The sequence below is a fragment of the Croceivirga lutea genome (assembly GCF_014235875.1).
In the GTDB taxonomy this organism is placed as follows: domain Bacteria; phylum Bacteroidota; class Bacteroidia; order Flavobacteriales; family Flavobacteriaceae; genus Croceivirga; species Croceivirga lutea.
Genome location: NZ_JACJUK010000002.1, coordinates 346,029 through 576,714 on the forward strand (window position 1 = coordinate 346,029; position 230,686 = coordinate 576,714).

A 230,686-nucleotide genomic window follows, 5' to 3' on the forward strand; every position below is an offset into this window, starting at 1 on the left:
ACATACCTACAAAAAATATTGCTGTAGTTAAAATATCTACCCAAGCAACCCAAGAGTCTAGTTTACCAAAGAAAAAATATACGCCTAAAACAAATGCTATACTTATGAAAAAAAGAGACGAAGCTTTTCGTTTTTCTTCACCGCTCATTACCGTAATTGGTATAAAATGGGTGTCGTCAATCTTACGAGTCCAAAACCACCAACCGTATATACTCATTGAAAAATAATAAGCATTGATAAGCATATCACCCAATAGTTGATACACCAATAAAATATATACAAAAATTGCTGTGCTAATGATACCCGTTGGGTAAACAAGAATATTTTCTCTTTTGGAAAACCAAACGCTTAAAAATCCGAAAATAACAGCAATAAATTCTAATACAATTAGGTGGGTTGGAACACCCTCATATTGAGAAAAAAACCAATCAAAAATGGGGTTCATACTCGCTTCGGTCAGATTTTACAATTTTCATGTACAACAAGCCTCTATCAATGAACTCAAAAGCTTCTTTTATTTCATTTTGCAACAATTCCATAACAGCATCATAATCTCCATAAACTTGGGTGCTTAAAGGATTCTCAATTATAGTTAAACCCGAAGCTCTAAGCTTTCTGATAAAATTAATTATGGCTGGTTCAAAATCGTCTTGTAAGGGCGTTAAGGTTAGCTCTACAGATATATTCATTTGTTTACTATAAAAATTAGTTTTGATTAGTATTTAAAGTTGAAGCATAGCCTAAAGAAAAACCTTCAAAATTATCGAAAGTTACACTATACATAGAGCTTTGACCTTCATAAAGAATTTCGGCGACTGTTGAATCATCTTCAAAAGCAAAATCTTTAACAATAATATGTTTTAAGAAGCTTAGACCCGGTGTGGCATAAATTTTATACAGTGCTTCTTTAGCACACCAAACCTGGGTAAGTTTTTGTATTAATGCCTCAGCATTGGCAATAGTTCTATATTCTTCTATTGGTGTGAATTTATGCGCAATTCGTAATATTTTATCACGATGTTTTTCTAAATCTATACCAACTTCACAAGTACCACTCAAAATAATTCCAGTAAAATTATGTGAATGCGAAATGGAAATATGAGTGCCATCTTTTAAATGCGGTTTACCAAATTGGTTATAAATTAGGTCACTATCTTGATAACCTTCTAACCCCAGTAAATGCCTTATACTTAAAAATGCTCTTCTATGCATTTCTGATTTCATACCCAGCATTCTCTTTTGACAATGTGTGGTTAATGTTATACCATTAGCTAGGGCAACTTCTGTTTCAGTTACTTTCCATATGAGCACTTTGCTTTGAGAATCTGTTAGGGTTTTGTAAAGTGGCACTTTTTAGCTTTGTGAATTTGTATCTTTGTATGCTCTCTACCAATTTTTAGTTTTGGTATAAACCGTTTAATTGGAGAGGATTTTAATAAAAACGAAGCTACAAAAAGAAAACACAAAATGAGTACACAAGCAGTTGATTACATTCCTTACAAGGTTAAAGACATTTCATTGGCAGAATGGGGCCGAAAAGAAATTGAACTCGCTGAGGCTGAAATGCCTGGTTTAATGGCATTACGTGAAGAGTATAAAAATGAACAACCTTTAAAAGGTGCTAGAATCGCTGGTTGTTTACATATGACCATACAAACCGCAGTGCTGATAGAAACTTTAGTTGCTCTAGGTGCAGATGTAACTTGGAGTTCTTGTAATATATTCTCTACCCAAGACCATGCCGCTGCTGCAATTGCCGCTGCTGGCATACCAGTTTATGCTTGGAAGGGTATGAATGAAGAAGAGTTTGATTGGTGTATTGAGCAAACGCTATTTTTTGGTGAGGACAGACAACCTTTAAACATGATTTTAGATGATGGTGGCGATTTAACTAATATGGTATTAGATAAATATCCTGAACTAGCTGCTGGGGTAAAAGGATTGTCAGAAGAAACTACAACTGGTGTTCACCGTTTATATGAGCGCGTAAAAAATGGAACTTTACCAATGCCCGCTATTAATGTTAACGACTCTGTTACCAAGTCAAAGTTTGATAACAAATACGGTTGTAAAGAAAGTGCGGTAGATGCAATTAGAAGAGCAACAGATACTATGCTTGCAGGTAAACGTGTTACCGTATGTGGTTATGGTGATGTAGGTAAAGGTACTGCAGCTTCTTTCCGTGGCGCTGGAGCTATAGTAACGGTTACCGAAATTGACCCTATTTGTGCGTTACAAGCCTGTATGGATGGTTTTGAAGTAAAGAAATTAGAAACTGTTGTTGGTAAGTCTGATATCGTAATTACAACAACAGGAAATAAAGATATTGTTCGTGGTGAACATTTTGAAGCCATGAAAGACAAAACCATTGTTTGTAATATTGGTCATTTTGATAATGAAATTGATATGGCTTGGTTGAACGGTAACTACGGTGACTCAAGAGATGAAATTAAACCGCAAGTAGACAAATACACGGTAAATGGCAAAGATGTTATTGTACTTGCAGAAGGTAGATTAGTTAACTTAGGCTGTGCTACTGGTCACCCAAGTTTTGTGATGAGTAATAGTTTTACCAATCAAACCCTTGCGCAAATTGAGCTTTGGAATAATAGTGAAAACTATAAAAATGAAGTTTATATGTTGCCTAAACACTTAGATGAAAAAGTAGCTGCTTTGCATTTATCTAGATTAGGTGCTGAACTAACAGAACTTAAGCAAGAGCAGGCCGAATATATTGGCGTAACTGTAGAAGGCCCCTATAAACCGGAGTATTACAGATATTAAAATTGAAAAGATAGAAACACATAAGCCTCAACATAGTTGAGGCTTTTTTTATGTTCAAAGACCGCCCTACTTACCTGAAATTGTAGTTGGACGGCCTTTATAAACTCTTGATTCTATTTTTTAAACTTTAGGGTTAATACCCTTAAAAATACATTTCTATTGTTTGTGAAAATTAACACTTAAATCTGCATTGAATTTAACCAAACCGTTACCAGTAGGTTAAATAAAAAACCCTTACCGATTTCTCGATAAGGGTTGTAAAATATCTTAATTGAAAGCTACTAAGCTTCTGCTTCTGGTACAATTGATACAAAAGACTTACCGCCAGATTTTTTTTCAAACTTTACGGTACCATCTACTCTTGCATGAAGCGTGTGGTCTTTACCCAAGTAAACATTATCACCAGCATTGTGTCTTGTACCACGTTGACGTACAATAATGTTACCAGCAATTGCCTTTTGGCCACCAAAAATCTTAACGCCTAATCGTTTCGATTCTGATTCTCTACCGTTCTTAGAACTACCTACACCTTTTTTGTGAGCCATTTTAAATAAATTTTAGTTCTTTAATAATTATGCTTTACCGCCGTCTAATTCGTCTTGCCACTTTTTTAACTCATCCCACTTACCTTCAGCCGCTAATTCAGCTTGCTTTGGCCAAGTATCAGTTACGTGGTTTCCTCTTACCTCAGCGATAATCTCAGAAATCTTAGCCGCATCTGTGCTAGCTAATTTCGCAAAAGTATCTACACCTGCTTCTACTAATGTAGCGGCAATTTTTGGTCCAATACCTTCAATCTTTTTAAGGTCGTCAGCTTTAGCTTTGGTCTTAGCTGGTGCTTTTTTAGGAGCTTCCGCTTTTGCAGCAGGTGTTGCTACGGGCGCAGCTTTCTTTTCAGCTTTTTTAGCTGGAGCAGCCTTTTTAGCACCTTTAGCAACAATACTTTCTACAACAATTTCTGTTAAGTATTGTCTGTGACCATTCTTTTTTCTGTAACCTTTTCTACGTTTTTTCTTAAAAACGATTACTTTATCGCCTTTTAAGTGCTTTACGATTTTTGCCTCTACGGCTGCACCTTCTATGACTGGGGCGCCTACAGTTACGCTACCGTTATCATCTAAAAGTAAAACCTTGTCAAAAACAACTTTTTTACCTTCTTCTTCTTGTAAACGGTGTACGTACACTTTTTGGTCTTTTGCAACTTTAAATTGCTGCCCTGCCATCTCTACAATTGCGTACATAGTTATTTGTTTTGTTTTTCAAATACCAAGTTGAAAAATACGCTGATTTTCACTTTGGGGCTGCAAATATACTGCTAAATCCCTAATCTACAAGAAGAAAATGCAACTTAAGCAATTATTTTTATTTAGAATTAGATGACTTAAATAGTTGCATAAATGCTAAAGTTAATACTACCGTTGTAGCAAAACCCATTATAGCTACTGTGAAATACACAATAGCCTTAAAATTGGTATAATCACTTGCCCATTTTTCAGACAACTGGATTAAAAAATCAGGGTTCCACTCTGTTGTATATACTGAAAAGAAAATGGTAAAAAGTATTGTAGCCAAAAAACCGGTTACCAAGCCATTGGTAAAACCCATTCTATAATTGAAGCTATTGGTGTTTTGAATTCTAGTGTATTTGATGACTTCATAGATAGCAAACCCAACAATAACCCCATTAAATAAACTGTAAAATACATTAGAATGCAATCCCATTAAAGATAACACCAAAAAATAGGCTATTAATGCAGCACAAGCTACAATTCCAAAACGGATAGGTAATGTAAAGTTTTTCATTAAAGTTTTTCTTTTAATATAAGAAATATTTAGCTGTAAGAAAATTACAACTTCATAACTAGAATTTACTTCGAGATAATTATTTTCAATACCTTGTAACAAAAGGCCTAAAAGCTATACTAACAACAAGAAAAAGAATTTTTAAACACTAAAGAATGAAAAAACCCTTAGCATTTTTTTCACTTTTAATTTCCGCTATCACCTTTAGCACAGCGCAAGAAGTGAAATTTGAAGAGTACGACTTAGACAATGGTATGCATGTTATTTTACATCAAGATAATGGCGCACCAGTGGTAACTACATCTGTAATGTATCATGTAGGTGGTAAAGATGAAGACCCAAGTAAAACCGGATTTGCACACTTTTTTGAACACCTTCTTTTTGAAGGCACAAAAAATATTGAAAGAGGCGAATGGTTTAAAATTGTTTCTTCTAATGGTGGTAACAATAATGCCAACACAACAATGGATAGAACTTACTACTATGAAACCTTTCCTTCAAACAATTTAAAACTTGGACTTTGGTTAGAGTCTGAACGTTTAATGCACCCTATAATAAATCAAATTGGTGTTGACACTCAAAAAGAAGTTGTACAAGAAGAAAAACGTTTACGTGTAGACAATTCTCCTTACGGTAGAGTTTTTGAGCAGGTTTCTAAAAATCTCTTTAAAAATCATCCATACCGTTGGCAAACCATAGGTTCATTAGACCATTTGGCAAGTGCAACTCTTGAAGACTTTCAACGATTTAATGAGATTTATTACGTGCCTAACAATGCCGTTTTAGTTGTAGCTGGTGATATTGATATTACAGAAACAAAAAAAATGATTCAAGATTATTTTGGTCCTATTCCGAAAGGGGCACCTATTGAAAGAAAAACGTATTCAGAAGAACCAATCAAGGAAACCATGAATGCTACGTTTAACGACCCAAATATTCAAATACCATTGATTCTTTTAGCCTACAGAACACCTGCCCAGACTGAAAGAGATGCCTATGTTTTAGATATGATATCAACTTATTTAAGTGATGGCCCTAGTTCTAAGCTTTACAAAAAAATGGTCGACGACAAAAAAATGGCTTTACAAGTATTGGCATTTAATGTAGCACAAGAAGACTACAGTACGTACATTGTTGGTGCACTTCCAGTTGGTGAAAATAGTCTTGCTAACCTTAAAACTGAGATTGATGAAGAAATTGAAAAAATTAAAACAGATTTAATTTCTGAAAAAGACCATCAAAAACTCATTAATAAATTTGAAAACGACTTTGTCAACAGCAACAGCAGCGTTGAAGGTATAGCCAACTCTCTAGCTAGATATTATATGTTATACGATGATGTAAATCTTATTAATAATCAAATTGATATTTACCGTTCAATAACGAGAGAAGAAATTAAAGAAGTTGCTACTAAATATTTAAATACCAATCAGAGATTGGAACTTGAATATTTGCCTGAATCTAAAAACGCTCAATAAGAAAGAAAATGAAAAAAATACTATTATCCACCATATTGTGTCTATCCGTAGCATTTTCATTTGCACAAATAGACCGAAGCAAACAACCTGAACCAGGTCCTGCTCCAGAAATAAATCTACAAGAAGCTAAAAAGTTTACCCTCAACAATGGGTTAACAGTAATGGTTGTTGAAAATCATAAACTGCCTCGGGTTTCTATTCAACTTAATTTAGATAATCCACCAATTTTTGAAGGTCAAAAAGCTGGGGTTCAAAGTTTAACTGGTAGCCTTATGGGTAAAGGTTCTACAAATATTCCTAAAGATGAATTCAACGAAGAGGTTGATTTTTTAGGAGCTACCCTTAGTATTGGAGCACAAAGCGCCTATGCTAGTTGTTTGTCTAAATATTTTCCAAGAATATTAGAATTAATGGCAGACGCTGCACTTAACCCAAATTTTACTGAAGAAGAATTTGAAAAAGAGCGCGATATTCTTTTAACCGCAATTAAAACAGAAGAAAGTGACGTTTCTGCAATAGCTAGTAGAGTACAAGATGTACTTGCATATGGTAAAAATCATCCAAGAGGTGAATATTTAACAGAAGAAACTATCAATACTGTTAGACTTATTGATGTTGAACAATTCTATAGAGACTATTTTGTGCCTGCGAACGCCTATTTAATTGTTATTGGTGATGTTGATTTTGAAACTACTAAAGCGTTAGTTACAACCGCTTTTACACCATGGACAAAAGCCACTCCGCCAAGTTTAGATTACTCTAATCCGGCTCAAGCGCAGTACACGCAAATTAATTTTGTTGATATGCCGAATGCAGTTCAATCAGAAATATCAGTTCAAAATCTTGTTGATTTAAAAATGAAAAATGACGACTATCTAGATGCACTTTTAGCTAACCGTATTTTAGGCGGGGGTGCGCAAGCTCGTTTGTTTTTAAATTTAAGAGAAGACAAAGGTTATACCTATGGTTCTTACTCAGGTATTGGCAATAACAAATGGGGGCCTTCAACATTTAGAGCAACAGCAAGTGTTCGTAATGCGGTAACAGATAGTTCTGTTGTAGAAATTCTTAAAGAGGTAGACAAGATTATAGATACACCTGTTACCCAAGAAGAACTTGATCAGGCCAAAGCAAAATACGTTGGTAATTTTGTTATGGCTTTAGAGCGTCCACAAACCATTGCTAACTATGCTTATAACATTGAAACCGAGGGTCTTTCTGATGATTTCTACAAGACTTATTTAGAGCGTATTAATGCAATTACTATAGAAGATGTGCAACAGGCTGCCAAAAAATATTTTAGCGCTAATAACTCTAGGGTTGTTGTTGTTGGCAAGGGTAGTGATGTTATTGAAAACTTAGAAAAAGTTGAATTTAATGGCAAAAAAGTTCCCGTATTATACTACGACAAAACAGGTGACAAAACAGAAAAACCTAATTACGATGCCGCTATTCCAGAAGGAATTTCTGCTGAAGATATTTTAAACAATTACATTGAAGCTATTGGTGGTAAAGATAAATTAGAAGCTGTACAGTCTTATGCTTTAACTGCAGAAGCAAGTATGCAAGGCCAAACTTTAGAGTTGGTAATGAAGAAGAGCGAAAATGAAAAATTTTTACAAGATGTTAGAATGATGGGTAACTCTGTTCAAAAACAAGTAATTGATGGCGACAAGGGCTATACGATGCAAATGGGGCAACGTAAAGATTTAACCAAAGAGGAGCTAGATATGATGAAGGAAGAAGCTACCACTTTCCCAGAATTAAATTACCTTTTAGCTGGTGACGTTGCGATTGAAGGAGTAGAAACCATTGGTGATAAAAAAGCTTATAAGCTTAAAATCTCAGATTCTAAAACAGCTTTTTATGATGTTGAAAGCGGATTAAAAATACAAGAGGTTACCGTACAAGAGGCTCAAGGCCAAACTATGCAAGCAACCGTTAAATTTGAAGAATATAAAGAAGTTTCTGGAATTAAATTTCCGTTCAAATTGTTACAATCTGCAGGTCCAATGAATTTTGAATTTACTGTGAAAGATATTAAAGTAAATGAAGGAGTTTCTGATGCTGATTTTGAATAATCAAAACAAACAATAAATTAAAAGGCCGGTTTTCACCGGCCTTTTTTATTAGAATGAATATTGTACAAAAACAGATAAATTTCTTCCTGGGTCATTAATGGGCACCCTACCAAAATTAGCCTGATTTGTGAAAGAAAAATTTAGGTGATTGTTATAAGCTACATCAAATAGATTTAAAGCAGCTAAACCAACATCTAAATGTTTAAAAGGCTGACCACCTAGTCTTAGATTTACTAAACCATAACCATTAGTTACACTTTCTCCAAAAGAAGGTGCTATTTCATCTTGTTCAGATACTAAGACATAAATAGCTTTAGCCCAAAATTTTTCTTTTTCAAACGCTAAATGAAACCGTGTGGTTAATGGCGGTGTTAACGGAAGAGATTCATCCAAGTCTTCATTTCTAGTGTATACATAGGCCATTTCAGCAGTAACATTAAGATTGGTCAAAAAATCTATGCCTGAACTCACCTCAAAACCTGTTTTGTATGCGTTATCAATATTTACAAAACGCTTAACAGCAGTTGGCTCTGATGCCGGCATATATTTCTTAGCCAGTGATTCGTCTATTAAAGGTGCTATATAATCATTATAATCCGCATAATACGCTGATGCACTGTAACTCCATTTATCAAGAAAAGTAGTTTCAAAAACCGAATACCCTTTTAAACCCAATTCAAATTGATGATTTACCTCTGCTTTTAAATTAGGATTCCCAACATGTTCAAACGGGTCTTGACCAACTGTAAAGTGATTTATAAAACGTTCAATCATATTGGCAGACCTTACACCTCTTCCAAAAGCCAATTCAACCATAAGGTTTTCTTTAGCTGCATATTTTAAAGTAGTTGTACCACTGAAATTATGTTCAATTCTTGAATCTAAATCTGGATAATACGCTAAAAAATCGTCAGCTGGGTCGTTACTTTTAGCATTTACTAAATCATATCTACCGCCTACTTTTAACAACCAAGAATTTGATAGTGAGATATTGCTTTCTGCAAATACGCCATAATCAGTTATTCTAGAATCTTGCCAAATTTTATCAGTAAACTCCATTGGATTGGCCAAATTTTGACCCATCATATTTTGTTTCATAACACGGTCTCTAAAACCATCTCTAGAAATATGAACTGCATCGAGCCCCGTATACAATTCATGGGTACCTAGAAAATTCCATACAAATTCCAGTTTACCACCAACAGTAGTTGCATCAACTGTAGATTGAGCTTCTACTCTTGAAAATGACGGCCTCATTGTGTTTGTCATTAGATGGTCAACATAAGAGTAATATGCTTTGGCATTAACCTCTTGTAATTTTTTTGAAGATACTTCATACTTATAATCTACAGACGCAATTGAACTGTTATCTTCCTCAGTATCCATAGGTAAACCAGCATGTAATACATCTCTTCCAAAAGACTGTCTAAATCCGAGTTGTAGACGCTGATTTGAATTAAAAGTATATCCTAATTGTATACCATAATCTGTACTTTTAAAAGAGGCTGGTATTTCATTGCCATTACCATCTTCATAATTACCAAAATCTCGATATCCAAAATTAACTGCAGCATCAAAATTTTCTTGATTGTATTTAATGTTAGCCATTGTAGTAATTGAATTGCCGTTACTTTCATCACCAAAACTTAGCTTTCCTTGATAGCCCTGTTTTTCGTTAGTACTTTTATAGGTCACTAGATTTATAATGCCCCCAAAAGTGGCTCCATACCTTACAGAATATGGCCCTTTTATCACCTCTATTTTTTGAATTTCTTCTGGAACAACATGAGTGGTAATAGGGTCCATACGGTTAGGGCAAGCATGCATGACCTTTGTACCCCCATTAAACTGAATGTTTAATTGTTCATACTGAGCACCCCTTAATTGAGGGTCTATTGCATAATTCCCCCTTTTTATTAGTGCAAAACCATTAACATCTTCAAAAAGGTCTGCAACATTTTTTGGTTGCACAACACGTTTAGCGTTTTCTGTGTTTACAAAACTAGAGGCAGGATTTGTTCTTTTATCTGCATTTAAAATAACTTCGTTTAGTTGTATTGTTGTATGTGTTGTTGTGTCTTGTTTTTGTTCTTGTGCTCTACTAATATTTGCACCCAATAAGGCTGCAACGCAAAATGCGCTTAAGTGAAATTTCATTTCATTAGTAATTATAAGATTTATATGTAGAATTTTGGCAATTAGCCCTGTTGGTAAATCTTATACTTGTGGTGGTTGACCTAAAGTCTTACTTGTTTGAAATTTATAGAAATTGTATTGTGTATTGCAATTACTATTTTTCAAATTATGAGCCTTAAAAGAAATTTCTTCTACTGGATTTAAGAAGAAAACCACTTGCTCCCAGCCAATTTGAGGCAAAGGTTCTTTGTCATTATTAGTGTCTGCTTGCAACATTTTTGATAAGGCGCATTTACCATCGCAGTTTAACTCTGGCCGATTTTTATTTTCACAAAGACGCTCAATAAAATCTTCTTTTGCTATACCATAATACACATACATACTTGAAAACCGAAGATTGCTGAGCATAATGACTGTAACTAAAATATAAACACTAAAATGTTTACCCATGGTATGCGTAAAATTAGGATAAATGTAATTTTATAATTCAATTTATTTAGTGACTTAAGTCACTAAAATTGCCTTTTTTTTCAAATTTATTTGTCTAATACTAATAGGTCTAGAATATGTATTTTTGTGTAATTCTTTACTATAATCTTCGCCCATGAAAAATTTTATTTTCCTTTCAATCTTAGCTCTTTTAGTTTCTTGCAAACAGGAAAAACAACCTACTGAAGGTCAAGCTCAAATGAAGAAAGTTATGGCTATACATGATGAAATTATGCCCAAAATGGGAGAATTAGCCAGTTTAACTGCAGAATTAAAAGCAAAAGTTGATACCACTGAAACTGGTATGAAATATGAAGCTGCTATGAAAGACCTACAAAATGCAAATTCTGCAATGATGGATTGGATGGGTGACTTTGGCAAGCGCTTTGACTATAAAGAAATTATGGAAGGAGAACCCCTGAGTACTGAAAAACAAGAGTGGCTTAAAGAAGAAGAACAGAAAGTTTTAAAACTACAAGAACAGTTTACCACAGGTATTGCAAACGCAAAAGAACTTTTAGGTAAAGAATAAATTAAAATTTATTCTTTCCATTGTAATGACTCCATAATTTTTCTAATATCTTGTTGCAAGTAAATTGCAGCCGGATATATAGAATCATAGTTGGGTTTTGCGTAGAAATATAATGACCCGGTAACAAAATGATGAATACTATCTGTTACATAAAACTGTGATTGTGAAGCAGCATTACCGCTTACTTCATAAAACATACCATAAACATTATCCTCACTATTTATAAAAGGTTGTTCTACAATATTGTCTGCTTTAACCACGTGCTCGTAAGATAGTTTTTGAGCATCTGTAAGTAATTTTTCTAAATTATTAGTAATGGGTTTATACGTTATGTACACAGAACCTTTCATTTCTGGATAATCTAATACCAGATTACAATTGCCTTTAGTATCTGGAGTCGCCATTACATTTTTTGAAAATTCGTAATTACAAACATTTTTATAGGTTACATATTCCCCTTGAGGAAATTCTAGCCTTAACATGGCCTTTGGTTTTGGAAGCGCATCATTCTTACAAGAACAAAATACTATGCCCACTACAACCAAAAATAGCTTACAAATCTTCATTAGGTAATATTACTTTTATCTGTTTCAACCTCTTTTTATCTAGACTTTCAATTACGAATTGATACGCATTAAACATTACTTTTTCACCTCTTTTAGGAAACGCGCCAGAAATCTCTAAAACAAAGCCAGCTAGAGTTTCAGATTCACCTTTTGAGGCTTCAAACTCATCTTCATTTGTAATTTTTGTTACACGATAGAAATCTTTAAGATTGGTTTTGCCTTCAAAAACAAAAGTGCGGTCATCTAATTTAGAGAATATTAAATCTTCATCGTCAAATTCATCACTAATATCACCTACAATTTCTTCAATAATATCCTCTAAGGTGACAATACCAGAGGTACCCCCATATTCATCAACTACAATTGCTAAGTGCTTTTTTTGCTCTTGAAATTCTAATAAAAGATCATCTAACTTTTTATTCTCAGGTACAAAATAAGGTTCCCGAATTAGTTTCATCCATGCAAAAGTTTTACGCTCCAAGTATGGCAATAAATCTTTTACGTAAAGTACTCCTAAAACATTATCCATATTCTCAGAAAAAACAGGAATTCTTGAGTATCCGTTTTTTTTAATCTCGTCTAAAACTTCCTGAAACTTCATTTGCTCGTTAAGGGCAAATATGTCTATGCGCGGTCGCATAACTTGTTTAGTATCAGTATTACCAAAGGTTACAATACCCTTTAAAATTTTTTGCTCTTCTTTAGTTGTATCACCCTCAGAAGTTAATTCTAAGGCCTGAGAAAGATGGTCAACACCAAAATTTGATTTTTTACGACCTAATTTATCTTGTAAAAACAACATTGCAGAACGCATTGGACTGCTTAAGGGTGTAAAAATATAATCAAGAAATTTTAAAGGTTTTGCCATGAAAAGTGCGAAATTTCCATTATTTCTGCTGGCATAAATTTTTGGTAATATTTCACCAAACATCAATATTAGAAAGGTTGCAACAATAACTTCTAACAAAAAGCGAACTGATACCGTTTGAAATAGTACTTGATTAACATTAGAGAATAAAGTGTCCCCAATTTTACTAAATAATAGCACTATAGCAATATTAATGGCATTGTTTGCAATTAATATGGTTGCTAGTAGTTTTTTAGGTTTATCTAAAAGTTTAACTACAATTTTACCATCTGTAGTATCTTCTTCGCTTAGCTCATTGACCTTTGTTACTGAGAGTCCAAAAAGAGCAACTTCTGCACCAGAAATTAAGGCTGAACACAATAATAGGGCTACGAGAATAATACAATTAATGGCGAAAATTCCATCAAAAGCTAATAAAATAACCAAACCATGGGGCTCTGGGTCCAATTGAGATATATTTAGTTTTAGAATGGTAAATCATCATCTGCATCGGGTTCTGAAACCGTGTTCGCAGGTTTAGCACTTTCTGGAGTACTTGCTTGTTGATTTCCTGGCTGTGCCGTATTCATGGTGCCACTTTCTGTTTTGGTATTTAAGAACGTGAAATCTTGAACATGAACCTCTGTGGTATAACGCATATTACCGTCTTCTCCCTGCCATTGTCTATTCTTTAACCGGCCTTCAACATAAACCTTATCTCCCTTTTTTAAATACTTTTCACAAATTTCAGCAGCTTTATTTCTCACAACTACATTGTGCCAATCTGTATTGGTTACTTTTTCTCCTGTTTGCTTGTTTGTATAGGTCTCGTTTGTTGCAATTGGAAATCTACCTATTGCTCCACCACCTTCAAAATAATGTACTTTGACCTCGTCTCCTAAATGACCTATCAAAATAACTTTGTTAACTGTTCCACTCATAGTAAAGTCAAAAGTACTAAAAATTGAAGGTTTCAATAAATTCTGCAATTAAAACCGGAACTGGATAATTCTTTAAATCTTCTACATTAACATACTCACCCTCAATACGTTTTGTTTCAATTATCCAAAAGTTAGTGTATAAATGTTGATGAGATAGTTTATGAATAATTGGTTTATGGTTATATAAGGTTACCTTTTGGTAGTCTTTGTTAATTTTTTGAAGGTGCTTTTCTAGCATCTCATGTGATGCAACACTAGCTGTTTCATATAGCGGAAATTGAAATAGATTTTGCCAAATACCCTTACCTTTTCGCTGCTCAAGAATCGTATTTTTTCCATCTATAAACACCAAATAATTAAAATATCGATTTCGAATTTTAGTCTTTTTAAGTTTTTTTGGTAAATCTAAGACCCGGTTTTCAGAAATTGCTTTACAACTATCTTTTAAAGGACAATACAGACATAATGGTTTTTTAGGAGAACACTGTATAGCGCCAAACTCCATAATACCCTGGTTATAGTCACGAATATCTTTTGCACTCATAACTTGTTCAGCAAGGTTTTTAAAATATTTTATCCCATCAGTGCTATTTATTGGAGTTTCCACACCAAAATATCTAGCCAAGACTCGATACACATTACCATCAACAACCGGCACCAGTTCTCCAAAACAAATGGAGGCTATTGCACTTGCTGTGTAATCACCTATGCCTTTAAGCTTTAAAAGTTCTTTATACGTGTTTGGAAATTTGCCACCATACTCATTTACCACTTGTTTTGCAGTAAAATGCATGTTTCTAGCCCTAGAATAATAGCCCAGACCTTGCCATAACTTCAAAATTTTTTCTTCTGAAGCAGAAGCTAAATCAAAAACTGTAGGAAATTCTTCAACAAACCTTTCATAGTATGGTAGTCCTTGAGCTACTCTAGTTTGTTGTAACATAATTTCTGAAAGCCATATTTTATAAGGGTTTACGGTGCTACGCCATGGTAATTCTCTTTTGTTTTCAGAATACCAGTCTAATATTATTTGAGAAAATTGCATGTAAGAAAATACTATCTATAAGTTGTTCTAGTTTATATACCTAAACTTTAGTGCTTTATATAAAACATTTATATATTTGCAAGCCGATTTAAAAACCCAAATTAATAAGGAAAAATGACGAAAGCGGATATTGTATCAAAAATCTCAGAGAAGCTTGGGATTGAAAAAGGTGATGTACAGGCGACGATTGAATCGTTTATGGATGAGGTTAAAGCTTCATTAGAGAATGGCGATAATGTCTATTTAAGAGGTTTCGGAAGTTTTATCATTAAAACTAGAGCCGAAAAAACAGGAAGAAATATTTCCAAAAACACAACTATCAAAATTCCTGCACATAACATACCAGCTTTTAAACCAGCTAAAGTGTTTGTTGAAGGTGTTAAAAGTAATGTACAAGTAAAATAATTTAAAGGAGAACCTATGCCGAGCGGTAAAAAAAGAAAAAGACATAAGGTGGCCACGCACAAGCGTAAGAAACGTAGAAGAGCCAACAGACACAAGAAAAAGTAGTCGCAGCGACTACTTTTTCTTTTTAGACAATACGTTCTTTGACATTTTAGGATTGCCAAAAATTTAAGTCGTCAATACTTGACGACACTTAATATTTTTTATTTCTACGTAATAGTTGAAATAATAATTAAAATCGAAAACAAGTGAACAGAGAATTAATAATTAGATCTGGTTCTACTGCTGTCGATTTTGCCTTACTAAAAGATGGAAAGTTAATTGAACTCCATAAAGAGGAGTACGACAATTCTTTTCAGGTAGGAGATATCTTTTTAGCCAAAATCAGAAAACCCGTTAAAGGCCTTAATGCGGCTTTTGTTAATGTGGGTTATGAAAAAGATGCGTTTTTGCATTATCATGATCTTGGACCACAGCTCTCTACCTTACTAAAGTATGTTAAGAAAGCAAGAACTGGAAAAATGAAAGATTTTTCCTTAAAAAACTTTCCGTTTGATAAAGATATTGACAAGAATGGCGCAATTACAGATGTAATTAAAGCCAATCAGTCCCTATTGGTTCAAATAGTAAAAGAACCAATCTCAACAAAAGGCCCCCGTATAAGTTCTGAACTTTCTATTGCAGGGCGCTATTTAGTAATGGTTCCTTTTTCTGACCGCGTATCTGTTTCACAGAAGATATCTAGCAGAGAAGAAAAAGACCGTTTAAAACGTTTAGTTACCAGCATTAAACCTAAAGGTTTTGGAGTAATTATACGTACAGTTGCAGAAGGCAAAAAAGTAGCAGAGTTAGACAAAGATTTACAGAACTTGCTGAATAAATGGTCAGCAATGTGCGGTACTTTGCATAAAGCAGAACATCCTTCAAAAGTTTTGGTTGAAATGAACAGAGCATCCTCTATACTTAGAGATGTTTTTAACGATTCATTCACCGGAATACATGTAGATGATGAAGAGCTTTATGAAAACATCAAAGAATACCTACAAGAAATAGCTCCTGGAAAGGAGTCTATTGTTAAACAATACAACAATCAGACACCGATTTTTGAAAAATTCGGTATCGAACGCCAAATCAAAACATCATTTGGTAGAACGGCATCAATGAGCAAAGGTGCCTATTTAATTATAGAGCACACAGAAGCTTTGCACGTTATAGATGTAAATAGCGGTAACCGTTCTAACAAAGCCAAAAATCAAGAAGATACTGCACTAGAGGTAAATCTTCTTGCCGCAACAGAAATTGCTAGGCAATTACGCTTACGCGATATGGGTGGTATAATAGTGGTTGATTTTATTGACATGACCAAAGGTGAACATCGAAGAAAACTCTTTGACCACCTTAGAGAAGAAATGAAAGATGACCGCGCCAAACACAAAATTTTACCGCCAAGTAAATTTGGTTTAATTCAAATTACTAGGCAACGTGTACGCCCAGAATTAAAAATTAAAACTAGTGAAGTTAACCCGAACGGTGTTGGAGGTGAAATCGAGGCACCTATTGTTTTGGTTGACAAAATAAATCACGATTTAGAACGCATTTTTAATGGGCCCAATAAGGACAAAAAGTTAACACTTAACATTCATCCTTTTATTGCGGCGTATTTAACAAAGGGATTTCCATCTATACGCTCAAAATGGTATTTAGAGTATAAAAAATGGATTAAAATTCAACCTCGAGATGCCTACACTTATCTAGAATATAGATTTAAAGATAAAGAAGGCAAAACCATACGATAAGAGAAAGCGATGTAATTAATTTTACATCGCTTTTTTGTTTTATAAGATATCGGTACTTTTAAGTTTATTCATTTGAAATATCATGAAAAATATACTATCCCTATTACTTCTTTTTGTGTTATTAGGATGTATTAAAGAATCTACTACAAAAAAGGTTTCTACAATTTTAGAAGATTCTCCCGCTATTACAGGAAAACAAAATTATTTAAACTCCCCATATGTAACCGCTGGTAACCGTGTGTATATGGTTGGTTACCAAGACGGAACATTTCCAGAACTTGGGTGGCACATTAAAGGAGAAATGGGAGGCATTTGGAATCACCCAATTAAACTTATGGATGGTTTTGAGGTGGATATCATAATTGCTGAAGATACACTTAAACTGAACCAAGCTGATAGTTTTGTTAATTATCCAATGGCCAATAAACACATATTTAAGTTCCCATTAAAAAATCTGGTTGTTGAAAGATGGCAATTTATACCTGATAATAAACAAGGCATTTTTGTGCAATTTGTTTTAAAAAACAAAGCATCTACTCCTGTAGATATTCGGTTTAGATTACAAGGCCATACTGATCTTAGACCTACATGGTTGGGCGAGCAATCGCAAATGATAGATGGGCAAGATAATGCCGAATTTTCAAAAGACAAATGGGTAATAAAAGATGAAAACAATAATTGGTTTGCTGTCTTTGGAGCAAATTTACAACCACAAAGTAACTCAGTTTTACCTAATACTACTACTAATACTGTTTCTACAGATTTAGAGTACGCTCTAACCTTAACAGAAAATACAGAAACTTTAGTAAATACCGTATTTAGTGGGTCATATCAATCTAAAGAAATTGCTTTGAAAGAATATGATGATATCCACGCTAATTATCTAGAATTTGCCGAAGATAAAAGAATTAGATATGCTGCTTTAGCAGAACAATCAAAACTTACTATTGACGATAAAAACCTACAACAAACCTTTGAGTGGTTAAAGTATAATTGTGATTGGTTGGTACGAACAATACCTGAAATTGGTACAGGCATTGGAGCAGGAATACCTGATTACCCATGGTTTTTTGGCGTAGATAGTGAATACGCCTTAAAAGGTTATATGGCCGTAGGCCAAGAAAACACCGTGAACAAAACCATTAAGCTATTAGATAGCGTGTCTATGGCTTTAAACGGTAATGGTAGAATTATACATGAAATGTCTACTAACGGAGTGGTTTTTAATCCTGGCAACATTAATGAAACCCCTCAATTTGCTTCACTCATTTGGGAAATTTACCAGTGGAATGGTAATCAAGAATTTTTACGAAACTATTATCCAACTATTGAAAAAGGACTTTCATGGCTTTTAGAAGCTAATGATGAAAACAAAAATTTATTTCCAGACGGCTTTGGTATGATGGAAATTCATGGATTGGATAGCGAAATGATTGATGTTGCCACCTACACTCAACGGGCCTTTTTAGATGCTTCTAAAATTGCAACCGAACTTAATAAAAAAGAAGATGCGAAAAAGTTTTCGGATCTAGCTCAAACCTTAAAAGAGAAGATTAACTCTGATTTTTGGGCTGAGGAATATAATTCTTTTGCTGACTTTTTAGGTACCAACCAGCAAGCTCTTCATTTAATTGAAGACGCTCTAGTTAGAGCAGACACCCTTGACAAACCTTGGGCAATAGAGGAATTAGAAGCAACAAAAAAACAAATTTTGGCCAGTAGTAATAACCAACTCAAACCTTTCGTTTTACACCATAACTGGGTGGTAAATACCCCAATGGAGATGGCAATTGCGGACTCCGTAAAAGCTATTAATGCTTTAAATACCGCTAAAAAATTTACCAATCCGTTTGGTGTTTTTGTTACTGGTATTGATAGAGATGAATCTGCTGGTTCTAATGATGGAGCTTATAAAGCCCCTCCTATCTTTACCTACACAGGAGCCGTAATGACTTTACCCACAGGAGTTCAAGCGGTTGCTGAGAATAACTATGGTAGACCAGATGAAGCACTCGATTATTTAAATAGAATGACTAGGTCTTTTAGTTATGCACTCCCAGGCAGTATGTACGAGGTTTCACCAGATTTTGGTATGATGACTCAAGCTTGGAATATCTATGCTTTTGCTGTACCCATTGTACAACAGTTTTTTGGAGTTCAGCCACAGGCTCAAAACAAAACAGTTATTATTAAACCTCAAATGCCAAGCACGTGGAAAAACGCCTCCTTAGAAAATATTAAAGTAGCAGATAACGAAATATCTATCTATTATAAAAAGGTTGACAAACAGTTGGCAATTGAAGTAAAACAAACCAATGATAGCTGGACGATACAATTAGAATTACCAAAAAATATCTACCAAGTCACTGGAGACTCAGAAGAAAAAACAATTGAGAACACTTCTATTTTTAGTACCCAAAGCCAACAAATACGTATTACTACCAAGTAATTAAGCTACCAACGGTAACTTATTATATTAGCCAATGAACTGTAAAAATTGTACTCATCCTATTAACGCTGAAGCAAATTACTGCGAAAAATGTGGAGGTAAAATTGTTTTATCACGCATAAACGTAAAATCACTACTAACGCAGGCTGCATCTAACATTTTTGGTTGGGATAATAGATATTTTGCAACGATAAGAGGCCTATTAACAAAACCCGGAAAAACACTTTATGCCTATATAGATGGAACCAGAAATAGATATATGAATCCGTTTTCATTTCTATTAATTGGGTTAACCCTTTGTGTATTTGTTTTTAAATTTTACAGTCAAGATTATTTAGCAATTTCTGAAGAAGCTAATAAACAACAGTTGGTTTGGATGGCTGACACCTTTGGAGGAATCTACGCCGATGAGGCTTATCAAAAACAATCTCTAGAGCTAAATTCTAAGATGCAAAACTTCATCTTAAAGTATTTTAACTTGGTTTCTTTCTTATTAATACCAGTATACACCCTTTTTACATGGCTAATATTTAGAAAACCATTTAATTATGGAGAACACTTAGTAATTAATTCGTATTTACAAGGTGTTGGATTTCATTTTACAACAATATTTTTTCTACTTACTGTTTTTGTACATCCGTCATTTTTTCTTGTGGCTTCTTTGGGAACCTTTACACTGTATTGTATCAGCTTAAAGCTGTTGTATAAATTATCTTGGGCTGAGTTAATATTAAAAATCTTACTGTTTATTGGCTTAGGAATTCTAACGGTAATTGTATTAGGGGTTTTACTGTTTATTGGAGGTTTTTTGTTTGGTAAGTATTTCTAGAAATGACACTACAAGAAGCCACAAAAAAACTAGAATACTATTGCGCCTATCAAGACCGGTGTCATAAAGATGTAATTAACAAATTAAAAGGTATGCGCATGATACCTGCAGCTATTGACCAAATAGTAACTCATTTAATTCAAGAAAATTATTTAAATGAAGAACGTTTTGCTATAAGTTTTGCTAGAGGAAAATTCAATCACAAAAAATGGGGTAATGTTAGAATTAAAAATGAATTGAAACTTAGAAATATTTCGGTTTACAATATTAAAAGCGCTTTAAACGAAATTGAATCAGACTACTTAAATGTATTTAATGAAGTTGCAGAAAAAAAATGGAACAGTACAAAAGCATTACCACTATTAAAACGAAAACGAAAAGTACTAGATTATTTGGCTTACCGAGGCTGGGAAACGCATCTGATTTATGAAAAACTAAATGAATTAAGTAAATCAGCAAACTAACTTTATTTACAAATAGCTGTATTTATTTTAGGGAATAAAAAAATCCCCTAAAAGGGGATTTTAAAGTTTTTTATTCTACTACTTAGAGGTTAAAAGATGCCCCAACTGAAACATTAAACTGATTGAAATATTCCTCCGCAGGTGTTAAGTCAGATTTATATTTAGCTATTGGTGTATTTGCTTCAAAAAACAAACCAAAACCATCCGCGAAAAAATAACGAACACCAAGATGCGCCCCAAAATTTTTAAGTCCTAAATCAAGACCAGGATAAATATCCATTTCATCACCTAATTCTAAAACGCTACCTAAATGCGCATTAAATCGAGCTTTTAAATCAAAACGTTCAGAAAAGTCGGCATCAAAAGCCTCTTCAACTCCTAAAAGATAGGCCCCTGCTACACCCAAAGAAATATTTTCGCCAACACCCTTATCAAGAGTGGCTACAATACCTGAACCATCACTTTGTAGGTTGGCTCCAACTTGAAATTTAAAATCTCCTTCACCGTAATACGCCTGTGCGTTTACCGTATAAACGGCTAATGTTAGTATAAAAATTAAAACTGTATTCTTCATAATTCTAGGTTTGTTGTCAAAAGTATTCAATAATTGATATTCTTCTATATAAAATTGATTTTGTACATAAATTTCTCTTACTAGAAAATTAGGTAGTTACCCGTTTTGAGGTTCTTAGTATAGCTTGCTCATTTTTGTAATCTATCCATTTTTGACCTTTCCATTTACGCATAGAATTATCAAAATGGCGCATGATAAATATATTATAAAGTGCTTTTGCAAAGTTTTTAGGCTTTCTAGCCACTGCCCGTAAACTCATACTAAAACCAGGTGTAATGTATTTCATGTGGTGCCAGTAACCCTCGGGAATATATAATACGTTGCCGTGGTTAAGTTCCGCTACATGGCCTTTTGCATTTTTTAAAGCTGGCCATTTTTCAAGATTTGGGTTGTTAAAATCTATATCCTCTCTTGTAATTAAAGAGTGTGGAATTTTGTACAAGTGCTTAGTTTCGCTTTGCGAAAATAATATGCATTGTTTTTTACCTTCAAAATGAAAATGGAAAATATTGGCTAAATCAATATCATAATGCATAAAAGTGTGCGCGTTTTTTCCACCAAAAAAAAGCATAGGTAAGCCTTTCATTAAACGAATACCAAAATCAGGAAAAGTAAAGTCTTTTTGAAGCTCAGGAACCTCTTTTAAAACATTCCAGAGAAAGATTCTGTATTTAGTTGGTTTGGCTTTTAAAAGTTCTATATAATCAGCCATTTTCATTTTAGCATGAGGCTCGTTAAAACCCTCATCATGCTTAACGGGTCTATCATCATACAACGGCACTTCTTTATCTCCCACCACTTGTTTTATATAGTCTAAATTCCATTTGTGGTAGGCAGGCCAATCTTCTATAAAATTTTCTATTACTACTGGTTTTTGGGGCCTGAAGTAATCGCGTAAAAAGGCTTCTTTACTAAGCGTTTTTACCCTAGGTATTTGTTCAAGGTTAAGCATTAAAACGCTAATTAATGAATCGGCTAAGGTAGTAAAAAAGTGATAGTAGCTTTAAACCTAAGGTTCATTAGCAACACTGTAAATTTCTGTTTCATAATTATAGCCTATCCTTATTAAAAACAAAAACAGCTTTTCTAAGGATTACTTAGATTACAGCCGTCTGTTATAAAAATTACTTAGTTGAATGCAGATAATTATTATTGGAAACTATAGCGTAAACCAAATAATACATTACTTGGTGGCATAGGTACAAAACCGGTTTCAATATAATCTTCATCAAAAATATTGCTTGCCGTAATTGTAAACTCAGCTTGTTTCATCTTTATTGCCAAAGAAGCATCCCATACATTATACGTTTGACCTGTAGTACGTTCTGCGTATTTATATACTATGTTTTGACGTACATTTTTCAGAAACTGCGTACTAAAACGCGTGGTATATTGATGCTTAAAGGTATTTAGTGAATAGCGAGATAATTCTTCGTTTTGATCTAAAATATTATCATCTAAAAAAGCATAACCCACACTCAAGGTTTGGGTGTAATCTAGTATGTTAAAGTTATACCCCGCATCTAACTCTAAACCTTTTGTATTAACTTCTGTAATATTAGTAGCGGCAAATACATCTTCAGAAACATCATTTCTTATATAATCAATTAAGTTATTAGCATCTCTGTTAAAAACAGCAATGGTAGCATTAAATTTTGGAGATACGTATTTAAAACCAAGTTCTTGTGCAAATGCTTCTTCTGGCTCTAAATTTTCATTACCACTAGTAACAGGGTCGTTATAAAATAAATCTGTGTAGGTAGGAACACGGTAGGTATACCCAATATTACCGTAGATTTTAAAATTATTAGTAATATCATAACCCAAGTCTAAGCCTGGAAAAGCATGAAATTTAAAATCAGAAAAATAGGTTAACGCCACCCCAGGTGTAATGTCTAATTTATTATCTAGAACACTAAAACGATGCTCTAAAAACACATTGGTCATAAAACGATCTCTTGTACCCAAATTATTACTTCTTAAATAAATTTGCGATACATCTACTCCAAAACCTGTAATACCCAGTTTTGAGGCATAAGAAGCATTAGCTTCTACTCCTATTTTGTTTGAAATATGCATATTTCTGTAAAAACTTGGGTCGTTTCTTCTTAAAAGGAATACATCTTGATTACGTTTCCAGTACACTCTAGGTTGTACTTTAAGTGCATTTTTTTGAAAAGTGGTAGAAAAGGCCAATAAACTATTCTGTGTCTCTTCATACTCGTTAAACGTAGGATTATTGGTGTAAAAATTCTCTGCGCCAAATTTGCGTTCTAAGAATGTAGCTGTCATTTCTATGGGTTGCGCATTCTTATTAAAAATGCTTTTTAAATAGTAATTAGCATTGTCATAATCTGTATTATTTCTATAACCTTCAGAGGTTACTCTACCTACATGGACAATATGAGTTGAATTTTGTTTTTCTATACCAGCAGTTACATTACCATTTAATTGTCCAAAAGAGCCAGCCTCAACATTTAAAGAAACAGAGTTGTTCAAATTCTTTTTAGTAATAATGTTTATGGCCCCAGTGAAAGCATTTTGTCCGAAAACTCTTGCCGCCGGACCTTTTATAATTTCAATACGTTCAATAACTTCTAATGGCAAAGCAGCATTCATTGTATGGTGCCCTGTTTGCGCATCATCCATTTTAATACCATCAATTAATAGTAGTGTTTGGTCAAAGCCACCTCCTCTAATATACAAGTCTGCTTGGCTGCCACCAGTACCACGTCTTCTAATATCAACTCCTGCCACTTGCTGCAACAGGTCAGCAACATTAACTGCAGCGCTATTTTTAATATCGTTAGCCGTAACAATATTTATTGTTCTTGAATTTTCTTTAAAGGGTAAATTAATTCGGTTCGCAGTAACCACAACTTCACTGAGCGAATCAATTTTCAATACAGGCTGGTCTTGCTGTGCATTCAATTCAAATACACTTATTGCTATTACAAATAGTACGACTAATTTTTTCATTTTTTTATTTTGTACTTGTCTTATGTAAACTAAGGTGCAAAAATCATAACTTTCCGGACGATTAAACTAGTCCAGTTCTAAAACAATGAATAGTCCGGTTGTAGATGTACTAAAACAACTAATTACATACGACAAATCTATTGTACAACCCGTTTATATACAGGTGGCACAGCAAATTATTAATGCCATACAACGTGGGTATTTAGAAAAAGGAAGTAAATTACCTGGTTCAAGAATACTAAGCGAATTACTAAACGTTCATAGAAATACTGCGGTATCTATTTATGATGAATTGGCTTCGCAAGGCTGGGTAGACATAAAGCCAAACAAAGGTACGTTTGTTCTAGTACCGCAAGAATCCGAAGTAAAAATTAAAGCTGCTACGCAGCATATAAACCAAGCCTATTCGTATCCTAAATCTGTGGGTTTTGAGTTTCAAGAATCTTTTCATTTAGCATCAACTTTAGAAGAAACTACTGCTACTTATTCTTTAAGTGATGGTAGTCCGGATTTACGTTTACACCCGGTTCACCAATTTTCTAGATGGTATAGTGCAGCCATGAAACGCAAACCCCTAATAAGTAAATGGAATAGAACTAGTGCTATACTACCCTCTGCTTTTAAAACACAACTTTGTAATTACCTCAATGCTACGAGAGGTTTTCATATTTCACCTGAAAATTTGATAAATACACGTAGTACTGAAATGAGCCTTTACATTGTTTCGCAATTGCTTCTTAAAAAAGGGGATTTGGTACTTGTAGGACAACTAAGTAATTACGCGGCTAATATGATATTTCAACAGGCTGGGGCTAAATTTAAAACCGTTCCTGTAGATGATGAAGGTTTAGATGTTGCATACATTGAAGCCCATTTTAGCCAAGAAAATATTCGCTGTGTTTATGTATGTTCTAATAGAGATTACCCAACAACGGCAACCCTAAGCGCAAAAAGAAGGTTACACCTTTTACAATTAGCCAAAACTTACAAATTTGCCATTATTGAAGATGATTACGATTATGACTTTCAGTTTAATGGGTCAGCAATGTTACCTATGGCTAGTGCAGACGCTAATGGTAATGTTATTTATCTTGGAAAATTAGGGCAGTCTTTATTTCCTAGTTTTCATACGGGTTTTGTGGTTGCACCTAAAAACCTAATCTCAGAAGCCAAAAATTATTTGCAGTTGTTAGATAGACATGGTGATTTAATTCAAGAGCAAATGCTTACAGAGCTTATTGTTGAAGGTGAAATATACCGATTAAAGAAAAAAAATATAGTTACCTACAAACAAAGATGTAACCAATTGCATCAATGTTTAAAAGAAAATTTTAGCGCTATTGCAAAATGGTGTTTGCCTACGGGCGGACTAGCAATTTGGGTTCAATTTATAGAACAAATATCCTTGATTAAACTCGCTAAAGAAGCCAGAGAATTAGATTTGTTTTTGCCAAAAACTATACTGTACCAAGACAAAAACACTTGTGCCATTCGTTTTGGATTTGGCCATTTAAATGAAAAAGAAATTGAAATTGTTGTTAAGAAATTGAAACAAGCCTACTTCAAGGTTATTAATGCTTAATTTAACATTTGCACCAATTATTATGCTAATTAGATAAAAAAGGCTGCTTTAAAAGCAGCCTTTTTTTTTTAAAACATAGTTTATTTAACTATTCTTTTTCTTTAGTATCTGAAGATTCACTTTTGTTAGTTTCACCTTCAACAGAAACGTCTTTACCCTTTAAGTACTCAGGCAATTGCATACCTGCCATATTAAACATTTCTTGCAATGGCGGAACCGACTTGTACATACCAGAAATAAAGTTGGCTGTAGAATTTTTACCATCTTCTGATTTTGCTCCAGAGTCCCAAACAGTGACTTTATCAATTTTAATATTCTTAATTGCTTCCGCCTGAGTTTTAACCAATTCTGGCAGTTTATCTGCTACTAATAACAAAACTGCATCTTTAGGACTATCGCCTGCAGCCTTCACAATTTTATCAAGACCTTCGGCTTGTTTTGTTAAGACTTCAAAAATACCTTTTGCCTCAGCCTGGGCTTTAAAGAGAATTGCATCTGCTTCACCCTTTGCTTTTCTACGTATCATTTCTGCTTCAGCCTCAGCATCAATTTCAACCTTCTGTTTATCAATTTCCGCAGGAACTACGATATCGGCCATTTGAGAACTACGTTCGCGTTCCGCTCTAGCTAATTCCGCATCTTTTTCCGCGGCGTAAGATTCTTCTAATGCCTTAGCTGCTTGAACTTTTTCTGCAGCAATTGCCGTTCGCTCTGCTTCCGCTTCTCGTTGCCTACGTAATGAGTCAGAGTTCGCAACGTTAATTTTTGCAATGTTTTCTCCTTCAACGGCTTTTGCATTAGCTGCAGCAACTTGAGTACGTTGATCTTGCACTGCATTAGCTTCTCCAATAGAACCATCTCTATTTTTTTCTGCAACTGATTTACGAGCCGCATTAATTGCATGCGCTGCTGCCTCTTTACCTAAAGCCTCTATATAGCCAGATTCATCAACAATATCAGTAATATTTACGTTGATTAATTTAAGTCCAACTTTCTTTAATTCTGACTCAACACTCTGTGAAATATTTGTCAAAAACTTATCTCTATCTGAGTTAATTTCTTCAATATCCATTGATGCAACCACCAAACGTAATTGACCGAAAATAATTTCTTTGGCTAAGTCTTGTACCTCTTGCATCCCTAAACCTAAAAGACGTTCGGCTGCATTTTGCATTACTCCGGGCTCGGTAGAAATACCAATGGTAAATCGAGACGGAACGTTAACTCTAATATTTTGTCTACTCAATGCATTGGCCAAATCAACTTCAATGGAAATTGGAGTTAAATCTAAAAATTCATAATCTTGAATTACAGGCCAAATAAAAGCTGCTCCCCCATGTATACATTTTGCACTATTGCCGGTACCAACTTTACCGTATACTACTAGAATTCTGTCAGAAGGACATCTTTTATATCTTCTAATGAAAGAGATTATTATAATAAAGAAGAATAGTATAGCAAAACCGATGGCTATTAAAGACGCTCCCCCGCCCAATTGTAATGGTATAATCATATGTTTATTTATTTAAAAGTTGAACAATTAAAATTCCGTTATCAGTTACTTCTTTGACCTTAACTACATTACCTTGTGTTAAATCATCTTTTTCATCAGTAAGTGCCTCCAATTCACGAAGTGTTCCTTGTACACTAATACTAACTTTTCCAATACTAGATCTATTCGCACCTATAGTCAAATACACTTCACCTATTTGATGTAAAGCATTCTTAAGTTTTAATGTTCCACTACTTTGAAGCTTAGCCAAGTAATAAAATAACGCAGCCATAGCGATCATCATGATTAACCCACAAATAACTGAAATAAATACTGTTAAACCAGTTGAAAGGCCATTATCTAAACAAGAAATCCCAGACCACCCAAAAATGGTAAAAAAGCCCATTAAGTTCTTGAAAGATAAAAACTGAAAACCGATACCTCCATCACCCTCTACTTCGGCATCAACATCACCTCCCATATCATCAGCATCTCCGCCGATTAATGTCATTACCATAAGCACTAATAAAAAGCCAGAACCAACTATTGCTACAATCCAGTAAATTTTCTCAAAAAGCGTTAAAGCAGCGAACCAGTTTTCCATGGTTAAAAATTTTAAATGTTGAATTAAAAGTTTAAGATAAGACTTTGTTAGGATTTACAATCGTCTTATTATGAATCAAAACAAAAGCATTCTAAATAGTACACAAGAACTCAAAACAGAATATTATAACCGAAATAAAACTGAATATTTTTCTAACGGATTCCCATTTTTTATCAAAGACATCACTTGTGTAGCGCTTTCTAATTATTAGTCGTTAAATCTAAATTTTTGTTACAACATATCATCTAAGCAGTTATAAACACAGAACTAAAGTTGTTTTAGACGGTTTGGTACTATTTTATTCGTGTTTTTTGAAATGCTTCTATAGCTTTGCTATTAACCCATCAAAGAAAGATGGGCATCAAAACTATGTCATCCCCCTTTTCTGGTTTTACAAAAAGTACAATTTGGTCTTTTCTTTATTCTATTAAAGAATGGCAGTTATTTATTGGCTTATTATGCTACGCCTTTTTTATTAGGTTTCCCTTCTTTTTTAGAGATTATGTAGATCGTGATGAGAGTACCTTTATATTAATGGGGCAATCTTGGGTAGATGGAAATCTACCTTATACAGAGTTATGGGACCTAAAACCCCCAATTACTTTTTTCTTTTTTGCCACTATTATATATGTCTTTGGCAAGAGTTTTATTGCTATACGAATAGCCGGAACATTTTTAGTTGCTATTGTTGCCTTTTTTACCTTTAAAATTGGTGATAAATTAGGTTATAAAAGCGTTGCCCTCTGGTCTGCAATTCTTGTTGTTCTGCTTTTAAGCCTCTTTGGCAGCTTGCAAGGGGTAATGTCTGAACATATTTGCATGGCTTTTTTTATGCCTGGTATCTATTATTACCTTTTTAAAAGAAAATTTAGTTACCAATATTTAGCCGGATTACTAATTGGCTTAGCCTTAATGAGCAAGCTAAACATGGCCTACCCAATTGCCTTTATGATGCTTTACACACTTTGGCCAAAAAAAGGATTTAAAAGTTTACTCAAAAAAACTAGGCTAGAATTTTTCTTTGGTTTAGGTGTTCTGACAATTCTTTTTGCTACGGCATTGCCTTACTATTTTAAAGGTGATATTTTAATTTGGTGGGAGTCCGTTTTTCAAGCCCCCATGGCCTATTCAAAAGCATTAGACAGGGCTATTTATAAACCCGTACCCGTTGTTATTGCCGTTAGTGTTTTTTTAGTTTATGCTTGGAAAAAGAAATTATTGAACTTTAAATCTAGAAAATTATGGATTTTTATTCTATTGATTTTTGGCACGCTTTTCTCTTTTTTTAAAGCTGGTAAAATGAATGGTCATTACCTAATTCAACTCCATCCTATTTTAATTTTATTAGTATTTCCCGTTCTGTATAAGATCGATTTTTTTAAAAATTTTAAGGTGAAGAATTATATATTTCTACTTCTGTTTCTTTTACCCATAGAAACCTATATTGAAGCTGCCAATGTGATTAAAACGAAGCAAGAAAAAAATAGGTTTATGAATGGCGAAGGTATCTCAGTACCGCTATATCTAAAGAAAAATCAAATTGATTATCATCCTATTTTTTTTACCGAATATCATATTGGAAATTGGTTGTTAGAAGAAAAACCTCCAACAAAAATTGCTACACACCCGAGTAATATTATGAGAGAAATTCTTTTTCCATATGCACGAAATGAGCGTAAAACTTCTCAAGAAGAACTACAATACATTATGCAACAAATTCAGCCTAAAATAATTGTTAGAAGAAAAAATAGACCATTTTTTGATGGTAGAATAGCTTGGGCAAATGATTACATGGCAATACAAATTCAAAACAATTATAAAGTATTAGACACCATAGAGCAGGCTATTTTATATCAACGTTTGCCCAGTAATTAATCAACTCTAGTTTTTTGATGATTTATAACGACTTTGCCAAAAAATTGCAGTTATCACAGCGGTATTTTTTGGGTTCAAAAAAAGGAAAAAGTTTATGAACCAATTTTTTTCTCAAATACACTACTTCTAATTGAGGTTTACCGCAAACTTTACATTCTATTAGATTGCCTTTTTCGTCAACAACATATTCTTTTAATTCTTTGTAGATAGCAATAGCACGCTCTTTATCCGCTATATAAACTTGCAATTTAACCCCTCCTATTGCATCGCTAATCAAAGGGTCTGTATTTATGGTGTTCTCATCTCTTAAAAACACTTGTATACCTTCTGATTCTAATTTTCCTTTTAATATTTGGATATCGGCTGAATAGGTAGAAGACGTTACCGTATAAAATTCCTTTTTCATGACAACATTTTTAATGGACGTCGATTGAGCCGTAGCAATGATATGAAATATTTTAATTTACATTAATGTAAAAACATCTTTAAAATGTAATTTACCAATTTAAAAAGATTGGAAATGGTTTACTATAAACGAGCAGAAACTGTAAGAGAATTGGAACAAATTTTAAAAATTCAAAACGAAAATTTACCTAATGCTTTAACAAAACCTGAAATAGAAAATGAAGGATTTGTTACTGTTTGCCATACCCTAGAACAATTGATAGAAATGAATACGGCATTTCCACACACCATTGCTGTGTACAAAGAATCTGTTGTAGGCTATGCTTTAAGTATGCCAAAAGAATTTGGAGCAGAAATTGAGGTTTTAAAGCCAATGTTTAAAAAGATTAATGAGGTCTACTCTGACAAATCGTACATTGTTATGGGGCAAATTTGTATTACTAAGGCATATAGAGGTAAGGGACTATTTAGAGGCTTATATTCTGCTATGCAAGATTTTACAAAGCCTAAATTTGAAGCTATTATAACTGAGGTGGATACCAAAAATACCCGCTCAATAAATGCCCATAGCGCCATAGGCTTTAAAGAGTTAACTAGATATTTTGCAGATGACCATGAATGGTCTTTAATTGTTTTGTGATTTTATTTCTTGCCATTTACCAAATTTAATCGGGCTAACTTGCCATTCTAACTTAATGCTATTTCGCTTTAAATCGAATATGATATTTCTTATTCTCGAAAACTGTATGCCACTAGCGCAAATAATTATTACTCCTGCTAGACTGCCTAGGTGAAATTTCTTATACACTAAATCTGGTTAAAATATATTGTAACCAGTAAAAAAAATTATTAGAACGGCGATGGTTAACAAGTAAGCTAAAGACGCCATAATGGTATGGGAAATTGGTCTAGAGCCTTAAGTTATAAATAAATAATCTTCAATCTTCATGTATTTAAAATAAAAAAGCCCAACTAAAAATAGTTGGGCTTTACAATTTTATATAATTGACTTTAATCTGCCAATACAATTACTTTATTATTTTTCATTTCTATTGTTCCACTTGTGATAGTTAAAATTAGTTCACCTTTTGGACCTTTAGAAAATTTATCTTGAAACTCTTCAGCAACTTTTACATCACCTTGTACCTTAACATCACCCGCATCTAAAAGTGAAACAATTGGTGCGTGATTTTTCAAAATTTGAAACTCACCATTAATACCCGGCACAGTAACCGAAGTTACTTCGCCACCAAACAGGGTTGCCTCTGGAGATACAATTTCTAAATACATCTAATTTGCATTAAAAGTTTAAGGCTTTAGGCGGTAAAGTCTTTCAACCTTAGCATTCCACTAAAAACCAAAATTAAATTAAGCCTCAGCTAGCATTTTCTCACCAGCTTCAATAGCTTCTTCAATAGTACCTTTTAGGTTAAACGCTGATTCTGGTAAGTGGTCTAATTCACCATCCATAATCATGTTAAAACCTTTAATAGTTTCTTTAATATCTACCAGCACCCCTGGTATACCTGTAAATTGCTCAGCTACGTGGAAAGGCTGCGATAAGAAACGCTGAACACGTCTTGCACGACCCACAGCCAACTTATCTTCTTCAGACAATTCTTCCATACCTAAAATGGCAATAATGTCTTGTAACTCTTTATAACGCTGTAATAACTCTTTTACACGTTGCGCACAATTGTAATGCTCTTTACCTAAAATCTCAGCTGTTAAAATTCGTGATGTTGAATCTAACGGGTCTACCGCTGGGTAAATACCTAACTCTGCAATTTTACGAGATAATACTGTAGTTGCATCTAAGTGCGCAAAAGTTGTTGCAGGCGCTGGATCCGTTAAATCATCTGCAGGTACGTAAACCGCTTGTACAGATGTAATAGAACCTTTTTTAGTTGATGTAATACGCTCTTGCATTGCACCCATCTCTGTAGCTAAGGTTGGCTGATAACCTACCGCTGATGGCATACGACCTAAAAGTGCTGATACCTCAGAACCCGCTTGTGTAAAACGGAAAATATTATCAACAAAGAAAAGTACATCTTTTCCTTGGCCATCACCAGCACCATCACGGAAATACTCCGCAATTGTTAAACCAGAAAGTGCCACACGCGCACGTGCACCAGGTGGCTCATTCATCTGACCAAAAACAAAAGTAGCTTTAGACTCTTTCATGGCCTCTTTATCTACTTTACTTAAATCCCATCCGCCTTCTTCCATTGAGTGCAAGAAATCATCGCCGTATTTAATAATACCTGATTCTAACATCTCTCTCAACAAATCGTTACCCTCACGAGTACGCTCACCTACACCAGCGAATACAGATAGACCACCGTGACCTTTAGCTATATTATTAATTAATTCTTGAATTAATACTGTTTTACCTACACCAGCACCACCAAATAATCCAATCTTACCACCTTTTGCATAAGGCTCAATTAAATCAATTACTTTAATACCAGTGAAAAGTACTTCGGTTGAAGTAGATAAATCTTCGAATTTTGGAGCTTCTCGGTGAATTGGAAGACCATTATCGCCAGATTTAGGTAAGTTTTCCATACCATCAATAGCATCTCCAATTACATTGAAAAGTCTACCATACACATTTTCTCCAATTGGCATTTGAATTGCACTACCTGTAGCAACTGCTTCTGTTCCTCTACTTAAACCATCAGTAGAGTCCATAGAAATTGTTCTAACCGTGTTCTCACCAATATGTGATTGCACCTCTAGTACTAATTTTGAGCCATCGGCTTTAGCGATTTCTAATGAATCGTAAATTTTTGGAATTTCGGTACCAGATTCGAACTCCACGTCAATAACCGGACCAATAACTTGGGCAACTTTACCTGTAACTTTTGACATTACTTCAGTATTTCAATATTAGTTTTCCTTTAAAAGGATGTTTACTTTTTTCGGGCGCAAAGATAGTTGTTTCATTTGGGGAAATAAAACATATCTTTCTTTTTAATATTAAAAAAGGCGTCAAAAAATGACGCCTTCTTTAAAATTAAGGATTTTCCTCTTAATTAGTTATTTATAGTCCAAGAAACATAGAATATTGACCCTATATTACCAGATCCAACTGCCTGAAAATATTCTTCTCCTAAAATGTTGGAGCCACCTGCTTTGAATACTGATTTAATACTTGGTACTGCATAATTAATCTGAGCATCTAAAACAGAAAACGAGGATACTTCACCATCAGCAAAGGATGCTTCCCATAAATAATTATCACTCCATCTATAGTTAACACCAAAACCAAAATTTTTAAATAAATCTGTTTTCCCAAAGGATGCTTTGAACTTGTGTTCTGGAGAGTTAAAGTTTGTTCTTATTCCTCTAGCTCTTAGCTGTTCCTCATCTTCAAGTAATGTATAGGTATAATTAGCACCTATATCAAAGCCCGCTATCTTAGTATCTATACCTATTGTACCTCCATAAGAGGTTATTTCTTCTTGAGAATTAGTATATAATTGATAAACCCCTCTATCACCATTTTGCAAGGCTAAAAGCGATAAACCTCCATCACCTGCCTCACCATATAACGGAACTAAAACCTGCGTTTGTGAGATAAAATTGTTATAAATATTATAATAACCACTTGCATCAATAGTAAATTTACCAAGTTGAGCTCTATAGCCTAATTCAAAAGCTGTAATTTCTTCTGGTTGTATTAATGGTGTGCTAACAGCTGTTGGTGTACCGTTTAATACAGATGCTAAAGAATATGCATTCTCATAAGCAGTTCTACCCACCACACTTACCGTTGGAGAACCACCTGTAAATGCCTGCCCTGCCTGGCTTACATCAAAATTTCTAACATCTCTGTCTAAATTATCAGGAGCTGAACCAACAAGAATAGCAGCACCTGCATTTAACCCAATAAATAAGTCTTGAGTAGTTGGATTTCTAAAACCCTGTTGAATGGAAGCTCTAATATTATGATTTCTTTTTTCACCCAAAGTTCCTGAAAGCCCGAATCTCGGTGAAATAAAACCATCAAAAAACTCATTTTTATCATACCTGGCCGAAGCAGTTACCTTTAAACGGTCATCTGCAAACTTCTTTTGAATTTGCCCATAACCACCAAACTCACTATAGGTAATAGGACCATCAAAATCTGTAAAAATAGTACCGTTAGAATTTAACTCGTATTCCCTGTAAGAACCACCTAATTGAATATCAGCCCAATCATTAATTAAATGTGCAAGATTATAATTACCATTAAGATGTCTAAACTTTGTTTTATCAATAAATTTAGCACCAGTTGTTAAATCACCATCATTGATTACTCTATTGAATGTGTTTTCAAAAGCCGCTGTACCAGGTATTAATCTTCCTGTGTCTGCCGCAGCTCTCGCGGCTGCATGTGCTTGTTCATCTGTTGCCAAAACACCAGAACCTATGCCCAATTTAGCCCCTATGAAGGTAGCTGCATAATCACCAAACCACGCCAAGTCTGATTTCCATGAGCGGTTAACATTAATAGCAGCAAAACGTGTGTCATAGGCATTACCAGAATTTTCAGCAACTATGTAGCCTCTTAAAAAGAAGTTATCATTTTTTAACTCAATTTTATGTTGTTGCATTTTAAAACCGGTAACTGAATATCTATTTGCCCCTTGGTAAATAGTAGTACCACGACCTATTCTACCGTTATATATTAATTCTAAATCATTTGCAAACGGACGATAGTGTACTGCCCAATCTGCTTTAACACTCTGAGCACCGTAATCTGCCAAATCTCTTTCATTATATCCAGTTCTTGTCACAAATGCTGAACCAACTGTACCTGATGGAAGTCCACCTAAATCGTCAAAATTTAAAGTAGTTCCTACTTCATCACCATAAACATTGATACCATCATATGCTGGGTTAGATCGATCAGCTCCTGGTCTTGCGAAATCTACTTCGCTAGTGGCATGCCAATCTTCACCTTGTAAATAACTAAAACTTGTTTTAACTGCTAACTTATCACTAAAGGCATGTGCAGCTCTAATACCTATATCGTAATATTCGTTATCACCTGCTGCTTCTTGTGAAGTAAGACCTGTTTTTACGTAAGCACTTATACCCTGAAAATCAAAAGGATTTTTACTTCTCATAAATAAAATTCCGTTGAAAGCGCCTGCACCGTATAATGCTGACGAAGCACCTGGTAAAATTTCAACACTTTGAACGTCTAGCTCATTCATACCAACAAGGTTACCAAGAACAAAGTTCAAACCCGGAGCAGTATTATCCATTCCGTCTACTAACTGTAAGAACCTGGTGTTTGCAAAGGTTGCGAAACCACGCGTATTTACTGATTGAAACGTTAAACTGTTTGTGTTGATGTCTACCCCCTTTAAATTTTGCAGTCCTCCATAAAAAGATTCCGCAGTTGTATTTTTAATCTCTTTTAAACCAAATCTTTCAATAGACACGGGAGATTCAAATACACGTTCCGGAGTTCTTGAAGCTGAAATAACAATCTCATCTAATGCAGTTGATTGCTCTTCTAGGGTAATACTTAATTTTTGATTATTTGAGGTAACATTAGCAAAAGCTTCTGAAAAACCTACACTAGATACTCGCAATTGAAAAGGTGGAACCTCATCTGTTGACAATGTGAAATTCCCATCAAAATCGGTTACAGCACCCTCAGCTTTACCAACTATTACAACATTTGCACCTAAAACTGGCACTCCATCTTGGTCTACTACTGTACCTGAAATTGTTGTTTGGGCAAAACCAAAGGAACCCAATAACATTAACAGGCCGAATAATGCTTTTTTCATTAAAATAAGTTTTATGTTAAGTTAGTTTAAAATACACGTTATGTATTCTGTGCGGAATTTACACTATTTCTTCATATTGTGAGCAATATTTTCACATAAATTATGCATGCATAGTAAATTTTTGCACAAAAAGCATTGGTTTGATTAGCAATTTCATAAAAAAACCACCAAAATTTGGTGGTTTTAATTTTTAACATAAGATTTTTAACATTATTCGACAGTCACCGATTTTGCTAAATTTCTTGGTTGATCAACATTACAACCTCGCATTAACGCTATGTGATAAGAAAGTAACTGTAACGGTATGGTTGTTAACAACGGCGTTAATGGCTCAGATGTTTCTGGAACTTCGACAACATGGTCGGCAAGTTCTGTAACTTGTACATCGCCCTCAGTTACTACCGCTATAATTTTACCACTTCTAGATTTTATTTCTTGAATGTTACTTACAACCTTTTCATAATGTCCTCTTCTAGTTGCAATAACTACCACGGGCATCTCCTCATCAATCAAAGCGATAGGACCATGTTTCATTTCTGCAGCTGGATATCCCTCTGCATGAATATAACTAATCTCTTTTAGCTTTAAAGCTCCTTCTAACGCCACTGGGAAATTGTATCCTCTTCCTAAATATAAACAGTTTGAAGAGTCTTTATAAACCTCAGCAATATCTTCTAATAAAGCATTAGATGCTAAAGTCTTCTCAACTTTAGCAGGTATACCCTCAAGTTCTACTAAAAATTCATGATACTTAGATTCTGATATGGAACCTTTTTCTTTAGCTAATTTAAGAGCAATAAGTGTTAATACGGTAATTTGGGTGGTAAACGCCTTTGTAGACGCCACCCCTATTTCTGGCCCTGCATGCGTGTAGGCACCAGCATCTGTTTCTCTTGCTATCGAAGAACCCACTACATTACAAACACCAAACACAAATGCGCCTCTTTCTTTAGCCATTTTAATTGCCGCCAACGTATCTGCTGTTTCACCAGATTGCGAAATAGCTATTAGCACATCATTCTCTGTAATAACCGGATTTCTATATCTAAACTCTGAGGCATATTCTACTTCAACTGGAATTCTTGCTAAATCTTCAAAAATATATTCTGCTACCAATCCTGCATGCCAAGAAGTTCCGCAAGCAACAATTATAATACGATTTGCATTTAAGAACTTTTCAAGATTTTGGTCTATTCCTGCCATCTTTATTAACCCTTGGTCTGCTAGTAAGCGACCTCTATAGGTGTCTAAAATAGCTCTTGGCTGCTCGTAGATTTCTTTAAGCATAAAATGGTCGTAACCACCTTTTTCAATCTCTTCAAGATTCATTTGAAGCTCCAAAATATTTGGATAAGCAATTGCATCATCCTTAATTTTTCTAAGCTTTATTTCTTTGCCTAAACGAACAATTGCCATTTCCTCATCTTCTAAATAAACGGCATTGTTAGTAAACTCTATAAATGGAGAAGCATCAGATGCAATAAAATATTCATTTTCACCAATACCTATAGCTAGTGGGCTACCTAGCCTTGCCACAACAATCTCGTCTGATTTGTTTTTATCAAATACTGCAATTGCATAGGCTCCAACTACTTGATTAAGTGCAATTTGAACCGCCTTGCCCAACTTAACACCTTCTTGTTTTTTAACCTCTTCAATAAGATTAACTAAAACTTCAGTATCTGTATCTGAATGAAAAACATATCCTCGCTTAATTAATGCTTTTTTGATAGATTCATAATTCTCAATAATTCCATTATGAATTATTACTAAATCTCCAGAATTTGAATAATGTGGGTGTGAATTAACATCATTAGGTACACCATGAGTAGCCCATCTGGTGTGGCCAAGTCCTAACTTTCCGTCTATGGAGATTGTTGTATTTGATTTATTCTTTAAATCTTCAACCTTGCCTTTTGTTTTTGCAAGATTAGTGTCTTTACCATCGAAAAGAACAATACCAGCACTATCGTAACCTCTATATTCTAATCTTTCTAAACCTTTTATGATGATTGGATAGGCATCTCTATGACCAATATACCCGACTATTCCACACATAGTTTCTTAAGTTTTTTGATTTATTGGGGATTATTTGAATGTAAAATTAAATAATCCTTTGTTAGTGTTTTTTAACTATAGGTTATATAACGTAAAAACTCTGTAAGTGGTATGTAAGTAACTAATACTTAATTTGCTTCAGTATAATACACTCGCAGTTTTAGCTTTTTGGCTTCGTTTTCTGCAGGTACATTACTTCCAAATAAAACGGTGCCTAGAGGATTAATAGCAGACATTACAGGTAATTCTGGAATAGTACTCATATCTGCACCCATGGCTTCTTGCAAACCGCTTTGAGTAATATCTGAACTTACTGTTAGGTTTAAAGGATGATTTAATGAGTCTCTAACTATTATGTCATTTAAATATTCTGTAATGCGTACTGTATATTTTTCTCCTTTACCTTCGCTATTCCTTTCTAATATACCATCGTAGTTTAAGTACCTGCCCAATGTAGTTTCACTATCAGAATTTTCAGTAAATATGTTATACAATGGAAAACCAGTTTCTGAATTGTATAAATACAATCTAGGGGCTTCAAAGCTAGGATCAAAATTATTAGCAGTCAGTTCATCTTCATCTACATAAAACTCTAAGCTTGCCTCATTAATTATCCAATTATTAGCTTTTATCTGATTAATAATATTGTCACCTTCCGCGTCGTCTTCTGCGAATAATCTTAATTGACTGTAAACACCAGGACCACCTTTTAGATATATTCTAGATGCATTTTCATCCGTGTCTAGTGTGCTGCTAATTGTTGCAGGAAAATTTGGGTTTAAAATTGTGTTCACAGCGTTACCAGCCACAGCTGTGGTTGATACCTGTAAAAAATTAAGGGTAAAGTCACGTTCAGTACGCTCCGTAGTTTTAATATCTTCACCAGCATCAGTATCTTCTGTAACTACATTATCGTATTCATAAGTAATTGTAATACTTGCTTGAGACAAATCTAAAAGCAACAAAATATCCTCAGCCTTTGGTGTTAATGATAATCGTAAACCTCTTAAGAAATTTTGAAAATTAGCTTGACTTAAAAGCTCAGAAGAGCCTTCTTTATCAATTATATTTTCTTGAAAGAATTGACCTGTGATTGAATCCAACTCTATACGGATACCTGGATTTTGCCGAGATTCGATTATCGTTGTCTCATCTACCTCTGTATCTTCATCATCTTCTGTTCCAAAAACTAGATATTCTTCGTCGCTGATAACTATATCTTCTTCATTCACAATTGTTTCACCTACAAACTGGGCAAAGACATCCTCATTCGAATAGTATTCTTGATTTTCTAAGAAACCAGAATTTGGATCTAAATCTCTTAGAAAATAAGTTGATTGTTCTACTTTAAAATCAAAAGGAAAATCAGCAAATGTTTTTGTACCGGTAGGATTCTCAAAAAATATGCTGTCTAATGCAAAACGACTAGCAAAATTATTTTGAATAAAATCATCTTCTTCTCCTGTTGATTCTGAATCTAATGGATCAGAGCCTTGAGTAGTCTCTGTGATATCAGAAATTCCGTCACCATCTGTATCACTATCAGGGTCATCATCATCAACGTCTACATTACGCTGAACCCCATCACTATCAGCATCATTCAACGTATTTGGAACTAACTGATAAGGAAAATACAATACTACTTTTGTAACTTTTTCGTTTTCTTCTACGGTATCTTCGTTGTCATCTGTTAATGCAATATCTTCAGTAGCTTGACTAAAATCTCCAAAAATCGGATTTGTTGCAGAAAGTGCTATTTGCGTAGTAATACTAGCTTCTGTTCTTCCGTAAATTGGGTCATTAAAATAACCAACTTGATACAACGGTAGTTGATTTGTTTGAACGGCATTGATTCTTTTGTTGTATGCAAAAACATCATATTCAACAACACCTGTATTAAACGGTTCGCTAGGCGCAACACCTTCACCAATTGTGGTAATTTCTTCTTCACAACTGGTAAACAAAAGAATAGTGCTAAAGGCAAATATTGCCAATAAGCAAGTTCTGGGACAAAGTTTCATGCAATTTATTTGAGAACCTCGTTATTGTAGAAATTGGTATATGCTTCTTCAGTTTCTTGGAAAGACACGTAAGGAAGTGTTGGTTTATTTAACCCTTCAATATGCTTTGCAAGATCTTCAGAAATTTCTTCTGAGGCTAAAATAATTGCGTCAGAATAATCTAAAGCAGTCTTTAACAAATTATTATAGTTGGGCTGTTCTAAAGAAACCATTTTATCTTTGTCTAAGCCATCAAATTGAATTTTTTCAATCATCTTGCTATCTAGCTCACCCTCAAAACCTTTGTTATATACTGAAGTTACAATTTTGCTATCAGCAAAAATAGGCTCATCTGCATAGTACTCTCTTAGGTATAAGGGTAGCATTGATGCCATCCAACCATGAACATGAATTATGTCTGGAGACCAATTCAATTTTTTCACTGTTTCGACTACTCCTTTTGCGAAGAATATGGCTCTTTCATCGTTATCAGGAAATAGGTTTCCTTCTTTATCTGTAAAAGTTGCCTTTCTTTTAAAATACTCGTCGTTGTCTATAAAGTATACCTGAATGCGCTCTTTGGGTATAGAAGCTACCTTAATGATTAATGGCATATCCATATCATTAATTACCAAATTCATCCCTGACAATCGAATTACTTCATGTAATTGATGCCTTCTTTCATTAATGTTACCATAACGAGGCATGAATATTCGAATCTGACCACCATTGCTGTTGACCATTCGAGGGGCTTCGTATGACATTAGAGAAACTGGGTTTTGAGGTAAGTACGGTACTAACTCAGAAGATACAAACAATATCTTTTTTCCGTTCATATAATCATTCTTTTGCTTGTCTGGAAAAACGTAGCTGCAAAACTACAAAAATTATACCGATTGTCAGTATTTATGGTATTTTTGCACGCATTTTAAGTTGAATATGACAATTTTTAAATCAAAAAAAGACCTTAATAATCACCTTAAACCCCTTAGAAATAAAGGGGTAATTATAGGCTTGGTTCCCACGATGGGTGCCTTACACCAAGGCCACTTATCTCTTGTGAATAAAGCAGTTAACAATACTGATGTGGTGGTAGTAACCATTTTTGTGAACCCAACTCAGTTCGACAATAAGGTTGATTTAGAAAAATATCCTCAGACACTAAAGGAAGATGTAAAACTATTACAAATAATTTCAGAAGATATACTAGTTTTTGCTCCAACAAAAGAAGACATTTACGATGGTGAGGTAGTTTCCAAGTCTTTTCAATTTGACGGTCTTGACAAAGTCATGGAAGGTGAGTTTAGAAAAGGACATTTTGATGGTGTTGCCACAATTGTTGATTTATTATTTGATGCGGTTAAACCCAACAAAGCCTATTTTGGTGAAAAAGATTTTCAACAATTACAGATAATTAAAAAACTAGTGGCTCAAAACTGGCCTACCCTTGAAATTATACCTTGTGAAATTTTGCGTGAAGAAAATGGTCTAGCAATGAGTTCTAGAAATGAAAGATTGTCAGCCCCAACAAGAAAAGCAGCTAGTTTTATTTACAAAACCCTTAAAACTGCCAAATCTATGTTTGGCACGAAAAATGCAATTGTAGTAACAGATTGGGTAAAACAACAGTTTGCTGAAAATGAAAAGTTTACACTAGAGTATTTTCAAATAGCAGACATTGACACCCTAACTCCTATACAACAAAAGCAAAGCGGAATAAAATATAGAGGGTTCATTGCCGTTTTTGCTGAAGATGTAAGGCTTATAGATAATATTGCACTAAACTATTAAGAAACAAAAAAATGCAGATAGAAGTAGTTAAATCAAAAATACACCGTGTAAAAGTAACCGGAGCTGATTTAAATTACATTGGTAGTATAACCATTGATGAAGATTTGATGGATGCTGCCAACATTGTGCGCGGTGAAAAAGTTCAGATAGTAAATAACAACAACGGAGAACGGCTCGAAACCTACGCAATTCCTGGAGCGCGTAATAGCGGCGAGATAACTTTAAATGGCGCTGCTGCAAGAAAAGTTGCTGTAGGTGACGTTTTAATACTAATTACTTATGGTAGAATGGATATTGAAGAGGCAAGAAACTTCAATCCTTCATTAGTATTTCCTAATGAAGATACCAACCTTTTAAATTAAGGTGCATCCTTCGATAAAAAAAATACTCAAAATCATCATCCCAATAGCATTGGGGGTTTTTTTAGTTTGGTATTCTATTTCTGCTACTACACCAGAAGATAGATTAACCATAAAAGAAACTATTACTAATGCCAACCTGTTCTGGGTAGTTGTTTCAATTAGTATTGGTATTTGCAGTCATGTTTCTCGTGCAATTAGATGGAATTACTTGCTTAAACCGCTTGGCTTTACACCCAAATTAAGCAATAACTTTTTTATGGTTATGATTGCCTACCTTGCCAATTTAGGTATTCCTCGTTCTGGTGAATTTCTAAGAGCTTCTGCATTAACAACCTATGAAAAAGTGCCTTTTGAGAAAGGTCTTGGTACCATAGTTACTGAAAGAGTGATAGACCTTTTAATATTACTTTTCATCATATTAGCTGCATTAGTATTACAAACAGATATTATTCTTGATTACCTCAACAACTATGGCGTTAATTTAGTTTTTAGTATTGCTATTTTGATTGTAGGAATATTGGGTCTTATCGTACTTATTTACCTTATTAGAAAGGCTCAAACAGGTTTTCTTTTTAAGTTGAAAATTTTCTTAAATGGTCTTTTAGATGGGGTGTTAAGCATTGCTAAAATGAAAAACAAATGGCCCTTTATTTTACACACTTTGTTTATTTGGGCCTGTTATGTGGGTATGTTTTGGGCTATAAAATTCACAGTGCCAGAAACTATACATTTAGGTTTATCCGAATTACTAGTTTGCTTTGTGGCTGGAGCATTTGCAATGACAGCTACCAATGGAGGATTAGGGCTATATCCAATAGCAGTAAGTTCTGCCTTAGCAATTTTTGGTATATCTTCTACTTCTGGGGATGCGTTTGGTTGGATAATGTGGATTGCACAAACCTTGCTGGTAGTGGTACTTGGCGCAATATCTTTTGTTCTTTTACCGTTATTGAACAAAAATCGATAGCACTGATTTTCAAAACCATACCACATGACCAGAGCTTTACTTCTATTTATAGGATTACTTCCGATTGCTTTAAGTTCTCAATTAAAAACTGAACCCTTTGAATCGTTTCATTTACAAGAAAGTAGAGAAATTGTTTACTACATACCTGAAACCTATGACGAAACAAAAAAATATCCTCTGATTCTTGTTTTAGATGCCGAGTATTTGTTTGATAATGTTGTTGCCAATGCTAAATTTTATGGTAATTATCATAGAATGCCAGAAGCTATAATAGTCGGAGTTAAACAGGCTGAAGATGACCAACGTTGGTATGACTGTGATTTTGAACAAAGCACGGGATTACCAACAAAACAAGGTCTAGCATTTTACGATTTTTTGAATAAAGAGCTTATTCCTTTTGTTGAAAACAGTTATAGCATAGCACCATTTAAAATGTTTATTGGTTATGATATTACCGCTAATTTTGGCAACTACTTCTTATTTGAAGACAAATCTATATTTACCTCTTATTTAATTATTTCTCCATTGCTAGCTACGGATATGGAAAGTAGGGTTCCTTCTAGATTGTTAGCGTTAAATCAAGAAATATTCTACGATTTAGTTCTAGAAAAAGAGAATAGTGATGATAGAAACAGAATTCTACAATTAGATCGCGCCATAAAGTCTATTGATAAAGAAAATCTACATTACTTCTTTGATCAATATGAAGAACCTGACCATATTTCTATTGCTGCTTACGGCGTAAGTAAGGCCTTTGACAATGTCTTTAAAATATTTAGACCTATTAGTCCAAAAGAATACAAAGAAAAAGTTCTAAAAAATGACGGTCCCGTATTTGAATATTTTATCGAAAAATATGATATGATTGAAAACCTTTTAGGATTTGAAAAAGAAGTAGACCTAAATGATGTTATGGCTATTTACGCAGCATCGTTAAAAAAAGAAGATTACGAGTCTATCAATGAGCTTGCAAAATTATGTAAAGATCAATGGCCAAAAACTATGCTTGGTTTTTATTTAGAAGGAGAATACCTTGAATACCAAGGGGAGCCCAAAAAGGCTATGAAAGCTTTTGAAAAAGCATTTATTATGGAAGAAATAGATTTTCTAACCAAAGACCATGCAATTGAAAAAATGGACGCTTTAAAAGCTGATTTTGGATACTGATTCTTTTTTATCTTAGCCAAATGGCTAAAACCAAAACTGCTTTTTTTTGTCAAAACTGCGGCACCCAATATGCCAAGTGGGTAGGACAATGTTCTTCTTGTAAACAATGGAATACCGTTGTTGAAGAAGTCGTTCAAAAAGAAGATAAAAAATCTTGGAATACTGATTCCAGCCCATCATCTAAAAGTAATAAGCCACTTAAAATTGCTGACATTACCAGTAATTCTGAAGTTCGTATTAATACGTTAAATCAAGAATTTAATCGTGTTTTGGGAGGTGGTTTAGTACCTGGTTCATTAACCTTATTAGGGGGTGAGCCCGGTATTGGTAAAAGCACGTTACTTCTTCAGATAGCACTTCAACTACCATTAAAAACCTTATACGTATCTGGTGAAGAAAGTCAAAAACAAATTAAAATGCGAGCAGATCGTATTTTACCTGATGCGGAACATTGCTATGTACTCACTGAAACCAAAACCCAAAGTATTTTTCAGCAGGTAAGTCAATTAGTTCCAGATTTGGTAATTATTGATTCTATACAAACACTTCATTCAGATTATATTGAATCTGCTGCCGGGAGTATATCCCAAATAAGAGAATGTACTGCAGAATTAATAAAATTTGCTAAGGAGAGTAATACCCCTGTAATTCTTGTAGGTCATATCACAAAAGACGGAACCATAGCAGGACCTAAGATTTTAGAGCACATGGTAGATACTGTGTTACAATTTGAAGGTGACCGTAATTATGTTTATCGGATTCTAAGAGCGCTAAAAAATCGTTTTGGGAGCACCTCTGAATTAGGAATTTACGAAATGCAAGGTTCTGGTTTGCGAGAAGTTAATAACCCTTCAGAGGTTTTAATATCTAAAAATGAAGAAGCCTTAAGCGGAATGGCTATTGCTGCTACCGTTGAAGGTATGCGACCATTACTTATTGAAATTCAAGCATTGGTAAGCACTGCAGTCTATGGCACTCCACAGCGTTCTGCTACTGGCTTTAATGCCAAAAGATTAAATATGTTACTAGCCGTTTTAGAAAAAAGAGCTGGTTTTAAATTGGGAGCAAAAGATGTTTTCATAAATATTACTGGTGGAATTTCAGTTGATGACCCCGCTATTGACTTGGCAGTTGTAGGCGCCATTCTTTCAAGCAATGTCGATATTGCTGTGGCTAAAAATTCTTGTTTTGCCGCTGAAGTTGGTTTAGCAGGAGAAATTAGACCCGTACAACGTGTAGATCAACGAATTCTAGAAGCTGAAAAATTAGGCTTCTCAAAGATTTTTGTTTCTAAAAACAGTAAAATAAGTTTAAAACAACCTAAAATTGAAGTGATTAAAATTGGTAAGGTAGAAGAATTGGTGAAGCAATTATTTGGTTAGAACTAGTTCATTCTAAGAATGTAAAGCGGAAAACCTAAATCTTCTTCTACGCTAATGATTTTAAAACCTAACCGTTTATAAAGACTTACGGTTTCCTCAGCAGCAGCATCAACTATTACAGGTTTTGTATTTTCTCTGAATTTTTTCATTACCTGAAGCATTAATCTGGCGGCGGTACCATCTTTCTTATGTTCATGTACAACCCCAGCAATCATAGGCCTAATATGGTCGATTTTTGGATAGTTTCTGCTAATTATTTTTTGTCTGCGTAATATTTTAGGCACCTTGGCAATTCCAATACAGTTTATAGCTAGCTTTACATCTGACCACATTTGTTTTAAGGAAAAACCGTCTTTATTAGAATACTGTAGAAATAAGCAAGCCTTTTCATTTTTTGAAATGTAAATTTCACCTTGTTTAATAGCCTTATCAAAAAGATAGCCCATCAATAACCACATTTTTTTTACTCTATTATCGTTAAAACCAACAATGAGATTTATGGAGTTATCTTCTTTCAAGGGCTCAAAGGCAGAAATTAAAATTTCGCAAACTAGTTTTTTATCTCCCTTTTGGGCAATTCTCATAAAACTATGGGGGCTAAATTGATTTAAGGGGCTGGATTTGGAATTGCTGCATGAATTTCTTCTATGCCAATTAAAACCTCTTCTGATAAATTTACATCAATTGAAGCTATGTTTTCTTTTAATTGACTCATAGTTGTTGCTCCTATAATATTGCTGGTTAAAAACTTTCGAGTGTTTACAAAAGCTAATGCCATTTGAGCCAGAGACAAATTATGTTTTTGTGCTAATTCTTGATACTTACGTGTAGCTTCAGTAGCATTATCACCACTATATCTACTATAATGCGGAAATAAATCTAATCTACTTTTTCTAGGTTTAACACCATCTAAATACTTACCGCTCAAAACCCCAAAAGCCATTGGAGAATAGGCTAATAAACCTATTTGTTCCCGAATAGAGACTTCTGAAAGACCAACTTCAAATAATCTATTTAATAAACTATACGGGTTTTGAATAGTAACCATTCTTGGTAATTCTTGATGAACTTTGCTTTCCTCTAAATAACGCATAGTTCCCCAAGGCGTTTCATTGGATAGCCCTACCTGTCTAATTTTACCTTGTTGAACTAAATGTGCAAGGGTTTGTAAAATCTCATGAAAATTATCTTCCCAAAAATCTGTCGTATCCGCATCAAAACCGCGTTGCCCAAAATAATTTGTATTGCGCTCTGGCCAATGCAATTGATAAAGGTCTAAATAATCTGTTTTTAATCTTTTTAAACTTTGCTCTAAGGCTGATACTATAGCTGCTTTTGTAAACCCCGTAGTTCTTATATGCTTTGTAAACTCCGCTGGACCTGCAATTTTACTTGCCAATACCACTTTGTCTCTATTACCGGTTTGTTGAAACCAGTTACCTATATATTCTTCGGTAAGTGCGTAAAACTCCTTTTTTGGCGGAATAGGATACAATTCGGCAGTATCAAAAAAGTTAACCCCTTGGTCTAGAGCATAATTCATTTGTTCAAATGCTTCTTCTTGGGTATTCTGTCGTCCCCAAGTCATGGTACCTAAACAAATTTTACTGACCCTAATTTTAGTTCTAGGTATAAAGGTATATTTCATTTCAATGCTATATAGAAAAACTCAAAAATAGGTGTTCTTGCTTCTTTATTGATTTAAGGTATTGTTATTTTCTTAATCTATTTCGACTAGAATTGGACAGTGATCACTATGTTTTGCTTCAGCTAAAATTATGGACCGCTTTAATCTATGTTTTAATGACTCATTGACCATTCCATAATCTAAACGCCAGCCCTTGTTATTTGCACGAGCGTTTGCTCTATAACTCCACCAGGTATAATTATCTGGATTTGGGTTAAAATGCCTAAAACTATCTATAAACCCACTTTTTATAAAATTTCCTATCCATTCACGCTCAACGGGTAAAAAACCTGAAACATTTTTATTTCTAACGGGGTCATGAATGTCAATAGGTTCATGACAAATATTATAATCACCACAAACAATTAAATTTGGACGTTCTTTTCTTAATTCATCAGCATACTTCTGAAAATCATCCATGTAGGTTAGTTTAAAGTCTAGCCTATTCATGTTAGTTCCAGAAGGCAAATACATACTCATTACAGAAACATCACCAAAATCAACTCGAAGATTTCTTCCTTCATTATCCATGTAATCAATACCTGTTCCAAATTCTACATGGTCTGGCTTTTGTTTACAAAGAACGGCAACACCGCTATATCCTTTTTTTTCAGCACTATACCAATAATGGTGGTTATAACCTATTTCTTCAAGCAAACCAGTATCTACTTGTTCTTGCATTGCCTTTGTTTCTTGAATACATACTACATCTGCATTAGTAGTTTGCAACCAATCTACAAAGCCTTTTTTCATGGCTGCTCTAATACCGTTTACATTGTAAGAAATGATTTTCATGCTATGCTAATTTTTTAAGCCAATTTTTCATATCTACTTCCTTTGCAACAATTTCACCAACCTCGTTGAGTTTAATTCGTTTTTGTTCCATAGTATCACGGTAGCGAATAGTTACCGTGTCATCTTCTAATGTTTGATGGTCTATAGTAACACAGAACGGAGTACCAATAGCGTCTTGTCTACGGTAACGTCTACCTACGGCATCCTTTTCATCGTAAGCTACAGTAAATTCCCATTTTAATTCATTAACCAATTTTTCTGCTACCTCTGGCAAACCGTCTCTTTTAAGTAGTGGTAAAATAGCAACTTTAGTTGGTGCTAAAACTGCAGGTAATTTTAGAACTGTTCTCGTGGTATTATTTTCTAATTCTTCCTCTTGTAGAGCGTTAGAAAAAACAGCTAAGAACATTCTATCTAAACCAATTGAAGTTTCTAACACATAAGGCACATAACTCTTATTTTCTTCTGGATCAAAATACTGCAGTTTTTTACCTGAGTATTTTTCATGATTACTTAAATCAAAATCAGTTCTAGAATGTATACCCTCTAACTCTCTAAAACCAAAAGGGAATTTAAATTCTATATCACATGCAGCATCTGCATAATGTGCTAATTTTTCGTGGTCATGAAAACGATAATTATCCTCACCAAGACCTAAAGACAAATGCCAATTTAATCTCTTTTCTTTCCAGGTATCATACCATGCTTTTTGAGTTCCTGGTTTAATAAAATATTGCATTTCCATTTGTTCAAATTCTCGCATTCTAAAAATAAACTGTCTGGCAACAATTTCATTTCTAAAAGCTTTACCGGTTTGTGCAATTCCGAACGGAATTTTCATTCGACCTGTCTTTTGAACATTTAAGAAGTTTACAAAAATACCTTGAGCAGTTTCTGGTCTTAAGTACAAATCCATTGCACTTTCAGCGGTTGAACCTAATTTGGTTCCAAACATTAGATTGAACTGTTTTACATCTGTCCAATTCTTTGATCCTGATAGTGGGCAAGCAATTTCTAATTCTTCTATTAACGCTTTTACATCGGCTAAATCTTCGTTTTCTAATGATTTTCCCAAACGTTTTAGAATACGATCTGCTTTTGCTTGATAGTCTAAAACACGTTGATTTGTGCTCAAAAATTGCTTCTTGTCAAAAGAATCACCAAAACGTTTTGCTGCCTTGGTAACTTCTTTTTCAATTTTAGCTTCAATTTTTGCCACATAATCTTCTACTAAAACATCTGCCCGGTATCTTTTCTTTGAATCTTTATTATCAATTAAAGGGTCGTTAAAGGCATCTACGTGACCCGAAGCTTTCCAAGTAGTTGGATGCATAAAAATAGCTGCATCTATGCCAACAATATTGTTGTTTAGTTGCACCATTGCCTGCCACCAATAGTCTCTTATATTTTTCTTTAGTTCGGCTCCGTTTTGTGCATAGTCATAAACAGCGCTTAAACCATCGTAAATCTCACTTGATTGAAAGATATAGCCATACTCTTTGGCGTGTGAGATTACCTTTTTAAATTTATCTTCTTGATTTGCCATTGGGCAAAAGTAAAACAATGCCCAAAAAGAGAAAATGTTATTTTAACTGAAATTCAGTTGAAGAAAGAAGACGTTCGCCTTCAAAAACATTTAGAGTGTAAATTCCTTCAGTTAAGGAACCTTCTGGAACTGAGATAGCGTCACAAACTCCAATTTCTGTTCCTAAATAGACCACTTCAACACGTTTACTAAAAGTATTACCACCAACAGTTACGGTTCTATTATTGTCTTCTATAACTTGTAATTCTGGATTTAAAAATTGAAAATAAAGTACTTTACTTTGGTCGTTTTCTTCTGGATTTGCCATTATAGTTGCGCAACCACGAAGTTTTTCAATTGTTGAAGCCTTATTGGTTTTTGTTAACCTTGCACCAGCATATCTAAAACCACTGCCTTCTACATTGTTCAGAGCAAGAAAGGTTTTTGCCTTAACTTCTTTTGTAATTTCTAATTTTTTAGGTTCTGGTACATTTTCTGCTAAACGGGTAGATTGACGCTTTAATTGTTTTATTTCGTTTACAGATTTTCTATACTTCTCTGCAAGTATTCTATTGTCATAGGTAAGCAAGTTATTCTGCGACTTAATACTATCAAACTTTGATTTGAGCACGGCAAGAGCTTTTTGGTCTTGCTTTAGCTTGGTAATGCTAAAGTTTAATTTTCCTACAGAATCTAGTAACTGTTGAACCTCGTACTTAGAATCTTGTAGTTCAATATCTGCAACTTCATTTACGCCAGCTAAATGATCCACTTTGGCTTTTAAAAGGGTCATTTCTTTAACTAACGTCTTTTTTTCGTCTTCTAAATAGCTAATTTGGTCGCGAGAATGGGCGTAGCTGTAATAAAACGCTATACCAAGAGCAACTATTACCGCTGCTAATGCTGCAAGAATTATCCTGTAATTGAATTTAGTATCTTGAGCATCCATATCAAGTGACTCATTCGAGGTATACAAAAACCGTTTTATTTTAAGTTGTCAAAGATAATAAACGATATTAATAGCATCCTATTGCCAAGCATATGTTTTGGATGTAATGCACAATTAACTAGAGGAGAAAACATACTCTGTACGTTTTGTCGAGATGATTTACCCCTTACCGATTTCAATTTTACAAAAAACAACCCTGTAGATAACATTTTTAAAGGTAGAGTTAACATAAAAAAAGCCGCATCAATGCTGTATTTTAGACATCATGGCATTGTACAAGAGCTGCTTCACAATCTCAAGTACAGAAACCAGCAAGATATTGGTGTTTATTTTGGAAATTGGATGGGAAAAAACCTAGCCAAAGAAGGTTTTAAATCAGAAATTGATGTTGTTATACCAGTGCCTTTACATCAAAAAAAATTAAAAAAACGAGGATACAACCAAGTTGATGGATTTGCTAAAAAAATTGCAGAAAATTTAGATGCGAAGTTTTTACCTGACGGTTTACTTAAAACAAGAAACACTAAAACACAAACCAAAAAAACTAGATTGCTACGTTGGACCCAGAGCAATGACCTTTTTATCTTTAATGACAATCACCAAATTCTTGCTAAAAATGTATTATTGGTAGACGATGTTATTACTACTGGTGCCACCATTGAAGCCTGCGCAGAAGCTTTACTTACCAAAAATTTAAAAAACTTATATGTTGCATCAATGGTTATGGTGCCTAAATTGGGCAATTAAGTAATCTTTAACTTCAAAAATTGTTTCTTTGCCTAAACTATTTTAAAAATGCCCCAGCTTAAGCAGTTTTTGAGCGTTGTTTTTTTTATTTTATTGGTATTGGCAATAAGCCAATGTGCCCGCAGAGGAACACCTTCTGGAGGCCCAAAAGATATTCAACCACCTGTATTGGTTTCTGCTGAGCCAGAGAATATGACCACTAATTTTAAGGCTACTACCATAAAGCTTTTTTTTGATGAATACATAAAGCTAGAAAATGCACAAGCACAAATTATAATTTCTCCACCCTTAAAAAATGTTCCAGAAATAAAACCTCAAGGGGGTGCAAGCAAGTTTATTGAAATTACACTTAAAGACACGCTAAGAGAAAATACAACTTACACCATAAATTTTGGACAAAGCATTGTAGATAATAATGAAGGAAATCCGAATAAGTTTTTAAGATATGTGTTTAGCACCGGTGATTACATTGATTCACTCTCAATTTCTGGTGCAGTAAAAGATGCTTATAACAAAAAAGCAGAAGAATTTGTAAGCGTTATGCTTTATGAAATTGATAGTGCGTATAATGATTCTACCATTTATAAATATCCACCTAATTATTTAACAAACACACTAGATAGTTTACCGCTCTTTAGTTTACAAAATCTTAAAGCTGGTAAATACAAATTGTTTGCTCTAAAAGACAATGCCAACAATAACGTTTTTGACCAAAATGCTGATAAAATAGCTTTCTTAAATGATACTATTACCTTGCCCACAGACTCTGTTTATCTCTTAAATCTTTTTAAAGAAATACCAGACTATGTAGCTTCTGTACCAAGTTATGCTGCTAAAAACAGAATACTATTTGGTTTTACAACAATTGACTCAACAATTACCATTGAACCAATTACACCTTTACCAGATTCAGTAAAAACTAAAATTCTTAAAGAAAGAGATAAAGATTCCCTTAATTTTTGGCTTACGGCTACTGATATTGACTCTATTATTTTTCAAGTAAAGAATCTAAAATATCAAACCTTAGACACCTTTACAGTGAAGGCAAGAAAACTTGCTTTAGACACTATGAATCTAAGAGCAAGCCATAGTAGCCGTATTGACTTTGAAGACAAGTTTAAATTGTTAGGAAACACACCTATAATAAAAGTAGATAGCAGTAAAATAGGCTTGTTTGATAAAGACACTTTGCCGGTTTCTTACTCGTACAACTTAGACACTGTTAAAAATCAAGTTGATTTTGATTTTGATTTGGTTGATAATCAAAGCTATTTTATTAATCTATTACCTGGCGCAATTGAAGACTTTTTTGGAACAGTAAATGACACCTTAAATTACAAACTTTCTACAGGAAGTTATGCTGACTACGGCAATCTAAATCTAACAATTAGCGGTGCAGTAACCTATCCTATAATTGTTCAATTACTTACAGATAAAGGTGAAATAGTAAGAGAAAATTGGTCTCAAAAACCACAAACACTTCGATTAGAAAATCTAAAAACAGGTAATTACACGGTAAGGGTAATCTTCGATGAAAATTCTAATAAAAAATGGGATACTGGTAATTATTTAACAGGAAAACAACCAGAAAAAATTGTGCATTATCCAGATGTTTTTGAAATGAGAGCTAATTGGGAAGCTAATGAAAACTTCATTATATCAAATTAAACTCATCAGCATCCTCTAGAAATTTGAGCTTAGTACGATTTTTTAGAATGTGCTCTTTTGATAGTTCTACAACTAAAATTTCTTCTTTTTCAGAAAAGACCATATTTTTTCCTAGAACATCATAAACAGCAGAATGGCCAGGGTATTCATAACCAAGACCGTCTAAACCAATTCTATTCACACCTATAGCGTAAACCATATTTTCTATAGCTCTAGCCTTTAAAAGGGTATTCCAAGCTTCAATTCTAGGTTTTGGCCAATTGGCAACATAAAGCAATGCATCATAACTCTCTACATTTCTAGACCAAACAGGAAATCGCAAATCATAGCAAATTAGAGGACATATCTTAAAACCCTTATAATCAACTACTAATTTTTGTGTTCCAGATTCATAGACTTTGTGCTCGCCTGCCAATGAGAACGTATGTTTCTTATCATAAGTTTGAATTTCTCCGGCTGGAGTTACAAATAGCAATCGATTATAATAGTTATCATTTTCAAAATAAACAATACTCCCAACTATTGCTATGTTATATAAAGACGCCTCTTCTAACAACCAATCTACTGTCTTTTGGGTCTCTTCAACATCAATATTAGTTGGTTGCATGGTAAAACCAGTTGTAAACATTTCTGGTAACACTACTATATCTATAGCATTAGGCAAATTCTTAAAAATTGAAGAAAACTTTTGACGATTTGCTATAGGATTCTCCCATAGCAAGTGTGTTTGTACTAAGGCAAGTTGCAACGTAAACATTTAAATGCTCTTTTCTAGCAAAAGTTGTAATTCTTTAAAACCCTGATTTTTTGCATGCATTAAAGCAGACGTTCCACGAGCATCTTTTATTTCAGTATTTGCTCCATACGCTAAGAGTAATTTTGCAATAGCTACTTTATTAAATGTAGCAGCATATATTAAAGATGTAGCTCCCATAGAATTTTGATGATTAACATCTGCCCCGTTCTCCAGAAGTAGTTTGGCTAAATCTGTAAATCCTTTAAAGCAAACTCCCATAAGAGGTGTATTACCAGAACCATCAACAGCGTTTATTTCTGCACCATTTTCCAGTAAAAACTTAGTTATATCTACTCTGTTATAGTAAGTAGCTAAAACTAATGGTGTTGAACCTCTAGCATCTTTTGCTTTAACTAAATCTGGTTCATTAACTATAAGTTTTTGTATTTCTGGCAAGTTGCCAGAACGAATATTTTGGAATAAAATCTCAGTATTTTTCACAATTAACAAGTTAGCAAACTAATTATTTATATCTAGTTTTTTGAGCACTATCTTCTTCAGATTTATTTAATTTTTAAGATTTTCATTTATGATAGCTAAATTTTTTCTTACCTTGATGTAGGAATTTATTTCTAAGTCAGGTATTTACGAACACAGCCATTATCTATTATGTACTCTAACGAAACTCATTCGTCTGCTACGTATGAGGCAAAACTACTTGCCAAAGCTCAAAAAGTTGCCAAAATTGGTTTTTGGGAATACGACTTACGTAGTAATTCTCTTCATTGGTCTGCCATTACCAAGCAGATACATGAAGTTCCAGAAAGCTACATTCCAAAAATTGAAGAAGCTATTAATTTTTATAAAGAAGGTGCTCATAGAGAAAAAATTACTTCTTTAGTAAATAGAGCTATTGAAACTGGAAAAGCTTGGGAAATAGAACTTGTTATAGTTACAGAAAAAGGTAACGAAGTTTGGGTAAGAGCTTTAGGTGAAGCTGAAGTTGTTAATGGTAAAACTGTTCGCTTATTTGGTGTTTTTCAAGATATAGATGAACAAAAAAGAAATTCGTTATTAAATCAGAAAATGGCTAAGCGCTTAGCCATTGCAACTAAGACCGCAAATTTTGGTGTTTGGGAATATGACTTAAAAGACAAAAGCCTCTTTTTAGATGAAAACATGTACCGCCTCTATGGTTTTCAAAAAAATGAAAAGCCAACACCAGAAGAATTCTTTGAAAAAACCATTATACCTAAGGATAAAGAAAGAATGGTTCAAGAATTTGAAGAAGCCCTAGCAACGAACCAAGATTTTGACTCTCAATTTAGAATTATAACCCCTTTTAGTGAAATCAAACATATTAAAACTTATGCTACCACATTACCCGAATTTGGGAGTGAAAGCAAAAAAGTAATTGGTATAAATTGGGACATAACCGAACTCATCAACACTAAAAAAGATTTAGACCTAATTGAAAAGTCTTTTAAGGCCAGTTTTGATAATGAATTTGTAGGTATGGCTTTGGTAGATTTAGAGGGTAAAATATTTCAAACCAATGAAGCTCTTACCAAAATATTAGGTTATGCCAAAGCGGAACTCATTGGGCTTAATTTTGCAGACATTACCCACCCCAATGATGTTGCTAAAGATGTTGTTGCTATAAAAAAATTACTTTCTTCTAAAAAAAGCAGTTACCAAACAGAAAAGCGCTATATAAGTAAAAAAGGAAATACAAAACATGCCATAGTTACAGTAACCTTGGTTAAAGAACTAGACGGACAGCCAACACACTATATAACTCAAGTTGTAGATATAACCCCAAGAATTCTTCTAATGAAAAAAAGAGAAGAATTATTCGATATTTCTAATAAACAAAATGCCAGTCTTAACAATTTTGCGCATATAGTTTCTCATAACCTCAGGTCTCATTCTACAAACATAAATATGTTAACTGAGTTTTTATTGGATCCAGATAAAAAAGAAGACCAAACTAGTTTTTTAACCATGCTTAAAACTGCGGCACAAAATTTAAATGAAACTGTAGCTCATTTGAATGAAGTGGTGGATATGAATTTGGTTACTCCTGATAAACTCACAAAAATTAATTTACGAGAGACTGTTGAACGTGTTTTAGGAAATATTGGAGCACTTATTAATGATGAAGAAGCTACATTTGTTTCTTCGATAGACAAAGAACTATATGTAAAGGCTTTACCCGCTTATTTAGATAGTATTTTTCTTAATTTATTCACCAATGCCTTAAAATATAGAAAGCCCGAAGTTTCACCCATTATTAAAATTTCTGCCGCTAAAAAAGAAGATGTAATTACTATTACAGTAGAAGATAACGGCTTAGGAATCGATTTAAAAAGACATAAAAACAAAGTGTTTGGACTTTTTAAAACTTTTCATAGAAACCCTGATGCCAAAGGTTTAGGACTTTTTATGGTAAAAAACCAGGTAGAAGCCATGGGAGGCCAAATTACGGTAAAAAGCGAAGTTAACATTGGCAGCAAATTTACATTCTCACTCAAAAAACTAAAGTAAACATGAAATCTATTCAACAAGCTTGCATCATTGATGATGATGAAATTTATATTGAATTACTAAAAATAAAAATGAGAGACATTAATTTCTGTGAAGAATGTTTAGTGTATAATGATGGGCAATCTGCCATAGAAGCCATTAAAGAAATATGCGACACTAACCGCAGTCTACCAGAAGTTATCTTTTTAGATATTAATATGCCTATTTTAGATGGTTGGGGATTTTTAGACCACTATGAAAAACTTGAAATCTGCAAAACAGATAAGGTTGTAATTTATATGGTAACCTCATCAATGGCTAAGGCCGATTTAGAGCGAGTACAAGAATTTAAGTCTATTAAAAAGTACATTGTAAAACCAATTACCAAAGAGCAATTAACAGAGATTTTACTAGCCGCTGCTTAACTAATTTCTAGCTCCAGGGCTAAAGTCTTCTGGGGCGTTTTGAGGTAAGTTTACGGTGCCTGCTTCGCCTGAATCATTGAAAATATTCCATTCTAAAATATTGTAAATGGGGTTGCCTTGAATAACCTCTAATTTTCTTTGCGCTTTACCATCTTCAAATTCATGGTTGGTTGCTGTACCATCTTCACCAATTACGCCAAAAACATCTATAACCGTACCAAAAGGGTCAACCAACACTAAATTATCGTCTCCATTAGAATCTGCCGGGCTATTTTTTCCCACTTCTAAATTTGGCTGAAAACCAAAGGTTTGTTCAAAAACTGCTGCATTTGGTGTGATAATAAGTGTGCTATTTGCTTCTATTTTAAGACCACTCAAATTAATGGATGAACTAATTTCTACATTGTTATTAGTATATCTATGAATACTCCAATCTCTTAAATCAACGGCAACTTCAGAAGCATTAAATAATTCTAAAAACCTTGCTGAAGCGTTGTTGTTAGGGTCAGCTAGTTCAGAGAAAAACACCTGATTAGACGTTTCACGTAAATCTGCACATCTTTCATTAGTAAATTCTAAATCTTTTAAATCTCTAATAGCAATGAAATAGTCATTGTTTTCTCTAAGTAAAACTCCTGTTATTTTTCCGTTGTTTTCATAAATTATTTCAGATTGAAAATCAGCAAATCCAGAGTTAAGAAGTGTTACCTGGTTGCCACTACAATCTTCTAAAATTCGCTCTGTTTCACTTTCTGGTTCAGCAAAAAATTTACCAAAATCATCAACTAAAAATTGTAAACTATCAATAGCTATTAAGGTATTGGTTTGATAAACATCAATTTCTTCAATTTTAATGGTTTTGGCTATTAAATTTTCTACACCAGCGCAGTCTCTAAATATATGTTGAGGAACTTTTAAGCCAGGTAATCTACCAATAGCCGTATTACCAAACCCAGAAAATGTACCTCCTAGAACAAATACGTCTTTTTTCTTACCTAGATATAAGCCTTTAGTCTTAATTAATATCTTTTGACCTACTTTAAACAACAAATGAGATTCAAATAAATCAATTTCAATTTGAAACCCTGCTGTGGGATTCATAGAATCATTTTGAAAATAAAGTGTGCTAAAAAAATTACCTTCTTTATCAGATGATACTACATAACCTTCAATAACTAAATCTTCTTGAATCTGAAGTAATTCTCCCTGATATAAATCTTGAACCTGAGCATAGGTGGCATTGGCGACCAAATTTTCATCACAAAAAGTATTTAATTCATCAAAGTCATTCTTAGGTGCACAATTAATTACCATAACCAGAAATGATAAGACAACGTATTTAATTAAGTAATTTTTCATTGTTCCTATTTCTATGGGATAATTCAAAAACTTAATGCTAGATTTAAAAAATAAGTTCGACCAAATCCGTACCAATATTTTGGTGCAAAAGTTGGATTATTTTGTAAGTTATCTTGCTGTAATTGACCAAAGTTGCCGTTTCTACTTTGCTCATACCCCCCAGTTCTAAATGTGGAATCAAACAAATTGTTAATACTCAAAAACGCACTAATGTATTTTCCATTAATTAGCCAAGATTTACCTCCAACCATATTTAAGAGATAAATATCCTCTAATGGATTTTGACTAAGTAATTCTGCCACATTATCGGGAGTTGCCTGAATAAATTGCTCCCCAGTTTCTGGATTTAACAAAAAACTCTGTGTTCTAGTTATGGTTGAAATATTAGCATAAGAATTTGTCATGTAATTGGCAGAAACCCCAATCCACCAGTATTTTGGGTTTCTATATTCTACACCAATGGCAAGGGCCTTCTGAGGACCTTGAGCCAACTTGTAATCTTTAATATTAGCTATACCTAAATCAATTGAACCATCTAAATTAATGGGCTCTTCTTGACCGGCAGTATCAAAATTTATTGAGACTGATGGATTATTTGCGTATAGGTATTTTCCAATATTAGCTGCCAAAGTTAATTTTACATCTGATGAGGCTTGATATTCTATTCCTGCTTCTACACCCATATGCAGTTTATCCATATCAGTTATAACCTCTTGTACAAAATCTGAACCCACCCCAGAATCCACAAAAAAGAAATTAATATCCGTGGCATTTTGAAACCTAGTATAAAAGCCTGTTATTCTTCCTGTTAAATTGGGTAATCTAATAGAATAGCTTGCATCTAGGGTTGAAATTTTTTCTTTTTGAAGATTAGGAACAATCAAGTTATTTTCTCTAGGGTTGATAAAAGAATTTTGCACTAATGGCGGTCTGTTTATAAAAGCTGAATTAAACGCTAACCAATGTCTACCACTAAATTGATACGAAAAACCTGCCTTAACTGATGTTGTTGAAAAATTAATTTCATCACTTTTACCAAGCGAATTTGAAAGAAATCGTTCATTTTGAAAAAGGCCGTTACGCTGATACTGCGTTTGCCTTATTCGTGTAGCTAAAAATCCATTCCATTTTCCTAAAGAAGCCTGTAATTGTATAAAGCCTTCATGATTTAATGCCTCAATCTCATAGTTATAATTAAATATAGCGCCTTGTTGCTTTCGTAGTTCTCCATTGATAGCATTCAACGTATTTGAAAAGGCATCAATATCTTCATGAAAACTAGCGCCTAATAAATCATCTATTTGCGCATAATTATCTAAATTATTCCATGATAATCTACCACCAAAATCAATTTTAAAAATGGTATTTAAGTTCAGGTTAAAAACTGTACTCAATTGTAAATTGCTGCTTTTTACAACATCATCATAGAGCACATAAGCTGCTTTTCCGTTTTCTTCTGTAGCAGAATTAGCTGCATATATTAAATTCCAATTAAGTTGCGAATTTGACAGAAAACCTTCTCTTGCTAAACTGGCGTTGGTAAAATCTGCTCCTATAGGATTATTTATATAAAAACTGGGTAAATACCTATAATAAGTAGGGTCAGGATTTGGTGCATTATAATAACCCAATCTACTTCTTGCATTTTCTCCAAATTGATAAGCAATACCAGAAGTTATATTTAGTTTTTTAATTGTAAAGAAATGATTGAACATAAAAATAGGTTCAGAAATATCTCTTTCTCTAGAATTTCTTATAACCCCGTCTTGTATACCCCAATATGGATTGTATTGTTTTCCTTTAAGTTGATTTACTTCTTGGGTAACAGCAGAAGACCTACCCCGTCTATTTTTTGCTAATATTCCTGTGAACAGCAAAGTGTTTTTTTTGTTTATATCGTATTCAACTGTTCCAAAAACTGAGAAGGCATCGTACAAAGTTCCATCGACATAACCTTGCTCAGCCCATCTTCTAGAACCCGAAACAGCATAGGTTAATCCATTTGTATTTTCACCTGAGTTATAAGTTGCCATTAGTCTGCCTGCATATGTTCTATTAGATGCTGAAGCAGAAAGCCTAGTTCCACTTCTTAATAAAGACGGCCGAGTATTAATATTTGTATTTGCTAAAATTCCTCCGAAAGTATAATTAGAAGGTGCTAAACTATTAGTAAACTCTTGATTACGAACAACATCATTCAATCCGCCCCAATTATTCCATTGAGGTCGACCATCAAATATTTTATTCATTTTTAATCCGTTTAGTAATACTTCTCCATTTTGGGAGTCATATCCTCTAACCCTAAAAAAAGCCTGACCAAAATCGAATGCAGCTCTTGTTAAAAAAATATCTCTGGTGGCCTGCAATATTCCTGTGGCATTCTCAATGGTTTCGGAGTCATCTGATAAATCAGCTTCGGTAAGTGTAATTAAATTATCTGTTTGCTCAATCTTTATATCTCGTTCTAACGCTATAATTCCTAAGTATAATGAATCTATAGCGGTTTCAATAGGAATTCTTTTTCTAACATATCCGTCAGTACTAATAATTAAAATAAAAAGTGAATTAGGCTTTACTTGTAATTGAAAAGATCCATTAGAACTGGTATTCGAACTTATATTAAATCCTTCGACAACCACTTTCACGTTGGTTAGGGGTGATTGTAATTGATCTGAAATCACCTTTCCAGAAACTACAATTTCTTGTGCAGAAATAACTCCTGCTAGAAGAAAAAAGAATACAAAACGCATGTAATAGTTAGTGTATCACCAATTTAACATAAAATATTTTATCGCTAAATGTTATGGGTTCATTATTTTAGGTGAATGAGAATTTGGACACTAACCACCTTGCTGTTACCCCTTTTAGTTCTTGGGCAAAGACCAACTACATACAAAATTAGAACGGTAGCTTTTTACAACCTTGAAAACTTATTTGATACTAAAAATGATTCGTTGATTTTTGATGATGATAGAACACCTACTGGCAGGTATCAATGGACAGAAATAAGGTATAAAACCAAAATCACCAATTCTTCTAAAGTACTATCTAAAATTGGTGAAGCAACAGCTAAACAAACACCAGATATAATTGGGTTATGTGAAATTGAAAATAAAACCGTTTTACGCGACCTTATAACACACCCTAATCTAGTTGACGGAAATTATGGATTTGTCCATTTTGATTCACCAGATGATAGAGGAATTGATGTTGCCCTGTTATACAAGAAAGCGGCTTTTTTACCAAATGCTTCTAAAAGTCATCGGTTACTTTTATTTGATGATGAAGGTAATAGAGATTATACCAGAGATCAATTGGTGGTTTCTGGTTATTTAGATGATGAAGAGGTGCATTTTATTGTAAATCACTGGCCATCTAGAAGAGGCGGTCAAACCAAAAGTGAACCCCTACGAATTAAGGCTGCTCAATTAACAAAAAGAATCATAGATTCTTTACAAACTATAAATAATGCAGCAAAAATTATAACCATGGGTGACTTAAATGATGACCCCATAAACAATAGTCTAAAAAAAGTTTTAAAGACCAAAAGCAAGCCGAAATTAGTTGATAGCCTTTCTCTATTTAATCCTATGGAAAAACTTTTTAAAAAAGGATTTGGGACCTTGGCTTATAGAGATAAATGGAACTTGTTTGACCAATTTATTATTACACCAAGTTTGGTAAATGATTCAAAAAAATCATTCCAATTTTGGAAAGCTGGTATTTACAATCCAAAATATTTACAAAACAGTACTGGCCAATACAAAGGCTACCCTTTTAGAACCTATGTGGGCACTACCTATCAAGGGGGTTATGCAGACCATTTTCCTGTATATATCTATTTAATAAAAGAATTACAACAAAAAAGGCAACCAAATAACTAGAACGCATCTTACTATTAAAAGCACCTTATGAATAAATTCTGTTGCCTGGTAGTATCTTTTGTTTTACTACTATTTTTTTCTTGTGATAGTGACCCTTGTGAAGGAGTCGTTGCAGATGTTATTACCCAACAATTATATGTAGAATATGTAAATGCCGCAGGTGAAAATTTACTAACTAATGGTACGTATGCTGCAGAGGAGATATTAGTTGCTTTCAATGGGTTTTCTAGAGCGCCCTTTATTTTTAACGACTCCTACGAAAACGTTCCACAAGAACTACAAAACCGTATACTATTAGATGTAATTAATTTGGATGACCAACCCAATATTTGGACAATAAGTTTAAGTGCTAACGAAACAGACAGTCTAGAACTATTTTTATCTGTTGAAAGTAGCGGTTTTAGTGGTACATTTTATACTATAGATGACCTTAAGTATAACAATGCCTCTTTGAGCCACACACAATTCAATAATGAAAATATCTATTTAGTAACTGTGATTAAGTAATCATTTATTTACAACCACTGGCTCCAAGGAATTCTACTCAGTATCAACACTAAACCTAAGCCATAGAAAATGGCAATGCTTTTAAATTTAGCTTCATCAGAGGTCTTTTTCTTATGACGAGACCATCCAATGGTAATTAATGCAAGTGCTATAATATTAATTGTTGGATGTTCTAAAGCCAATAAACGTGCAGCAGAGCTAAGGTTACCAATACCTACATTGGTAATTGCATTTAATCCGTTCGCAGAAACAAAATATAAAATTAAACCTACTACTAATTGAATATGACTTAGAATCAAAGCAAACAAGCTTACCCTTAAGTCTTTTTCAAACTTGAATTCTTTTTTACCTAACCATCCTATAAATGCGTTAGCTACTGCAATTAATAAAATTAAAAGTACAACGTACGCTAAATAAGAGTGTAAATATTTTAATACTTGCATTTTTTGAGCTGTTTTAGTTTGGCTAAAGATACCTTCTTTTTGGAGCAAAAAAAACCCCCGCCAAGAGCGAGGGTTTATTTTTTTTAAATTATGTGCTTAGTTAAAGATATAACGTACCCCTAACTGTGCTTGCCATCTTGAAGACTGAATTCCAAAATCATCAACTTGTTGAAAATCTGGATTACCGTTATCATCCATAACACCAGAGTTAATACTGAATACTGGAGTAGTATCTGTAGAAACAGTAGTTAATGGGCTAACGTTACCACTAGTAAAGTTAATTGCTCCCCACTCTTTATTTAACAAGTTAGTAAAGTTGAAAATATCAGCAGATAATTGCAAAGTGTTTGTTTTATTACCTGTTTTAATGCTGAAGTCTTGTAATAACTTAAAGTCAACTACGTGACTCCAAGGACCTCTAACTGCATTACGCTCTGCATAACTTCCTCTATTTTCACGTAAGTAGTCTATGCTATTGATGAAATTATCTAATTGTGCCCATTGCGCTGCTTGTTCAGCTTCAGTACCGTTAAATGTAATTTGGTCTGCACTTGCAGGAATAAAAATTAAGGCGTTGTCTCTAGAGTCATCATTCAATAAATCTCTACCTTCTCTATACGTAAAGCTATAAGGTGAACCTTGGAAACCATTATAGAAAAATGAAACCGTTGTTGCTACATTCTCATTCCACTCTAATCTGTAAGATGCGTCAGCAGTAATTCTGTTACCTAAAGCAAAGTCTGAACGAGATACTGGAATTCTTGAGTTCTTACCGTTTACAGTTTGAATGTTTCTCCATTGAGAACTGTTCTGAGAAGAAGTTCCATCAAATATTTTATTTGATTCACCGTAAGTGTAAGATACCGATCCTGCAAAACCATTTTGATAAGGCTTTCTAAGGGTAAAAGTTAAGTTTGTTGCGTTACCTTCACCAGTGTTAGATGCCAAAATAATTCTACCATAAGTAGGGTCAATTGAAGCCGAACCACTTCTATTATAAAAAGGTCTGTTATCTGCACCTTCGTAATTACCAACTGCAGCAGGTAAATTTAAATTTTCATAATAAATATCTGTAATTACATCTGTGTATAAGAAATCAACAGAACCTATTAAGCCCCACAACGGTAATTTTTGGTCGATAGCAATATTGTATTTTACTACTTGTGGTAATTTAAAATCTTCAGAAACTAAGTCAATATTACCACCTAAACCACCTGAACCTGGTGCAGGATCTTCAAATTGTGCATTTACATCAGCAACAAATGGCTGGCCAAATTCAAAGTTAAAACCACCTGTAACACCATTGTTGTTATAAGTACCACCTGGCCAAACTAAAGGTAAACGTGAAGTAAATACACCAATACCACCTCTTACTTGAGTATTTCTTTCTCCATCAACATCCCAGTTAAATCCAATTCTTGGAGAGAAAACAGCATTACTAACTTGCTGACCAACTCTAGCGCCTTGTAAATTTTTACCCGCAGCTTCTAATAAACCAACTGTTCTTGTATTGAAATCATCATTTACTGGACCGTCTTTCCAAACAGGAATATCAATTCTTGCACCTAAACTTACACGAAAGTTGTCTGTTAAATCAACTTCATCTTGTACGTAAAAACCATACTGTTCAGTTTTAAAATCAGCAGAACCGGCAGATTCATCACCATTTACTCCGTTACCCACTAAAGAGTACCCGTGTTGGTATACATCAGCATCTTGTCCTGTTAAAAATTGATTTAGACCTGTAGATAATAAATTACCATCGTCATCAAATTGATCTTCGAAAGTGTAATCACCATAGTTAAAAGCAAAGAATAAGTTTTTAACCGTTGCAAATTCAAGGTTAGCACCTAAAGTTATAGTGTGACGACCAGAGTAAATTTCAAAGTTATTGTTAATTGTTAAGTAATCTGTATTTAACAAGTTAGCCGTTGAAAATGGTTCTGAACCAAATGAAATGGTACCGTCGCCATCTTGAATATCAACTGTTGGAAATGGATCACCAAAAGGATCTCTATCATCTCTTACAGCTGTAAAACCAACTACTAAATTATTACTGAATTTATTGCCAAATCTTGAGTTTAATTCTAAAGCAGTAGAGTTTGTAGTTGACTCAAAAAACTCTGAACCATTTATAAATCCTATCTGACGGTTACCTACGTTTCTAGCTTCTAAGTTTTCAGCACCTACGTAACTGTGACGTAAAGATAAGTTGTGGTCTTCATTAATGTTCCAATCTATCTTAGCAACTAAAGTGTTACTTTCAAGCGTAGTAGTGTTATTATCGAAAGTACCTGGATTGTAATTATAGGTATTTTGTAAGAAGTTTACTAAGTTATCTAAATCTGCTTGTGAAGAACGACCTGTGTATTGACCCGCAAAATTAAATGGTTGTGGAATTTCAGTATCTCCTCTTTCATAGTTCACAAAGAAGAATAATTTATCCTTAATAATTGGACCACCGATTCTTAAACCATAAGTATTGGTAGAAAAATCAGCTAATTTTTCTCTTTCATCATCACTATTTACGTTAGCAACTGGTGTTTTACCCGCTAAATCTTGATTTCTTGTAAAGTAGTAAGCAGAACCTTCTATGTTATTAGAACCTGATCTTGTTACCGCGTTAATAGATCCACCAGAGAAACCTGATTGTCTAATATCAAAAGGGGCAATGTTAATTTGAAACGTTTCAATTGCATCAACTGATAGAGGATTTACCCCTGTTTGACCACCATTGGTACCAGAGCCTGCAAGACCAAAAACGTCATTATTTACAGCACCATCAACATAGATAGCATTGTAACGGTTGTTCTGACCAGCTAAAGATATTGAGAAACCATCGTTACCTTCTGATAACTGAGCTTGTGGAGTTAATCTAACAAAATCAGCCAAGGATCTTGAAGCCGCTGGAGTAGTAGCAACTTGCCTTTGTGAAATGTTAGTTTCGGTACCTGTTTTATTAGCACCAAAAACGCCGTTAGAAGTACCAGTAACAACTACCTCATCTAAAGCAGTTGCTGACTCAGATAACTGCGTGTTAATACGTTCAGTACTACCTAAATTTAAAAAAACATTGTTTTTAACATCATCATTAAAACCAATATAAGATAATGTAATTGTGTAAGGACCACCACTACGCATACCAGAAATACGGTAGTAACCGTCAAAATCAGTAGCAGCTCCGTAGGTTGTTCCTGAAGGAACGTGTAATGCAACAACGCTGGCTCCTGGAAGGGGCTCACCGTTTTGATCGGTAATCTGACCTCCAATACCGGAAGTAGTTACACCTTGCGCAAAAGCCATTGCTGAGAATAGAAAAGCAACAGCAACCAAGTAAAGATTTTTCATTTTCAAAAATTTGAATTTTAGCACTGCAAAAGTGTACGATCTTTACTGTTTTATCATTAATTCAAGGTTAAATCAAACTGATTTTCTTAACATTAAATTTACATTGTCAACAACCTGAAAACCAAAAATTTATATTGAAGTTTAGAGGAATATTAAAATCAGAAATTAGGCTTTAAATTTTTGCAATAATTGCAATGTAGAGGCATCATGTTTGCTAATATCATCACCCGCTATATCTCTAAGCGTGTTTTTTGCTAATTGCTTGCCCAACTCAACCCCCCATTGATCGTAACTAAAAATATTCCAAATTAGACCTTGAACAAATATTTTTTGCTCATACATGGCTACTAAAGCACCTAAACTTTTTGGTGTAAGCTTATCAATTAAGATGGTATTTGTAGGTTTATTACCGTCAAATACCTTGAACGGTACTAACAAGTCTATTTCTTCTTTACTTTTACCAGAATCAGCTAATTCTGCCTCAACCTCTTCACTTGTTTTGCCATTCATCAAGGCTTCAGTTTGGGCAAAGAAATTAGCCATTAACTTGTTATGGTGATCTTTATCTCCAAACAATGATTCTTTAAAACCAATAAAGTCTGTAGGAATTAATTTGGTTCCTTGGTGAATTAACTGAAAAAAAGCATGCTGCGAATTTGTTCCGGGCTCGCCCCAAATAATTGTTCCTGTTTGGTAAGAAACCTTATTTCCATTTCTATCAACACTTTTACCATTACTTTCCATAATACCTTGCTGCAAATAAGCGGGTAGCCTATGTAAATATTGGGTATACGGAATTAATGCTTCGGTTTCTGCGCCATAGAAATTATTATACCAAATGCTTAAAAGCGCTAAGATTACAGGAATGTTTTCTTTAAATTCTGTGTTCTTAAAGTGCAAATCCATTTCGTTTGCGCCCGTTAATAAATCTTCAAAATTTGAATATCCAATTGCCAAAACAATTGATAACCCAACAGCACTCCATAAAGAGAATCTTCCTCCAACCCAATCAGACATTGGAAATACATTTTCTTCTGCTATTCCAAATTCATTAATCATTTCTAAATTGGTAGAAACAGCTGCAAAATGGGTTGCAATATCTTCTTGGCTTGCATGTTCTAAGAACCATTTTTTAATTGTGAGTGCATTGCTTAATGTTTCTTGAGTTGTAAACGACTTTGAAACCACAATAAAAAGTGTTGTTTCTGGATTTACTTCTCTTAAAACCTCATGTACTAAATCACCATCTACGTTGCTTACAAAGTGCATTTTAAGGTGGTTCTTGTAGAATTTTAAAGCTTCGGTAGCCATTACTGGTCCTAAATCAGAACCTCCGATACCTATATTTACAACATCTGTAAAAGTTTTACCTGTATATCCTTTTTTAGTTCCAGAAATTACCGCTTCTGAAAAAGCTTTCATTTGTTCTTTTACTTGATATACTTCTGGGACTACGTTTTTACCATCAACTTTAACCACCTCATCTTTTTGTGCACGCAAAGCTGTGTGTAATACCGCTCTTTTTTCGGTTTCGTTTATAATACCACCGCCAAAATAATTTGCAACCCCATCTTTAAGTTGTACTTCTTCTGCCAATTTAAAGAGCAAATCCATTGTGGTTTGGTCAATTCTATTTTTAGAATAGTCTACAAAAAAATCTTTCCAACGTACAGTAAAATCAGCTGCTCTATTAGGATTACTCTCGAAAAGAGATTTAAGATGTTTGTTCTTAGTTGAAGTAAAATGCTCACTTAGCTCCTGCCAAGCTGTTGTTGTTGTAGGATTTATTTTGGGTAATTTCATCTTCGTTAAGTTTGATAATATTGTCTTGTTTTACAGATTGATTAGGATAATTAATACAATCTATTTGAAATTTTAATGGGTTAATGGCTTCAAAATAGGCTGGTTTTAAAGTGTCTTTAATGGCTTCTGCGGTTGGTAATTTTTGACGTAATGGGTCTACCTGAACACCATTTTTCCAGAAACGATAACAAACATGTGGCCCACCGGTATTACCGGTCATGCCTACCCAGCCAATAACATCACCCTGTCTAACAAAATCTCCTTTCTTTACATTTTGAGCGCGCATATGTAAATATTGCGTACTATACATACCATTATGTTTAATTTTTACATACTTGCCATTACCTCCCCTTCTTCTAGATTCTGTTACTGTACCATCAGCGGTAGCTACAATTGGTGTGCCTATTGGCGCGGCATAATCTGTACCGCGATGAGGACGAACTTTATAGCCATAGTAGGCTATTCGTCTCTTTAAATTAAATCTAGAACTTAATCTATATCCAAATTTAATTGGGGCTTTTAAAAAGGTACTTCTTAAACTATTAGCTTCTTGGTCATAATAGTCTTTAACTTTATTGATAGTGTCTGTCTCATAAGGAAATGCATATATAGGCTTTCCTTTATGTTCAAAATATGCAGCTTTAATTTCTCCCACGCCAGCATAAATAGTATCATTTATGTAACGTTCATCATAAATAATTTTGAACTTATCGCCTTTTTCTAAACGAAAAAAATCAACCGTCCAAGCATAAATTTCGGCTAAATTTAAAGTTACATTGTAGTCAACTCCTAAGGAGTCCATATCCATAGATAGAGAATTGTTAATTACACCACCAACCTCTCTCTCTATAAATTTTACCTTTCTTTTACTTGTATAGGCGCTAACAGAATCTCTGAAATCTATTACTGTGTAGTTTATTTTATCATTTTGATAAATAAATACTTGTGCTTTACCAATTGAATCTTTGGATTTTAGAATAAAATAGGGTTTGCCAGTTTTGATTCTTCTAACATCAAAGGTATCCTTGTAATTTTCGGCAATGGTAAGTACTTTCTCGTAATCAACATGATTTTCTAGCATCAACTGACCAAAACTATCACCGTTTTTTATGGTGTCTTGAACAACTTTAAACGCTTCAAAATCAAAACCGAATCTTTTAACTATAGCCTCTTCTACATTGTTGATAGCTATATCATCTTCATTTATTTCTGTTTTTGGGTCATTTTTACAAGCAGCTAAAATGACCAACAACAAAACAATACCCCAATACTTGTACATCAATTAAAAACCTTATTTGCTGGATTGAAAATATGGTCAACCCATTGTTTACCCCATTCTTCGATTTCTTGTTCTGAATACAAAGTTGGAAAAAATATTACTTTCTGAAAACTCGGTGGTAAGTAAGCTTTCCAATTTGTGCCTCCAGTAGCATCAACAGCTTTGTTTTTATCTCTTGCCAAATACCTGTAAGCTGAACCCATATGCATTAAAGGCCAATTAATATTGGCATTCATATCCATTTTTTTTAGGGCATCTATTAATGCTTCATCTTTTTTATCTGACTCAGATAAGGCGTGGTATTTATTATAAATAGTACTGCTTTTTACCTGATTGGCTATTCGAAGTAATCTTGGGGTATACCTAAATTCAAATTGTTTTAAGGTTAGTGTTTTTTCTCCTGTTTCTATATCTGTTGCACCTTTTTTCCAGTAAATGTGTTCGAATAATTCTTCAACGCTATGGGATTCAGAAAATTTATCTCTCTCTGACCAGTGCACTAAATTTTCTAAAGGAGTTGCATAAACTTCAATCATACGATACTGCGCTGATTGAAAACCACTTGCTGGCAATAACGCCATTCTGTATCGCAAAAATTGTTCTCTTTGCATGCCGTTAATCATGATAGAGAAACTTGAAATCAGTGCTTGATAATAATTATTTATGCGATTAATTTTTTCCTTGAAATTTTCAAGGTCTTGAGAATTGTCTTCTACCAACTGCTTTTCTTCATGCAGTATTAATTTAAAATACAATTCTGTAATTTGGTGATACATGATGAAGATTTCTTCATCAGGAAAATGAGTTCTTGGAACTTGTAGACTTAGTAAAGTGTCTAAATGAATATAATCCCAATAAGTTAAATAGCGTTGGTATAAAAGCCCATCTAAGTAAGAACTTAAATCTTGTCCAGAATTTTTAAATTTTTCTTCAAGCTTATTTATTTGCGAAGCTATTAACTCTTCTTTTTTCATTTAAAAACGGTCAATCCACAATTATTTTAAATTGGTTTTTAAGGCCGTTATAACCGTCTAAATCTGCTTTTAAAGAGCCAACAGCAAGATCAGCCTTAATTCTAACCGGAATTTTATTTAAGTCATTTGAAACCCAAAGAGTTAAACTTTCTTCTTCTTTAAATACACGGCCAGATTGCACCAAGGGTCTAAATTTAAGACATTCTACCTTGCCATATTTAGTTTTTAAAACTTCTTTACCTAAGTATTTTAATTTGAATTTATAAATTCCATCATCATCAAAAAGCATATCCATGTCAACACTTTCACCAATTTTAATATCATCTGGATTTACATAATTACGCAAAGCATAAGATGCTGAAATTATATCTTGTATTCTGTCATGTACCGGTACGTCTAATTTTTTATCGTTTTTTATGTCATTTATCCTAGCTACATCATTGTTGTAATCAAAATCTATTTCAATATTTTTGGTGTAACCGCCTTCATTAATATCTCTCAAGAATTTATAAGGTTTACCGTCATACTTACCAAAGTAGCTTTCATAAGTATCATCAACTTTAAAAAATATACTTGCAAAGCCTGTAGTTTGGCCTTTACCAACTGCGTGGTAAACCGGGATACTATCTATGTTATCAGAAGACAAATGAAGTGTAGCGTAACTGGCATTGAGAATACCATAGTGTATTCTATATTTTAACCATTCACCTTCTTTATAGGCCTTTTTTTGAGCAACCAGCCCAGTTGTGAAGCTTAAGAGTAGTAATAGAAATATTTTTTTCATAGCGCAAAATTCAATGTAAAAATATCAAAATGATGGTTTTACGGTTCTTTTTTACAATAACTTAAACAAATCTTATTCCAAAGTATTGTACAAAAAAGCCCCGATGTATTCATCGGGGCTTTCCTAAATAACCAACCAAACTTTAAATTATGAAAAACCAATACTTAAAGTTAAAAGGGAACCACCCCTTTTCTTACTCAAATTTACACAACCACGGCACCTTGAAAAAACCTTTTAACGCACTTTAACTTGGTTAGCGCTTTTTTAATATGATTTTAGCAAAAACCTTAGAACCAATAGCCTACACTGAAGAAAAATTCGCCTTGATCAACTTGCGGAGAAAAGGTGTAAAATACTTGAACCGGACCCAAAAAAGATTCAAAACCATACCCAACTCCAAAACCAGAAAAGTCTGGTGCTGTAAACCACTCACCCGTTTTAAACAAATCGTCCTCTACATTGGCAATGTTTGCTGTAAACATTAGATGATTTTTAGGTGCAATTTCGTAGTCTAACCTTGCAAAGGCTTTTACAAAACTGTTGCCTGGAATAGATAAATAATCGTAGCCCATAAATGGAATAAAATTGTTTAACCTTTGATTACCATAACCCCCTAACACAAAGTCTAAAGAACGTACATCAGAAGTTCCTAATTTAAAACCACCTTCTGTTTCTATATTTAAAGACAGTTTAGGCAAAACGGCAAACGCTGTACCCATGCGAGCTTTGGCAATTGCGAATTGATTAAAAACTTCTCCTAAATGTGAAGATAGCAGATACAAATGTGTGTCGCCATCAAAAAACAATCCTGTTTTTGGAAAATACTTATCATCATAGGTGTCAAATCGAAGGTTTCCAAAAACACTAAAGAAATTAGTGTTTTCGAAATTAGTTCTTGGTGAATTACTTGCGTTTATTAAGCCCTCAGCATCTTCTAAATTTAATGTTCTTGTAGAATATTTTAGCAACTTATGTTCTGCACCTATTCTAAAAGCAAACTCTTCTCTTATAAACGTTTCTAAATAAACTTGATTGGTTAAGTCTGATACATCTAAATTAATTTCACCTACACCTGTACTTTCTTCAAAATCAAAATTTTCGGTTAATGCATTAAAAGCCACTTCTTCATCGAAACCTGAAAAGCTAGAATTGACTCCAAAACTCCAGTAAGCTCCTTTATCAATGTAATATTCTGCAGCATACCTAATATGGTCTCCTAGAATTAAGTCAAAAGAGCCTACATCATCTTTAAAAAAAAGTCCTTTATTCGTAAAATTTATTAGTGCTGCGCTCTTGTACAAATCATCATAATGAGCTCCCGCTTTTAAATATAATTTATTGGGTTTCTCTATAAGTTTTAACACTAAATCTGTTCCCAATCCATTTGAACGCAACTCGTACCTAATAGCTTTAAAATTATCTGTAGCAGCCAAATTATTTACTCCTTGTTTGAGCTTATCAAAGGCAATAGTTTCTCCTAAATTAAATCTGAGTTTACCCTTTATATAACCTCTAGAGTACCTGTCGTTACCTTCGATAATCATTCTGTTAATTACCAAACTATCTAGAGGTTGTATTTTTTCTTTAACACTAGTACTGCTTTGTTGTTTGGCAACTTCATTAAGCTGGGGTAAAACTTTATTTGCCGCTTTTATACCGCTATTGATAATCGCATCAATTTTTTCAAAATCAATAACGGAGAAGTCTTCGATTTCTGGGTCAATGTAGATATTGGTCTTTTTGCGTTTCTCAACCATATCTTTTACTGTTCTGTAATTATTTATTTGCAATAAGATTTCTGTGGCTGAAGCAAGCGATTCTCTTTTTGCTAGACCGTCTTGAACATCTATACCAATAATAACATCTGCACCCATCTGTTTAACTTCATCTATGGGAAAGTTGTTAACCACCCCACCATCTATTAAAACCATTCCTTCAATTTCTGTTGGCTCAAATAAAGAGGGTAACGTTCCACTTGCCATTATAGCTTCTGGTAAAAATCCATGGTCTAACATTACTGCTTCACCGGTTTCAATATTGGTGGCAATACATAGAAATGGTATTGGTAACTTATTAAAATCTTTTACATCTTTTACATGAAATAATAAGCGTACAAACTCTGTATAGACATTTTGACCACTAGAAATACCTGGTGGAAAGGTTACTTTAAATCCATCAAAAGGAAGTGTTAGTGCATAACGCTCTGCATCTTCTTTTTCATAAAATGACTGCGCACTACGAGGAACATTGTCTTGTATTAACTCAGGTAAATTGGTGTTTCTAAAGATAGAGTCTAGCTCGCTTGCTGAATAACCAGCAGCATACAAACCACCTACAATTGCGCCCATACTCGTACCACCTACGTAATCTATTTTAATACCGGCTTCTTCTATAACTTTTAATGCGCCTATATGTGCTAATCCTTTTGCGCCGCCACCACTTAAGACTACACCTACTTTTGGCTCTTTTTGAGCAAAACTATATTGGCTTTTTATAAAGCAACATGTAAAAAGTAAAAGGATACTTATTTTAATGGAAACTCTCATAAACTTTTTTTGCTTTAGCCATGCCTACTGTTTTCGCTAAAGAATCAATAGAAGCTTCTTTAATGCGTTTTATTGACTTAAAATTTTTCAACAACTGTTCGGCAGTTTTGGAGCCTATACCCTCAATGTTTTCTAATTCAGAATTAATTGCTGCCTTGCTTCTTTTATTTCTATGATGGGTGATACCAAATCTATGCGCTTCGTTACGGAGCTGTTGAATTATTTTAAGGGTTTCTGATTTTTTATCTAAATATAATGGTATTGGGTCTTCTGGAAAGTAAATCTCTTCTAATCTTTTAGCAATACCAATAATGGCAATTTTACCTCGTAAGCCTAAAATTTCTAGACTTTTTAAGGCTGAAGAAAGTTGCCCTTTTCCACCATCTATTACAATTAATTGTGGTAGAGGTTCATCATCATTTAACAATCTTCTATAACGTCTAAAAACTACTTCTTCCATAGAGGCAAAATCATCTGGACCTTCTACAGTTTTTATATTAAAATGCCGGTAATCTTTTTTAGACGGCTTACCATTTTTAAATACTACACAAGCAGCTACGGGATTAGTTCCTTGTATATTAGAGTTGTCAAAGCACTCTATATGCGTAGGCTCTTCAGAAAGTCTCAAATCAGCTTTCATTTGTGCCATTAGTCGTTTTGTATGCCTATCTGGGTCCACAATTTTCATTTGCTTAAATCGCTCTTGTCTAAACAATTTGGCATTGTGTAAAGAAAATTCTATAAGTTTTTTCTTATCGCCCAATTTGGGAATGGTGACCTTTAAATTGCTTACCAATTTAACCGGAAATTGAAGGTAAATCTCTTTAGAATCTGATTTAAAACGTTGCCGTATTTCTGTAATAGCTAGTTCTAATAATTCTTCATTAGTTTCATCTAGTTTTTTACGAATTTCCATAGTATGAGAACGTACTATAGTACCGTAAGAAAGTTGTAAAAAGTTTACATAGCCGTGAGTTTCATCTGAAAAAATAGTAAAGACATCAACATTACTGATTTTAGGATTTACAATTGTTGACTTGGATTGATAATTCTCTAAAACTTCAATCTTATTTTTTAATAACTGTGCTCTTTCAAACTCTAAATTAGCTGCCTCAGTCTTCATTTGCTTTTTTAAAAAGCTCAAAGCACTTTTAAAATTCCCTTTTAAAATCTGTCGTATATCTTCTATTTGTTGATTGTAGTCCTCAAGCGTTTGTTTGGCTTCACAAGGACCTTTGCAATTGCCTAAATGGTATTCTAAGCAAACTTTATATTTCTCAGCATCAATTTTGTCTTTTGACAAATCATAATTACACGTTCTTAAAGAGTATACACTTTTGACCAATTCTAAAATGGTTCTTACCGTTTTCATACTAGTATATGGCCCAAAATATTCTGAACCATCATAGATTAATCTACGTGTTGGAAAAATTCTGGGGAAACGTTCATTTTTTATGCATATCCAAGGGTAAGTTTTATCATCTCTTAAAAGAACATTATACCGTGGTTGATGTTCTTTTATAAGACTATTTTCTAGCAATAAAGCGTCAGACTCATTTTTTACTGAAATGGGTATAACCTTTACAATCTTGCTAACAAGAACTCTTGTTTTACCATTGTTATGCTTTTTAGTAAAGTAAGAAGTAACTCTTTTTTTTAAATTCTTTGCTTTTCCAACATAAATGAGTTTGCCCTGACTATCAAAAAATTGATACACACCAGGGGAAGTGGGTAAAGTGCTGATTTGTACTTGAATTGGTACTTCTGACATTTATTTAATTGAAAAATCTTTCTAAAAATGAATAAAATTTACTGGCCTACGCGTAACTAATTTCAATAATAGTATAAAATTAGAAGATATGGCTAACATTCTGTATTACAACTAAAATAACTTAGATATTACCTTTTTAAAACATTTAATTAATACCTAAACCATGCTAAAATTTGTTAATTTTTATGCAGTTCATCGTTTAAAATTAACCGTTTATGGAATTTTTTATTCATTTTTCGTTATATTTAATCCACCAAAAATGATATATGGAAAATTATTTAATCGTTTTAGGTATGTATTTAGTACTGATGCTGTTCTTTAAAATTTATTTCGCAGTATCCTCTAGAGACTAATCTAAAACTCCCCCGGATTAATCAACATAATCAATGTTGAAACAAGAACTTAGAAAGGCCTATAAAGCAAAAAGAGATGCGTTAAGCCTGAAAGATTTACAAGAATACAGTCTTAAAATTTCCAATAGGATATTACAACTTCCTATATGGAAATTTTCTTTTTTTCACCTCTTCTTACCTATTGCTCACAACAAAGAAATTGATACTGAACCATTACTTACTTTACTCTTAGGCAAAGACAAAAATGTTGTAATTCCGAAAGTTAATGGTAACAACTTAGACCATTTTCTACTCACAGATAACACCCAATTAAAATTAAATAAATGGGGTATTCCAGAGCCAGAAAACGGTATTGCAGTAAATGAAAAACAGATAGATGTAGTGTTTATACCACTATTAGCTTTTGATGAAAAAGGTAATAGAGTTGGTTATGGTAAAGGTTTTTACGACCGTTTTTTAGAGAATTGTAGACCCGAAACTATTAAGATAGGATTATCCTATTTTAAAGCTGAAAAAGAAATTTCTGGTATTGAAGAGACTGATATACCGCTAAACTATTGCGTTACCCCAGAAAAAACCTACTATTTCTAATCTTCGCTTTTAGCAAAAGCTCTTTTGTTAAAAATTATCAATACCGCTACACCTATACTAATGGCAGAATCAGCAATATTGAATATAGGTTCAAAAAATCTAAAATTACTACCCCCAAATTTTGGAACCCATTCTGGCCATCTGGTATCAATAAGTGGAAAGTAAAGCATATCTACAACCTTACCATGAAACAATTTACCATAAGGTTCATCAGAGAATAATGTGGCTATGCTGTTATGGCTGTCGTTAAAAATAACGCCATAAAAAACAGAATCAATAATATTACCTAAAGCACCGGCAAAGATTAAAGACACGGCCAAAATTAAAACACCTGGAGATTTCTTCTTAATAATATCATACAACCAATAACCAATACCAGCTATAGCAAATAGTCTAAATATGGTTAAAATTAATTTTCCTAAAGATTCTGATAACGGGAAAATATCACTCAATTTAGTACCCCATGCAGCACCTTCATTTTCAATAAAAAGAATTCTAAACCAACTAAAAACCTGAACAGATTCACCTAAAACAAAATTTGTCTTGATATAAACTTTTGAAATTTGGTCTATCAGCAAGATTAAAATTATAATTGCTAAAGATTTTTTAAGATTCATTTTTCTAAATAGATGCGGCAAAAATAGCCATTATAATTTGGTTCGTTGGATTTCGATATTTCCTTCTACTGTTGATAGCTCATAGGTAAAAATACCTTCTGGAATTTTAGCTGCTGTAACTTTTCCATAAACACTATTAGCCATAATAGAACCTTCATTTGTTTTTAAAAGCACATTGCCTTTTTGTGTTTTTATCTGAGCTCTTTCTGCTGTACCTAACAACACACAAGAACCTGACGCTAAACTGGCTGAAAACAATCTAAAGTCTCCTATGGCATTAATATTCGTTGAAGCACCAAACATTTTAACTCTAGCGTTTTCTGGTACAACCACCTTTAACTCAATAGAAACAAATGTAAGCGCACCAAACTTGGTGTCTCTTTCTAAATAATTGGGTTGAAATACTGTACTTACAAGAAGATTATTACCATCTTCTTCAATAGTTACCACAACATCTTCTTTGTCTGTGCCACCAACTTCAGCTTCAATTTCTATATGATTGGTTTTTTGAGTTATAATTGAAATGCTATAACAACCTGTTAAATCAAAACTTACTTCTTGTATCTCTGGATTAAATATGGATTTCACCATTTTCTTTTGTGCACTGGTGAAACAACAACATAGCCAAAAGAAAATAATGGGTATAGTAAACCGCATAGGTCTACTTTTGCATATTCTTTGCCTCAATACTTAATGTAGCGTGTGGTACTAATTTTAAACGCTCTTTATTGATTAATTTACCTGTTACACGGCAAATACCATAGGTCTTGTTCTCAATTCTTAGAAGTGCGTTTTTAAGGTCTCTGATAAACTTTTCTTGACGAATAGCTAACTGCGTATTTGCCTCTTTACTCATAGTTTCAGAACCCTCTTCAAAAGCTTTAAAGGTAGGCGAAGTGTCATCTGTACCATTATTACCGTCATTCATATATGAACTTTTTAAAAGGTCTAAATGACTTTTAGCTTTTTCTATTTTTTCTTCGATGATTGATTTGAATTCTGCCAAATCTGCATCTGAGTATCTAATTTTTAAATCGTCTGCCATTTTCAATGCTTTTTAATCAACAATTTTGTGTTCACGTTGTCGAAGTCTACGACAATGCCTTCATCCAAATTATCAACTAACATTAAATTTGCTGTAAGCGTTTCGCTTTTTAAATAATGCTCGTTGCTTGCAATGGCTTCTTCGACATAGCCATCTTTTTGGACCTTTAGTTCTATTTGGTCTGTAACCTCTAAACCAGATTCTTTTCTTAAATTTTGAATGCGGTTAACCAATTCTCTTGCTACACCTTCTTTCTTAAGCTCTTCATCAATAGTAACGTCTAAAGCTACTGTAAGGGGTCCAGAGTTGGCAACCAGCCATCCCTCAATATCCTGAGAGGTTATTTCTACATCCGTTAACTGTAATTTAATTGTTTTAGTATTTAGGTTAACTGAAATTTCGCCCTCCTGTTCAATTTTTGCGATATCCTCTTGACTAAACTTTGATACTACCCCAGCAATCTGCTTCATTTCTTTACCAAATTTTGGACCCAATACCTTAAAATTCGGCTTAATCTGCTTAACTAAAATATCAGAAGCGTCGTCCATCAACTCAATACCTTTTACGTTAACTTCTGATTTTATTAATTCAGAAACTGATTCCAAAGTTTCTTTTTGATGGGCATTCAACACCGGAATCATTACTCGTTTTAATGGCTGTCTGACTTTAATCTTTTCTTTTTGTCTAATTGACAATACTAAAGAAGAAACCTTTTGCGCAGTTTGCATTTTTTCTTCTAAAGTTTGATTTACCGCTTGATCATTAAACTCTGGAAAGTTTGCTAAATGCACACTTTCATGACTTTCTTTCTGGGTAACTGCGTTTAAATCTTTATACAGCTGATCAGCAAAAAAAGGTGCTATAGGAGCCATTAATTTTGCGGTTACTTCTAAACAGTGATACAATGTTTGGTATGCAGATATTTTATCTTCTTGATAGTCACCTTTCCAAAACCGTCTTCTACTTAATCTAACATACCAGTTACTTAGATTTTCTTGAACAAAATCAGAAATTGCCCTCGCAGCTTTGGTGGGTTCATAGTCGGCATAGGCCGAATCAACTTTATTAATTAACGTATTAAGTTCAGAAAGTATCCACTGATCTAACTCAGGTCTTTTTGCTAAGCTTATTTGTTCTTCACTGTTGGTAAAACCATCAATATTAGCATACAGTGCAAAAAAAGAATAGGTGTTATAAAGTGTACCAAAAAACTTGCGTTTTACTTCTGCAACCCCGTCAATATCAAACTTTAAATTGTCCCAAGGGTTTGCATTAGAAATCATATACCAACGTGTTGGGTCAGCACCATGTTCTTTAATAGTTGCAAAGGGGTCAACAGCATTGCCTAGACGTTTAGACATTTTTTTACCCTCTTTGTCTAGAACTAAACCATTTGACACTACATTTTTATACGCCACAGAATCAAAAACTAGTGTTCCGATAGCATGTAAAGTATAAAACCATCCACGTGTTTGGTCGACACCCTCGGCAATAAAATCTGCCGGATATGTAGTACCCTTGTCAATAAAATCTTTGTTTTCAAAAGGGTAGTGCCATTGTGCGTAAGGCATAGAACCACTATCAAACCAAACATCAATTAAATCAGATTCACGTTTCATTGGTTTTCCACTTTTAGAAACCAATGTAATTTGATCAACAATGTTTTTGTGTAGGTCTATTTTATCGTAGTTAGCTTCGCTCATATCGCCAACCACAAAATCTTCAAAAATATCAGTATCCATAAATCCGGCTTCAATAGCTTTAGCCATTTCTTCCTTCAATTGCGCTACTGAACCAATAATGATGGCTTCTTTACCGTCGTCTGTTCTCCAAATAGGTAAGGGTATACCCCAATAACGTGAACGTGATAAATTCCAGTCGTTTGCGTTAGCTAACCAATTGCCAAATCTACCTTCACCTGTAGATTTTGGTTTCCAATTAATACCCTGATTTAATTCGAACATACGGTCTCTGACCTTTGTGATTTCTATAAACCAAGAGTCTAACGGATAATATAAAATTGGCTTATCTGTACGCCAACAATTTGGATAACTGTGTAAGTATTTTTCAACTTTGAACGCTTTGTTTTCAGTTTTTAATTTAATGGCTAGCTCAACGTCAACAGATTTTTCTGGAGCTTCACCAGCATTATAATATTCATTTTTAACATACTTACCACCAAGTTCTTGTAACTCTGGACGAAACCTACCCTGTAAGTCTACTAAAGGTACCGGATTGTTATTTTCATCTAATACCAACATTGGTGGTACTGGCGGATTTGCCTGTTTTGCCACCATAGCATCATCAGCACCAAAAGTTGGGGCAGTATGTACAATACCTGTACCGTCTTCTGTTGTTACAAAATCTCCAGCAATAACTCTAAAGGCATCTTCTGGGTTTTGATAAGGCAAAGTGTAATCTAATAATTGTTCATAACGTGTACCAACTAGTTCTTTGCCTTTAAGTTCAGTAATAATTTTAAAGGGTATTTTCTTTGCACCTGCTTCAAAGGAGTTAAAATCTTCATCAGATTCGGCCTCATAAAACTTTCCTGAAAATTGTTTACCCACCAAAGCTTTTGCCACTATTACGTTTACTGGCTCAAAAGTGTACTGGTTAAAAGACTTAACCAATACATAGTCTATTTTTGGGCCTACCGTTAAAGCGGTATTAGATGGCAAGGTCCAAGGGGTGGTTGTCCATGCAATGAAATAAATTTCTCCTTTTTCTTTTAACGCTGCCGGCAAGGTTTCATCAATTGCCTTGAACTGGGCTGTTACAGTAGTATCTGTAACATCTTGGTATGTTCCTGGCTGGTTAAGCTCATGCGAACTTAAACCTGTACCTGCCTTTGGAGAATAGGGTTGAATAGTGTAACCCTTATAAATTAAACCTTTATCATAGATTTGTTTTAAAAGCCACCAAACACTCTCCATGTATTTGCTCTTATAGGTTATGTAGGCATCATCAATATCTGCCCAATACCCTATTTTCTCTGTCATATCTACCCAAACATCTGTATAACGCATCACCGCTTTTCGGCAAGCATCATTATATTCTTCGACAGAGATTTTTTTACCAATATCTTCTTTGGTAATGCCTAATTCTTTTTCAACTCCAAGTTCTATAGGTAAACCATGAGTATCCCAACCTGCTTTACGTTTTACTTGAAAACCTTTCATGGTCTTATAGCGAGGAAAAATATCTTTAATGGTACGTGCCATTACATGGTGTATACCAGGCATACCATTAGCAGAAGGCGGCCCTTCATAGAAAACAAAATTATCTTTGCCATCTCTTGAAGAAACACTTTTCTCAAAAATATTTTCTTGCTTCCAAAAAGCAAGAATCTCTTCTCCAACTTTTGGAAGGTTAAGTCCTTTGTACTCTTTAAACCTCTTACCCATTCTTCTTATTCATGAAAGTTTGCAAAACTAAAAAAATAAGCGTTACTAAGCTTAGTCTCAAAGTGCTATATTTAACTAAATAATAATCTATTAACATAAATAGTAAGTGACTTTTTAATTCTATTTGTGTCTAACTATCAAAACCTATTAAGTAATGAAAAAAGTAATTTTTGCCGTAATGGCATTTGTAATGGTTGCAGGAACCACTATTTCTTGCAAAGAAGCCGCTAAAAAAGCAGAAGAAGCTGCTGATGCAACTGAAAACGCTATGGACCAAGCAGGTGAAAACCTTAAAGAAGCTGGTGAAAATATAAAAGAGGCTGGTGAAAAAGCTATGGATGAAGCCAAGGAAGCTGGCGATTCTTTAAAAGAGGCTGGTGAAAAAGCTGTAGATAGCTTAAAAGCAGCTGGTGAAGCTGGAATGGAAAAAGCTAAGGAAATGGGTGAGGATGCCAAAAAAGCTGTAAATGAAGCTGGAGAAGATGCTAAAAAAACAGTTAATGAAGCAGCTGACAAAGTTAAAACAGCAACTGACCACTAAGAAACTATTTAAACATCCAATTTCAATCCTGTTCAACTTTTTGAGCAGGATTTTTTTATTTAAAATCGATATCCTAAACCTAAAATTAAATTAATCCCTGGAGCTGTAATACCAGAAGAGTAGGTTCTATAACGTTGGTCTGTTATGTTTTCTAACGCAAGATTAAAAGTAAGTGCATTGGTAACAACATAATTTGACCTAAAATTTAAGGTGTACCATGACGGAGAAAATGGGTTTCCATTTTCATCAACCGCATAAATGTAATCTTTAGACTGTTCTGAAATGGCCAAGTCATTTGCAGCTATTTCACCATTGTAATTCACAAATACACTGGCTTTTAGTTTATCCTTTTTGTAAATTAAATGCGCATCTGCAAATGTTGGCGCAGCATGCCTAGAGGCAGAATCTGTGCCGTTATCATCTTCTTCAACACCCTTGGTTAAAGTAAGATTTCCTTTAAAAGACCAATTTTCATTCATAAAGGCATCCACACCAAATTCAAATCCATATACATAAGCTTTAGCTGCATTTTGTATAGCTTGTACTTGGCTCATTTCGCCTTGGTATTCTATTTCTGTAGCTCCATTGAAATTAAAATTTCTACGTACTAAAGCATCAACTAAATAGGTATAATACGTAGCTCCTTTTAGAATTAATACATCGTTAAAGTTTTTCTGAATTCCGAAATCGATATTGTATGCGTACTCAGGTTCTAAATCTGGATTGGGTACTACTACAGCACCCGGTTCTGAATCAAATATCTTTCCAATATCATCAATGTTAGGGGCTCTAAATCCTGTAGAGCTATTCAAGGTAACTTGAAAATTTTCTTTTGGAAACCAGCTAAAACCTAGACTTCCGGTTAATGCGCCTGTAATTATATCCGCCTCTTCAAACGGAAAAGCATAATATTCTTCATCAAACTGTGCATCTACCCAAACTTGACTGTATCGAATACCAGATAAAACGGTGAAATTGGGTTTGTATGTGTATTCTCCATTCCAATACCCTGCAAAGGTTTGCCATGTAGCATCATTTGGATACCGTGAAGCAATACCACCTGTCTCGGCAGTTTCAATATTTACAAACGAACCTTCAGAACCTACTTTATTAAAAATATATTCTGCACCATAATACATCTGTAATGCTCCAATTCGTTTGTTTTCAAAATCTAAATTTAACGATAAGGCATCAACCGTTTCTGTATTACTGTTACGAATGGGGTTATTAAAATCACGGTTATGTCTACTCTCTTCAAAAAATTGATAGGCCGTTGTTAACTTTACCCCATCAAAAAATTTATTTTTCCCTTTTTTGGTGATTTGCCCATTAGCCATAAACCATTTTTGAGGACCGTAAAACCATTCTGCCGAACGAAGTCCCATACCGTCTGAAGATGGCCTAATTAAACGGTCATATCTAGAATATTCTGAAGTTTCTGAATAATGCAGACCTAAATTATAATCCCAATTAGTATTGGGCTTGTATCTAAATTTTTGCAAAAAGTTTACCTGACTATAGCCAGAAGGTACTTGCTTTTTAAAATTGCTGTTTGCAACCACCACATCTTGCCCATTTTTTCTTTCTACAAAAGTTGGCCGCAAATAGGATTCAGGGCCATGAGTACCCATAGTTAAGTCTCCAAAATTGTTGTAGGTAAAACTGGTATAAGATGCCCAAGTTTGATGACCTAAATTAAGGTCTAGGTGTACCGTGTTTTCAGCATTGGCTGTTGAAAACCGGTAAGCCGAACTACCTGAAACGGCCAAGCTATCAGTAAATGAAAAATAGGGTTGTTGTGTATAAAAATTCATTACCCCACCAATGGCATCACTACCATAAATTACAGAACCAGGTCCAAAAAGTACCTCAGTTTTTTTAATCGTAAAAGGGTCTATAGAAATAACGTTTTGAACATTACCTCCTCTAAAAATGGCAGTATTCATACGAACACCGTCTACAGACAACAGTACTCTATTTGTGGCAAAGCCTCTTATCATTGGACTGCCTCCGCCTAACTGACTTTTTTGCACAAAAACTTTTCCGCTATTTTGCAATAGGTCTGCAGCGGTTTGCGGATTGGTAAATGCGATTTCTTTAGCATCTATATTCTCAATTTTTTGTGGAATGTTCTTTCGTTGCTGTTGCCATTTAGAAATAGACATTACCACCTCATTCAGTTGTTCTGGTTTACTGTTAAGATAAATGGTATTACCCCGAGCTTTAATTTTTTTTGGAGTGGTTTGTATTATTTCATAACTCAAATGCGAAAGGGTAATTTTTTCATTTAACCCAAAAACTGAAATATTTGCTCTACCATCAAAATCAGTAATTGCAGTTTTACTTTTATCAGCATTGTAAAAAACACCATTTAACACCGGAAAACCAGACTCCGCATCTAAGACTATTACCTCTTGACTATAGCTTAAACTGGTAAAAAGACAAATTAATAGTATACTATAAAATTTCTGCATATTACTGAAATACAGCATTTAAAACTGCTAAAGACTTTGGTTTTCTAAATCCTTGTAAGTGTAATTCGTAATACAAAATCCACTTATTTAGCAATTCTAGCCTGTGTTGTTTGGTTGTTTTGATTTGCATAATTGCATCAAAATTTATGCCCAAAAACCTTTTTAAAAGAGTATTTGCTTCATTTTCTAATAACGGATTTAAATTAGGTGTGGTTCTAAAGTTTCCTTCAAGCAAATCAAAATAGTTGCCATCTGTTTGGGATTCATCTGGATAAAACCCTAAAAACTTAGTAAGATTTACTAAAAAAAGTATATGATAATTAGGGTTTGCATGGTTCTCGTCTAACCAAATAAGACTATACTCTAGGTAATTGTACAATGCTTGCTCTTTTTGCTCTTCTTGAATAGAGTTGCTAAGCATTTCTGATAAGAATAAAACAATGCTATTTTTTATAATATTGCTGTGTATAGTTTTATAGGGATGAACAACCTTAGCTTCTTTAATGCGCTCCAAAGTGCCCTTATTTTTATGATATGCCACAAGTTCTAGTTGGGTAAGCGGTTGAAAAAGTGCAGGTTTAAGCTTACCTTTTTTAGAAGCTAATACGCCTTTAAGCAAATACGATTTAATCCCGTCAGAAGCAGTAAACGCTTTAACAATTAAACTAGTATCGCCATATTTAATTGCAGATAATACAATGGCTTTTGTTGTTACTTGCATACCCCAAATATAAAAACCTGCTTATCAACTTTAAGACAAGCAGGTTTTAATAGTTATTTGAAATTTTATTAGATAACGCCTTGCGCTAACATAGCATCTGCAACTTTTACGAAACCTGCAATGTTGGCCCCTTTTACATAGTTGCAATAGCCGTTTTCTTCTTTACCATATTCAATACAAGAATTATGAATATCATTCATAATACCTTTTAAACGCTCATCTACTTCTTCCCTTGTCCAGCTTATGCGTAATGAGTTTTGAGACATTTCTAAACCTGAAGTTGCAACACCACCAGCATTTGACGCTTTACCAGGTGCAAATAAAATTTTAGCTTCATGAAAAGCATGAATAGCTTCTGGTGTAGAAGGCATGTTAGCTCCTTCTGCTACTGCCATACAACCATTTTTAAGTAGTGTTTTGGCATCTTCTCCATCTAACTCGTTCTGGGTTGCACAAGGTAGTGCCACATCACAAGCCACTTCCCAAGGGGTTTTACCTTTATGGTATTCAGCTGAAGGATATTTTTCTACATACTCAGAAATTCTTCCACGTTTGTTATTCTTTAAATCCATAACCCAAGCTAACTTTTCTTCATCTATACCATCTTTATCATAGATATATCCGCCAGAATCTGAAAGCGTTACAACTTTACCGCCTAAGTGCATCACCTTTTCGGCAGCAAATTGCGCTACATTACCAGAACCTGAGATGACAACATTTTTACCTTCAAAAGTTTCACCCTTAGTTTGTAACATACTATCGGCGAAATAAACAGTACCATAACCTGTAGCCTCTGGGCGAATTAATGAACCACCCCATGAAATACCTTTACCGGTTAATACTCCAGTAAATTCATTTCTTATCTTTTTATATGCACCAAATAAGAAACCAATTTCTCTAGCACCTACACCAATATCACCAGCTGGCACATCTGTGTTTGGACCAATATGTCTACATAATTCTGTCATAAATGCGTGACAGAAGCGCATAATTTCATCGTCTGACTTACCTTTTGGGTCAAAATCTGAACCTCCTTTACCGCCCCCCATTGGCAATGTGGTAAGACTGTTTTTAAATACCTGCTCAAAGGCTAAGAATTTTAATACGCTGGCATTAACCGTTGGGTGAAAACGCAATCCGCCTTTATACGGGCCTATTGCAGAGTTCATTTGAATACGATACCCTCTATTTACATGAATCTCTCCATCATCATCAACCCATGCTACTCTGAACGAAATTAAACGTTCAGGCTCTACCATACGCAATAAAATATTCTTACCATGATATATATCTTTTGTAACTATGTATGGGATAACTGTTTCGGCCACTTCTTGGACCGCTTGGATGAATTCTGGTTCATGTCCGTTTCTAGACTTCACCTCATCCATGAATGCTTTAATTTTTGCTTCCATAAAAAATTGATAAGTTTTTAAGTGAGACCTCTATTTTTGAGGGTATTTTATCAAATATTCAATTTAACGGCAAAATTATGCTTTTTGTATAATCTGTAGCGTAAATTTTGCAAATACTTTAACGTAAAGCTTGTTCTAAATCATCTATTAAATCTGAGACATGTTCAATTCCCACACTTAACCGTATTAAGGCATCTACTATTCCACGAGATTCACGTTCTTCTTTAGACATACTTCCATGAGACATTGTGGCCGGATGACCTACTAAACTTTCTACCCCGCCCAAAGATTCTGCTAAGGTAAATAGCTTGAGTTTAGATAAAATATTTGTGGCATTTTCAATGGTATTTGTTTTGGGTATAAAAGACAACATACCCCCATATGCTTTCATTTGAGCTTTAGCTACTTTATGATTGGGATGCGACTTAAATCCAGGCCAAAATACCTTAGTAACCTTAGAATGATGCTTTAAATATTTGGCTATTTCTGCAGTATTTTCAGCATGACGCTGCATTCGAACATGTAAAGTTTTAATTCCTCTAAGAGTTAAAAACGCATCCATTGGTCCGCAGATTGCGCCACTAGCATTTTGTATAAAATACAATTTGTCTGCTAGCATTTTATTGTTAACGACCACAGCGCCCACAACCACATCACTATGACCTCCTAAATATTTAGTAGCGGAATGCATTACAATATCTGCTCCTAAATTCAATGGCTGCTGCAAATAAGGTGTGGCAAAAGTGTTATCTACGGCCACTAAAATAGAATGCTTTTTGGCTACTTTACTTACTGTTTTTATATCTACAATATTCAAAAGTGGATTTGTAGGCGTTTCTACCCATATCATTTTAGTTTTTGAGGAAATTAAATCTTCTAGCGTATGCATGGAATGCATCTCAACGAAACTAAATTTGATACCATAGCCTTCATAAATTTTGGTGAATAAGCGAAAACTACCCCCATATATATCTTTAACCGCTATAATTTCATCACCGGGTTGGCATAATTTGAGTATGGCATCGATGGCGGCCATTCCACTTGCAAACGCCAACCCGTATGCACCATTTTCTAGACTCGCAACCGAATTCTCCAATGCCGTTCTTGTTGGGTTTGCGCTTCTAGCATAAGCATACCCTTTATGATTACCTGGCGTGTCTTGGGCAAAAGTAGATGTTTGGTAAATTGGTGGCATAACCGCACCATAACCTATATCTGGCTCTTGGCCACCGTGAATTGCTTTTGAATTAAAATTCAGCTCCTTTTTCATGTGAATTACCCATTAATAGCTCTTACCAATGCTAAAATACTTCCTAGATGCAAACCTTCATGAAATACATTAAAGGCCACAGCATCATCAACATTATTTAGTGTAACATTTGCACTTGTGGTATAACTATTAAAACTATTAAACTCTTTGGCTTTATAGTCTTTTTCAGTTTTTTCAGGTAATTCAAAAAGTAGTTTTTTTATGGTTTCTACCTCTTTTAAACTAGGTTTCCCGTTGGGAAACGTACCCTTACGATAGTTGTCAACTATTTCTTTGTCAATATTTAATGGTAAACCACTTAAACCATACACAAGTAATTGCTGCGTTACCACAACATGGGCAATATTCCACCAGATATTATTATTAAAACCGTTTGGAATGGTATATAGTTGATGGTCATTAAGTTCCGTTAGGTATTTGCTCAATATTTTTCTGTTTTGAAACGTAATTGTAAATAGTGAATCCATGTATAATCATTTAGGTTAAAAATAGGCCTTTAAAATTGAAATAAGTTTCTTTGTATAAATCTGTTTTAGCTATGAAAATCATTGGTCTTTTAGGGGGAATGAGCTGGCAATCTTCAAAATTTTATTACCAATATATAAATGAATTAATTGCACAAAAATTTGGTAGTACTCATTCTGCAAGAATTTTGATGAGCTCTGTAAATTTTAATGAAATTGAACGGCTTATGATGCAAGATGATTGGTTAGCCATTGGGCAATTGATGGCTAAAGAAGCAAAACGATTACAAGATGCTGGTGCTGACTGTTTGCTTTTAGGCACCAATACAATACACATAGTTAGTTCTGCTATAGAAAAAGCTATCTCTATACCATTTTTGCATATTGCACGTGCCACTGGTACCCAAATTGTAAAAAAAGGAATTTCAAAAGTGGCCCTTTTGGGTACTAAATTTACTATGGAGAAAAATTTTTATACTAAAATTCTACAGAACGAATTTCAACTAGAAATTGTTATCCCTAATGAAGTTGAACGCCAATTACTTCAAGCATTAATTTTTGATGAACTGGTTCAAGGCGTTTTCTCTGAAGAAGCAAAAAACACGTGTATTCAAATTATTAAAAGACTAGAAAAACAAGGAGCGCAAGGAGTTATTTTAGGCTGTACAGAACTACCCATCTTATTAGCTGAAGAAAGCATACCCATCCTTTCTTTTGACACTACATTAATACATTCAAAAGCCGCTGTAGATTTTGCTTTAAATTAAAGTGTTCCATATTAATTGATTTTATTTGTAAGGACAATTATTTCTTAAATCATGAAAAAAATATATCATTTAGCTACTTGTAAAACTTGCCAGAAAATTTTAGCAGAATTGGAACCACTTGATGGTGTTGAAATTAGAGAAATAAAAGCTAAAGGTGTTACCCCTGAAGAGTTAGAAGAAATGCGAGCTTTGACAGATTCTTACGAATCTTTGTTTAGTAGACGAGCTATGTTATTTCGTCAGCGCGGGTTGAACAACCAAGAACTTACAGAAGAGGACTATAAAAACTTAATTTTAGAACACTACACCTTTTTAAAAAGACCTGTTGTAGTTGTAGACGACCAAATTTTTATTGGTAACGCCAAAAAACAGGTAGAAGGAGCCAAAGCTGCTTTACATTAATGAGTCAACGAACTCTTGCCTTTTTGGCCGCAATTGGAGCAACTACAATTTATGGGTTAAACCATACCATTGCCAAAGGGGTAATGCCCCATTATGTGCAGCCTTTTGGATTTATTTTCCTTAGGGTCACTGGTGCTAGTATCTTATTTTGGCTTATCTCTTTTTTTGGCCCAAACGAAAAAATTGCTAAAAAAGACTGGCCAAGAATTGTACTCGCTGCTGTGCTCGGGATGGTTATTAATATGCTTGCCTTTTTTAAAGGACTTCAATTATCTACCCCCATTAATAGCTCTGTTTTGGTCACAATAAGCCCAATTATAGTAGTCATACTTTCGGCTTTAATTTTACAAGAGAAAATAACCTTAAATAAAACTATAGGTATTTCTCTTGGTTTTGTTGGCGCACTAGTTTTGATATTATTTGGTGCTGAGTTACGGCAAGATGCTCCAAATATCCCGTTAGGAAACACTTTATTGGTTGTTAACGCCATTTCATATGGTGCGTATTTGGTGGTTGCTAAAAAATTACTAGAAAAATACCATCCGTTCACCTTAATGAAATGGATGTTTACTATAGCAGTCGTAGTTAATTTTCCAATTACCTTTGGTGAGTTTGCGCTTATTGAATGGAGCACCTTGCCGCTTTGGGCCTACGGTGCCATTGCCTTTGTTATATTAGGCACTACTTTTTCAACCTATTTGTTTAATATTTTTGCCATGACACAATTAAAAGCCAGCACTATCGGGGCTTTTATTTATGTACAACCTGTTGTGGGAATTGTTTTTGCTATTCTAGCTGGCAAAGACGCATTAACCTCAATTAAACTATTGGGTACAGCTTTGGTTTTACTTGGTGTGTATTTAGCGAGTAAAAAGGTAAAAAAATCATAACCCAAAAGTTACCAAAAGATTCCCCTTATCTGTTCCTAGTTTTTCACCTCCACAAGCTAACGTTATATATTGCTTTCCACTTATACTGTACATAGCTGGTGTTGCAAATGATGCAAAGGGGAGTTTAATTTCTCTCAATAAATCTCCCGTATGCCGGTCGTAAATTCTAAAAAAACCATCTTTTGTAGCAGCAATAAAGAGTAATCCATTTTCGGTTATGATTGGTCCACCATAGTTTTCGCAACCCGTGCCATAAATTCCTTTTGCTAACAATTCTGGCGTTTCTCCAAATGGTACACTCCATTGATACTCACCGGTATTCAAATCAATTGCATGTAGCGTTCCCCATGGAGGAGAAATACCCGGTAATCCATTTTTATCTAAAAACTTGGTGTATCCTTTATGTTTAAAAGGTAGTTGTGGTGTACTGTCGAGTGTATTTGCGGTTATTTCAAATTTATCTTGTTCTTCAAAAAGAAAGCCTACTAAAGCATTTGCCTCTTTAACACTAATTTGTGGAAAGCCTGGCATCATACCTTTTCCATTATTAATTAATTCACCTAGCTGGTCCTTAGAAAAATTATTCTTTATTCCTATTAAAGAAGGATATCCACTTGCGGCAATACCCCTGCGGTCTTCTTTATGACAAACCATACAATATTTGTCGTAGGTTTGTTGTCCTAGTGGTAGCTTTTTTAATGCTTTTTTAGCGGCACTTTTCATTTGTAGCAACCATGCCATTTCATTGCTATTTACGTATAAAATTCCATTTTTGGGGTCAACACCCGCCCCACCCCATTCTGCGGCTCCATCATAACCAGGCAATAAAAAAACTGGAGAAAGCGCAGGTGGAGCATAAATTCTTTTATCTGCATTAACTAATACATTTCTAAGTGAATCTTTATCTGGTGCAAACGGACTTATATCTGATTCTGAAAGTTCATTAGCTTGTCTTGCAAATGGCTTGGGTTTAATTGGAAAAGGTTGAGTGAGCCAAGCTTCTTCACCCATTAACACTGTGGCAGGAACTGGCTTTTCTTTTATGCTAAAAAGCGGCACTCCTGTTTCTCTATGAAACAAAAACACATAGCCCTGTTTGGTCACTTGAGCTACAGCTGGTACTGTTTTGCCTTCCTGTTTTACATTTAAAAGATTGGGAGGGGCTGGCGGGTCTCTATCCCATAAATCATGATGGGTAAATTGAAAATGCCATTGGTATTCACCAGTGTTGGCGTCTAAAGCTACCAGACTATTGGCATAAAGATTACTTCCTTTTCTAAACCCACCATAAAAATCTGGCGACGCAGAACCCGTTGGAACAAAAAGAAGTTCTCTTTCAGAGTCTAAAGCCATTCCTGCCCAGTTATTTGCTCCTCCTGTGGTTTCGCTAGCTCTTACATTGGTATTGCCCCAAGTTTCGTTTCCTGGTGAGCCTTTTTCTGGTATGGTTTTAAAAACCCATGCTACTTCTCCTGTTTTTACATTGAATGCCAAAACATCACCTAGTGCTCCTCCAATATCTTCTGAAACACGTAGTGGCATTATTATTTTATCCTTAAAAATTGTTCCTGGGGTATTGCTAATTACAAATTTGTCCTTTTCACTATCTGGCAGTCCACTTCTCAAATCTATTTTGCCATTTTGTCCAAAGCTCTGAATAGGTTTCCCGGTTATAGCATTTAAGGCATATAAATAGCTCCCTATGGTATAAAATATGCGTTTGTCTTCACCTTCTTCCCAATAACTGACTCCTCGGCTTGTACTATGCCAAACTTTTAAAGAATCACCAAAACGCCATACCTCTTTTCCTGTGCGTGCATCTAAGGCGAATGCTCGTAAGGCGGCACTTACGCCATATAGCAAGGTATCCACTACTATCGGATTCATTTGCATTTGGCCTACATCGGGTGCTTCATAAGTCCAAACTACTTTTAAATCGTTGATATTTTCTTTCGTAAAACCATTAAGAGTTGTAAAATGGCTGCGCGATGGGTCACCTAAATAACTTTGCCAAGTAGTAAATTCTTTTGTGGCTAAGGATTGCTCTTTTGATATACAGGAATGCAATAGAAAACTCAAAATAACTAATGGAATAAAAAGCTTCATAACACCTGATTTTCTTAAAAATACAATCTTTATATTGTTTTTCGAACCACTATTAAATAGTCGTATTGTTTACTTTTATAATTCATCATTTTGTTATGAACAAAACAGTACTTCTTTTTTTATTCTTTACCATTCTATGGAGTTGTACCAATACTCCAAAGCAAGACATCCAAGATTTAACAACTGAAATAAAAGACATTCAAAAAAACTATGCTCCAGATAAACGTGTAGCTTGGTTTCAAGTTAGCGCAGAAAAATCTGGTAGTCAATATATTTTAAATGGTGAAAGTAATTTACCCGAGGCGGTAGAAACATTTAAATCAAAATTAGACGATAAGGGGATTTCTTATATAGATAGTATTACACTTTTACCACATAAAAATCTAGACGGTCTCACTCACGGAATTATTACAATATCTGTAGCCAATTTACGCTCAAAACCAAAACACTCGGCAGAACTTAGCACACAAGCTACCTTAGGCACCCCGGTAACTATTCTAAAAAAAGAGGGGAAATGGTATTGGATTCAGACTCCTGACGGATATTTAGCTTGGGTAGACCACGGAGGCTTAAAACCTATGCTGCCAAATGCGTTTGCAGATTGGGAACAAGCCAAAAAAATTATCTACACAAGCACTTATGGTCACGCATACAAAACGGAAAATACCAATTTGATTGTTTCTGATATGGTGGCAGGAGCTATTTTAAAATTGATAAAGGAAACATCTCAATATTTTAATGTTGCATACCCTGACGGGCGTAGTGCATTTATTCGTAAAGATGAAGCTGAATTATTTGATTTATGGATGGAAAATTTAAACCCAAACGAAGACCAACTCGTAACCACGGCACAACGTTTAATGGGTGTTCCTTACCTGTGGGGCGGAACATCTGCAAAAGGGGTTGATTGTAGTGGGTTTACCAAAACTATTTATTTTTTAAATGGAATAGTTTTACCCCGAGATGCTTCTCAACAAGTTCATGCAGGTATTGAAGTTGACACTAGCAAACAATTTGAAAACTTACGCAAAGGAGATTTACTCTTTTTTGGAAGAAAAGCCACTGATACCACAAAAGAGCTCGTAGTTCATGTTGGCATGTGGATAGGTAATAACGAATTTATACACTCTTCTGGTCAAGTAAAAATTGGTAGCATGGACCCTGAAGCTGACAATTACGACTCAGCAAACAAGGCCCGATATTTACGTACTAACCGTTACCTTAATCAACTAGATTCTGGTTTTATCAATTTAAAAGAATCTACTGTATTTAAGAACTAACTGTAGTTAAATTCTTTGGCACTCGAGCAAATTTACGTGTGTCTTCTTTAGTAAGGGTCCTAAATTCTTCTTCTTTTTCTATGGTTGCAAAAGCATCCATAAACACCTGTGGTAAAGCGGTTAGTTTTCTTGTAGACAAATCCATCCAAGCGCCCATCATTTCACAACGGGCAAAATTTCTTCCTTCTGCATCATAAAAATTATGTTCAAACTCAAAGAACATTCCGTCTTCACTCATTCCCTTTAAACCTAAAGACACTTTTATGGGTTTACCCGCAAAAGCTTCTTTAAAATAATACACATGTTCGTAAAATACTACTGGTCCTATTTCATATTTGGCCATAGATTTCTGATTAAAACCTAATTGACCTAAAAAAGCCATTCTGGTATGACTCATAAAATTGATGTAAGCTGAATTGGCTAAATGTCTGTTGGCGTCTAAATCACTCCAACGAATGTCAAATTCTTTGTAAAACATAGTTTATTTTGTTATGCATGCATAGTATCTTTCAAAAATAACATAGATTTGATAACCGCAACTAAAAAACCTTAGTTTTATAACTATCTTAAGAATACAACTATGTCTAAAAAAGCTTCATTTATAAACGATTTATCATTACCTGCTATAGCAGCTCCAATGTTTTTAATTTCTGGACCTGAGTTGGTTATTGAATGTTGTAAAAACGGAATTGTTGGAACTTTTCCAGCTTTAAATCAACGTACAAGTGAAGGCTTTGAAGAATGGTTAATTCAAATTAAATCTGAACTGCAAAAATGGGAAGAAGAAACGGGTAAAAAAGCCGCTCCTTTTGGTGTTAATATAGTTGTTCACCCAACTAATCCAAGAGTTGAAGCTGATGTTAAACTCTGTGTAAAACACCAAGTACCTTTAGTAATTACTTCTTTAGGAGCTGTTCAAATGGTGGTTGATGCAATTCATAGTTATGGAGGACTAGTTTTTCATGATGTTATTAAAAAAAGACATGCTCAAAAAGCAGCCTCTGCTGGTGTTGACGGTCTTATTTTGGTTGCTGCTGGTGCTGGCGGACATGCCGGAACCATTAATCCAATGACTTTAGTGGCAGAAACAAAAACGTTCTTTGATAAAACCATTATTCTTTCTGGTTGTATTAGTACGGGCAGAGATATTGCTTCAGCAATGCAAATGGGAGCAGATTTGGCGTATATGGGTACTCGCTTTATCAATACCAAAGAAAGTTATGCGCCAGAAGATTATCAAAAAATGATTGAAGATGCTGGAGCCAGTGATGTTACCTATACCGCTGCTATTTCTGGTGTACACGCTAATTTCTTATCGGCCAGTTTAGAAGCTGCAGGTTTAACCGAAGAAGATTTAGAAAAAGACCAAAAAATAGATTTTGGCAAAGAGTTAGATACAGAGCATAAGGCTTGGAAAACAATTTGGAGTGCAGGACAAGGTTCTGCGACCATACATGATACGCTTACTGTAAAAGATTTGGTTGGTAATTTAAAAACAGAGTTTAAAACCGCCATAGAAGAGCAAAATAGGCTTTTAGAAACATTTCCAAAATAATAACCTTTTTACTACGCTATTGTTAAGTGAGTTAATCACTTTAATTTTTTTTAAAATATAACTTTTGGGGTTGTGCTAACCTTCAATAAAAATGTAGTTTGGTAATATAAACATAGTTTTTATGCCGCTAATACCATCTAATTACAAACCTCCTTTTTTATTTAGAAATGGCCATTTTTCAACTATTTATGCGGGCCTCGTAAGAAAGGTTAATGGGGTTACGCAAAAAAGAGAACGACTTAACTTAATCGACGGCGATTTTTTAGATATTGATTGGAGCCAAGCTAAAGTTCCAACTAACAAAGTGGTGGTGTTGTTACATGGATTAGAGGGTGACGCGCAACGCCATTACATTACAGGTAGTGCAAAAAAATTAAACCATAATGGCTACGATTGTTGCGCCGTAAATTTTAGGGGTTGTAGCGGTGAACCTAACAAATTATACCGATCTTACCATTCGGGAGCTACAGAAGATTTAATAGCGGTAGTTAACCATATAAAAACTACAAAAACGTACTCCCAGATATATATAATGGGTTTTAGTCTAGGTGGAAATTTACTGCTAAAGTATTTAGGTGAAGGTAATCAAGTACCTAAAGAACTAAAAGCTGCGGTTGCCATTTCTGTTCCCTGCAATTTAAAAGATGCTTGTAACCAATTACTACAATCAAAAAATGCATTGTATTCTGCACGATTTAAAAAAAACTTATTAGCTAAACTTCGCGTAAAAAATAAAATGTTTCCAGCTTATATTTCGGAAAATGAAATTAAATCTATTGTAACCCTAAAAGATTTTGATAACATATATACTGGGCCAGCGCACGGATTTAAAGACGCAGACGATTATTACAACAAATGCAGCTGTAAACAATTTCTAACGGCTATAGTAAAACCCAGTTTAATTCTTAACGCTAAAAATGATTCTTTTTTAGGAGACGATTGTTACCCTTATGAAGAAGCTAACATCAATACTAACCTATATTTAGAAACTCCCGAATTTGGTGGTCATGTTGGGTTTTGGGGAAGAAATAATATAAGCTACGCTGAAGAACGAGCACTAAGTTTCTTTGAACAGTTTGCTAAAAACTAAACTATTTAAATTTTATAGTTAAGATTATCAACTTCTGCTGTGTAAGCTCGTAGATTTACATATATTAGTAGTTCTCAATTAAACAAAAATGAAAAAAGTACTTCTAATGTTAGCCATGGGCGCATTTATTGCAAGCTGTGGTGATAAAAAAGAAAAAAAAGAAGATGGTTTTGAAGTAAGTAGAACCAAAACCGAAGAAAAAGCAGCGGATAAAAGTGAAGGTGTTCCTGTTGATTTAAGTAACAAAGGCGTAGGTCCAATTAAGAATGTAGAATTTGCAGATGAAATTGACCAAGAAATGGCTGCCAGTGGTGAAGCACAATTTAATGCCATATGTGTTGCTTGTCATCAAATTGAACAACGTATGATTGGCCCAGCTATGAAAGGGGTGTATAAAAGAAGAAGTCCGGAATGGGTTATGAATATGATTTTGAATCCTGACGGAATGCTAAAAGAAGACCCTATTGCAAAAGCACTTTTAAAAGAATACAACAATGCAATTATGCTTAATCAGAATTTAACTGAAGAGCAAGCACGAGAAATAGCTGAATATCTTAGAACGATATAACAGTAATAAAAACATAACACCAAGCCGCTCTCAAAACATTGAAAGCGGCTTTTTTTGTACCTTTTAAGAACAATCTTAAAACTATTACACTCATGAGAACAATGACATGCAGAGAACTTGGAGGAGCATGTGACACCCCTTTCACAGCAGAAACATTTGAAGAAATTGCAGCGATGAGTAAACAACATGGTATGCAAATGTTTCAACAAAAAGATGCTGCGCATTTAAAAGCTATGGAAGAAATGAAATCTGTAATGCAAAACCCTGAAGCCATGCAAAAATGGTATGAAGCTAAACGCGCTCAATTTGAATCTTTACCTAATACGTAATCATCATGAAAAAAATCACATTTACCTTACTATTAACTATCACTTTTTATTCCTTAAATGCACAAAATTTACAAGGTGCATGGGAAAGTACCACTAAAATTAACAATGCTAATATTAGTTTAAAAAACGTAACAATTTTTTCTTCTAATCATTGGGCAACCACAGTATTTGACGATAAAACAGGGTACTTCTATACTACTAAAGGTGGAAGCTATGAACTAAATGGCAACGCACTTACACAAATTGTAGCGTTTGATGCTACTAATAAAGATGCTGTTGGAAAAACTATAACTACAGAAATTGATTTATTTGAAAACAGTTTTTCAGTGGCAAATTCCAAAATAACGTATTCGAGAATAGATAACGGTACTCCTGGAGATTTGGCAGGCGCATGGTTAATTTCTGGCCGAAAAAGGGATGGAGAAATTCAAAAAAGAGATACCAACAGACCAAGAAAAACTATGAAGATACTATCAGGCACTCGTTTTCAATGGATAGCTTACAATACAGAAACCAAAGAATTTTTGGGTACAGGAGGTGGTATTTACACTACTAAAAACGGCAAATACACTGAGAAAATTGGATTTTTCTCTAGAGATAATTCTCGAGTTGGTGCTAGTTTACAGTTTGATTATAGTATTGAAAATGGTGATTGGCATCATTCAGGCTTGAGTAGTAAAGGGCAACCTATTTATGAAATCTGGACTTTAAGAAATTAATATATTCTTATAAAGAATAATATATTATTCAATTATTAATAGATTTTTAGTGTTTTTAATAGTTTTTTTGTAACAAAAATTGATTTATAGCAACTTATAATAAATATAGTATTATGGGTTCAGCTAGTCAACCAATGCTTGTTATTAAAGCAAATAGAGCCCTTCTTAAAAAAAGGGTAGGTTATCAAGAAATAAGTAAAAAATACAAGGGGTATGTAAACGATACGCAACTAGAGTTTAAAGAATTAACCCCTTTTGAAAAGAAAAAACTAAAATATAAAATTAGGGCTCAAGCCAAAAAAGATAGGAAAGAAGAAATTAATCATTACCTAATAGCTTTTGGCTTTCTTTTAATAATTCTCTCAGGGCTATTTTTACTGTTTAATGCTTTACTTAGTGTTTAAAACTTATCAGCAACAACTTTATAGGTAGGGTCTTCTAAAACATTTACTTCAATAATATCATTTGCGTTTTTAAGTAAACGCCTACAGTCTTTGCTTAAATGTTTTAGATGTACCTTTTTACCTGCTTTGGCATAACGTTCTGTAATTTTATTTAAGGCTTCAATACCAGACATGTCTGCTACTCTACTTTCTGCAAAATCAATAATAATTTCTTCAGGGTCATTTAACACGTCAAACTTTTCTGCGAACAGAGTTGTTGATCCAAAAAACAATGGTCCGTATATCTCATAATGCTTAACTCCGTTTTCATCAACGTGTTTTCTTGCTCTAATGCGCTTAGCGTTTTCCCATGAATATGCTAAAGCAGAAATTATAACTCCCAATAAAACAGCCACCGCTAAATTGTGGGTAATTGCCGTAATAAGGGTAACCAAAACCATGACGATAACATCAGAATTTGGCATTTTTCTGAAAGTTTTAAAGCTAGCCCATTCAAAAGTTCCAATGGCTACCATAAACATTAGTCCTACCAAGGCAGCCATAGGTAAACGTTCAATTAAACTAGAACCAAACATGATAAAAACCAACAACATTACAGCAGCGGTTATACCAGATAATCTTGCTCTAGCTCCAGAAGATGTATTTATTAAACTTTGACCAATCATTGCACAACCGCCCATACCAGATAAAAATCCAGATAAAATATTTGCTGTACCCTGAGCTACACATTCTTTATTACCTCTACCTCTTGTTTCTGTAATCTCGTCTATGATATTTAGGGTTAACAAGCTTTCAATTAAACCAACACCTGCAACAATACCAGCGTATGGAATAATAATCATAAACGTTTCCCAGGTAAAAGGAATATTTGGAATAGATACTGGTGGAAAACCCCCTTTAATACTTTCGCCCTCTGGCATTATATCAGCAACTGTCATGGTATTAACTCCAAAACCAATTACAATGGCTGAAACCACTAAAATTGCAACTAATGATGAAGGCACTACCTTAGTTAGTTTAGGTAAACCCCAAATGATAAGCATGGTTAATAAGGTCAACCCTAACATAATGTAAAGAGATTCTCCAGATAATAAATCACCTGTTTCTTTATCATAAAAGTTGGGAAATTGAGCCATAAAAATGATGATAGCCAAACCATTTACAAAACCAAACATTACCGGTTGTGGTACCAAACGAATAAATTTACCCAACCTAAGAACTCCTGCAAGTATTTGAAGCACCCCTGCAATAATTACAGTTGCAAAGGTGTAATTGAGTATGGTTATTGGTTCAATTCCAGGAAAAGTTCTTTTTAACTCTAGAATTAAACCTACAAAAATAACAGCTACAGCTCCTGTTGCACCAGATATCATTCCTGGTCTACCTCCTAAAATTGAAGTTACCAAAGCCAATACAAATGCAGCGTATAAACCTGTTAAAGGTGAAAACCCAGGAATTAAGGCAAAAGCAATTGCTTCTGGTACTAAGGCAAGCGCCACCGTTAAACCTGATAAAATTTCGGTTCGGTAATTTACTTTCTGAGAAAAATCAAAAAGGTTGAGATATTTTTGCATGGCTAAGAATTGAAGCCGGCAAAATTAAGGGTATTCTATAAAACATTCAGTAATTCTTAGATTTTTAAGAATTTGGTAATCTACCACACTTTTAGTCCCAGTAATCTTTCTCCCAGCGCATTAAGTTTAGCAGTTTCATATTTATTTTGCTCCCAATTTCTTGGGTCACCTGGAAAAGCGTACCCTTCAGGAGCTACTCTATTCTTCCAAGAATGAATTCTCCAATTACGTAAATCCTCATTGTCTTCTTCTGCTGGCATCATTGAAATGTATTGTGCAATACGCACCTTATTACCAGATTTATTAGGTCGAATGCCATGCGGTTGTGTGCTGTTGAAGATTAGCAAATCACCAGCCTCCATTTTTACCTTTACAATCTTATCTTCTAAACCTGTAATATTTGGTTGAAAATGGTCGCGGTCTTCTGGTTGAGTTAGCTTCCAAGTATCGTAATTTCTATACAACCAAGGAATACACTGAAAGCCTCCCATATTTTCATCTGTTTGGTCTGCTAAGGCCAAAACCCCTTGTACATTTTGAGGTCTGGTCTCGGGGTCATAATCCCAATGAATAAAGCCTTTCTTATTTTCTCCGGGTCTTTGCGGAAAATTGAGATTAGCCCTATCAATAGTTACCCAAAGTTTTTCAGTTCCCCAAACATCAACAAAAGCATCATAAACACGTTGCATTTGCCTGTTGTTCCACAGCATTTGATTATTATATACTTCTACCATTCCTGTACCGGTAAGCTCTTTCATTTTCATTTCTGCTCTTGGTGGCGCATACCAAGTTTCAGGATTATTCGGGTCTTTCTCATCAAACTCCCACAAGAAATCTGCTGTTGCTTTTGCTTGTTCTTTAGGTACTGCATTCTTAATAATAATGTACCCGTTTTCTACCCAGAAATTCCAATCATCTTCTGAGAGTACACGTAAGGGTTTACCGTTACTTCTATCATTTAATTTTTGCTTACTACTCGTTGCTGTTGAAGGATTCCCCGGTATTTCTTCATGTGCCTTATTGGCCATTTCAATATTGTCTGTTTTCATTTTGTTTAGTTTTATGATGTTTAAAAGTAGTTTTTAGAATACTCAAAAACCTTCCGAATTTTAGCCATTATTTGTACTATATTGATATTTTTAATGTTTAAATTCTATTAACAAATCAATATTGGTACTTTTATGGTATGAAAGTGCAATTAGAAACGATAGCTGATAAATCTGATTCTCCGTTTAGATTATTACATAGTCCTAGACTTAACGACCTCTTTTTTTGGCATTTTCATCCTGAGTTTGAACTGGTTTTCATTGAAGGTGGTAGCGCTACAAGACATGTGGGAAATCACATTTCTACTTTTGAACAAAGTGATTTAGTCTTGATTGGTTCAAATATTCCGCATCTAAATTTTGATTACGGTATGCAAACTAATTATACCCATGAGGTTCTTCATTTAAAGCAAAACTTTAAAGAAAAGGTATTAGATGTTTACCCTGAGCTAGATAAACTTCGTAAACTATTGAAATTATCTGAATTTGGAATTGCATTTGGAGAAAAAACAAAAACCGAACTGGGACCTTTATTAAAAGAATTGCATGCGTTGGAGCCTTTTCAGTTTTTTCAATCAGTTTTGTACGTGTTACACAATCTATCTAATAGTACAGACTTTGAACTCTTACATAAAAGCCCCTATAAGAATCCGTTTAAGCAAAAAAATCAGAACCGTTTACGCAAGATTCATGCATTTTTAGAAGAACGTTACGCCTCTAAAATAAGCCTCAATGAAATTGCAAGCCATTGTAGTTTAAGCAAAGAGGCTTTTTGTAGGTATTTTAAAAAGGAAACAGGGGCTACGTTTTTTACCTTTTTGAATCAGTATAGAATTAGCCAAGCTAAACGCCTTTTACTTTCTGGACATTCTGTTGGCGAGGCTTGCTTTGCAAGTGGTTTTGAAAGTCTCTCTTATTTTAATCGAGTTTTTAAAAAGGTCGTTGAGGAAAATCCGTCTGATTTTAAAAAGCGATTTGTCTGAATATAGTTTAAATAAAAAGGGTTCATAAAAAAACGCCCTAACACGAATGCTAGGGCGATTTCTAACTAAATAACCAACCAAAAAATCTTTATATGGTAACAGTAGTAAACTGTTGCTAAAACTTACATTTTTCTTTTTCGGGTAACGTTCATTTTTTTATTTGTGTTTACAGAACGTTTTCTACCCACTTTGTCACCCGTTTTTAAGTACTGTATGTACCCTTTTCCGGTAAACTCATATACCGTTTCACTAGCAACATGGTACAGTTCTATTGTACCGTCATTGATAACGTACAGTTCAAAGTAATCATTGCCCAAGAAATCATAATCGAGTGTTAAAGTTTTTAAATCCTCTGAATTTGTATTGTAAATCTGGTAATTACCCTCATAATCCCACTGTAAATTATTTATTGAAGTACCTGGGGCATCAACAGAAGACTGAAAATAACCACCAGTATCTGCTGTAAATCGTAAGAAATTCTCATTATCAAAATCATTTACCGCACCAACTTGACTTGTAAAAGTCTTTTCCCAAACTTCATACTCTTGTAAAAAGTAATCTAAATTCTCATAGAACATTCGGTCATAATCAAATTCTCTAATTTGATAACCATCTAAAAAATAAGATGTATTAGTTCGTCTATTGTACAACTCTAGCGTACGGTTATTTACTGCGTATACATCAAATGTATAAGCACCATCAATATCATGGTTGATATCTACAACGCCGCTAAAAGTTCCGTAAGAGCCCACGTCTATACCAAGGCCGTTACCTGTTTTACCAAAGCCCACCATATTGTTATTGGCATAAAGCAAACCATTAACAAAAGAGATAGTAAATGCACGCTCCATGAAAGGTATTTCACCATTACCTTGGGTGGCGTTTAAATCTAGATACCATACATCATAAGATTGTAAGGCTGCATCTGTTTCAAAGGCAGATTCTACAATAACTGCATCATCTAAATACACTTCTGTATAACATGACGATGCTAAAAAGGCTATACCTAATAAACTAAAAAGTAATTTTGTTGCTTTCATAACATTCTGGTTTTCTGATTGTAAAGTATATTTCAATCTCTATGCCAAAAATTGTTATGCATTGATTATCATTGTATTACATTTAGTTTCTCTTAAAAAGAAGCTTATTGTAAGAAGGCTCTTAGAACTACAAAAAAGATAGATGGGCAAACTAAACAACCTAAACCCGTATAGAAAGTTGCGGTCATTGCTCCATAAGGCACCAATTTTTCATCTGTAGCTGCAAGACCAGCAACTACACCACTAGTAGTACCTACTAAACCACCAAAAACTACTGCAGAATGTGGGCTGTGTAATCCTATACGTTTGGCAATGATGGGAGTTCCTATGGTAGTTACCACTGTTTTAATTACACCAGCTGCTATACTTATAGCAATAACATCAGAAGAGGCCCCTAAAGCAGCCCCAGTTATTGGACCAACAATATACGTACAAGCACCTGCACCAATTGTAGCAGCGCTTACAGCATCTGTATACCCCATAAAATAGGCGATAGCTGCTCCTGAAAAAAATGTAACCGTAATGCCTACTAGCAAAGCAATAACACCCGCAAACCCGGCTTTTTTTATCTTGTTTAAATCAGCGCCTACTGCTGTAGCCACCACTGCAAAATCTCTAAACATACTGCCCCCTAGTAAAGCCATACCTGAAAATAGAGGTATATCTGCCAACCCCTTTTTATCTCCTAAAAATGCTAAAGCTAAACCTGCAGAAATAGCGAGGGCAACTCCTGGAATTTTACCTTTAAACAAGCGCTTACTTACTAGTATACTCAAGAATAGAATTACCCCTACTACTAAAAAGGCAAAGACCAAGTTGTGTTTTTCTATGAGTAATTCTAACCTATTCATGAGCGGAGTCTATTTCATCAGAAACTTCTGAATTACCAATTTTTGATAAAAATGGAACTAATGTCATTACCAGCAATGTGGTTAGCGTACCTGCCACAATAGCTACCCAACCACCACTAAAAGCTGCTTTTACATTTTGTATTGAAGCCATTGCTATGATTATGGGTATATACATGGCACTCCAGAAAGCAATACCTTCTTTGGTTTTGGGTTGCATTCCCCATTTCTGCGAAAACAAGTGATTGCCTATCATAAGAATCAGCATAGCAAAACCTACACCTCCAACATCACCATTAACTCCAATCATACTACCTAACAAACTGCCTAAATATTTACCAACTAACAAGCAGGCGGCTAAAAAAGCTACTCCGTAAATTTTCATATTACAGTAAATAGTTTTTTTAACTCGTTTTTTGTCACTTTACCTAAAACATTTCTCGGTAAATCTTCTTGTTGAATAAAAGTTCTTGGTAGTTTATAGCCTGGCAAACGTTCTTTCATCCACTCTTTTAGCACATGTATATCTACCTCATCTTTTGATGGTACCAAACAGGCAGCTATTTTTTCACCCCATTCAGGGTCTGGTAAACCAACCACACCAACATCTTTTAGATCAGGATGTTTACGTAATACTTCTTCAATTTCTAATGCTGAAATTTTATAGCCCCCAGATTTTATAATATCAACAGAATTTCGACCTAGTATACGATAATAGCCATCATTTAATAAGGCGATATCTCCCGTTTTAAACCAGCCGTCTTTGGTAAAGGTCTTCTGAGTTTCTTCTGGTTTTTGCCAATATTCACTAAAAACATTAGCTCCTTTAACTTGTATTTCACCTTGGGTTCCTTCTTCAACTACGTTATCTTCTTCATCTGCCAAACGAACCGTTACTCCAGGCAACGGTTGTCCTATATGCCCTGGTCTACGCTCCCCTTCGTAAGGGTTACTAATTGCCATACCCATCTCTGTCATGCCATACCGTTCTAATAAAGTATGACCACTAATACTTAGCCATTGTTCTAAGGTACTTACTGGTAGTGCTGCAGAACCAGAAACCATAAATCTAAAGTTATTTAATGCCTTTGATATTTCTTCTTGCTTTGTTTTAGGCAACTCGTTATAGCGATTAATTAATTTGTAATAAATAGTTGGTACCGCCATAAATAAATTTACTTGCCCTTTGCTAAAAATATCAAAAACCTCATCCTCATTAAAAGCGGGTAAAAACTGACAACAGGCACCAGACCACAGGGCACAACATAACATATTAACAATACCATGTACATGGTGTAAGGGTAATACATTTAAAATTTGATCTTCAGCTTGCCATTGCCAAGAAGTGGTCAAATCTGTAATCTGACTCTTAATATTATTATGTGTTGTTACCACGCCTTTTGGATTACCTGTAGTTCCACTAGTATATAAAATCATTGCCCGGCGAGACATTTCTACATCTGGCAATTCAGTTTTTTTTGATGCAATGTTTTCATATAAATGAAAATTTGAATGCTTTAAGGGTGATAAAAATTGTTGATACTCACCTGTACATATTAGAAAATCTGCCTGGGTATCATCTAACACATATTTAATAGAGGGTAGCGGATGTTTTGTGCACAGTGGGACAGCTATACCGCCAGCCCTCCAAATTCCCCACTGTAAAGCCACGTATTCAAAACTTGGTTTAACAAGAAAAGCTATTCTAGCTTCTTTTAAATCAGCATTTCTATTAAGTAGAAAAGCAGCAACGCTTTCAGAAGCCTCCAATAAATCTTGAAAAGAATACGTTTTGTCGTTAGCAACAATTGCTTTTCTATTAAGCGTATGTTTAGAGCGCTCAATTAGTTCAATCATGTTAGTTTAGTTAGGTTGAAGATTCTAAAAATAGAAAATAAACCTTTGAAAACGGTTTTTAATAACATTCTTATCTTATTCCTACAAGAAAAGACAAGAGCATTTTTAAATTTGTAAAAAGCATTTTTTAATGGAGAAACCTAGCATTGCAGTTATTGGTGGTGGAAGTTGGGCAACAGCTTTGGTAAAAATTTTAACCGAAAATGACAATACCATTTCTTGGTATATGCGCAGCATTTATGCGGTTGAACATATTAAAAGAGAAGAACACAACCCTAACTACTTAAGCTCTGTAGAGTTACATACTAATAAATTAGTACTAACTACAGATATTAACCAAGCTGTAGCTGCGGCTGAAATTTTAATTTTTGCTATACCCTCTGCGTTTTTGTATGCTGAATTGGAGAAACTAAACCAATCTCTTGAAAACAAATTAATTTTCTCAGCCATTAAAGGCATTGTTCCAGAAACAGGTTTAATTGTTGGAGAACACTTTCATAAAAATCATAATGTTCCTTTTAAAAATATCGGAGTAATTACTGGGCCATGCCATGCAGAGGAGGTTGCTTTAGAGCGTCTATCTTACCTCACCATTGCTTGCGCTGACGATAAAAAAGCTAAGCTATTGGCCAAACTTCTAGAGAACGAATACATAAAGACCAAAATATCTGATGATATCATCGGAACAGAATACGCTGCTATGCTTAAGAATATTTATGCTATCGCAGCTGGTATTGCTCACGGACTTGGTTATGGTGATAATTTTCAAAGCGTTTTAATGAGTAACGCTATAAGAGAAATGAAGCGTTTTATAGACCGCATTTACAAAATGAAGCGTAACATTAATAACTCTGCTTACTTGGGTGATTTATTAGTTACTGGTTATTCAACGTTTAGCCGTAACCGTATGTTTGGTAATATGATTGGTAAAGGTTACACCGTTAAAAGCGCCATGATGGAAATGAATATGGTAGCTGAAGGTTACTACGCTACCAAAAGCGCCCACTTATTAATGGAAAAGATTGAAAAAAAATCGAAAACACCTATCATTACAGCGGTATATCAAATACTATACGAACATAAAGATCCTAAAAAAACATTTAAGAAGTTAACAGAAAAACTAGACTAAAAAGTTGATTTCATTACTTTTAGGTTTGTAACCTTTACCTGTAATGACCAAAACCACACTTTTTTTAGTATTTAGTTTCTCGCTATTTTTTTTAACTCCTGGGTTTTCTCAAGAACTACCAAAAGCTACTCCAGAAGAAGTAGGGGTATCAACACAGCGCTTAAACTTTTTAACTCAAAATATGGAGCAATATGTTGCTAATAATCAACTGCCCGGTGCCGTAGTTTTATTAGCTCGTAAAAACAAGGTTTTTTATCACCAAACTTTTGGATTTTTAGACAAAGAAGCCAAGACGACAATGCCAAGCAATGCCATTTTTAGAATTGCTTCTCAAACCAAAGCCATAGTTAGCGTTGCAATTATGATATTGCAAGAAGAAGGCCAATTGAATATTACAGACCCGCTATCTAAATACATCCCAGAATTCAAAGAAAGTACGGTTGCCGTTACTGGTGAAAACGATGGGTATACTATTGAAAAAGCCAAAAGAGAAATTACCCTAAGAGATTTGCTTACCCATACAGCTGGTATTGGATATGGTTATGGCCCAGCCGCAGTTAAATGGAAAGAAGCCGGTATACAAGGTTGGTATTTTGCTGACAAAAACGAACCCATTTTAGAAACCATAAAACGAATGGCCAAACTACCTATGGATGCCCAACCTGGCGAAAAATGGGTGTACGGGTATAATACAGACATCTTGGGAGCTGTCGTAGAAGTGATTTCAAAACAAACGTTAGCTACTTTTTTAAAAGAGCGTATTTTAAAACCTTTAGAGATGAACGATACCCATTTCTATTTGCCAAAGGATAAGAAAGATAGGTTAGCAACCGTATATTCTTATGAAAATACAGCGTTGCAACGTGCCCCCAACCCCGGACATATGGTAGGGCAAGGCATGTACGTAGAAGGACCTCGAAAAAGTTATTCTGGTGGTGCTGGGTATTTATGTACCGCCGAAGATTACGCTAAATTTTTATTAATGCTAAGTAATAATGGCACCTATAATGACAAAAGAATTTTATCTAGAAAAACAGTTGAGTTGATGACTACCAATCATCACGGTGCCTTAAAGGTGGAAGAAGATTTTGGTATAGGTTTTGGTCTTGGCTTTAGAACCGTAGAAAACCTAGGAACTCGCGGTAAATTGGGTTCAGTTGGTGAATATGGCTGGGGCGGGGCTTATCACTCTACCTATTGGGTAGACCCCAAAGAAGAATTAGTAGTGGTCTACTTAACAAACGTTATACCAGCAAATGGTTTAGACGACCACGAAAAATTAAGGAATTTGGTATACCAAGCACTTGTGGATTAACTTACATTACGCTCCATACTAAAATCTGAGTGTAGCTTAATTTCTTTTTGGAGTGTCTCATTAAATTGTTGAAGCTTCTCATTATTGTACCCAAAATAGTTTTTAAAATCTTCGAGTATGGGTTGAAGGTAATTTTGAACACTTTCTATGTCAAAATACAAACGGCCAGTTCGGCGAATAAAAAAGTCTAACGGACTTACTACCATTTCAAACTCAATTGCAAACTTTAATTCTGCTCGTAATAAGTTTAGATAATTATCTACGTCTGAGTAAGTTTTATAGTGCTCTAAAATATGTTCTGTTTGTTTACCGTAGGTTGTAACCAAGTACCAGGCATCATACTCTGAAAACCCATCTGAGGCCAACACTTTGTGCACTTGCTTGATATACTTTTTTACGCTTTTATATTTTTTAAAGTCGTTACCACAAAGTGGAATCTTATCTGTATAACAGTCTTTTGCTTCTAGTTTATAATCTTCTTTAAGTCTGGCGGTTACTTTATTAACGGTACGCTCGGCCATTTTACGATAACCGGTAAGTTTACCCCCTGCAATACTTATTAAGCCCGAGTCTGAAATAAAAATTTCATCTTTTCTAGATAATTCTGATGCCGATTTACCGTCTTCATGTATTAAGGGGCGTAAACCTGCCCATGAGGATATAATATCTTCCATTTCTAAATGAATATCTGGGAACATATTATTCACGGCAGATATTAAATAAATAGCATCTGCTAAATCTGTTTGCACGCTATCTTTATTTGCGTCATAATTGGTATCTGTGGTACCTATGTAGGTAATTTTACCTCTAGGGATGGCAAACATCATTCTACCGTCTGGAATATCAAAATAAACCGATTGTTTAACAGGCAATTTTTCAAAAGGGAACACCAAATGCACGCCTTTTGTTAAGTGTAATCGTTTTCCTTTTTTAGAATTATTTATTGCTCTTAGTTCATCTACCCAAGGCCCCGCAGCACTAACCACGTATTTTGCTTTTATTTCAAAAGCCTCATTGGTAAGAACATCAGTAACCGTAACCCCTGCTATTTTTTCTTCTTCATATAAAAACCCAGTAACTTCAGCATAGTTTAATGCTAGGGTACCATAATGCAAGCTAGTTTTTAAATTCTCTATAGTAAGTCTCGCATCATCTGTGCGGTATTCGGCATAAAAACCTGCACCATTCAAAATTTTCTTTGGTAAAAGTGGTTCTTTTTTTAAAGCTTCCTTTTTTTCTAACATTTGCCTTTTATCATCACCTGATACCTGTGCTAGAATATCGTAAACCTTAAGCCCTATGGAAGTTAACCATTTGCCATAGCTACCCCCTTCTATTAATGGTAACAACATTTTTTCTGGAAGCACCAAATGCGGTGCTAATTTATGAACAATAGCACGTTCTGAACCTACTTCTTTAACCAACCAAAAATCGAATTGCTTTAAGTACCGTAGCCCTCCATGGATTAGTTTTGTAGACTTACTACTAGTGCCAGAGGCATAATCACCTTTTTCTAATAAAACAACTTTTAGTCCTCTAGAGGCGGCATCTAAGGCAATGCCTGCTCCAGTAATTCCACCGCCAATAACAACTAAATCAAAGGTGGTGTTTTTTAAATCTGTTCTTATTTTGGTTCTATCTAATGCAGAAAAACGTAGTGGGGATGTCATAAACTAATTTTGGCTAACCCTTAAAAATACTGGTTTATTTTTTGAATTCGTACTCGCGTTGTACTTCGCAAATTCTCACCTTATACCACGAATACCAATCAGAAATTCCCTTTTGCTGTGCTAATTTGTGGTCTAACTGTTGTTTCCAATTGGCAATGGCTTCCATACTTTTCCAATAACTTACAGATATACCTAAACCTGACCTTGCCGATTCAAACTCTAAAAAACCTGGTTGTTTTCTTGCGAGTTCTTCCATCAGAATAGCAGTTTCATTATAACCTTCATCTACATCTGTTCGGTAATTAGAAAAAATTACGGCATAATATGGTTTATTAACTAACATTAAGATATAAAGTTGTTTTCTAAGAAATAATTTACCAATGCTTCTTTCATTAAAACAGATTGTTCACCGGCTTTTAGGCTCGGCAATTCCTCTTTAATTTTATAGTGTGGCCAACCTTCATCATCAAAAAAATCAAACTCATAATACCCATATGGTTCTAGCAATCTACAAATAGCAATATGCATTAAGTTTATTTTTTCATCTTTTTTAAAGGTTCTATTTAATTGATTAAGCTCCTGCAAACCAACTAAATATATAATAGAATCAAGGTCGAGTTGCTCCCCATCAGCAAATTGTGCAGAGAGTTTTTCAACCAATAATAACCACCTTTCTTTTACTTTTTCATCTCTCGCCATACCGCTTCAAAGATACATCTACCATTTATAAATTAATTACTACCAACAATACAAAACCAATTTAAAAATGACCAATTGGTTAGTTGTTTTGAATTGTAATTATCAATCAACCAAAAAAGTATAGTTATGCAACATTCAATCTTACTTTCAGAAGAATCTACTCAAGTTACAAGAGTAGATATTGGAGCACTACAACGCCAAAAAGAAACTCAGCTACCAAAATGGATTAATGCTAATAGCTTACTATCTGTAAGTATAGTATCATTTTGTGTAATGCTAGCTTTAATAGGACTACCTATTTGGATAGCTGCTATTATTGCTGGTGCCGCAATAGGTTTTCAAGTGTATACCTATATAAAATCTGGCTTTGTAATAACCCTCAACTTAAATGGCGAGGAACTCTCAGATGCAATTGAAAAAGATTTGAATCTTTAACCCTATTCGTACCTAAACTTTATATTTGCCTAAACACTGGCAATGAGTTTTCTAGATATTGTTTTAGGTATATTATTAATTTGGGGATTATACAAAGGCGTTAAAAATGGCTTGTTTGTAGAAATTGCGGCGATTGTTGCACTTATTGCTGGTATATACGGTGCTATTCATTTTTCTTACATTACTGCCGACTATCTTTCAGAACGGGTAGACTGGAATGAACGCCATATTACAACAACCGCATTTATACTTACCTTTATTCTTATCTTAATTGCTGTGCATTTTGCTGGTAGGCTACTAACCAAAGTGGCCAACTTTGCAAAGCTAGGCACGCTAAACAAATTAGCTGGTGGTATTTTTGGAGCACTTAAAGTTGCTATTATCTTAGGTGCAATTCTAATCTTCTTTGATAAAGTAAATTCAAAAGTGAATCTGATTAACGAAGAAACTAAAAACGATTCTATCTTCTACACCCCGTTAAAAGATATAGGTGCCTTTGTGTTTAGTGCTGTTTTTGATGAAAACAATACCATACTACCCGCTAACTCTAATCCCAATAAACCCGAAGAAATTACATTCTAACTTCCATTCGTCGACACTTTCGTCTATAGTTAGATGGTTGTTTTGAAGCGCTAGTTATAGCTATATACTTTAAAACGTAAGATTTTATCGACGAACGTTTTTGCTACATCACCATTCGTCGATACTTCTATTCTTAAATTACCACTCATCGATTAAAACCATGCTGTTCACGGTTTTTTGCATGCCACCCGTCGCCTCATTTTAATTTAGCAACAGATTAAAAAACCAATCAATACAAAACCCAAAGCTTAGTAAAATGAAAACAATCAACCTTTTACTTTTTCTAGTTTTAATAGCATTTACTTCTTGTAGCACTTCTGATGTAGCCGAAGAAGAAGAACTATTTGTTAGCACAGCTGCAAAAACAATGACTTCATCTGAAGAAGAAATGATGAATATTGTAAATGATCACAGAGTATCTATAGGTCTTAATGCTTTGGAATTTAGCGCAGATACGTATAAGTATGCAACAGAGCACAACCAATATATGATAAGTAGAGGAAAATTAAGTCACGACAATTTTAGTTCAAGAGCATCTAAACTTGCTGGAGAAACTAATGCTGTTTTCGTTGGTGAAAATGTAGCCAAAGATTTTGCAACCAACATGCAAGCATTTAATGGTTGGTATGAAAGTAGTGGACACCGAAATACTATGGAAGGTGATTTTACGCATACCGCAGTTAGCATAATAGTTAGTTCTGAAGGTAAGCCATATTTTACTCAGATTTTTATTAAAAAGTAAGTTAATCGATAAACAACAACACTTTATCCCTAGCTAAAATTTAAATTCTGGATAAAACGATTTTTTCATCGGACAAACTGCCTTAAATCCCATAAAATGGCATGTTTATCCGATGAAATTTTAGTTGTTATTTATCGATGAGGCCTTATTGGTCCTTATTTTGCAGATTATCGAAAAAAAGTGGTTGCTTCTCGGAAATTTTAAAGTTCAACTTACCCCTTGAAGTAGATTCGCAGTGAAAGTTAAGCCCAAATCATTAAAACTTTTATTATGAAATCTACTTATTTATTCGTTTTAGTTTTAGCCCTAGTTTTTACTTCTTGTTCTAAAGAAGAATCTTTTGAAAATGAGCAAGACCTTTTTGAGAGCACTGCTACTTTAAGCATGACAAGTTCTGAAGAAGAACTTTTTAATCTTGTAAACGAATACAGAATTGCTGAAGGCTATACTGCTTTAATGTTTAGCTCGGAAGCCTATGTGGTTGCTGAAGACCACAATAAATATATGGTTAAGAAGAACAAAATTAGTCACGATAATTTCAACGCTCGTGCTACTAAATTAAAAGACAAAGCTAATGCAGTTTTTGTGGCAGAAAATGTAGCCAGAGATTTTACCACTAACGCAGGTGTATTAAATGCTTGGTTAAATAGTGCTACCCATAAAAGAACATTAGAAGGCGATTATACACACACCGCAATTAAAATTACTGTTGACAGTACTGGTAAACCTTATTTTACGCAACTGTTCTTCAGAAAGTAAAAAATTAAGTGTTTCATAAGTAATATTAAGTAACATGTGATTTGGCAAAAAGACCCCGCTCGTGGGTCTTTTTTTATTGATTGAACTTAAGTACCTTAACAAAAAAATCTTTTATGGCTATTAAAACTCCTTTTAACTTAAACAAATGGTTAGAAGAAAATAGAGACACGCTAAAACCTCCTGTTGGCAATAAAAATTTATACAAAGAGTCTGGAGATTATATTGTAATGGTTGTTGCAGGCCCAAATGCTCGTAAAGATTACCATTATAATGAAACTGAAGAGCTGTTTTATCAATTAGAAGGTAATATTGAAGTTCATATTCAAGAAGATGGGGTAAAAAAAACAATGGCTTTAGGTCCAGGAGATATGTACTTGCATCCAGCTAAAGTACCACACTCACCCGTTAGGCATGAAGGTTCTATAGGTTTGGTTATAGAGCGAAAAAGAAAAGAAATGAAAGTAGATGATGGACTGCTTTGGTTTTGTGATAATTGTAATAACAAACTTTACGAAGTATACTTTACACTAGAAGATATTGAAAAAGACTTTTTAAGTCATTTCAAACATTTTTATGGTTCAAAAGATTTAAGAACCTGTGATAATTGTGGAACAGTAATGCCAGTTGATAAACGTTTTGTTGCAACCGAATGATGTATTTAGCTAAAATACTAACCTTTTTTGTAGCCCTTCTGCACTTGTACTTTCTATGGTTAGAAATGTTTGCGTGGACAACCAAAGCACGAAAAGTGTTTAAAAATTTTCCACAAGACCTTTTTGAGCCCACTAAAAATATGGCTGCTAATCAAGGCTTATACAATGGGTTTTTAGCTGCAGGATTAATGTGGTCAATACTGATTACTGATTCGCTTTGGTCCATTTATATTGCGCTTTTTTTCTTAAGCTGTGTTGTTGTTGCAGGTTTGTATGGGGCGTATTCTGTATCTAAAAAAATATTCTTTGTTCAAGGTGTACCTGCCCTTCTCGCTATTTTTATTTGGTTAATATTATTATGGAGCTGAACCATTCCAGTTTCATAAGTCTTTGTAATTTTGTTTTAAACGTAACAATTAATAATTAAAAAGTTATAAATGTCTATTACTGTACAAAGCTTTGGCATTAAAGAAGCCCTTAATAAATTACATATTAAAGAAATTAACCATGGTTCTGCGTATGGTATTAATTCTTTTGGTGAAGGGGAATTACTAAATTCTTATTCTCCTGTTGATGGAGAATTAATTGGAAAGGTTACCGCAACAACCAAGGAAGAATATCAAAAGATAATGGCTTCAGCTGAAGAAGCGTTCACCACTTGGCGCATTATGCCTGCCCCACAACGTGGAGAAATTGTTAGACAATTTGGCGAAAAGCTAAGAGAACTAAAAGAGCCGTTAGGTAAACTAGTTTCTTATGAAATGGGAAAATCTTACCAAGAAGGGTTAGGTGAAGTTCAAGAAATGATTGACATCTGTGACTTTGCGGTAGGTTTATCTAGACAACTACATGGGTTAACTATGCATTCAGAAAGACCTGGTCATCGTATGTACGAACAATACCACCCATTAGGTATCGTGGGTATTATATCTGCATTTAACTTTCCAGTGGCTGTCTGGGCATGGAATACAGCTCTCGCTTGGATTTGTGGTGATGTTTGCATTTGGAAACCTTCTGAAAAAGCCCCCCTTTGTGGTGTAGCATGTCAGAACATAATAGCTGAAATATTAGAAAAAAATAATTTACCCGCAGGAATTTCCTGTTTAATAAATGGAGATTATAAGGTAGGTGAATTTATGACCTCAGATAAACGAATTCCTTTAGTTTCAGCAACTGGCTCTATACGTATGGGTAAAATAGTTGCTCAAGCAGTGGCAGCAAGACTAGGTAAATCTTTGTTAGAATTAGGTGGTAATAACGCTATAATAGTTACCCCTGATGCTGATATAAAAATGACTGTAATAGGAGCTGTTTTTGGAGCTGTAGGTACGGCCGGTCAACGCTGTACCTCAACAAGAAGGCTAATCATTCATGAATCTATATATGATACGGTTAAAAACGCATTAGTTGATGCGTATCAACAAATTCGTATTGGCAATCCGTTGGATGAAAACAACCATGTTGGCCCGCTTATAGATAAAGATGCGGTAAACATGTATCAAAAAGCCTTAGAAAAAGCGAAAAGCGAAGGTGGAAAAACTGTAGTAGAAGGCGCAGTGCTTTCTGGAGAAGGTTACCAAAGCGGTTGCTACGTAAAACCAGCTATAGTTGAGGCTAAAAATGAATTTGAAATAGTGCAAGAAGAAACCTTTGCGCCTATTTTATACTTACTAAAGTATTCTGGGGAGGTTGAAAATGCTATAGCCATTCAAAATGGAGTTGCTCAAGGTTTATCTTCTGCAATTATGACTAACAATCTTAGAGAAGCTGAACGCTTTTTATCTGCAGCAGGTAGTGATTGTGGTATTGCAAACGTTAATATAGGTACATCTGGTGCAGAAATTGGTGGCGCATTTGGTGGTGAAAAAGAGACTGGTGGGGGTAGAGAAAGTGGTTCTGATGCCTGGAAAATATATATGAGAAGACAAACTAACACCATCAATTACACCACAGAATTACCGTTAGCACAAGGCATTAAGTTTGATTTATAAAAAAACCGCTGCTCAAAAAAGAACAACGGTTTTTTAAACCAACTTAACTAACTCAAACTTAACTATAATAGAACCCTGTTACAATGCCGGAACCTTGTCGGGAGTAACAGGGTTTTTTATTTTCATGATTAAAATTCAACATTATAATCACCACTTTTTATCTCAACTTTATAATTGGTAGTAAAAACTGTATATGTGGTACTAAAGATTCTTTAAAAATCTTTTCCAGAGTTTTCCAACTTGTTGAATATTAACAGGAAATCTAATTTTTTTAACGTTTTTTAAAGTTTTTTAGATAATTTGCAATGCGAACACTAGAAAACAAAAACCATGGGCAAAAACTTTACCTATTTATTAGGTATGTTAATTACCATTATTATTGGAACCATTCTTTACTTTAATCTCTGTAGTGATTGTATAGCTGGCTCTTCTAATAATGAAGTGGAACAGGTAGTTACTGAACAAGCAACAGCTCCTGAACCAGAACCGACCTCTTACCCCTTTGCAATTGCAAACGGGGATTTTGATTACAGCGCAGAAGATAATTTTAATTTTGACTTATCATCTGCGAATTTAAGACTACCTGTTTCTGAAAAAGTTGATTTTGGAATATACAAGTTAAAGGACTACCTCGCTGAAAACGCTGGAAAAGTCATTAACATTACTGGGCTATATTCTTCTAAAGAAGCAAACAACACTGCATTTCCTAATCTTGGTTTAGCCAGAGCCAATGATGTTAAAAATTATCTGGTTAAACTTGGAATTCCTTCATCGCAAACAAACACTTTTGGTCAATTAAAAGATGAGTTGTTACCGTTAGATGGCGTTTTATTAGGCCCTGTTAATTTTAATCTTGCTGATAAAGCTGAAGATGAAAGTGAAACCATTGCTGCATTGCTAGAAAAAATAAAGACTAATCCATTAATTGTTTACTTTGAAACTGGTGAAGCTTCTATTAACCTTTCAGCAGAACAACGCCAAAAAGTAGCAGATATATCTCAGTATTTAGACAAAGTAGATGGTGCAAAATGTTTAGTAATTGGGCATACAGATAATACAGGAAGTAGAGCAACCAACATTTCTTTAGCCAAAGACAGAGCTGATTTTGTAAAATCATATCTCGTTCGTAACGGCATTTTAGAAAATACCATTGAATCTAGTTCAAAAGGACCAGATTCACCAATTGCGACTAATGATACTGAAGAAGGTAGAGCATTAAACCGCAGAGTAGAAGTAACACTTAACTAACAACTTTAAAATAAGAACATTATGAATTTTGATAATATTTGGTGCTGGCTAATACCACTTTTGGTTGGAGCTATTTGTGGTCTATTGGGGTATTTAATGGGCCGCCGAGGAAAAGATGAAACTGTTGAAGTAATTGACAATTCTGCAGAACTAAAATCTTTAGAAAGTGCAAATGCTAAACTTAAAGCTGATTTAAATGCTTGTAATCAAAAGCTAACAAATGCAGAAGCAAAAGCAAATCTCAAAGTAAAAACTCCTAAAGCAGATGTTTCTACTGCTAGCTCTTTCGCAGCTGGTGCTGCAGCCGGTGCAGTTGCTAATGACGTTAAATTCGACGCTGACGCTGCAAAAGCTGTTTTTGGAAAAAGAATAAAACAAGACGATTTAAAAGTTGTTGAAGGTATTGGTCCTAAAATAGAGGGGCTTTTCCACAATTTTGATATCAAAACATGGAAAGCACTTTCTGAAACTTCTGTAGAAAAATGTCAGGAGGTATTAAATTCTGGTGGTGAACGCTATAGAATTCATGACCCAGGTTCGTGGCCTTTACAAGCTAAAATGGCTTATGAAGGAGCTTGGAAAAAGCTTGCTAAATGGCAAGACGAGCACAAAGGAGGTAAATTGTAAACTACATTTAACCTAAATAACCAACAAAAACGGCTTCTTTAAAGAAGCCGTTTTTTATTATAATAATCCGTTTGCCTCAACCCATTTAAAATGATATTGGTCTTGACTTACTTTCATGCGTTGTGAAATGCGTTCTAAACGATCCGGCAAAAGCATTAAATAATCTCTTGCTTTTTCTGCACTGTCATTTAAACCTCTCAAGTTTCCAATCTCCCAATAGCTATTCAGCTTTTTAAGAATGTCTATGTAATCTGTTGCAGTATATACCCCTAAACGCTGTGCACATTCAGAAAACAACTCAAATGCTTTACCCATACTCTCACCAGATTCTCTTAAAAAATGTGCAGGCATAACAATTTTTCTTTTCATCATATCAGCAAAAGCCAACACCATTCCGTTAGGGTCAATCTCTGAAATTGTCTTTACAAATTCTCTATAAGCTAAATGATGCCTCATTTCATCACCAGCAATAATTGTACACATTCTGGCTAGTAAGGCATTCCCTTTTTGCTTTGCTAATTTACCTACTCGTTTGTGAGAAATATTTGTTGCTAATTCTTGAAAAGTAGTGTAAACAAAATTCTTGTAAGGGTCACGGTCTGTTCCAATATCAAAACCATCAGCAATTAAATGCTGCGTAGTTACCTCTACTTCTCTCATGTTTACCCTTCCAGATAAATATAAAAACTTGTTTAATACATCACCATGCCTGTTTTCTTCTGCTGTCCATGCTCTTACCCATTTTGACCATGGATTTCCATTTTCACCCTCGTGTTGACTTATGCCCTCAACATCCATTAACCATGATTCATACGTTGGTAACGCTTCTTCCGTAATGGTGTCTGCAACTAGAGTAACCCAAAAGTCATACCCTAGCTCTTTAGCCTCGCCACGTATTTGACTTATTTCATCAAAAAAATCAGGACTTTGAGGGTCAGGTAAGAAATCTGTTGGTTGCCATATTTTTTCAACAGGCACTAAGAATTGTTCAATAAAACCTTCAACCTTGGGCTCTATTTGTTGCATTACTTCTAACCTAATATTTTTATCTGCCATAAATTTTAATAGTTAGATAAAGCTATGAAACTTAAAGGCAATATGTGTTAATTTCTACCTTTTTCTAAAGGATAAAAACTTTGAACAGCATCAGTCTGCCAAAATTCTTTGGAATTTACATCTAAAGCAGTTAAAGGTCCTTTAAAAGCTGCACCAGTATCTACATTCCATACATTAGCCGCATTAAAAGGTTGGCAGAAACTGGTTTTAGAAATTGGTGTGTGTCCTATAAAAATTTCTTTATAATTGGTAAGTCTCTTTGGGTAGTGTTTGTCTTCTCTGGTTAATCTACCATTAACTGTTTGCGCCAACTCCCAAAGTGTTCTATCCCAATAGAACATTTTTTCAAAATATTCATGCTCTATTCCTTTTAAATTGGTAAAACCTGCGTGTAAAAAAAGTCTGTTGTCTTTATCTAAATAGTAACTTTTCAATCTGGCATAAAAGGCTAAGTGCGTATCCCATTTTTTTTTACCTGCTGCCTCATAAGACTTTTTTGTTGCTGCGCCACCATGCATTAACCATGTTTTGTTTTCTATGCCTGTTTTCATCCACTCCCAGCATAAATCGTCATGATTACCACGAATAAACGTACAATTATGTGTTTCATCTAATTGCATTAAAAAAGTTACCGTTTCAAAAGCTTCGCTCCACGAGTCCACATAATCACCCAAGAATATTAAATGGTCTTTAGGCGTTACTTTCGTTTTTTTAAGAAGCTGCTTTAGTGCTTGAAGTCCGGAATGAATATCTCCAATAACTAGGGTGCGCATAGTTTACTTTTCGCAAGTATACACACAATATTAGAACTGCTTGAAAAGTTTATGTAAAGAATACAATTTTTGTTCTAATGCTTACAAAGTGTACTTTTGACCAATAATTTTGATTATGCCAACAACAAATGTGTTTTGTGTAGGAGAGCTGCTTATTGATTTTGTAGGTGAAAATCAAGGAAGCGATTTATCTAAAGCAGTTCAGTTTACAAAAAAAGCTGGGGGAGCCCCAGCAAACGTGGCCTGCGCAGTTTCTAAATTAGGAGGTAAAAGTATTTACATAGGTTGTGTTGGCAATGACCCTTTTGGTGATTTTTTAATAGATATTTTAAAAGACAATAACGTAGACGTTTCTTTAACCCAACGCTCTGATACCTTTACAACACTTGCATTTGTTTCTATTGCAGATGATGGCGAACGTGACTTTGTATTTAGTAGGGGTGCAGATAAAGAGTTAACATATGATAGCTCTATTAAAAAAGCAATGAAAGGCAATGTAGTTCATTTTGGTTCTGCAACGGCTCTCTTGGGCGGTAGCTTAGAGGAGTCTTATAGCCATTTTTTGTTTGATGCACTTTGTTGTGATGTGTTTGTAAGCTTCGACCCAAATTACAGATATCACCTTTGGAAAGATGATGAAGAAACTTTTGTAAAAAAGTGTATGCCGTATATAGAAAAATCGCACCTATGTAAGTTTAGTGAAGAAGAAGCTTTATTACTCTCTGGTGAAGACTCTATTGAAAAGGCCTGTGTTACTTTGCATAAAATAGGTGCTAAACTAATAACCATAACTTTAGGTAAGAAAGGCACCTATGTTAGTACAGAAAAAAAGCAAGCTACTATACCAAGTATAATTGTAGAACCGGTAGACACTACTGGCGCAGGTGATGCCTTTATTGGTAGTTTACTTTATCAAATTTCTGCTTTAAATAACTTTAAACGCATTTTTAACGAACCTGAGTTATTATTTAAGATGGTTGAGCAAGCTAATAAAGTTGGAGCCATAACTACCACAAAATTTGGTGCTATTGCTGCTTTACCTACATCAGAAGAGTTAACAAATTTTTAATTATAACGCACTTTTCTAATTATCCGCTGAGCTAATTTTAACGACTGATATATTTTACGGTCGTACGATTTTAGAATTGGCCTTGCATAATCCATCTGAGACATAGCTTCTTCAAAACCATTTAAATAGCAAATTAAATAGGTGTCTGGCAAGTACATTAAATCTAATTTTTCAGCTGGTGTTAAGGTGATATCTTTTTCTACCTTTTGAATTAATGCATTGTTAGCATTGTAAATATGATGTAATGTTTTTTTATCGTGTTTTGGTGGTTCAAAAACCAATTCACTATCAATCTTATAGCTTCCATTTTCTGAAAAGGTAATTTTTACTTCTTCTAAAGGATAATATTTTTGCTGTTTGCCTAAACCTAATTGTACATACTCTAAAGTTGAAAAAGAGTTTTCATCATAAGAGATTGAAACCTCATCTAAGGTAGAATAGAAAAGTTTTACCTGCTCATTAATTAATTCGATATCAACTCTTGAATAATACGTTTTGTTATTAACCTGTTTTGTAATTCCTGCCCAACATACTACAAACTGCTCTTTAAATACTTTATAGCTACTATTTAAATCAGCGTGTCTGTTATTTATAAAGTCAATTACACCATCCAGCGTTAATTCTATATTGTTTCTTGCGTGTTGCTCTATAGTGGCAACTTTTTCTGAATTAATGTTTTTTAAAACAATATCAAATGCTTTAGGTAAACTAATACTGCCTTCTCTAAAAAAGACCGCACCACCATAATATTTCCAAATATTTTTGCGCAATGCGCATACTTTTCCATTGGACTTAATGGTGACTAGACCTACAACCTTATCTTCTGGCAGGTGAGGGAATGGTATATTTTCGTAAGAAATTAATGGCGGATTGTCTAAATAGGCATTGACAAGATTTTGAATTTTACTGTCATCGAAAAAATCAACACCAATTATTTTATTGTCTTCGTCCTCAACGCCGACTACAATGTATGAGTTGTTTTGTGGATTACTGTTAGCTAAAGCGCAAACATGTTTTAAGAACTTGGCTTTACCCTCTTTCTCACCTATTGAAATAAAACGTTTCTTGTCGTAGAAGCTATTTTCGTCATTATGAGCTAATAGATTCTTAACAAGAAGACGTTTATTAATCATTGTTTTTTATTTACAATAGTTGAGGCAGCTTGAGCCGTTGGCAATACCAATAAGTCAGCAATATTTACATGGTAAGGCCTAGTAACTACAAAGTGTATAATATCAGCAATATCTTTAGCTTTTAAGGGTTCAAAACCCTTGTATACATTAGCCGCTTTTTTGGTATCACCTTTAAAACGTACCTCACTAAATTCTGTCTCAACTAGACCAGGGTTAACAGCTCCAACACGTATACCGTATTCATTTAAATCTATTCTCAACCCCTGATTAATGGCATCTACGGCATGCTTACTAGCACAATATACGCTACCTTTTGGGTAGACTTCTTTACCTGCTAATGAACCTATATTTATAATGTGTCCAGACTTGCTAGAAATCATTTTAGGTAAAATTGCCTTAGTTACATAAAGTAACCCTTTTACATTTATGTCTATCATGGCATCCCAATCATCTAAGCTTGCTGTTTCTACAGTATCTAGACCATGAGCATTGCCCGCATTGTTCACCAATATAGAGATGTTGCCAAATTCTTCAGGTATTGAGTGTATTTTTTCAGCTACTTCAGTTTTATTTCTAACATCAAAATTGAGTGTAAAAACTCTAGTTTTGTGTGATAATTCACTTTTTAATTCCTCTAAACGTTCTTGGCGTCTTCCGCAGAGTATTAAATCAAAACCATTTTCAGCAAATAGTTCTGCTGTTGCTTTGCCAATTCCGCTAGTTGCACCTGTTATTAAAACTATCTCACTCATATTATGGTACTCTTGTGCCTTGACTAGCTTCTAATAATAAAAACCAGTCTTGCAATTCTAAATTAATTTTTATAGCATTTACAGCATCTTGTAAACGTTCTTTTTGGGTTGTACCAACTACAGGAAAAACTATTGCTGGGTGCTTTAATAAGAACGCCAGCAGTAATTGACTTTCATCAGCATTGTATTTCTCTTTTAAAGATGAAAATAGTTCTCTAATTCGAGCTTGTTGGTCACTTTCTTCTCTAAAAAAACTTCCTAACGGACTCCATGCCATAGCCATTCTTTCATTGGCTATACTATCATCAAAGGTACCATCATACATTGGATTGGTATGGGTTAGCGAAAACGCTACCTGATTTGCTTCAATGCCCACTTGCGTTTCTATTAACGCAATTTGAGAAGGTGAAAAATTAGAAACACCAAACTGTTTAATCTTACCTGAAGTTTTTAGTTTTTCTATTGCCTTAGCAACTTCTTCTGGTTGCATTAAAGGACTAGGTCTATGCAACAAGAACATGTCTATATATTCTGTTTGCAATTCTTTCAAAGAACGGTCTGCAGACCAAACTATATAATCAGCGTCATATTGATAATGCTTTACCACATTATCTCTACCCCTAGTCATCTGAATACCACATTTGGTAATTAATTGCACATTGGTTCTTGCCACACCACTTTCAACCAAAGCTTTTCCGAAAGCGGTTTCATTACCATAATTACCGTATATATCTGCATGATCAAACGCGGTTATGCCTTTGTCTAAACAATGATTTATTAATTCGGCCATTTCAGAAGTAGATAACTCTTTACCCCAACTACCCCAAGTCATGGTTCCAGCAATAATTCTAGAATACTTATTTATGTTTTTCATACCAGCTGAAAATATAAAACATATCCCTTAAAACCTTCATAAATAATAGGGCGTATTAGGCATTTTAACCTTAAATTAACAGCGCAGTTCTAAATTAATTTTCATTTTGCGCAATGCTATAAAATCCAAGCTTTTAGCGTATACCTAAGAAATACATGGAAGAAAATAATACAATCGACATTGGAGCGGTAAACGAAAAAATTGCCGAAGAAAGTGCATTTATTGATTTACTCACTTTAGAAATGAATAAGGCCATCGTGGGTCAAAAAATGATGATTGAGCGTTTGCTCATTGGTCTTTTAGGACGTGGCCACATACTTTTAGAAGGAGTTCCTGGTTTAGCAAAAACGCTTGCCATTAATACCTTAGCCAAGGCAGTTAAAGGTAGTTTTAGTAGAATACAGTTTACACCAGACTTACTGCCGGCAGATGTTGTGGGAACCCTGATTTACAATATTAAAGAGAATGATTTCTCTATAAAAAAAGGACCCATTTTTGCAAACTTTGTTCTTGCTGATGAGATTAACCGTGCTCCGGCAAAAGTGCAATCAGCACTATTAGAAGCTATGCAAGAACGCCAAGTAACTATTGGTGACGAAACCTTTAAATTAGAAGCGCCGTTTTTAGTTATGGCAACGCAAAACCCTGTGGAGCAAGAAGGTACTTATCCTTTACCAGAAGCTCAGGTAGATAGATTTATGCTAAAAACTGTGATTGATTATCCTAAATTAAATGAGGAACAATTAATTATTCGCCAAAATCTAAGTGGTAAAACAGAAACCGTAAACCCCGTTATTAGCGTAAAGCAAATTCTAAGAGCACAAGAGGTGGTTAAAGAGGTTTACATGGATGAAAAAATTGAGAAATATATTTTGGATTTGGTGTTTGCCACTCGTTATCCTGAAAAGTATAATCTTTCTCATATTAAGCCATTAATTAGTTTTGGTGCTTCACCAAGAGGTAGTATTAACTTAGCTAATGCTTCAAAATGTTATGCATTTCTTAAACGAAGAGGTTATGTAATTCCAGAAGACGTTAGGGCTATTGTTCATGATGTTTTAAGACACAGAATCGGAATTACTTATGAAGCTGAGGCAGAAAATATTACTTCAGAAGAAATCATTAATAAAATTGTAAATGAGGTAGAAGTGCCTTAAAAGTTTAGTGCTTCCAAGCAGCTGTTCATTTTTTTGAACCTAATCAAAACTTTTCTAAAGTATACATGGATACTAAAGAGCTTTTAAAAAAGGTACGCAAAATAGAAATTAAAACGCGCCGATTGTCTGACAATATTTTTGGCGGGGAATACCATTCTACTTTTAAAGGAAGAGGTATGACGTTTAGTGAAGTTAGACAATATCAATACGGTGATGATGTTCGTTCTATCGATTGGAATGTTACAGCACGTTACAACGAACCCTTTGTAAAAGTTTTTGAAGAAGAACGTGAGCTTACCATGATGCTTTTGGTAGACGTTAGTGGTTCAGAATTGTTCGGTACCATGAATCAATTCAAAAAAGAAATTGTTACTGAAATCTCTGCAACCTTAGCTTTTTCTGCTTTACAAAATAATGATAAAGTTGGGCTAATACTTTTTACTGATGAAGTGGAACTTTTTATTCCACCAAAAAAAGGTAAAAGTCATGTACTAAGAATTATCAGAGAACTTTTAGAATTCGAACCAAAAAGTAATAAAACTAACATTGCCGAAGCTTTAAAATTCTTAACCAATGTTTTAAAAAAGAAGGCCATTGTCTTTGTATTGTCTGATTTTATCGCAGATAATTATGACAATACCTTGCGTATTGTAGGTAATAAGCATGATGTAACTGGTATACGTGTTTATGACGAAAAAGAAGAATATATTCCAAATTTAGGAATGATTCAGGTGTTAGATGCAGAAACAGGTGCTATTGCAATGGTTAATACCAGTTCTAGAAAGGTTCGCCATGAGTATTGGAAACACCATATTGAAAAAGTTGATTATTTCAATGATTCTTTTAACAAAGCGGGTTGTGGTTCTTTGAGCTGTAGAGTTGATGAAAGCTACGTAAAAAAATTATTAGGTTACTTTAAGAGAAGAGGATGATGAATAAGAAAAGTAGACCATTTTTAATCAAGAGCAAAGGGGTTCTTTTCTATAGAACTACCCTGCTTTTAGTGTGCTTTCTTTTTACTTCTTTTGCGCTGTTTTCTCAAAAAACACCAAGTGTTAAAGCAGAAATCGACACTACATCAATCAAAATTGGTCAGCAAATAAATTATAAAATCACTGTTGAGGCTGATTCTTTAGATATTGTAAACTTTCCTGAAGACCAAACATTTTCACCTTTAGAAATGGTTGAAGCGCTAACCATAGATACTACTATTAGCAATAATAGATTAATACTACAACGTATTTATGCGTTAACACAATTTGATAGCGGCGCCTACACTATTCCACAACAACGCATTGCTATTAATGAACAAGCATTTTTAACCGATTCTTTTAGAATTAAGGTGGCAGATGTAGCTGTTGATACCACAAAACAAAAAATGTATGACATTAAACCTTTGCTTGAAGTTGAGAAGAGCAGAGCAAAATTGTGGTGGACTATTTTATGTGTTTTAATTGGAGTGCTTGCAATTGGAGCTTTAGCATATTGGTATATCAACAGAGAAAAACCGCTAACCGAAGATGAAAAAATTGCTTTATTACCACCCTATGATAGAGCATTAATACAATTAAAAGAACTAGAAAATTCTAAATATCTTATACAAGACGAGCATAAAAAATACTACTCTGAGCTTACTAAAATTGTTCGGTCTTACTTAGAAGAAGAGGTACATGTTTCCGCTTTAGAAAGTACTACTGACCAGTTAATTTTAAGACTAGAGCTACTTAAAGATGCAGGGGAGTTAGACTTGCAAGACGAAACTTTACAACACTTTAAAAAAGTACTGCAAACTGCTGATTTGGTAAAATTCGCAAAATCAAAACCTGCAAATGCAATAGCAGAACAAGACCGCAAATTGGTTGAAGATATTGTAGTTAAAACTAAAGAAGCTTTACCGGAACCCACTGAAGAAGATTTATTAGAAAACGAAGCTTACCTTGAAGAACTAGCGGAAAAGAAAAAACGTAAACGTATTTATATTGCCGCTGCAGCACTAGGTTTTTTAATTGCCTTTGGAACAGTATTTTCCATAACCTATTTTGGTTTTAAAAAGGTAAAAGACACAATTTTTGGATATCCTACCAAAGAGTTATTAGAAAATGAATGGGTTAAAAGTTCCTACGGATTTCCATCAATAGAAATTGAAACTCCAGAAGTATTGGTGCGTAAAGAAATTGAACTTCCCGAAGAGGCCAAAGAGCTCATTAAAAAGAATCAAACCTTCACTTATGGCAGTTATTTAGGATTGTTTTCTATGACAGCGAGCTCTACTACTTACAAAGACGCAGAGGCAGAACCACAGTTTGAAGCTGCCCTTGCTGGAATGTTAGGTACAATGGAAGCTGCTGGATTAAAAAATATTATTACGAAACAAGATGAATTCACTACTAATAGTGGTGTGGAAGGATTAAAAGTCTATGGGTCTGGTCAAATGCAGTTACCAGACAGTAACATTAATCGTAAAATGGAATATGCCATTCTGCTTTTTGGAGGCAAAGGTTTTATTCAACAAGTAGTTTTGACTTGGGAAAGTGGTGATGAATATGCTGAAAAGATTGTTGAACGTATTTTGGCTTCGGTCGATGTAAAAGCGGTAGTCTAATGTTTAATACATCTATTGAATATGCTAATCCGGAGTTCTTTTGGTTGCTTTTACTGCTACCATTAGCTATTTTATGGTACTACTTTACACGTAAAAAGCAAAACGCATCAGTTAAACTCTCCAGCACAAGTGCTTTTAAGGGTACAAGCTGGTTAACCAAATTAAAACCTCTACTTTTTGCTTTAAGACTTTTAGCGCTAGCAGCAGTTATTACCGCATTAGCTAGACCACAAACCAAAGATGTTTCTACGAGAACCAAAACTACTAAGGGTATAGACATTGTTATGGCTATAGATGTGTCTTCTAGTATGTTAGCTAGAGACCTTAAACCCAATAGGTTGTCAGCTTTAAAAGAGGTAGCTTCTGACTTTATTAAACAACGCCCTAGTGATAGAATTGGGCTGGTAGCGTATGCTGGTGAAAGTTATACTAAAACGCCTATTACTAGCGATAAATCTATTGTTTTAGGTGCCTTACGAGAGATTAGTTATGGCACACTGGAAGATGGAACTGCTATTGGCATGGGCTTGGCTACTGCTGTAAATCGATTAAAAGAAAGTAAGGCTATTAGTAAAGTAATTATTCTTCTTACAGATGGTGTTAATAACTCTGGGTTTATTGAACCACAAACAGCAGCAGATTTAGCAGTAGAATACGGTATTAAAACGTACACTATTGGTTTAGGAACTAATGGCAATGCTTTAACCCCTATTGCTTACCGCAGAGATGGTTCTTTTCAATACGGTATGCGACAAGTTGAAATAGATGAAGTACTATTACAAGATATTGCCAAAGTAACTGGTGGCCGTTATTTCAGAGCAACAGATAATGAAGAACTAGCTGAAATTTACGGGGAAATCAACAAACTAGAAAAAACCGAGATTGAAGAATTTAAATATACCAGATTTGAAGAAAAATTTCGTCCTTGGGTTTTTCTGGCAGGCATTTTGTTGCTCGTAGAATGGCTATTACGTACAACCCTATTTAAAAGTTTTATATAATAATGGTACAGTTCGAAGAAAAAATATACTTCTATCTACTGGGCATAGTTCCAATACTTGTGCTGTTGTTTTTAATGCTTCAAGTTTGGAAAAGAGCAAAGCAGAAAGAATTTGCTAATGCGGCATTGCTTAAAAAATTAGCACCTAACAAATCAAAATTTAAAAGCTCTCTTAAGCTTCTTATATTTTTGTTAGGCATTTCATTTTTAATTATCGCTTTGGCAAATCCTAAAATCGGCACCAAGCTAGAAACGGTGAAAAGAGAAGGTGTTGATATTGTTTTTGCTGTTGATGTTTCTAAAAGTATGTTGGCCGAAGACATTGCACCTAATCGTATTGAAAAGTCAAAACGTATTGTTTCTGAAATAATAAATCAGTTAGCTAGCGATAGAATTGGTATAATAGCATACGCAGGGCAAGCCTATCCGCAATTACCTATTACCACAGATTATGGTGCAGCAAAAATGTTTCTGCAAAGTATGAATACTGATATGCTTTCTTCTCAAGGAACAGCAATTAATGCGGCAATAGACTTGGCCACCACCTATTTTGATGATCAAGAGCAAACTAATAGAGTGCTGTTTATTGTTTCTGATGGTGAAGACCATTCTGAAGGTAGCACCTTAGAAGCAGTAGATAAAGCTGTTGAAAACGGAATTAGAGTTTATACCATTGGAGTTGGTAGAACAAAAGGCGCTCCAATACCTATAAAACGAAATGGAGTTGTAGAAAGCCTTAAAAAAGATAGTCAAGGTGAAGTCGTAATTACAAGGCTTAATGAACAAGTACTTGTAGACATTGCAGATGAAGGTAATGGCAATTATATTAATGGAGCTGATACCGAAAGTGCTGTGGAATTTATTAAAGAAGAATTAGCACAAATGGATAAAAAAGAATTTGAAGCTAAACAATTTGCGGAGTATAAAGACCAATTTCAATGGTTTCTGGGTTTAGGGCTTTTCTTTTTATTTTTAGATGTTTTCTTGCTTGATAGAAAAACAGCTTGGTTGAAAAAACTAAATCTTTTTAATGAACATGATGATGAGTAAGATTAAGATTTTTATACTAGTAGTACTTTTTGGAGCTAACTTTTCTATTGCTCAAAATAGTGATGAAGAAGCTCAAAAAATAGCAGAACAAGCACTGCGAGATTCTAAAAATATTACCTACGATGCCAATAAAGAACTGGTACAAAACGACTTTATTAATGCCGAAGCCGAATACCGAAAAGCCATTTCTAAAAGCAGCGAAAATATAGCTGCACCTTATAATTTAGGTCGTGCTTATTACAATCGTGAAAGTTTTGAAGAAGCTTTTGGTAGATTTAAATCTGCGGGAGAAAAGGCTACTGAAAAACCAGACAAGCACAAAGCATTTCATAACATGGGTAATGTGTTTATGAAAAACAAAGAATATGCAAAAGCGGTTGAAGCTTACAAAGAAGCACTACGCGCCAATCCTAACGACGATGAAACACGTTACAATTTAGCACTTGCCAAAAAAATGCAAGAGCAAGATAAAAACGACCAAAACAACGATAATAACCAAGATAAAAACGACCAGAACAAAGACGACCAAAATCAGAATCAAGACCAAAACCAAAACGAAGGAGATAACGAACAAAAAGACGAAGGAGACGAAAAGGATAAAGAAGGAGAAAATGGTGATGAAGGAAATGAAAAATCTGAAGAGAATAAAGAAGGTGATGGCGACCAAAAGAAAGAACAAGAGCAAAAGCCTAAAAATGAGGGTGATGAAAAAGATGATAGAAAAAACCCAAGGCCTAATCAATTAAGTAAACAACAAATTCAGAATTTATTAGAAGCAATGCAGAACGAAGAGAAGAAAGTGCAAGAAAAACTTAACGCTCAAAAAGTTCGTGGTGCTAAAACTAAAAACGAAAAAGACTGGTAATGTTTCGCATGTTTAACCAACATATGGTAGTATTTTTCTTTTTGGTGAGCATGTTTTCTTTTGCTCAAGACCAAGAAGAGGTAACCTTTGAAGTTAAGCTAAGCAAAGAAAAATTAGGCCTTAATGAGCGATTGCGAGTTGAATTTCAAATGAATAAAGACGGCGATAATTTTGCTCCGCCAGATTTTGAAGATTTCAATATTGTTATGGGCCCTGCTCAACAAATTAGCTCCTCTTGGATTAACGGTAAACGTAGTTTTAACAAGTCTTATTCCTATGTACTCGAACCTAAAAAACAAGGTATTATTGAGATAGGCCAAGCTTCAATCGAAATTGCTGGCAACACCTACAAAACAGTTCCAAAACAAGTTACTGTTACAGCAGCGGTTGACAACCCCAATGCACCTAAAACTGCAAATGATATTGCTGAAGAAAATATTCATCTTGTTGCCGAAGTTTCTAAAGGGAGCCCTTATTTGAACGAGGCAGTAACTGTGGTTTATAAGCTTTTTGTTAGTCCAGATATTAGAGTTAACAACTTTAGACCTCTAGACAATCCTAAATACAATAATTTTTGGAGTCAAGATATTCCAGTGAAACGGTACGACCCCAAAAATGAAACCTATCAAGGTAAAAATTACAGAAGCGTTATTTTAAAGAGAGTAGTGCTATATCCTCAAAAATCTGGTCAGCTTTCTATAGCACCATTAACTATTGAATTATATGTAGATGTGCCTACCAATAAAAGAGATTTTTTTGGTAGTCCAGTATATCGTTCAGCAACTACCAATGTGTCTGCTGGTAGCCGAACACTTAACGTTAAAGCCCTGCCAATTCAAGGTAAACCGGCTAATTTTAGCGGTGCTGTAGGTGATTTTGATTTTTCGGTTTCAACAAGTAAAACTGCGCTAAATGCATCAGAATCTTTACAAGCTAAGGTAGAAATAACTGGTAAAGGAAATTTAAAATTATTTCAATTACCAGAACCTGCTTTACCCAGTTCTTTAGAGGTATATGAACCAGAGTACGATGAAAAAGTAACTACAACACTATCTGGCATGGAAGGTAAAGTGGCTAATAATTATACTATAGTGCCTTCATTTCGAGGAAAATACCCCATTCCTTCTATTGAGTTTAGTTTTTTTAATCCGAAAACTGGAAGCTATGAAACCCTCTCCTCTAATGAAATTACGATTGATGTTTTAGAAGGTCCAGAAGGCAATGACGTTGCCGTTACAAATGCTCAAAATTCAAAAGTTTTAGTTCCCACAGGAAAGCAATTTCATTTTATAAAAACAACTACTAATTTTTCTTCAACCTCAACTAATTTTTTGTTTGGTTCAACTAAATTTTATGCCTACCTATTTGGACCATTAGTGCTAATACCCCTCTTTATTCTTTGGCGCAGAAAAAAAGAAAAAGATGAGCAAAACGTTGAAGGCACCAGACTTAAAAAGGTTAATAAACTTGCTCGAAAATATTTGTCAGCTGCTAAAAAGGCATTAGGTAATAAAGAGGAGTTTTATGTTGCCCTAGAAAAAGCACTACATAATTATTTAAAAGCCAAACTTAAAATTGAAACTTCTGATTTTAGCAAGGATAAAATCAACACTCTTTTGTTAAGCAAAAATGTGGATGAAGGTAGCATAGAAAAATTCATTCAATTACTCAAAAACTGTGAAATGGCAAGGTATAGCCCATTTACTCAAGTTCAAATGAACGAAGATTACAATGAAGCTAGTGATGTAATTTCAAAATTGGATAAGCAGTTATGAGAATAGTGTTAATTGCATTGGTAGGACTTTTATGTAATCTGGGTTTAGCTCAAGAAAAAGCTTTATTCAATAGAGCTACAGATTTATATAATGATGGTAAGTTTGAAGAAGCCTTAGACTATTATCAAAGAATTTTAGACAACAATAAACATTCTGCTGAGCTCTACTTTAATATGGGTAATGCAAATTATAAGCTAGAAAATATTGGCCCAAGTATTTATTATTATGAAAAAGCATTGTTGCTAAAACCCAACGATGCAGAAATACTTAATAATCTTGGTTACGCCCAAAATATGCGGTTAGATGCTATAGAAGAAATGCCAAAAACAGCATTACAAAATGTATACAATAAAATAGTTGGGTTTTTTAATTTTGAACAGTGGGGTTATCTAGCTATTGGGCTAATGACGCTATTTGTACTCACCTACGTTTTATACTACCTCTTATTTACAGCCTTTAACAAGCGTTTATTTTTTATTTTTAGTATACTTTTTTTACTGTTGAGTATGGCCTCTCTGAGTATGGCTTATTTTGCTTACAATGACTATAAAAAAAATAATCCGGCGATAATATTTGCTCGAGAAGTTGTTGTAGCTGCAGAGCCCAATGAACAAAGCGAACGTGTTTTTACACTTCATGAAGGCACCAAAATAAATGTTGTAGAAGCGCTCGAAGATTGGTCGAAAATTAGAATTGCAGACGGACAAATAGGATGGATTCCTTCGGATTCTTTCAAGGCCTTGAAAGATTTTTAATCCTTACTTAACAGCAATAATTCAACAGAACTGTTAAATTAGCAATCTATCTAACTGATAATGAAGGCAAAATTTATATATAAAATTGTGCTTGCATTGGTACTAACATCTTCATTGTTAGCGCCAACCGTGGCTTCAATTATAAATATTTCTACTGAAAAAGTTACCTTCTTAGATTTGAGTGATGAAGAAAACAACTCAGAAAACGAGAAAAAATATGACGAAAAAGAACTCTTTTTCGAAAAATCACAACAATTGTTAGGCATACTTCTTCCTCAAGAACAAAACTTTAAATCCTTATTAGGTTTTTTACATCAAACGGTTACAAAAGAAATTTTGTTACCTCCCCCAGAAACAAATAGTATTTTATCCTAACTTAATTCTAATCAAACTTTAATTAAATTTCTTTGGATATTGCAATATTCAAAGATTAAAAACTCATTTATGTTCAAGAATCTTAAAAAAGATTTACCAGCAAGTATTGTGGTATTCTTTGTTGCACTTCCCCTTTGTTTAGGAATTGCATTAGCTAGTGGTGCGCCTTTATTTTCTGGCGTAATTGCTGGTATTATTGGTGGTATAGTTGTTGGAGCTTTAAGTGGCTCTCAAATTGGTGTTAGTGGACCTGCTGCTGGTCTTGCTGCAATTGTATTGGCAGCAATTGCTTCTCTTGGTTACGAAAACTTTTTAGTTGCTGTTGTTTTAGGTGGTGTAATTCAACTTATTTTTGGAGTGCTTCGCTTAGGAATTATTGGATACTATTTTCCTTCATCAGTAATTAAGGGTATGCTTACAGGTATTGGAATCATTATTATTCTAAAACAAATACCTTACTTTTTTGGCTATGATAAAGACCCAGAAGGTGATTTTGCTTTCTTTCAAATTGATGGAGAAAATACCTTCTCTGAAATTTTTAATACCATTAGCGGAATTATTGCCGGAAACCTAAGTTTAGGCGCTACTATTATTGCGCTTATTTCTTTGGCTATTTTAATACTTTGGGGTAATTATTTAAAAGACAAACATCGTTTCTTTGAATTGGTTCAAGGGCCTTTGGTGGCGGTGATTGTAGGTATTATTTTTTACATTTTTACAAAAGATAATTCTACCTTACAAATTACTTCTGATCATTTAGTATCAGTTCCTGTGCCAGAAAACGCAAGTTCTTTCTTAGCACAGTTTAGCTTTCCAAACTTTAGCGTAATACTTAAACCAGAAATTTGGATTACCGCATTTACTATTGCTTTAGTAGCAAGTTTAGAAACACTATTATGTGTTGAAGCTACAGATAAACTAGACCCCCATAAAAGGGTTACCCCTACAAATAGAGAGCTTTTAGCTCAAGGTACTGGTAATATTGTATCTGGTTTAATTGGCGGTTTACCTATTACCCAGGTTATTGTGCGTAGTTCTGCGAATATTCAATCTGGCGGTCAAACAAAAGCTTCTGCAATAATTCACGGTTTCTTTTTAATAATTTCTGTGATTTTAATACCTACTTTACTAAATATGATACCGCTATCTGTTTTAGCAGCCATTTTATTCATTGTAGGTTATAAGCTTGCCAAACCAAAGTTATTCAAAACCATGTACAACTTAGGCTGGAAACAGTTTATACCCTTTATAGTTACGGTGTTAGGCATTGTATTTATAGACTTACTTTGGGGAATAGGATTAGGTTTAGCAGTTGGTATCGTAGTTATTTTAATAAAGAGCTATCAAAACTCGCACTTCTTGCATATTGAAGAGAAAGAAATTGATAACAATAGAATTAAGATGACCTTGGCTGAAGAAGTTACCTTCTTTAATAAAGGGGCTATTTTAAAAGAATTGGATGAAATTCCTGAGAATTCTACTTTGATTATCGATATGAGCAAAACCAAATATCTCGACCATGATATTGTGGAAATTATTCAGGACTTTTTAGGTAAAGCTAAAGAACGAAATATAAAACTAGTAGTAACATCTGAACGCGGAACTTTTGAAAATCCAGAAAATTTCGCTGATTTATTTAAACTACCTAAACAAACAGCTTAAATATGAAAGCACATACAAAAGAAACACAAAACGCACTAAATCCTAAAGGAGCAATAGATTTATTAAAAGAAGGCAATCAACGTTTTGTTGCAAAAAAAATGGCGGATAGAGATTTGATTGCTCAGGTAAAACAAACTACTTCTGGGCAATATCCCTTTGCAACCATATTAAGTTGTATTGATTCTAGAGTATCTGCTGAGTTAGTTTTTGACCAAGGTGTTGGAGATATTTTTAGCGCTCGTGTAGCAGGCAATATTGTAAATGAAGATATTCTGGGGAGTATGGAGTTTGCTTGCAAATTAGCAGGTACAAAAGTTATCGTTGTATTAGGCCATACCGCATGTGGAGCAGTAAAAGGTGCCTGTGATGACGCTAAGTTGGGTAACCTAACCATTCTTCTTCACAAAATAAAATCTGCAGTTAAAACGGTTGAAGAACCTAAAGATTCTAGTCTAAGAAACTCTAAAAATTTAGACTTTGTAAACACTGTAGCAGAAAACAATGTAAAATTAACTATTGAGGATATTAGAAGTTTAAGTCCCGTTCTTAAAGAAATGGAAGATAACGGAGAAATTTCCATTGTTGGAGCAATGTATGATATTGCTGATGGTAAAGTACACTGGATGTAATTTTTCTTAAAACAATTTGAAAAGGACCCCTATTTAAAAATAGGGGTCCTTTTTTTTGGTAACTACCTAAAATTTTATCTGTACTACACATTGTTTATTGTCTCTTTTGTACTAGATTGACCTTTGCCCTTGTAATCACTAGAATTTCATTGACAATTTGCTAAATTTGCCGACTCTAAAAGCCATTGGCAATGATTGATACCATTAAAGAACATTTAACGCAAGTTGAAAATTTCTCTTCCACCTCTATGGATGAGATTGAAGCATTCAGAATAAAGTATCTTGGTAAAAAAGGACTATTAAATCAATTTTTTGCAGAATTTAAAAATGTTCCTAAAGAAGAAAAGGCTGCTTTTGGTCAAATTATCAATCAACTAAAGAATACGGCTAATGCAAAGGTTAATGACCTAAAAGCTGAATTGGAGAACCACACCGAAGCTAAAGGTGTATATGGTGATTTAACTAGACCGGGGCATCCTATAGAATTGGGCGCAAGACATCCTATTTCCATAGTTAAAAACAGAATAATTGAAATTTTTTCTAGAATTGGTTTTAACGTTTCTGAAGGACCAGAAATTGAAGATGACTGGCACAACTTTACAGCATTGAACTTGCCAGAATATCACCCTGCCCGTGATATGCAAGACACATTTTTTATTCAAACCAATCCTGATATTTTATTACGCACGCATACTTCATCTGTTCAGGTGCGGTATATGGAAGAAAACAAACCACCTATTAGAACAATATCACCTGGCCGAGTGTATAGAAACGAAGCTATTTCTGCTAGGTCGCACTGTTTTTTTCATCAGGTAGAAGGTTTGTATATTGATAAAGACGTTTCCTTTGCCGATTTAAAACAGACCTTACAGCATTTTACCTCTGAAATGTTTGGTAAATCTAAGATAAGATTACGCCCTTCTTACTTTCCGTTTACAGAACCTAGTGCAGAGGTTGATGTATACTGGGGACTAGAAACAGAAACCGACTTTAAAATGACCAAAGGTACTGGTTGGCTAGAAATTATGGGCTGTGGTATGGTTGACCCCAACGTGCTTAGAAACTGTAATATTGATCCTGAAGAATACTCAGGTTTTGCCTTTGGTATGGGTATAGATCGTATCGCGCTTTTACTTTATCAAATTCCTGATATTCGCTTATTAAGTGAAAATGATGTTCGCTTCTTAGAACAATTCAAAAGCTCCCTCTAGCCAATATGAAAAAAGATATTGAAATTCCTATTGCTAAAGACGTTTATGTAGCAATGATACGTGAATGGAATGAGGAATTCTTGGCTAAAGATTGGAATGCTTACATAATCAATAACAGGCCCAACCCAATAGAAATGGTTATTGTGGTATCTAAAGGCTATTCTGATACCAAAAAGACCTCAACAATGCGTCATGGTATAGGAGTAATTAAAGGTAAAGATTTTGCTAAAATTGAATTGGTGCAAGAAGAGGTGTTAGCACTAAACAATGAGTTTTTTGTTACCTTCTTTGCTGATGACAAGCTATTCGAAAAAAGGTTTACCTTTCTAGCAAACACCGTATCAGAAAACCATTTAATAACTATCCCAATCATAGATAAAGAAGGTGTGCTAGCCGCAGAATAAAGTAAATTCTTTTTCTTAGACTACAATTTCTCACTTGCTTTCAAATTCAACAATTTTTAACAATCTGTAGTGTAAAAATACAGCTTTTATCTAAAAAGTTGTTACATAGTCAACAATTTTGATGTTCTTTTTTTTTGGTTTTACTAATTCAACCCATTCATTTTTATAGGATTAGCATAGGAATTGCTAGACTGAACTACTAACTTGAATGTCCTGACAATCAAAAAAATAACTCACATGGAATCATCTTTTTTAAACAGAAGAAATTGGTTAAAAACTTCAGTTGTTACTGCTGGTGGTATTTTAGCGGCACCCTATTTAGGATTTTCAAAACAAACACAATTTCCGCTAACATTGGATGCTCAAGGCAATGCAGTTTACAGCCCATTTTTTAAGGAGTATTTAATAGAAGAACTTAATGCCCTACCTCCTTTAGAAGCTAAGCTAAATGCTAACGAAAATCCATATGGACCCTCGCCAATGGCTGTAGAGGCTTTTAAAAATGCTGCTGCTGGTGGTAATCGTTACGCATGGAAAGAACTTTTTCAATTAATTGATAAAATAGCCAAGTTTGAAGGTGTGAGTTCTAAAAATATAATGATGGGGCCTGGTTCTTCAGACCTATTAGAAAAATTCGCAATGGTTCTTTTTAGTGAAGGTGGCAATTTAGTCTCCGCTGACCCTGCATATATGTCTTTAATACGCGTTGCAGAAGCCTGTGGAGGAACCTGGAAACCTGTTCCTTTAAAAGATGATTGGTCTCATGATATAGAAGCCATGAAAGCTGCCGTTAATGCAGATACTAAATTAGTTTATATCTGTAATCCTAATAACCCAACAGGTACAATTACCAATACCGCTGAATTATTAGCGTTTTGCTCAGAAGTATCTGAGAAAGTTCCTGTTTTCGTAGATGAAGCTTATTTATGGTTTTTAGATGATGCTGCGAAACAGAGTATGGTTGGTTTAATTGCTGAAGGTAAAAATATTATTGTAGCAAGAACTTTTTCTAAAATTCATGGTATGGCTGGTTTACGTGTGGGTTACGCCGTGGCTACTGAAGAAATGATAGAAAAAATTCAAACAATAACGCGTGGTGGAATGGGTGTCTCTTATCCTTCTGTTTATGCAGCAATGGCTGCAATGGACGATGCTGAATTTATTGATAAATCTAGAACCTTAAATGCGGAAGCTAGAGCGTATGTTTATGAGAGTTTAACTGAAAAAGGCATTTCTTATGTTCCGTCACATACTAGTTTTTTAATATTCCCAATTGAAATGGAAGGTAAAGAGTTTTTAACCAAAATGACTGCCTTAAAAGTTGGTGTTAGAGCTTTTAATTTTATGAATAAAAACTGGTGTAGAGTAAGCATGGGTACGCTTGATGAAATGAAACTATTTGTTAGTGCTTTAGATAAGGTAATCGTATAATTTATTCTTTGTGGGTTTTCAGAAAATTCTTGTATTCCTTTTGTTTATAGGTATTGGTTTTATTCTTAAATCAAAGTTCTCATCAAAAGCTGAAATAGCTGGTTTAAAAAAAATAATTCTAAACTTAGCGCTTCCGGCAACTATTTTTATTGCACTCTTGAGTGTCGATATTAATAAAGAGCTATTACTGTTTCCAGTTATGGCTTTAGCACTTAATGGGATTCTTTACTTATCAACCTCTTTATTTCTTCCTATCCTTGGTATGAAAAAAGGGACTCCAAACTACAACACTGCTAGGCTATTATTTGCTTCTTTAGCTCCAGGGTTATCTTGTTTTCCGTTTGTTTTAGAATTTCTTGGCGAGTCTTATTTAGCCAAAGTAGCAATGGCTGATTTAGGTAACAAGGTTTTTGTACTAATCATTTTATACCTAATTGCTATGCAATGGTATCTTAAAAACAATGCCAAAACCACCAAATTTAACACTGCTAAACTGCTAGATTTACTAAAAACTTTAGCCTTTGAACCGGTTAACCTCTTTATAATGGGAGCTTTAGTTTTAATGGCCTTTGGTTTACATTTAGAAAACCTCCCCTTTGTCTTTTCTGATATACTTTCAAGGATAAGTTTACTAATGACCCCGCTAGTTTTATTATTTATTGGCCTAGCAGTAAACATAAAGAAGAATCAATTTGCGCAACTGTTTTCCTTACTATCTATACGTGCAGCTATTAGCTTTTTGCTTATTGGTATACTCGCCTTAATTATACCTATGGAAACCAATACTGTTTTATTAGCATTAGCTTTTGCTCTAAGTGCTTGTAGTTTTTGGCCCTATGCACATATTGCTTCGGTTGATGCGCTAGAATTAGCCAAAGCTGACGCTGATAAAACCTTTAATAGTAATATGGCTATTTCTATTTTAGCCTTGTCTTTTCCCCTATCTACAATCTTAATTATGGGAGTTTTAAATAGTGGTAATCTATTTTCAAATACAATTTCTCTTTTTATAGCTTCAGTAGTTTTGTTTGTAGTTGGTTCTTTACCTGTTCTATTCAACAAAATACCAAAACAGCTATTGAAGCTTAGAACTTCAAAATACCAACTTAAAACCTACACAGAAAACGATAGCTAATGATGTGTTAGCTTTTTAATACTATTATCGTAATGAAAATCCTTTAGCAGCCCACCACGGATGTATTTCAATTGCTAAACGCCCTGCTTTTACCATAGGGTCTGCATTAGCCAAACTATCTGCCATTTTTTGTGTGGGTACATTGTAAATTGTTATCCCTCTAATATCCCCATTATCTCCGAAAGGGCCAGAAATGTCAGCATAACCCAATTCATACATTTTTCCTAAATGTGCTAGGTGTAAAACCTGTAAACTATCAGCCGTTTCTTTATTTTGGGAACGGTTTGCGCCTCTTTTTAAAAAGGCAATAAAATATTGCTGCATCAAAACAGTGTCTTTAGAGGCTTCATCTACATAATCAAAAACCTCAAAACCTTTAGAAACAAGCTCTTGCTTTATCTGGGCAGTAGATTTTTCTGATACTACTTCCTCCACTGGGTTTTCTACCTTATCTTGACAAGAAAACAGAAGAAATATTAATATTAAGGGTACTATTTTTAAATCCATTGGTTAAAAGGTTTTTTTGCTAATTGAGAGTTGTAATATTCAATTTGACCTGTAACTTCTTTTCCTACCCAGTTTGGCTTGATAAATTTTTCTTCTTCATGGCTAAGTTCTATCTCCGCAATTACTAACCCGGTATTCTCACCTAAAAACTCGTCTACTTCGAAAGTATGCTTGTCTACAGATACAAGATATCTGTATTTTTCTAGAATGGTTGGCTCGCATAAATCAATTAGATTTTTGGCTTCAGCTACAGAAATTTTAGTTTCCCACTCAAATCTTGTTGTTCCCGTATCATTAGATTTTCCTTTTACCGTTAAAAAGGCCTTATCTCCTTTTACCCTAACACGTACTGTACGCTCTGGATGCGTATTTAAAAAACCCTGAATTATATGCTCCTTTTTAGAAGCTTCCTTTTTAAAATCTATTGAGTTTACTAAAAACTTTCTTTCAATTTCTAAGTGTTCCATCAATTTAAATATAGGCTAAATTTGAAAATGGATTTTGATTTTCCACTTAGAAAAATCATTCATGTTGATATGGATGCCTTTTACGCCTCTGTAGAGCAACATGACCAGCCAGAATTAAAAGGTAAGCCTATTGCTGTTGGGGGTAGTTCTAAAAGAGGGGTGGTTTCTGCAGCTAGTTATGAAGCTCGTAAATTTGGCGTCAGAAGTGCTATGAGCGGTGTTTTAGCTAAGAAAAAATGTCCGGAACTCATTTTTGTTAAACCCAGATACCAACGCTACAAAGAGATTTCTTTACAAATACGAAAAGTGTTTTTTGAATATACTGATTTGGTTGAACCGTTGTCTTTAGATGAAGCGTATTTAGACGTAACTGCTAACAAAAAAGGTAATCCTTCGGCTACCTTAATAGCAAAGGAAATTCGAGAAAAAATTTTAAAAACTACCGGACTTACTGCTTCGGCGGGCATTTCTATTAATAAATTTATTGCAAAAGTTGCTAGTGATTACAACAAACCAAACGGTCAAAAAACTGTAAATCCTGAAGAAGTTATAGCGTTTCTAGAAGCATTAGACATACGCAAGTTTTACGGCGTAGGTAAAGTCACTGCTGAAAAAATGTATCAGTTAGGTATTTTCACTGGTAATGATCTTAAACAAAAATCACTCGAGTACCTTACTACAGAATTCGGTAAAAGTGGCAAATACTACTATAATGTTGTAAGAGGAATTCATTTAAGTGAAGTAAAGCCAGAACGCACACCAAAATCTGTTGGAGCTGAACGAACCTTTAGTAAGAATTTAAGCAGTGAGATATTTATGCTAGAGCGATTACAAAATATTGCTGAAGAACTAGACAAACGCCTTTCAAAATCTAACATAGCAGGAAAAACCATTACTTTAAAAATCAAGTATAGTGACTTTACTTTACAAACCCGTAGTAAAACACTAACCTATTTTATTGCCAACAAAGACTTAATCTTAGAAACTGCAAAAGAACTTTTATACCAGGCCCCAATAGATGGCTCTGTTAGGCTATTAGGCATTTCTTTAGCGAATCTGAATACCAATAAAAAGAAAGAGGTTGAAGAAGAATCCATAGCTGTACAGCTTAAGTTTGATTTCTGATTTTAGTACATTTAAGAATGGAAAAAAGAAACCTTAAGCAGCAAATTATTACCACTGCTGGCAATTTATTCTACACAAAGGGTTACAACACTACAGGTATAAACGAAATTATTTCTAAGTCTAATGTTGCAAAGGCTACTTTGTATCACCACTTTAAATCTAAAGAAGCTATTTGTATTGCTTATTTAGAGGCTAAACATTCACTGTTTATGGCTTCTTTAACTAATAGTATTGCCTCAGAAAATTCTACGAAAGCCAAGTTGCTAGGTATTTTTGAGTATTTACGAAGTGAATTTAGAAAAGAAGATTTTGGAGGCTGTTGGGCAATTAAATTGTTGGGTGAAATTCCTCAAAACGATAAAAATATTAAGCCCTTAATCGTAAGACAAAAGAAGGAACTTATTGTTTTTTTGAACCAATTAGTTGGCGATTCTGTGAAAAATGCTTCAAAAGCCGAAATAGAACAACTCTCAAATAGTATTTACCTCTTATACGAAACTGCAATAACTGAAAGTTACTTACATAAAAGTGATTGGCCCATTTTTCAATCGAGAAGTATTGCCCAAAAGTTGATAGCTGAGATTGATTTAAAATAAAAAAGGCCCTGATTTCTCAAGGCCTACTATTATTAATTTACGGTAAGTATATTATCTGTTGCTGTTGGATTTAGTGGACAAAAATATACGTATTCTCCTTTAGCTAAGGTTGTTGCTTTAGAATTACTTTTAGAATTTGTACCAACAGGAGTGGTCACATAAGCCGTTTGTATGTGATTTTCTGGTTTTGAAATATCTTTTCCTTTTTTAACCAATACAAAACCAACTTCATGGTCTATGCCATTATTAAAGATTTCAAATATGTAGGTTCCTTCTTTAACAGTAAGATTCTTTTTGGTAAACTCTCCTGGTACTTGCTCTAAGCTTATTGTTTTTACCTCATTTTTCATCATTTTGTCTTGAGCGGTAATGCTTAAACTAAATCCAAGAATAGCAATTGCTGCTAATAATATATTTCTCATTTTATTTTATTTTAAAGGTTATTTATTAAACTGTTACTAAAAATTGAGCTTCAGGAAAATCTACAGGGACTTGGGTTGTACTGTGTATATAATTTGAAATAGTTTTATCCCCTACCAACACTAAGGTGTCTATTAAATTTTCTTTGGTAAACCCGGCCGCTAAAAAGTTTTCTACGATTACTTGATTCGCAGCTCCTCTATTTTCGGTAACATTTTTTGCCAACGCCGCTAAAGCGTCTAATTTGCTATCAAAAGAAGCACCACCTGCTCTTAATTCTAAAATTTGCTCTTCTGTGAAGCCATTCATTTTTCCTATTGCAGTGTGAGCAGCTAAACAATAAGCACAATTATTAACTTGGCTAACAGCTAAGTTCACAACTTCTTTTTGTTTAGCAGTTAAAGAGGTTTTTGCATTCGCAAAATTTAAATAATTAGCTAAAGCATTGTTAGAATATGCATACGTAGCATAAAGATTTGGAACAAAGCCTAATGCTTTTTCTAAATTGTCAAAAATTGCTTGGTTAGCTTCACTAACTTCTTCTCTTTTTAAGGGTCTAAAATCACTCATTTCTTTAATTTTTATTTGTTGTTGTTTAAAATTTTGATACAAAAGGTTTCTCAGCATCACAATAGAAATCGTGGTGATACTTTTGTTCACAATGCTTTTTAGAAGAAACCGTAATTGGTGCTTTGCTTTGATTAAAGCTGAAAATCTCTATAAGATTAAAAATTGATTTATGTACTGTAGTTTTCATTACTTCTTTTTATTTACAGTACAAAGATGAAGTAGAAACAACGTCAAGGGTTAGTAGTAATTTCCCGACTACTTGCCAATCTTTCCCTTATTACTCAAAAAGAAGGTTATCTCTAAATTCTGAAGGGGTCATTTTGGTCATTTTCTTGAAAAATTTGCTAAAATGAGTAGGGTCATTGAAGCCAAGTTCAAAAGCAATTTCTTGATTTTGTTTCGCTGTAAATTGAAGTAATCGCTTTGCTTCTAGGGCCAATCTATCCAAAATTATTTGTTGAGGAGATTTTTGATTGTAAATAGAAAAAAGATTGGAGAGAGTTTTGGGTGATTTAAACAACATCTCAGCATAATCACTTACTTTTCTCTTGGTCTTGTAGTGCATGTCAACCAAGAAATTGAATTTTCTTATAATTTCTATTTGTTTGTTATCTAGAGACTTAACCACCAGTTGTTGTTTAGCCAAACGCGTGTTCATTATTATAAAACGCTTAAGTAGCATTTGAAGCATATCTCCTTGTATATTGTCTGGGGTTTGAAACTCCTCAATTAAAATTTCAAAAAGTAAATTAAAGCGTTTAAGTTGAACTTTAGGTATGTTTATTATGGGTAAATCTTGGGTGCCAAAAAACAATATGCCGTTGCACGAAACCTCACTATCATGGTCAACTATACAATAGAACTCTCTATTAAAAAGTATTCCAGTAATTGGGTAATTTGTTTTTTTAAAAGATAAATTTTGAAGATAGGTAACAGTTATTACCTGATTAGGGGTAAGGGTAACATCAATACCATCTATAGTTAAGACAACATCTTCGCAGTTTCTATTCCATAGAAATTTAATAGTTTCTTTTACAATTGAAAATGACTGATGAAATTTTTGAAAATCATCAGTCACTCCAAATATTGAATTCAGTCCTTTTCGGTAATACTCTAATCGCATAGCGTTAACTATTTACCAGAATTGGTCTGATTAAGGATGCCTAACTTACATTTACATAAAATTATATCTCTGTAACTCTAAGCGTATTTACCATACCTTTTTCTTTAATTGGCATGGCAGCAAGACTAATCACCATATCGCCTTTTTCTATGAATCCCATATCAAAAGCAATTTGATTTACGTCTTGTACAGTCTCATCTGTTGAAACGTGCTTATCATAATAAAAAGCCTTAACACCCCATAAAAGACTCAATCTGCCAAGAATAGTTTTATTGGATGTAAAAACTAAGATATGTGCACTTGGTCTCCAAGCCGATATTTGAAATGCAGTATATCCACTATTTGTTAAGGTAGAAATTGCTTTAGCTTGTATTTCGTTAGCCATAGAAGCGGCATGATAACAAACTGATTTTGTGATGTAACGCTTAGTTTTTATGTGAGGAGGATTCTGAGGTACTGTAATTAAAGGAGAGGTTTCTACACTTTGTAAAATACTACACATTTTTTCTATTACCTGAACAGGATAATTACCTACAGATGTTTCTCCTGAGAGCATCACAGCATCAGCACCATCCATTACCGAGTTTGCAACATCATTAACCTCTGCTCTTGTTGGCGTTAAACTCGTAATCATGGTCTCCATCATCTGGGTAGCAATAATTACTGGTATTCGTGCTTTTTTAGCTCTAAGTACCAATTGTTTTTGAATTAACGGTACTTCTTGCGCAGGAACCTCTACACCTAAATCACCTCTCGCTACCATTAAACCATCACAATAGTTTACAATTTTATCAATATTCTCTACTGCTTCTGGTTTTTCAATTTTAGCAACGATAGGTATCTTATGCTCGCTATGCTCATCAATTAAAGTCTGTAAATCAATTAAATCCTGAGAAAAACGTACAAAAGATAACGCAAGCCAATCTACTTTTTGTCCAATTGCAAAAATGGCGTCTTTTACATCTTTTTCTGTCAATGCTGGTAAAGAAATATTGGTGTTTGGTAAATTAACACCTTTCTTAGATTTTAAAGGCCCACCTTGAATTACTTTAGCTTTTACTTCATTTTTTCCATCAGTAGAAACTACTTCAAAAATTAGTTTACCGTCATCTAAAAGTATACGTTCTCCTGGCTTAACATCTTGCGGAAAACTTTCATAAGTCATGTACACCCGTTTAGCAGTACCTTCAAATGGTTCTCCGTTAGCAAAAACAATTTCGTCTCCTGGAGAAACTACAACTTCACCACCCATTACCCCTACCCTAAGTTTAGGGCCTTGTAAATCAGCCAAAATTGCTGTATGTGTATTTAACTCATCATTAAGTTCACGAATCATTTTAATACGCTCTTTTACATCGTCATAATTTGCGTGAGAAAAATTGATTCTAAATACATTCACCCCTGCATTTATCATATCCCTTAGAACTTCTTTTTTGCTTGTTGCAGGTCCTAGGGTGGCTACAATTTTAGTCTTCTTTTTAGTTGGCATGATTAAACAGTATTAAATTTTGTTTAGACTTTAACTTATTTACATCTATTGCATAAGCTAAAGATACTTTGTGTATTGCTTGAGTTTTTTTTAAATAATTTTTAAAGTGCCGCTCAGGAACTTCATCCATTCTTAATAAATAGCTTGCTTCTTTATATTCTTCAATCAGGTAATTTGTTATTGTAGAAGTGAAAGTCTCAAATAAACCGTTGCTATTTACATTTTCTTCTTTTAAATAAACGTTACCCATTAAATAAAAGCTGTAATCTAATTCTTCATTATATCCTTCAAACAAAGGAAAGGTAGCGGCATTTAGTTGCAAATCTTTTTCACTTCTTTCTAAATCTAAACCACAATATTGATTTAGATTATAGGCCAAAGTAAATGGTGACATAGTCGTATGTAAAGCAATCAACTGAAAAGACTCTTCGTAAAGCTCAGTTGAAATCTTATATGTTGCAGCCATAAAAATTTTGCGAATCGTAAAGATAATAGTTAAACGCAAATAGGACTACAATGGAGTTTAATTAAAGGTAAAATTCCAAAACGAAAACGATGTAGTTTACTTTTTTTTAATCTTAGTGTCTATCTATTTTATCTTGAAGGGCAAAATAAGCCCGTTTTGAAGCTTTTTCTTCTGCCTTTTTTTTAGATGTAGCCCGAGCTTTAGCAACTATTTTATCATCTATGCTCAATTTTACACCAAAATGTTTTTGCTCTTCATTACCATTATCTTCAAAAACATTGTAATGAAAAGTCTTCTTCATTTTTTGGCACCACTCAATGACTAAACTTTTGTAGCTAATTACTTGGTTTTCTAATTGCTCAATATCAACATAAGGTGTGATTACTCTTTTTTGAATAAACTTTTCGCAATACCGATATCCTTTATCTAAATATATAGCACCTACCAAAGCTTCGAAAACATTACCGTGAATATTCTCTCCAAAATGGTTTTTTGGTATTTTACTTTCTACAAAATCTAATAATCCTAAATCTTTACCCAACTCATTCAAATGCTTTCTGCTTACAATTTTAGAACGCATTTTGGTGAGATATCCTTCATCTCCATCTGGCACCTCGTTATACAAATGTTTTGAAATAATTGTACCCAACATTGAGTCCCCTAAAAATTCTAAACGTTCGTAGTTTAAGGGGTTGCCTTCTTCGTCTTTTTGGTTTAAAGAACGGTGTAAAAATGCTTTTTTATAAATGGCCAAATTCTTTGGCTTAAAGCCTAAAATACGTTTCATTTCCAAAAAAAAATTCCCATCTATTTCAGAATGGGAATTAAATATTTTTGGAACCAACTTCATGTTGTTTGTTACGTAGTTAGTTTAATTTTTTAAATAACACACATGCATTATGACCACCAAAACCAAAAGTGTTACTCATGGCAACATTAACTTCTCTTGCCTGAGCTTTATTCAAGGTTAGGTTAAGTGTTGGGTCAATATTTTCATCTATTGTGCTGTGATTTATAGTTGGTGGCACTAAATTGTGCTGCATAGCTAATATTGATGCTATGGCTTCAACTGCTCCTGCAGCACCAAGTAGATGGCCTGTCATAGATTTAGTTGAATTTATATTTATTTTTTCGGCATGAGCTCCAAAAACCTGAGATATTGCTTTAAGTTCAGCAACATCACCTAAAGGTGTTGATGTACCGTGTGTATTTATAGCATCAACATCTTCTGGTTTAAGTCCTGCATTTTCTAAACAGTTTTGCATTACCCTTACAACACCAATACCATCTGGATGTGGCGCAGTCATATGATAGGCATCACTAGATAAACCACCACCACAGACTTCTGCATATATTTTAGCACCTCTTGCTACAGCGTGCTCGTATTCTTCAAGAATAAGGGCACCTGCACCTTCACCTAATACAAAACCATCACGAGTGGCATCAAAAGGTCTAGATGCTGTTTCTGGACTTTCATTTCTGGTAGACAAGGCATGCATTGCATTAAAACCACCCATACCAGCTATGGTTACTGCTGCCTCGCTACCACCTGTTACTACAACATCACAATGACCTAAACGAATATAGTTTAAAGCATCAATCATAGCGTTGGCAGAAGAAGCACAAGCCGAAACCGTAGTATAATTAGGCCCCATAAATCCATGCTTAATAGATATATTTCCTGGGGCTATATCTGCTATCATTTTTGGGATAAAGAATGGGTTAAAACGTGGTGTACCATCACCCTCTGCGTACCCAATTACTTCATTTTGAAAAGTTTCTAAACCGCCTATCCCAGCACCCCAAACTACACCTACTCTAAACTTATCTACAGCATTTAAGTCTAAACCAGAGTCTGCAATGGCTTCATCAGAAGATACTAATGCGTATTGGGCGAAACGATCTAGCTTTCTAGCTTCTTTACGATCAAAAAAATCTTGTGGATTATACCCTTTTAACTCGCAAGCGAACTTTGTTTTAAATTTTTCTGTGTCAAAATAGGTGATTGGCGCTGCTCCACTTTTGCCAGTTTTAAGTCCTTCCCAATAAGCCTCAATGGTATTTCCTATTGGAGTTAACGCTCCTAACCCGGTAACAACAACTCGTTTTAACTGCATAAAATTTGTAAGTTTTAACCTTAGCCCTGAAATTAAAAAAATTATCCATGCGATGTTTACCGCATGGATAATATAAAATCTTTAGAAAGATAACATAAATTACTTAGCCTCTTCAATGTAGCTAATTGCCTGACCTACAGTAGAAATATTTTCTGCTTGATCGTCAGGTATTTGAATATCAAATTCTTTTTCAAATTCCATAATTAATTCAACAGTGTCCAAAGAATCTGCACCTAAATCGTTGGTGAAACTAGCTTCAGGAACAACTTCGTTTTCATCAACACCTAATTTATCAACGATGATGGCCTTTACTCTTGATGCAATGTCTGACATAGTACTTGTACTTTAAAAATTTATCGAGGGCAAAAATAACAAACTTTGGTTTAAATTCACCATTTGTCGATAAAATGTACTTTAAATTACACAATTATAACCGCTAGCCCTAAATTTGAAGCGCTTAAACAACATTAAAAAGATGCCTAAAATTGTCATTTTAGCTTCGGGTTCTGGATCAAATGCAGAGAATATTATCTCTTTTTTTAAAGAAAAAAATGAAATCACCGTCTCAGCTATATTAACCAACAGAAAGGAAGCAGGGGTAATTGGTCGAAGTTTTCGATTACAAACACCTCTTTTTTATTTTAACAAATTTGCATTTGAAAATGGGATGGTCACCGATTTTCTCAAATATTTAAATCCAGATTTAATTGTTTTGGCTGGTTTTTTGGTTAAAATCCCTACTAGCATGGTTCAAGCATTTCCCAATAAGATTATAAATATTCACCCCGCCTTACTACCTAAACATGGTGGTAAAGGCATGTTTGGAAATAATGTTCACCAAGCTGTAAAAGACAATAAAGAGCCTGAAACCGGTATAACCATTCATTATGTTAATGAAGATTATGATGAAGGCGCAATAATTTATCAAGCGAAGGTAAGCCTAACAGGAAATGAAACCGTTGAAGAGATTGCGCATAAAGTACACCAATTAGAATACAAGTATTTTCCAGAAATCATTGAAAAACTTTTAAATCATGGCTAAAGCCAAAAAGTTCTACGTAGTATGGAAAGGTAAACATACTGGAGTTTTTGAGTCTTGGGTAGATTGCAAGGCACAGATTCAAGGTTTTCAAGGTGCTCAATACATGTCTTTCTTAAATTTTGAAGAAGCTAAAAAAGCGTACAAGGGTAATTATAATGACTACAAAGGCAAAAAAAAGACTCAAATAGTTTCGCCTGAAATGCTCAAAAAATTTGGAACGCCTAATTTGAATTCCATTTGTGTAGATGCAGCTTCTAGCGGCAACCCTGGCAAGATGGAATATAGAGGGGTAGAAACAAAATCTAAAAAAGTATTATTTCACAAAGGACCTTTTCCTGACGGTACTAGTAATATTGGTGAGTTTTTAGCATTAGTTCACGGGCTAGCTTTTTTACAAAAGCAACATAGTAATCGTATTATTTACTCTGATTCTAAAATTGCAATTGGCTGGATAGCTAAAAAAAAATGTAACACTAAACTAAAACCATCTTCAAAAAACAAAGAACTCTTTGATTTAATTAAAAGAGCCGAAACGTGGTTAAACACCAACTCTTACACTACCAAAATTGTAAAATGGGAAACTAAAGTTTGGGGAGAGATACCTGCAGATTTTGGTAGAAAGTAATAGTTTTCATCAGAATAATAGGTTCACATTCTTACTGTGCCAGGTCCTTAAAATAAAAGTATCTTTGCACCAAAATTCCTTTAATGGGCAAACTTTTAATTGTCGGCACTCTTGCCTTCGACGCTATTGAATCTCCTTTTGGCAAAACAGACAAAATACTGGGGGGTGCAGCTACTTTTATTGGATTAGCTGCTTCTCATTTTAATGTTAAATCTGCAATTGTATCAGTTGTTGGCGATGACTTTCCTGATGAATATTTGAATCTTTTAGCTAAGAGAAATATTGATTTATCTGGTGTTGAAGTGGTTAACGGAGGAAAAACTTTCTTTTGGAGTGGAAAATACCATAACGATTTAAATACTAGAGATACGCTAGCAACAGAATTAAACACACTTGCCGAATTTAACCCAGTGGTACCTGAAGAGTTTAAGGAGCCAGATGTGGTTATGCTAGGCAATCTAGACCCTACTATTCAACAAAGTGTTATAGACCAACTAACTACTCGACCAAAGCTTATAGTTTTAGATACCATGAATTTTTGGATGGATAATACTTTAGATGCTTTGTTATCTGTTATAAAAAATGTTGATGTTTTAACCATTAATGACGAAGAAGCAAGGCAACTAACCCAAGAACATTCTTTGGTAAGAGCTGCCGCTAAAATTCATAATATGGGGCCTAAATATGTGGTGATAAAAAAAGGTGAACACGGTGCCTTATTATTTCAAGATACTAATGTGTTTTTTGCACCCGCATTGCCTTTGGAGGAAGTATTTGATCCCACGGGCGCTGGTGATACTTTTGCTGGAGGTTTTAGTGGCTATTTAGCTTCAACCAAAAATAACTCTTTTGAAAACCTAAAGAATGCTGTTATTCATGGTTCAAACCTAGCATCATTCTGTGTTGAAAAGTTTGGTACAGAACGTATGCAAAATTTGAGTAAGGAAGAAATAGAGCAACGACTAACAGAGTTCTCTAGCTTAACACAATTTAATATTGAACTTCAAAGTTAATAAACCAAAGAACTGAGGAAAAGGTCATGAGTGATGCTATAAAGCACGAATGTGGGATTTCACTAATTAGGTTATTAAAACCTTTAGAATATTATAAAGAAAAGTACGGTACAGCCTTTTATGGTGTAAATAAGATGTACTTAATGATGGAAAAACAGCACAATCGGGGTCAAGATGGTGCTGGTTTTGCTAGTATTAAGTTAGATATGAAACCCGGCCAGCGCTATATTAGTAGAATACGTTCTGCCAATCAGCAACCCATACAAGATATTTTTTCTCAAATTAACGGCCGCATAAACTCAGAAATTGCACAACATCCGCAGTATTGGGATGATGTTGCCTATCAAAAAGAAAATATACCTTATATAGGTGAGTTGCTGTTAGGGCATGTGCGCTACGGAACTTTTGGCAAGAACAGCATTGAAAGTGTACATCCTTTCTTAAGACAAAATAATTGGATGCACCGTAACTTAATTGTTGCTGGCAACTTTAATATGACCAATGTTGATGAATTATTTGGCAATTTGGTTGAATTAGGGCAGCACCCAAAAGAAATGGCTGACACCATTACCGTAATGGAGCGTATTGGTCATTTTTTAGATGATGCGGTATCCAAACTGTATAAAGAAGTAAAAAAAGAAGGCTACACCAAGCGCCAAGCTTCGCCTCATATAGCAGAGCGTTTAAACGTGGGTAAAATTCTGAGAAAATCTGCGAAAAACTGGGATGGTGGTTACGCTATGGGTGGTTTATTTGGTCATGGTGACGCATTTATGCTTAGAGACCCTGCAGGAATTCGACCAAGTTATTATTATAAAGATGATGAAATTGTAGTGGTTGCTTCTGAAAGACCAGTAATTCAAACCGTATTTAACGTAAAATATGATGCGGTACAAGAATTACCTCCGGGCAATGCTATTATTATAAAAAAGAACGGTAAGGTTACCCTTGAAGAAGTTCTGGAGCCGTTAGAGCTTAAAGCCTGTTCTTTTGAGCGAATTTATTTTTCTAGAGGAAGTGATAAAGAAATTTACCAAGAGCGTAAACTTCTGGGTAAGTTGGTTTTTCCTGAAATCTTGAAGGCAATAGATGATGATTTGAATAATACTGTATTTTCTTATATTCCAAATACTGCAGAAACATCTTTCTTTGGTATGGTTAAAGAAGCTCAAAGCTATCTTAATAAAAAGAAGGAAAAGCAAATTCTAGCACTTGGCTCAACTATTACTCCAGAAGAATTACATGAGATTTTAGATGTAAGGCCTCGTATAGAAAAGGTGGCAATTAAAGATGCTAAACTTAGAACTTTTATTACTCAAGATAGTAGTAGAGATGATTTAGTAACCCATGTTTATGATATTTCTTACGGTTCAGTTAAAGAAACTGATAACCTTGTAATAATAGACGATAGTATTGTAAGAGGAACTACTTTAAAAAAGAGTATACTTAGAATGCTCGATCGTTTAAATCCTAAGAAAATTGTTGTCGTTTCTTCTGCTCCACAAATTAGGTATCCAGATTGCTATGGTATAGACATGGCAAAACTAGAAGATTTCGTAGCGTTTAAGGCTGCAGTAGAATTACATAAGAAGAGAGGAACAGAAAACATCATAGAAGAAATTTATCAAAAGTGCTTAAAACAAGTTGGTAAAAAAGATTCTAAAGTGGTGAATTATGTAAAAGAACTTTATGAACCCTTTAGTGCTGATGAAATTTCTAAAGAGATAGCGTTATTATTAAGCCCAAAGGATATCAAGGCTGATGTTGAAGTCATCTATCAAACCATATATAACCTGCATGAAGCCTGTCCTAAAAATCTAGGTGACTGGTATTTTACAGGTGATTACCCAACCCCAGGAGGTAACCGAGTGGTTAATAAAGCATTTATCAATTTTTTTGAAGGAAATAACAAGAGAGCCTACTAAAATTTACATTTATCGAAAGATATCTGCCATTCATCGACAAAATTAACATTTTGGCGTCTTTTTAATTTAGGCTAATAAAAGCGATGTACTTTGGTATCACCATAGCATAAGTAGGTTAAGTTCATGGTAAGATTTGGGGCAAAAAAGGTGGAGTTTCTCCGCCTTTTTTATTGCCCAATATTTTCCTGTACTACTTTTCTTAACGCCTTACACAGTAACTTCTTCAAGCAAAGTATTTTAACTTATTTAAAGGGCGTTGGTCTAAAAACAAACATTAATAGCTGCTCTATAGCCTACATTTGAAGAACCATAGCATAAGTAGGTTAAGTTCATGGTAAGATTTGGGGTAAGAAGGCGGAGATTTCTCCGCCTTCTTTGTATTGACAACCAACCTTTTAGTTGTTATAAATGTTAATTTTTTAACAAAACCAATCTTTAGTCTCCTAAAAATTTTCACGTTTATTTTTTGTTATTTAACACAATACCAGTAATTTAGTTTCGCCATAGCATAAGTAGGTTAAGTTTATGGTAAGATTTGGGACGAAAAGGGTGGATGTATTTCCACCCTTTTCTATTTTTATAAATGATGCTCTTTTATCCATAAAAAAAGCCCCACAAATGCAGGGCTTTTCAAATACAATTATTTGTGATTTTTATTTGTTTGCTTCATAATGTTCTGAAACCTTACTCCAATTAATTACGTTAAAGAAAGCAGACACATAATCTGGCCTTCTATTTTGATAATTTAAATAGTAAGCATGCTCCCATACATCTAAACCTAATATTGGAGTTCCTTCACAACCAGTATCTGGCATTAGGGGGTTGTCTTGATTTGGAGTAGAACAAACTTCTAGTTTTCCTCCTTTATGAACGCAAAGCCAAGCCCAACCAGAACCAAATCTGCTTCCTGCTGCTCCGCTAAACTCTTCTTTGAATTTATCAAAAGACCCAAAAGCAGCATTAATAGCATCAGCTAACGCACCAGAAGGGTTTCCGCCACCATCTGGAGACATTACCTCCCAAAATAAAGAGTGATTGTAAAAACCACCACCATTATTACGTACTGCACCATTAGACATGTCTAAGTTTGTAAGTATATCTTCAATACTCTTTCCGTCTAAATCAGTGTCTTTAATTGCAGCATTAAGTTTTGTTGTATATCCGTTATGATGCTTTGTGTGGTGAATTTCCATAGTTCTAGCATCTATATGTGGTTCTAAAGCATCGTATGCATATGGTAAATTAGGTAGTTCAAAAGCCATTTTTTCGTGTTTTAAATTAATTTTCAATTCTTTCAAAAATACAATTTTAACATTTAAATGGCAGGTTTAGATGTGTTAATAAGATGGTAAGATTTGTTACTTTGTAAACGTTTTGATAAAAGAAAGTTTTAAAATTTTAAGCGCATCGGCTGGCACAGGAAAAACCTATAGGTTAACCAAAGCATTTCTTGTTCGTTTACTTGAAAAAAACTCCCTTGCAAATTTTAGAAGTTTATTAGCAATCACTTTTACTAACAAGGCTGTTTCAGAAATGAAACAACGTATTTTAGATAATCTTGTTTTTTTTAGTAAGGAAAGTATTCTTAGTAAGCCTACAACACTATTTTCTGAAATTGCTCTTGAACTCAACCTAAGTAATGCAGAACTTCAACAACGTGCAAAACATACTTTAAAAAATCTTTTGCATCACTATGCGTTTTTTGATATTTCTACCATTGATAGGTTCAATCACAGGTTGGTAAGAACGTTTGCAAAAGACCTTAATATTTCTCAAAACTTTAATGTTGAATTAGATATTGACTACATCTTAAGTCTTTCTGTTAATCAACTTTTGTCAAAAGCCGGATCCAATGATCTACTTACCAAAATATTTATAGATTTTGCGTTGAATAAGATTGAAGATGGCAAAAGTTGGGATATTGCTTATGACTTAAATAATATAGGCCAACTGCTCTTTCAAGAAAATCATTATGCACATTTAAAAAGTCTAGAAGAAAAATCAATCGCTGATTTTTTCGATTTAAAAAAAGCGCTTTTAGCGCAAATAAACTCTTTAAAAAATGAAATGATTAACGCGGCTAAAAATTCAAATGCGTTAATTAAAACCAATGGATTAGAGCCAACAGATTTTACTAGAAAATTATTCCCAGCTTTTCTAACTCAAGTTATTAATGACCCAACAATAATTAATTTTAACGCAGCTTGGAAACAAGAATTTGAAACCACCATACTGTACAATAAATCTACTAATGAGGCTGTAAAAACCACTATTGACGGCCTAAAAGCTGATTTTATGGTCGATTTTACGAAAATCAAAAATAGTTTTGATAAAATTTCTTTTTTAGAACGTGTTCTCAAAAATATTGTACCATTAACATTGTTAGCAGAAATTCAAAAAGAATTAACTGTACTAAAGAATGAAGAAGGCTTTTTAACCATTAATGAGTTCAATGAACTTATTGCTAAAGAGATAAAAAAACAGCCTATACCTTATATATATGAACGATTGGGTGAACGGTATAGACATTATTATATAGATGAATTCCAAGACACCTCATTTCTTCAATGGCACAACTTGATTCCTTTAGTAAGTCATGCTATTGAGAGTGAAGACCAAAAAGGCAACCAGGGTTCCATTTTATTAGTAGGTGATGTAAAACAATCTATTTACAGATGGAGAGGCGGTGAACCTGAACAGTTTTTAAACCTGGTTTTACAAAAAGAAAATCCATTTACTATTATCTCTTCCGTTGAGCAATTAAATAAAAATTGGAGAAGTCATGAAGAAATCATTCACTTCAACAACTCCTTTTTCACCTTTATTGCTAACAAGCTTACCAATAGCAGCCATTCAGCTATTTTTACTGATGGTAATAAGCAACAAACCAATGAAAAGAAAGGAGGCTTTGTTAAACTTTCTTTTTTACCAAACGAAAAAAATGAAGAATCTAACGAACATTGCTTTAAAACCCTTGAACATATCAATGAAATTATCAATTCTGGATACGCCTTAGAGGATATAACAATCTTAGTAAGAGATAAAAAGAATGAAAAGAAAATTGCCAATTATTTAATTGAACAAAATATTCCTGTTGTTTCGAGTGATGCGCTATTACTAAATTCTAGTCTTGAAATTAAGTTTTTAATAGCCTTTGCTGAATGGATTTTAAATCCTGAAGAAAATGAACATCAATATGCAATTTTAGAATTTCTAGTTGTAGATGTTTTAAAGCAACATGATTTTTATACTTCTCATTTAAACAACTTACCAACTTATTTAAACGATACTTACGACTTAGATTTAGGAGTACTCAAGCATTTAAATCTCATAGATTTTTTTGAACACCTCATCCTAAAATTTAAGTTAGCAGAACAAAATACAGCATATATTACTGCATTTTTAGATGAAGTTTTTCAATTTGATAGTGAGCGCCAAGAAGGTCTTTTTGCGTTTGTAGATTATTGGAAATTAAAACAAGACAAGCTTTCACTACCAATGCCCGCAGAAGTTGATGCAGTTAAAATATTTACGATACATAAATCTAAAGGACTAGAATTTAAATTTGTAATCTTCCCTTTTGCAGACACCCAAATAAATGATAGCAGAAAACAAAATAATGTTTGGGTTAACGTTGAACCAAGTTCTTTTGCAGGGTTCTCAGAAGTAATGATTAAAAACCATATGGCTCTAGAGAATTATTCTGACAACTCCAAAGCGGTATATGAAGAAGAAAATCAAAAATCAGAATTAGATGACCTAAACGTATTGTATGTTGCATTGACTAGGGCGGTTTACGGACTTTATATCATATCAGTACCAGTAAAAGAAAAATCAACACAACGCTCCTACGCATCATTTTTTAAAGATTATATCGAACAAACACAAAAAGAAAATGATGAGAATGCAGCATATCAATTTGGAAAAATTGAGAAAGTAGCAAAGAAGCAACTTGAGAAAACACCAAAACATTTATCATTTATTCAAAACAATAAAACGCAAAATGATTTTCCAATTGCAACGGTAGAATATATTGGCAACCAAGAAGTCAATGAAGCTATTTTATTCGGAAATAAAATTCACGATATTCTATCCAATATTAAAGTTGCTACTGATGTTGATGTAGCAGTAGATACTTATGTAACACGGTATAATATAGGCCAGTCAGAAAAAGAACAAATAAAACAAACAGTGTCTAAAGTGGTAAACAATAACCAGCTACAGCACTATTTTTCTGAAGGACTAACCATTAAAAACGAAGTAGAAATTTTAACAGAAGATAATGTTGTTTTAAGACCAGATAGATTGGTAATAAAAGAGAATAGAGCCACAATTATAGATTATAAAACTGGCATTCCATCTCACAATCATGAAATTCAACTAAATTCTTATGCCCATGCCATTCAACGAATGGGGTATCAAATTGAAGAAAAACTATTAGTATATATCAACGAAGAAATAAAAACTCTAGCAATATAATTATGTACGGAAATATAAAAGAACATCTTCAAAAAGAACTGGAAGAAATTAAAGAAGCAGGTCTATTTAAAGAAGAACGTATAATTACTTCACCACAAGATGCCGTAATAAAACTAGATTCTGGAAAAGAAGTAATTAATTTTTGCGCAAATAACTATTTAGGACTATCATCTCACCCTGAAGTTGTAAAAGCGGCTAAAGACACCCTAGACTCACACGGTTTTGGGATGTCATCAGTTAGGTTTATTTGTGGTACTCAAGACATTCACAAAACTCTCGAACAAAAAATAGCAGATTACTACAGTACAGAGGATACCATTTTATATGCCGCAGCTTTTGATGCTAATGGTGGTGTGTTTGAACCGTTACTTACTGCAGAAGATGCTATTATTTCAGATTCTCTAAATCATGCCTCAATTATAGATGGTGTAAGATTATGCAAAGCCAAAAGATATAGATACGCAAATAATAACATGTCAGATTTAGAAGCTAAGTTAAAAGAAGCTAATAACGATGGTGCCAGATTCAAGATAATTGTAACTGATGGTGTGTTTTCTATGGATGGTTTGTTAGCTCCATTAGACCTTATATGTGATTTAGCTGATAAATATGATGCCATGGTAATGATTGATGAATGCCATGCAGCAGGTTTTATTGGTGAAACAGGGCGTGGAACTTTAGAAGAAAAAGGTGTTCTTGATAGAATTGATATTATAACAGGAACCTTGGGCAAAGCATTAGGTGGTGCAATGGGTGGTTACACTACTGGTAAAAAAGAAATTATTGAAATGCTTAGACAGCGTTCTAGACCTTACTTATTTTCAAACTCTTTGGCCCCCGCAATTGTAGGTGCTTCCATTAAAGTGTTTGATATGCTTAAAACAGATACTAGCTTAAGAGATAAGCTCGAAAAGAATACGAAATATTTTAAAGAAGGAGTAAAAAAGGCCGGTTTTGATATCATTGATGGTGATTCTGCTATTGTTCCAATTATGTTATACGATGCTAAATTGTCTCAAATAATGGCAAATAAACTTCTAGAAAAAGGTATTTATGTCATAGGATTCTTTTATCCAGTAGTACCTAAAGGCAAAGCCAGAATTCGCGTGCAGCTCTCAGCAGCGCACAACAAAGAGCATTTAGACAAAGCAATTGAAGCATTTTCTGACGTAGGTAAAGAACTAAAAATCGTTTAACTGTTTTATTTTATCTATCAACCGTCTTTTTAAAAAAATAAGTAATGATTTTGTTAATAATACTTAACAACTTACATTTGCAGCTGATAAACACTTAAACTTAAATTTTAGAACATGAAACATCTTAGCAAATTATTAGTTGTTGCACTATTGTTTATAGGTGCTAACAATTTGCAAGCACAAGACGAGAATAATCCTTGGCAGGTGAGTTTTGGTGTGAACGCAATTGACGTTTATCCAACAAATACTGACGACGCCTTTACTAGTAGCTCTCTTTTTGATGAGTACTTCAATGCGACAGATCACTGGAACATTCTTCCTTCTGTTTCTTACATTGGAGTTTCTAAGTACGTAGGCGATGGTTTCTCTGTGGGAGCAAGAGGGTCTTTAAACAGAATTGATAAATTAGGTGACGCATCTGCTGATGATTTATCACACTACGCTATTGATGGTACAATTAAGTACAATATCTTAAAGAATACTGTAGTAGATCCATTCGTAGAAGTCGGTGGTGGTTATACTTGGGTTGACGAGATTGGTGCTGGTACTGTTAACGGTGGTGTTGGTGTTAATTTCTGGTTTACAGATAACATTGGTTTTACTTTACAAACTCAATATAAGCACGCTTTTGAAGATTACGGTGTTAAGCATTTTCAACACTTAGGTGGTCTTAACGTACGTTTCGGAGGTACTGATACTGATGGCGATGGTATTTATGATAAAGACGATGCTTGCCCAGAAGTTGCTGGTTTAGAAGCATTCAACGGTTGTCCTGATTCTGACGGTGATGGTATCGAAGATGGTAAAGATGCTTGTCCTAACGAAGCTGGTTCAAAAGAAATGAACGGTTGTCCAGACGCTGACGGTGATGGTATCGCTGACAAAGATGATGCTTGTCCTAATGAAGCTGGTGAAGCTTCTTTAGCAGGTTGTCCAGATGCTGACGGTGATGGCGTTGCTGATAAAGATGATCAATGTCCAAACGAAGCTGGTCCTGCTGATAACAACGGTTGTCCTTGGCCAGATTCTGATAACGATGGTGTATTAGATAAAGACGATGCTTGTCCAGAAGTTGCTGGTACTGTTGCTAACAATGGTTGCCCAGAAGTGACTGAAGAAGTTCAAAAGCAATTAAACGATTACGCTAGAACTATCTTATTTGACACTGGTAAATCTTCAATCAAAGCTGAGTCAACTTCAGTAATGGTAGACATCATCCAGATATTAAATGAATATCCTAATGCTAAATTTACAGTTGAAGGTCATACTGATAGTGTAGGTAGTGCTAAATTAAACCAAGCTTTATCTGAAAAAAGAGCTAACTCTGTTCGTGATTTCTTAATCAACGAAGGTATTGGTTCAGACAGATTAAGTGCTATTGGTTACGGTGAAGACAAGCCTATTACCACTAACAATACTAGAGCTGGTAGAAAGCAAAATAGAAGAGTTGAAATCAATTTGATTAAATAAGTTTAAGTATTTATTTCACTTTATATAATTTTAAAGCCCTGACAATTGTCAGGGCTTTTTATTTTTTCAATGTTTTTAAAAGAAGTTTTATCCGCTTTAACCTCTAAATTTTCGTCTTTTGAGAATTTGAACTTTATTTTGCCTTCCAATAGGTCAATTAGAGAGTTTAAGTCCTTAATAGCTTCAGAAAAGAACGCGCCTGTTTTTGCTCCTAAATGTTATACAATTGAGGCGTTTACAACCAAAATATCTGGTTTACAGCTTACAGACGCTACATATTTACAATTAAAACTCTTTGAAGTTTATAAGAATTTAGATGACAAAAACTTAGACGACTTTAAGATTTTTTCAACTTGGGCCAATAGTGTGCTTGGAGACTTCAATGAGATTGACCGTTATCTAATTAACCCTCAGGATATCTTTAACTATTTAAGTGAAATTTCTAGTATTAAAAACTGGAATCCAAATCAGGAGCCTACTTCACTTTTGAATAGATACATCAACTTCACCAAATCTCTTGAAACCTTATACTATAAATTAAATGAAGTTTTATTAAAAGAAAACCTTGGTTATCAAGGTATGAGATACAGAAAAGCCTCAGAGAATTGTGAACAATTTTTAAATGCGCATCATAATGAAAACTTCATTTTTGTTGGTCTAAATGCACTTAACAAAGCGGAATTAGAAATGCTTAAAGTATTTCTACAAAAAGAAAAAAACAGTATTTATTGGGATTTAGATAATTACTTCTTTACTGACAATTACCACGATGCAGGTTACTTTATGAGAAGTAATTTAAACCAATTTACCAATCATCAAAAGCAAATATATCGACTATCAAATGATACCTTTTTAAAAAAAGATATTATTAAAATTACTGGTGTTCCTAAAAACATAGGACAGACAAAAACTATTGGTGAAGAAATTGAAAAACTATCATCTGCTAATACATCTACTGCTATTGTTTTGGCTGACGAAAGTCTCTTAGCTCCCATTTTAAATGCACTCCCTGAGTCTGTTTTTGATTCAATTAACATTACTATGGGTTTACCTATAACCACTAGTAATAGCAGTAAATTAGTTATGTCACTATTTAAACTGGTAAACTCAGACTTAGAAAAAGGACTTTACTATGCAGATATTCAGAAACTTGCTTACAATCCTATTTTAGAATTTTTAGTTCAACCAACTAAACTAAGAGCATTTATAAAAAAACTAAAATCTAATAATGAGGTGTTAGTAACCAAAGTACATTTAATAGCACTTTTTGAAAACCACCAAAGTCTTCTACAACTAATTACGAACAAAATAATTCCAACAGAAATTTTACCTCAGTTTTCAGAAATACTGGTAAAGATTTATGCTTCTGAAATTCCAAATAAAATTGAAAAAGAATCATTAAAACTTATACTAAAACGTTTTTCTGAGTTGCAAAAAATGCTTTTGCAAAGCAAACATACCTTCAACTTAACTGATGTTGAGCTTTTAGTTAACAATGCACTCCAAGAACTTTCTATTTCATTTAAGAGTGATCCAACTAGTAGAATTCAAATTATGGGGCTTTTAGAAACTAGAGCCTTAGATTTCGACAACGTTGTTATATCATCTGTTAATGAAGGGGTTTTACCTGCTGGTAAATCTGACAACTCTTATATACCTTATGATGTTAAGCAAGAATTTGGCTTACCTACTACAAAAGAGAAAGATGCAGTTTACACCTATCATTTTTACAGATTATTACAGCGGGCAAAAAAAATTCACCTTATTTACAACACAGAACCAGATGTTTTAAAAGGCGGAGAACCAAGCAGGTTTATCTATCAAATAACCACAGATAGCAATCTTAGTCAATTACTAGAAAGAAACTATTTATCACAAGAGATAACACCACAGGTTAGTGGTCTAAAATCTATTTTGAAAACAAAAAGCTTAATAACCTCTTTATCTGAATTAGCTCAAACTGGTTATTCTCCCAGTTCATTGTCTAGCTACATTAGAGACCCATTTACTTTTTATAAACAACATATTCTTAAAATTGAATCTCCTGACACCATAGATGTAGATGTTGCTTATAATGTTTTGGGTACTATAATTCATGATAGTTTAGAAAAATTGTATTTACCACTTATTGCTAAGGAATTAACGCAAAGCCATTTTAAAGCTTTAGAGCCCTTAGTTGAAGAATACGTATTTACTGAATTTGAAAAATACTATCCTAAGACAGCTATTCTAAAAGGAAAGAATTTTATTCTTTTCAATGTAATTATAAAGTATGTGCATTCTGTAATTCTACAAGATATAGCGACTTTAAAACTCGGAGCATTAAAAATAATTAGTTTGGAAAAGAAGCTACGTTCTAAATTTACCTTACCAAATGGAGACAGCTTTGTTTTAAAAGGAAAGTTAGATAGAATCGATGTCTTTGAAGGACAAACCCGTGTAATCGATTATAAAACGGGCAGCGTAGAATCTTCTTCTTTAAAATTAAATGACATGAAGTTGATAGCTTCTGAAAACAAATATGACAAGGCTTTTCAACTTCTCTGCTACTCACTATTGTATAAAAAAGAAACGGGTAAAATACCCCATTCTGCTTTTATTCTTCCAATAAAACAAATACATAAAGGTCTTTTACCAGTTACCTATAACAAAAGCTCACTCATTACTACAGAACTTATTGAAGAATTTACCAAAGAACTATATGGTTTAGTTCTTGAGCTCCATAATCCTGAAATACCCTTTTTAGAAAAAGAAATATAACTACTTAAGGTCTGGTCTGGTTGGCCTTACTTCAATTTTACTTGGTAGCGTTCTTGGATGCATGGTTAGTAAATCAACAACCAATTTGCCAATATCTTCTGGTTGAATTTTCCAAGCATCTTTATCAGAAGGATTATTACCATTAAAATGCGTAGCAACTGAACCTGGCATAATTGTAGTCACTTTAATACCATATTTGCGCAAATCTAACATGGCCGCTTGGGTAAACCCTACTACGCCAAATTTAGTGGCATTGTAACCTGCTCCACTTGCAAAAAAATTAGTTCCAGCTAAACTTGCTAGGGTCATGTAATACCCTTTACTCTTTTTTAATTCATCTACAGATGCTTTTAAGGTATTAAATACGCCGTTTAGGTTTGTATTTATCATTTGGTTCCAGTCTTCTATTTCCATCTCATCAATTGGCGCAAAATGGCCGACACCAGCATTTGCCAATACAACGTCTAAGGAACCCCAGTGGTTTTTAATTTTTGTCACCGCATCAACCTCATCATTAAGTAAAGTAACATCAGATAACACACCTAAAACATTAGCATTGTTTAAAATAGAAATGGCATTATCTAAAGCTTCTTTATCTCGGCCACTTATGGCTACTTTCATTCCGTTTTCTAACAAACTTTTTGCTACTCCAAGACCAATTCCTTTACTTCCGCCAGTTATATATGCTACTTTTCCTTCTAAGTTCATGTTATTTTAATTTTAAGCTAAAGTTCTTAATTGTATTAGCCAATTACAAAAAAAGCATCCTAAAGGATGGTTAAGATTTGAGGAAAATATCAAGTTCTAAATTTCACTTTTTTGAGAACAATACTGTTACCTTTTATAGAACGTAATTAGATGAACTTCCTTTAGCTTAAATAAGCTAAAGATTTGAAAACATAATTTCTTGTTAACCAGCTCGTCTAAAATTAAAGTGCTAAGGCAATACCTTTTGCAAACGAATTATGGTTACTTTTTTTTCTCTTTTTTCTTCAAGTATTATCTCTCTTTCAATGTAAGAGATTATAAAATGTTCCCCTATATGTTTTTGCAGATGTATAGGATATCTATCTAAAATAACAGAAAGAATATCATCAAAATAAACAGTTTCATCATTCCCGATTGTTGATTTTATACAAAATGAATAGGAATTCTCTACTTTTCCTAGGTAAATACCTTCTAACCTATTTAATTTATTGGATTCTTGGCTTGGATAGCCTAAAGAGGTCAAAACTATTAGAAGGAGTATTCGCATAATTATCTTACTGTTCGTTTTCTTAAAATTTAACTGTTAGTATTTGAGTACGAGCAGCTTATTCTGGTTTGTAGCTTGTTCTGGAGATGGAAGTTGAAACTCCGTTTAAAAATTGAAAACTGGTATTTAATAGAGCTTAAACTACTTTAAAGCACTGCCAGTAACATCAGTTAAATTTTAAGTAGTTACCTACAGATTATATAATATTTCCAGTTCAACTAAATTGGTTGTATTATAAATTACCTCAAAGTAACGTATGATTGTACTTAACGCTTTAGTTTAATTTGCTTAAAGAGAAGGGCTAAATGCATTGAGAGTTAAAAATGTTTGTGCGTCTCAATATTTTATTGGAAAGATGAAAGGTACAACTAGAATTAGAAGTATTCTCTAAACGTTTGTTAATGTTTACGAATGTAATTTAAGACTTTAGCTGTGTTCTTCTAAAAACAACTGCTATAGGATAGAAAAATAAAAGAGGTAAAACATCCTGCTTCAGATTTAAATCCGTTTCTTTACAAATATTACGGCTTGTAAGCAGTATGATTGCATCCCTTAAATAATAAAGCAAGCTCTCTCCTTTATCCATAATCTATTTCCAAGGACTGCTTTTTAATTATTTTTTGCTTGTCTCAACTAATTTCAAAAGACTTTTAAACCAAATTGAACTATTGGTTTAAAACGATACAATCACCTTAGCTGTACCTGACTAATACTGTAATTGCTCTTGTCATAAAAACATCATCCAATAAAACCAATTTAATAAGATTAGATATGCTAAAAATTAAAATATTACCTGGAGAAAACATTGAAAGAGCTTTAAAAAGATATAAAAGAAAAGTCCGAAAAACCAAGCAGATGAACATACTTAAAAAAAACCAGGAGTTCACCAAAAAATCTAAACAAAAAAGAGATGAATTGGCCAAGGCAGTATATCGAAATCAATATTTAATAAACCAAGAAGAATAAAATATGGACAAAGACCTTAATCTAGCTGTTTTAATAGACGGTGACAATATTCCATCAAAATATGTCAAGGAAATGTTAGAAGAAATTGCAAAATATGGGAATCCAAGTATAAAAAGAATTTATGGTGATTGGACAAAACCTAGTTTAGCAAAATGGAAAGATGTTCTTCTAAAAAATGCTATTACTCCAATTCAACAATACGGCTACACTACTGGAAAGAATGCAACCGATAGTGCAATGATAATAGACGCCATGGATATATTATATTCTGGTAAGGTAAATGGGTTTGCTTTAGTATCTAGTGATAGTGATTTTACACGATTAGCCGTTAGACTTAGAGAAGCCGGAATGAAAGTTTTCGGAATTGGAGAGAAGAAAACTCCGGACCCCTTTATAGTTTCATGTGACAAATTTATTTATCTAGAAATTCTAAGGAACAATCATTTAGATGAAACTAGTCTTCCACAAAAAAACAATAAAGATAAGGTTGATAGCATCACAAATAAGGTTATTAGCTTAATTCTAAGCACCATTTCAGATGTAGAGGATGAAGATGGCTGGGCATTTTTGGGAGAAGTTGGAAAGCTTTTACAAAAGAAACAGCCAAATTTTGATCCTAGAAACTATGGCTTTCGTAAGCTCACTCCACTTGTAAAATCATTAAATCAAATACAAATTGAATCACGAAAAAATCCAAAAGGCAGTGGAAACCTTATTTATGTTAGAATTAATTCTTAAAGAAAAATGAAGCCCCTAACAATTTCAAAACAAATTACAAATAGAGATAGCCCATCTCTCATTAAATACCTCAACGATGTTGGGCGTATCCCTATGATTACAAGTGAAGAAGAGGTGAATCTGGCAGTTATAATTAGACAGGGTGATAAAAAAGCCTTAGAAAAATTGGTTTCGGCAAATCTAAGGTTTGTTGTTTCAGTTGCCAAACAATATCAATTTAGAGGATTAATTCTTCATGACTTAATTAATGAAGGAAATCTTGGCCTTGTAAAAGCGGCAGAAAAATTTGATGAAACAAGAGGGTTCAAATTTATTTCATACGCGGTTTGGTGGATACGTCAAGGAATGATTCAGGCAATTTCAGAAAAGTCAAGAATTGTTAGACTACCCTTGAATAAATTGGAGGCTTTAAATAAAATTTCTTCACAGTTTGAGCAATTAAACCAAAGAGAACCTTCTGCTCAGGAAATTTCAGAGTTAACAGATTTGTCAATGAACGAAATTCAATTTTGTTTAACAAACGGTTCCTCAACATTATCAATGGATGATTCTTTAAAAAATATCGATGGAGAATTAATTTACAGAGACATTATGCGCTCAGATAGTTCTACAAACCCAGAAAACAAACTTTTCTCAGACTCCATGAAATCTGAAATTGAGAAACTTCTTAACATTCTACCATCACGTGAATCTTATATTATAAAAATGTGCTTTGGTATTGGTGTTTTAGTTCCCTTAACATTGAATGAAATAGGTAGTACATTAGCTATTACTCCTGAAAGAACTAGGCAGCTCAAAATGTCAGCGTTGGTACGCTTAAGACAATTATCTTCTTATAATAACTTAGAAAGTTATCTGGATTAATCATCAAAATCTATGATGTATATTGGTAATTCTGAATTAAAATAGCTTCAAAAGTCAAATACTCTTGAAGCGTTATAATAACTGGTGGAGAATACCGGATTCGAACCGGTGGCCTCTTGCCTGCCAGGCAAGCGCTCTAGCCAACTGAGCTAATCCCCCATTGTAAGTTCGCAAAGGAACTACTTTTTACGATGTTGTCAAAATCAAAACTTTTTTACACTCAAAACTAGTACCGGAACTGGCGCAAAGAATTCAGACTTTGAAATAGTGCTTTTTTCCCATAGTTTTTTAAAGAACCCTCTTTTTCTTCTAAAAACACATAACATATCTGGTTGTTTGCTATGAAAGTGCTCCAACACACCCAAATATGTTGTTTGATTTTCTGAAATACTTACGTTCTTACTTAAGTCTAACAAGGCCGTGTTTATTTGCAAATCTTCTTCTGAATATCCTGGAGTTTTTACCAACAACAATTCAATTTCAGCTTTGAATTTATTTTTAATTGTTGTTAATGGCTGTAAAACCTTGTTTCGTTTTACAATACCTGACTTAAAAGCTACCAAAATGTTTTTCAAAGGCTTATACTCCGTTCCTTTAGGAACAATTAATAAAGGCACATTGGTTTTCTTAACTATTTTACCAGAAGTTCTCCCCAGGTACATCTCTTCATTAACTTCATTACTTCTCGGTGATAAAATAACCAAGTCTATCGCCAACTCTTCATTTAACGTGTTTAAACCATCTATGATTTCACCATTATAGGTTGCTACTTTAATATCTAACCCTTTAGTGTCAACTTGTTTAATAATCTCTTTAGCATGCTCTTTGTTCGCCATAGCAACTTTTTCTTCGGCTCTACCCAAATTACCAGCAGCAGTTGTAAAACTAAACACCTCCATTACATAAATGTTTGCACCAAAATCTTTAGCAAAATCTATAGCATATTGTAATGTTTTGTGAGCATTTGATGAAGTGCCTAAAGGCACTAAAATATTATTCATAATTGGTTACTTATGTTATTCCTCTAAATTTACAACGAATTCAAGATGTTGAGATGATTCGTAAAGCAAAGTTATCAGAAATACCTGAAATTTTAGCGATTACTAAAGCATGTGCTTTAAAAATGATTTCCAATGAAATACATCAATGGAATGAACACTACCCTTCAAAAGAAGCTTTTGTAAAAGATATTGAACGAGACGAGTTGTACGTTCTCGAAAAAAACAATGGTATTATTGCCGGAGTTACCATTTCAACCTTTATGGATGCAGAATATATTCCCGTAAAATGGCTCACAGCAAATACAAATAATATATACATACACAGACTCTACGTACACCCCAAAGAACAAGCTAAAGGGTTGGCCCAACAACTTATGGATTATGCAGAAAATTATGCGAAATCAAATGGGGCTACATCTGTAAGACTTGATACTTTTTCACAAAACACCAGAAATCAAAAGTTTTATGAAAAAAGAGGCTACTTTAAACTAGGTGACATCTTTTTTCCGAAACAAAGTAAACACCCATTTCACTGTTATGAATTGGTTTTAAAATAGATATGAAAACTAAGCTAAAAGTAGAGTTTATATCAATTAATCGTTTGGCAATACCTGCTACCATTTCTGGTATTGCAGAACCTCTTCTATCTATTACAGATACTGCAGTTGTTGGTAATATTCCTATTGATGGTTTAGAGTCTTTAGCGGCTGCCGGTATCGTGGGTTCTTTTTTATCTATGCTTATATGGGTCTTAGGCCAAACTAGAAGTGCAATATCTGCTATTATTTCCCAATATTTAGGAGCCAATAAACTCAATGAAGTGCGCGATTTACCTGCTCAGGCAATTTTTCTAAATATTACTTTAAGCCTAGTAATTTTACTTTCTACCTTTTTTATTGCAGAAGATATTTTTCGCCTGTTTGAGGCAAAAGGTAAAATTTTAAGTTATGCTGTTGACTATTATAAAATTAGGGTTTGGGGTTTTCCTTTAACCCTATTCACTTTTGCTGTATTTGGTATTTTTAGAGGTTTACAAAACACCTTCTATCCTATGCTTGTGGCAATAATTGGCGCGGTTTTGAACATTGTTTTAGATTTTATTTTAGTTTACGGCGTAGAAGATGTTTTACCACCTATGTATCTAAAAGGTGCCGCTTGGGCAAGTTTAATAGCTCAGGCAATAATGGCTTTACTTGCCTTTATTTTATTAAAAGTTAAAAGTAATATCAGCCTAAAACTTACCTTGCCTTTTAATAAAGAACTGCCCCAACTCATTTACATGAGTCTCAATTTATTTGTAAGAACTTTAGCCCTAAATTTAGCTTTGATGCTTGCCGTAAGAGAAGCAACTTCATTAGGAGACCGCTATATAGGAGCACACACCATTGCAATTAATCTATGGTTATTTTCTGCTTTTTTTATTGATGGTTATTCAGCTGCAGGTAATAGTATGGCTGGTAGACTACTTGGTTCTAAAGATTACCAAGGTTTGTGGTCTTTAGCTAAAAAAGTGAATGTATACGGTAGTGTAGTCAGCTTAGTTTTATTGTTCTTCGGTTTTGTTTTCTACAATCAATTAGGTCGTCTTTTTTCGCAAGAATCAGAAGTTTTAACTGCATTTTATCAAGTTTTTTACTTAGTGCTATTGGCTTTACCAATTAATACAATTGCATTTTTGTTTGATGGTATTTTTAAAGGTATGGGTAAAATGAAATTTCTAAGAAACGTATTATTAATCGCCACACTATTAGGTTTTATTCCTACACTATATATTGGAAAGTATTTGAATTTGGGTTTGCATGCTATTTGGATAGCATTTATTGTTTGGATGGTACTAAGAGGTGCTCCACTGGTTATTAAATTCCGCAATACTTTTAAACCACTATTAAAAGAATCCTAAGTAATTTTAGGGTAAATTAAACGCATAGTTAAAGAAGTTACTATTATGACTACGGAAAGACAAAACGGAAGCTTATACACTAATATTGAAAACAGAATTGCTTATGTAGAATTTGGTCATCCAGCTAGTAATTCTTTTGTTTCAGAACTGTTAGACCGTTTAGCACAAACCATTAGTGATTTATCTAAAAACGTTGATGTAAACGCAATTCTCTTAAAATCTGAAGGTGAAAAAGCATTTTGCGCAGGAGCTTCTTTTGATGAATTAGTAGCTATTAGCAATCTAGAAGAGGGAAAAGCATTTTTTAGTGGCTTTGCCAAAGTCATCAACGCTATGCGTGTTTGCTCAAAGCCAATTATTGGACGTATTCAAGGTAAAACAGTTGGTGGAGGTGTAGGATTAGCCTCTGCTTGCGATTACGTTTATGCTACTGAAGCGGCTGCCATAAAACTCTCAGAAATTTCTATTGGTATTGGCCCCTTTGTTATTGCGCCAGCAGTTGAACGCAAAATTGGCAAAGCGGCACTAGCTGAACTTTCTTTTTATCCTACAGAATGGAAAAATGCCTATTGGGCTAAAGAGAAAGGTCTTTATGCCAAAGTATATGATTCTATTTCTGAAATGGATAAGAATATTGAAATACATCTAGAAAAACTAGCGTCATATAACCCTGAAGCTCTTGCTGCCATGAAAAAAGTACTTTGGGAAGGTACTGAAAACTGGTCTCAAACGTTAGCAGATAGAGCAGCGCTTTCTGGTAAACTGGCTTTATCTGAAGCAACCAAATCTGCTTTAGCAAAATTTAAAAAGTAATATGGATATTCTCTCCCTTTTAAACAGCGATATTGTTTTCCCCCTTTTAGCGTTATTGGTTATAGCCATTTATATTTTTACGAGAATGAGAAATAACAGAAGGTTTAAGCGTTAATTTCAATGATTAAAAAGCACCGACCTATGTTGTGGTTACTTTTTTATGGTTTTCTCTTTTTAATAGGCATTGTAATTCTATATTTTACTTACAACCAATACGCTAAAACACAGCGTTTACTTGAAAATGGTATTAAAACTACAGGAACCGTTGAAAGCTATATTACCTCATCTGGTGATAATGGAACCATGTACAAACCAGTAATCACATTTAAAGACAAAAGAGGCAGGCAGCGAGAGTTTGTTAGTGAGATTTCATCTAAACCACCAGCCTATGAAATTGGTGAAAAAGTTAAACTGGTGTATGATATTAGAAAAGATAGCAATGTTAAAACCGTTTCTTTCTGGGGGTTGTACAGAGGTGTAGTTATCCCAGCTATGATTGCCTCTCCATTTTTAGTAATTGGGGCAGCATATCTTCTTTATAGATTATACTAATCTAATTTTAAATACTTTTGTTTTCAATGGAAAACATTTCATTTGAGGCTGGTAAAAAAATCTATTTTTCTAGTGACAATCATTTAGGGGCGCCAACCTTTAAAGAGAGCTTACCCCGAGAGAAAAAATTTATAGCTTGGTTAGATTTTGTAAAAAAAGATGCTGCAGCTATTTTTCTTATGGGCGACTTATTCGACTTTTGGTTTGAGTATAAAACGGTTGTCCCTAAAGGGTTTACGAGAACACTTGGTAAACTTGCTGAACTCACAGACGCTGGTATTCCTATCTATTATTTCGTTGGTAACCACGACCTTTGGATGAATGGTTATTTTGAAGAAGAACTCAACATTCCGGTTTATCATAAACCACAACAACTTAGCATAAACAACAAACAATTTTTTATTGGTCACGGAGATGGTTTAGGACCCGGCGATTTGGGGTTCAAACGAATGAAAAAGGTATTTACCAACCCTTTAGCTAAGTGGTTTTTTAGATGGTTACACCCCGATTTAGGTGTGCGTTTGGCGCAACACTTATCTGTTAATAATAAAATTATTTCTGGTGATGCTGATGCTACTTTTCTTGGTGAAGATAAAGAATGGTTAATACAATATTGTAAACGCAAATTAGAAACTGATCATTACGATTATTTTATTTTTGGCCATAGGCATTTGCCGTTAGAAATTGATTTAAAAGAACGTTCTAAATACATCAATTTAGGAGATTGGGTTCAATATTTTACGTATGCTGTTTTTGATGGAAATGAATTGAAATTAGAGACCTTTTCAAAATAGAATATCATCAATTTATTTACATGGTATACTTTTTTACTAATCCATATCACTCTGCTCTTCAACATCTTTAGATAAATCTAGTTTTCTAAAACTTGGTGATAAAATGGCCATTCCACCAACCGTTAACAAGGTCATACATCCGCCAAAAACCACCGCAGTTACCGTACCCATAAGTTTAGCGGTTACTCCACTTTCAAAAGCACCTAATTCATTTGAAGAGCCCACAAAAATTGAGTTGACAGATGCTACCCTACCACGCATATTATCAGGCGTTTTTAATTGCAAAATAGTTTGCCTGATAATCATAGAAACGCCATCTACAGCTCCACTGGCAAATAAAGCTATTACAGATAACCAAAAATATTTTGATAAGCCAAATATTATGATGCATACGCCAAATGCAAAAACGGCAATCAACAATTTTTTACCCGCATTTTTGTGAAGAGGAAAACGGGTAGAGGCTATCATAATTAATGATGCTCCAACCGCAGGTGCCGCTCTTAATATACCAAAGCCTTCTGAACCTACTTTCAATATATCTTGTGCAAAAATAGGTAGAAGTGCAACTGCGCCTCCAAAAAGTACTGCAATCATATCTAAAGTAAGCGCTCCTAAAATAGCTTTGGTACTAAACACAAATCTTAATCCATCTTTCAAACTTTGCAGTACAGGTTCACCTAATTTGGGATTTAAAATGGGTTTTCTTTTTATCTGAGACAAGAATACTAATGCCAAAAGTGAAAAGCCAAAGATTACACATAAAGACCAGTGAACACCAATCCAACCTATTGAAAAGCCCGCAAATGCAGGACCTACAACAGCGGCAACTTGCCAAGTTGAGCTACTCCAAGTTGCTGCGTTAGGATATATCTTCTTTGGAACAATTAAGGCAATTAAAGAGAAAATTGTTGGCCCAATAAAAGCCCTAACCAAGCCTCCAAGAAATACCAATGCATATACGGTGTATAAAATTGATTTTTCTGAATAGGTAGCTTCAACACTGGGTAAGGTTACTAAAAAAAGACCAAGGCTAATTACTGAAAATCCTAAAATACATTTAACCAATAAGTTTCGTTTTTCATTTTGATCAACAATATGACCCGCAAAAAGGGCAATGCTTACGGCAGGAATTATCTCCATTAAACCAATAATACCTAAACTTAAAGGGTCTTTAGTTAAAGAATATACTTGCCACTCTATAACTATAAACTGCATGCTCCAAGCAAAAACCATAGCAAACCGAACCAATAAAAATATATTGAATTCTTTATAACGCAAGGCAGCATAAGGATCCAAAGGTTTTGCCATAATTAAATTGTTATTTCAATTCGGTTACCTTCAGGGTCTAAAATTACACTTTCATAAAACCCGTCTCCTGTTGTTCGTGGTTCACCAACTACGGTAAACCCTTCTTGTATTATTTGGTTGGTCAGCATATCTACTTTTTTCTTAGAACCCACAGATATTGCAAAGTGAGTTAAACCAGTATGCTCAATTTCTTTTGCTTCTAATACCGGTATTTCGGGTTTGTGCATAAGTTCTAATTGTGCACCATCAGCAAATGAAATAAAGTAAGATTTAAAATTCTTTTTAGGGTTATAATAGAGTGCATTAGATTTGCCGTTAAAATATCTTTCATAAAAAGATTTACTCTTCTCTAAATCTTGTACCCAAATGGCTATATGCGCTATCCTCATCTAATATCTTTTATTCGCAGCTGAAGGTTAACTTGGCCATTCCATTCATTTTCTTCAATTACATAAGCAATATCAAACTGCTGTCTACCTTTTATCAGTGCTATTTTGTCTCCCAAACCAAAACCAATACAACCAATAGGTTGACTACCGTTTTTAGTAACGGCTATTTTTAGGTGTTTTTCTTTTTCTCCTACCCCTTTGCCATAACCAGTGTCTACAACACCTCTAGTCATAAAAACAGGCGCCATATTCCCTGGTCCAAATGGCGCAAATTGTTTAAGAATTCTGTAAAATTTAGGAGTAATTTCTTCGAGTTCTAACTCAGCATCAATATGAATTTCTGGAGTTAACAATTGTGGGTCTATAGTCTCTGCAACTACTTTTTCAAATTGTTGTTTAAAGGTTTCAAATTGTTCTTCTAGCAATGTTAAGCCTGCTGCATATTTGTGCCCTCCAAATTGCTCAATACAATCGGCACAACCTTCTAAGGCTTCATATACATCAAAACCCTTTACAGACCGTGCAGAAGCCGCCAACTTATTTCCACTTTTAGTGAACACAAGTGTAGGCCTATAATACGTTTCTGTTAGTCTTGATGCCACAATACCAATAACACCTTTATGCCAGTCTTCTTGATAAACCACAGAGGTAAAGCGCTCTTCTTCTTTATTTTGTTTGATTTGTAGTAATGCGGCTTCAGTTATTTCTTTATCCATGTCTCGCCGATCAGAATTAAACTGTTCTATTTCAGCGGCAATAGCATTTGCTTTTTCAATTTCTGATGCCATCAAAAGATTAACTGCAAACTGGCCATGTTCCATTCTACCAGCAGCATTAATTCTAGGGGCTAGAATAAAAACAACATCTGTAATAGTAAGCTGTTCTTTTTTTATCTGATTAGCAATGGCTTTTATTCCTATTCGTGGATTACTATTAATTATTTGTAGGCCGTAATAGGCTAAAACACGATTTTCCCCTGTAATGGGAACGATATCTGCAGCGATTGCAGTTGCTACTAAATCTAAATAGGGTAGCAAATCATTAATGTCTTCACCATAACGTTGACCTATAGCTTGAATTAATTTAAAACCCACCCCACAACCACAAAGTTCTTTATAAGGGTAATTACAGTCTTTTCTTTTGGGGTCTAATACAGCTACTGCATCTGGAATTTCATTTCCTGGTCTATGGTGGTCACAAATAATAAAATCAATAGCCTTTTGCTTGGCATATTCTACCTTATCAAGAGCTTTTATACCACAGTCTAAAGCTATGATTAAAGAAAAGTTGTTGTCCTCAGCAAAATCAATTCCTTGGATAGAAACTCCATATCCTTCAGTGTATCTATCTGGAATATAGGTAGCAACATTCGGATACTTGTCTAGTAAATAACTACCTACCAAGGCCACACTTGTGGTACCATCTACATCATAATCACCATAGACCAAGATATTTTCCCCTGCCTGGATGGCTTTCTCAATTCTACCCACTGCAACATCCATATCTTGTAACAAGAAAGGGTCATGTAAATCTGTTAACTGCGGGCGAAAAAATTTCTTTGCCTGTTCAAAATTGCTAATATTGCGCTGTATCAAAAGTTGTGCAATATTTTTATCTACCTGCAACGATTTTGATAACTGTAAAATATTTTCCTTTTGTGGTTTTGGTTTAAGTGTCCAGCGCATGGTTTTCAAGTTTATTGTCGTAATTTAAGAGGATTCCCATTTTTAGAAAACAATACCATGAATAAGACTATCGATACCATCAACTTAACTTTTTAGCTGTTTAAAGTAAATGTTATTTATGATGAAAAATAGTTTCAATTTCCATGGTAGCAAATTGCCTAAACATTTCCATAACCCCGCAATATTTCTCTACAGATAAATTAACTGCTTTTGTAAGTTTAGCTTCGTCTAAAGCTTTGCCATAGAAATGATACTCAACCTTAACCTTGTGATAGTACTTTGGGTGCTCCTCTGTTAATTCGCCAATAGTTTCAATGGTAAAATCTTCTACGGCCAACTTCATCTTACGAATCAGCATTGCTATATCTAAACCTGAACAACCTGCTAAAGAAGAAAGCATTAACGCTTTTGGTCTATACCCCAAGCCCTCACCACCGTCGTCAAGGCTTGCATCAATATTTAAGTCTAAACCTGATGGATTATTACTTTGCAAGGCCATTTTACCTAACCATTTGGTGGTCACGTGATTATTAACTGCCATTAGTTTTGTTTTTGTGATTGATAAAAATACGACTTAAATTAGGAGTCATTGTCCCCTATTCTTATACATCCTTAACTTTTATTCTTCTGGCAATTTATTAACTAAACTAAACTTCATGGCGCTTGTAAATCCGTTAGACCCCAACCACGACACAGACACTAAAAAACTAGCTGAATTTTTTAATGAAACTCTTGGCTTTTGTCCTAATTCTGTGTTAACCATGCAGCACAGGCCAGCCATTTCTAAGGCCTTTATCAACTTAAATATGGCGGTTATGGCTAATGAAGGCAAGGTTACTTCTGCACTTAAGCGAATGATTGCTTGGGTAAGTAGCAATGCTACTGGTTGCCGGTATTGCCAAGCTCATGCCATTAGAGCCGCTGAACGCTATGGTGCAGAACAAGAACAATTAGACAACATTTGGGAATACCGTACTCACCCGGCCTTTTCAGAAGCAGAACGCGCGGCATTAGATTTTTCATTGGCAGCTTCTCAAGTACCTAACACTGTTAGTGCCGAAATAAAAGAACGTCTACATGAACATTGGACAGATGGTGAAATTGTAGAAATGTTAGGGGTAATTTCTTTATTTGGTTACCTGAATAGGTGGAATGATAGTATGGGTACAACTATTGAAGATGGTGCTGTCGACAGTGCCAACCAATACTTAGGCAAGTACGGCTGGGAAAAAGGAAAACATGATGGGAGTATTTACTAAATGGTTGTAAAAGACATTTATTTCTTTCCTTTTACTACAAGAACAAATTCTCCTTTAGGTGGTTTTACTGTAAAATGAGCCAACACCTCTTTTATGGTACCTCTTATGGTTTCCTCATACATTTTGGTTAATTCTCTTGATGCTGAAATTGATCTTTCTTCTCCGAAGTATTCTGCAAAATGAGTGAGCGTTTTTATGAGTTTATGCGGACTTTCATAAAAAACCATTGTTCTGGTTTCCTCTGCCAGTTGTATTAATCTTGTTTGCCTTCCTTTTTTTATGGGTAAAAATCCTTCGAATACAAAACGGTCGTTAGGCAATCCGCTGTTTACCAATGCCGGAACAAATGCCGTAGCCCCTGGTAAGCATTCTACCGCTATATTATTTTCTATACAAGCTCTGGTTAATAAAAACCCTGGGTCTGAGATTGCTGGTGTTCCCGCATCAGAAATTAACGCCAACTGTGCCCCAGATTGTAGTTTTTTAACCAAACTATCAACCATCTTATGCTCGTTGTGCATGTGATGACTCTGTAATGGAGTGGTTATCTCAAAATGTTTTAAAAGCTTGCCACTAGTTCTAGTATCTTCTGCCAAGATTACATCTACCTCATTCAAAACTTTTATTGCTCTAAATGTTATGTCTTCTAAATTGCCTATTGGCGTTGGAACCAGATATAATTTTCCCATACTGTAAAAGTAAATGGATTTTTAATTCTAAATCTCAAGCACAAAAAAACCGACTGTTACTAACAATCGGTTTTATTAAAACGTTTAGATTTCTATTTAGGCAAACTTTCTTTCAATCAGTGCTTTGAATCTATTCTCATATTCTTCTTTCCCCGCCCAATTATTATATTCTGGTTTAACCATATTATCAATAAAAGACATTGATTTTTCTTCAGAATCAATGGTGTTTAATTCTTCTATAACACGCTGATATTCGTGTATGTTATCATTAAATAAGTGCTTAATAAAAGCGAGCTTATCATTTAAGCCAATTTGTATGGTTTTGCTACTTAAGCTATCATTTAAAGATTTTGGTTTTGCAACTTTAGCGGTCACTGTTTCGGTTACACTAGTTATCACCTCTGTTTTTGTTGCCTCTGGTTTTGCCACAAATTCTCCAAAAATATACTCTAAGGCTTCACTAGGCATTTCAGAAACCATTTCTTTAATGGTGTGCATACCTGGTGTTATAATGTCTTCTTGATGTGGGTTGTTTTCTGGAACAGTTTTGTTTCCGCTTAACACTCTATTTGCCATGGTCTCAAACCTACTTGCTAAAACATTTTTAGAAACATCAACCTCAACATCACTCAACTTTTCATCAATAAACTTAAGCACCGCTAACTTTTCGTAAAGGTCTTTAGCAGTGTCATAAATTTCAGTAAGTTCTTTATCTTCTCTAGATGTAATTATATCTGTGGCAATCTTTACTAATTCTTCTCTAAGTTTACGTTTCATAGCCCTAAATCTTTATCTTTTAAAGTTAAAATCAAATTCCGTGCCCGATTAAGAAGAAAAGGTTAAATTTTTCGAAATGGGTTTGGGGGTCTTTTTTGTAATTTCGTTTCTTCTAATTAAAAACGGAGAATTCTAAAATTTCGTTTAAAAGTACGCTATGTTTCTTGAAAACACTATAAACCATGAAGAACAATTTGGGTGGATTGAGGTTATCTGTGGCTCTATGTTTTCAGGAAAAACTGAAGAATTAATTCGGCGCTTAAAACGAGCAAAGTTTGCTCAACTTAACGTTGAAATTTTTAAACCTCAGGTTGATATAAGGTATGACGAAGATATGGTGGTGTCTCATGATGCTAATGAAATACGTTCTACCCCAGTACCTGCGGCTGCAAATATTAGGCTATTAGCCGACAATTGTGATGTTGTTGGTATAGATGAAGCTCAATTTTTTGATGATGAGATTGTATCTGTCTGTAACGATTTAGCCAACAAAGGTATTCGTGTAATTGTTGCTGGCTTGGATATGGATTTTAAAGGAAATCCGTTTGGGCCCATGCCTGCACTTATGGCTACGGCAGAATACGTGACTAAGGTACATGCCATATGCACACGAACAGGCAATCTAGCCAACTATAGCTTTAGAAAATCTAAAAATGACAAATTGGTGTTGTTGGGTGAAACCGAAGAATATGAACCCCTAAGTAGAGCTGCATACTATAAAGCTATGTTGACAGAGAAAGTCAATAAAATGAAGGTTGATTCAGAAGAAATTAAGCCCAATAAAAAGGTGGCAAATGAATAAAATTTCTGAGACTATACTTGAAATTAATCTGGATGCCTTAGCACATAATTTCAGCTTTCTTAAAAATAAACTCAAGGCCAATACCCTTTTTTTGGGGGTGGTTAAGGCTTTTGCCTATGGTAGTGATATGGTGACAATGGCAAAAGAATTGGAGCTTTTAGGAGCTGACTATTTAGCTGTTGCTTATGCTAAAGAAGGTGTTTTGCTTCGCGATGCAGGCATAAGATTGCCCATACTGGTACTACACCCCCAGCCCATCAATTTTCAAGAAATTATTGATAGGTGTTTAGAACCCAATATATATTCTCGCAAAATATTTGAAGAATTTGAAGCCGTTGCATCTCAAAAAAATCAAAAGCACTATCCCATACATGTAAAATTCAATACGGGTTTAAATCGTTTAGGTTTTACTGTAAAAGATGTAGATTGGATAGCTTCTCAATTAAACCAAACTACTGCTGTAAAAATTAAGACTGTTTTCTCACACTTAGCTGCTTCAGAAGATTTAAATGAAAAAGCATATTCTCTTGGTCAAATTGAAACTTTTAAAAAAGTAAGTAAAAACCTTTCTGATAATATAGGTTACCAACCTATTAGACATACCTTAAATACCTCAGGTATTCTTAATTATCCAGAAGCACAATTTGAAATGGTACGTAGTGGTATTGGTTTGCATGGTTATAGTAACGATAGTAAAATTGATTTGGAGCTTAAGCCAATAGCTAGTTTAAAAACTATTATTTCTCAATTACATAAGGTAGAGGCTAATGAATCTGTTGGTTATAATAGAGCCTTCACCTCTAATGAAAGGCGAATTACTGCAACTTTACCTCTAGGCCATGCAGATGGTATTGGTAGACAATATGGTGGTGGTAATACCTATGTGTTTGTAAATGGTGCTAAAGCACCCATAATAGGTAATGTTTGTATGGATATGATTATGATAGACGTTACCGGTATTACTTGTAAAGAAGGTGATGAAGTACTAATTTTTGGTGGTAAGGCATCTGCAGAAAAATTTGCGAATACGGCAAACTCCATTTCATACGAAATTTTAACAGCTGTTTCTCAGCGAGTTAAAAGAATATTTGTTAAAACATAGCCATAGTTTTAATTTTTTTTTAACTTTTGCGCTTGTAACCAGTTTAAACTATAAAACATGCTTAAGGAATTTAAAGATTTTATCATGACCGGCAACGTTATCGACTTTGCCGTTGCAGTAATTATGGCAGGTGCTGTTGGCCTTGTTGTTAATGGATTTGTTGCTGACATTGTAATGCCAGTTGTAGGTCATTTTGCTGGAGGTCTCGATTTTTCTGAAATGAAAGTTGTGCTAGACGAAGCAGTAGTAGCTGCTGATGGATCAGTAACAACACCTGAAAACGCCATTAGATGGGGTTCTTGGGTAAACACAATTGTTAACTTAATTATTGTTGGCTTTGTAATGTTTTTGATTGTTAAAGCTTATAACAAATCAAAGAAGAAAAAAGAGGAGGAGCCTGCTGCAGATCCAGGTCCATCAGAAGTTGATTTATTAAAAGAGATTAGAGACGCTCTAAAAAAGTAAACGTAGTTCTTAATAGTTAAGAACTAACCGCTACATCACACATTAATTAAAGCCGCTTAGGGGTATTCCCTTAAGCGGTATTTTTTTTGAAGTAAAAGCTGTAGAAACTATTATACAATTGTTATAAATAAAACTTTTTGTTATTTATTTAGCATAACGCCATTTTTTACTTGTGCAATCCATAAGCTAGTCTACCTTTGTACGCTCAAATTTTATTCTGATGAAAGTAGCTATAGTTGGCGCCACTGGTATGGTGGGCGAAGTTATGTTGAAAGTATTAGCGGAACGCAATTTTCCAATTTCTGAATTGTTATTGGTTGCTTCAGAACGCTCTGTTGGTAAAACACTTTCTTTTAAAGGGCAAGAACACACCGTTATTGGTTTACAAACAGCTGTTGAAGCTAGACCAGATATTGCCATTTTCTCAGCAGGTGGTGACACCTCATTAACTTGGGCTCCTAAATTTGCAGAAGTAGGTACAACAGTAGTTGACAACTCTTCTGCTTGGCGTATGGACCCTGATAAAAAATTAGTGGTTCCAGAAATTAATGCAGCGGTACTAACCGCTACTGATAAAATCATCGCCAACCCAAATTGCTCTACCATACAATTAGTTATGGCGCTAAATCCACTTCATAAAAAATATGGTATGAAAAGGGTTGTTGTTTCTACCTATCAGTCGGTTTCCGGAACTGGTGTTAAAGCCGTTGAACAAATGGAAAACGAAGCGCAAGGGATAAAAGGAGAAATGGCATATCCGTACCCTATCAATAAAAATGCTTTGCCACATTGTGATGTGTTTATGGAAAATGGTTATACTAAAGAAGAAATGAAACTTGCTCGTGAACCTCAAAAAATACTAGATGATAGAACCTTCTCTATTTCTGCAACTGCTGTTAGAATCCCTACTGCAGGTGGCCATTCAGAATCTGTGAATGTAGAGTTTCATAACGATTTCGATTTAAATGAAATTCGCGAAATATTAAATAATACTCCAGGTGTTGTGGTTCAAGATAATCCGGAAACCAATTCCTATCCAATGCCAATTTATGCTCATGATAAAGATGAAGTATTCGTAGGAAGAATTCGTAGAGACGAAACTCAGCCCAATACCTTAAACATGTGGATTGTTGCTGATAATTTACGAAAAGGTGCTGCTACTAATGCCGTGCAGATTGCTGAATATTTGGTTGAAAACGAGCTTGTAGGAGCAAAAGCGTTAAGTTAAAACGTTAAGCATCTCAAAAAATGATTTAGCGTCTTAGGTTTTAGCATTAATTTTAAGAAATTACTAACTCTTAAAAAATGCGAAAACTCACTTTGTTATTAGCTGTAATTGGTTTTACTGCTTGTGAAACAGAAAAAAAACGCGAACCTATTGCTGTGAATTATCCAACAACTAAAAAGGTTGATACCGTAGATCATTATTTCGGAAAAGATGTTCCTGACCCTTACCGCTGGCTTGAAGATGATATGAGTGAAGAAACCGGTGATTGGGTAAAGTCTCAAAACGCCGTTACATTTGGTTATTTAGACAACATACCTTTTAGAAAAGATTTAAAAAAACGTCTAGAAGATTTATGGAACTACGAAAAATTAAGTTCACCCTTTAAAGAAGGAGACTATACGTATTTCTATAAAAATAATGGTCTTCAAAACCAGTATGTAGTGTATCGAAAAAAAGGGGATGATGAGGCAGAAGTATTCTTAGATCCAAATACGTTTTCAGATGATGGTACTACATCTTTAGCTGGTTTAAGTTTTACCAAAGATGGTAAAATGGCTACCTACCTTATATCTGAAGGTGGTAGTGATTGGCGTAAGGCTATTGTAATAAACGCCGAAACCAAAGAACAAATAGAAGACACTTTAGTTGACATTAAATTCAGTGGAATATCTTGGAAAGGTAATGATGGTTTTTTCTATTCTAGTTATGATAAGCCTAAAGGCAGTGAATTATCAGCTAAAACTGACCAACATAAATTATACTATCATAAACTAGGAACTCCTCAATCAGAAGATGAAGTTATATTTGGTGGCTCTGAAGCAGAAAAACATAGATACGTAGGGGGTTATGTATCTGAAGACCAACGCTATTTATTTATCTCTGCATCTATTTCCACATCAGGCAACAAACTGTTTCTTAAAGACTTAACTGAAAAAAACAGCCAGCTTGTAACTGTATTAGACCATACAGATTCTGACACTTACGTTATTGAAAATGAAGAATCAAAATTATGGTTAGTAACCAATTTAGACGCTCCAAATAAGAAAATTGTAGTAACAAATGCTGAATCGCCTACCCCAGAAAATTGGGAAGACTTTATTCCAGAAACCGAAAATGTGTTAACTGCTGGTACAGGCGGAGGCTACTTTTTTACAGAATATATGGTAGACGCCATTTCTAAAGTTTTACAATATAATTATAATGGCGAACTGGTGAGAGAAGTAGAATTGCCCGGTGTAGGCAGTGCGGGCGGTTTTGGTGGAAAAAAAGAAGACAAAGATTTCTATTTTTCGTTTACCAACTATAATACTCCTGGCTCTACATATAAATACAATGTAGAATCAGGTGAATACGAGCAATACTGGAAACCAGAAATAGATTTTAATCCGTCTGATTATGCGTCAACTCAGGTTTTTTATACGTCAAAAGATGGCACAAAAGTTCCAATGATTATAACCCATAAAAAGGGAATTGAATTAAATGGAAAGAACCCGACCATTTTATATGGTTACGGTGGTTTTAATATTAGCTTAACACCTTCTTTCAGCATTACTAATGCGGTATGGATGGAACAAGGTGGTGTATACGCTGTACCAAATTTACGAGGCGGTGGAGAATATGGTAAAAAATGGCACAATGCTGGTACAAAAATGCAAAAGCAAAATGTCTTTGACGACTTTATTGCTGCAGCAGAATATTTAATTGAAAACAAATACACTTCAAAGGATTATTTGGCCATAAGAGGAGGTTCTAACGGTGGACTACTAGTTGGGGCAACTATGACACAAAGACCAGATTTAATGAAAGTTGCTTTGCCGGCTGTTGGTGTTTTAGATATGCTACGTTACCATACTTTTACTGCTGGGGCAGGGTGGGCTTACGATTATGGCACATCAGAAGACAATGAAGAAATGTTTGAATATTTAAAAGGGTATTCTCCCGTTCATAATGTTAAAGAAGGGGTTGCATACCCTGCAACTTTGGTGACAACTGGCGACCATGACGACCGCGTGGTACCCGCACATAGTTTTAAATTTGCAGCTGAACTACAAGAAAAGCAAGCTGGTGAAAATCCAACATTGATTAGAATTGAAACAAACGCTGGTCATGGAGCAGGAACCCCAGTTAGTAAAACTATTGAACAATATTCAGATATTTTTGGCTTTACGCTTTATAATATGGGGTACGACGAATTGCCCAACCAAGCAGTCGTAAATAAAATAAAAGGGTAAACAAAATAAATTTTTAACTTAAAATCCGTTTCTTTTGAAGCGGATTTTTATTTTCACGCATGCTTGAAGTACTAAATATTAATTTTTCATACGACAAGAAACCCACTTTAAAAGGCATTTCTTTCAATTTAGAGGATAGAAAGCATTTGGCAATTATGGGTGAAAGTGGCTCTGGTAAAAGTACTTTACTAAAAATAATCTATGGCTTACTTGCACCAGATAAAGGTGAATGTTATTGGAGAGGTAAAAAAATATTAGGTCCAAACTTTCAATTGATACCTGGAGAATCTTCGATGAAATTGGTTTTCCAAGAATTGAATTTAATGCCACATACAACCGTATTTGAAAACATAAGAAAAAATCTTTCTGTATTTGAACAAGAAAACCATACAGAACGCATTGAAGAGCTTCTAAACATTGTAGAAATGCAAGAATTTGCTCACACTAAAACCAAATATTTAAGTGGAGGTCAAAAACAAAGAATAGCTCTGGCACAAGCCATTGCGCAAGAACCAGAAGTTCTATTACTAGATGAACCGTTTAGTAATATAGACCAGTTTTTAAAAAATAAATTAAGACTGCAATTCTTCTCTAATCTAAAAGAGAAGGGCATAACGCTAATAACGGCAAGTCATGACCCAGAAGACGTTATACCTTTTGCAGACCAAGTATTGGTTATTAAAAACGGACAAACGGTGGCCATAGATACTCCAAAAATGTTGTTTGATAAGCCTAAGAATAGGTATACCGCTTCATTATTTGGCTATGTAAATGAATTACCTATAGACTTATTAAGTGCCTATGACCCTAATGACACCAACATATTAATTTACCCGCATGAATTTCAATTATCTAGTGACGAAGGTATTCAGGCTTTTGTAGTAAATAATCACTTTTACGGTGGTCATTATTTAATAGAATCGGTTTCAAAAAAAGGGCATACAATCTATTTTACAAACCCAAATGCACTTAAAATACACACACTAGTTTTTTTAAACGTACCCTTATCATTAGTTAACAAAAGGATGGTTCAAAAAGAAGTGTAGTTGGATATTGAAACTATCATAAAAGAACTTCAATTCAAGGCGGTAAGAAGCAGCGGGCCCGGTGGTCAACATGCTAATAAGGTGTCTTCTAAGATTCAATTAACTTTTGATTTAAATGCTTCTAACGGATTATCTGAAAAGGAAAAAGGCATTTTACTAAGAAAGCTTGAAAACTTTTTAACAAAAGAAGGAGTTTTAACATTACAGGCTCAAGACTATAGAAGTCAACACAAGAATAAAGACTTGGTTATTAAACGCTTTGTAATCTTATTAAAAAAGGCCTTGAAGCAACCTAAAAAAAGGAAAACTACAAAGCCTTCTAAATCTGCAATTGAAAAAAGATTAAAGTCAAAAAAATTAATTTCAGACAAGAAACAATCTCGACAAAAGCCTAAGATTTAACCCATTTCTGGCACTTCATAAAAGTATTGTGCTTTTTTAATCTTACCGTCAGCCACCTCATACATACACAATTCGTCAAAAGCCCATCTGCCTTGTTCTTTAAAAGTAGCATCCATAGACATTGGTACTACAAAATGATTTGCAGCAACAACAGGATTACCAACAGCTCCGCCATGTATCTCTTCAATACTTTCTTCCCACTGTTGATAGGCATTCCAAATATTTTCTTTACCCTTGGTTATTTGTTCACCGGGTGCACCCTCCATTTCAATACTTATGGCATCTTCGGCGTATAAGTCATACGCTTCTTTGTACTTGCCTTCTCTACAATAGGCTACTAATTTGTTGGCTACTTCGTTTGTGGTCATGATATTCGTTTTTTAGTTAACTAATTAAATATAAGAAAGATAACTAAACAAAAGCTTACTAAATGATTATTTTATAGCCTAGTAAACGTTACGTATTTCATACTCCTTATTATTAAATTCAAATCTATCATCTTCACTCTTTCCCATAAGTAATTGTCCAATTGGAGAAACGTTAGAAATACAAAAAATGACCCTATTGTTTACTTGGTATTTACCCGCAAAAACCGAAATAAAATAATTACCGTTTGAAGTGAAAACCAAACTTCCAAGACCAACTTTTGAGTTTGAAGCTTCTAAATTAATACGATGTAAAAAGCTAATACTTTTCTCAGCATCGGCAAGTTGATTTCCTAACTTTTCTCGTTCTAATTGAAGCATGGCCCTACCAGTTTCGTGCTTATCACCTGCGGTACTTTTAGTTTCAGAATTTAAGGCTTCTACTAGTTGTGATAACTGATTATTGATGTTTTTCACTTTTTGAGTACTGTAGGAATGTACAAACGCAAAAGCTTGTTTTTTTAAATTACTGCTCATACCATTTCAGCTAAGTTTTTACCAACCGTACTGCCAATAGCTACTCCCATACCGCCCATTCTTACACCACAATAAACATTGTTTGAAAGCTGTTTTATTATTGGTTTTTTTTGTGCTCCAACGCCCATAATACCGCTCCAGCGGTGTTCTATTTCTACCGCTATGTCTGGTAAAATAACCTCAGCTAATAATCGCTCTAATTCTTTTTGAATTAGCTCCGTATGGCCAAAGTTGGTTGTTTCTTCGGTTTTAAAGTCTAAGTTTCTACCGCCACCTAGTAAAATTCTATTGTCTATATTTCTAAAATAATAATAGCCTTGGTCTAGATGAAAAGTACCTTTTATTTTAAGGTTGTTTATTGGCTTAGTTATTAATACCTGTGCTCTAGCTGGTACAACGTTCTCGTTAATTAATTGGCTAGCAAATCCATTAGTGGTTACAAATAGTTTCGACGTTGAAAACTTAAACTTAGTTGTGGTTACCTCAACTTTATTTTGAAGCTGAGTAAAGCCATTAACTTTACTATTACTAAGTAGTATAACCCCCTTGCTTACAACTTTTTTTAGAAGCGCGTGCATTAATTTGCCTGTATCTAATTGGCCCTCAAACTTGTGAGAAATATAGTTGTTTGCAATATTTTGAAAACCAAAATGGTTTGGTGTTTCTAGAAATGGACTCTGTTTAAAAACGGGTTTTAGCAAACTATTAATGTAAGCCAATTGCTCTAAACTGTTTTGATATAACTCTTCTTGAGTATCTAGAAATAGTTCATGCCCACCGTTAATTTGTAGGTCTATTTGCTTTTTACCAACAATAGAGCAAAGCAAATTAACGCCTTTAAAACGCTGTTCTACCAACGTAACAACTTCTTCTTCGGTATGTGATTTTAAATCTGATAAAACCTCTGAAGCGCTTCCAAAACAAGCAAAACCAGCATTCTTAGTACTTGCCCCCTGTGGTAGCATGCCTTTTTCTAGGATGAGAACTTTTGAATTGGGAAATTTTTCTTTTAAAAAATATGCGGCTGAAAGCCCTACTATACCGCTTCCAACAATAGTAAAGTCAATGTTTGACAACCACTGCTTATATTCCCAATAACTATAATTCATAAGAAAAAACCCTGATAAATTAGTTTATCAGGGCTGTATTATTAATATGCATATTTTTCGTCAATTTCAAAATCTTCCATGAATTTAGTGGTATAATTACCCGCTAAATAATCTGGATGTTCCATTAGTTGACGGTGGAATGGTATTGTTGTTTTGATACCTTCTATTACGAACTCATCTAAAGCTCTTTTCATTTTTTTAATTGCCTCTTCACGCGTTTGTGCAGTGGTAATTAATTTGGCTATCATTGAGTCATAATTTGGTGGAATAATATATCCACTGTAAACATGTGTATCTAAACGTACACCATGGCCACCAGGCATGTGTAAAGTTGTTATTTTTCCAGGAGAAGGTCTAAAATCATTATAAGGATCTTCTGCGTTAATTCTAACCTCTATAGAATGTAATTTAGGATAATAATTGGTGCCTGAAATTGGAACCCCAGCGGCAACCAAAATTTGCTCTCTAATTAAATCGTAATCAACTACTTGTTCTGTAATTGGATGTTCAACCTGAATACGTGTATTCATCTCCATAAAATAGAAGTTGCGGTGTTTGTCTACCAAGAACTCAACAGTACCAGCACCTTCATACTTTATATATTCTGCAGCTTTTATTGCTGCCTGACCCATTTCTTCACGCAATTTATCTGTCATAAAAGGTGAAGGTGTCTCTTCAGTAAGTTTTTGGTGTCTTCTCTGAACTGAGCAATCTCTTTCAGATAGGTGACAAGCTTTACCAAACTGGTCTCCAACAATTTGAATTTCGATATGGCGAGGTTCTTCTATTAGCTTCTCCATATACATGCCGCCATTACCAAAAGCTGCTTTAGCTTCATTCACTGCGCTCTCGAAATTCTTTTCAATTTCTTCTTCTGACCAAATGGCACGCATACCCTTACCACCGCCACCGGCAGTAGCTTTTATCATTACAGGGTATCCCATTTTTGCTGCTTCTTCTTTAGCGTGGGCAACATCTTTTAATATGCCATCAGAACCAGGTACAGTAGGTACGCCGGCTTCTCTCATGGTTTGCTTTGCTGTTGCTTTATCACCCATTCTTTCTATCTGTTCTCCTGAAGCACCAATAAATTTAATATCGTGTTCAGCACAAATTTTTGAGAATTTGGCGTTTTCTGATAAGAACCCGTATCCTGGATGAATTGCATCTGCATTAGTAATTTCTGCTGCTGCAATAATATTTGGAATTTTTAAATAGGATTCTGAACTAGGAGCTGGACCAATACAAACTGCTTCATCTGCAAAACGTACGTGCAAACTTTCTTCATCAGCTTTTGAATAAACAGCTACAGTTTTTATCCCCATTTCTTTGCAGGTACGTATAACACGTAATGCAATTTCTCCCCTATTTGCAATGAGTATTTTCTTGAACATATTGTTTAGTTTAAGGAACCAAAATTTCCATTAAAACCACTATCAATACTTGGATTGATAACAGAAATGTGGAATTTTAGCTAGGATCTACTAAGAAAAGTGGTTGATCAAATTCAACCGGTGTAGCATCGTCTACTAATACTTTAACAATCTTACCTGATACTTCAGATTCAATATCGTTAAATAACTTCATTGCTTCAATAACGCAAAGTACATCACCAGGTTTAATGTCTGAACCAACTTCAACAAACGTTGGCTTGTCTGGCGATGGTTTTCTATAGAAAGTTCCAATAATTGGTGACTTAATGGTAACGTATTTAGAATCATCTGATTCCGCTGAACTAGATACTTCAGCTTTTGGAGCTTCAGCTGTTGGAGCTGGTGCTGGAGCGGCAGGAGCTTGTGGCGCTGCTGCGACAGGAATTTGCTGAACAAACGTAGTTTCAGCTTTACCAGAACTACTACCTGTTCTAATAGTAATCTTAAGGTCTTCCAACTCTAGCTTTACCTCACTTGCACCCGACTTGGCTACAAATTTGATTAAACTCTGAATTTCTTTGATGTCCATCCTATTTTTGATTTAGTAAGTTGATTATTTTGAATAAGCCCATTTTAAATATATTGAGCCCCATGTAAAACCACCACCGAAGGCAGCAAAAATTAAATTATCTCCTTTTTTGAGTTGACTTTCATAGTCGAACAACAATAAAGGTAACGTAGCCGATGTAGTATTTCCATAGTGTTGAATGTTCATCATAACCTTGTCATGGTCAACACCCATTCTATTAGCGGTTGCATCAATAATACGTTTATTGGCTTGATGCGGCACTAACCAATCTACATCTTCATGGCTCAAATTATTGCGTTTCATTATTTCAGCAGAAACATCAGCCATATTAGAAACTGCAAACTTAAATACTGTCTTACCGTCTTGATAAACGTAATGCTGCTTGTTTTCAACTGTTTCTTTAGACGCTGGTAAAATAGAGCCGCCGGCATCAATTTTTAAAAATTGTCTTCCAACACCATCCGTCCTTAAATACTCGTCTTGCAACCCAAGGCCTTCTTCATTAGGTTCAAATAAAACTGCACCTGCTCCATCTCCAAAAATTATACAAGTAGTACGGTCTGTGTAGTCAATGATTGATGACATTTTATCAGCGCCTATTAACAGCACCTTCTTATACCTGCCAGATTCTATATAGCTAGCTGCAGTCGACATTCCGAATAAGAAACTTGAACATGCAGCTTGTAAATCATAAGAAAAAGCGTTTACAGCGCCTATTTCTGAAGCAACAAAAGCTGCGGTAGCGGCAACAGGCAAGTCTGGTGTTGCTGTAGCTAAAAGCACCATGTCTATTTCTTCAGGGTTTAACCCTCTTTTTGCAATAAGGTCTTCAGCAGCTTTAATGGCAAGAAAAGAGGTTCCTGCCCCTTCTTGTTTTAAAATTCTTCTTTCTTTAATTCCGGTTCTTGATGTAATCCATTCGTCATTTGTGTCAACCATAGTCTCAAGAACTTTATTGGTTAACTTAAAATCTGGCACATACCCACCTACAGCGGTAATCGCTGCTGTCCTTTTTGTCATTCTAATTTTGGTTTTTGATTAAAATGAATGAAAATTGGCGCAAAAGCATCGAAAAATAGTGATTTTTTACGAGTTTTTAAGCAAAAATGAGCCAATTAGCATTTTTTTGACTGAAATAAAAAACTCCCAAATCCAAAACTGGAATTGGGAGTTAAATTTGTTTCAACTACTGATTAAACTGTTTCTTCTTCAGCTTGATCAATTAGCACTTTACCTCTGTAGTAAAGTTTACCTTCATGCCAGTGTGCACGATGGTACAAGTGAATTTCACCAGTAGTACTATCTGTTGCCAAAGTTGGAGCAACAGCTTTATAATGCGTACGTCTTTTGTCTCTTCTAGTTTTTGATATTTTTCTTTTAGGATGTGCCATGGTTTCCTACTTATCTGTTAATAATTTTTTTAAATCGTCCCACCTAGGGTCCGTATCCTTGTTTTTCTTTTCTTCCTTTAGTTGTAATTCTTCAAGCTTTTCAAGAACTTCAGATTTCAATGTGCCATCTTCTACACCAGGATGTACTCTTTTTTGAGGTACTGCCAAGACGAGCATTTCATAAATATATTGCGAAATGTCTACTTGACTTTCTCCATGAGGTAAAATCAATATTTCATCATCTAAATCATCATACTCTTCGCCAAACTTAATTATCAAATGTAAATTGCCAGCAACTGGGAGATTAAATGGTTCTCCGGTAACATCGCAATCTACATTAACATCACCATTTGCTTGTAAACTAAGCTCCATCATGGTGCTGGTTTTAGTAAGATTAGCCTTGACCTCTATTGAAGCCGAGTTAAACTCTTGATAATCAAAAGACTCAAAGAACGAATTGTCAATATTGTAATCAAACCCGTGGCTTCCAATCTTTAATCCTGAAAAAGGAATTGTAAACTCCTTTGCCCTCATCTTTTGCTTCTTTGGTTTGACCCTACCCTAAAAGGCGGGTGCAAAGATACTATTAATTGACAAATAGCCAATTATCTTTAAATGAATTTACTAAACAATTTTTTAAGCTGACTTTTTAGTTGGCTGTTTCTTAAGTGGATTCTTAGTTAATTCTAAATAGTCTAGTCTATTCTTATAAATTTCCAATGCAGAAAAAACTGCTTCTTTAAAAGAGTTGTGGTCTGCTTTACCTTGTCCTGCTATTTCATATGCTGTTCCGTGGTCTGGCGAAGTTCTCACTTTTGACAACCCTGCCGTATAATTAACACCTTTGCCAAAAGAAAGTGTTTTAAAGGGGATTAACCCTTGATCGTGATAAGCCGCTAAAATTGCATCAAAATTTTGATGATTATTAGAACCAAAAAAGCTATCTGCAGAATATGGACCGTACACTAAATTTCCTTCGTTAAATAACTTTTCAATAGCTGGCTTTACAATTTTGTCGTCTTCTAATCCTATGGTACCATTATCACCACTATGTGGGTTTATACCCAATAGTGCAATTTTTGGCTTGCGAATACCAAAGTCCATTTTAAGTGACGCCATCATTGTTCTAACCTTATCACAGATGAGTTTTGTTGTAATGGCTTTAGCCACATCTTTAACAGCAATATGGTCTGTTAATAATCCTACTCTTAACTTATCGGTAACCATAAACATTAAACTCTGACCATTTAATTCTTGAGCTAAAAAGTCTGTATGGCCTGGAAATTTAAAATCGTCAGCTTGAATATTGTTTTTATTTATGGGTGCTGTTACCAAAACATCAATCTCATTATTTTTTAATGCATTTACAGCAGCTCTTAGAGATTTTATTGCATATTTACCTCCATCTGGTGTAGCTTTACCAAATTCAGTTTTGATATTTTCTTTCCAAACATTAACAACATTTAGTTTATTATCTAAAGCTTTTGATGCGTTATCAACTCCATTAAAGTCAATAGTGATGCCTAACTGTTTCTTTTGAAAAGAAATTACTTTATTAGAAGCAAACAAAACTGGTGTGCAAAAATCAAACATTCTGTTATCTTCGAATGTTCTCAAAGCTACTTCACAACCAATACCATTTAAATCTCCTATTGAAACCCCTAAACGAATCTTTTTTTCTTCTTCCATAGCTATTTCTCGAATGCCTACTTTTGTAACACAAAACTAGGCAATTTCAGATTTTTCATGTTTACAGGTATTATAGAGAATTTAGGAAGAGTAGCAGATTTAAAAAAAGAAGCTGAAAATTTACATATCACTATTACATCTAATTTGGCTTCTGAATTGCAGATAGACCAAAGCGTCTCACACAATGGTGTTTGCTTAACCGTGGTTGAAATTAGCGACAACAATTATACCGTTACGGCTATACAAGAAACCTTAATAAAAACCAATTTGGGTGAATTACAAATTGGTGATGTGGTTAACCTAGAACGGGCAATGCAACTTGGAGCTCGATTGGATGGCCACATTGTTCAAGGGCATGTAGACCAAACCGCCACTTGTACCGCTATTACTGAACAAGATGGCAGTTGGATGTTTACATTTGATTATGATAAGACCAAAAATAATGTAACCATTGAAAAAGGCTCCATTACTGTTGATGGTGTTAGTTTAACAGTTGTGAATTCTAAACACCATAGTTTTTCTGTAGCTATTATACCTTACACCTATGAACACACCAGATTTCAGCACTATAAAGTGGGTGATACCGTTAATTTAGAGTTTGATGTTATTGGTAAATATGTGGCGCGCTTAATGGGTAAAAACTAGCCATTAATTCTCTTAAAGCCTACCATACGTTTACGGGCATCTAAGAATGACTTTACATATTTTCTGAACTCTGGATACTCTTCAACCTCTATTCTACGCTTTGGTGTTTTTGCTTCACTAATAATTTGCAAGTTTCCATTACTCAATATTTTATACTGAATAGAATAACTATGGTCTTTAAAGCTCATAGCCACATCTTTGGGTACCTCAACAAATGTTTCACCGTTACCCGGAATTACATCTATAACCGTTTTGTAACTATCTGCATTTTCGTATAAGACATATTCTATTGGGTAAGCTCTTTTTTCGTATTTAATTAAATCAGAATCATACGGGTTAGCTATAAATGGAACCTTAAAAATTTTGGTGTTGCCAAATTCTTCAAGTTTTTCATTTAACTTCAATTTTGATGTAAACCTAAATTCTGGGTTTAAATAATCAGAAGTAACCTTATAAATTGAATCTAAACTAACATCAGCATTTATTCTAGATTGAAAATCTTCTTCCAATTGTTTATTAACGACCTCTCCTTGGTTCTCTTTAAATACTCTACGATACGCTGAACTAATACTACCCCCCATAATAGTTTCAACCTCCATAGGCTGAACGGTATCATCACCAAGGTATATTCTAACATTTGAGCTGTTGGTCGATAGTATTCTATCTGGGTTTTCTGTTATGTAAATGCCTTCTTTAACCTGTTGTACTCTATGATTAGGTATATCTAAAAAAGTTGCATACTCTAAACTTGGTGGCAATGCTTTAAAGGGCATTGTATTATCTGTTAGTTCTAAATATTGTTCTTTACCATCTATAAACACTTTTACAATACAGTGATTAAAATCTTGATTTGGTAAAATCATGGCTTGTTTGCCGTAATCAGATGTAAGTACTAATACCAAATGGGAATCTAAATTTGCTTTATCTGCCAATACCACAAATAGAGTAGAAAGATCTTTACAATCACCCAACTTAGTTTTTATAGTTTTAGAAGGCTTTTGAGGAACGTAACCACTTTGTTTAAAGGTTACAAAACTGTATGATAAGTTTTCTGCTATATAGTTATAAATTAACTCTGCTTTTTGGTTGTCTGTATACGAGCTTAAAGGTTTGGTGAAAATTTGCTTAAAAACTTTATCAACCTCATCATTATATTTCATTTGTGGTCTAACCAGGTCTGAATACCATAAGGCAATATCATTCCAGCTTTTTATAGATCCCACGTGAACATATCTACCAACCTCACTTATACCAGGCATGTAATCTTCATAGGTTGGCAATGGCTTTTCATTAGTAAATTTCCATTCGTAAATCTTGTAATCACCTTCTGTTTTTTCAACTAAAGGTACCTCACCATTAACAACGCGGTAGTCAAAACTATGCGATTTTGGAGCCATCACCACTACTCTTTGCTCTAAGGTTGGGTGATAACTATCTACTTGAAAATAATCTACGTAATCTCTAAAAAATCTGCCGCTGTTAGACCAATTGGTACTGTATTCTATATTTATTACATCACCGACTTCTAGATCATTAAATACCAGGTTAGAACCGCTTCTAGAGGCTGGTTTTATAGAATTATCTTCTTTAACTATTTCTGACTTTATAATTGAGTATCCCCCAGATAAACCAAGATTAAATTCTTTAAGTGATTCTATTCCGTTTTTAGAAGTCACTTTAATGATATATCTATTCATTGATGTTCCTCCACCTTGCTCATACAGCTGTACTAGCATTTCGTCTAATAGGTAGTTGTAGCCATAGTTGTTTGGGGTCTCATCTACTCTTTTCTCTTCTATGAACGCGTACACATCTTCTATTTGAAGTTTTTTTAGTTGACCACCATTTTTTTGAATGTCTTCTACTTTTTTACGTACGGCACTATACCCACCATTATGTTGCAAACAGTTTTTAAAATAAGCTAGTGCTTTCTCTTTGTTATCTAATTGATAATAGATATCTCCTAGCTTTTGCATGGTGGTAAAAGAATATGGATAATTCTCTAGGGCTCGGTTGTATAGCTCAATTGCTTTGTCATACTTTTTGTATTTAGACAGGTAACTAGCATAATCTAACAAATAGTTATTGTCATAATTTAAGTTAGCATACAAATTTTCAAAAAGCTTAAGTACTTTGGGTTGTTGCCCCTTTTCATCATAAATACGGGCTAATGTTTTTAATGTGCTATAATCAAAATGCTTCTTAAGATGGTTTTCGTAGAAGTTCTGTTCTTTTTCTGGTTTTGATAAGAACGAGGAGTAAAAGGTTACAAAAGTTTTTAAAATAGAAAAATGGTCTATGTGATTTGATGTTAAATCGTCCATAAATTGTTCTATTTCCTCTTTATCATTTTTACGTACAGCCATAAATAAGTCGGCCGTAATGGTAATCATATCATAATCTGTGGCTTTTCTAAACCCATCAACAAATTCTTCAAACTCTTCCATAGACATTTTAAAAAGCTTGTTTGTTTCTTGAAGACGGTATACATAAGACATGTAATACTCCTTATCGTCTTTTACAATGTTTTTCTCTAATTCATTAGCAGAATTGGTGTCAGACTCTAAGTTGTAACAAAGAATCATTAGACCTCGTAGAAAGGAACTCTCAGGAAACTCTCTTAATAAATCACCTACTATAGGTTTAGCTTCAATATATTTTGAATTTCTTAAATACGTTCGAACTAAAGCTATCTTATTGAAATAATTGTCAGGATTGGCAGCAATTTTTTTTGCAAAATACTCCTCAATAGGGTGTGATTGTTCTGTTGGCTTCACCACATTTTTGCTACTTTTTTTGTACGTTCTAGGTTTTGCTGAAGTAGTAATATTGGTTACTGCCTTACCATTTTCATCAGTAACTCTAACTATAAAATAGGGTGTGCTGGCTACATCACTTAACTTTAATAAAAACCTACTGCTACCTTGAGGTATGGTTACTGCTACAACATGGGCGTCAATATCATTAGTATAATTATCCTCCTTCTCTATAATTTCAACATCATTAAGCCACGCTTTAAAAGCTGCAGAAGCTCCTATTCTTATGGTTACACGTTGTTCTACAGGGCTTTCAATAAATGTTTGTGCGTAGTTTATACTGCTCCCGTACTCTGTATGATTGCCAATAAACTGATATGATTCACTCTTAAAATTTGTATTGTTATACCAATTAATGGTACCATTGCTATTAGCATCATAACCGGTAGTGGAAGATACGCTAGATTCTGGTGCATAAGCTGTGGATAATCCGCTACCATTTAAGTTCTCAAATGCACCACAAAACTGCCATTCTCTTATTGCAGGTATTGAAGCGTTTAAAGAATTGTACTTGTCCCACTCATTTTTATATCGATAAGCCACAGATTGCAGATAAACTAAAGCTTCTTTGGTAAGTGGTTCATTTATTTCTTTGGCATCAAATTCATAAATACTTTTAAGGTTGGTATTATTAAACCCCGAGCTCAAATAATCTTGAAATAAGAAATGACTCGACCAAAATGCGTAGAGAAAATACTCAAAATCTTCTTGTTGTTTAAATCTGCTTGCAAACTTTTCATCAGTTGAAAACAATCCATTTTCATTTTTAACCATTTCTTTGGTTATCATATGCATGGCATTATCTTCAGAAAGATCTTGGGCAAGAGTTAATGCTTGCTTTCTGTCATTTTTAAAAACGGCTTCCCAAACTGCATTAATTTCTTGGTTTGTGGTCTGTCCAAAAAATTGAAGCGTAAAAAATAATGCAAGAAGATTGAGGTAGTAATTGTATCTCATGTAGAATTTGGTTTGAAATACTAACGTACAATTAGCTTTTTTCTTACATTTTGTGGTGATTCAGACTTTAATAAATATTTTCTTTTTGTATAATACGTAAGCCAACAAACAATAAAAAGCTACTACAGATAAGCCATATAATAAAGATGACATTTGTCCAGACAAGAAAGGTTGTTCATAAATGGTTGTGAATAACCAACCGTGAAATGATTGCTCATTATTCATTTTTATTTGCCCAAAAATCTTAGCTATAAAGCTTGATAAAAAGTATAGAATTATGGCATTTGCGCCTGCATATCTAAAAATACTTCCAAATTGAAGCTTCTTAACGTCTGTAATATAGTAGATAAGCGCTAGTACAATATTAGCCCAACCAGCTGTAACCAGCACAAAACTACTTGTCCATAAAGCTTTATTAATAGGAAAGACCAAATTCCACAAATAACCAATAAGTAAAAAACTGCCTCCTATACCAAATAAAATGGTAGCTTTTTTGGGCTGTCTTGAGATTAAAATTAAGCCGGTAAATATGCCTAGTAAAGAACTGGCAACTGCAGGAAGTGTACTTAAAAAACCTTCAGGGTCATAGTCTGGTTTATAATTGTGTGTTCCAAACACCTTTACATCTAACCAATTGGCTAGGTTATTAGGTGCTCGCTCTAAAGTTGAAGCCACACCTTCAACAGGAACTAAAATCATAAGTAACCAATATCCAACCAAAAGGGTAGCCGTAACAGCAATTAACTTTTTCCAGTCTAGATTTAAAAACAATATTGCTGCTATAAAGAAAACCACTCCAATACGTTGTAATACCCCAGGAAAACGTATTTCAGCAAAAGGTTTTACAAACGGGGGTTCAATTAAAAACGCCCCTAAAAAGATACCTAACCCAATTAACTTTAGTGCTCTCAATGTAATTTTCTTATAGGTTTTGGGTGTGGTCTCTTTGTTCTTGTAAGCAAAAACTATAGAGCATCCAACAATAAATAAAAAAAACGGAAACACTAAATCTGTAGGTGTGTATCCATGCCACTCGGCGTGTCGTAGTGGACCGTAAACATAGGTCCATGTACCTGGAGTATTAACCAAAATCATGAGAACAATGGTCATGCCTCTAAAAATATCTACAGCTAAAATTCGCTCTTTCATTAGAATACATTTTTCATTTTAGACCAAACTCTTATTAAGATAAATGCTGAAACTATAACCAGTACCGTTAAACCACTAGCCAAGCCATAGTTACCGTAAATCCAATTTCCGGTAGCAAATAAACAACCATAAACTAGCACACAACCTACTAGCATGGCAATTATACCAGAAGGCACGGTCCATTTTTGCTTATCTACAATATTGCATTGTTCTCTTATATGTTTCCAACCAGGACCTCCAGGCTGGGTTTTTTCATAAAACCTTTTTAAAACATCATTAGATTCTGGTTTTGTAAAATAGGTAACTGCTATCCACAAAATAGTTGTTAACAACACCACTAATGGAAACTTAGACCAGGCTGGAAATACAGCCTCTACCCCTGAAAACAAAGGTTCATCTAATTGCCAAAAAACAATTGAGATAAAACCTGAAAAAAACATAGCAACAATCTCACTCCACGCATTTATTCTCCACCAGAACCAACGAAGAATAAAAATTAATCCAGTGCCAGCGCCAAACATTATAATAATATCAAACAACTCTGTTGCATGTGTTAGGGCCAAAGCAAAAAGTGCGCTTAGTACCATTAATACCACCGTGGTTATTCTACCTACGTTTACCAACTCTTTTTCGCTTGCTTTTTTATTTACCTGCTGTTTATAAAAATCGTTTACAACATAAGATGAGCCCCAATTTAAATGTGTAGAAATGGTAGACATATAAGCAGCTCCTAGAGATGCTAGTACAATACCCAACAGACCTGTCGGAAGTTTAGTTAGCATGGCTGAATATGCTAAATCATGACCTAATTTACTCTCTTCAATGTTAGGAAAAGCTGTTTTTATACTTTCTAAATCTGGGAAAACAACTAATGAGGCTAAAGCCACCAAAATCCATGGCCATGGTCTTAATGCATAATGTAAAATATTAAAGAAAAATGTTGCTCCTACAGCATGATTCTCATCTTTAGCCGCTAACATACGCTGGGCAATGTAACCCCCGCCACCAGGTTCTCCACCGGGATACCATGCGCTCCACCACTGAACCGCTAACGGAATTATCAATATGGTTATTAAAGCTTCTGTATTTGAAAAATCTGGTAGAATAGACATTTTACTTCGCACCAATTCATTTTCCAAAATGGCAGAAACTCCTCCCACTTCGGGCATATTTACTAAATATATTGCTGCGCCAATAGCGCCAATCATTGCTACAAAAAACAATACAAAATCTGTATAAACTACACCTCTAAAACCACCTATAGCACTGAATACTACCGTTATAGTTCCAGCGACCAGAACAGTCTGTATGGGAGTTACGCCTAACATAACTTGTCCAATCTTTATAGCCGCTAGTGTTACAGCAGACATGGCCATTACATTAAAAATAATACCTAAATAAATGGATCGAAAACCTCTTAAAAAGGCTGCAGGTTTGCCGCCATAACGCAATTCATAAAATTCCATGTCTGTTTTTACATCTGACTTACGCCATAATTTGGCATAAACAAAAACGGTCAATAGACCTGTAAGCAAAAACACCCACCAGCCCCAGTTGCCTGAGACTCCATCGGTACGTACAAAATCGGTTACCAAGTTTGGGGTGTCTGTTGAAAAAGTGGTTGCCACCATAGAAAAACCCAGCAACCACCAAGGCATATTTCGACCAGATAAAAAGTATTCTGTTGTATTTTTTCCTGATTTTTTAGAGACGTAAACCCCAATAAATAGAACTAGTGCGAAGAAGCCGAAAATTATGGCGTAGTCTAGCGTTTGAATATTCATAATTTCAGTTTGGTTGAACTCTAAAGATAGCATTTATTAAATATTTTTGCATTTATGCCAACCAACGAAATTACATTGGCCGCTTGGGCCATGGCTTACACCTCAATTTTTTTACTTGGGGTTTCTAAAGCCGGTTTAAAAGGACTATCCATATTCAACGTTACCCTATTAGCTCTTGCTTTTGGTGCCAAAGAATCTACAGGTATTTTAATGCCTTTACTCTTGGTGGGAGATATTATTGCCGTAATATATTACAACAGACACACCCAGTGGAAGTATATTTTTCAATTTTTACCATGGATGATTGCCGGAATTTTAATTGGTGTTTTGTTAGGGAAAGACTTACCCGAAAAACAATTTAAAATTGGAATGGTAATCGTTATTTTTCTTAGTCTAGCTATTTTAATTTACTGGGACCAAAGAAAATCTAAAAGCGTTCCAGAACATTGGTCATTTGCTGGTGGGGTAGGTATTTTGGCTGGTATTTGTACTATGATAGGCAATCTTGCTGGTGCTTTTAGTAATATATTTTTCTTAGCGATGCGTTTACCTAAAAACGAATTTGTAGGTACAGCCGCTTGGCTTTTTTTGATAACGAATGCCTTTAAAATGCCCTTCCATATTTTTGTTTGGAAAACTATTTCCTGGGAAAGTTTACGAATTGATTTAAGACTGTTACCTGCCATTTTTGTAGGTATGGTAATTGGAATTCAACTAGTAAAAATCATTCAAGAAAAACAGTATCGCCGATTTATATTGGTTGTAACTGCCATTGGGGCCATTGCAATACTGTTTCGTTAAATTACCCCAACTTCTAAACATTTTGTTAAATCAATTAAATTTGTTAACTTACTCTTAACAAATTGGATGGGATGGAAGATTTAAGAAATAGTGAAGAGTTTCGAATTTTAGTGTTTGCTATACTTTTAAGTATAACTATTCTTTTTTATGGAATGTTTGAAGCTTACTCACAAGATGTTTCAGAAAAAATAACTGAAACTCTAGTGGCATATATACCTCCAATTAGTAATGCAGTGGCGGGGAGATAAAAAAATAAAGCCTTCACAAATGTGAAGGCTTTTTTAGTATTTGGAAGACTTACTTAAAACCAAATACTTACATTTTTTAAATTGGTAAATAAATTATTGTACTTGTATACTTTCCATGTCTATTTTATCTTCAAGAAAGTTAACCACTCCGGTATCCATATCATAAACAGCACCTCTAATTTCAACCTCTCCTTTCTCAACCATTTCTTTAATTAGCAAACTATTTTCAATAATCTTTTGCATGGTCAGTTTCACATTATTTTCACTTACCTCATGCACAAACAAACGATTGTCTGAAGTTTTAGGTCCTTCCGAAAGTGTTGAAGTCTTAACTGCTGGCCGAATATTTTTAAGCATGTTAGTAATATTTCCCAGTTTTACATCATCTATAGCAGCGTGTATGGCTCCACAGTTTTCATGACCCAACACTAAAATTAATTTTGCTCCTGAAACCTTTGTTGCGAACTCCATGCTTCCTAAAATATCTTTATTCACAAAGTTTCCTGCTATTCTTGAAACAAAAATATCACCAATACCTTTATCAAAAACATCTTCTACCGGCACTCTACTATCAACGCAAGAAAGTACCATTGCCTTAGGATATTGGGCTTTAACACTCTCCCTGATTTGTACTGAATGGTCTCTTGCCGTAAGGTCGCTTCTAACAAATCTTTCGTTACCTAGTTGTAAACTTTCAAAAACCTGTTGTGGTGTTAAAGCCTGTTGTTCTTCTTTAGTTAATACAGATTCTACCAAAATTTGACTTGTATTTAATTCAATAACCTCTGTATTTAAATCTTGAGAAAAAATCGATGCACTCAGTACCGACAATCCCATAGTCATAATAAAATTCTTTTTCATTCTTTTTTTTTGGCAAATATATAATACAAAACCACCATTAAAAGTAATACTTATTATAAATAATAGTTAAATATTCTTTTTTAATAGTTTTACTTTTATTTAAATAAATTATAAGTAGTGGAATGACATGTTCAATTGAACCGCATATTTAAAATTTAACCCTTATGAATTGTGCTAGTAAAACTTTTTAGAAAACAAAAAGCCCGACACTTATGCGTCGGGCTTCAATTTAATGTGGTCCCACCTGGGCTCGAACCAGGGACCAACTGATTATGAGTCAGCTACTCTAACCAACTGAGCTATAGGACCATGCTGTGAAACAGCTTTTCGGCAAAATTGCAATTCCTGTAAAAGAAATCCAATTTTCGGATGGCAAAATTACATTTTTCTTTTAATATAACAGCATATTCCGTTAGAATTAAGTACTGCTATTTTTTTGAAGCTGGGTCGTCTTGGCACAATTCTATTAAAACTCCATTTGTAGTTTTTGGGTGAACAAAAGCTATTAACTTATTATCAGCTCCTTTTTTTGGTGTTTTATGTAATAGCGTAAAACCCTCTTTTTCTAACCTTGCTAGCTCTTTTTCAATATCATCAACGGCAAAAGCAATGTGATGCACCCCCTCACCCTTTTTAGCAATAAATTTAGCTATAGGGCTATCTTGTTTCATTGCTTCTAATAACTCTATCTTGTTTGGCCCTGTTTTAAAGAAAGCGGTTTTTACCCCCTCTGAAACAACTTCTTCGGTTTTATAACAAGGTACACCAAGCAGTTTTTCAAACAATGTATTAGAAACTTCTAAATCTTTGACTGCGATACCTATATGTTCTATTTTTTGCATAGCCTATTCCTTTAACTTCTTTGTGCCAAATTAATTGAATCTCTTTTGAAATACCATTTCTAGAAAGAAAACAACTAAATTACATATAGGTTTAGGCTAAATGGCAATGTTTGCCTAGGTTTTCAATACTTTTGCACTTATGGAAACACCTAGACAACAAAAGATAGCAAGTGTAATACAAAAAGACATGGTAGATGTATTACAACGTGCCGCTACAGATGGCGGTTTAAAAGGTGTGTTAATATCTGTAACTAAAGTAAAAGTTACCGTAGACCTTTCTATTGCAAAAGTCTATTTGAGTATATTTCCTAATACTAAGGCTCCAGAGCTACTAGAAGGCATAAGATCTAATGAGCCCCTTATTAAACATGAAATTGCACAGCGTACAAAAAATCAGCTACGCAGAATGCCTAATCTAAATTTTTATTTGGATGATTCTTTAGAATATATTGATAAGATTGAAAAATCTTTAAAAGGAAGCGAGAATCCAATAGACAACCCTGACTTGTTAGATAAAAGAAAGAAATCCTGATTTTGAATTTTCCACTGTACATAGCTAAGCGTTACCTACGCTCAAAAAGCAGTCAGAATGCAGTGAATATCATCAATTTCATTACTTTCTTTGTTATTGTAGTTGGTTCTGCGGCTTTGTTTATTGTGCTATCTGCATTTTCCGGATTAAAAACATTTAGCCTGCAATTTACCAATGCTTTTGACCCAGATTTAAAAGCAATAACAACAACCGGTAAATTCTTTGAAGTTACACCACAAGAAGAAAAAGAACTTCAAGCATTAGCAACCATTGCCTCATATTCCAAAGAACTAGAAGAACGCGTTTACCTTACGTATAGAGAAAAAAGTCATTTAGCCACTATAAAAGGTGTGGACGCAAATTTTAATTCTGCCACAGGGGTAGATAGTACACTCTATTTTGGAAATTGGGGCGTTACTGAATATAATAGTGTTATCGGAATCGGCATTTTTAACCTTCTTGGTGTTCCCTTGAATAACTATCAGCGACCAATGATTGCTTTAGCTCCAAAACCGGGTAAGGGCTCTATAAATCAGCAAGTTTTAAATTCAAAACCTTATAACGATTTACCCCTTGTTGTTAGTGGTGTGTATGCTGTTGAAGAAGAACTTGATAGAAAATATGTTTTTACTACACTACCACTTGTTCAGCAATTTTTAGAAAAGGATAGCCTTACTGTATCGGCTATAAGTTTTAAGCTTGCTGATGGTAAGAACTTAAAGGAAGCCAAAGCTGAAATAATAGCTGTTTTAGGTAATAAGATTACTATCTTGAGCAGAAAAGAACTAAATGGCAGCTTACATAAAATGCTAAATACTGAAAATTTTGCTACCTATTTAATATTTACTTTGGTGTTAATAATTGCCCTTTTTAATGTCGTTGGAGCTATTATAATGATGATTTTAGATAAACAGCAGAATCTAAGAACGCTATATGCTTTAGGTACTCCACTCAAAAACTTAAGACGAATTTACTTTTTACAAGGCTTGCTTACTACCGCTTTTGGCGGATTAATTGGTGTACTTATTGGTACTATAATTGTATTGCTACAGTTCTATTTTGGCTTGATAAAAATCACGCCAAGTCTAGCCTATCCGGTATCGTTTGATTGGATAAACTTAGGTACCGTTATACTCACCATTCTTATTTTAGGAATTATCTCTGCAAAAATTGCCAGTAGTAGAATTAATCAGAAATTGGTGGCAATAAACTAAAGCTCTACACAAATTGATGGTTACCAAATTTTTCTAAAACCTCATCAAAAGCAGCAAAAACGTCAGAAGCATCATCACTAGTCACCATTTTCATGCGGTACTCTTTAAAATGCGGTATGCCTTTAAAATAGTTGGTGTAGTGTCTACGTGTTTCAAAAACACCGAGTTTTTCACCTTTCCAATCTATAGACATTTGCAAATGTCTTCGTGCAGCTTGCACACGTTGTTCCATTGTAGGAGGGGCTAAATGCTCGCCAGTCTTAAAAAAATGTTTTACTTCATTAAAAAACCAAGGATTACCAATACTAGCGCGCCCAATCATTGCACCGTCTAATCCATACTCATCGCGCATTTTAACAGCAGCTTCCGGCGTAGCTACATCACCATTACCAAACACCGGAATATGCATTCTCGGGTTGTTCTTTACCTCAGCTATTGGTTTCCAGTCTGCCTCACCCTTATACATTTGAACTCGGGTTCTACCGTGTATAGAAATAGCTTTGATACCCACATCTTGTAATCGTTCTGCAACATCTACAATTTGAATAGAATTACTATCCCAGCCTAATCTAGTTTTTACAGTGACCGGCAGTTTGGTGCGTTTAACCATAGCTTCGGTTAGCTTTACCATTAAGGGTATATCTCTTAAAATACCCGCCCCAGCATTTTTACAAACCACTTTTTTTACTGGACACCCAAAATTTATATCGATAATATCAGGATTTGATTTCTCAACAATATCAATGGCTTGTAGCATAGAGTCTAACTCTGAGCCAAATATTTGAATACCTACCGGGCGTTCTTTTTCGTAAATGTCTAGTTTAATTACGCTTTTTGCTGCATCTCTAATCAAACCTTCAGAAGAAATGAACTCCGTATACACAACATCCGCACCATTTTCTTTACATAACGCTCTAAAAGGTGGGTCACTAACATCTTCCATTGGTGCTAACAACAATGGAAAATTGGGTAGTTGTATATTGCCGATTTTGGGCATTTCAATTTTTTTTGGGGTGCGAAATTACAAAAAACTGAAAAACAATCAGTCTTTAGATTCCAATCGCTCACGCTCTTTCTTACTGATTTCGCGTTCGTTATCTTCTAATCTAAAGTTTCCGAAGTTATAGGTAAAGCCTACGCGCACAAATTGTGTTTCTGGTCTTCTACGGTAAAAATTATCCTGATTAAAATATTTAGAAGTATACGTGGGTATGTATTGCTCTAAAATATCTTCAGCAGTAATAGATACAACGGCTCTATTACTCCATAACGATTTTCGAAGCCCTACAGATAAGTTTAACTGTTCATCTTGCAAATAGGTTCCAAAAATAAAATCAGACAAATACGTAAGGGTTACTTCACCAGAAAAAGTACCATCGTTAGATAATGTTAAATAATTAGCCCAATAAGCGTAGACCCCATCTACCTCATTTGTGAATACCTCATTGTTACTTTCTACGGCAGTAATATCTAAATCTTCATGAAAAAGAGAAACATACGCATATACATACCACGGGTCTAAAATGCTTTTGCTTAACGTTATATCTAGACCATAAGAGGTACTGCCTAATACATTTTGCTTGAGTTCTCTCAAGGTTAGATTTTGATTGTCTTGAAAAACCAAATCATCTATAAGACGGCCATTGTCTCTATAATACACATCAAAAAACAGCTCGCTATTAAAAGTGTAATTAAAATTAAAATTGTTAGTAAAACTGGCCTGTAAACCGGCATTACCTTCTTCAAAATCATTTTCATTAAAGAAGTTTCTAAAGGGATTTAAATCGTTATATTTTGGTCTGTCTAAACCCCTGCTATAGTCTATAGCAAAGCTATGCTTGTCTGATGGTGAGTGTAAAATATAAACTGAAGGAAATAGTTCAAAAAACTCTTGGTTATTTACCGCTCCAAGACTTAAAGAGGTTCCTTTAGCATCTGTATACTCTCCTCTAAGCCCCGCTTTAATCGACCATTTATCCCAACTTTGAACCATGGAAACGTAACCTGCATAAACCGTTTCATCATATAAAAAGTTATCAGATAAACCCGCATTCACAGACTCGTCTGAGCCTTGAAAATTTAAGTAATCAATCTGGTTTTGAGAATCTATCACTGAAGCTTTTACCCCAGTATCAAAAGAGCCTTGACCAACTGGAGTGGTAAAATCTATCTGGCCGGTGTAAATATTTATGTCTTGATTAGAATCTGTATCAAAACTAAAATCTCTTAAAAATTGACCTGAATCATCAAAATAATTTGAAGCTATAGTTTGAAAAAACTGTTGATTAAAATCTGTAAAATGGCCATTTACATCCAACTTTGTTCCTGGATTTTTAAAGCGATGCGTATACGTTACATCAGCGGCAAAATTTACATTATCAGCACTAATTGAATTAGCTGTGGTAAATGTTGAATCTAAGGTGTTTTGGTTGTTTAAAATAGTGGTTAATACATCACTACTCCATGTCTGATTTGGATTGTTTAGATAGTTTGCAGTTACATTAATGCTGTTATTATCATCAAAATAATAATCAATAATTGTGGTAGCATTATGTGCTTTAGAACGTTTAATCTCTTCAATATTAGTGTCCCAACTAGAAAAGATTTCATCAGAATCATTAATAAAATTTATACCCTTTGCTGTTTTACGCAATTCCTTTTTTGGATTAAAACTATAATTTGCAAAGAGGTTGAGTTTTTCGGTTTTAAAATAATGACTGGTTCCAAGACTATATTTAGGAAAAACCGCTTGGGTGTAGGTTCCGTTCACATTGCCCTTATAACCCGGTGTTAATCCTTTATTAGTGATTATGTTTAAAACTGGCCCGCCTTCAGCATCAAAATTTGCAGGCGGATTAGGTATTACTTCAATAGATTTTACGTTTTGACCAGAGAACCCTTCCAGTAAATCTTTTACCTCATCACTACTTAATTGTACTTTTCTGCCATTTAAGTACACCGTAGCATCATTACCTCTTATGGTTAAAGCATCTTGGTTTATTATTACCCCAGGCGTATTTCTTAAAATATCCCATGATGTTCCTTGAGAGACAACAGTATTTTCGACCGTAAAAACCAAACGGTCATTTAATCGCTCAACTTTTGGTTTTGTGGCAGTGACCACAACCTCATCTAAGTTTTCTGTAGCATTAGGTATTATTAAAGCACCTAAAGAAATATTGTCTTTTACATCAATAGCCAAGGGCGTAGAGCCTGTACCAACATAACTTGCTTGTAATAAATACAAGTTTGGTGAAATTCCTTCTAAGGTAAATAGCCCTTCATCATCTGCTGATGTGCCGTTTACAAATGTTGAATCTGCGGCGTTTAACAACAAAACGTTTGCAAATGCTACAGGTTGATTGTCTTGGTCAATTACTTTGCCCTTAATGTAAAATTCTTGAGAATTTGCATAAAGAGTGCAGGCAAGCACAGCAATTAAGGTTAGTGCCTGTTTCATATAGTGTTTGGGTTTCCTGTCAAATCTACTAAAATAATTGAATGTGTAATTACAAGAAGCATTAAAGGGCGTTCAAATAAACTATATTTGCACATTGCAAAGAATGCTCTTTAGAAGTTGCTATGAAGAATATCAGAAACTTTTGCATTATTGCTCATATAGACCATGGTAAAAGTACTTTGGCTGACCGCCTTTTAGATTTTACCGGTTCGGTTACTGAGCGAGAAAAGCAAGACCAGTTATTAGACAGTATGGATTTGGAGCGTGAGCGAGGTATTACCATAAAAAGCCACGCCATTCAAATGGAATATATATACGAAGGTGAAACGTATGTGCTTAATCTTATTGACACCCCTGGACATGTAGATTTCTCTTATGAAGTTTCACGATCTATTGCAGCCTGTGAAGGGGCGCTATTGGTTGTAGATGCCGCGCAAAGTATTCAAGCACAGACCATTTCTAACTTATACTTGGCACTAGAAAACGACTTAGAGATTATACCAGTGCTGAATAAGGTTGATTTACCAAGTGCTAACCCTGAAGAAGTAACAGACGATATTGTTGATTTATTGGGCTGTGACCCTGAAGAAGTTATTCCGGCCAGTGCTAAAACAGGTATTGGTATAGAAGAAATTTTAAAAGCAATTATTGAGCGTGTTCCTGCTCCTAAAGGTGACCCAGCTGCACCTTTACAAGCCTTGGTTTTTGACTCTGTTTACAACCCATTTAGGGGGGTAGAAACGTATTTCAGAATTTTAAATGGTGAACTTAAAAAAGGACAAAAAATTAAATTCATGGCAACTGGCAAAAGCTACTTTGCTGATGAAATTGGCACTTTAAAATTAGTGCAACACCCAAAACAAAAAGTTTCTACTGGTGACGTAGGGTATTTAATTACCGGTATTAAAGATGCTCGTGAGGTTAAAGTAGGTGATACCATTACGCTAAATGAGAATCCTTCTCAAAATCCTATAGCTGGTTTTGAAGATGTAAAACCAATGGTTTTTGCGGGTATTTATCCTGTAGATACAGAAGATTTTGAAGAACTGCGTTCTTCAATGGAAAAATTACAGCTTAATGATGCTTCTCTTGTTTTTACTCCTGAAAGTAGTGCTGCATTAGGATTTGGTTTCCGTTGCGGATTCTTAGGAATGCTGCACATGGAGATTATTCAAGAGCGCTTAGAACGTGAGTTTAACATGACAGTTATAACCACGGTACCAAACGTTAGTTATCACGCATTTACTACTAAAAATACAGAAGAAGCTGTTATTGTTAATAATCCTTCTGATTTACCAGACCCCTCAACTTTAGACCGCGTTGAAGAGCCTTATATTAAGGCTACTATAATTACAAAGTCTGACTTTGTGGGCAATGTTATGTCTTTGTGTATTGATAAACGAGGGCAAATTACCAACCAAACATATTTAACCACAGAGCGTGTTGAATTAACTTTTGATATGCCATTGGCAGAAATTGTTTTTGACTTTTATGACCGCCTAAAAACCGTATCAAAAGGCTACGCCTCTTTTGACTATGCGCCTATTGGTATGCGTGTTTCTAAATTAGTTCGTGTAGACATTTTATTAAATGCACAACCTGTTGATGCATTGTCTGCCTTAGTTCATTTTGATAACGCTCACACCATTGGAAAGAAAATGTGTGAAAAGTTAAAAGAATTAATACCAAGACAGCAATTTGATATTCCGATACAGGCCGCAATTGGTTCAAAAATTATTTCTAGAGAGACCATAAAAGCGTTACGAAAAGACGTTACTGCAAAATGTTACGGTGGTGATATTTCACGTAAACGTAAGTTGTTAGAAAAGCAGAAAAAAGGTAAAAAACGTATGAGGCAAGTAGGTAATGTTGAAATACCGCAACAAGCGTTTATGGCCGTTTTAAAACTCAATGATTAATTAATTTCTTTGACAGGAAAGGCCCTCAAACTCAATATCGTTATTTGGGTTTGAAATAAAAACATCGATGGCACTGTCTAACGAAACACCTTGTGTATTAGAAAGTAGTTGCCCGTCTATAGTTACACCTTCATCAGTGCTACAAACCTCAAATTCATTTACATTGGGGCCGTCACAAATGGCGCATGCACTTGAAACCGATATGCTCTCACATACTGTATTTGCGGCCTCCTCAAAAGAAATGTCTTCTACAAGTTCTCCTGTTTCAATAGTTTCTCCTTCAACTACTAAAGATATTTGACCCATACCGTCTGTACAGATTTCAACTCCTTCTACCTCACAGCTAATACATCTGCTACCAGAATCTCCTTTTTCACAAGAGAAAAAAACTATTGAGGCCAGCATTACTATTTTAAAATTTTTTACTTCCATAGTGTTGATAATTAATGGCTTATTACTGGAAATAAAAGTATTGTCTGTATGTAGATTTTGAAATACCTTGTTAGTTGTATTTTTTTCTAATGGTTTTCCTTTAGATTCTAGAAAAATAAATATGCTGGGCAAAAAAGAGGCAATACCCTTTTAATGTTTACTGTAGTAAAACACTTATTTACTTAAAAGAAGTAGCAGGTCTTAAACCGTTTCTACATCTTCATCATTATCAGTGTCTAAAACTTTGCCGAGGTATACCAGTTTGTAACCTTCGGTAATGTCGTTAAATTCTTTGCTGAAAGAGGGTATTATTTTTAAATCGCCTTCTGGGTCTTTTAAAAATATGGGAACGGTATTATTATCTGCCTTAGTAATTTCAATTAAGGCATCATATTCCTCTTTATTTTTTATTTCTATTTCGTTAACTGATGGGTAGCTTCGAACAGCATCTGTAAGCTTTATAAAATCATCTGTATGACTAAACAAACCTATTTCTGGGTTATTGTTTGGGTCATTCATTTCATCAGCATCAATAAGTCTAAACGCTCCATTTTCACCAAAATCTTTAGTGAACTTTTCAATGGCGTATTTATTAATATCTGAGTTGCCGGTCATTGCCATTACATACCCCACATCACTTAATTCCAAAAAATCGGTTAACGAATCTGAATAAATATTTGCATTAATGGCTTCTATGCCTAATTTTTTGGCCTTATCTACGTTGCTTTGATTATTATCAATCAACACCACATGGCGGTTGTTCTTTTTTAAATAATTCGCTATTAATCTAGAAAGTTTTGACGCTCCAATAATTAAAATACCTTCTGATTTACTCAAGAAAACACCAACCAATTTAGCAACCAATCTAGCCGTAGTAGCATTTAATAAAACCGTTCCTAATACTATCATGAATACTAGGGGAACTATGTATTCTGCGCCTTTTACCCCTTGTTGTAATAATTTGGAGCCAAAAAGAGACGCAATACCTGCGGCTACAATACCTCTGGGACCTACCCACCCAATAAAAACTTTTTCATTCCATTTTAAACCAGACCCTTGCGTGCTTAAGAAAACCCCTAGCGGTCTTACCACAAAGACAACAACAACAAACAACAAAATTGTTTTCCAGTCTAATAATAGTTCTAGGTCAGCTGTATCAATATTTGCTGCAAGCAATATAAATAAGATAGATATTAATAGTACACTAAGCGATTCTTTAAAATAGAGTAATTCTTTAAGGTTTGGTAAATTCTTGTTACCCAATACCATACCCATAACCACAACGGCCAATAAACCAGATTCGTGAGCAAACAAATCTGATTCTACAAACACCAATAAAACTGCGGATAAAGACACTACATTTAATAAGTAATGCGGAATAAAATTCTTTTTAATAGCAAAGGCCAGCGCATGTGCAAAAGTGAAACCAAAAGTGGTTCCAAACAATACTATTTTACCAAACTCTATAAGCGCTGTTTGTGTATAACCAGCATCACCACCTACACTTATAAATTCAAATACCAAAACAGCTACTAACGCACCTATAGGATCAATTAAAATACCTTCCCATTTTAATACTGTTGAGACATCTTTTTTTAACGGAATGTTTCTTAAAATTGGGGTAATTACTGTTGGGCCGGTAACTATAATTAAGGCTGCGAACAAAAATGAAATTTGCCAAGACAAGTCAAAGATAAAATGAGCTGCCATACCTGCTCCAAAAAAGGTTATCACAGACCCTAATGTTATCAGTTTTGTTATTACCGGTCCTACATTGGCAATTTCGGCTCTTTTTAGGGTTAAACCACCTTCAAAAAGAATGATACTTATAGCTAAAGAAGTAAAATAATAGAGCGTTTCACCTGGGAACAATCCCTTTTTGCCTGTCCATATTGGCTCTATTAGTTTAGTACCATCTTCTGTATATAAAGTAGAGATAGGGCCGACTAATAATCCTATCAAAATTAAAGGAAGTATAGCAGGTAGTTTTAAACGCCATGCTACCCATTGAGCTATGATACCTAAGATTACAATTCCGGCAAGTTCGAGCATTTCAAAAAATTTGAATCGGTAAAATAATGCTTTTATTTAAAAGATATGTTGAGCGTATTTTAAGTTTACCACCTAAAAAATAACTTAAACCCATTGGATTTTGTTAAAAATCAAATAATAAAACCGTGTTTTTAAGGCAAATACTAAATGCATTCTTATTTTGCATGTCACTTAAAAACTGAATGAAACTATATACTGTAGAAAACGGGAACTTTAAACTCGATGGTGGCGCTATGTTTGGCGTTGTTCCCAAAACCTTATGGTCAAGAACAAACCCTGCAGACCAAAACAATCAAATTGATATTGCTGCGCGAAGTTTACTCATTGAAGATGGTAACCGATTAATTTTAGTCGACACCGGATTAGGCAATAAACAATCTGAAAAGTTTTTTAGTTACTACAACCAATGGGGAGACTACAATCTTGATGATTCTCTTAAAAAGCATGGTTTTCATCGAGATGATATTACTGATATCTTTTTAACCCATTTGCATTTTGACCATTGTGGCGGTTGTATACAATGGAATAAAGACCGAACTGGTTATGAACCCGCGTTTAAAAACGCTCAGTTTTGGACCAATAAAGACCACTGGAAATGGGCAACAGAACCTAACGCTAGAGAAAAGGCCTCTTTTTTAAAAGAAAATTTACTGCCCATGCAAGAAAGTGGTAGACTTAATTTTATTGAAAAAGGGGAGTCTCGTTGGTTAGAAAACTCAGAATTGGGTTTTGATATTTTATTTGTTGACGGTCATACAGACAAACAAATGCTACCTATTCTTAATTACAAGGGGCATAAAGTGGTTTTTATGGCTGATTTAATTGCTACTGCAGGTCATATTCCTTTACCGTATGTAATGGGGTATGATACCAGACCACTATTAACATTAGACGAAAAAAATGACTTTTTAAATAAAGCCGTGTCTGATAATTACATACTCTTATTTGAGCACGATGCTCATAATGAGTGTTGTACACTTAAAAATACCGAAAAAGGAGTGCGATTGAACGAAATCTACTCTTTTGACGAAATATTTAATTCATAATAAAAGTTTTAGTTTAAAATATTAACATGAAAATCATCTCATTTAAAAATGTGTTGCTCGCCGGTTCTTCAGCCATTCTATTTGGTTGCGGCGCTACCAATTTAGTTTCAACCCCTGTTGAAAATATAGATACCGTTCCTTTAAAAGTTGCCGAATTAACTGAATACGAAAAAAAGAACTGGGGGCATTTAGACCTGATAAAAGACACTATTCCAGGTATGAGTGTTGACAAGGCTTACAATGAAATTATCAAAAACAAAAAAGGAAAAACAGTAATAGTAGCGGTACTAGACGCAGGAGTTGACCTTGACCATGAAGATTTAGATGATGTGCTTTGGGTGAATAAAGATGAAATTGCTGGTAACGGAATTGACGATGATAACAACGGCTATGTTGACGATATTCACGGCTACAACTTTTTAGGCGAATCTTACAATGAACAATTAGAGTATGCCCGTATTCTAAGATTACAACTAGGTGATGCTACTATGCAAGCAAATGCTAAAGCTGAACTAGAAAAAGAATACAACGAATCTTTAGCAAACAAACAACAATATGAGCAAATCTACCAAGTGGTTAGTAATGCCCATGAAGCAGTTTCTAAGCATTTGGGTAAAGTAGATTATACCAAAACAGAATTAGCTGCTTTGGAAGCCAAAACAGAAGAAATGCAGCAAAATAAATCTGTATTAACGCAAATGTTTCAATACTCAGATAACATGAATACGTTTGTTGATGAAATTAAAGATGGTGTTGCCTACTTTACAGAAAAATTAAATTACAACTTAAACATTGATTTTAATGGTAGAGAAGTTGTTGGCGATAATCCTTACGATATTAATGACACTCAGTACGGTAACGGAAATCCAGATGCTCGGTTAGAAGATGAAAGTCATGGTACCCACGTTGCTGGCATTATAGCCGCAGAACGCAATAATGGTAAAGGCGTAAATGGCGTTGCCAATAACGTTCAAATTATGTCTATTAGAGCAGTGCCAAATGGTGATGAATACGATAAAGATATTGCACTTGGTATACGTTATGCCGTTGATAATGGCGCAAAAATTATCAATTGTAGTTTTGGAAAATCTTTTTCTCCTTACGCTGAATGGGTTTGGGATGCTATAAAATACGCAGCTTCTAAAGATGTATTAATTGTTCACGCTGCAGGTAACGATGGAAATAACATTGATTTACAAAGCAACCCCAATTACCCTAATGACCATAAAATGGGAGCTACTGAAATTAGTGATAATGTAATTGAGGTTGGTGCACTTGCTCCATCATATGGGTCTAATATGGTGGCTACCTTCTCTAATTATGGCGCTACCAATGTAGATGTTTTTGCACCAGGGGATGATGTGTATAGCACTATGCCAGAAAGCAAGTACGAATATCAAGGTGGTACTTCTATGGCTGCTCCAGCTGTTGCTGGCGTGGCTGCATTAATTTTATCACAGTACCCTAGTTTAAATGCTACTCAAGTAAAACATATACTTATGCAATCTGGCTTAAGTTCAAAGGCTCAAGTGTTACCTGGTGGGGATGCATCAAAAGCAAAACCGTTTACCCAATTATCTAAATCTGGTACAATGGTAAATGCATATAATGCTTTAATTTTGGCTGAACAGCTTGCTAAAGGCAGAACTACCTTAAGTATAAACGCAGAATAACTTATGATTAAAATCGCTAAAAAAATTGTTTTAATCCTTTTCTTGGGATTAAACGCCTTATTGGCTCAAAACAATACCTCTTACTGGCAACAGCACGTAGATTACACCATGGATGTTGCTATGAATGTTGAAAATTATCAATATACCGGAACTCAAAAACTGGTGTACACTAACAATTCGCCAGATGAATTAAACCGGGTATATTACCACTTATATTTTAATGCATTTCAGCCTGGTAGCGAAATGGACGTTCGTTTACAAACCATTCAAGATGGTGATGGAAGAATGTTAGCTGATGGTAAAAGCAGAATTGCCACCTTAACTGAAAGTGAGCAGGGTTATTTACATGTCATTTCACTAAAACAAGATGGTCAAAAAGTTACCTTCAACGAGGAAGAAACAATCTTGGTTGTTGATTTGGCTTCGCCTATTCCTCCAGGAGGCAAGGCTACTTTTGATATGGAGTTCAAAGGGCAAGTACCGCTTCAAATTCGTAGATCCGGTAGAAATAGCGCTGAAGGTGTAGCACTTTCAATGAGTCAATGGTACCCTAAATTGGCAGAATATGATTTTGAAGGTTGGCACCCTAACCCCTATATCGCCAGAGAATTTCACGGTGTTTGGGGAGATTTTGATGTTAAAATAACTATTGATAAAAATTACACTATTGGTGCTTCTGGTTACTTGCAAAATCCTAATGAAATTGGCCACGGCTATGAAGATGAGGGCACAAAGATTAAAGCTAAAGGCAAAACATTAACATGGCATTTTAAAGCACCGCAAGTACACGATTTTATGTGGGCAGCTGACCCTGAATATGTACACAAAAAATTAGTCATGGAAGATGGTCCAACCCTACATTTCTTTTATAAAGACAAAAAAGAACTAGAAGAAAATTGGACTAATCTTATGCCAAAAACAGCACAAGCCATGAACTTCTTTAGCAAGAATGTTGGTAAATATCCTTACGAGCAATATTCCGTAATTCAAGGTGGTGATGGTGGTATGGAATACGCTATGGGCACCTTAATTACCGGAGAACGTTCTTTTGGAAGCTTAGTCGGCGTAATGGTTCATGAGCTAGCGCATTCTTGGTTTCAACATGTATTAGCAACTAATGAGTCTAAACACTCTTGGATGGACGAAGGGTTTACCTCGTTTATAAGTTCACTTTGCATGAACCAAATTATGGAGCAGAATCAGGAAAACCCTTTTACAGGAAGTTATAGAGGGTATTTTAGACTAGTTGAGTCTGGTTTTGAACAACCGCAAACTACCCACGCTGATAGATACCATATGAATTTTGCCTATGGCGTTGCTGCTTATAGTAAGGGCGCTATATTTTTATCACAATTAGGCTATGTTATTGGTCAAGATAAATTAATGCAGACGATTCAAAAATATTTTGAAGATTTTAAGTTTAAGCATCCTACACCTAACGATATTAAAAGAACCGCCGAGAAAGTATCAGGCGTAGAATTAGATTGGTATTTAACAGATTGGACACAAACCACAAATACCATTGATTATGCCATTAAAGAAGTTGTTGCTGAGGGTAATAAAACTAAAGTAGTGTTAGAGCGAAAAGGGTTAATGCCTATGCCGTTAGACATTTTGGTAGTTGGTGCTGACGGTAGTCAATCAACCGTTTATGTGCCTTTACGCATGATGCGTGGAGAAAAAGATAATCCGTATCCTACCTTAGAAAGAACTGTGGCAGAAGATTGGCCATGGGCCTACCCAACTTATGAGTTAGTACTAGATATGCCTATTGGTGATTTAGCAGGTTTAAATATTGACCCATCGCAATTAATGGCAGATATTGATAGAGAAAACAATATTTGGCAAGCTGAATAGTGAAATTCAAAACCTCAAAAAACAATCCGTTCTGGAGTGCTCTTGAACGGATTTTTTATTTTTAATGAATGGACTTTTCTTTTCCTAAAAAAGAACGTATCACAAGCAAAACCTTGCTTGACCAGCTTTTTGCAGAAGGTAAATCTGTGAACAATTTTCCTATTAAACTAATTTACTTACCCACCAAATTTACAGATAATACGCAACTAAAAATATTGGTTGTGGCGCCAAAGCGAAATTTTAAAAGCGCAGTTAAAAGAAATAGAATTAAACGATTAATGCGTGAAGTTTACAGACTACACAAGCATACCATTTTTAACAATAGCAAAACATCTTTTGCGTTGGCCTTTTTATACCTTGGTAAAGAAATGCCAGATTATCAATTGATTGAACGTAAAATGCAGGGGGTAATCGATAAATTTTTAAAAAAGCAGATTGATGAAAAAACACTTTAGATACCTAGTGCCCGTACTTGCGCTTTTTATTTTGGTAAGCACAAGTAGTTTTAAAAATGATTTTTTCGAAATAGCCAAGCAGATTGAAATTTTTACCACACTGTTTAAAGAGCTCAACATGAATTATGTTGATGAAACCAATCCTGCAGAGCTCATGGATTCTGCCATAAAAAATATGCTTAACGAGTTAGACCCCTATACTCGGTTTATGAATGAGCAAGATGTTGAGGAGTTTAAAATTAATAACGCGGGTGAATATTCTGGTATCGGGGCTCGCGTACGTTCTTATCAAGATAAGTTGTTACTTATTGAACCCTACAAAGATATGCCGGCAGACAAAGCTGGTTTAAAAGCTGGTGATGAAATTATACAGATAGGAGACATCAAGGTTTCAGATTTTGAAGATAACGCTGCAGAACTGCTCAAAGGGGCAGATGGCACCTCTGTAAACGTTGTTTTTAAGAGACAAGGTAAAGAAATGACCAAAACCATTTCCAGAGCCTCTGTAGAAATTGATGCTGTTCCATTTTATAAAATGATAGATGATAAAACAGGGTATATAGTACTTACAAAATTTAACAGAAAAGCATCTAGTCAAACAAAAGAAGCTATGCAAGCCCTAAAAGCCCAGGGTGCCGAACAACTTATACTAGATTTAAGAGGAAACCCAGGAGGCTTGCTATCAGAAGCCATTAACGTTACAAATCTATTTGTTGAAAAAGGGGAGCTGATTGTAACTACCAAATCAAAGGTTAAAAAATTTAATAGCGAATATTTTACCAAGAAAAATCCAGAAGATTTAGAAATACCCTTAACGGTTTTAGTAGATGGTAAAAGTGCCTCGGCTAGTGAAATTGTTTCTGGCAGCCTACAAGATTTAGATAGAGCTGTAGTTGTTGGTGCCAGAAGCTTTGGAAAAGGTTTGGTTCAACGCCCATTAAGACTTACTTATGGTACACAACTAAAAGTTACCATTTCTAGGTACTACACCCCATCTGGCAGGTGTATTCAATCTTTAGATTATTGGAATAGAGACGATGAAGGCAACGCCATTAGAAATGCAACATTTAATCAGTTTAAAACCAGAAACGGTAGAACTGTTGAAGACGGCGGAGGGGTACTGCCAGATGTTAAGATTACGGCTGCTAGTACTAATGAACTTATTGATGCTTTGGATGAAAATTTATTGATTTTTGATTTTGCTACTTCATATCATTACAACAATACAATTGCTGATGTTTCGCAGTTTAAGGTAACTGATAAAATCTTTACTGATTTTAAAAATTTTGTTGCACAAAGAGGTTTTGCATTTCAGACCAAAACAGAAAAAGTACTAAAAGATGCTTTAACAGAAGAACAAAGCCTTTTGGGTAAAGAGGTTCAGAACAGTTATAAAGAAATGCTTTCTACAATTGAAAAAGGAAAAATTGAAGCCTTAACCGATTACAAAAAAGAAATAAGCAAAAAGTTAGAAGATGAAATCATAAAAAGATACTTCTACAGAGAGGGTCTTTACGATTATTATCTAAATAATGACGAGGCCATACAAGTTTCTCTTGAATTGTTGAATAACAACAATGAATATTTAAAAATTCTAGGTGAATAGTATTTTCTTGCATTCTCACTCTTTTTAAACCCTATTTTTTGTAGGATTTTTTATAACTTTCATGTTATAAAAATCTGTATAAATGGGATTGGAATATTTTGAAAATTCTCCGAAGAACACAAAAGAATTTGCTAAAAAAGAAATAGACAATCCTTACGGTTTCTCCATTGTAGGTATTGGAGCAAGTGCTGGCGGCTTACAAGCTTTAAAAGATTTTTTCGACCACATGCCTTTGGAGCCTAAGTGTAGTTTTGTCATAATTCAGCATCTAAGCCCCAACCATAAAAGCTTAATGAAAGATATTTTAAGCAAAAACACGGCAATACCTATTACAGAAGTTAAAAAAAACACCAACGTAAAGCCTGGTAAAATCTATTTGGTTCCGCCAAACCAAAATATTGAACTACAATCTAACACCCTTGTATTAAGTGATAAGCCCAAAGGGCAAAAATTAAATTTTCCTATAGATATCTTTTTCAATTCCTTAGCTCTAAACCGAAAAGAGTTTGCTGTTGGTATAGTGCTTAGTGGTACCGGTAGCGATGGTACCAATGGGGCAAAAGCCATACACTCTTACAACGGTATGGTGATGGTTCAAAGCCCTGAAGATGCTGAATTTTCTGGAATGGTTGAATCCGCTATTGATACTGGCTTAGTAGATTATATTTTCCCAGTCAAAAAATTACCTTCTATTTTGATGAGTTTTATCAAAGACCCTAGAGTAAAATTTGGGATTGAGCACGAAATTCATCGCGATAATTTACGATTTAATAAATTATTGAGCCACTTAAAAACCCTCACAGATTTTGATTTTACACCTTACAAGAAACCAACATTAATCAGAAGAATTGCTAGAAGAATAAACTTTAGAGGATTTAAAGATTTTGAAAGTTACTTCCGATTTTTATTAGAAAACAAAGAAGAGGTAAGCTTACTTGCAAACGATTTTCTCATTAATGTAACTGATTTCTTTAGAGATAGTGCTGTTTGGGAGCATTTAGAAAAAGTGGTTATTCCAGACCTAATTGCATCTAAAAACAACGGCGACACATTAAAAATTTGGATTGTTGCCTGCAGTACCGGTGAAGAGGCCTATTCTTATGCTATGTTACTTTTTGAAGAAATGGTGCGCCAAGATAAAACCAACATCAAACTTAAAATCTTTGCTACAGACATTGCCAAGAATAATATTGAAAAGGCCTCTTTAGGTTTATTTAAAGAAAAGCACCTGATTAATATTTCTAAACATCGATTACAAGAGTATTTTGAACTGGTTGAAGACAATCAATACAAAATCAAAGATTTTTTGAGACATTATCTGATTTTTAGCCAGCATGATATCATTAATTCGTCTCCATTTGCCAATATAGACATGATTTCTTGTCGAAATTTATTGATTTACATTGCTCAAGAAACTCAAAACCGTATCATCAAAATATTACAATACTCATTAAATCTTCATGGATATTTGGTTCTTGGTAAAAGTGAAACCTTAGGAAATTTGCGAGATTCTTTTGAAGACGTAAGTAATGATTATAAAATATTTAGAAGTCTTAAAGAAGCCAAATCCTTATATGCTAATGACATTTCAATAGCTAAGCATACATTTCTATACCAAAATATAGCTCAATTAGAAAAGCGTAATATCCTTAGAAAAAAGTTTGATTTTTCAATGTTAGTAGAAAAAACACTTTCTGAGGAACTAGGCTTAGCGTGTCTGTATTTAAATTCTAATTTAGAAATCATTGAGGCCGTTGGAAATTTTCGAACTTTCCTTCAAATACCTGAAACCAGATTTTCTAACTCGTTATTAGATTTGTTACCAGAAGATTTAAAACCAAATCTTAATCTTGCCTTATTAAAAGTTGAAAAAAGTAAGGAAAATGTAAAAATTGAATCTGTTGAACTTACGGGCCTTGAAAAAGGTACCGTTCTAGATATATTAGTAGTTCCAGCATCAAAGTTTTATGGAGATTTAGAAGCAGAATTTATTATTCTATTCTTACCTAAGAATATAAACCCAAAAGCAGATATTAGATTAAAAGCCCTGACAAAAAAAGATAAAAACGAAACTGTTAGGGCTTTAGAAATAGAGCTAGAAAATGCCCGCAAAAGCCTTGTTGCTCTGCAACATGAGGTTGAAATTAGGAATGAAGAATTGCAAACCAGTAATGAAGAGCTTTTAGCTACTAATGAAGAGCTGCAAAGTACCAATGAAGAACTACAAAGTGTAAATGAAGAGCTACATACTGTTAACACTGAATTAAATCAGAAAGTGCAAGATTTAGCTCACGCCAAAGCAACTATAGATAATGTTTTAAAAAGTACAGATATCAGTACTTTAGTTTTAAGTTCCAATCTTAGTATTAAATCTTTTACCAACGGGATAAAAGATTTTTACAACATTACCCTAAACGACATTGGCAGGCCTTTATTAGACTTCACTAATAAATATAGTATAGATAATACGTTTTTTAAATCAATCTGTAAAACCGTATTGGAAACAGGAGAGGTTTATACTGAAGATTTAGAATTTGCCGATAATAAGTGCATGCTTATGAGAGTAACACCATTTATTCAAGGTCACAAAATAGATGGTGTGGTATTAACATTTGTAGATATTTCTGCACAAAAAACAGCTCAACTAGAGTTACAACAAAAAGAATATGAAATACGGTCATTGTTTGACAATGCCCCTGATATGTTTTTTGCAATTGATGCTAATGGTGATATCATAGATGCTAATCTTGAATTAATTAAAAAATTAGAATATAACAGTGCTGAAGGTATTATTGGCAAAAATGTCTTAGATATAGCTCAAGGTTTTACTCCAGAAGAATTAGAATATGACATGAACTTATTGTCTCAAGGTAAAGACTTAAAGGATGAAAACCGAACAGTAATAACTAAAACTGGTAAAAGAATACCCATTCGTGTTAATGCAAAATCATTTTTAAATAAAGATGGTTCAATAAAACAGGTAGTTGCCAGCTGGCGAGATGTCACGGATTTAAAAAAAGCGGAAGACTTTCAAAAAGTACAAATGAAAGCGTTTGAAGAATGTACAGATGGTTTTTATGATTGGGATATCAAAAACAATTCTATTTATACCAGTAAAAGTATTAAAGATTGGTTTGGGTACGATGAATCTGAGATGCCAGATACCTTTGAAAGCTGGCGTAAATTGTTGGTAAAAGAAGATGAAATTATCATGAATGCCCTTTTACAAAACCATTTTGATTGTAACGGAGCCAATCTATATATATCCAATGAACGTTATAAACATAAAGATGGGAGTCTAGTTCATTTGCAAGCTAGGGGAAAAGTAATAGAGTGGGATGAAAATGGTGAGCCCATTAGAATGGTAGGTAGCCATACCAACATGACTAAATTGTTAAAGTTACCAGTGCTAGAACAAAAACTTGTTGATCAAAATATGGTTTTTGAGCAAGTACTAGAAAGCACCCTTGCCGGATTTTGGGATTGGAACATTCCCAATAATACTGAGTATATGAGCCCTACTTTTAAAAAAATGTTTGGGTATGAAGACCATGAAATTGAGAACACACCAGAATGGTGGCAAAAAAACATTCACCCAGACGATTTACCCGGCGTTTTAGATGTTTTTGAAGCACATGTAAAAAGTAAAGGTGAGGTGCCTTATGATAATGAAGTTCGTTACTATCATAAAAATGGAAGTATTGTTTGGGTGTGGTGTAAAGGCAAAGTAATAGAATGGGATGAAAACAACAACCCTATAAGAATGGTAGGCAGCCATGTAGATATTACACACCTAAAAAATCTTACCGATAGCAATAAACAACTAGAACGTTTTGCCTATGTAGCAAGTCATGATTTACAAGAACCGCTACGTACAGTTACCGATTTTGTGGGTTTATTTAAAAAAGAATATCAAAAAAAGCTAGATGAACCCGCAATAATATACTTAGATTTTATTGATTCTGCCGCTACTAGAATGAATAAGTTAGTCAAAGGTATTTTAGACTATTCTAGAATTGAAGGGAAAACAAAACAGAAAAAAGTAGATTTAAATAAAATTGTTGAAGATGTTGTTAATGATTTACAAATTAAAATTGACAACAAAGGCGCTGAAATTATTCTAGACAAATTGCCTTTAATTAAGGGTAATGAAGTAGAGTTGCACTCCCTATTTCTTAATCTTATTGGCAATGCCTTAAAATTTGTTGCTGAAAATGACACCCCAGAAATAAAAATCTCTGTAAAGCGTCAGAATAATGAAAACATTATTTTTATTTCAGATAATGGTATTGGTATAAAGCCAGAACATCAAGAAAAAATATTTGATATCTTTTCAAGATTACATAATGAAGACCAATATGAAGGCACAGGTATTGGTCTTGCACATTGTAAAAAAATAGTTGAATTACACGGAGGGCGCATTTGGGTAGCATCTGAACTAGGCAAGGGGTCCACTTTTTATTTTACACTTAACACTAAATAAATGCTTAAGAAAATTCTTTTGGTCGATGATAATAAGGCCACAAATTTTATTCATACCAAATTTGTGAAAGAAACCAATATGGTTGAAGAGGTTGTGGCTTTTCAAGCGGGAGAAAATGCTTTAGACTATCTTGTTGAAACTGATGTTTTTCCTGAAATTATTTTTGTGGATATTAATATGCCTACTATGGATGCTTGGGAATTCTTGGATAGATTTAACGAACTAGCAAGAATAGAGAAAGAAAATACTAAAGTGTTCTTGCTTACCACCACAATAAGCCCTACAGACGAAGAAAAAGTAAAAGCTTATCCAATTATATCAAAAATGATGTTTAAACCTTTAGATGTGCCTACATTTAAAAAAATTGTGCTTCCTTTTTTATAATCGATGAACTGCAATGTTTAATACTTTCATCGATTAAACAAACAAAAAATAGTCTTTTACCAACACAATCTTACATTTTACAACATTATTTATAAGTAAGGTTTTTCTTACTATAAATTAGGGATAAGTAAGATTTGGTTTATGAAAAAAACAATTGCACAACCTTTAAAAAAGGCCAGTTGGGTGCACGAATTACCTTCGTACACAGCTATTTTAGATAATAATTTACGATTAATAGAAGCTACTACCCATTGGTTTAAACACTCTAACCTCAATAGAGAAAAGGCCCTCGGAAAATGCATTTATGATTTATTCCCAGAAATTGAACAAAGCTGGCAAGATAGTTTTGAATACGCATTAGAGGGTATAAATGATATTAAATTGAATCAACATTCAGAAACCAACACCAGTTGCGCAACTTGGCACCTAAGTCCTTGGAAAGATGGCTACGGAAATACCATTGGTCTAGTGGTTACTATTAAAATTGATAAAGGCGATAACCAACAAAATACCGTATTATCTCAAATTAACAATTTAGTGCAAAACCCAGAAGATGAAGTAACGGGCAGCTGGGAATATATTGTAGAAGACGGTTCTATGTACTGGTCTAATACATTTTTAGAGTTAATTAACTTACCCGCCACAACACATCCTTCTTTAAAGAAAGCAATATCATTACTTAAATCAACTGCAGATAGGGCTGTTTTAAGAGAAGTTATTAGAGCTGCCATGACCAGTGGTAAACCTTGGGATATTATTTTGGGCGTAACTGATGCAAAAAAGAATCTTATAAAAATAAACGTTATTGGCAGACCAAAATTTAAGAATGGTAAATGCACTAGAATAATTGGCGTTATAAAAGAAGCTAAATTAAACGGAACGGTTAATCCTGAGGCTCATAAAGAAATTACTACTACTACTACAGATGGTTTTGACTATTTTAATAGTACCCCTACTGGCTTGCTTTTAGTTGATAGAAGAACCCTTAAAATAAAAAGAATCAACAACTATCTTTTAAGCATTTTTGGCAAACCTGAGAAGGTTTTTTTAGATAAATCGCTATCAGAGTTTATTGCCATTAATGATGCTATTAGAAATCAAATTGAAGAGGAATTAAAAACCAGTTACAGCTTTAAAAATATTAATTTGCGAACTTCTCATGAAAAAACGGGTAATCATTTATTCAATATTTCGGGTAACTTGGTTAAGCAAGATGGACAAGATTTTTTATTCATAAGTTGTAATGAGGTTCCTAACTCTATAGAAATTGAGAAAACATACGCTCGTAAACTGCAAAAAGCAAATGAAGATTTAGATAATATGGTTCATTTTGCCCATATGGTTTCTCATAATCTTAAAGGGCATACTACAAATTTTGATTTGCTTTTAAATTTTTTAAGCACTGAAACAGATGAGAACGAAAGAAATCAACTTACCTCAATGCTGTACCAGTCAACTGATTCATTAACAAGAACAACCAAAGGCTTGCGAGAATTGGTAGCAATTAGACACAAAATCAATCATATTAAAGTTGATTTAAATGTTAATGAATATATCTACAAGGTAATTCAAAGCAACAGCGGGTTATTAAAGAAGAAAAATTTTAAAATTCATCATGAAATTAGTGACGAGCTTACCGTAAAGGCCATACCCGCTTATTTAGAAAGTATTATTACCAACCTTGTACTAAACGCAGTGCATTTTGTAAATAAAAATGATAAACCCCTTTTAATAATTGGTGTAGAAGACAAACCAAATCATTTAGTCTTATCTTTTGAAGACAACAGTTTTGGTATAGATTTAATCAAAGAAGGCCATAAGGTATTTGGTCTAAACAAAAAGCTTCAAAATATGGGCGAAAACACAAGTATGGGTCTATATCTAACTAAATATCAAATAGAACTTATGGATGGTTATGTTAAAGTTGAAAGTGAAGTAGAAAAGGGTAATACGTTTAAAGTGTATTTTCCAAAATAAAAAAACATCTTCAAAGATTTTCTTACCGGCGTTAGCCGGTTTTTTTATTTTTGAATTATGCCAAAATTAACTGTTTGCGAACTTTTTGCTGGTGTCGGTGGTTTTAGGTTGGGTCTTGAGCGTTCAAAAGATTTTAAGGTTATTTGGAGCAATCAATGGGAGCCCTCTACCAAGACACAACATGCCTCAATGGTTTATGAAAACAGATTTGGCAATAAAAACCACTCCAATCTTAATATTGAAGAAATTGCAACCTCTTCTATTCCAAACCATGATGTGTTAGTTGGCGGTTTTCCTTGCCAAGATTATTCCGTAGCTACCAGCTTAAAAAATTCTAAAGGCCTTGTTGGTAAAAAAGGGGTACTCTGGTGGTCTATTTACAGAATTTTAAAAGAGAAAGAGAGTAAACCTTCTTACCTGATTTTAGAAAATGTTGACCGTTTATTAAAATCTCCCGTAAAACAACGTGGCAGAGACTTTGCTATTATGCTTAAAGGTTTATCTGATTTGGGTTACGCATGTGAATGGCGCGTAATTAATGCCGCCGAATATGGTTATTCTCAACGCCGAAGGCGTTTTTTTTTGGTGGGCATACATCATAAAAGCAACCTTTATAAACAACTGTTGAAATCTAATGCTGAAGAATGGGTATTATCTAACGGGGTGTTGGCATCTGCGTTTCCTGTTACTTCAACAAATCAAAAAAATCAGATTTCGTTATCAGAAAGTATGCTTCAATTATCAAAAACATTTAATAGTGATGGTAAAATTTCGCCCTTTTTAAATTCTGGTTTACTTCTTAACGGTAACGTAATTAGTTATAAAACCTTGGTAAATTATAATGGTCCGTTTCAAAATTTAAAATCGGTTTTGGAAAAAGATAAAGTAGCTGATGAGTTTTATATTAACATTGAAGATTTACCTAAATGGAAATATTTAAAAGGTGCTAAAAAAGAATCTAGAACAACTAAAGAAGGTTTTAAGTATAAGTATTCTGAAGGTTCAATGGCGTTTCCAGATGATATTTCTAAACCTTCTAGAACCATTATCACAGGAGAAGGTGGTAAATCTGCTTCGCGTTTTAAACATGTAATAGAAACAGCACATGGTCTACGTAGATTAACACCTTTAGAACTTGAACGATTAAATGGTTTTCCTGATAATCATACCAAATTAGAAGGTATTACTAATACCAAACGAGCGTTTTTTATGGGTAATGCATTAGTTGTTGATATTGTTGAAAAAATTGGACAATCTTTACTATCCAAAATCTAATTATTTGAAAAGTTCCTTTAAATCAGATTTATTAAAAGAAAAGGCCTTGCAACCTTTATTGGATACGTATTACCAAAAACTACATTTTTATAACTTTAAAAGAATACATACTAAAACGCATCAATTACAAGGAGTTGACCTGTATTTTATACATAAGCAAACCAATAAAACCTATGTAATCGACGAGAAAGCGCAATTAGATTATATTGGTGAAAATCTACCCACATTTGCTTTTGAAATATGCTATTTAAAAAAAGGAATTTCTAAACAAGGCTGGTTTTATGATGCTTCTAAAATCACAGAGTTCTATGCTCTTGCAACTAATATTCAGCAAGATGGAGATAAATTTTTTACGAGTTGTAAATTAACTCTTGTTAATAGAAATAAATTACAACAGCTATTACAGAAAAAAGGAATAACACTTAAAAGTTTAAAAGAATACGTTAAGAACCATTCAAAAAAGTATGGTCAACTTAATATACCAAATTTAAATCCTAAAAAAGAAGGTTATTTATATGCCTCTACTTCAAACAAAGCTGAAAAACCTTTAAACCTAATATTACGTCTATCTTGGTTGATAGATTGCAAGGTAGCAAAAACTATATCTTAAAATGCTGTTAATCAGTTTAAAAGATTTGTGATACTTAATTCTTTTTTTATTTTATACTATGGTAAAATCAGAAAAAGCACAGCACACAGAATTTTTAGAAAAATCTATCAGTTATTTACAAAGCACCGGATTCGAAAATATTAAGGCGGATTTAGATGGATTTGAAAGCCCAAAATCTTTCTATCAAAAAAATGGAGATATTGAATTAACTCCAGATATTGTAGCTACTAAAAATGGTAGAAAATTTTACTTTGATATTAGCCTTAAATCTAGTAGAAGTAAATTATTAAAAACAAAATGGGTTTTTCTTGATACTTTAAGTAGGATGAAATCTAACAAGTTTAAGATTATAACCACCAAAGGCCACTACAAATTCACTGATAATCTTCTTAATGAACTTAATTTAACTTCTAAAACACCAATTAAGATTTAGGAGCTCTCAGCATTTTAATATGCGGTATTCCATCCTCTAAGTAACCCTCTCCTACTTGTTTAAAATTAAAATCTTCATAGAATTTTTTTAAATAGGTTTGAGCTGAAATTTCTATGTTTTTATCAGCATACAAAGAATCCATTTTTTCTAAACTCTTCAGCAGTAATAGTTGACCAAAAGCCTTTTTTCTGTGGTTTTTTTTTACCACAACCCTACCTAAGCTCGGATTCTCAAAATAAATTTCTGGACCAAATATTCTTAGGTAAGCAACTAGAATTTTATTTTCATAACCTAACACATGTAGTGCTTGGTTGTCTTTACCATCTATGTCTTGGTAAACACAATCTTGTTCTACTACAAAAACTTCACTTCTTAATTGTAAAAGTGCGTATAACTCTTCTTTTGTTAATTCTGTAAAAGTTTTAATTAGAATATTCATATAAAACTACTTAACTATCTAAATAATCTAATTATACTAGTTGTATTTAAGCACAAGGAATTTTTTCAATACGTCTTTCATGTCTACCACCAGCAAACGCTGTATTTAAAAAAGTTTCTACCATTTCTAAGGCCTGCGGTAGTGCAATAAATCTAGCTGGCAAACTCAAAATATTTGCATTATTATGTTCTCTTGCTAGATATACAATTTCTTTATTCCAACAAAGTGCTCCTCTAATACCTTGGTGTTTATTAATAGTCATTGAAGCCCCATTACCACTGCCACATACTACAATTCCAAATTTGGCGTTTCCTGTTTCAACATCTGTTGCAACAGGATGCACAAAATCAGGATAATCAACACTATCAGTACTATCAGTACCATGGTTAATAACCTCAACTCCTTTAGATTTTAACATACCTATAATGGCCAACTTATAATCTGTACCTGCGTGATCGTTACCTATTGATATTGTCATCGTATAAATATTAGAATATCAAAGATACTATCCTTTTATAACTAGGTGTTGATAATTAAAAATGAAAAAATTTAAACCTACCCAAAATCAACTACTTAGGTTTTATAAAGAAATGTTAATAAACAGAAGAAAACTTATGATGACTTTATAGAAATTGGTAACAATAATTTTACATTACAATAAAATATGTAAAGTTGACCTAACAATTGATTAATTTTTAATCAACCATAATCCACCATTTCTTTGAAGTAATTAACATTAAATACAACTTAAGTTTTCAAAAAATCAATGTTGAAATCTAATTGAACATATTGTTAAAAAAATACTTAACCACATGATTTTAAGGTTTTACATCAATTTATAAGTTGTTGACAACAATTTTTTACTGTTTAAGTCAATTAAAAACCTAAATAATTATTCCACAAGTTAACAGACAATAGTAACCACCATTTTTAGAATTTATAAAAAAGAAAAAAAGTAATTATTATAATAATTGTTCATTTGTTTGTTTTGAAGCTTTACATAACGCTTTTATTATTTGTAATTTTCAGCTTAAATGTTTTCGATTAAATGGCGAAAAGAAAAAAGCGGGCAAGAAGTCAGCGTAAAAATGAGATTACCAAAGGTATTTTTACCGTTCTAGAAAGTGCACCAACTAAAAGTTTTAATTATAAGCAAATAGCTGCTAAACTTAATATCATTGATTCTCAAGGTAGAAATGACCTAATAAAAAGATTAGGTGAATTAAAACAAAAAGAGCGTATTGTAGAGGTTGAACGTGGTAAGTACAAAAAGAAAGAAGAATTACGAACGTTAATGGAAGGTGTTTTAGATATGACTTCTAGCGGTAACGGTTACGTTATAGTTGAAGATTTAGAAGAAGACATATTTGTGCCAGAACATAGATTAAATAAAGCTTTTCACGGAGATATAGTTGAAGTTTATCTTAAACCAAAAAGTAGAAGTAAAAAGAATGAAGGTGAAATTGCAAAAGTTATAAAGCGTAAAAAAGAACAATATGTTGGTATTGTAGATAAGCAAAAAAACTATGCTTTTATAAGACCAATGGATTCTAAAATGTATACTGATATTTTTATACCTGCAGATAGAACAAAAAATGCAGAAAACGGTGATAAAGTATTAGTGAAATTAGGTGATTGGCCAGATGATGCAGATTCCCCTTATGGAACTATCATTGATATTTTAGGTAAACCTGGTGAACATGAAACTGAAATTCATTCAATTTTAGCAGAATATGGTTTACCATATGAGTTTCCTTATGAAGTAGAGCAATATGCAAAAACCTTAGATACTTCAATTAAAGAAGAGGAAATTGCAAAGCGTAGAGATATGCGCCAAGTATTAACTTTTACTATTGATCCTAAAGATGCAAAAGATTTTGATGATGCACTTTCCTTTCAAAAATTAGAAAACGGAAATTTTGAAATAGGTATTCATATTGCTGACGTTTCGCATTATGTTCAACCAGGTACTGTTTTAGAAGATGAAGCTTTTAATAGAGCAACTTCTGTTTATTTAGTGGATAGAGTTGTTCCTATGTTGCCAGAGGTTCTTTCTAATTTAGTGTGTAGTTTAAGACCAAACGAAGAAAAATATACCTTCTCGGCAGTTTTTGAAATTACAGAAGACGCTAAAGTTTTAAATCAATGGTTTGGTAGAACTGCAATTAATTCTAATGAACGATTTGCCTATGAAGAAGCACAATATATCATAGAAACCTCTTCAACAGAAATACCAGATGAAATTTCTATTAGAGAAAAAGGGTATACCGTTTCTGAAGCTATCAAGGAAGCCGTTTTAACATTAGATAGGTTAGCTAAAAAGTTTAGAGCTAAACGCATGTCTTCAGGGGCTATTTCTTTTGATAAAATAGAAGTTAGATTTAACCTAAATGCTAACAATGAACCAGAATCAGTTTATTTTAAAGAATCTAAAGATGCTAATAAATTGATTGAAGAATTTATGCTTTTAGCTAATAAAAGTGTTGCTGAATTTATAGGAAAGAAAAAACCAGAAAAAACATTTGTATATCGTGTACATGATGAACCAGATATTGACAAGTTACTTGCTTTAAACGGTGTAATTTCTAGATTTGGTCATGCAGTAAATTTAAAAAGTAAATCTTCTATTTCTAGTTCTTTAAATAAATTGCTAGAAGATGTTAAAGGACAAAAAGAACAAAA

Annotated in this window: 214 protein-coding genes and 2 tRNA genes (2 of these 216 only partly in view); 107 read left to right on the forward strand and 109 right to left on the reverse strand. The window is 34.2% G+C overall.

Annotated elements, in window-relative coordinates; all coding sequences use genetic code 11:
* The 3 genes in view from pnuC to H5V42_RS05075 are tightly spaced (at most 16 nt apart) and all read right to left on the reverse strand, a layout consistent with a single transcriptional unit that may run on beyond the window.
* Positions 1 to 445, reverse strand: partial view of a nicotinamide riboside transporter PnuC gene (pnuC, locus tag H5V42_RS05065; RefSeq protein WP_185782041.1) — the 5' portion only. 194 nt of this gene lie to the left of the window's left edge; only the first 445 of its 639 coding nucleotides appear in the window; its start codon is at positions 443 to 445; the stop codon falls past the left edge of the window.
* A complete protein-coding gene (locus tag H5V42_RS05070; protein WP_185782042.1) occupies positions 429 to 689 on the reverse strand; it encodes a thiamine-binding protein in 261 nt (86 codons plus the stop codon). The genes pnuC and H5V42_RS05070 overlap by 17 nt, the downstream gene beginning before the upstream one ends.
* A 16-nt stretch (positions 690 to 705) precedes the next feature.
* A complete protein-coding gene (locus tag H5V42_RS05075; RefSeq protein ID WP_185782043.1) occupies positions 706 to 1,350 on the reverse strand; it encodes a 4'-phosphopantetheinyl transferase family protein in 645 nt (214 codons plus the stop codon).
* 117 nt (positions 1,351 to 1,467) lie between these two features.
* On the opposite strand from H5V42_RS05075, the gene ahcY reads away from it, so the two are divergent.
* Positions 1,468 to 2,784: an adenosylhomocysteinase gene (gene ahcY / locus H5V42_RS05080; RefSeq protein WP_185782044.1), complete on the forward strand. Its 1,317-nt coding sequence runs from the start codon at positions 1,468 to 1,470 to the stop codon at positions 2,782 to 2,784.
* Between the two features lie 281 nt (positions 2,785 to 3,065).
* On the opposite strand, the gene rpmA is transcribed toward ahcY, so the two are convergent.
* The 3 genes from rpmA to H5V42_RS05095 form a co-directional block, all read right to left on the reverse strand.
* Positions 3,066 to 3,329 carry a 50S ribosomal protein L27 gene (gene rpmA / locus H5V42_RS05085; protein ID WP_185782045.1) on the reverse strand — a complete coding sequence of 88 codons (264 nt, stop codon included), beginning with the start codon at positions 3,327 to 3,329 and terminating at the stop codon, positions 3,066 to 3,068.
* 27 nt (positions 3,330 to 3,356) lie between these two features.
* A complete protein-coding gene (gene rplU / locus H5V42_RS05090) occupies positions 3,357 to 4,025 on the reverse strand; it encodes a 50S ribosomal protein L21 (RefSeq protein WP_185782046.1) in 669 nt (222 codons plus the stop codon).
* A 121-nt stretch (positions 4,026 to 4,146) separates the two neighbouring features.
* On the reverse strand, positions 4,147 to 4,587 hold the full coding sequence (locus H5V42_RS05095; RefSeq protein ID WP_185782047.1) for a DUF4199 domain-containing protein: 441 nt from the start codon (positions 4,585 to 4,587) through the stop codon (positions 4,147 to 4,149).
* A 155-nt stretch (positions 4,588 to 4,742) separates the two neighbouring features.
* On the opposite strand from H5V42_RS05095, the gene H5V42_RS05100 reads away from it, so the two are divergent.
* Positions 4,743 to 6,065, forward strand: a complete 1,323-nt coding sequence (locus H5V42_RS05100) for a M16 family metallopeptidase (protein ID WP_185782048.1) — start codon at positions 4,743 to 4,745, stop codon at positions 6,063 to 6,065.
* Positions 6,066 to 6,073: 8 nt separating this feature from the next.
* Entirely contained in the window at positions 6,074 to 8,146 is a 2,073-nt protein-coding gene (locus H5V42_RS05105; protein ID WP_185782049.1) for a M16 family metallopeptidase, read from the forward strand.
* 48 nt (positions 8,147 to 8,194) lie between these two features.
* Here the strand turns inward: H5V42_RS05105 and H5V42_RS05110 are convergent, their stop codons facing one another.
* Complete coding sequence (locus tag H5V42_RS05110) at positions 8,195 to 10,303, reverse strand: TonB-dependent receptor domain-containing protein (RefSeq protein WP_185782050.1); 2,109 nt, start codon at positions 10,301 to 10,303, stop codon at positions 8,195 to 8,197.
* A 60-nt stretch (positions 10,304 to 10,363) separates the two neighbouring features.
* Positions 10,364 to 10,732: a hypothetical protein gene (locus tag H5V42_RS05115; RefSeq protein ID WP_188669504.1), complete on the reverse strand. Its 369-nt coding sequence runs from the start codon at positions 10,730 to 10,732 to the stop codon at positions 10,364 to 10,366.
* 154 nt (positions 10,733 to 10,886) lie between these two features.
* Here H5V42_RS05115 and H5V42_RS05120 point away from each other — a divergent pair, with 154 nt between their 5' ends.
* On the forward strand, positions 10,887 to 11,303 hold the full coding sequence (locus H5V42_RS05120) for a hypothetical protein (RefSeq protein WP_185782052.1): 417 nt from the start codon (positions 10,887 to 10,889) through the stop codon (positions 11,301 to 11,303).
* 8 nt (positions 11,304 to 11,311) lie between these two features.
* Here the strand turns inward: H5V42_RS05120 and gldD are convergent, their stop codons facing one another.
* From gldD to mutY, 4 genes are read right to left on the reverse strand one after another with little or no spacing between them, the layout of a single operon-like run.
* Positions 11,312 to 11,869, reverse strand: coding sequence for a gliding motility lipoprotein GldD (gene gldD / locus H5V42_RS05125; RefSeq protein ID WP_185782053.1), 558 nt, complete (start codon positions 11,867 to 11,869; stop codon positions 11,312 to 11,314).
* Positions 11,856 to 13,184 carry a gliding motility-associated protein GldE gene (gldE, locus tag H5V42_RS05130; protein ID WP_185782054.1) on the reverse strand — a complete coding sequence of 443 codons (1,329 nt, stop codon included), beginning with the start codon at positions 13,182 to 13,184 and terminating at the stop codon, positions 11,856 to 11,858. The genes gldD and gldE overlap by 14 nt, the downstream gene beginning before the upstream one ends.
* A gap of 17 nt (positions 13,185 to 13,201) precedes the next feature.
* On the reverse strand, positions 13,202 to 13,657 hold the full coding sequence (locus H5V42_RS05135; RefSeq protein WP_185782055.1) for a single-stranded DNA-binding protein: 456 nt from the start codon (positions 13,655 to 13,657) through the stop codon (positions 13,202 to 13,204).
* Between the two features lie 16 nt (positions 13,658 to 13,673).
* Entirely contained in the window at positions 13,674 to 14,702 is a 1,029-nt protein-coding gene (gene mutY, locus H5V42_RS05140) for an A/G-specific adenine glycosylase (protein WP_185782056.1), read from the reverse strand.
* Positions 14,703 to 14,816: 114 nt separating this feature from the next.
* On the opposite strand from mutY, the gene H5V42_RS05145 reads away from it, so the two are divergent.
* The 5 genes from H5V42_RS05145 to H5V42_RS05165 all read left to right on the forward strand — a co-directional run bounded on the left by H5V42_RS05145 (position 14,817) and on the right by H5V42_RS05165 (position 20,645).
* Positions 14,817 to 15,107, forward strand: a complete 291-nt coding sequence (locus tag H5V42_RS05145) for an HU family DNA-binding protein (RefSeq protein ID WP_185782057.1) — start codon at positions 14,817 to 14,819, stop codon at positions 15,105 to 15,107.
* A gap of 248 nt (positions 15,108 to 15,355) precedes the next feature.
* Positions 15,356 to 16,903: an Rne/Rng family ribonuclease gene (locus tag H5V42_RS05150; RefSeq protein ID WP_185782058.1), complete on the forward strand. Its 1,548-nt coding sequence runs from the start codon at positions 15,356 to 15,358 to the stop codon at positions 16,901 to 16,903.
* An 82-nt stretch (positions 16,904 to 16,985) separates the two neighbouring features.
* Complete coding sequence (locus H5V42_RS05155) at positions 16,986 to 19,352, forward strand: alpha-L-rhamnosidase-related protein (RefSeq protein ID WP_185782059.1); 2,367 nt, start codon at positions 16,986 to 16,988, stop codon at positions 19,350 to 19,352.
* Positions 19,353 to 19,386: 34 nt separating this feature from the next.
* On the forward strand, positions 19,387 to 20,181 hold the full coding sequence (locus H5V42_RS05160) for a DUF3667 domain-containing protein (protein ID WP_185782060.1): 795 nt from the start codon (positions 19,387 to 19,389) through the stop codon (positions 20,179 to 20,181).
* A 2-nt stretch (positions 20,182 to 20,183) separates the two neighbouring features.
* The gene (locus H5V42_RS05165) at positions 20,184 to 20,645 is read left to right on the forward strand and encodes a regulatory protein RecX (protein WP_185782061.1); all 462 of its coding nucleotides are present in this window, start codon (positions 20,184 to 20,186) and stop codon (positions 20,643 to 20,645) included.
* Positions 20,646 to 20,727: 82 nt separating this feature from the next.
* Here the strand turns inward: H5V42_RS05165 and H5V42_RS05170 are convergent, their stop codons facing one another.
* The 3 genes from H5V42_RS05170 to H5V42_RS05180 form a co-directional block, all read right to left on the reverse strand.
* Positions 20,728 to 21,219: a DUF6646 family protein gene (locus tag H5V42_RS05170; RefSeq protein WP_185782062.1), complete on the reverse strand. Its 492-nt coding sequence runs from the start codon at positions 21,217 to 21,219 to the stop codon at positions 20,728 to 20,730.
* An 88-nt stretch (positions 21,220 to 21,307) separates the two neighbouring features.
* Positions 21,308 to 22,171 (reverse strand): cupin-like domain-containing protein, encoded by an 864-nt coding sequence (locus H5V42_RS05175; protein WP_185782063.1) that lies wholly within the window; start codon positions 22,169 to 22,171, stop codon positions 21,308 to 21,310.
* A 197-nt stretch (positions 22,172 to 22,368) separates the two neighbouring features.
* Complete coding sequence (locus H5V42_RS05180) at positions 22,369 to 24,198, reverse strand: TonB-dependent receptor plug domain-containing protein (protein WP_185782064.1); 1,830 nt, start codon at positions 24,196 to 24,198, stop codon at positions 22,369 to 22,371.
* Positions 24,199 to 24,283: 85 nt separating this feature from the next.
* On the opposite strand from H5V42_RS05180, the gene H5V42_RS05185 reads away from it, so the two are divergent.
* Positions 24,284 to 25,780: an aminotransferase-like domain-containing protein gene (locus H5V42_RS05185; protein WP_185782065.1), complete on the forward strand. Its 1,497-nt coding sequence runs from the start codon at positions 24,284 to 24,286 to the stop codon at positions 25,778 to 25,780.
* A gap of 88 nt (positions 25,781 to 25,868) precedes the next feature.
* Here H5V42_RS05185 and H5V42_RS05190 read toward each other — a convergent pair whose 3' ends face one another.
* Together H5V42_RS05190 and H5V42_RS05195 are read right to left on the reverse strand one after the other, a co-directional pair.
* Positions 25,869 to 27,293 carry a flotillin family protein gene (locus tag H5V42_RS05190; protein ID WP_185782066.1) on the reverse strand — a complete coding sequence of 475 codons (1,425 nt, stop codon included), beginning with the start codon at positions 27,291 to 27,293 and terminating at the stop codon, positions 25,869 to 25,871.
* Between the two features lie 4 nt (positions 27,294 to 27,297).
* Positions 27,298 to 27,876: a hypothetical protein gene (locus tag H5V42_RS05195; protein ID WP_185782067.1), complete on the reverse strand. Its 579-nt coding sequence runs from the start codon at positions 27,874 to 27,876 to the stop codon at positions 27,298 to 27,300.
* 369 nt (positions 27,877 to 28,245) lie between these two features.
* Between H5V42_RS05195 and H5V42_RS05200 the strand changes: the two genes are divergently transcribed.
* On the forward strand, positions 28,246 to 29,751 hold the full coding sequence (locus H5V42_RS05200) for an ArnT family glycosyltransferase (protein WP_185782068.1): 1,506 nt from the start codon (positions 28,246 to 28,248) through the stop codon (positions 29,749 to 29,751).
* Between the two features lie 22 nt (positions 29,752 to 29,773).
* Here H5V42_RS05200 and H5V42_RS05205 read toward each other — a convergent pair whose 3' ends face one another.
* Positions 29,774 to 30,157 (reverse strand): DUF2007 domain-containing protein, encoded by a 384-nt coding sequence (locus H5V42_RS05205; protein WP_185782069.1) that lies wholly within the window; start codon positions 30,155 to 30,157, stop codon positions 29,774 to 29,776.
* 114 nt (positions 30,158 to 30,271) lie between these two features.
* Here H5V42_RS05205 and H5V42_RS05210 point away from each other — a divergent pair, with 114 nt between their 5' ends.
* Complete coding sequence (locus tag H5V42_RS05210) at positions 30,272 to 30,796, forward strand: GNAT family N-acetyltransferase (RefSeq protein WP_185782070.1); 525 nt, start codon at positions 30,272 to 30,274, stop codon at positions 30,794 to 30,796.
* Positions 30,797 to 31,167: 371 nt separating this feature from the next.
* Here H5V42_RS05210 and H5V42_RS05215 read toward each other — a convergent pair whose 3' ends face one another.
* The 6 genes from H5V42_RS05215 to H5V42_RS05240 form a co-directional block, all read right to left on the reverse strand.
* On the reverse strand, positions 31,168 to 31,446 hold the full coding sequence (locus H5V42_RS05215) for a F0F1 ATP synthase subunit epsilon (RefSeq protein WP_185782071.1): 279 nt from the start codon (positions 31,444 to 31,446) through the stop codon (positions 31,168 to 31,170).
* 78 nt (positions 31,447 to 31,524) lie between these two features.
* Positions 31,525 to 33,033 (reverse strand): F0F1 ATP synthase subunit beta, encoded by a 1,509-nt coding sequence (gene atpD, locus H5V42_RS05220; protein ID WP_185782072.1) that lies wholly within the window; start codon positions 33,031 to 33,033, stop codon positions 31,525 to 31,527.
* 164 nt (positions 33,034 to 33,197) lie between these two features.
* Entirely contained in the window at positions 33,198 to 35,951 is a 2,754-nt protein-coding gene (locus H5V42_RS05225) for a TonB-dependent receptor (protein ID WP_185782073.1), read from the reverse strand.
* 210 nt (positions 35,952 to 36,161) lie between these two features.
* Complete coding sequence (gene glmS / locus H5V42_RS05230; protein ID WP_185782074.1) at positions 36,162 to 38,009, reverse strand: glutamine--fructose-6-phosphate transaminase (isomerizing); 1,848 nt, start codon at positions 38,007 to 38,009, stop codon at positions 36,162 to 36,164.
* A gap of 128 nt (positions 38,010 to 38,137) precedes the next feature.
* Entirely contained in the window at positions 38,138 to 40,030 is a 1,893-nt protein-coding gene (locus H5V42_RS05235; RefSeq protein WP_185782075.1) for a DUF4270 domain-containing protein, read from the reverse strand.
* 5 nt (positions 40,031 to 40,035) lie between these two features.
* Positions 40,036 to 40,845, reverse strand: a complete 810-nt coding sequence (locus tag H5V42_RS05240; RefSeq protein ID WP_185782076.1) for a glycogen/starch synthase — start codon at positions 40,843 to 40,845, stop codon at positions 40,036 to 40,038.
* A gap of 103 nt (positions 40,846 to 40,948) precedes the next feature.
* Between H5V42_RS05240 and panC the strand changes: the two genes are divergently transcribed.
* The 5 genes from panC to radA are packed head-to-tail and all read left to right on the forward strand — an operon-like array spanning position 40,949 to position 45,678.
* Entirely contained in the window at positions 40,949 to 41,800 is an 852-nt protein-coding gene (gene panC, locus H5V42_RS05245; protein WP_185782077.1) for a pantoate--beta-alanine ligase, read from the forward strand.
* 11 nt (positions 41,801 to 41,811) lie between these two features.
* Positions 41,812 to 42,162, forward strand: coding sequence for an aspartate 1-decarboxylase (gene panD / locus H5V42_RS05250; protein ID WP_185782078.1), 351 nt, complete (start codon positions 41,812 to 41,814; stop codon positions 42,160 to 42,162).
* A gap of 1 nt (position 42,163) precedes the next feature.
* Positions 42,164 to 43,129: a lysylphosphatidylglycerol synthase transmembrane domain-containing protein gene (locus H5V42_RS05255; RefSeq protein WP_185782079.1), complete on the forward strand. Its 966-nt coding sequence runs from the start codon at positions 42,164 to 42,166 to the stop codon at positions 43,127 to 43,129.
* 24 nt (positions 43,130 to 43,153) lie between these two features.
* Positions 43,154 to 44,296: an alpha/beta hydrolase gene (locus H5V42_RS05260; protein ID WP_185782080.1), complete on the forward strand. Its 1,143-nt coding sequence runs from the start codon at positions 43,154 to 43,156 to the stop codon at positions 44,294 to 44,296.
* Between the two features lie 20 nt (positions 44,297 to 44,316).
* On the forward strand, positions 44,317 to 45,678 hold the full coding sequence (gene radA / locus H5V42_RS05265; RefSeq protein ID WP_185782081.1) for a DNA repair protein RadA: 1,362 nt from the start codon (positions 44,317 to 44,319) through the stop codon (positions 45,676 to 45,678).
* Between the two features lie 2 nt (positions 45,679 to 45,680).
* Here the strand turns inward: radA and H5V42_RS05270 are convergent, their stop codons facing one another.
* From H5V42_RS05270 to H5V42_RS05290, 5 genes are all read right to left on the reverse strand, one after another.
* The gene (locus H5V42_RS05270; protein WP_185782082.1) at positions 45,681 to 46,262 is read right to left on the reverse strand and encodes a GNAT family N-acetyltransferase; all 582 of its coding nucleotides are present in this window, start codon (positions 46,260 to 46,262) and stop codon (positions 45,681 to 45,683) included.
* A 23-nt stretch (positions 46,263 to 46,285) separates the two neighbouring features.
* Positions 46,286 to 47,326, reverse strand: a complete 1,041-nt coding sequence (locus H5V42_RS05275; RefSeq protein ID WP_185782083.1) for an NADP(H)-dependent aldo-keto reductase — start codon at positions 47,324 to 47,326, stop codon at positions 46,286 to 46,288.
* A gap of 72 nt (positions 47,327 to 47,398) precedes the next feature.
* The gene (locus H5V42_RS05280) at positions 47,399 to 48,160 is read right to left on the reverse strand and encodes an exodeoxyribonuclease III (protein ID WP_185782084.1); all 762 of its coding nucleotides are present in this window, start codon (positions 48,158 to 48,160) and stop codon (positions 47,399 to 47,401) included.
* 1 nt (position 48,161) lies between these two features.
* A complete protein-coding gene (locus H5V42_RS05285; protein ID WP_185782085.1) occupies positions 48,162 to 49,706 on the reverse strand; it encodes a glycine--tRNA ligase in 1,545 nt (514 codons plus the stop codon).
* A 37-nt stretch (positions 49,707 to 49,743) separates the two neighbouring features.
* Positions 49,744 to 50,661, reverse strand: coding sequence for a hypothetical protein (locus tag H5V42_RS05290; RefSeq protein WP_229665605.1), 918 nt, complete (start codon positions 50,659 to 50,661; stop codon positions 49,744 to 49,746).
* Between the two features lie 18 nt (positions 50,662 to 50,679).
* Between H5V42_RS05290 and H5V42_RS05295 the strand changes: the two genes are divergently transcribed.
* Both H5V42_RS05295 and H5V42_RS05300 read left to right on the forward strand, forming a co-directional pair.
* A complete protein-coding gene (locus H5V42_RS05295) occupies positions 50,680 to 51,381 on the forward strand; it encodes a ComF family protein (RefSeq protein WP_185782086.1) in 702 nt (233 codons plus the stop codon).
* Between the two features lie 48 nt (positions 51,382 to 51,429).
* Positions 51,430 to 53,049 carry an Ig-like domain-containing protein gene (locus H5V42_RS05300; RefSeq protein WP_185782087.1) on the forward strand — a complete coding sequence of 540 codons (1,620 nt, stop codon included), beginning with the start codon at positions 51,430 to 51,432 and terminating at the stop codon, positions 53,047 to 53,049.
* On the opposite strand, the gene H5V42_RS05305 is transcribed toward H5V42_RS05300, so the two are convergent.
* Both H5V42_RS05305 and H5V42_RS05310 read right to left on the reverse strand, forming a co-directional pair.
* Entirely contained in the window at positions 53,036 to 53,806 is a 771-nt protein-coding gene (locus tag H5V42_RS05305; RefSeq protein WP_185782088.1) for a nitrilase family protein, read from the reverse strand. The two genes, H5V42_RS05300 and H5V42_RS05305, sit on opposite strands and share 14 nt — an antisense overlap.
* Complete coding sequence (locus H5V42_RS05310; RefSeq protein WP_185782089.1) at positions 53,807 to 54,286, reverse strand: ankyrin repeat domain-containing protein; 480 nt, start codon at positions 54,284 to 54,286, stop codon at positions 53,807 to 53,809. It lies immediately after the preceding gene.
* A 168-nt stretch (positions 54,287 to 54,454) separates the two neighbouring features.
* Here H5V42_RS05310 and H5V42_RS05315 point away from each other — a divergent pair, with 168 nt between their 5' ends.
* Both H5V42_RS05315 and H5V42_RS05320 read left to right on the forward strand, forming a co-directional pair.
* Positions 54,455 to 56,332: a sensor histidine kinase gene (locus H5V42_RS05315; protein ID WP_185782090.1), complete on the forward strand. Its 1,878-nt coding sequence runs from the start codon at positions 54,455 to 54,457 to the stop codon at positions 56,330 to 56,332.
* Positions 56,333 to 56,334: 2 nt separating this feature from the next.
* The gene (locus H5V42_RS05320) at positions 56,335 to 56,736 is read left to right on the forward strand and encodes a response regulator (RefSeq protein WP_185782091.1); all 402 of its coding nucleotides are present in this window, start codon (positions 56,335 to 56,337) and stop codon (positions 56,734 to 56,736) included.
* On the opposite strand, the gene H5V42_RS05325 is transcribed toward H5V42_RS05320, so the two are convergent.
* Positions 56,737 to 58,095 (reverse strand): DUF5689 domain-containing protein, encoded by a 1,359-nt coding sequence (locus H5V42_RS05325; protein WP_185782092.1) that lies wholly within the window; start codon positions 58,093 to 58,095, stop codon positions 56,737 to 56,739. It abuts the gene before it with no gap.
* Positions 58,096 to 58,118: 23 nt separating this feature from the next.
* A complete protein-coding gene (locus H5V42_RS05330) occupies positions 58,119 to 60,845 on the reverse strand; it encodes a carboxypeptidase-like regulatory domain-containing protein (RefSeq protein ID WP_185782093.1) in 2,727 nt (908 codons plus the stop codon).
* Positions 60,846 to 60,920: 75 nt separating this feature from the next.
* On the opposite strand from H5V42_RS05330, the gene H5V42_RS05335 reads away from it, so the two are divergent.
* Both H5V42_RS05335 and H5V42_RS05340 read left to right on the forward strand, forming a co-directional pair.
* A complete protein-coding gene (locus H5V42_RS05335) occupies positions 60,921 to 61,979 on the forward strand; it encodes an endonuclease/exonuclease/phosphatase family protein (protein WP_185782094.1) in 1,059 nt (352 codons plus the stop codon).
* 27 nt (positions 61,980 to 62,006) lie between these two features.
* A complete protein-coding gene (locus tag H5V42_RS05340; RefSeq protein WP_185782095.1) occupies positions 62,007 to 62,486 on the forward strand; it encodes a hypothetical protein in 480 nt (159 codons plus the stop codon).
* Between the two features lie 8 nt (positions 62,487 to 62,494).
* On the opposite strand, the gene H5V42_RS05345 is transcribed toward H5V42_RS05340, so the two are convergent.
* The 8 genes from H5V42_RS05345 to uvrC form a co-directional block, all read right to left on the reverse strand.
* A complete protein-coding gene (locus H5V42_RS05345) occupies positions 62,495 to 62,929 on the reverse strand; it encodes a hypothetical protein (RefSeq protein WP_185782096.1) in 435 nt (144 codons plus the stop codon).
* A gap of 96 nt (positions 62,930 to 63,025) precedes the next feature.
* A complete protein-coding gene (locus H5V42_RS05350) occupies positions 63,026 to 66,277 on the reverse strand; it encodes a TonB-dependent receptor (RefSeq protein WP_185782097.1) in 3,252 nt (1,083 codons plus the stop codon).
* A 165-nt stretch (positions 66,278 to 66,442) separates the two neighbouring features.
* Complete coding sequence (gene pgi / locus H5V42_RS05355) at positions 66,443 to 68,080, reverse strand: glucose-6-phosphate isomerase (protein WP_185782098.1); 1,638 nt, start codon at positions 68,078 to 68,080, stop codon at positions 66,443 to 66,445.
* Positions 68,025 to 69,359 (reverse strand): M23 family metallopeptidase, encoded by a 1,335-nt coding sequence (locus H5V42_RS05360; RefSeq protein WP_185782099.1) that lies wholly within the window; start codon positions 69,357 to 69,359, stop codon positions 68,025 to 68,027. The genes pgi and H5V42_RS05360 overlap by 56 nt, the downstream gene beginning before the upstream one ends.
* Positions 69,359 to 70,333, reverse strand: a complete 975-nt coding sequence (locus tag H5V42_RS05365; RefSeq protein ID WP_185782100.1) for a tryptophan 2,3-dioxygenase family protein — start codon at positions 70,331 to 70,333, stop codon at positions 69,359 to 69,361. The genes H5V42_RS05360 and H5V42_RS05365 overlap by 1 nt, the downstream gene beginning before the upstream one ends.
* Positions 70,334 to 70,343: 10 nt before the next feature.
* Positions 70,344 to 71,117 carry a DUF3108 domain-containing protein gene (locus H5V42_RS05370; protein WP_185782101.1) on the reverse strand — a complete coding sequence of 258 codons (774 nt, stop codon included), beginning with the start codon at positions 71,115 to 71,117 and terminating at the stop codon, positions 70,344 to 70,346.
* A 287-nt stretch (positions 71,118 to 71,404) separates the two neighbouring features.
* The gene (locus H5V42_RS05375) at positions 71,405 to 73,663 is read right to left on the reverse strand and encodes a patatin-like phospholipase family protein (RefSeq protein WP_185782102.1); all 2,259 of its coding nucleotides are present in this window, start codon (positions 73,661 to 73,663) and stop codon (positions 71,405 to 71,407) included.
* Entirely contained in the window at positions 73,647 to 75,434 is a 1,788-nt protein-coding gene (gene uvrC / locus H5V42_RS05380; RefSeq protein WP_185782103.1) for an excinuclease ABC subunit UvrC, read from the reverse strand. Before uvrC ends, H5V42_RS05375 begins: the two co-directional genes overlap by 17 nt.
* Positions 75,435 to 75,820: 386 nt before the next feature.
* Between uvrC and H5V42_RS05385 the strand changes: the two genes are divergently transcribed.
* Positions 75,821 to 76,378: a 5-formyltetrahydrofolate cyclo-ligase gene (locus H5V42_RS05385; protein WP_185782104.1), complete on the forward strand. Its 558-nt coding sequence runs from the start codon at positions 75,821 to 75,823 to the stop codon at positions 76,376 to 76,378.
* On the opposite strand, the gene H5V42_RS05390 is transcribed toward H5V42_RS05385, so the two are convergent.
* From H5V42_RS05390 to ileS, 4 genes are all read right to left on the reverse strand, one after another.
* On the reverse strand, positions 76,375 to 76,995 hold the full coding sequence (locus tag H5V42_RS05390) for a lipoprotein signal peptidase (protein WP_185782105.1): 621 nt from the start codon (positions 76,993 to 76,995) through the stop codon (positions 76,375 to 76,377). The genes H5V42_RS05385 and H5V42_RS05390 overlap by 4 nt on opposite strands.
* 30 nt (positions 76,996 to 77,025) lie before the next feature.
* The gene (locus H5V42_RS05395; protein ID WP_185782106.1) at positions 77,026 to 77,586 is read right to left on the reverse strand and encodes a hypothetical protein; all 561 of its coding nucleotides are present in this window, start codon (positions 77,584 to 77,586) and stop codon (positions 77,026 to 77,028) included.
* A gap of 70 nt (positions 77,587 to 77,656) precedes the next feature.
* A complete protein-coding gene (locus H5V42_RS05400) occupies positions 77,657 to 78,040 on the reverse strand; it encodes a TraR/DksA family transcriptional regulator (protein WP_185782107.1) in 384 nt (127 codons plus the stop codon).
* Positions 78,041 to 78,042: 2 nt separating this feature from the next.
* The gene (gene ileS / locus H5V42_RS05405) at positions 78,043 to 81,447 is read right to left on the reverse strand and encodes an isoleucine--tRNA ligase (RefSeq protein ID WP_185782108.1); all 3,405 of its coding nucleotides are present in this window, start codon (positions 81,445 to 81,447) and stop codon (positions 78,043 to 78,045) included.
* A gap of 154 nt (positions 81,448 to 81,601) precedes the next feature.
* Here ileS and H5V42_RS05410 point away from each other — a divergent pair, with 154 nt between their 5' ends.
* Positions 81,602 to 81,988, forward strand: a complete 387-nt coding sequence (locus H5V42_RS05410) for a hypothetical protein (RefSeq protein WP_185782109.1) — start codon at positions 81,602 to 81,604, stop codon at positions 81,986 to 81,988.
* Between the two features lie 59 nt (positions 81,989 to 82,047).
* Here H5V42_RS05410 and H5V42_RS05415 read toward each other — a convergent pair whose 3' ends face one another.
* The 5 genes from H5V42_RS05415 to H5V42_RS05435 form a co-directional block, all read right to left on the reverse strand.
* On the reverse strand, positions 82,048 to 84,462 hold the full coding sequence (locus H5V42_RS05415) for a TonB-dependent receptor (protein WP_185782110.1): 2,415 nt from the start codon (positions 84,460 to 84,462) through the stop codon (positions 82,048 to 82,050).
* Position 84,463: 1 nt separating this feature from the next.
* On the reverse strand, positions 84,464 to 85,183 hold the full coding sequence (gene recO / locus H5V42_RS05420; RefSeq protein ID WP_185782111.1) for a DNA repair protein RecO: 720 nt from the start codon (positions 85,181 to 85,183) through the stop codon (positions 84,464 to 84,466).
* 68 nt (positions 85,184 to 85,251) lie between these two features.
* Positions 85,252 to 86,595 (reverse strand): NADP-specific glutamate dehydrogenase, encoded by a 1,344-nt coding sequence (gdhA, locus tag H5V42_RS05425; RefSeq protein ID WP_185782112.1) that lies wholly within the window; start codon positions 86,593 to 86,595, stop codon positions 85,252 to 85,254.
* 118 nt (positions 86,596 to 86,713) lie between these two features.
* Entirely contained in the window at positions 86,714 to 87,865 is a 1,152-nt protein-coding gene (locus H5V42_RS05430; RefSeq protein ID WP_185782113.1) for a cystathionine gamma-synthase, read from the reverse strand.
* 5 nt (positions 87,866 to 87,870) lie between these two features.
* Positions 87,871 to 88,332, reverse strand: coding sequence for a DinB family protein (locus H5V42_RS05435; RefSeq protein WP_185782114.1), 462 nt, complete (start codon positions 88,330 to 88,332; stop codon positions 87,871 to 87,873).
* A gap of 71 nt (positions 88,333 to 88,403) precedes the next feature.
* Between H5V42_RS05435 and H5V42_RS05440 the strand changes: the two genes are divergently transcribed.
* Genes H5V42_RS05440 through H5V42_RS05450 form a run of 3 tightly spaced genes read left to right on the forward strand, consistent with a single transcriptional unit; the run spans position 88,404 to position 90,388 of the window.
* Positions 88,404 to 89,096, forward strand: a complete 693-nt coding sequence (locus tag H5V42_RS05440; protein ID WP_185782115.1) for an aspartate/glutamate racemase family protein — start codon at positions 88,404 to 88,406, stop codon at positions 89,094 to 89,096.
* 51 nt (positions 89,097 to 89,147) lie between these two features.
* Positions 89,148 to 89,498, forward strand: coding sequence for an arsenate reductase family protein (locus H5V42_RS05445; protein WP_185782116.1), 351 nt, complete (start codon positions 89,148 to 89,150; stop codon positions 89,496 to 89,498).
* Entirely contained in the window at positions 89,498 to 90,388 is an 891-nt protein-coding gene (locus H5V42_RS05450) for a DMT family transporter (RefSeq protein WP_185782117.1), read from the forward strand. The genes H5V42_RS05445 and H5V42_RS05450 overlap by 1 nt, the downstream gene beginning before the upstream one ends.
* Here the strand turns inward: H5V42_RS05450 and H5V42_RS05455 are convergent.
* The gene (locus H5V42_RS05455) at positions 90,383 to 92,494 is read right to left on the reverse strand and encodes an outer membrane protein assembly factor BamB family protein (protein ID WP_185782118.1); all 2,112 of its coding nucleotides are present in this window, start codon (positions 92,492 to 92,494) and stop codon (positions 90,383 to 90,385) included. The two genes, H5V42_RS05450 and H5V42_RS05455, sit on opposite strands and share 6 nt — an antisense overlap.
* A 95-nt stretch (positions 92,495 to 92,589) precedes the next feature.
* Between H5V42_RS05455 and H5V42_RS05460 the strand changes: the two genes are divergently transcribed.
* Positions 92,590 to 93,774 carry a C40 family peptidase gene (locus H5V42_RS05460; protein ID WP_185782119.1) on the forward strand — a complete coding sequence of 395 codons (1,185 nt, stop codon included), beginning with the start codon at positions 92,590 to 92,592 and terminating at the stop codon, positions 93,772 to 93,774.
* Here the strand turns inward: H5V42_RS05460 and H5V42_RS05465 are convergent.
* Positions 93,764 to 94,252 carry an acyl-CoA thioesterase gene (locus H5V42_RS05465; protein WP_185782120.1) on the reverse strand — a complete coding sequence of 163 codons (489 nt, stop codon included), beginning with the start codon at positions 94,250 to 94,252 and terminating at the stop codon, positions 93,764 to 93,766. The two genes, H5V42_RS05460 and H5V42_RS05465, sit on opposite strands and share 11 nt — an antisense overlap.
* A 102-nt stretch (positions 94,253 to 94,354) precedes the next feature.
* Here H5V42_RS05465 and H5V42_RS05470 point away from each other — a divergent pair, with 102 nt between their 5' ends.
* The 6 genes from H5V42_RS05470 (at position 94,355) to H5V42_RS05495 (ending at position 98,439) form a co-directional block, all read left to right on the forward strand.
* Positions 94,355 to 95,329 carry an NAD(P)H-dependent flavin oxidoreductase gene (locus tag H5V42_RS05470; protein ID WP_185782121.1) on the forward strand — a complete coding sequence of 325 codons (975 nt, stop codon included), beginning with the start codon at positions 94,355 to 94,357 and terminating at the stop codon, positions 95,327 to 95,329.
* A 121-nt stretch (positions 95,330 to 95,450) separates the two neighbouring features.
* Positions 95,451 to 96,419 (forward strand): YheT family hydrolase, encoded by a 969-nt coding sequence (locus tag H5V42_RS05475; RefSeq protein WP_185782122.1) that lies wholly within the window; start codon positions 95,451 to 95,453, stop codon positions 96,417 to 96,419.
* 88 nt (positions 96,420 to 96,507) lie between these two features.
* Positions 96,508 to 96,987, forward strand: coding sequence for a c-type cytochrome (locus H5V42_RS05480; RefSeq protein ID WP_185782123.1), 480 nt, complete (start codon positions 96,508 to 96,510; stop codon positions 96,985 to 96,987).
* 92 nt (positions 96,988 to 97,079) lie between these two features.
* Positions 97,080 to 97,316, forward strand: a complete 237-nt coding sequence (locus H5V42_RS05485) for a DUF1059 domain-containing protein (protein ID WP_185782124.1) — start codon at positions 97,080 to 97,082, stop codon at positions 97,314 to 97,316.
* Between the two features lie 5 nt (positions 97,317 to 97,321).
* A complete protein-coding gene (locus H5V42_RS05490) occupies positions 97,322 to 98,035 on the forward strand; it encodes a membrane or secreted protein (protein WP_185782125.1) in 714 nt (237 codons plus the stop codon).
* A 113-nt stretch (positions 98,036 to 98,148) separates the two neighbouring features.
* On the forward strand, positions 98,149 to 98,439 hold the full coding sequence (locus H5V42_RS05495; RefSeq protein ID WP_185782126.1) for a hypothetical protein: 291 nt from the start codon (positions 98,149 to 98,151) through the stop codon (positions 98,437 to 98,439).
* Here the strand turns inward: H5V42_RS05495 and H5V42_RS05500 are convergent.
* Complete coding sequence (locus tag H5V42_RS05500) at positions 98,436 to 100,013, reverse strand: SulP family inorganic anion transporter (RefSeq protein ID WP_185782127.1); 1,578 nt, start codon at positions 100,011 to 100,013, stop codon at positions 98,436 to 98,438. The two genes, H5V42_RS05495 and H5V42_RS05500, sit on opposite strands and share 4 nt — an antisense overlap.
* Positions 100,014 to 100,093: 80 nt before the next feature.
* On the reverse strand, positions 100,094 to 101,062 hold the full coding sequence (locus H5V42_RS05505) for a phytanoyl-CoA dioxygenase family protein (protein ID WP_185782128.1): 969 nt from the start codon (positions 101,060 to 101,062) through the stop codon (positions 100,094 to 100,096).
* 137 nt (positions 101,063 to 101,199) lie between these two features.
* Between H5V42_RS05505 and H5V42_RS05510 the strand changes: the two genes are divergently transcribed.
* Positions 101,200 to 102,042 carry a helix-turn-helix transcriptional regulator gene (locus H5V42_RS05510; protein ID WP_185782129.1) on the forward strand — a complete coding sequence of 281 codons (843 nt, stop codon included), beginning with the start codon at positions 101,200 to 101,202 and terminating at the stop codon, positions 102,040 to 102,042.
* A 122-nt stretch (positions 102,043 to 102,164) separates the two neighbouring features.
* On the opposite strand, the gene H5V42_RS05515 is transcribed toward H5V42_RS05510, so the two are convergent.
* The 4 genes from H5V42_RS05515 to H5V42_RS05530 all read right to left on the reverse strand — a co-directional run bounded on the left by H5V42_RS05515 (position 102,165) and on the right by H5V42_RS05530 (position 105,787).
* Positions 102,165 to 103,082, reverse strand: a complete 918-nt coding sequence (locus H5V42_RS05515) for a nicotinic acid mononucleotide adenyltransferase (RefSeq protein ID WP_185782130.1) — start codon at positions 103,080 to 103,082, stop codon at positions 102,165 to 102,167.
* Between the two features lie 104 nt (positions 103,083 to 103,186).
* Complete coding sequence (gene madM / locus H5V42_RS05520; protein ID WP_185782131.1) at positions 103,187 to 103,933, reverse strand: malonate transporter subunit MadM; 747 nt, start codon at positions 103,931 to 103,933, stop codon at positions 103,187 to 103,189.
* Positions 103,926 to 104,315, reverse strand: a complete 390-nt coding sequence (gene madL / locus H5V42_RS05525) for a malonate transporter subunit MadL (protein ID WP_185782132.1) — start codon at positions 104,313 to 104,315, stop codon at positions 103,926 to 103,928. Before madL ends, madM begins: the two co-directional genes overlap by 8 nt.
* A complete protein-coding gene (locus tag H5V42_RS05530) occupies positions 104,312 to 105,787 on the reverse strand; it encodes an acyl-CoA synthetase (protein ID WP_185782133.1) in 1,476 nt (491 codons plus the stop codon). The genes madL and H5V42_RS05530 overlap by 4 nt, the downstream gene beginning before the upstream one ends.
* 130 nt (positions 105,788 to 105,917) lie before the next feature.
* Here H5V42_RS05530 and H5V42_RS05535 point away from each other — a divergent pair, with 130 nt between their 5' ends.
* Complete coding sequence (locus tag H5V42_RS05535; RefSeq protein WP_185782134.1) at positions 105,918 to 106,916, forward strand: NAD(P)H-dependent glycerol-3-phosphate dehydrogenase; 999 nt, start codon at positions 105,918 to 105,920, stop codon at positions 106,914 to 106,916.
* A gap of 43 nt (positions 106,917 to 106,959) precedes the next feature.
* Positions 106,960 to 108,231, forward strand: coding sequence for a serine hydrolase domain-containing protein (locus tag H5V42_RS05540; RefSeq protein ID WP_185782135.1), 1,272 nt, complete (start codon positions 106,960 to 106,962; stop codon positions 108,229 to 108,231).
* On the opposite strand, the gene H5V42_RS05545 is transcribed toward H5V42_RS05540, so the two are convergent.
* Genes H5V42_RS05545 through H5V42_RS05555 form a run of 3 tightly spaced genes read right to left on the reverse strand, consistent with a single transcriptional unit; the run spans position 108,228 to position 110,600 of the window.
* Positions 108,228 to 109,901 carry a glycerol-3-phosphate dehydrogenase/oxidase gene (locus tag H5V42_RS05545; protein ID WP_185782136.1) on the reverse strand — a complete coding sequence of 558 codons (1,674 nt, stop codon included), beginning with the start codon at positions 109,899 to 109,901 and terminating at the stop codon, positions 108,228 to 108,230. The genes H5V42_RS05540 and H5V42_RS05545 overlap by 4 nt on opposite strands.
* Before the next feature lie 34 nt (positions 109,902 to 109,935).
* Positions 109,936 to 110,244, reverse strand: a complete 309-nt coding sequence (locus H5V42_RS05550) for an antibiotic biosynthesis monooxygenase family protein (RefSeq protein ID WP_185782137.1) — start codon at positions 110,242 to 110,244, stop codon at positions 109,936 to 109,938.
* Entirely contained in the window at positions 110,244 to 110,600 is a 357-nt protein-coding gene (locus H5V42_RS05555) for a hypothetical protein (protein WP_185782138.1), read from the reverse strand. The genes H5V42_RS05550 and H5V42_RS05555 overlap by 1 nt, the downstream gene beginning before the upstream one ends.
* 126 nt (positions 110,601 to 110,726) lie before the next feature.
* Between H5V42_RS05555 and H5V42_RS05560 the strand changes: the two genes are divergently transcribed.
* From H5V42_RS05560 to H5V42_RS05600, 9 genes are all read left to right on the forward strand, one after another.
* Entirely contained in the window at positions 110,727 to 111,035 is a 309-nt protein-coding gene (locus H5V42_RS05560; protein ID WP_185782139.1) for a hypothetical protein, read from the forward strand.
* Positions 111,036 to 111,077: 42 nt separating this feature from the next.
* Complete coding sequence (locus H5V42_RS05565; RefSeq protein WP_185782140.1) at positions 111,078 to 111,617, forward strand: CvpA family protein; 540 nt, start codon at positions 111,078 to 111,080, stop codon at positions 111,615 to 111,617.
* Positions 111,618 to 111,873: 256 nt separating this feature from the next.
* A complete protein-coding gene (locus H5V42_RS05570; protein WP_185782141.1) occupies positions 111,874 to 112,359 on the forward strand; it encodes a CAP domain-containing protein in 486 nt (161 codons plus the stop codon).
* 270 nt (positions 112,360 to 112,629) lie between these two features.
* Positions 112,630 to 113,118, forward strand: coding sequence for a CAP domain-containing protein (locus H5V42_RS05575; RefSeq protein ID WP_185782142.1), 489 nt, complete (start codon positions 112,630 to 112,632; stop codon positions 113,116 to 113,118).
* Between the two features lie 113 nt (positions 113,119 to 113,231).
* Positions 113,232 to 113,771: a 3-hydroxyanthranilate 3,4-dioxygenase gene (locus tag H5V42_RS05580; RefSeq protein WP_185782143.1), complete on the forward strand. Its 540-nt coding sequence runs from the start codon at positions 113,232 to 113,234 to the stop codon at positions 113,769 to 113,771.
* Positions 113,768 to 114,139 (forward strand): DUF1304 domain-containing protein, encoded by a 372-nt coding sequence (locus H5V42_RS05585; RefSeq protein WP_185782144.1) that lies wholly within the window; start codon positions 113,768 to 113,770, stop codon positions 114,137 to 114,139. Before H5V42_RS05580 ends, H5V42_RS05585 begins: the two co-directional genes overlap by 4 nt.
* A 69-nt stretch (positions 114,140 to 114,208) precedes the next feature.
* A complete protein-coding gene (amaB, locus tag H5V42_RS05590; protein ID WP_185782145.1) occupies positions 114,209 to 115,762 on the forward strand; it encodes an L-piperidine-6-carboxylate dehydrogenase in 1,554 nt (517 codons plus the stop codon).
* Positions 115,763 to 116,092: 330 nt separating this feature from the next.
* On the forward strand, positions 116,093 to 117,010 hold the full coding sequence (locus tag H5V42_RS05595; protein WP_185782146.1) for an OmpA family protein: 918 nt from the start codon (positions 116,093 to 116,095) through the stop codon (positions 117,008 to 117,010).
* Positions 117,011 to 117,031: 21 nt separating this feature from the next.
* A complete protein-coding gene (locus tag H5V42_RS05600; RefSeq protein WP_185782147.1) occupies positions 117,032 to 117,637 on the forward strand; it encodes a hypothetical protein in 606 nt (201 codons plus the stop codon).
* Between the two features lie 57 nt (positions 117,638 to 117,694).
* Here H5V42_RS05600 and H5V42_RS05605 read toward each other — a convergent pair whose 3' ends face one another.
* Both H5V42_RS05605 and H5V42_RS05610 read right to left on the reverse strand, forming a co-directional pair.
* The gene (locus tag H5V42_RS05605) at positions 117,695 to 118,693 is read right to left on the reverse strand and encodes an acyl-ACP desaturase (protein ID WP_185782148.1); all 999 of its coding nucleotides are present in this window, start codon (positions 118,691 to 118,693) and stop codon (positions 117,695 to 117,697) included.
* A 47-nt stretch (positions 118,694 to 118,740) separates the two neighbouring features.
* Positions 118,741 to 119,466: a metallophosphoesterase family protein gene (locus tag H5V42_RS05610; protein WP_185782149.1), complete on the reverse strand. Its 726-nt coding sequence runs from the start codon at positions 119,464 to 119,466 to the stop codon at positions 118,741 to 118,743.
* 115 nt (positions 119,467 to 119,581) lie between these two features.
* Here H5V42_RS05610 and H5V42_RS05615 point away from each other — a divergent pair, with 115 nt between their 5' ends.
* The gene (locus H5V42_RS05615) at positions 119,582 to 120,535 is read left to right on the forward strand and encodes a carbohydrate kinase family protein (RefSeq protein ID WP_185782150.1); all 954 of its coding nucleotides are present in this window, start codon (positions 119,582 to 119,584) and stop codon (positions 120,533 to 120,535) included.
* Here H5V42_RS05615 and H5V42_RS05620 read toward each other — a convergent pair.
* The 3 genes from H5V42_RS05620 to H5V42_RS05630 are packed head-to-tail and all read right to left on the reverse strand — an operon-like array spanning position 120,532 to position 123,294.
* Positions 120,532 to 121,668, reverse strand: a complete 1,137-nt coding sequence (locus tag H5V42_RS05620) for an ATP-binding protein (protein WP_185782151.1) — start codon at positions 121,666 to 121,668, stop codon at positions 120,532 to 120,534. The two genes, H5V42_RS05615 and H5V42_RS05620, sit on opposite strands and share 4 nt — an antisense overlap.
* Entirely contained in the window at positions 121,665 to 122,420 is a 756-nt protein-coding gene (locus H5V42_RS05625; RefSeq protein ID WP_185782152.1) for an SDR family NAD(P)-dependent oxidoreductase, read from the reverse strand. Before H5V42_RS05625 ends, H5V42_RS05620 begins: the two co-directional genes overlap by 4 nt.
* A 1-nt stretch (position 122,421) precedes the next feature.
* On the reverse strand, positions 122,422 to 123,294 hold the full coding sequence (locus H5V42_RS05630; protein WP_185782153.1) for an aldo/keto reductase: 873 nt from the start codon (positions 123,292 to 123,294) through the stop codon (positions 122,422 to 122,424).
* A gap of 155 nt (positions 123,295 to 123,449) precedes the next feature.
* On the opposite strand from H5V42_RS05630, the gene H5V42_RS05635 reads away from it, so the two are divergent.
* The 15 genes from H5V42_RS05635 to H5V42_RS05705 all read left to right on the forward strand — a co-directional run bounded on the left by H5V42_RS05635 (position 123,450) and on the right by H5V42_RS05705 (position 139,345).
* Positions 123,450 to 124,451 (forward strand): AAA family ATPase, encoded by a 1,002-nt coding sequence (locus H5V42_RS05635; protein ID WP_185782154.1) that lies wholly within the window; start codon positions 123,450 to 123,452, stop codon positions 124,449 to 124,451.
* A 65-nt stretch (positions 124,452 to 124,516) separates the two neighbouring features.
* Positions 124,517 to 125,383, forward strand: coding sequence for a DUF58 domain-containing protein (locus H5V42_RS05640; RefSeq protein WP_185782155.1), 867 nt, complete (start codon positions 124,517 to 124,519; stop codon positions 125,381 to 125,383).
* A complete protein-coding gene (locus H5V42_RS05645) occupies positions 125,380 to 127,053 on the forward strand; it encodes a BatD family protein (RefSeq protein ID WP_229665606.1) in 1,674 nt (557 codons plus the stop codon). The genes H5V42_RS05640 and H5V42_RS05645 overlap by 4 nt, the downstream gene beginning before the upstream one ends.
* The gene (locus tag H5V42_RS05650; RefSeq protein WP_185782156.1) at positions 127,053 to 128,054 is read left to right on the forward strand and encodes a vWA domain-containing protein; all 1,002 of its coding nucleotides are present in this window, start codon (positions 127,053 to 127,055) and stop codon (positions 128,052 to 128,054) included. Before H5V42_RS05645 ends, H5V42_RS05650 begins: the two co-directional genes overlap by 1 nt.
* 2 nt (positions 128,055 to 128,056) lie before the next feature.
* A complete protein-coding gene (locus H5V42_RS05655) occupies positions 128,057 to 129,103 on the forward strand; it encodes a vWA domain-containing protein (RefSeq protein WP_185782157.1) in 1,047 nt (348 codons plus the stop codon).
* Positions 129,090 to 129,968, forward strand: coding sequence for a tetratricopeptide repeat protein (locus tag H5V42_RS05660; protein WP_313792130.1), 879 nt, complete (start codon positions 129,090 to 129,092; stop codon positions 129,966 to 129,968). Before H5V42_RS05655 ends, H5V42_RS05660 begins: the two co-directional genes overlap by 14 nt.
* Positions 129,969 to 129,991: 23 nt before the next feature.
* Positions 129,992 to 131,743 (forward strand): BatD family protein, encoded by a 1,752-nt coding sequence (locus H5V42_RS05665; RefSeq protein ID WP_229665607.1) that lies wholly within the window; start codon positions 129,992 to 129,994, stop codon positions 131,741 to 131,743.
* A complete protein-coding gene (locus H5V42_RS05670; RefSeq protein WP_185782159.1) occupies positions 131,740 to 132,498 on the forward strand; it encodes a tetratricopeptide repeat protein in 759 nt (252 codons plus the stop codon). The genes H5V42_RS05665 and H5V42_RS05670 overlap by 4 nt, the downstream gene beginning before the upstream one ends.
* A 60-nt stretch (positions 132,499 to 132,558) precedes the next feature.
* Positions 132,559 to 132,873: a hypothetical protein gene (locus H5V42_RS05675; RefSeq protein WP_185782160.1), complete on the forward strand. Its 315-nt coding sequence runs from the start codon at positions 132,559 to 132,561 to the stop codon at positions 132,871 to 132,873.
* 69 nt (positions 132,874 to 132,942) lie between these two features.
* On the forward strand, positions 132,943 to 134,535 hold the full coding sequence (locus H5V42_RS05680; protein WP_185782161.1) for a SulP family inorganic anion transporter: 1,593 nt from the start codon (positions 132,943 to 132,945) through the stop codon (positions 134,533 to 134,535).
* Positions 134,536 to 134,537: 2 nt separating this feature from the next.
* Positions 134,538 to 135,164 (forward strand): carbonic anhydrase family protein, encoded by a 627-nt coding sequence (locus H5V42_RS05685; RefSeq protein ID WP_185782162.1) that lies wholly within the window; start codon positions 134,538 to 134,540, stop codon positions 135,162 to 135,164.
* A 191-nt stretch (positions 135,165 to 135,355) separates the two neighbouring features.
* Positions 135,356 to 136,375 carry a phenylalanine--tRNA ligase subunit alpha gene (gene pheS, locus H5V42_RS05690; RefSeq protein WP_185782163.1) on the forward strand — a complete coding sequence of 340 codons (1,020 nt, stop codon included), beginning with the start codon at positions 135,356 to 135,358 and terminating at the stop codon, positions 136,373 to 136,375.
* A 5-nt stretch (positions 136,376 to 136,380) separates the two neighbouring features.
* The gene (locus H5V42_RS05695; RefSeq protein ID WP_185782164.1) at positions 136,381 to 136,779 is read left to right on the forward strand and encodes a hypothetical protein; all 399 of its coding nucleotides are present in this window, start codon (positions 136,381 to 136,383) and stop codon (positions 136,777 to 136,779) included.
* A 237-nt stretch (positions 136,780 to 137,016) separates the two neighbouring features.
* On the forward strand, positions 137,017 to 138,210 hold the full coding sequence (locus H5V42_RS05700) for a pyridoxal phosphate-dependent aminotransferase (RefSeq protein WP_185782165.1): 1,194 nt from the start codon (positions 137,017 to 137,019) through the stop codon (positions 138,208 to 138,210).
* A gap of 10 nt (positions 138,211 to 138,220) precedes the next feature.
* Positions 138,221 to 139,345, forward strand: a complete 1,125-nt coding sequence (locus tag H5V42_RS05705) for a permease (protein WP_185782166.1) — start codon at positions 138,221 to 138,223, stop codon at positions 139,343 to 139,345.
* Between the two features lie 24 nt (positions 139,346 to 139,369).
* Here the strand turns inward: H5V42_RS05705 and H5V42_RS05710 are convergent, their stop codons facing one another.
* The gene (locus tag H5V42_RS05710) at positions 139,370 to 139,852 is read right to left on the reverse strand and encodes a YciI family protein (protein ID WP_185782167.1); all 483 of its coding nucleotides are present in this window, start codon (positions 139,850 to 139,852) and stop codon (positions 139,370 to 139,372) included.
* A complete protein-coding gene (locus H5V42_RS05715) occupies positions 139,843 to 140,319 on the reverse strand; it encodes a CYTH domain-containing protein (RefSeq protein ID WP_185782168.1) in 477 nt (158 codons plus the stop codon). The genes H5V42_RS05710 and H5V42_RS05715 overlap by 10 nt, the downstream gene beginning before the upstream one ends.
* Before the next feature lie 27 nt (positions 140,320 to 140,346).
* Here H5V42_RS05715 and dinB point away from each other — a divergent pair, with 27 nt between their 5' ends.
* Positions 140,347 to 141,444: a DNA polymerase IV gene (dinB, locus tag H5V42_RS05720; protein ID WP_185782169.1), complete on the forward strand. Its 1,098-nt coding sequence runs from the start codon at positions 140,347 to 140,349 to the stop codon at positions 141,442 to 141,444.
* A 17-nt stretch (positions 141,445 to 141,461) separates the two neighbouring features.
* Positions 141,462 to 142,040, forward strand: coding sequence for a TetR/AcrR family transcriptional regulator (locus H5V42_RS05725; protein WP_185782170.1), 579 nt, complete (start codon positions 141,462 to 141,464; stop codon positions 142,038 to 142,040).
* 32 nt (positions 142,041 to 142,072) lie between these two features.
* On the opposite strand, the gene H5V42_RS05730 is transcribed toward H5V42_RS05725, so the two are convergent.
* The 9 genes from H5V42_RS05730 to H5V42_RS05770 form a co-directional block, all read right to left on the reverse strand.
* Positions 142,073 to 142,462 (reverse strand): hypothetical protein, encoded by a 390-nt coding sequence (locus H5V42_RS05730; RefSeq protein ID WP_185782171.1) that lies wholly within the window; start codon positions 142,460 to 142,462, stop codon positions 142,073 to 142,075.
* 25 nt (positions 142,463 to 142,487) lie between these two features.
* On the reverse strand, positions 142,488 to 143,030 hold the full coding sequence (locus H5V42_RS05735; RefSeq protein WP_185782172.1) for a carboxymuconolactone decarboxylase family protein: 543 nt from the start codon (positions 143,028 to 143,030) through the stop codon (positions 142,488 to 142,490).
* A gap of 25 nt (positions 143,031 to 143,055) precedes the next feature.
* Positions 143,056 to 143,217, reverse strand: a complete 162-nt coding sequence (locus H5V42_RS05740; protein WP_185782173.1) for a hypothetical protein — start codon at positions 143,215 to 143,217, stop codon at positions 143,056 to 143,058.
* 90 nt (positions 143,218 to 143,307) lie between these two features.
* Positions 143,308 to 144,153, reverse strand: coding sequence for a helix-turn-helix domain-containing protein (locus H5V42_RS05745; RefSeq protein ID WP_185782174.1), 846 nt, complete (start codon positions 144,151 to 144,153; stop codon positions 143,308 to 143,310).
* Positions 144,154 to 144,214: 61 nt separating this feature from the next.
* A complete protein-coding gene (gene pyk / locus H5V42_RS05750) occupies positions 144,215 to 145,642 on the reverse strand; it encodes a pyruvate kinase (RefSeq protein WP_185782175.1) in 1,428 nt (475 codons plus the stop codon).
* On the reverse strand, positions 145,632 to 146,108 hold the full coding sequence (locus tag H5V42_RS05755) for an IPExxxVDY family protein (protein WP_185782176.1): 477 nt from the start codon (positions 146,106 to 146,108) through the stop codon (positions 145,632 to 145,634). The genes pyk and H5V42_RS05755 overlap by 11 nt, the downstream gene beginning before the upstream one ends.
* A gap of 112 nt (positions 146,109 to 146,220) precedes the next feature.
* The gene (gene rnc / locus H5V42_RS05760; protein ID WP_185782177.1) at positions 146,221 to 146,958 is read right to left on the reverse strand and encodes a ribonuclease III; all 738 of its coding nucleotides are present in this window, start codon (positions 146,956 to 146,958) and stop codon (positions 146,221 to 146,223) included.
* Positions 146,959 to 146,974: 16 nt separating this feature from the next.
* Positions 146,975 to 148,225, reverse strand: coding sequence for a beta-ketoacyl-ACP synthase II (gene fabF / locus H5V42_RS05765; RefSeq protein WP_185782178.1), 1,251 nt, complete (start codon positions 148,223 to 148,225; stop codon positions 146,975 to 146,977).
* 99 nt (positions 148,226 to 148,324) lie between these two features.
* On the reverse strand, positions 148,325 to 148,558 hold the full coding sequence (locus H5V42_RS05770) for an acyl carrier protein (RefSeq protein WP_185782179.1): 234 nt from the start codon (positions 148,556 to 148,558) through the stop codon (positions 148,325 to 148,327).
* A gap of 142 nt (positions 148,559 to 148,700) precedes the next feature.
* On the opposite strand from H5V42_RS05770, the gene purN reads away from it, so the two are divergent.
* The 4 genes from purN to H5V42_RS05790 all read left to right on the forward strand — a co-directional run bounded on the left by purN (position 148,701) and on the right by H5V42_RS05790 (position 152,830).
* Positions 148,701 to 149,267 carry a phosphoribosylglycinamide formyltransferase gene (purN, locus tag H5V42_RS05775; protein WP_185782180.1) on the forward strand — a complete coding sequence of 189 codons (567 nt, stop codon included), beginning with the start codon at positions 148,701 to 148,703 and terminating at the stop codon, positions 149,265 to 149,267.
* Positions 149,260 to 149,892 carry a ribonuclease H1 domain-containing protein gene (locus H5V42_RS05780; protein ID WP_185782181.1) on the forward strand — a complete coding sequence of 211 codons (633 nt, stop codon included), beginning with the start codon at positions 149,260 to 149,262 and terminating at the stop codon, positions 149,890 to 149,892. The genes purN and H5V42_RS05780 overlap by 8 nt, the downstream gene beginning before the upstream one ends.
* A gap of 83 nt (positions 149,893 to 149,975) precedes the next feature.
* The gene (locus H5V42_RS05785) at positions 149,976 to 150,905 is read left to right on the forward strand and encodes a PfkB family carbohydrate kinase (RefSeq protein ID WP_185782182.1); all 930 of its coding nucleotides are present in this window, start codon (positions 149,976 to 149,978) and stop codon (positions 150,903 to 150,905) included.
* A gap of 26 nt (positions 150,906 to 150,931) precedes the next feature.
* Positions 150,932 to 152,830, forward strand: a complete 1,899-nt coding sequence (locus tag H5V42_RS05790) for an amidophosphoribosyltransferase (protein ID WP_185782183.1) — start codon at positions 150,932 to 150,934, stop codon at positions 152,828 to 152,830.
* A 653-nt stretch (positions 152,831 to 153,483) separates the two neighbouring features.
* Here the strand turns inward: H5V42_RS05790 and H5V42_RS05795 are convergent.
* Positions 153,484 to 154,092 (reverse strand): superoxide dismutase, encoded by a 609-nt coding sequence (locus H5V42_RS05795; protein WP_185782273.1) that lies wholly within the window; start codon positions 154,090 to 154,092, stop codon positions 153,484 to 153,486.
* A 112-nt stretch (positions 154,093 to 154,204) separates the two neighbouring features.
* On the opposite strand from H5V42_RS05795, the gene H5V42_RS05800 reads away from it, so the two are divergent.
* The 4 genes from H5V42_RS05800 (at position 154,205) to H5V42_RS05815 (ending at position 162,735) form a co-directional block, all read left to right on the forward strand.
* Positions 154,205 to 157,309 (forward strand): UvrD-helicase domain-containing protein, encoded by a 3,105-nt coding sequence (locus H5V42_RS05800; protein ID WP_185782184.1) that lies wholly within the window; start codon positions 154,205 to 154,207, stop codon positions 157,307 to 157,309.
* Positions 157,310 to 157,311: 2 nt separating this feature from the next.
* Positions 157,312 to 158,505, forward strand: coding sequence for a glycine C-acetyltransferase (gene kbl, locus H5V42_RS05805; protein ID WP_185782185.1), 1,194 nt, complete (start codon positions 157,312 to 157,314; stop codon positions 158,503 to 158,505).
* Positions 158,506 to 158,619: 114 nt separating this feature from the next.
* Positions 158,620 to 159,975, forward strand: coding sequence for an OmpA family protein (locus tag H5V42_RS05810; protein ID WP_185782186.1), 1,356 nt, complete (start codon positions 158,620 to 158,622; stop codon positions 159,973 to 159,975).
* Between the two features lie 45 nt (positions 159,976 to 160,020).
* Entirely contained in the window at positions 160,021 to 162,735 is a 2,715-nt protein-coding gene (locus tag H5V42_RS05815) for a PD-(D/E)XK nuclease family protein (protein ID WP_188669506.1), read from the forward strand.
* On the opposite strand, the gene H5V42_RS05820 is transcribed toward H5V42_RS05815, so the two are convergent.
* The gene (locus H5V42_RS05820; protein ID WP_185782188.1) at positions 162,736 to 163,443 is read right to left on the reverse strand and encodes an SDR family oxidoreductase; all 708 of its coding nucleotides are present in this window, start codon (positions 163,441 to 163,443) and stop codon (positions 162,736 to 162,738) included.
* A gap of 229 nt (positions 163,444 to 163,672) precedes the next feature.
* Positions 163,673 to 163,990, reverse strand: coding sequence for a hypothetical protein (locus tag H5V42_RS05825; protein ID WP_185782189.1), 318 nt, complete (start codon positions 163,988 to 163,990; stop codon positions 163,673 to 163,675).
* 771 nt (positions 163,991 to 164,761) lie between these two features.
* Between H5V42_RS05825 and H5V42_RS05830 the strand changes: the two genes are divergently transcribed.
* From H5V42_RS05830 to H5V42_RS05840, 3 genes are read left to right on the forward strand one after another with little or no spacing between them, the layout of a single operon-like run.
* Complete coding sequence (locus H5V42_RS05830) at positions 164,762 to 164,956, forward strand: small ribosomal subunit protein bS21 (protein ID WP_185782190.1); 195 nt, start codon at positions 164,762 to 164,764, stop codon at positions 164,954 to 164,956.
* 3 nt (positions 164,957 to 164,959) lie between these two features.
* A complete protein-coding gene (locus H5V42_RS05835; protein WP_185782191.1) occupies positions 164,960 to 165,694 on the forward strand; it encodes an NYN domain-containing protein in 735 nt (244 codons plus the stop codon).
* A 6-nt stretch (positions 165,695 to 165,700) separates the two neighbouring features.
* Complete coding sequence (locus tag H5V42_RS05840) at positions 165,701 to 166,558, forward strand: sigma-70 family RNA polymerase sigma factor (RefSeq protein ID WP_185782192.1); 858 nt, start codon at positions 165,701 to 165,703, stop codon at positions 166,556 to 166,558.
* Positions 166,559 to 166,640: 82 nt separating this feature from the next.
* Here the strand turns inward: H5V42_RS05840 and H5V42_RS05845 are convergent.
* Together H5V42_RS05845 and H5V42_RS05850 are read right to left on the reverse strand one after the other, a co-directional pair.
* A tRNA-Ala gene (locus H5V42_RS05845) sits at positions 166,641 to 166,717 on the reverse strand.
* Between the two features lie 44 nt (positions 166,718 to 166,761).
* Positions 166,762 to 167,559 (reverse strand): universal stress protein, encoded by a 798-nt coding sequence (locus H5V42_RS05850; protein WP_185782193.1) that lies wholly within the window; start codon positions 167,557 to 167,559, stop codon positions 166,762 to 166,764.
* Between the two features lie 53 nt (positions 167,560 to 167,612).
* Between H5V42_RS05850 and H5V42_RS05855 the strand changes: the two genes are divergently transcribed.
* From H5V42_RS05855 to H5V42_RS05875, 5 genes are all read left to right on the forward strand, one after another.
* Positions 167,613 to 168,116 carry a GNAT family N-acetyltransferase gene (locus H5V42_RS05855; RefSeq protein ID WP_185782194.1) on the forward strand — a complete coding sequence of 168 codons (504 nt, stop codon included), beginning with the start codon at positions 167,613 to 167,615 and terminating at the stop codon, positions 168,114 to 168,116.
* 2 nt (positions 168,117 to 168,118) lie between these two features.
* A complete protein-coding gene (locus H5V42_RS05860) occupies positions 168,119 to 169,459 on the forward strand; it encodes an MATE family efflux transporter (protein WP_185782195.1) in 1,341 nt (446 codons plus the stop codon).
* Between the two features lie 45 nt (positions 169,460 to 169,504).
* On the forward strand, positions 169,505 to 170,272 hold the full coding sequence (locus H5V42_RS05865) for an enoyl-CoA hydratase/isomerase family protein (protein WP_185782196.1): 768 nt from the start codon (positions 169,505 to 169,507) through the stop codon (positions 170,270 to 170,272).
* Between the two features lie 141 nt (positions 170,273 to 170,413).
* Positions 170,414 to 170,824 (forward strand): DUF3592 domain-containing protein, encoded by a 411-nt coding sequence (locus tag H5V42_RS05870; RefSeq protein ID WP_185782197.1) that lies wholly within the window; start codon positions 170,414 to 170,416, stop codon positions 170,822 to 170,824.
* A gap of 26 nt (positions 170,825 to 170,850) precedes the next feature.
* Positions 170,851 to 171,618, forward strand: a complete 768-nt coding sequence (locus tag H5V42_RS05875) for a UDP-2,3-diacylglucosamine diphosphatase (protein ID WP_185782198.1) — start codon at positions 170,851 to 170,853, stop codon at positions 171,616 to 171,618.
* 36 nt (positions 171,619 to 171,654) lie between these two features.
* Here H5V42_RS05875 and H5V42_RS05880 read toward each other — a convergent pair whose 3' ends face one another.
* The 4 genes from H5V42_RS05880 to H5V42_RS05895 form a co-directional block, all read right to left on the reverse strand.
* Positions 171,655 to 172,926: an MFS transporter gene (locus H5V42_RS05880; RefSeq protein ID WP_185782199.1), complete on the reverse strand. Its 1,272-nt coding sequence runs from the start codon at positions 172,924 to 172,926 to the stop codon at positions 171,655 to 171,657.
* A 2-nt stretch (positions 172,927 to 172,928) separates the two neighbouring features.
* Complete coding sequence (locus H5V42_RS05885; RefSeq protein WP_185782200.1) at positions 172,929 to 173,315, reverse strand: VOC family protein; 387 nt, start codon at positions 173,313 to 173,315, stop codon at positions 172,929 to 172,931.
* Positions 173,312 to 175,000, reverse strand: a complete 1,689-nt coding sequence (recJ, locus tag H5V42_RS05890; protein ID WP_185782201.1) for a single-stranded-DNA-specific exonuclease RecJ — start codon at positions 174,998 to 175,000, stop codon at positions 173,312 to 173,314. The genes H5V42_RS05885 and recJ overlap by 4 nt, the downstream gene beginning before the upstream one ends.
* A gap of 112 nt (positions 175,001 to 175,112) precedes the next feature.
* The gene (locus H5V42_RS05895) at positions 175,113 to 175,541 is read right to left on the reverse strand and encodes an OsmC family protein (protein WP_185782202.1); all 429 of its coding nucleotides are present in this window, start codon (positions 175,539 to 175,541) and stop codon (positions 175,113 to 175,115) included.
* Between the two features lie 115 nt (positions 175,542 to 175,656).
* Here H5V42_RS05895 and H5V42_RS05900 point away from each other — a divergent pair, with 115 nt between their 5' ends.
* A complete protein-coding gene (locus tag H5V42_RS05900; protein ID WP_185782203.1) occupies positions 175,657 to 176,259 on the forward strand; it encodes a carboxymuconolactone decarboxylase family protein in 603 nt (200 codons plus the stop codon).
* 17 nt (positions 176,260 to 176,276) lie between these two features.
* Here the strand turns inward: H5V42_RS05900 and rsmI are convergent, their stop codons facing one another.
* Both rsmI and H5V42_RS05910 read right to left on the reverse strand, forming a co-directional pair.
* Positions 176,277 to 176,948, reverse strand: coding sequence for a 16S rRNA (cytidine(1402)-2'-O)-methyltransferase (rsmI, locus tag H5V42_RS05905; RefSeq protein ID WP_185782204.1), 672 nt, complete (start codon positions 176,946 to 176,948; stop codon positions 176,277 to 176,279).
* A 96-nt stretch (positions 176,949 to 177,044) separates the two neighbouring features.
* Positions 177,045 to 177,725, reverse strand: a complete 681-nt coding sequence (locus H5V42_RS05910) for a hypothetical protein (RefSeq protein WP_185782205.1) — start codon at positions 177,723 to 177,725, stop codon at positions 177,045 to 177,047.
* 157 nt (positions 177,726 to 177,882) lie between these two features.
* On the opposite strand from H5V42_RS05910, the gene H5V42_RS05915 reads away from it, so the two are divergent.
* From H5V42_RS05915 to arfB, 7 genes are all read left to right on the forward strand, one after another.
* Positions 177,883 to 178,527, forward strand: coding sequence for a thymidine kinase (locus tag H5V42_RS05915; RefSeq protein WP_185782206.1), 645 nt, complete (start codon positions 177,883 to 177,885; stop codon positions 178,525 to 178,527).
* Positions 178,520 to 179,629, forward strand: a complete 1,110-nt coding sequence (gene alr / locus H5V42_RS05920) for an alanine racemase (RefSeq protein ID WP_185782207.1) — start codon at positions 178,520 to 178,522, stop codon at positions 179,627 to 179,629. The genes H5V42_RS05915 and alr overlap by 8 nt, the downstream gene beginning before the upstream one ends.
* A gap of 57 nt (positions 179,630 to 179,686) precedes the next feature.
* The gene (gene mscL, locus H5V42_RS05925) at positions 179,687 to 180,094 is read left to right on the forward strand and encodes a large conductance mechanosensitive channel protein MscL (RefSeq protein WP_185782208.1); all 408 of its coding nucleotides are present in this window, start codon (positions 179,687 to 179,689) and stop codon (positions 180,092 to 180,094) included.
* A 220-nt stretch (positions 180,095 to 180,314) separates the two neighbouring features.
* The gene (locus tag H5V42_RS05930) at positions 180,315 to 181,322 is read left to right on the forward strand and encodes an aspartate-semialdehyde dehydrogenase (protein ID WP_185782209.1); all 1,008 of its coding nucleotides are present in this window, start codon (positions 180,315 to 180,317) and stop codon (positions 181,320 to 181,322) included.
* Positions 181,323 to 181,399: 77 nt separating this feature from the next.
* The gene (locus H5V42_RS05935; protein ID WP_185782210.1) at positions 181,400 to 183,553 is read left to right on the forward strand and encodes a prolyl oligopeptidase family serine peptidase; all 2,154 of its coding nucleotides are present in this window, start codon (positions 181,400 to 181,402) and stop codon (positions 183,551 to 183,553) included.
* 59 nt (positions 183,554 to 183,612) lie between these two features.
* Positions 183,613 to 184,599 (forward strand): ABC transporter ATP-binding protein, encoded by a 987-nt coding sequence (locus H5V42_RS05940; RefSeq protein WP_185782211.1) that lies wholly within the window; start codon positions 183,613 to 183,615, stop codon positions 184,597 to 184,599.
* A complete protein-coding gene (gene arfB / locus H5V42_RS05945; RefSeq protein WP_185782212.1) occupies positions 184,600 to 185,001 on the forward strand; it encodes an alternative ribosome rescue aminoacyl-tRNA hydrolase ArfB in 402 nt (133 codons plus the stop codon). It begins immediately after the preceding gene.
* On the opposite strand, the gene H5V42_RS05950 is transcribed toward arfB, so the two are convergent.
* The 9 genes from H5V42_RS05950 to pdxA form a co-directional block, all read right to left on the reverse strand.
* Positions 184,998 to 185,369, reverse strand: coding sequence for a nuclear transport factor 2 family protein (locus H5V42_RS05950; RefSeq protein ID WP_185782213.1), 372 nt, complete (start codon positions 185,367 to 185,369; stop codon positions 184,998 to 185,000). The genes arfB and H5V42_RS05950 overlap by 4 nt on opposite strands.
* Positions 185,370 to 185,447: 78 nt before the next feature.
* Positions 185,448 to 185,903 (reverse strand): GreA/GreB family elongation factor, encoded by a 456-nt coding sequence (locus H5V42_RS05955; protein WP_185782214.1) that lies wholly within the window; start codon positions 185,901 to 185,903, stop codon positions 185,448 to 185,450.
* Positions 185,900 to 187,012, reverse strand: a complete 1,113-nt coding sequence (locus tag H5V42_RS05960; RefSeq protein ID WP_185782215.1) for an NAD(P)/FAD-dependent oxidoreductase — start codon at positions 187,010 to 187,012, stop codon at positions 185,900 to 185,902. The genes H5V42_RS05955 and H5V42_RS05960 overlap by 4 nt, the downstream gene beginning before the upstream one ends.
* 41 nt (positions 187,013 to 187,053) lie before the next feature.
* Positions 187,054 to 188,406, reverse strand: a complete 1,353-nt coding sequence (accC, locus tag H5V42_RS05965) for an acetyl-CoA carboxylase biotin carboxylase subunit (protein ID WP_185782216.1) — start codon at positions 188,404 to 188,406, stop codon at positions 187,054 to 187,056.
* 76 nt (positions 188,407 to 188,482) lie between these two features.
* Positions 188,483 to 188,974: an acetyl-CoA carboxylase biotin carboxyl carrier protein gene (gene accB, locus H5V42_RS05970; protein ID WP_185782217.1), complete on the reverse strand. Its 492-nt coding sequence runs from the start codon at positions 188,972 to 188,974 to the stop codon at positions 188,483 to 188,485.
* A 24-nt stretch (positions 188,975 to 188,998) separates the two neighbouring features.
* Positions 188,999 to 189,994, reverse strand: a complete 996-nt coding sequence (locus tag H5V42_RS05975; RefSeq protein WP_185782218.1) for a beta-ketoacyl-ACP synthase III — start codon at positions 189,992 to 189,994, stop codon at positions 188,999 to 189,001.
* A 173-nt stretch (positions 189,995 to 190,167) separates the two neighbouring features.
* A complete protein-coding gene (rpmF, locus tag H5V42_RS05980; RefSeq protein WP_185782219.1) occupies positions 190,168 to 190,365 on the reverse strand; it encodes a 50S ribosomal protein L32 in 198 nt (65 codons plus the stop codon).
* Positions 190,366 to 190,371: 6 nt separating this feature from the next.
* Positions 190,372 to 190,899 carry a YceD family protein gene (locus H5V42_RS05985; protein WP_185782220.1) on the reverse strand — a complete coding sequence of 176 codons (528 nt, stop codon included), beginning with the start codon at positions 190,897 to 190,899 and terminating at the stop codon, positions 190,372 to 190,374.
* 102 nt (positions 190,900 to 191,001) lie between these two features.
* On the reverse strand, positions 191,002 to 192,054 hold the full coding sequence (gene pdxA, locus H5V42_RS05990; protein ID WP_185782221.1) for a 4-hydroxythreonine-4-phosphate dehydrogenase PdxA: 1,053 nt from the start codon (positions 192,052 to 192,054) through the stop codon (positions 191,002 to 191,004).
* Positions 192,055 to 192,111: 57 nt separating this feature from the next.
* On the opposite strand from pdxA, the gene H5V42_RS05995 reads away from it, so the two are divergent.
* Positions 192,112 to 192,699 (forward strand): riboflavin synthase, encoded by a 588-nt coding sequence (locus tag H5V42_RS05995; protein ID WP_185782222.1) that lies wholly within the window; start codon positions 192,112 to 192,114, stop codon positions 192,697 to 192,699.
* Here the strand turns inward: H5V42_RS05995 and H5V42_RS06000 are convergent.
* Genes H5V42_RS06000 through H5V42_RS06010 form a run of 3 tightly spaced genes read right to left on the reverse strand, consistent with a single transcriptional unit; the run spans position 192,696 to position 199,405 of the window.
* Complete coding sequence (locus H5V42_RS06000; RefSeq protein WP_185782223.1) at positions 192,696 to 196,472, reverse strand: DUF3857 domain-containing protein; 3,777 nt, start codon at positions 196,470 to 196,472, stop codon at positions 192,696 to 192,698. The two genes, H5V42_RS05995 and H5V42_RS06000, sit on opposite strands and share 4 nt — an antisense overlap.
* A gap of 60 nt (positions 196,473 to 196,532) precedes the next feature.
* Positions 196,533 to 197,621, reverse strand: coding sequence for an acyltransferase family protein (locus H5V42_RS06005; RefSeq protein WP_185782224.1), 1,089 nt, complete (start codon positions 197,619 to 197,621; stop codon positions 196,533 to 196,535).
* Entirely contained in the window at positions 197,621 to 199,405 is a 1,785-nt protein-coding gene (locus tag H5V42_RS06010; protein WP_185782225.1) for a sodium:solute symporter family protein, read from the reverse strand. Before H5V42_RS06010 ends, H5V42_RS06005 begins: the two co-directional genes overlap by 1 nt.
* A 54-nt stretch (positions 199,406 to 199,459) precedes the next feature.
* Here H5V42_RS06010 and H5V42_RS06015 point away from each other — a divergent pair, with 54 nt between their 5' ends.
* On the forward strand, positions 199,460 to 200,206 hold the full coding sequence (locus H5V42_RS06015; RefSeq protein ID WP_185782226.1) for a sulfite exporter TauE/SafE family protein: 747 nt from the start codon (positions 199,460 to 199,462) through the stop codon (positions 200,204 to 200,206).
* A gap of 71 nt (positions 200,207 to 200,277) precedes the next feature.
* Positions 200,278 to 200,454 (forward strand): hypothetical protein, encoded by a 177-nt coding sequence (locus H5V42_RS06020; RefSeq protein ID WP_185782227.1) that lies wholly within the window; start codon positions 200,278 to 200,280, stop codon positions 200,452 to 200,454.
* A gap of 93 nt (positions 200,455 to 200,547) precedes the next feature.
* Here the strand turns inward: H5V42_RS06020 and H5V42_RS06025 are convergent, their stop codons facing one another.
* From H5V42_RS06025 to mce, 3 genes are all read right to left on the reverse strand, one after another.
* Entirely contained in the window at positions 200,548 to 201,315 is a 768-nt protein-coding gene (locus H5V42_RS06025; RefSeq protein WP_185782228.1) for a carbonic anhydrase family protein, read from the reverse strand.
* A gap of 235 nt (positions 201,316 to 201,550) precedes the next feature.
* Positions 201,551 to 201,624 (reverse strand) — tRNA-Ile (locus H5V42_RS06030).
* A gap of 119 nt (positions 201,625 to 201,743) precedes the next feature.
* On the reverse strand, positions 201,744 to 202,157 hold the full coding sequence (gene mce / locus H5V42_RS06035) for a methylmalonyl-CoA epimerase (protein ID WP_185782229.1): 414 nt from the start codon (positions 202,155 to 202,157) through the stop codon (positions 201,744 to 201,746).
* 139 nt (positions 202,158 to 202,296) lie between these two features.
* Here mce and rbfA point away from each other — a divergent pair, with 139 nt between their 5' ends.
* Both rbfA and H5V42_RS06045 read left to right on the forward strand, forming a co-directional pair.
* Entirely contained in the window at positions 202,297 to 202,689 is a 393-nt protein-coding gene (rbfA, locus tag H5V42_RS06040) for a 30S ribosome-binding factor RbfA (RefSeq protein ID WP_185782230.1), read from the forward strand.
* A gap of 2 nt (positions 202,690 to 202,691) precedes the next feature.
* Positions 202,692 to 203,903, forward strand: coding sequence for an FtsX-like permease family protein (locus H5V42_RS06045; protein WP_185782231.1), 1,212 nt, complete (start codon positions 202,692 to 202,694; stop codon positions 203,901 to 203,903).
* A 4-nt stretch (positions 203,904 to 203,907) separates the two neighbouring features.
* Here the strand turns inward: H5V42_RS06045 and dusB are convergent, their stop codons facing one another.
* Both dusB and H5V42_RS06055 read right to left on the reverse strand, forming a co-directional pair.
* A complete protein-coding gene (dusB, locus tag H5V42_RS06050; RefSeq protein ID WP_185782232.1) occupies positions 203,908 to 204,900 on the reverse strand; it encodes a tRNA dihydrouridine synthase DusB in 993 nt (330 codons plus the stop codon).
* Positions 204,901 to 204,945: 45 nt separating this feature from the next.
* Positions 204,946 to 207,363, reverse strand: coding sequence for an outer membrane beta-barrel protein (locus H5V42_RS06055; protein ID WP_185782233.1), 2,418 nt, complete (start codon positions 207,361 to 207,363; stop codon positions 204,946 to 204,948).
* A gap of 122 nt (positions 207,364 to 207,485) precedes the next feature.
* Here H5V42_RS06055 and lepA point away from each other — a divergent pair, with 122 nt between their 5' ends.
* Entirely contained in the window at positions 207,486 to 209,282 is a 1,797-nt protein-coding gene (gene lepA / locus H5V42_RS06060; protein WP_185782234.1) for a translation elongation factor 4, read from the forward strand.
* Here lepA and H5V42_RS06065 read toward each other — a convergent pair whose 3' ends face one another.
* Both H5V42_RS06065 and H5V42_RS06070 read right to left on the reverse strand, forming a co-directional pair.
* Positions 209,283 to 209,714: a hypothetical protein gene (locus tag H5V42_RS06065; protein ID WP_185782235.1), complete on the reverse strand. Its 432-nt coding sequence runs from the start codon at positions 209,712 to 209,714 to the stop codon at positions 209,283 to 209,285.
* A 201-nt stretch (positions 209,715 to 209,915) separates the two neighbouring features.
* Positions 209,916 to 211,766, reverse strand: a complete 1,851-nt coding sequence (locus H5V42_RS06070) for a cation:proton antiporter (protein ID WP_185782236.1) — start codon at positions 211,764 to 211,766, stop codon at positions 209,916 to 209,918.
* A 182-nt stretch (positions 211,767 to 211,948) separates the two neighbouring features.
* Here H5V42_RS06070 and H5V42_RS06075 point away from each other — a divergent pair, with 182 nt between their 5' ends.
* The 11 genes from H5V42_RS06075 to H5V42_RS06125 all read left to right on the forward strand — a co-directional run bounded on the left by H5V42_RS06075 (position 211,949) and on the right by H5V42_RS06125 (position 227,565).
* Positions 211,949 to 212,812 carry an MBL fold metallo-hydrolase gene (locus H5V42_RS06075; protein ID WP_185782237.1) on the forward strand — a complete coding sequence of 288 codons (864 nt, stop codon included), beginning with the start codon at positions 211,949 to 211,951 and terminating at the stop codon, positions 212,810 to 212,812.
* A 26-nt stretch (positions 212,813 to 212,838) separates the two neighbouring features.
* Positions 212,839 to 214,485, forward strand: coding sequence for a S8 family peptidase (locus tag H5V42_RS06080; protein WP_185782238.1), 1,647 nt, complete (start codon positions 212,839 to 212,841; stop codon positions 214,483 to 214,485).
* Positions 214,486 to 214,488: 3 nt separating this feature from the next.
* On the forward strand, positions 214,489 to 216,342 hold the full coding sequence (locus H5V42_RS06085) for a M1 family metallopeptidase (protein ID WP_185782239.1): 1,854 nt from the start codon (positions 214,489 to 214,491) through the stop codon (positions 216,340 to 216,342).
* A 68-nt stretch (positions 216,343 to 216,410) separates the two neighbouring features.
* The gene (gene rnpA / locus H5V42_RS06090) at positions 216,411 to 216,797 is read left to right on the forward strand and encodes a ribonuclease P protein component (protein ID WP_185782240.1); all 387 of its coding nucleotides are present in this window, start codon (positions 216,411 to 216,413) and stop codon (positions 216,795 to 216,797) included.
* Positions 216,781 to 218,403 carry a S41 family peptidase gene (locus tag H5V42_RS06095; protein ID WP_185782241.1) on the forward strand — a complete coding sequence of 541 codons (1,623 nt, stop codon included), beginning with the start codon at positions 216,781 to 216,783 and terminating at the stop codon, positions 218,401 to 218,403. Before rnpA ends, H5V42_RS06095 begins: the two co-directional genes overlap by 17 nt.
* 82 nt (positions 218,404 to 218,485) lie before the next feature.
* Positions 218,486 to 222,886: a CheR family methyltransferase gene (locus H5V42_RS06100; RefSeq protein ID WP_185782242.1), complete on the forward strand. Its 4,401-nt coding sequence runs from the start codon at positions 218,486 to 218,488 to the stop codon at positions 222,884 to 222,886.
* Positions 222,887 to 223,270 carry a response regulator gene (locus H5V42_RS06105; RefSeq protein ID WP_185782243.1) on the forward strand — a complete coding sequence of 128 codons (384 nt, stop codon included), beginning with the start codon at positions 222,887 to 222,889 and terminating at the stop codon, positions 223,268 to 223,270. It begins immediately after the preceding gene.
* A gap of 141 nt (positions 223,271 to 223,411) precedes the next feature.
* Complete coding sequence (locus H5V42_RS06110; protein ID WP_185782244.1) at positions 223,412 to 225,247, forward strand: ATP-binding protein; 1,836 nt, start codon at positions 223,412 to 223,414, stop codon at positions 225,245 to 225,247.
* A 57-nt stretch (positions 225,248 to 225,304) separates the two neighbouring features.
* Entirely contained in the window at positions 225,305 to 226,522 is a 1,218-nt protein-coding gene (dcm, locus tag H5V42_RS06115) for a DNA (cytosine-5-)-methyltransferase (protein WP_185782245.1), read from the forward strand.
* A 4-nt stretch (positions 226,523 to 226,526) separates the two neighbouring features.
* Positions 226,527 to 227,132: a hypothetical protein gene (locus H5V42_RS06120; RefSeq protein WP_185782246.1), complete on the forward strand. Its 606-nt coding sequence runs from the start codon at positions 226,527 to 226,529 to the stop codon at positions 227,130 to 227,132.
* A 58-nt stretch (positions 227,133 to 227,190) separates the two neighbouring features.
* Entirely contained in the window at positions 227,191 to 227,565 is a 375-nt protein-coding gene (locus tag H5V42_RS06125) for a hypothetical protein (RefSeq protein ID WP_185782247.1), read from the forward strand.
* Here the strand turns inward: H5V42_RS06125 and H5V42_RS06130 are convergent.
* Entirely contained in the window at positions 227,555 to 228,004 is a 450-nt protein-coding gene (locus H5V42_RS06130; protein WP_185782248.1) for a GNAT family N-acetyltransferase, read from the reverse strand. The two genes, H5V42_RS06125 and H5V42_RS06130, sit on opposite strands and share 11 nt — an antisense overlap.
* 46 nt (positions 228,005 to 228,050) lie before the next feature.
* The gene (locus H5V42_RS06135; RefSeq protein ID WP_185782249.1) at positions 228,051 to 228,482 is read right to left on the reverse strand and encodes an RpiB/LacA/LacB family sugar-phosphate isomerase; all 432 of its coding nucleotides are present in this window, start codon (positions 228,480 to 228,482) and stop codon (positions 228,051 to 228,053) included.
* Positions 228,483 to 229,052: 570 nt separating this feature from the next.
* On the opposite strand from H5V42_RS06135, the gene rnr reads away from it, so the two are divergent.
* Positions 229,053 to 230,686 carry the 5' portion of a ribonuclease R gene (rnr, locus tag H5V42_RS06140; RefSeq protein WP_185782250.1) on the forward strand. Its footprint extends 559 nt past the window's final position, so the window shows 1,634 of its 2,193 coding nt (coding positions 1–1,634); it begins with the start codon at positions 229,053 to 229,055; its stop codon lies beyond the right edge, outside the window.

Excerpts from the sequence above, each read along its gene's own strand:
- H5V42_RS05790 (WP_185782183.1), top strand. The coding sequence starts at position 150,932 with ATGAGTGATGCTATAAAGCACGAATGTGGGATTTCACTAATTAGGTTA.
- H5V42_RS05935 (WP_185782210.1), top strand. The coding sequence starts at position 181,400 with ATGCGAAAACTCACTTTGTTATTAGCTGTAATTGGTTTTACTGCTTGT.
- H5V42_RS05795 (WP_185782273.1), bottom strand. The coding sequence starts at position 154,092 with ATGGCTTTTGAACTACCTAATTTACCATATGCATACGATGCTTTAGAA.
- H5V42_RS05960 (WP_185782215.1), bottom strand. The coding sequence starts at position 187,012 with ATGAATTATAGTTATTGGGAATATAAGCAGTGGTTGTCAAACATTGAC.
- gdhA (WP_185782112.1), bottom strand. The coding sequence starts at position 86,595 with ATGGAAGCAAAAATTAAAGCATTCATGGATGAGGTGAAGTCTAGAAAC.
- lepA (WP_185782234.1), top strand. The coding sequence starts at position 207,486 with ATGAAGAATATCAGAAACTTTTGCATTATTGCTCATATAGACCATGGT.
- H5V42_RS05400 (WP_185782107.1), bottom strand. The coding sequence starts at position 78,040 with ATGGCAGACGATTTAAAAATTAGATACTCAGATGCAGATTTGGCAGAA.
- H5V42_RS05485 (WP_185782124.1), top strand. The coding sequence starts at position 97,080 with ATGAGAACAATGACATGCAGAGAACTTGGAGGAGCATGTGACACCCCT.
- H5V42_RS06070 (WP_185782236.1), bottom strand. The coding sequence starts at position 211,766 with ATGCTCGAACTTGCCGGAATTGTAATCTTAGGTATCATAGCTCAATGG.
- madM (WP_185782131.1), bottom strand. The coding sequence starts at position 103,933 with ATGAATAGGTTAGAATTACTCATAGAAAAACACAACTTGGTCTTTGCC.
- H5V42_RS06020 (WP_185782227.1), top strand. The coding sequence starts at position 200,278 with ATGGAAGATTTAAGAAATAGTGAAGAGTTTCGAATTTTAGTGTTTGCT.
- H5V42_RS05565 (WP_185782140.1), top strand. The coding sequence starts at position 111,078 with ATGAGTTTTCTAGATATTGTTTTAGGTATATTATTAATTTGGGGATTA.
- H5V42_RS05630 (WP_185782153.1), bottom strand. The coding sequence starts at position 123,294 with ATGAAAAACATAAATAAGTATTCTAGAATTATTGCTGGAACCATGACT.
- H5V42_RS05510 (WP_185782129.1), top strand. The coding sequence starts at position 101,200 with ATGAAAGTGCAATTAGAAACGATAGCTGATAAATCTGATTCTCCGTTT.
- H5V42_RS06055 (WP_185782233.1), bottom strand. The coding sequence starts at position 207,363 with ATGAAACAGGCACTAACCTTAATTGCTGTGCTTGCCTGCACTCTTTAT.
- H5V42_RS05180 (WP_185782064.1), bottom strand. The coding sequence starts at position 24,198 with ATGAAAAAATTAGTCGTACTATTTGTAATAGCAATAAGTGTATTTGAA.
- glmS (WP_185782074.1), bottom strand. The coding sequence starts at position 38,009 with ATGTGTGGAATAGTCGGGTATATTGGTCATAGAGATGCCTATCCAATC.
- H5V42_RS05185 (WP_185782065.1), top strand. The coding sequence starts at position 24,284 with ATGAATAGTCCGGTTGTAGATGTACTAAAACAACTAATTACATACGAC.
- panC (WP_185782077.1), top strand. The coding sequence starts at position 40,949 with ATGACAATTTTTAAATCAAAAAAAGACCTTAATAATCACCTTAAACCC.
- H5V42_RS05865 (WP_185782196.1), top strand. The coding sequence starts at position 169,505 with ATGACTACGGAAAGACAAAACGGAAGCTTATACACTAATATTGAAAAC.
- H5V42_RS05680 (WP_185782161.1), top strand. The coding sequence starts at position 132,943 with ATGTTCAAGAATCTTAAAAAAGATTTACCAGCAAGTATTGTGGTATTC.
- H5V42_RS05670 (WP_185782159.1), top strand. The coding sequence starts at position 131,740 with ATGAGAATAGTGTTAATTGCATTGGTAGGACTTTTATGTAATCTGGGT.
- H5V42_RS05855 (WP_185782194.1), top strand. The coding sequence starts at position 167,613 with ATGATTCGTAAAGCAAAGTTATCAGAAATACCTGAAATTTTAGCGATT.
- H5V42_RS05910 (WP_185782205.1), bottom strand. The coding sequence starts at position 177,725 with ATGAAACGTAAACTTAGAGAAGAATTAGTAAAGATTGCCACAGATATA.
- H5V42_RS05300 (WP_185782087.1), top strand. The coding sequence starts at position 51,430 with ATGCCCCAGCTTAAGCAGTTTTTGAGCGTTGTTTTTTTTATTTTATTG.
- dusB (WP_185782232.1), bottom strand. The coding sequence starts at position 204,900 with ATGCCCAAAATCGGCAATATACAACTACCCAATTTTCCATTGTTGTTA.
- H5V42_RS05505 (WP_185782128.1), bottom strand. The coding sequence starts at position 101,062 with ATGAAAACAGACAATATTGAAATGGCCAATAAGGCACATGAAGAAATA.
- H5V42_RS06000 (WP_185782223.1), bottom strand. The coding sequence starts at position 196,472 with ATGAGATACAATTACTACCTCAATCTTCTTGCATTATTTTTTACGCTT.
- H5V42_RS05880 (WP_185782199.1), bottom strand. The coding sequence starts at position 172,926 with ATGGCAAAACCTTTGGATCCTTATGCTGCCTTGCGTTATAAAGAATTC.
- H5V42_RS05515 (WP_185782130.1), bottom strand. The coding sequence starts at position 103,082 with ATGAAAGCAACAAAATTACTTTTTAGTTTATTAGGTATAGCCTTTTTA.
- H5V42_RS05170 (WP_185782062.1), bottom strand. The coding sequence starts at position 21,219 with ATGAAGAATACAGTTTTAATTTTTATACTAACATTAGCCGTTTATACG.
- H5V42_RS05675 (WP_185782160.1), top strand. The coding sequence starts at position 132,559 with ATGAAGGCAAAATTTATATATAAAATTGTGCTTGCATTGGTACTAACA.
- pheS (WP_185782163.1), top strand. The coding sequence starts at position 135,356 with ATGATTGATACCATTAAAGAACATTTAACGCAAGTTGAAAATTTCTCT.
- H5V42_RS05785 (WP_185782182.1), top strand. The coding sequence starts at position 149,976 with ATGGGCAAACTTTTAATTGTCGGCACTCTTGCCTTCGACGCTATTGAA.
- mscL (WP_185782208.1), top strand. The coding sequence starts at position 179,687 with ATGCTTAAGGAATTTAAAGATTTTATCATGACCGGCAACGTTATCGAC.
- H5V42_RS05210 (WP_185782070.1), top strand. The coding sequence starts at position 30,272 with ATGGTTTACTATAAACGAGCAGAAACTGTAAGAGAATTGGAACAAATT.
- H5V42_RS05275 (WP_185782083.1), bottom strand. The coding sequence starts at position 47,326 with ATGAAATATACCTTTATACCTAGAACTAAAATTAGGGTCAGTAAAATT.
- H5V42_RS05225 (WP_185782073.1), bottom strand. The coding sequence starts at position 35,951 with ATGAAAAAAGCATTATTCGGCCTGTTAATGTTATTGGGTTCCTTTGGT.
- H5V42_RS05655 (WP_185782157.1), top strand. The coding sequence starts at position 128,057 with ATGGTACAGTTCGAAGAAAAAATATACTTCTATCTACTGGGCATAGTT.
- recJ (WP_185782201.1), bottom strand. The coding sequence starts at position 175,000 with ATGCGCTGGACACTTAAACCAAAACCACAAAAGGAAAATATTTTACAG.
- amaB (WP_185782145.1), top strand. The coding sequence starts at position 114,209 with ATGTCTATTACTGTACAAAGCTTTGGCATTAAAGAAGCCCTTAATAAA.
- H5V42_RS05915 (WP_185782206.1), top strand. The coding sequence starts at position 177,883 with ATGTTTCTTGAAAACACTATAAACCATGAAGAACAATTTGGGTGGATT.
- H5V42_RS05430 (WP_185782113.1), bottom strand. The coding sequence starts at position 87,865 with ATGAAAAAGGAGCTGAATTTTAATTCAAAAGCAATTCACGGTGGCCAA.
- H5V42_RS05900 (WP_185782203.1), top strand. The coding sequence starts at position 175,657 with ATGGCGCTTGTAAATCCGTTAGACCCCAACCACGACACAGACACTAAA.
- H5V42_RS06135 (WP_185782249.1), bottom strand. The coding sequence starts at position 228,482 with ATGACAATATCAATAGGTAACGATCACGCAGGTACAGATTATAAGTTG.
- fabF (WP_185782178.1), bottom strand. The coding sequence starts at position 148,225 with ATGCAGTTAAAACGAGTTGTTGTTACCGGGTTAGGAGCGTTAACTCCA.
- H5V42_RS05605 (WP_185782148.1), bottom strand. The coding sequence starts at position 118,693 with ATGGCAGATAAAAATATTAGGTTAGAAGTAATGCAACAAATAGAGCCC.
- H5V42_RS05440 (WP_185782115.1), top strand. The coding sequence starts at position 88,404 with ATGAAAATCATTGGTCTTTTAGGGGGAATGAGCTGGCAATCTTCAAAA.
- H5V42_RS05870 (WP_185782197.1), top strand. The coding sequence starts at position 170,414 with ATGTTGTGGTTACTTTTTTATGGTTTTCTCTTTTTAATAGGCATTGTA.
- H5V42_RS05835 (WP_185782191.1), top strand. The coding sequence starts at position 164,960 with ATGGACAAAGACCTTAATCTAGCTGTTTTAATAGACGGTGACAATATT.
- H5V42_RS06100 (WP_185782242.1), top strand. The coding sequence starts at position 218,486 with ATGGGATTGGAATATTTTGAAAATTCTCCGAAGAACACAAAAGAATTT.
- H5V42_RS05665 (WP_229665607.1), top strand. The coding sequence starts at position 129,992 with ATGGTAGTATTTTTCTTTTTGGTGAGCATGTTTTCTTTTGCTCAAGAC.
- H5V42_RS05120 (WP_185782052.1), top strand. The coding sequence starts at position 10,887 with ATGAAAAATTTTATTTTCCTTTCAATCTTAGCTCTTTTAGTTTCTTGC.
- H5V42_RS05450 (WP_185782117.1), top strand. The coding sequence starts at position 89,498 with ATGAGTCAACGAACTCTTGCCTTTTTGGCCGCAATTGGAGCAACTACA.
- accC (WP_185782216.1), bottom strand. The coding sequence starts at position 188,406 with ATGTTCAAGAAAATACTCATTGCAAATAGGGGAGAAATTGCATTACGT.
- H5V42_RS05115 (WP_188669504.1), bottom strand. The coding sequence starts at position 10,732 with ATGGGTAAACATTTTAGTGTTTATATTTTAGTTACAGTCATTATGCTC.
- pgi (WP_185782098.1), bottom strand. The coding sequence starts at position 68,080 with ATGAAATTACCCAAAATAAATCCTACAACAACAACAGCTTGGCAGGAG.
- H5V42_RS05345 (WP_185782096.1), bottom strand. The coding sequence starts at position 62,929 with ATGCAAGTATTAAAATATTTACACTCTTATTTAGCGTACGTTGTACTT.
- H5V42_RS05490 (WP_185782125.1), top strand. The coding sequence starts at position 97,322 with ATGAAAAAAATCACATTTACCTTACTATTAACTATCACTTTTTATTCC.
- H5V42_RS05610 (WP_185782149.1), bottom strand. The coding sequence starts at position 119,466 with ATGCGCACCCTAGTTATTGGAGATATTCATTCCGGACTTCAAGCACTA.
- H5V42_RS05360 (WP_185782099.1), bottom strand. The coding sequence starts at position 69,359 with ATGTACAAGTATTGGGGTATTGTTTTGTTGTTGGTCATTTTAGCTGCT.
- H5V42_RS05995 (WP_185782222.1), top strand. The coding sequence starts at position 192,112 with ATGTTTACAGGTATTATAGAGAATTTAGGAAGAGTAGCAGATTTAAAA.
- H5V42_RS05205 (WP_185782069.1), bottom strand. The coding sequence starts at position 30,157 with ATGAAAAAGGAATTTTATACGGTAACGTCTTCTACCTATTCAGCCGAT.
- H5V42_RS05200 (WP_185782068.1), top strand. The coding sequence starts at position 28,246 with ATGTCATCCCCCTTTTCTGGTTTTACAAAAAGTACAATTTGGTCTTTT.
- H5V42_RS05885 (WP_185782200.1), bottom strand. The coding sequence starts at position 173,315 with ATGAGGATAGCGCATATAGCCATTTGGGTACAAGATTTAGAGAAGAGT.
- recO (WP_185782111.1), bottom strand. The coding sequence starts at position 85,183 with ATGCAAGTAACAACAAAAGCCATTGTATTATCTGCAATTAAATATGGC.
- H5V42_RS05155 (WP_185782059.1), top strand. The coding sequence starts at position 16,986 with ATGAAAAATATACTATCCCTATTACTTCTTTTTGTGTTATTAGGATGT.
- H5V42_RS05390 (WP_185782105.1), bottom strand. The coding sequence starts at position 76,995 with ATGAATCTTAAAAAATCTTTAGCAATTATAATTTTAATCTTGCTGATA.
- H5V42_RS06105 (WP_185782243.1), top strand. The coding sequence starts at position 222,887 with ATGCTTAAGAAAATTCTTTTGGTCGATGATAATAAGGCCACAAATTTT.
- H5V42_RS05725 (WP_185782170.1), top strand. The coding sequence starts at position 141,462 with ATGGAAAAAAGAAACCTTAAGCAGCAAATTATTACCACTGCTGGCAAT.
- H5V42_RS05240 (WP_185782076.1), bottom strand. The coding sequence starts at position 40,845 with ATGAACGGAAAAAAGATATTGTTTGTATCTTCTGAGTTAGTACCGTAC.
- H5V42_RS05070 (WP_185782042.1), bottom strand. The coding sequence starts at position 689 with ATGAATATATCTGTAGAGCTAACCTTAACGCCCTTACAAGACGATTTT.
- H5V42_RS06065 (WP_185782235.1), bottom strand. The coding sequence starts at position 209,714 with ATGGAAGTAAAAAATTTTAAAATAGTAATGCTGGCCTCAATAGTTTTT.
- H5V42_RS06075 (WP_185782237.1), top strand. The coding sequence starts at position 211,949 with ATGAAACTATATACTGTAGAAAACGGGAACTTTAAACTCGATGGTGGC.
- H5V42_RS05195 (WP_185782067.1), bottom strand. The coding sequence starts at position 27,876 with ATGGAAAACTGGTTCGCTGCTTTAACGCTTTTTGAGAAAATTTACTGG.
- H5V42_RS05840 (WP_185782192.1), top strand. The coding sequence starts at position 165,701 with ATGAAGCCCCTAACAATTTCAAAACAAATTACAAATAGAGATAGCCCA.
- H5V42_RS05820 (WP_185782188.1), bottom strand. The coding sequence starts at position 163,443 with ATGAACTTAGAAGGAAAAGTAGCATATATAACTGGCGGAAGTAAAGGA.
- H5V42_RS05580 (WP_185782143.1), top strand. The coding sequence starts at position 113,232 with ATGGCTATTAAAACTCCTTTTAACTTAAACAAATGGTTAGAAGAAAAT.
- H5V42_RS05370 (WP_185782101.1), bottom strand. The coding sequence starts at position 71,117 with ATGAAAAAAATATTTCTATTACTACTCTTAAGCTTCACAACTGGGCTG.
- H5V42_RS05560 (WP_185782139.1), top strand. The coding sequence starts at position 110,727 with ATGCAACATTCAATCTTACTTTCAGAAGAATCTACTCAAGTTACAAGA.
- H5V42_RS05895 (WP_185782202.1), bottom strand. The coding sequence starts at position 175,541 with ATGGCAGTTAATAATCACGTGACCACCAAATGGTTAGGTAAAATGGCC.
- pdxA (WP_185782221.1), bottom strand. The coding sequence starts at position 192,054 with ATGGAAGAAGAAAAAAAGATTCGTTTAGGGGTTTCAATAGGAGATTTA.
- H5V42_RS05455 (WP_185782118.1), bottom strand. The coding sequence starts at position 92,494 with ATGAAGCTTTTTATTCCATTAGTTATTTTGAGTTTTCTATTGCATTCC.
- radA (WP_185782081.1), top strand. The coding sequence starts at position 44,317 with ATGGCTAAAACCAAAACTGCTTTTTTTTGTCAAAACTGCGGCACCCAA.
- H5V42_RS05315 (WP_185782090.1), top strand. The coding sequence starts at position 54,455 with ATGTACTCTAACGAAACTCATTCGTCTGCTACGTATGAGGCAAAACTA.
- H5V42_RS05755 (WP_185782176.1), bottom strand. The coding sequence starts at position 146,108 with ATGGCTGCAACATATAAGATTTCAACTGAGCTTTACGAAGAGTCTTTT.
- H5V42_RS05350 (WP_185782097.1), bottom strand. The coding sequence starts at position 66,277 with ATGAAAAATCTTTACTTGGTTGCTGTTGCTTTTCTATTCTCAGCAATG.
- H5V42_RS05930 (WP_185782209.1), top strand. The coding sequence starts at position 180,315 with ATGAAAGTAGCTATAGTTGGCGCCACTGGTATGGTGGGCGAAGTTATG.
- H5V42_RS05095 (WP_185782047.1), bottom strand. The coding sequence starts at position 4,587 with ATGAAAAACTTTACATTACCTATCCGTTTTGGAATTGTAGCTTGTGCT.
- H5V42_RS05810 (WP_185782186.1), top strand. The coding sequence starts at position 158,620 with ATGAAACATCTTAGCAAATTATTAGTTGTTGCACTATTGTTTATAGGT.
- H5V42_RS05985 (WP_185782220.1), bottom strand. The coding sequence starts at position 190,899 with ATGAGGGCAAAGGAGTTTACAATTCCTTTTTCAGGATTAAAGATTGGA.
- H5V42_RS05860 (WP_185782195.1), top strand. The coding sequence starts at position 168,119 with ATGAAAACTAAGCTAAAAGTAGAGTTTATATCAATTAATCGTTTGGCA.
- dcm (WP_185782245.1), top strand. The coding sequence starts at position 225,305 with ATGCCAAAATTAACTGTTTGCGAACTTTTTGCTGGTGTCGGTGGTTTT.
- rplU (WP_185782046.1), bottom strand. The coding sequence starts at position 4,025 with ATGTACGCAATTGTAGAGATGGCAGGGCAGCAATTTAAAGTTGCAAAA.
- H5V42_RS05710 (WP_185782167.1), bottom strand. The coding sequence starts at position 139,852 with ATGGATTTAAAAATAGTACCCTTAATATTAATATTTCTTCTGTTTTCT.
- H5V42_RS05145 (WP_185782057.1), top strand. The coding sequence starts at position 14,817 with ATGACGAAAGCGGATATTGTATCAAAAATCTCAGAGAAGCTTGGGATT.
- H5V42_RS05875 (WP_185782198.1), top strand. The coding sequence starts at position 170,851 with ATGGAAAACATTTCATTTGAGGCTGGTAAAAAAATCTATTTTTCTAGT.
- H5V42_RS05735 (WP_185782172.1), bottom strand. The coding sequence starts at position 143,030 with ATGAGTGATTTTAGACCCTTAAAAAGAGAAGAAGTTAGTGAAGCTAAC.
- H5V42_RS05645 (WP_229665606.1), top strand. The coding sequence starts at position 125,380 with ATGATGAATAAGAAAAGTAGACCATTTTTAATCAAGAGCAAAGGGGTT.
- H5V42_RS06130 (WP_185782248.1), bottom strand. The coding sequence starts at position 228,004 with ATGAATATTCTAATTAAAACTTTTACAGAATTAACAAAAGAAGAGTTA.
- H5V42_RS05100 (WP_185782048.1), top strand. The coding sequence starts at position 4,743 with ATGAAAAAACCCTTAGCATTTTTTTCACTTTTAATTTCCGCTATCACC.
- H5V42_RS05465 (WP_185782120.1), bottom strand. The coding sequence starts at position 94,252 with ATGTTTTACAAAGAATTTGACATTCGTTGGAGTGATTTAGACGCCAAC.
- H5V42_RS05215 (WP_185782071.1), bottom strand. The coding sequence starts at position 31,446 with ATGTATTTAGAAATTGTATCTCCAGAGGCAACCCTGTTTGGTGGCGAA.
- H5V42_RS06005 (WP_185782224.1), bottom strand. The coding sequence starts at position 197,621 with ATGAAAGAGCGAATTTTAGCTGTAGATATTTTTAGAGGCATGACCATT.
- H5V42_RS05575 (WP_185782142.1), top strand. The coding sequence starts at position 112,630 with ATGAAATCTACTTATTTATTCGTTTTAGTTTTAGCCCTAGTTTTTACT.
- uvrC (WP_185782103.1), bottom strand. The coding sequence starts at position 75,434 with ATGTCAGAAGTACCAATTCAAGTACAAATCAGCACTTTACCCACTTCC.
- H5V42_RS05260 (WP_185782080.1), top strand. The coding sequence starts at position 43,154 with ATGACCAGAGCTTTACTTCTATTTATAGGATTACTTCCGATTGCTTTA.
- alr (WP_185782207.1), top strand. The coding sequence starts at position 178,520 with ATGAATAAAATTTCTGAGACTATACTTGAAATTAATCTGGATGCCTTA.
- accB (WP_185782217.1), bottom strand. The coding sequence starts at position 188,974 with ATGGACATCAAAGAAATTCAGAGTTTAATCAAATTTGTAGCCAAGTCG.
- H5V42_RS05745 (WP_185782174.1), bottom strand. The coding sequence starts at position 144,153 with ATGCGATTAGAGTATTACCGAAAAGGACTGAATTCAATATTTGGAGTG.
- H5V42_RS05445 (WP_185782116.1), top strand. The coding sequence starts at position 89,148 with ATGAAAAAAATATATCATTTAGCTACTTGTAAAACTTGCCAGAAAATT.
- H5V42_RS05695 (WP_185782164.1), top strand. The coding sequence starts at position 136,381 with ATGAAAAAAGATATTGAAATTCCTATTGCTAAAGACGTTTATGTAGCA.
- H5V42_RS05395 (WP_185782106.1), bottom strand. The coding sequence starts at position 77,586 with ATGGTGAAATCCATATTTAATCCAGAGATACAAGAAGTAAGTTTTGAT.
- rbfA (WP_185782230.1), top strand. The coding sequence starts at position 202,297 with ATGGAAACACCTAGACAACAAAAGATAGCAAGTGTAATACAAAAAGAC.
- H5V42_RS05635 (WP_185782154.1), top strand. The coding sequence starts at position 123,450 with ATGGAAGAAAATAATACAATCGACATTGGAGCGGTAAACGAAAAAATT.
- H5V42_RS06125 (WP_185782247.1), top strand. The coding sequence starts at position 227,191 with ATGGTAAAATCAGAAAAAGCACAGCACACAGAATTTTTAGAAAAATCT.
- H5V42_RS06025 (WP_185782228.1), bottom strand. The coding sequence starts at position 201,315 with ATGAAAAAGAATTTTATTATGACTATGGGATTGTCGGTACTGAGTGCA.
- H5V42_RS05105 (WP_185782049.1), top strand. The coding sequence starts at position 6,074 with ATGAAAAAAATACTATTATCCACCATATTGTGTCTATCCGTAGCATTT.
- H5V42_RS06110 (WP_185782244.1), top strand. The coding sequence starts at position 223,412 with ATGAAAAAAACAATTGCACAACCTTTAAAAAAGGCCAGTTGGGTGCAC.
- H5V42_RS05650 (WP_185782156.1), top strand. The coding sequence starts at position 127,053 with ATGTTTAATACATCTATTGAATATGCTAATCCGGAGTTCTTTTGGTTG.
- H5V42_RS05335 (WP_185782094.1), top strand. The coding sequence starts at position 60,921 with ATGAGAATTTGGACACTAACCACCTTGCTGTTACCCCTTTTAGTTCTT.
- H5V42_RS06085 (WP_185782239.1), top strand. The coding sequence starts at position 214,489 with ATGATTAAAATCGCTAAAAAAATTGTTTTAATCCTTTTCTTGGGATTA.
- H5V42_RS05285 (WP_185782085.1), bottom strand. The coding sequence starts at position 49,706 with ATGGCAAATCAAGAAGATAAATTTAAAAAGGTAATCTCACACGCCAAA.
- H5V42_RS05570 (WP_185782141.1), top strand. The coding sequence starts at position 111,874 with ATGAAAACAATCAACCTTTTACTTTTTCTAGTTTTAATAGCATTTACT.
- H5V42_RS05235 (WP_185782075.1), bottom strand. The coding sequence starts at position 40,030 with ATGAAACTTTGTCCCAGAACTTGCTTATTGGCAATATTTGCCTTTAGC.
- H5V42_RS05825 (WP_185782189.1), bottom strand. The coding sequence starts at position 163,990 with ATGCGAATACTCCTTCTAATAGTTTTGACCTCTTTAGGCTATCCAAGC.
- madL (WP_185782132.1), bottom strand. The coding sequence starts at position 104,315 with ATGAAAATTTACGGAGTAGCTTTTTTAGCCGCCTGCTTGTTAGTTGGT.
- purN (WP_185782180.1), top strand. The coding sequence starts at position 148,701 with ATGCCTAAAATTGTCATTTTAGCTTCGGGTTCTGGATCAAATGCAGAG.
- H5V42_RS05950 (WP_185782213.1), bottom strand. The coding sequence starts at position 185,369 with ATGACCACAAACGAAGTAGCCAACAAATTAGTAGCCTATTGTAGAGAA.
- H5V42_RS05375 (WP_185782102.1), bottom strand. The coding sequence starts at position 73,663 with ATGAGAGTTTCCATTAAAATAAGTATCCTTTTACTTTTTACATGTTGC.
- H5V42_RS05270 (WP_185782082.1), bottom strand. The coding sequence starts at position 46,262 with ATGAGAATTGCCCAAAAGGGAGATAAAAAACTAGTTTGCGAAATTTTA.
- H5V42_RS05595 (WP_185782146.1), top strand. The coding sequence starts at position 116,093 with ATGGGCAAAAACTTTACCTATTTATTAGGTATGTTAATTACCATTATT.
- H5V42_RS05700 (WP_185782165.1), top strand. The coding sequence starts at position 137,017 with ATGGAATCATCTTTTTTAAACAGAAGAAATTGGTTAAAAACTTCAGTT.
- H5V42_RS05550 (WP_185782137.1), bottom strand. The coding sequence starts at position 110,244 with ATGTTAGTTAATAAACCATATTATGCCGTAATTTTTTCTAATTACCGA.
- H5V42_RS05955 (WP_185782214.1), bottom strand. The coding sequence starts at position 185,903 with ATGAGCAGTAATTTAAAAAAACAAGCTTTTGCGTTTGTACATTCCTAC.
- H5V42_RS05495 (WP_185782126.1), top strand. The coding sequence starts at position 98,149 with ATGGGTTCAGCTAGTCAACCAATGCTTGTTATTAAAGCAAATAGAGCC.
- H5V42_RS05975 (WP_185782218.1), bottom strand. The coding sequence starts at position 189,994 with ATGACAAAAAGGACAGCAGCGATTACCGCTGTAGGTGGGTATGTGCCA.
- H5V42_RS05165 (WP_185782061.1), top strand. The coding sequence starts at position 20,184 with ATGACACTACAAGAAGCCACAAAAAAACTAGAATACTATTGCGCCTAT.
- H5V42_RS05500 (WP_185782127.1), bottom strand. The coding sequence starts at position 100,013 with ATGCAAAAATATCTCAACCTTTTTGATTTTTCTCAGAAAGTAAATTAC.
- H5V42_RS05190 (WP_185782066.1), bottom strand. The coding sequence starts at position 27,293 with ATGATTATACCATTACAATTGGGCGGGGGAGCGTCTTTAATAGCCATC.
- H5V42_RS05365 (WP_185782100.1), bottom strand. The coding sequence starts at position 70,333 with ATGAAAAAAGAAGAGTTAATAGCTTCGCAAATAAATAAGCTTGAAGAA.
- H5V42_RS05660 (WP_313792130.1), top strand. The coding sequence starts at position 129,090 with ATGATGATGAGTAAGATTAAGATTTTTATACTAGTAGTACTTTTTGGA.
- H5V42_RS05460 (WP_185782119.1), top strand. The coding sequence starts at position 92,590 with ATGAACAAAACAGTACTTCTTTTTTTATTCTTTACCATTCTATGGAGT.
- H5V42_RS05280 (WP_185782084.1), bottom strand. The coding sequence starts at position 48,160 with ATGAAAATCATTTCTTACAATGTAAACGGTATTAGAGCAGCCATGAAA.
- H5V42_RS05330 (WP_185782093.1), bottom strand. The coding sequence starts at position 60,845 with ATGCGTTTTGTATTCTTTTTTCTTCTAGCAGGAGTTATTTCTGCACAA.
- atpD (WP_185782072.1), bottom strand. The coding sequence starts at position 33,033 with ATGTCAAAAGTTACAGGTAAAGTTGCCCAAGTTATTGGTCCGGTTATT.
- H5V42_RS05585 (WP_185782144.1), top strand. The coding sequence starts at position 113,768 with ATGATGTATTTAGCTAAAATACTAACCTTTTTTGTAGCCCTTCTGCAC.
- H5V42_RS05780 (WP_185782181.1), top strand. The coding sequence starts at position 149,260 with ATGGCTAAAGCCAAAAAGTTCTACGTAGTATGGAAAGGTAAACATACT.
- H5V42_RS05940 (WP_185782211.1), top strand. The coding sequence starts at position 183,613 with ATGCTTGAAGTACTAAATATTAATTTTTCATACGACAAGAAACCCACT.
- H5V42_RS05730 (WP_185782171.1), bottom strand. The coding sequence starts at position 142,462 with ATGAGAAATATATTATTAGCAGCAATTGCTATTCTTGGATTTAGTTTA.
- ahcY (WP_185782044.1), top strand. The coding sequence starts at position 1,468 with ATGAGTACACAAGCAGTTGATTACATTCCTTACAAGGTTAAAGACATT.
- H5V42_RS05545 (WP_185782136.1), bottom strand. The coding sequence starts at position 109,901 with ATGACATCCCCACTACGTTTTTCTGCATTAGATAGAACCAAAATAAGA.
- H5V42_RS05535 (WP_185782134.1), top strand. The coding sequence starts at position 105,918 with ATGGAGAAACCTAGCATTGCAGTTATTGGTGGTGGAAGTTGGGCAACA.
- H5V42_RS06080 (WP_185782238.1), top strand. The coding sequence starts at position 212,839 with ATGAAAATCATCTCATTTAAAAATGTGTTGCTCGCCGGTTCTTCAGCC.
- H5V42_RS06010 (WP_185782225.1), bottom strand. The coding sequence starts at position 199,405 with ATGAATATTCAAACGCTAGACTACGCCATAATTTTCGGCTTCTTCGCA.
- H5V42_RS05480 (WP_185782123.1), top strand. The coding sequence starts at position 96,508 with ATGAAAAAAGTACTTCTAATGTTAGCCATGGGCGCATTTATTGCAAGC.
- H5V42_RS05410 (WP_185782109.1), top strand. The coding sequence starts at position 81,602 with ATGAAAAAAGTAATTTTTGCCGTAATGGCATTTGTAATGGTTGCAGGA.
- H5V42_RS05175 (WP_185782063.1), bottom strand. The coding sequence starts at position 22,171 with ATGCTTAACCTTGAACAAATACCTAGGGTAAAAACGCTTAGTAAAGAA.
- rsmI (WP_185782204.1), bottom strand. The coding sequence starts at position 176,948 with ATGGGAAAATTATATCTGGTTCCAACGCCAATAGGCAATTTAGAAGAC.
- dinB (WP_185782169.1), top strand. The coding sequence starts at position 140,347 with ATGGATTTTGATTTTCCACTTAGAAAAATCATTCATGTTGATATGGAT.
- H5V42_RS05640 (WP_185782155.1), top strand. The coding sequence starts at position 124,517 with ATGGATACTAAAGAGCTTTTAAAAAAGGTACGCAAAATAGAAATTAAA.
- H5V42_RS05625 (WP_185782152.1), bottom strand. The coding sequence starts at position 122,420 with ATGAGTGAGATAGTTTTAATAACAGGTGCAACTAGCGGAATTGGCAAA.
- H5V42_RS05615 (WP_185782150.1), top strand. The coding sequence starts at position 119,582 with ATGCCAACAACAAATGTGTTTTGTGTAGGAGAGCTGCTTATTGATTTT.
- H5V42_RS05540 (WP_185782135.1), top strand. The coding sequence starts at position 106,960 with ATGACCAAAACCACACTTTTTTTAGTATTTAGTTTCTCGCTATTTTTT.
- H5V42_RS05435 (WP_185782114.1), bottom strand. The coding sequence starts at position 88,332 with ATGGATTCACTATTTACAATTACGTTTCAAAACAGAAAAATATTGAGC.
- H5V42_RS05305 (WP_185782088.1), bottom strand. The coding sequence starts at position 53,806 with ATGTTTACGTTGCAACTTGCCTTAGTACAAACACACTTGCTATGGGAG.
- H5V42_RS05470 (WP_185782121.1), top strand. The coding sequence starts at position 94,355 with ATGTCTAAAAAAGCTTCATTTATAAACGATTTATCATTACCTGCTATA.
- H5V42_RS05740 (WP_185782173.1), bottom strand. The coding sequence starts at position 143,217 with ATGAAAACTACAGTACATAAATCAATTTTTAATCTTATAGAGATTTTC.
- H5V42_RS06015 (WP_185782226.1), top strand. The coding sequence starts at position 199,460 with ATGCCAACCAACGAAATTACATTGGCCGCTTGGGCCATGGCTTACACC.
- H5V42_RS05160 (WP_185782060.1), top strand. The coding sequence starts at position 19,387 with ATGAACTGTAAAAATTGTACTCATCCTATTAACGCTGAAGCAAATTAC.
- kbl (WP_185782185.1), top strand. The coding sequence starts at position 157,312 with ATGTACGGAAATATAAAAGAACATCTTCAAAAAGAACTGGAAGAAATT.
- panD (WP_185782078.1), top strand. The coding sequence starts at position 41,812 with ATGCAGATAGAAGTAGTTAAATCAAAAATACACCGTGTAAAAGTAACC.
- H5V42_RS05830 (WP_185782190.1), top strand. The coding sequence starts at position 164,762 with ATGCTAAAAATTAAAATATTACCTGGAGAAAACATTGAAAGAGCTTTA.
- H5V42_RS05475 (WP_185782122.1), top strand. The coding sequence starts at position 95,451 with ATGCCGCTAATACCATCTAATTACAAACCTCCTTTTTTATTTAGAAAT.
- H5V42_RS05555 (WP_185782138.1), bottom strand. The coding sequence starts at position 110,600 with ATGGCGAGAGATGAAAAAGTAAAAGAAAGGTGGTTATTATTGGTTGAA.
- H5V42_RS05340 (WP_185782095.1), top strand. The coding sequence starts at position 62,007 with ATGAATAAATTCTGTTGCCTGGTAGTATCTTTTGTTTTACTACTATTT.
- H5V42_RS05770 (WP_185782179.1), bottom strand. The coding sequence starts at position 148,558 with ATGTCAGACATTGCATCAAGAGTAAAGGCCATCATCGTTGATAAATTA.
- H5V42_RS05600 (WP_185782147.1), top strand. The coding sequence starts at position 117,032 with ATGAATTTTGATAATATTTGGTGCTGGCTAATACCACTTTTGGTTGGA.
- H5V42_RS05110 (WP_185782050.1), bottom strand. The coding sequence starts at position 10,303 with ATGAAATTTCACTTAAGCGCATTTTGCGTTGCAGCCTTATTGGGTGCA.
- mce (WP_185782229.1), bottom strand. The coding sequence starts at position 202,157 with ATGCAAAAAATAGAACATATAGGTATCGCAGTCAAAGATTTAGAAGTT.
- rnpA (WP_185782240.1), top strand. The coding sequence starts at position 216,411 with ATGGACTTTTCTTTTCCTAAAAAAGAACGTATCACAAGCAAAACCTTG.
- H5V42_RS06095 (WP_185782241.1), top strand. The coding sequence starts at position 216,781 with ATGAAAAAACACTTTAGATACCTAGTGCCCGTACTTGCGCTTTTTATT.
- H5V42_RS05385 (WP_185782104.1), top strand. The coding sequence starts at position 75,821 with ATGTTGAAACAAGAACTTAGAAAGGCCTATAAAGCAAAAAGAGATGCG.
- rpmF (WP_185782219.1), bottom strand. The coding sequence starts at position 190,365 with ATGGCACATCCTAAAAGAAAAATATCAAAAACTAGAAGAGACAAAAGA.
- rpmA (WP_185782045.1), bottom strand. The coding sequence starts at position 3,329 with ATGGCTCACAAAAAAGGTGTAGGTAGTTCTAAGAACGGTAGAGAATCA.
- pyk (WP_185782175.1), bottom strand. The coding sequence starts at position 145,642 with ATGCCAACTAAAAAGAAGACTAAAATTGTAGCCACCCTAGGACCTGCA.
- H5V42_RS05530 (WP_185782133.1), bottom strand. The coding sequence starts at position 105,787 with ATGATTGAACTAATTGAGCGCTCTAAACATACGCTTAATAGAAAAGCA.
- H5V42_RS05320 (WP_185782091.1), top strand. The coding sequence starts at position 56,335 with ATGAAATCTATTCAACAAGCTTGCATCATTGATGATGATGAAATTTAT.
- mutY (WP_185782056.1), bottom strand. The coding sequence starts at position 14,702 with ATGCAATTTTCTCAAATAATATTAGACTGGTATTCTGAAAACAAAAGA.
- gldD (WP_185782053.1), bottom strand. The coding sequence starts at position 11,869 with ATGAAGATTTGTAAGCTATTTTTGGTTGTAGTGGGCATAGTATTTTGT.
- H5V42_RS05715 (WP_185782168.1), bottom strand. The coding sequence starts at position 140,319 with ATGGAACACTTAGAAATTGAAAGAAAGTTTTTAGTAAACTCAATAGAT.
- H5V42_RS05620 (WP_185782151.1), bottom strand. The coding sequence starts at position 121,668 with ATGATTAATAAACGTCTTCTTGTTAAGAATCTATTAGCTCATAATGAC.
- rnc (WP_185782177.1), bottom strand. The coding sequence starts at position 146,958 with ATGAAGTTGGTTCCAAAAATATTTAATTCCCATTCTGAAATAGATGGG.
- H5V42_RS05685 (WP_185782162.1), top strand. The coding sequence starts at position 134,538 with ATGAAAGCACATACAAAAGAAACACAAAACGCACTAAATCCTAAAGGA.
- H5V42_RS05415 (WP_185782110.1), bottom strand. The coding sequence starts at position 84,462 with ATGCAGAAATTTTATAGTATACTATTAATTTGTCTTTTTACCAGTTTA.
- ileS (WP_185782108.1), bottom strand. The coding sequence starts at position 81,447 with ATGGGTAAGAGGTTTAAAGAGTACAAAGGACTTAACCTTCCAAAAGTT.
- H5V42_RS05850 (WP_185782193.1), bottom strand. The coding sequence starts at position 167,559 with ATGAATAATATTTTAGTGCCTTTAGGCACTTCATCAAATGCTCACAAA.
- H5V42_RS05325 (WP_185782092.1), bottom strand. The coding sequence starts at position 58,095 with ATGAAAAATTACTTAATTAAATACGTTGTCTTATCATTTCTGGTTATG.
- H5V42_RS05135 (WP_185782055.1), bottom strand. The coding sequence starts at position 13,657 with ATGAGTGGAACAGTTAACAAAGTTATTTTGATAGGTCATTTAGGAGAC.